Origin of the sequence: Chitinibacter bivalviorum, assembly GCF_013403565.1 — a bacterium.
In the GTDB taxonomy this organism is placed as follows: domain Bacteria; phylum Pseudomonadota; class Gammaproteobacteria; order Burkholderiales; family Chitinibacteraceae; genus Chitinibacter; species Chitinibacter bivalviorum.
Genome location: NZ_CP058627.1, coordinates 2,591,923 through 2,821,861 on the forward strand (window position 1 = coordinate 2,591,923; position 229,939 = coordinate 2,821,861).

Sequence of the window (229,939 nt, forward strand, 5' to 3'; positions counted from 1 at the left end):
ATCAAACACGCGACCAAAGGTCTGGGTATCTGGGATTGGGCATCAAACGACCAAGACGGCGAGCCAGATGTAGTGATGGCGTGTGCGGGTGAAATCCCAACCATGGAAGCTTTGGCTGCAACTGATATGCTGCGTCAACACTTCCCAGATCTGAAAATCCGCTTCGTTAACGTCTGCGATTTGATGACTCTGCAACCAAACGAAGAGCACCCACACGGCCTGACAGACCGCGAATTTGACGCGATCTTCACTGCTGACAAGCCTGTGATGTTTGCCTTCCACGGTTACCCATGGTTGATTCACCGCCTGACTTACCGTCGTAACGGCCACGCTAACATCCATGCTCGTGGTTACATCGAAGAAGGTTCTACTTCGACTCCGTTCGACATGGTTGTGGTTAACCAACTTGACCGCTTTAACTTGGCAATCGACGTGATTGACCGTGTACCAAAACTGCAAAAAATTGGTGCACACGTTCGTCAGAAACTCACTGACAAACTGGTTGAACACGCTCAGTACATCGCTGATGTGGGCGATGACATGCCAGAAGTTAAAGATTGGAAATGGCCTTACTAATCTAGTCGCTGCGGGATTAGCCACTGCGAGCCCTGCTCGCAGGCTAGTACCCACCGCGTAACTAGAACCATCAAACCCGCACTGATTTCATCAGCGCGGGTTTTTTTTGGCATACAATCCAAGCTCAACGTTGTAGAGTGAATTTGCGCAGCATTCATACGCAAATCCTGCATGTGAAAATACACCACAACATCGTGGCATTCACTTATTGGTGCAACGCCGCATAGCAAGTAAACTATTTCCAGTAAACTATTTTGTATCAAACACTTGCCATTGATCGACTCAACAACTGAGCCGATACAAACGAGATTAAATGTGAATACCGCAACACCTAGCCCATCGTTACAAGCCCTGATCAATATTGCGCGTGAAGTCGCCGCAACTGAGGTCATGCCGCGCTATCAAAAAGTGGTCGCCGAGGTGAAGCACGACGGTAGCTTATTCACAGAAGCCGATCTGGCCGCACAAACCGCATTGCAACGCCTCTTACCGCTGCTCGTCGATTGCCCCGTACTGGGCGAAGAGATGAGCCAAAGCGAGCAGGAAAAGCTGTGGGAAGATCACCCTGCTGGCCTGTGGATCGTCGATCCAATTGACGGCACCAGCAATTTTGCCCACGGTCTACCCTATTTTGCCGTCTCCATCGCACTCTACCGCGAGCATCGCCCGGTGCTAGGCGTGGTGTATATCCCCGTGCTGGATGAATGTTTTGCCGCGGAAGCGGGCTGCGGAGCATGGCTCAATAGCGAGCGCCTACCGCTTTTGAACGACGATAAAATCCTCAAACACGCGATGGCCTCGATTGAAACCAAATGGCTATCGGGCCATTTGGCGACACGCGTGGTAACCGTGAACCCTTACCATAGCCACCGCAATTTCGGCGCTTCCACCATTGATTGGTGCTGGCTCGCGGCAGGGCGCACCGACGTGATGCTGCATGGCGCGCAAAAACTGTGGGATTACGCTGCTGGCGTGCTAATTTTGCTCGAATCCGGCGGCCAAGTTGGCGCGCTGTTTCATGATAATTATTGGGATGAAAACCCTTGGCACCGCAGCGCAGTAGCCGCGCGTACACCCAGCTTATTCAAAAGCTGGATGGAGTGGGTACAAAAAAATAAATAGGGGTATATCCCCACAATCAATAAATTAAAAAGATTACAGGGCAATACATGCCAATGTATTTGTCATCAACTCACTCAATGCTCGCTAGAAAAATCTGAATATTTATAATGAGTCGAGCTTAGCCTTGCACCCGACTCATTCTTCCTTAGCTGCTCAACACAAGCGCTTGCGTCCCTACTTTGACGAGCCGCCCACCCTGATCTTGCACATACTGCGCAGCGGCTTCAGGCGTAGCAAACCACAAATTTAGCTTTCCAGCCTCGCTCTCTCGCCATTGGAAGTGTGCTAAATCATCAGCGCCCAGCGTCAACAGATGTGGCCGCAGCAATTCCCAGCTACTCAATCCCGCCTCTAAGGCCAGCATGCGCAAAAAATGTTTCCGTTGCAACGTAGCGCGCTGACGAAATAAGACGGTGAGGGAGGTCTCCGCAACCGCGCCGGCATTGATCAACCGACGAAGGATGGGCAATGCCGCTGAAATAGACCCCGTATTGGCCAAACGTTGGCAGCGCTTAGCCTGACGCAGCACCAGCTCAACGGCGGCATGATCGGTGGATTTGGAAATAAATTCGGGTGAAGTTGGCATACCTGCTCCTAAACACAAGTGGCCAGTCTCGCTGTCGGCCACGGAGGGTATGCAAGCAAGGGCTTGCAAATGACATGCCATCTTTTGGTTACATGCGACGTACATAATCACACACAAAATGTAGTTGTACTACGTAGTAAATAGGCATATCATACAGCCATAAACTACAAAACACACCAAGGAGTACACCATGTTAATGCTGATTTCTTCTCTGATTGAACGCTTTTCAGGCCAATCCTACGATCTTTCAGTCAATACCCGCGTCAATCGCGCAGGCGACTTTTCTGCCGAAAAATACGATGGCCGTATTTTGAAAATTGAAGGCAACCAAGCCCGCGTATGCTGGCCTGCTGGTGAAAAAACGGTTGAATATCTGCGCGATTTGGTACAAATCGACGAAGATCCTGTTTTGCACTAAGCCAATAAAAAAAGACCGCCGAGGCGGTCTTTTTGCTTTGTTTCAATTGCAAAAGTGCACCGCAAAAAAACACGCAGACAGCAAAACGAAGTCTAGCTACCGGGAATGGAAAATATTGAGCTCAATGAGAGCCCTGCAAAAGCATCACCTTCCGCGACAAAACCATGGTTCGCACACGAGGCTCGCCTCCATTTGTCTGTCACTCGAGTCTCAGAGCCTATCTATGCAGGATTTGCAGAATATGAACTAGGCCGTTCTGCTAAAATTGTGGGGTTTTGCTTTTTAGTTTCCGCGCCATGGATTTATCACCACGTACATCGCGCTTGCTCAATACCTGCCTGCAGTTAGAGCAGCAATTGTCCACGCCTTGGCGGCTTGATGACCTCGCACGAAATGCATCTTATTCGGCCACTCACTTTGAGCGGGTCTTCGCTGAGCTGACCGGTCATACTCCGATTGATTATCTCCAGCAGCGTCGCTTACTTCGTGCCGCCTTACGCACTCGGCATGAAAATACCCCATTACTCCAAATCGCCCATGAAACAGGGTTTAGCTCAGATAGTGTTTTTTCCCGCAATTTTCGCAAAGCTTTTGGCTTTGCTCCTCGCGATTGGCGCAAAGGGGCATGGCTAGAGTTTCACCTCGATATACAGGCGCGTTGGCGGCGATTGCATCAGAGTGATCCTCAAGGCACCAGCGATGAATCCTTAATGGCATCACTCGAAGCGTGCAAACCAGATATCGCACTCAGCGCAAGAGTTAGATTTTGCCCCCGCTTACCCATCTGGTGTACCAGACGCTTTGGGCTCTGGGGACGTTACGCCGCAGAATATGGGCAGATACTGAAAAACACCCTGCCTTCGGGTGAGCGTCCACCCTTATGGTGCGCCATCACCCGGGAAGATCCAGGTTTTATTACCGGTGAACAAGGATTTGCTGAATGGGCGGTACTGGCAACAGGTGCGCCACCAGAGGGTTGGCTGGTCGATAAAATGCCAGCAGGATACTATTTATGCCTAGCTTATCGAGGAGCGGGTGCGCAATTTCGCTGGTTATATAGTGACTGGCTCGAATGCCAGCAACGCTGGATTCCCGATGCCAGTCGACCCCACCTTCATCTTTTTCGCAATAACGGCGCAATCGAACACGGCGAATTGCGCCTACCCGTTAGGCTGGCTTAAAAAACGCAATTTTCGTCAAGTACGTCAGCATCAAATGCGTATGATGACCAAGCATTTTATGACAGGTGAGCCTGATCTTATCCGGCTTTGGGTCGAAGGCGCTTGCTCAGTAAACCGTGCGTTCAAGGAAAAACCACCCTCCTTTCATGCTGAAGCGGCAGTTCTTCCACGACAAAAACAACACGCAAAAAATGTGAACAGATGTCCTAATTCGATCTAGCCGACCTGCCAGACCAATTCAGACCCAGCATTAATCTTTGTTCAAAATGAGTCATTTATCATGATAAAAAAAATAATAGCAGTCACTGCTCTCATCCTTAGCGCATGCGGAGGAGGCGGTGGCGGGGGAGGTAGTGCAGATCTATCCGTTTCGACAGATCGACAAGCACTCAATATCTCATTTGTGGAAGGCAGTAGCGCACCAAGCGGTACGATTGAAGTCAGAACTAGTGGCACAGCCCGCGATGCGGTGTATGTCGGCGGCGCATGGACAGGCAAAGCCATTAGCAAGATGACCTACACCCTCGGTACGACAACCGCGACCTTTAACACCACGGTCGACCCGAACCTAGCGGCAGGCACCTATTCAGGCATGATCACCCTCTTGGCCTGCAAAGATATGAATTGCAACGCCCATTACGCAGGTTCACCGATGAAAATCCCCTACACCATCACGGTGTCAGCGGGCTTGACCGTCACATCGGGACCGACCACTCTCGCCAGCGTGCCAGGTACTGGCGTCAACGGGAATATTAAAGTGCAACTACCAGCAGGTGCGACAAGCCTGAGCGCAGTGGTAGCCCCAAATTTGGACGCAACAACACCCTGGCTCAGCGCCAAGGTGACGGGCACAACGGTGGAACTCAGTGCCGCGGCCATGCCAAGTGTGGGCACTTACAAAAACAACCTCACCTTAACTGCTCGCGATGCAAACCAGCAGGTGATCTCTACCAAAAACATCAGCATTGAGTACACGGTGAATACACCCAATACGCAATTGATTACCATTGGTGGCGACACTCAGACTGCAGACTTGTTAAAAACTTGGTCCACACCAGCGCAGAGCAATGGGGCAACAGGCACCTGGACAGCCCGCAGCGATAGCAACTGGCTAAAAATCATCACTCCGACGGGGCAATCTGGCGGCAACTTGAGCTATCAGATCGATCCAGCGCAAATTAGCGCGGTGGGAAATTTTGCCGAGCAGCCATTAAGCGGCACAATCACACTCACACCAGATCAAAGCAATCAGCCTGTGCGCCAATTGCAGGTGCAGCTTGAAAAGAAACTACCCGAGATCACGTCAGCCATGCCGACGGGTCTAGTCAACCAGAGTAATCAATTGATCGTACGTGGCCGAGGGTTTGCCAGCCTGCAAAACCCAGCAGCACGACTTGTCATCACCCCAAGCTTGAGCACAAACGCGGTGACGGTTGTTAACGATACAGAACTGCGCATTCAGTTGCCAGGCGCGGCAGCGGGTACGTATACATTGAGCATGGGCAATGCACTTAATGCGACGATGAATAGTTCTGCAAGCTACAACGTCGTTAGTATTCCAAGTTTGACGTATACCGAGCTTCCGGCTGCAACGGGTCGCTCTACAGCACTGATTTTTGATCCATTACGTCAGGCCATCTTTGCAATATCCAGCGGTATTAACAATACCGACGGCCACATCACGCGCTATGTCAAAAATGACAGCAGTTGGAATACTCTAGGTACGACAACTATTCCGAATTTGCTCAATGCCAATTTGAGCCCCGATCTAAGTCAACTGATCGTCGCAACGACCAATGGCGATATTTCAATGCGTGACCCTGTGACACTTGCAGAATTAAAGCGTGTCAATTATCCAGAAGGGCTGGGCAATAAAGCACCCTATATCAACTCACATGGGCTCTCGATCAGCAATGACAATAAAGTTTGGCTAGCGCTAAGCAACGCCGGACAATGGGGAGGCTTGGGCTATTTTGATTTGCAAACACTGACCTTTAGCAATTTGACATACCGTGATGCATACAATGGCCCCGGCTTTGCTCATTCTGGTAACGGCGAGCGTGTCGTCTTTAGCCCAAGCTATGGGATATCCCCAGCGTCAACATTGCGCTACTTCAATGCCGCAGATCATACATTGCAAACTGCGCCGCATGATTTAACGACCTCTAGCGATATTCATCTGAATACCGACGGCACACGTATGGTTTTCAATGGCCGCATCTATGACGGTGCATTCAATGTGCTTGGCAGCTTGACCTTGCCCGATAGCAATTACTCAATCGAACGGGTCGTACTGTCGCCTGATGGCAGTCGTGCTTACGTCTTGGCGGTAAATTACAATTTGTACTCGCAAAACTCGACCACAGCACCCGAGCCAGCGAGCAAACCGAAGATCTATGTCTTTAATACTAGCGCATCTAATGCAGGCGTGCCTGTCGTTGGTAATTTTGATTTAGCCAGTTATCCGATGTGTTGGTATAACGATCTGTATAAAACAAACCCTTGCGGTAATACCCCGCTGGAAATTACGCCGGATGGCCTGAATCTGATCATCAGTGGCACGAAAAAACTGATCATTCAGCCGATTCCTGCGCCACTTCGCCCAGCGTCTAGTTCTTCGCTCAAATCAGTTCGGCAGCTCGGTAGCAGCAAAGTACAGATGCAGGAATGGAAAATGCATTAATCTCGACGGTATCTGGTACGAAAAAAGCGCACTGAAGTGCGCTTTTTTTTTGCCATTCTGTCTAAGCGAGCCTTCTCCTCAAAATTCCGACTTGAGGGGATAACGTCGGCAAGAAACTCAGTAGGTATATTACTGAAGGCATTCACCTAAAATAATCACAGCAATATACCCATCAGTCTTTTTTCTTTCGCTTTAATAATTCCAGCTCCTGCTTTTCGAGATAGCGTTGCGCAGCGGCCTCTCTGCCTGCGAGCTTTCTATTTTTCAGCGCATCATTCAAACCTTGCCGACGTTGCTCGTTGATCAAATCATCCTCAATATGGCCCGCCTCTTGCATGGCTTTTTTCAGCGCTTTGGCTTCTTGCTTGGCTTGATTGATTCCCATGATGAGCTCCTAACTTGATTGGAATGAGCTTGCCTTGCACGGCGCCAAAATGCAATCGCTCTTAGCGGCTCGCCATCAACCTGATCGGTTTTCGCTGCGCCCCAAAACAGCCTTGATACACACCAAAATGCCCCGCTATCTGTTCTCCACATAGGGGGCATTGGCCACTATTGCTCAGCTGATACGACACGATCTGATACCAGTCCCGCACGATCAGTGGCGCATTACACGCAGGGCAATGCGTCGTCCCGCCCTGCGTATCATGCACATTGCCGGTATACACATAATGCAAGCCACAACGGCGGGCGATTTGCGCCGCACGCGTGAGCGTAGCGGCTGGCGTAGGCGGTAAATCGCGCATTTTGTAGTCGGGATGAAAGGCGGTGAAATGCAACGGTACATCAGGGCCAAGCTCGCGCATAACCCATTCGCATTCGGCTTGGATTTCCGCATCGCTGTCGTTCTCACCCGGGATCAGTAGCGTCGTGATTTCGAGCCACACGGCCGTTTCGTGGTACAGATACTTGAGCGTATCGAGTACCACGGCCAGCTCCGCACCGCAGAGTTTGTGATAAAACCGCTCGGTAAAACCTTTCAGATCGACATTGGCCGCATCCATCAACGAGAAAAATTCGACCCGCGCTGGGCCATCGATATAGCCCGCCGTTACCGCCACCGTCTTGATCCCTGCCGCGCGACACGCCGTGGCGACATCGACGGCGTATTCCAGAAAAATCACCGGGTCGTTGTAGGTAAACGCAATACTTTTGCAGCCATGCTGCTGCGCAGCGGCCGCCAGCATCGCGGGCGTGGCGCTATCCATCAGCGTATCCATTTCCCGCGACTTGGAAATATCCCAATTTTGGCAAAACTTGCACGCCAAATTGCAGCCCGCTGTACCAAAGCTCAACACACTGGAGCCCGGATAAAAATGATTCAGCGGTTTTTTCTCGATCGGGTCGATGCAAAACCCCGAGCTGCGCCCCCATGTGGTCAGCACGATTTGCTGGTTTTCACACATACGAACAAAACACGCGCCGCGCTGACCTTCGTGCAGTTTGCAGGCGCGCGGGCACACATTGCACTCAATGCGACCATCGTTTAAACGCTGCCAATATCGCCCAATGACATTGCTCATGGCTCGACTTCCTCAGCAGCCTGCCAGCGCTCAACTTGATAGCGCTGCAAACGAATCTCAGGCGACCAAAAATGCGCACTCAAGCCAGCTTTGAGTTTCAGTTGCGCCAGAAAATCGCGCGGCTCTGGCAATGACTCCCACACTTGCGGCAAGAAAGTCGCGCGATGATGGTGGTATTCCAAAATCACGCCATCGCGCAGCGGTACCAGCTGATCACAAGCATCCTGTTCACTCGTCACCTCAAACGGCGCAGGTCGGCTCAAGAGCGACACTTCTATCCTTAAACCCGCCCACTCGGCGCGACTTAATGGCGCAAAACGCCAATCCTGCGTCGCCGCCGCGCGCGCATTGTGCGCCACGTCGTCAAGCAAGCGGCGAGCACTAGCTATTGAGCCGACACAACCACGTAGCCGCCCTTCTCGCTCCAGCGTCACAAAGGTTGAGCCTGCTTCATGCAACTCGGGCAAATCGGGCATATCCACATCAAGCTCAATCCCCACCGTCGCCGCCACATTAAGACGCGCCAATTGCAACAGGGCGGCGCCCAATGCCTCATGGTGACTGACCGCCTTCTGCTGCACAGATAAAGTTGATGGTTGTACCGCCCCAAACCAAGCCACCGCGCCATAGCCGACGACGCGTACGCGATCTCCGGCAGTATCGCCTGAATTGCGTAAATCAAGTTGCTGGGCGACCAAGCCACGCGCTTTGGCGACCACGAGCAATGCATTGAGCGCATGACAACCACAAGCGTCCTCGCCATTGAGCAGTGGCTCGGCGGCCAGTATGTGTTGCATCGTCTTCGCATCGTGCCGCTGCGCATCGGCATAGGGCGAATAATGCGAAAAGTCGGAGCTAAGGATGACCAACGTTTGCTCATCCCACAAAGTCGCAATCAGCCGCACCAAATCCTCACGCCGCGCATCGCCGACCACGATGGGCAAGATCGAACACTGTGGCAGTAGCGTCTGAATAAACGGCAGTTGAACTTCCAGCGAATGCTCTTGCGCGTGCGGTGCATCATCGAGCACCGCGCCAGACAAACCCAAGGCGATCTGCCGCATTCCTTCATTGACCAGCACATCGCCCAATGGCGTGTGAAACGCCACAACAGAAGGCAGCGCAAAACCGCGAAACGCCACGCGATGCGCTGGGCCCAGCAACAAAATGCGCTCAAACGCCGCGCCGCCCGCCAGCAGGCGATACGCGCTGGCCGCAATATCGGCCGAATAGACATAACCCGCATGCGGCACCAACAAGGCGCAGGGCGTAGGCAAATGAGCTTTGGGATGGCCAATGCGGTCTTGAATATCACGGCGCAAAACAGCAGCATCGTCGGGATAAAACAACCCCGCGACCGCAGGTGGGCGAATGGATCGCATTGAGAACATAACAGCCTCCGTATGGGTGCTCATTTCATTCTAGTTCGCGCCTTTATTTGCATGTTTTTATTCGATGGGCGTGGGTATGGCCACAAAATCAAGCATTAATAAAACACATAAAAGCATACCCAGCAGGCTTAACAAGAAATCAGATTATTACCTTTTAAATCAAAGCGATAAAAATACGATCAGTGTCGACAAGATGCCAAAAATTACCCAGTTGGCATGTGACTTTGTGCCGAGAAGTAAAATGTAAAAGTGCATACACTGCACAGCATGACAAGTGATTAACACTTGATGAAACGAGATCAACAGGAGTTACACCATGAAACGCACTTTGATTGCTGCCCTTTTGAGTTTGACCACGGTATTGGCCAGCGGTACCGCTTTGGCTGCATCGAAAAACGTGCAAATCAATGCCAATGTGGTGGGCGCCTGTGAGTTTGTTGATGGCCAAGATGCCACCATCGATATGGGTAATCTAAGTGGTAATGGTTCTGGCAGCTATTTGCAAAGTGCTGACATCCATTTTTGGTGTAGCAAAGGCATTTCGTATCAGGTGTCTGCCGATCACGGCCAGCATGCCGTGGGCAACCAGAATAATCTGGAAGTGGCAGGCCATAAATTACCTTATGAGCTGATATTGAGTGAAGTGTCGGGTACTGGCCGCGGCATTGATTTGCCCCAAGAGCTCCGAGCTTCGGCGATGATTCACCAAACCGACGTCGCCAATGCGTATGTCGCCAATGGCTATACCGACACCGTCGTCGTCACCGTTACTTTTTAAGCCGCGCCGCCAATCACCCAAATCCGGGCTAGGCGGCTGTAAGCGTGTAAAATAAGCCCGCGTCGCCCTGTGGCGACTTTGGTTTATTTGTGAGCGCCATGACTGCCTTTCGTGTTTTATCCCTCATCCCGCCGATGACCCAGCTCAATACGCCCTACCCTTCGACGGCGTACATCACGGGCTTTTTACGCTCGACCGCGGGCGGTCAGATCGACGCGGTACAGGAAGATTTGGCGCTGGCGCTGGTATTGCGGCTGTTTTCGCGCCAGGGTTTAGCCGAAATTCGCGATGCGGCGGCCAAAATACCGCCACGCAAGCAAAGCCATCAGGTGCAGCATTTTCTGCTCAATTTCGATCATTACGACGCCACCATCACGCCGACCATTGCCTTTTTGCAGGGTCGCGATAGCACAGTGAGCCACCGCATTGTGAGCCGCGCCTTTCTACCCGAAGGCGCGCGCTTTGCGCCGATTGACGCCTACACCATCGACGATCAGGAAGACACGATGGCGTGGGCCTTTGGTGCGCTCGGCACGCAAGACCGCGCCCGCCATCTGGCGACCATGTATTTAAATGATTTATCCGATGTGATCCGCGAAGCGATTGATCCGCGCTTTGAATTTGTGCGTTATGCCGAATCACTGGCGATGTCGCAGCCGACTTTTCAGCCGCTCGCCGCGGCGCTGGCGGTCGAACACAATCTGGTCGATGCGACCTTGCACGATCTGACTCTGGCCACGATCGACCAGCATCAACCCAATTTAGTGCTGGTATCAGTCCCCTTCCCCGGGGCGGTATATGCCGCATTTCGAATTGCACAAAGCATTCGCGCCCAATACCCCGAGATCAAGCTCGCGCTGGGCGGCGGCTTTGTCAATACCGAATTGCGCGAGCTGACCGAGCCGCGCGTATTTGATTACTTTGATTTTGTCACGCTCGACGATGGCGAGCGCCCGCTGTTGGCGCTGATAGAGCACCTCAAAGGCAAACGCTCACAGCAGCGTTTGGTGCGTACCTTCGTGCGCGAAGAAGGAAAGGTCAAGTACATTAACCTAATGGAAGCCGACGTGCCTTTCTCTGAGGTCGGTACGCCGACTTGGGATGGTTTGCCACTCGATCGCTATCTGTCGCTGCTCGATATGCTCAACCCCATGCACCGCCTATGGAGCGATGGGCGCTGGAATAAGCTGACGATTGCGCACGGCTGCTACTGGAAAAAATGTAGTTTTTGCGATGTGACGCTCGACTATATTTCGCGCTATGAAACCACCACCGCCGAAATGCTGGTAGATCGCATCGAGGCGATTATTGCGGAAACAGGTCAAACGGGTTTCCATTTTGTCGATGAAGCCGCGCCGCCCAAAATGCTGCGCGCGCTGGCCGAGGAGCTATTGCGCCGCAAAGTATCGATTTCATGGTGGGGCAATATTCGCTTTGAAAAATCCTTCACACCCGAGCTGTGCCAATTGCTGGCCGATAGCGGCTGTATTGCGATTTCAGGTGGGCTGGAAGTGGCTTCCGATCGCCTGCTCAAATTAATGAAAAAGGGCGTTTCAGTCGATCAGGTGGCCCGCGTGACTTACGGCTTTGCCGAGGCCGGCATTTTGGTGCACGCCTACTTGATGTACGGATTTCCAACACAAACGATCCAAGACACCGTCGATGCGCTCGAATACGTACGCCAGCTGTTTGGCGCTGGCTGTATTCAATCGGGCTTTTTCCACCGCTTTGCCTGCACCGTGCATTCACCGGTGGGGCAAAACCCCGAGGAATACGGCATTGAGCTCATTGAGCTGCCGCCCGTTTCATTTGCCAAAAATGATGTCGGCTTTATCGACAACACACCGATTGATCACGATTTAATGGGGCGCGGCCTGAATAAAGCGCTGTATAACTTTATGCATGGTATTGGCCTCGATGAAGACCTGCGTAGCTGGTTTGATTGCAAAGTACCGCGCAGCACCGTGCCGCGCCAATTTATCGAGCGGGCGCTGCAAAATCGGGGCTAAGCTGATTGATGGGGTATAAGCCTGAACAGCTTATTCAAAAAGAATTTACAAGTAATACTACTACCAAGTATTGCTTGATTTAAGGCAGGACAAAGACCATGAGCGCACCGCAAAAAAACAACCCGCAACACGGTATTACGCTGGAGCAAATGCTGACTGATCTGGTCGATCATTTTGGCTGGAAAGGCCTGCACAAGCAGATTCCACTGCAGTGCTTTTTTAACGAGCCATCGATTAAATCCAGCCTGAAATTCCTGCGCCGCACGCCGTGGGCGCGGGAAAAAGTCGAGGCGCTAGATGCCAGCTTGCGCGGCAAGGGCTAAATCGCACGGCACTTAGTGTTTAAGCGCTTCCAGAATCGACGTCGGCGTTTCGTGCTCGGCCATCACCAAGCGCAAGCGGTTAAACGCGGCGGCGGCCTCTTCGGGGTATTTCCCAAACGACGTCAGATTGCTGTGCTTCCAGCCTGCGGCGTGCAAGACCTGATTGCGAAATTTAGGGCCATCAAGCTGCCCTTCGGCCATTTGCAACAAAGCCCGCTCAATCAATACATGCGGAAATGGGTCGCGTGAAATGGTACTGAAATGCTGCGGTAGAATTTCGTTAAATTGCATGATGACACCTAGAAACGCGATCGTGAGTATCTGTATCTAAGGCTATTTTCAGGCAATTTGCCAACTCAAAATCAGTTTTTACTGATACTAAAGCGCCAAGCGACGATGCGGCTGATTTTTTGCCCTTGCGCCATGTCTAGCGTTTTCACATCGTGCGCCCCGACGCCGCGCAGCGCCTTATAAATCGGCGGCAAATTATCGATTTTTGACACCAAAGTCGTAAACCAGCCCACCTGCGTGGCAAAGTGTTTGCTTTCCAAAATCATCTGCGTGATGAATTTCACCTCACCGCCTTCGCACCATAATTCATTGTTTTGGCCAGCAAAATTGAGCTTTGGGGTTTTGTCCGCTTTATTGGCCAAACCTAAATTACGCAATTTGCGGTTCGAACCCGCCGCCGCATCGGCGGCTGAGGCATGAAATGGCGGGTTGCACAGCGTGAAATCGAAATATTCGTCAGCGCCAATAATGCCGTTAAAAATATGCCGTGTCGCACTTTGCAGCCGTGCGTCCAAGCCACCCGCCAACACCGCGTTATTGGCAAAAATCTGCGCTGCATTTTTCACCGCCACCGGGTCGATATCCGAGCCGACAAAGTGCCAGCCATAGCTCGCCCGCCCCAGCATCGGGTAAATCGCATTGGCGCCCACGCCAATATCCAGCCCTCGCACCGCATCGCCCCGTGGAATTTCCCCTGTTTCACTCGCCAATAAATCGGCTAGGGTATGGATGTAATCAGCCCGTCCAGGAATGGGTGGACATAAATACCCCTCAGGCGTATCCCAAGTCGTAATGCCATAAAAATGCGCCAGCAAAGCGCGATTGAGCGCCTTCACCGCCTGCGGGTCGGCAAAATCAATGCTGTCATCGCCATAGGCATTCTTGGCGACAAATTGCGCCAACTCACTGCTCGCCGCAATCAAGGCGGCAAAGTCATAGCGGCCTTGATGTTGGTTGCGCGAATGCAGGCTTGCTTTATTCGCGGCTTTGGGAGCTTTGATGGTCGCAGTTTTTTTGGGGGCGAATTTGGACATGGCGGTGTGGAGTACAAAACAAGGCATCAGCCTAACAGAAAAAACGTCCTACTTGCGCCAAAACACACACAGTACGCGCACGGGCTGCTAGACTTGTCCGCTATTTTGTTTTGCGAAATGTGAAGGGTATAAAAATGAGCAGCACGCGTGTTTTAACCGGGATTACGACTTCAGGCACACCGCATTTGGGCAATTACGTCGGCGCGATCCGCCCCGCGATTGTCGCCAGCCAATCGAATACCACCGACTGCTTCTTTTTTATGGCCGATTACCATGCGCTGATCAAATGTGATGATCCAGCGCGCATTGAGCGCTCGCGCCTTGAAATTGCAGCCACTTGGCTGGCCGCCGGGCTCGACCCAGAGCGCGTTACTTTCTATCGTCAATCCGATGTGCCCGAAGTCACCGAGCTGAACTGGCTGTTGACCTGTGTGACGGCCAAAGGCCAGATGAACCGCGCACACGCCTACAAAGCCAGCACCGACATCAACGAAGCCGCCGGTGAAGACCCTGATCATGGCGTAACGATGGGCTTGTTCTGCTATCCGATTTTGATGGCCGCCGACATTTTGCTGTTTAACCCGCACAAAGTGCCCGTTGGCCGCGATCAGATTCAGCATATCGAAATGGCGCGCGATGTTGCCGCCCGTTTTAACCATATGTTTGGTGCAGGCAAAGAGCTATTTGTCTTGCCCGAAGCGCACATCGAAGAACACGTAGCGACCTTGCCTGGCCTCGATGGTCGCAAGATGAGCAAATCATACGACAACACGATCCCACTATTTGAAGGCGGTAGCAAAGCGCTGAAAGAAGCAATTGCGCGCATCGTGACTAACAGCCTGTTGCCGGGCGAGCCCAAAGATCCGGAATGCCATCTGGTGACCATCTATGAGGCGTTTGCGACGCCCGAGCAGGCGGCGAAATTCAAAGCCGATCTGGTTGCGGGCTTGGGCTGGGGCGATGCGAAAAAGCAACTCCTCGAATTGATCGAAAGCCAGATCGGCCCAATGCGCGAGAAATATCAAGCGCTGATGGCACACCCAGAGCAGATCGAAGAATTGCTGCAAATTGGCGCGCAAAAAGCGCGTGCCATCGCTGCGCCATTGCTCAAAGAAGTACGCGAAGCTGTCGGCCTGCGCCGTATGAACGCGATTCCGCAAGCGAAAGAAAAAGCAGTGAAAATCGCGCTGCCAATGTTCAAGCAATTCCGCCTCGCGGATGGCCAGTTCTATTTCAATTTCAGCGATGCGCACGGTCGTTTGCTATTGGAAAGCCAAGGTTTTGCTTCAGGCAAAGATGCGGGTCAGTGGATTGGTAAACTGAAAAAAGAAGGCGTAACCGCACTGAGCAATGATGCGCCAGTGAAGTTGGCTGAAGGCATTGCTCAGGATGATGTCGCAGCGGCGCTGCTAGCTCTAAATGCGGAATAAATACAGGCGCATCCAATCTGTCATCTGAAAATGGCAGAATACCAAAAGGCTGATTATTCATTTAATCAGCCTTTTTGCTTTTTCACCTTCTATATTGCTAGACCAACCCCCACTGGAGATCACCATGGCTCGCGTCAGCACGTATCTGAATTTTGCCGGTAACACCGAAGCGGCATTTGCATTTTATCGCGGCATCTTTGGCGGCGAGTTTATCGGCCCGATCCATCGTTTTGGCGATATTCCACCGTCACCCGATCAGCCGCCGATGAATGAAGCCGACAAAAACCTCGTCATGCATATCGAGCTGGCGCTGCTGGGCGGCCACGTATTGATGGGTACGGATGCGCCCGAATCAATGGGATTTAAAGTGGTACACGGCAATAGCATCCACATTAATTTGCAGCCCGATACCCGAGCTGAAGCCGAGCACTTATTTAACGGCTTAGCAGTCAATGCCGTGATTGAGACGCCGCTACAGGATATGTTCTGGGGCGCGTATTACGGTTGCTTGACTGATCAGTTTGGTATTCGCTGGATGGTTAATTGCGATAGCGGGATTTGACTCAATCCCGATACCGGCAAAAATAATGGCGCTGATAGCGCCATTATTTTATTGAACTTCGACTTCGGCGGTTTGAATTGCCAAACCCGTTGCCGCCGATAAGGTTTGAGCTAAGGCATCGGCCTTGGCGAGATTACGACGGGTGGCAGACCAATTGGCAAAGGCGAAGCGCTCCACTTGCTCGCTATCGTCTTTGACACCGCAGACCATCAGCCAGATCGTGTCTTTGCGAAACAGATTCGGGTCTTGCTCCAAACGAATCTCGCTAAATGCTTGCACGGGGGCGGAGACCTTATACAGTGGGATCAGCCCAAACAGCATGGTACGACGCTCAAATATGCCATCGTAACAACGCTGCTCGCTAGGCAGCGCCCAAAACAGCGCCATGCCCGCCAAGATCGAATAGTAAAACAAGCCATAGAAATGGTTTTCAAATTGGTCGGACTGCACCAGCGGCTTGCCCCACCACGCCAGCGCGATGAGGGCCAAACCCGATAACCACCAAGCTAAGCTGCTGGTCGTACGATGCACGATCATATTGAATTCCTAGGGTATATGCTGCAGGTTGTTTTAATAATTAATTTTGAGGGCAATACCCTATCAACTCGTGCCAGACCATTGATCTGGCACGGCGCACTTAGTCTTGCAATTTCCACGCGACGGTTTCACCGGCGCGCAGCGGCACAACGACATTTTCACCAAACTGATACTCAGCAGGTACGGTCCAGCTTTCTTTGACCAGCGTGACTTTCTCGCCGCTCACTGGCAAGCCGTAGAAAGTCGGGCCGTTGATCGATGCAAACGCTTCGAGCTTATCGAGCGCACCTGCGGCGTCAAAGACTTCGGCGTACAGCGGCAAGGCGGCGTGCGCGGTGTACATGCCGGCGCAACCACAGCTGTTTTCTTTGGTGCCTTTGGCGTGCGGCGCGCTGTCGGTGCCGAGGAAGAATTTGCTGCGCACTGCGGCATCGTGGCCAGTCACGGCACGCACCAAAGCTTGACGGTGTACTTCGCGCTTTAATACCGGCAGGCAATACAGGTGTGGGCGAATCCCACCTACCAGCATCGCGTTGCGATTCATCAGCAGGTGGTGCGCAGTCACGGTGGCGGCCACATTCGGGCCGGCGCTGGCGACAAATTCAGCCGCGTCTTTGGTCGTGATGTGTTCAAACACCACGCGCAGCGTTGGGAAGCGCTCAAGCAGCGGTTTCATAATGCGATCGATAAAGACTGCTTCGCGATCGAAAATATCAATCTCGCTATCGACGACTTCGCCGTGCACCAAGAATGGCAGGCCAACTTCGGCCATTTTCTCAATCGTTGGCAGCACTTTATTGATGTCGGTACAGCCCGCATCCGAATTGGTCGTCGCGCCCGCTGGATACAATTTCACGCCGTGAACAAAGCCGCTATTTTTGGCGGCAACAATATCATCTGGGGTGGTATTGTCGGTCAAATACAGCGTCATCAAGGGCTGGAAAGACATACCCTGCGGTAGCGCAGCCAAAATACGGTCACGGTATTCGCCAGCCAGTTTTACATTGGTTACCGGCGGTTTTAAATTAGGCATCACAATCGCTCGGCCAAATTCACGTGCGGTGTGCGGCAATACGCTGGCCAGACCCGCGCCATCACGCAGGTGTAAATGCCAATCATCAGGGCGAGCGATGGTAATCGTTTGGGTCATATCAGCGTTTCCGAATTAAAAATAGGAATTTGGTTTCGACTTGCCAGTGCTCAACGAGTTCATTGCCCGTTTGTTTGCAAAACGCAGCAAAATCAGTCGGCGTTGCCGGATCAGTGCAGGTGACTTGCAGCAACTGCCCGCTCTCTAAAGCAGCCAGTGCTTTCTTGGTGCGCAAAATTGGCAAAGGGCAATTGAGGCCCGATAAATCGGTGGCAAGGTTGGCTTCTGGGCGGGTCGACATCGGGCAGACTCTGGCGGCGAAAAGCTTATTGTACCAAGACTTGTTCGGGCATACATTTTTTGCACCCATGCCGCTGGCATTGAACCTTTCTGCAGCGCCCTACTCTGATGTTGCGCGGCCCTTTGGCTGTTTTCATATAGAGACTTGTGCGATGTTCAAGAAATTGTTTGCTTCCATCGGTGTTGGCGGTGCAACGGTCGATACCGTGCTCGATAAGGCCAGCGCATTTCCCGGCGGGGTGATCAGTGGCCACGTGCTGATTAAGGGTGGTAGCGTTGATCAGGCCATTGAATATGTTGATCTGGTCTTGATGACAGAGGCTGAGCAAAAAATGGGCGACGGGGAAGTTCGCGTGGCGCAGCCGCTGGCTAAATTCCGCGTGTCCGGCGCGCTGACGGCCACCGCAGGCTTAGAGCGTCGTCTGCCGTTTTCGCTGACACTGCCCATGGAAACGCCGGTCAATAACGCCCAAGCCTTGGCCAGCCCCGCTTATCCATACACGCCGCACGTCAAAGCGGCGGTGTGGATTCATACCGATCTGGCCATTGCCGCCGCGATTGACGCCAAAGATCGCGATTACCTTGATATTCACCCGCTGCCGCAAATGCAGCGCCTGATCGCGGCGATGGGTACGCTGGGCTTTGCGCATACCAGCACCGATGTAGAAATCGGCACGGCGCGCGTAAATGATATTTACAGCAGCATAGGCTGCTATCAGGAATTTGAATTTCGCCCCATGCAGGGCGGATTTGGGCGGATTCAGGAGGTCGAAATCACCTGCATCGCCCGCCCCGAGGGCGTGCATGTCTTAATCGAGGCCGACCGCCGTTTTAGCCGTGATAGCTATAGCGCCTTATTGATGGATGCCAATTGGAAAAACATCGATTGGGAAAGCCGTTTGCAGCAGTTGCTCAATTAAGGAGCGCAGCGATGAGCATGAAAAAGAAGCTGTTTTATTCCTTGCTGGAAATGCTGCTCAAATGGGTGATGGCGAAAAAAGGCGGCAGCCAATACGGTGCCGCGCCTCACAACACCCAATTTGGCTATGGCAAAAAGCCCTATCAGCACAAAAAACCGTATTACAAAAAATCGCGCTGGTTTGATTAAGCCCGATTAAACACAGGCCTGCATCCGCAGGCCTTTTTTCGCTTCATGCAGTATGCTGTATTCATCCCAAGCCCGTGAGGAAGCCATGATGAAAAAAGTACAGCGCCGCACTGTCGATTTATCCGCCTATCCCGATCTGGTGGTGATTTATTTGGGGCTACGCGTCAATTTCTGGACTGGGATAAAAACCATAATCGGCATCGGCCCACAAATTGCCAAAGCAGTCGCCGATCAGCCTGACGGTTTGCTGCGGCATGAAAATATTATTTTTTCGCTCTTTCCACCTCATGTCGGCATGCGGCAATATTGGCGCGATTTTGAATCCTTAGAGCAATGGGCGCGTTCCGAGCCACATCGGCAATGGTGGCTGCAATTTCTAAAAAATAGCGGCGGCACTGGCTTTTGGCATGAAAGCTATTTTATGCAAGGCGGTATGGAGGCGGTGTACGACGATATTCCTGCCGATATTGGCTTTCTGGCATTTGCGCCACAACGCGAAGCACGGGGCAAGATGTATAGCGCCAGAGATCGCATCAATAAAGGCATGGGCAGCGATACATCCAGCCCAATTCAAGAAAAAGACTATTACGCCAACGAGAAATAAACTGATCGAGTCTTCATCGCGTGAAAAGCCTGCACTGGCATAGTGTCGCGCTGCCTTTACTCAAACCACGCGCAGATTGGCAACAATGTGCGAGCGCAGCAAAAATTCATGGCTCAGCGCAACTTCACTGTGCATAATAAATCCACACCCTCGTCACGCCTGCGGAGTCGATCATGCTTGTGCCTCAACCTCATATTGCGCCCTTTTTCCCGCCACACCGTACTTTGATGGGGCCTGGCCCGTCGGATGTTTATCCTTCCGTCCTTGCCGCCGGCGCCAAGCCGACCTTAGGCCATCTCGACCCCTTGTTTGTCGGCATGATGGATGAAGTTAAAACGCTGCTGCAATACGCATTCCAGACCAAAAATGAGATGACATTGGCCGTTTCCGCGCCCGGCTCGGCCGGGATGGAAGCCTGTTTTGTGAATCTGGTCGAGCCGGGCGAGAAAGTCATCGTCTGTCGCAATGGCGTATTTGGCGAACGGATGCGCCAAAATGTCGAGCGCATCGGCGCGGTAGCCGTACTGGTCGATAATGAATGGGGCAAGCCCGTTGACGTATCAGCCGTCGAAGCGGCGCTGCAAGCGCACCCCGACGCCAAATTTCTGGCCTTTGTGCACGCCGAAACCTCTACCGGCGCGCGCTCGGATGCGAAAACATTGTGTGCGCTCGCCAAAAAGTCAGGCCTGTTGACCATTGTTGATGCAGTGACGTCGCTGGGCGGTATTGAGCTGCGCGTCGATGAATGGGGCATTGATGCGATTTACTCGGGCAGCCAGAAATGTCTTTCGTGCGTACCCGGGCTGTCACCATTGTCGTTTTCGCCTGCCGCCGTCGAGAAAATCAAAGCGCGTAAAACGCCGGTACAAAGCTGGTTTCTCGACCAAACCCTAGTCATGGCGTACTGGGGCAATGCATCAGGCGCTAAGCGCAGCTACCACCACACCGCGCCCGTCAATGCACTGTACGCGCTGCACGAAGCATTGCGCCTACTGGCCATTGAGGGCTTGGAAAACGCTTGGGCGCGCCACGCTGCGATGCATGAGTTACTTCGTGATGGCTTGGAAAAACTCGGGATTGAATTTGTCGTTGACGCCGAATATCGCCTGCCACAACTCAATGCCGTGCATATCCCCGCCGGCGTGGACGACGCCGCAGTTCGCTCGCGTTTGCTGGCCGACTACAATATCGAAATCGGCGCAGGTCTGGGTGCGCTGGCTGGCAAAGCATGGCGGATCGGCTTGATGGGCTACGCCGCACGGCGGGAAAATATTGCCTTACTGCTCAACGCGCTGAGTGAAGTGCTTGGTCAATAAAGCTGGGCATCGGCATTGAATGGCGACACAAAGGCCTTGCGCGGTGTATTGAGCGCAAGGCCTTTTTAGTTGATTAACATGACACGCTGGCAAACGCCGCGGCATGCGGATCGAGCAAATCGGCCGCGGCGGTTTTGCTATCAAACGCAATCGGCGATTCATGGCCTTGCTCGTACAAAATGGCGACCAAATCGGCGTCATCGGTAAATGCCATTTTCTGGCCAAACAGCACCAGCCAATTGCCTGAAATATTGACAATGCGCGCATGTAAGCGTGGTTCATGTTGACGCGCCTGATCGAGCGTAAAGAGCTTGATACCGTTAAATTGAACTGTCATTCGCTTGCTCTCGATTAAATTTAATTAGGGTATATCTCTGAGGGCTATTTTAAATATAGACTTCAGAGATATACGTCAAGATTTTCAAAACATCATAGTCGATCACGCCAGTACCATCCCGCAGCCGTACCTGCAGCCAGTAGCATCACCGGCCAGCTCAGGCCAAGCAAAAACCACAGCAGCACCGTCAGCACCAAGCCAACCACCCACGCGGGTAGATTTTGGCCAAGTGGATTGGCTTTTTTCTGGCCAAATTGGGCGGCGTAGTAATCGTCCATTTCACTGCGCGGTAATGGCGTGTTGCGGCCAATATCGCTAATCCGCTCTTGCTCGCTTGGGGCACGCACTGGCTCGACATTACCATTGGCCGCCGCCACCCGTGCACGGCGTTGCTCTTCAGCCTCCAGATGCTGACGGCCGCCCGCCTCCATCCATTCGGCCAAAATAGAAAATTCGCCATTATCCAACCACACGCCGTGTTCGCGACATTCATCGACGATCACCGGAATATATTGGCTGTACGCGCGGCGGTTCATCATGACGCGGCAGCGGCTACATGGCTTGTAGCGCACCACTTCAGGCTTAACGCGCTCGGCCAAGATTTGTTGCAAGCGGCCGTGATTAATCTCGCGCACTTGCCCCGCCACTTTATCGAGCGCAATTTGCAATGCGCCGGGGGCAAACTGCAAACCATTGCAGCTCGTACAATGACCCACCGTCACATCCAGCGCGCCACCCAGTCGCAATAAGCGCAGCTCGCCGCAGCCATTTGGGCAAGTCAGCTCACTGTGTTCGGCCTGCAGTTTGAAATCCCGAATCGCCAGCAAATCAACGGCATTGTGCAAGCCGCAAAAAGTACACACCAGTTGATCTACCGGCAGCGGCGCGCCGCATCCTGTGCAATTCATAAGCATTTCACCTTCAAAGATGTTGCGAGCTTATGCCCTCGACGCCCGCTTGCGTAGCCTAGTCGCAGCCCTGTTGCCGCGCCGCGACAAGCCTTGGTATTACTCACATAAGGCGTATCCCTAGACAACCCAAAAACCTTGCGCGGGCGCAAATTCTTACAAATTGAGTGGGCGTAGGCTGGACGCACTTTTTCTCAAGGAGCAAATCATGGCAACAACCGCTTTTTTTATTCCAAGTGTGAATTTGATGGGTGCTGGCTGTTTGGCTGATGCGGCCAAAACGATGCAAGGCTATGGCTATAAAAAGGCCTTGGTCGTCACCGATGCGCCCTTGGTGAAAATCGGCGTCGTCAAACGCGTCACCGATTTGCTCGCGAGCCAAGGCATCGCTACCGTTGTATTTGATGCGGTACAACCGAATCCAACCACGGCCAACGTCGCGGCGGGCTTGGCGCTACTGCAAGCCAATGGCTGTGATTGCGTGATTTCGCTGGGCGGCGGCTCACCACACGATTGCGCCAAAGGCATTGCACTGGTGGCAGTCAATGGCGGTGAGATTAAAGACTACGAAGGACTGGATAAATCAGCCAAGCCACAATTGCCGCTGATTGCGATTAACACGACCGCCGGCACAGCCAGCGAAATGACGCGTTTCTGCATTATCACCGACGAAGCCCGTCACGTAAAAATGGCCATCGTTGATAAACACACGACGCCGATTTTGTCGGTGAACGACCCTGAGTTGATGCTGCTCAAACCCGCTGGCTTGACTGCGGCAACGGGTATGGATGCACTGACCCACGCCGTTGAAGCCTATGTTTCAACCGCAGCCACGCCGATTACCGATGCCTGCGCACTGAAAGCCGTTGAAATCATCAGCCAATCACTGCGCCAAGCGGTGAAAAACGGCGACGACATCGTGGCGCGTGAACAAATGGCGTACGCGCAATTCTTGGCGGGCATGGCGTTTAATAATGCTTCGCTCGGTTATGTGCACGCGATGGCGCACCAGTTGGGTGGCTTCTACGATTTACCGCACGGCGTCTGCAATGCGATCTTGTTGCCGCATGTGCAAGCGTACAACAAGCAAGTCGCCGCTAAACGCCTCGGCGACATCGCCCGCGCAATGGGTGAAAGCACCACGGGCCTCAGCGACAATGCCGCCGCGGATGTGTGTCTGGATGCAATCCGCACTTTGTCAGCCGATGTCGGCATCCCCAGCGGCGTAGCGCAACTGGGCGCCAAAGAGGAAGACATCCCAACGCTGGCGACCAATGCCCTGAAAGACGCATGCGGCTTGACCAACCCGAAACAGCCAACGTTTGAAGAAGTGTGCGCGATTTATCGCGCGGCTTTGTAAACGTTACGCGCAATTAAAAACCGCGCCCAAAAGGCGCGGTTTTTTTATTCAAACTTCAAGACTTCAGCTTAAACGGCTTTACGGCGACGAGCTGCCAACAAACCAACTAAGCCCAGACCCATCAAGGCATAAGTTTCTGGCTCTGGCACTGGCGCAGTCACATTGATCAGGTAGGAATAACTATTGTTGGCGCCAGCACCGCCTGAAACATGATTAAACTGGTAATCCAGCGAGCCAGCACCACCAATGAAGTACAAACCCGCTTTGGTCGGAGCAAATGTATTCCAGACAAAATGCCCTAGATTTTGATCGCCACCGAGATTGAAGCCAGAAAATACATTGATTTGCCCAGCATTTGCTTGACCTACTGGCATCAATTCACGCCCTTTGCTATCCCATGCCACGTAGTGCTGAATAATGCAGCTTGGGCAATAGTTGCCATTTACAAAGCGCAGCACCGCATCAAACGACAAAGTCATCGCCGAGCCCGCCGCAACCGTTGCAATGTTGTCGACAAACACATTGCCTTTGGCCAAGTTATCGATTTTGGCGTTATTCACATCAAATGTGCCGTGAATATCGCCATATTTAACATCTGAGCTAACGGTGACCGCTGCTGACGCAAAAGAAGCTACGGCCAACATGGCTGCAGCAAGTAGTGTTTTTTTCAAAGAGATCATTTCTCAATCCTAATTTTTAGTATGTTTAACAGATGCGAACGCATCCATTAGCTCACCTATTTACTAGCGATTAAAAAATAGGCAAGCACTTTCCTATAGCACACTGAAAAATGTTTTGCTGATGCATCACTATATTATTAAGTGCTTGTTTTTAATCATCAATTATCGCAAATATTTCAAAAACCCATTGATCATGGCGATCAGAACCGAGCGCGCCCAAGGCTGAGCTGAGGCCGCATCCGATGAAGTTTTTCCCGCGACATCGAGCCGCGCGCGTACCATACTGCCCATAGTCAATCAGCAGGAAAGCAGCACAATGCGAATCAAACTCTCCAAAGACGAAATGGATGCACTCAAGGAAGTCGGCCGTGGTCTGAAAACCACGCGTTTGAGCCATAAGATTTTCAAAAACGTCAAAGCCCTCACTGGCCAAAAACTGGCGGCCTATGAGCGCAAAACGGGCATTTTGCAAATCACGCCTTTGGGTAAAGAATTTATTTTCATGACGCTGTGCATCGACAGCCTGCGCCTGCTCAAAATCGACCCCACAGTGAAAATCAACGGCGAAGCGCTGGCCTTTTTGCTACGCAAAGGTCACGTTGAAATCCGCGAAGCTGAAGTCGGTCATTTCATCACCCAAAAGGGTGAAGAGTCTTTGGCCGATATCGATTCGCAACTGTAACAACAGACGGGATCACGGCCACGCACGGGCTTGGAACAAGGCAGGGGCAAAGCAACAGATCCACAGCCCGTGGATGCGGAAGTTATAAAATGCGTTGCGATGAATATGCCTACTATGGGTATATTCATCAAAATCAACCATAGAAAAGGCCTGAAACATATACCCAATTCAAGTAAATTTAGTCCGCCTCGCTTTTTGCTTCGCCACTTTTCTGGGCAGCACTCAAGTGCTGGCGCAAATTAACCCGCTGACGAGTGCGCAATGCGCGGCGATGCAGGCGGCGGGCGTGATCACGGCGAATAACCCCGTGCCGTGCGAGCGGCTGCGGCGGGTGAGCTTTCAGCATGTCGATTTTGCTGGCCAAGACCAAACAGGTGAGCTGATCGTGCTCGATGCGGTAGCGCCCCACGTTGGGGCGATTTTTGCCGAGCTGTATCAAGCCCGCTTCCCGCTAAAAAAAGCCGTGCCGCTGGAAAACTATCACGGCAGCGACGAGCTATCGATGAATGACAACAATACCTCAGCCTTCAATGGCCGCGCGATGACGGGTGGCGGCGCGTGGTCGAAACATGCCTACGGTGTCGCGATTGACGTCAATCCACTGCAAAACCCCTACATCAGCGTCGATGATGCAGGCAAAGTACAAGTTCTACCGACGGCCAGTGCAATGAATTTCCTCAATCGGGATGAGCTACGCCCCGAAAAGCCCAAGCGGGCAGGCCTGGTCACCGACGCCGTTGTGGCGATATTCGCGCGGCACGGCTTTGTGACGTGGGGCGGCTATTGGGATGCACCGATTGATTATCAGCATTTTGAAATCGGCAGCCGCGCATTCGTTAATGAACTCATCAAGCAAACACCCGAGCAAGCGAGCCAAACTTTCAATGAATACGTGCGCCGCATTGCGCAAAGCTGCAGCGCAGCCAGTGTGAAAGAGCAGCGTAGCTGCAGTGTTTTAATGCGCAAATAGCGCTCCATCACCACCCATCACAGGGTATATCGCTAAAAAGCTTTACAAGATTTACTCTCAAAGCAATACCCCACATAGTCTCGTTTCCGCCTCGTTCCAATCAAAGCGTAGCGTCGTAGCCGCATGGGCAGGTGCACGCTTTCACTAGATTGATTAGCGCACACCAGCAACGCATCGACGGCAAGTAATTAGTTACACCCTGCAGGGTAATTATTGTTGAGAGTGTAAAAGTACACTTTGGATAGAATCCGCTCAGATTAAAAAATCACAGCGGCATTTTTTTGCGGCATGTGATTGGATAAGCATTTATCCGAATGGCGACCCGAATTATGAAAATGCTAAAAATTTCATCGGGTTGGAAAAATATAACGCCCAGCGCCAATTGAGCCGAATCCGGCGCACAAGGGTTAATACTGATCATCACTTTTGCGAGATTACATGAAATTATCAACCTTCAACTGGCAGTCGATTGCGACTTGTTTATCCACCGCAGCCTTGCTCACCGCGTGTGGCGGCGGCGGTGATCTGGTGATTATTCCGACCCCAACACCAACGCCGCCAGTCACTCAGTGGACAGGCCCCAAGCAATTTAACCTGACCCAGCCAGAAAAAGGCAGCAACATCAGCCCAGTGACGCTGAGCAGTACAGGCGGCACGACTGATTTAGATGGCACGCTGCGATACTTCCAATCGACGGTCAGCCAAGTGGCCGGCTCAGAACAATTGGGCTTGAGCGCCGGACAACCATGGCGCGAAGACAGCAACAAGATCTCGCGCAGCACACAAGTATTTAATGGCAAAAAGCAATTTTCAGTCGACTACCCCGACGGTAAATCGGTCAGCCTGATTGGCGGCGGCACCGCCAACCAAGCGGCTGCAGTGCGCGATTTTATTGCACTGTGTACGCCGGGCAAACGCTATTACATGATCAACGACGCAGCGCGCGCGGTGTATTCAGGCAGCTTGGCACCGTTGAATGGCCAAGTGCTGCAAGCCAAAAATTTCACCGCAGCCAGCTGCTCAAACCCTGCAAGCGTGATGCAATTTGATGGCGCGGGCAATGTGACGCTAAATCAAAGCGGCACAACGCCCGAAACATTGAGCGCCAGCGAAATGCGCTTGCTCGCCGACGGCGGCATGCTCATTGCTGCCGATGGCCAAGGCATTCGTAGCATGAAGCTATTTGAAATCAGCGATGCCAGCAGCACCCGCCTGATGATTCAGGAGTTTGTCGTGTACGCGGCCAACCCCAGCAAAAACATCATCCGTATCTGGTACTAACCCGCCATGGCGAAAAAAAGCCGCAGCCTATCAAAGGTCTGCGGCTTTTTTATTTCGCGACTGAATTAGTTACATACACCTAAATCAGCCCACACCGAGGCGCTCGGGCTCGGTTGCTCACCTGTCGTCCACCATTTGTTTTGCCAGTTATGCTTGCCAAAGCTCACTTTATTCCCTGCTGTGGCATAGATTTGGCTCGCCGACCATGCTGCGTAGCAACTGCCCGCCACTGGGGTCGCCGTTGGTTTAATGGTCGGAGTGGCGCTGGGTTTGGCACTTGGAGTAGCTGTCGCCACTGGGCCAACCGTTGGTTTGGGCGTTGCGGTCACAAGCGGTGTTGCGCTCGGTTTTGGTGTCGCAGTTGGCGCAGGGCTGGCACTGCCAGCCCAAATATCACTCACCGGAACCGCATTAACCGCACGTGCAAATGGCGTCAGGCCATACATATCAAGCAAAGTACGCAGCACGCCGTAATGATCAACGCGGCTGTAGTTCACACTCGGCGCAATGCCCGCACCAACCCAGATCATCGGAATACGATTTGCAGTACCACTCGAATCATCTTCGTCAAAAGTCACGATCAACAGGCTGTTATGCGTTTTGGCCCATTGCGCATAGGCATCGAGATTATTGCGCACCCAAGTATCGCCCGTACTGATCGAACAATCGTGCATATCGCTACAGAGATCTGGCACAACAAAAGACAGCGTCGGCAATTTACTAAAATCACCGGGGAAACGGGTAAACATCAGATTGCTGCTGGCAGGTACATTGCTGAAATTCACCCACGGGTTATGCTTGCGCGCATAATTTCCCGATTTACACCCTGTATAACCGTCACTGGGCATACTTTCCGAGTAACCCGCAAAGCTATAACCCGCCGCCAGCAATGAAGCACCCAAATTCGCAGTATTGCCAAAGCTATTGGGGCAAGCGTCGCTCGTCACACCTTGCGTATCCCCTGAAAACAAGGCGATATAGTTTGGCTGACTAGGATGCGTCACCGCATAAGCTTGGGCAAAGTTAGCGCCCTGCGCAGCCAAACTATTGATATAAGGAGCCGAGCTGCTGCCGATGATCTGCGTGTCTTTCTTGTTTTCCAGCAGCACGACCACAACGTGATCGTATTTTGGCATTGCCGCATTGGCTGATAATGACAATATTGAACCGCTGATGAGCGTAGCAAGCCCTGTTGTAAAAGTAAGTTTCATCTTATTTCCCCGTGATTATCGTTATAGCGCCGCTTTACTACGGCAGTAGCGAAGTGTAAGAGAACAAGATGACACGCAGGTGCAATCCAACTAAAACGTAAAATAAAACGCTCGAAAATGTGAAGTGACTCACTTTCAAACCATCGCAGCGCCAGCACGACCATCCATCCGAACTCGCCCCGTCTTGCGCGGCATCTGCCTATAACTTTCACACAAGCCGCGTTTTTCTACGCCCTTGTTCATAAGAAAAAGCAGTTTGACGATAGGAGCTCGCGATGAAATTACTCACTACGATGGTGCTTGGCGCCAGCTTGGCCGCCCTGCAAAGCGCCGCCTTGCACGCACAGGACGGCACTTTGCTTGCCCGTGGCAAATACTTGATGGAAGGCCCCGTGGCCTGTGGTAACTGCCATATGACGCGTGGCGCGCAAGGTCAGCCTTTGCCAGAAAAAGGCCTTTCAGGCGGTATGTTGTTTGATGAACCGCCCTTTAAGGCCTACGCCGCCAATATTACGCCCGATAAAAAAACCGGCATCGGCAATTGGAGCGAGGCGCAGTTGGCCAAAGCGATTCGCGAAGGCATCCGCCCCGATGGCAGCGTAATCGGCCCGCCGATGCCGATTGGGTTTTATCGCTCGATTTCCGATCAAGATCTCAAAGCAATCGTCACCTATCTAAAAGCCCAGCCTGCCGTTGCCAATCCCGTACCCAAATCGCAATACCACATGCCGCTGCCGCCTAATTACGGCCCGCCCGTAGGTAAAATTGCGACGCCGCCGAGCAGCAATAAAGTGAAATACGGCGAATATCTGGCCCAGATTTCGCACTGTATGGAATGCCATACCCCACGCGATGCGAAGGGCATGCTGCAACTCGATCAACTCGGTGCGGGCGGGCAAAATTTCAAAGGGCCTTGGGGCGAATCGGTTTCAGCCAATCTCACCCCCGTGGCGGAAGGACTCAAAAACTGGAGTGATGCCGAAATCGCTGCAGCGATCCGCACCGGTAAAGATAATCAAGGTTATCCACTCAAACCCCCGATGGGCTTTGCCTTTTACGAGCACATTAGCGAAAGCGATATGGGCGCGCTGATCGCTTACCTGCGCTCACTAAAGCCACAAAAATCACCACACTAATCGCCATCGTACCGCCAATTCCCCACAGCCCCTCCAGCCGGGGCTGTTTTAATATTCAACAGGGTATATCTTTCAAATTAATCATCTTCAATGTCTTTAGGAATATACCCATCAGACCGCCAAAGAAACAGCCTTTCCGCTGCAACATTCCCCGCCTCATTTGACCCTGATCACTGCAAGCCTCGTGAAAAGGTTTATCCTACAAGATCATGTCTATGAAGGACGTATCATGCTTAAAAACTCATCGACCCGATACGGTCAGGTGGCGCGGATATTTCATTTGCTTGGCGTACTCGCGGTGGTGGCTGCGCTCGTATTGATCGAGCTCAAAGGCTATTTCCCCAAAGGCGACCCGCTGCGTGATGGGCTGAAATATGCGCATATTCAAGCTGGCCTGATCGTGTTGCTGCTGGTATGGCCGCGCTTGCTGTGGCGCTTTGGCAATCCGCCGCCCGCCATTACACCCACACCGAAAAAAGAAACCATGCTGCTTGCACATCTGGTGCATTGGGCTTTGTATGGCCTGATGATCGCCCTGCCAATTTTGGGGATTGTTTTCGTGCAAAGCGCGGGTAAAAGCGTTGATTTCTTTGGCTGGGTTTTACCCGTGCTGTTCACCGTGCCCACCGAGTCGGCGCGCGATGTGAAAGAAATCCACGAATTACTTGGTAATGTCTTAATGTGGGGCGCGATCTTGCACGCTGCCGCCGCCATTTGGCACCACCGCTTTGTGAAAGACGACACGCTCACGCGGATGTTTGGGCGCTAAGTCCCAATTTTGTGAGCCACCCAAGCCGCCTTGCGCGGCTTTTTTCATGCTCTGCAGCGGCAAATCTGCCTTGCATTTTGCTTGTCACGAAACCGTCACCAGCTTGTCATTCCTACGACTTAGCATGCTGTTTTTAAAAATAAAACTCAAGGATGATGGATATGTTTCGACTACGTACGATAAATCTAGTGTTGGCCACAGCCCTAGCTGGCGCGGCATTGCCTAGCCAAGCGGCATTGTTATTGGGAATCGGTGAAATTGGCGGTTCAGCCGATCTATCTGGCCTGACGGGCACACTGGAAAACGGCCTGAAAGCCAATATTCTGGGCGGCATGGGCTCGGGTTTTGCCTGGGCAGGCGGCAATACTTTTATCGCCACGCCTGATCGCGGCCCGAATGCCACAGCCTGGAATAGCGCAGTCGATGACACCAGCAGCTATATTTCGCGCTTTCATACGCTCAATCTCTCACTGCAAAGCAATACCAAAGCGGGCGAATTGCCATTCCAAGTCAATGCCAAGCTCGCATCAACCACCTTACTTTGGTCGGCGGATAAGCTCAATTACGGCACCGCCGGCACACCTAATACCGCAGGGCTGAGCAACAGCAGCGGTCGCAATTATTTTACTGGCCGCTCAGATGCATTTGACGCCAGCAAAGGCTCCAACAATAGCAACAACGCCCGTTTCGACCCGGAAGGCGTGCGCGTATCTAACGATGGGAAAAGCGTATTTGTGTCGGATGAATATGGCCCATACGTGTATCAATTTGACCGAGCCACCGGCGAGCGTATTAAGGCGTTTGAACTACCAGCTAGCTTGGCTGTGAAAACCTTGGGCTCAACCACGGCGGCCGAAGACAAACCGGTGAACACCAGCGGCCGCGTGGCCAACAAAGGCATGGAAGGCTTGGCGATTACCCCCGATGGCAAAATGCTGGTCGGCATTATGCAAGCGCCTTTGCTGCAAGATAATAAAGGCCAAGTTCGCATCGTGACGATCGACGTCGCCACTGGCGAGACCAAACAATTTGCCTATAAATTGACCGATGGCTCGGGCGTGAGCGAAATCGTTGCGATCAACGATCACGAATTCTTAATTGATGAACGTGATGGCAAAGGTTTGGGTGACGGCAGCGCAGCAGGCGTAAAAAAAGGTTATCGCATCGACATCAGCGGCGCGACACCGATTCCAAACGACAGTATCAAAGGTGATTTGAGCAAATATCTGGTCAGCAAAACGCAGACTAGCACCGTTGATGTCGTTGCCATGCTGACCAAGCCGACGAGCGAAGGCGGTGCAGGGCTGACTGCTGCGCAAGTGCCCGCGAAAATCGAAGGCTACGCTTTTGGCCAAGACGTGACATTTGAAGGTAAAACCCTGCATACGCTGTGGGTGGCCAATGACAATGACTTTGTTTCAGGCGTTGCTGGGCAAAACAAATTTTACGTTTTTGGTCTGACCGACAGCGAGCTAGGCGGGCACTTTGTACCACAAGCCATTACAGCCCCCGTACCCGAGCCAGAAACCTACGCCTTGATGGGCATGGGCTTGCTGGGTTTGTGCGTGGCACGTCGTCGTAAAACACAACGCTAAGCGGTCATCACTCTAAAACGGCGCATAGATTTGCGCCGTTTTTCTTTGGCCCCAAACACTCGCGCAGCCGCGCTTTTGTAGGGGATAAAGACTATTCCTCACTCCCACTGCGGGGTTTATGGTGACTCTTTCGCAGCAAGGAACACCAGCATGAGCCAATACGCCGCCGAATACCTCAGCAAAGTGGGCGCCTTAATCCAACGCGTTCACGACGAGCAAATCTCACAATTGCAAACAGCCGCCATGCGCATCGCTGATACCCTGCAAGCCGGTGGATTGCTGCATGTGTTTGGTAGCGGTCATTCGCAACTGCTTGCCGCCGAGCTGTTTTACCGCGCCGGTGGTCTGGTGCCAGTGAATGCGATCTTGGATTTACCGCTATCGGTGATGCAAGCAGCACGCCGCTCGACGTGGCTGGAGCGCGTTCCGGGCTACGCTGCGCAATTACTGCAAGACGAGCCGCTGGCCGCGGGCGATGTGATCATCGTGATTTCCAATTCAGGCCGCAATGCCGTGCCGATTGAAATTGCCCAAACTGCCAAAGCACAAGGCGTTTACGTGATCGCGCTGACCTCGCTCGCCTTCTCACGCTGCATGAGCTCGCGCCACGCCAGCGGGAAACGATTATTCGAAGTGGCTGATTTGGTGCTCGATAATTATGGCGACAATGGCGATGCACTAATCGCGATTCCCGGCAGCACCAGCAAAGTCGCCGCCTCATCCACCGCCGTCGGCAGTGCTTTGCTGCAAGCTTTGGTGGCGGCCACGGTGGGCGAGCTGGCTTCGCGGGACATCGATCCACCAGTATGGCAAAGCGCCAATGGCGATGCGGGTGAAGCGCGTAATGCGGCGCATTGGGATGCGATGCATACGCGGATTAAGCGACTCTAAGACATACTCATACACTGTATCGGCTTAAAATTCATTTGGGATATTGACTTCATCAACATACCCAAGCAAAGGCAATATCTACTTTGACCCAAGCAGGGGGATTGCTTAGGCTCGCGGATTATTCACACGAGTATATTTATGAATTGGCTCTACCTTGCCATCGCCATTATTGCCGAAGTCATCGCCACCTCGGCACTGAAAGCCTCAGCGGGCTTTAGCCGCCTGATGCCATCGATTTTGGTCGTGGTGGGCTACGGCACGGCGTTTTATTTTCTTTCGCTGACTTTGCGCAGCATACCGCTGGGCATTGCCTACGCGCTGTGGTCCGGCGTTGGAATCGTCTTGGTCAGCATCATTGGCTGGTTTTTGTACCAGCAAACGCTCGATTTGGCGGCGATGATAGGGATCGGATTGATTATCGCCGGGGTGCTGGTAATTAATTTATTTTCCAGCGCTGCCGCGCACTGAGCCCATGCACTACACAGGGGTATATCCATACACATCAATTTTGAAATTGATATCATGGATATACCCCAACAGACATCAACTAGGCTTCAGTATTCAAATCAATCTGCCGGATCGAGCCCAGCCCTGCCGTTTCTCCTAGCCACACGCCGCTGGCTCGCATTTTTGCCAGCACCACATCGGCCGATTTCTCGCTCATTGGCGTCGATACCGATTGCACCGATAAGGCCCCCACTCCCGCCTCGGCTAAAGTGCGAATCTGGTTGAGGCCACCTTGCCAGAGTTTGAGCTCGACAAAGGCCGCATCGCCGCTATCGACCCAGCCATTGTGATCCGTATCGAGCTGCGCCAGCTCGGCAAATCCATCGCCGCTTTGCGCGCCAAATAGCTCACGCCCGTTATCGACTTTGCCATTGCCATTGCGGTCAATAAACAGCATTTCAGCTTGCGGTAGGCGTAGCGATTCGGCCTTGCCATCGGCGTCCAGATCAAAGCTCACCGCCTTGTGCGCCAAGGCCATGCTCGGCGCGCCAAAATCGAGCACCAAGGGATCGCGCAGCACCGATTGACTGGCTGCGGCGAGCGAAAATGTCGCCTCGCGCGAGAGCGAAAAATCGAGCCCAAATTGCCGCTGGCTGCCATCGGCCAGGCAAACATTGCCGCGTCCGCTCATGCTGCACGACTCGACCTCGGCGACCTGCGTGATGGTCGTGAATTCAAACCACGTGGGTGCCGTGGTGGGTGCGGCTAGTAACGAAGGCTCAGCCTGGATCGGGGTCATTGAGGCGGTCGTCGGCGCAGTGGGGTGATCGCCAAACAGCATTTCAAGCAAGGTTTGAAAACGCTTGCGCCGCGCCTCCAGCATCAGTTGCAGATCATGTCCTTCCACTGTGGCAGGGCTGGGCTTGGCTGAGGTGGCCGCCGATGTTGCCGCCGCTTTGGCCTGCGAAAACATCTGCTCGAATACATTGGCGGCATGCACCTTGATCTCGGTACTTTGCCAGCTAACACGTGCTTCATCGTGAGTACTGCTCAGTTGCAAATCGCTATTGATAATGTGCATGACAAGGCTCCAAAACAGAGTTGGGCTTCTGCTCATGCATAAGCCATGCCAGCTGCGATCTTGGCGCTGTCGCCTATTTTGTACGCTGTGGGAGCCCGATTACTGACGCAAACAATTTGTTGGCGTAAGATGCGCAGCAATCTGGATGATGATTAGGGTTTTCACCTATGCGGCCATTTTACCTAGGCATTCTGTGAAATACCCAGCCATGTATATAAACAAGAACCAGATAAATAAAGACTTTGGCGATGATACTGCGCCATTATTCCGACACCCTTTGCGTGTCATTTGCTCAAGAAGGTAGCCCAATGCAGCACGATGGTGAATTTATTTTCTCGCGCGAAGCTGTTTCCCGCATGACGGGGGAGAGCGAATACGATCAGGAATACCTGCATTGGTTTTGCACCCAATGCCTGATTCAGATTAATGCCGCGGTACAGGACATCAATAATGCCTACGATGGCCAGCGCCATATCGACCATAAATTGCCGAGCTTTTTAACCGGCCGCTTTGCCTGCATCAAATTTCATTTTGATCAGCTCAAAAGCTGTACTGAGCAGTTTCGCAATCATCAAACGATTGAAACTATCTTTCGCAATACACTCAATGATTGCGTTAAAAACATCGCGCAAGCGCGCGAAAATGCCAATTACCTTTTGAGCCTGTTCAAGGCTTAAGCCGAAACAGCCGCCGGTTGCGGGGCGTATCGACGGCTTAACACGCCGGTACGCCCACCGTCAGCGCCAAACCGCCCAGCGACGTTTCTTTATACGTGTTGTGCATATCCATACCGGTGCGATACATCGTCTCGATCACTTTATCGAGGCTCACTTTGTGCTCACCGCTTTCGAGCAAGGCCAATTGTGCGACCTTGATCGCTTTTTCGGCGGCAACGCCATTGCGCTCGACACAGGGGATTTGCACCAAGCCGCCGACCGGATCACACGTTAAGCCCAGATGATGCTCCATGCCGATTTCAGCGGCATTTTCGACTTGCTCCAAGCTACCGCCCAACACCGCACAATACGCGCCCGCCGCCATCGAGCAGGCGACGCCCACTTCGCCCTGACAGCCCACTTCCGCACCGGAAATCGACGCATTCATTTTGTACAGCATGCCGATCGCCGCCGCGGTCAGTAGAAAATCAACGACGCCCGCTTCGTTTGCGCTCGGCGTGAAGTTACGGTAGTACTGCAACACCGCTGGGATAATCCCTGCCGCGCCATTGGTCGGCGCAGTCACAACGCGGCCGCCGCTGGCGTTTTCTTCCGACACCGCCATCGCATAAATCATCGGCCAGAGCATAAAATCGCTGCGCCCCTGCATTTGCAGGCCGATCATTTTGCGGAAAATCGTCGGCGCACGACGCTTGACGTGATAATCGCCCGGCAGCTCGCCCTCGCGAGTACAGCCGCTTTGTATGCATTGCTGCATCACATTGGCGATGTCGAGTAGTTGCGCTCGCACTGCGTCTTCCGATTGCAAAGCCAATTCATTGGCCAGCACAATTTGCGCAATCGATTTGCCTTGCGCGCGGCAATGCGCGAGCAAATCCGCTGCACTTTGAAAAGGAAATGGCACTGCTATCGTGGCCTGAGCGGTATGCCCAAATTCGTCTTCGCGCACGACAAAACCACCGCCGACCGAGAAATAAATCTCGCTAGCGAGCTCTACGCCATTTGCCGCAAAAGCGCGAAACTTCAGCCCATTGGAGTGCTGCTTCAAAAACAAATGCTTGTGCAATTGAATGTCAGCAGCAAAGCCAAAAGCCACCGGATGACGTGCGAGTAGCAATAGCTGAGCATCCGCTTGCTTGAGTTGATTGAGCCGCAGTGGAATCAGGTCGGGGTCGATATTACGCGGTGTATAGCCTTCCAGACCAAGCAAGGTAGCGCCTATCGAGCCATGCCCCTCGCCCGTTAGTGCCAGCGAGCCATAAAAATCGACCTGCACCCGCGCCACCTGCTCCAGCGTTCCCGCCGTATGCAATTGATCGACAAAGGCTTTGGCCGCAACCATAGGGCCGACGGTATGCGAGCTCGATGGCCCGATGCCGATTTTGAATAAATCAAAGACACTTAACATTGCAACTCCCGCAGGTAGGATCACCACCCGCACAAAAGCAAACGGGTCTGTTACCCGTTTGCTTGTTGGTCATCATTACAAATAGCTACCGACAAAATCACCCGCAATCCCGATCAGCCCCATCACAAAGATAAAACCGGCCGTGCGTGATTGATAAATCATCAAGCGCGGAATCCGCTTCATCAACATCACTGGCATCAGGTAAGCATAGATGGCAATCACGGGCGCCGACAATGCACCGATGATCTTCAGAATCGGTGGGTTATACACCGCCAAAAACCACAAGCCGACCATCATCGCCACGGTCACAATCAGATTGATTTTCTTGCGATTCAATTGCGCTTCAGCGGCAGGATTGCCCCACGCCATCACGCGGGTAGTAATGCCCACCAGACCTTCGCGCGTCCCGACAAAATGGCCGAAATACGAGCTGGCAATCGCCAAAAATGCGATCAGTGGAATCAAATATTTCAAGACTGGCTGCGATACGACCAATGACATGGTGGTCAGAATATCGATGTTTTTCTCTTGCGCCATCGCCAAGACTTCGGGCGAAGTGGCCAGCACCATCGAGAACACAAAGAACATCACAAACACCAGCAAAATCAAGGAAGTCCATTTGATGATGCCGTCGGTGCGTTGCACCGCTTCATCGGCCCCAAACTGGGCGCGATACGAGGCAGCCAAAGTCGAGCACACGGGCGAAAAGTTCATCGCAAACACCAAGACCGGAAACAGCAGCAAGATATTTTTCAGTACATCGCCCGTTTCAAACGGCACACTGAACACGGCGGTATTCCATTGCGGCACCATATACAGCGATAAACCCGCCAGCAAAATAATCAGCGGAAAAGTCATCAGCGAGGTCACACGCACCATCACTTTTTCACCCGCCAAAATCACGCCCGTTAAACCCGCCAGCAACAAGAACGTCAGTACGGCGCGTGGGAAGCCGACAATACCGAGTTGATGATCCAAAAACGACGCAACGATATTGGTCACGCCCGTCGCATAGCCGACGCAGATCGTCACAATCGACAGAAAGTACAATATCGACACCGCAAAGCCGACATTGCGCCCCAGATCATATTCGACCGCGCCGATAATATCAGTCGGCTTGGGGCACGAAGCCACCACGCGCGTAATCCCGCGATGCGCGATATACGTAATCGGAAAAATAATCGCAGTTAAAATCACCATCGGCCAAATCCCGCCCAAACCAGCGCGAATCGGCAAATACAAAATCCCCGCCCCGACGGCGGTACCAAAACAGGTCAATACCCATTCCCAGTCTTTTCGATCCAAAGTCATACCCAACCTCGCTCATCAAGCAGCACACAGAAAACAGCTTTTTTCTCACATCCCACGAGTACAAATTACACGCCTCTCGCAGAAAAAGATCTGTGACTTAATTACGCTATCCAATTGAAATCAAATGGTTTTTGACCCTCATCAACGGGAACTTTTTACAACATTAGGGGTTTTAATTATTGAATCATTTCATTGCTTCAGCGTGCCGCCTGCGAGCAACTTCGCACTCGTTATGGTTGCGAACTTAATTCATGACAATGCGAGCAATGGATCGCTATAGCTGACTCGTTGAGCAGCAACGATTAAAACGTATTGAGCTGGATTGCGCATTCAGAGCCTAAAAAAAAGCCCCCGCAATATTGCGGGGGCTTATGGGTATATTCATCAAATCAATGCTAGAAAATAAATACAAAGATATACCTAGCGTTTCTCACCATGCAGCAAGGCTTCATTGGCATCTTCAAAACTCATTTCATGGTTTTTCACAAAACGCGTTTTGTATTTCCAGCGATAACCAAACCAGATGGCAAAGAACATCGGAATACCGATATACGTTGCAATCACGCCGATCCAGTCAATATTTCCGGCGACAAAGGCCTGATAGTTTTGCCCCAGCATTACGACCAAACACAGCGCAAAGGCAAATAGCGGCCCGTAGGGGAAGAATGGCGATTGGTACGGCAGCTCATCGAGCGTATGGCCTTGCGCCAAAAAGCCTTGGCGGAAGCGATAATGACTAATCGCAATACCCAGCCACGCGATAAAGCCCGTCATCCCCGACATATTCAATAGCCATAGATACACGGTTTTATCTTCGCCCAGCGCGGTCAGGAAGCACAACATCCCCACCACGGTGGTGGCGTACAACGCATTGCGGGGCACGCCGTTATCGGCCAGTTTGCCAAAGATTTTGGGCGCCAAGCCTTGCGTCGCCAGCGTATAGAGCATACGCGTTGACGCGTACATACCTGAGTTACCCGCCGAGATAATCGCCGTTAAAATCACCGCATTCATCAGCGCAGCCGAGAAGGCCAAACCGGCATTTTGGAACACCAGCGTGAATGGGCTGACGCCAATATCGCTGATGTCATTTTTCAGCAAGTGCGGGTCGGTGTACGGAATCAGCATGCCGATCAGGAAAATTGCGATCACATAAAACAGCAAAATGCGCCAGAACACCTGGCGAATCGCGCGTGGGATTGCGCGGTGCGGGTTTTCTGCTTCACCTGCGGCCACCCCAATCAGCTCAGTACCTTGGAATGAAAACCCTGCGACCATCATCACGCCAATCATCGCCGGCAAGCCGCCGACAAAGGGTGCGTCACCGGTGGTAAAGTTATGCCAGCCCGCTTGCTCGCCGCCATGCATAATGCCGGCGATCATCAAAAAGCCGGTGACGATAAACACGATGACCGTCACCACTTTGATCAGCGAGCACCAAAATTCAGCCTCACCAAAACCCCGTACCGAGATGTAGTTAAGGCCAAACATCACCGCCAAAAAGCCTGCGCTCCAGTAAATACCGGGTACATCCGGGAACCAGAACGCCATAATCAGCTGCGCGGCAACCAGCTCAACGGCAATAGTTACCGCCCAGTTGTACCAGTAATTCCAACCCAGTGCGAAGCCAAAACCGGGGTCAACAAAGCGCGCGCCATAGGTCGCGAACGAGCCCGATACCGGCATATACGCCGCCAACTCACCGAGGCTGGTCATCAGGAAATACACCATCAGGCCAATCAGCAAATACGCCGCCATCGCGCCGCCGGGGCCCGCTTGCGCAATCGTCGCGCCCGAGGCGACAAACAGGCCAGTGCCGATTGAGCCGCCAATCGCGATCATGGAAAGATGGCGCGCTTTTAGATTGCGCCGCAGGGTATTGGGGGGAGGTGTCGTAGTCATCGTAGTATCGACGCAGCTCGTTTGATTAAAAAACAAGCAGCGATGATGCACGAAAAATAGCCACTTGTCGTTTGTGGCTATCCCTAGCTTTGCGTTTTAGCAGACTAAAGCCGGAAAATTCACGCCGAAAATGGCTGCCGCCAATGAATATGCGCTGGCACCCAGCTCGACTGCACGGGCTCACCCGCCAGTAAAGCCTGTACCCGCGCCAGACTTTGCTCGGCTAGCCCAGCACTGTCTTGCACTACGGCATTGATTGGCCGCGGCATACAATCGAGTAGGCGATGATCGTCAAAACTCATCAGGTATTCTGGCGCGGTTTTGAAATGATCAAGTTCATTCATAAACTCCAGCGCCCCTTCCAGCAACGAAATCGACGCGCAGAAAATCGCTTCGGGATAACGACCGAGCTGGCTATAGCATTCGGCCATCATCGTATAACCGCTGTGCTGGTGATAATCGCGGTGGGTAATCAATTGCGGATTGGGCACCAGCCCAGCCGCTTGCCATGCTTTTTGGTAGCCTGCCAAACGGTCAACGCTGGGCGACAAATCCATCAAACCGCCAAAATACGCAATCTCGCGCACGCCTTGCGCCAGCGCTTTGGCGATCAGCTCAAACACTTGCTCTTCGGCATTACTCACAACAAAAGGCAGATTACTGCCGATCACGCGCCGATCAAGCAGCACCAGCGGCATGCGCTTGGCCCATTTGGCGTAGAGCTTGGCATGATTGGTACATGGCACCAGCATCAGTCCGTCCACTTGCCGCGCTAGGAGTTGCTCGACTGCTTTGATTTCCATCTCGGCGTCGTCATTGCTACTCACCACAAACAATTGAAACCCTGCATCACGACACAATGGCTCCAGCGTTTGCGCCAACATCGCGTGGGCAAAGTTGGTTAGCTCAGGGATCACCAAGCCTAGCGTGCCACTGCGGCGTGAGCGCAGCAAACGCGCCGAGGCCGAAGGTTGAAAATGATTGTCGGCCGCCACCTGCTGCACGCGCGCCACCGTGGCCGCTGCAATCCGATATTGCTCGGCGCGGCCGTTCAAAATCATGCTGGCGGTGGTTTTCGACACCCCGGCCAATTTTGCAATGTCGGCGATGGTTAGGCGTTCAAAGGCAGTCATGCCTGCTCCAAAAAGATAAAAAGCCGATGCCAAGGTCTCTTTGCATCGGCCTTTAAGATGAGGGTCGGCATATCGCCCGACCCTTTTTCAATCATTATTACTGTTTCACCAAATCCAAAGGCACTGGGATAAATTTATCCACCGCTTCGCCTTTGCCCAGTTTAATGGCCGTATCAACGCCCATTTTACCGATTAGCTCAGGTTTTTGTTGCACGGTGGCCGACATTTGCCCCGCTTTCACCGAATTCACCGCATCTGGGGTTGCATCAAAGCCAACGACGATGACATTTTTCAGGCCAGCCGCTTCAATCGCTTTCAATGCACCCAAGGCCATTTCATCGTTATGCGCAAATACGCCTTTAACGTCTTTATTGCCTTGCAGGATGTTTTCCATCACGGTAAGGCCTTTGGCACGGTCAAAATCAGCCGCTTGTTTTGCGGCCAGTTTCACATCGGCTTTACCGTCGATCACAGAGTGGAAACCTTGACCACGTTCACGCGCTGCCGATGAGCCAGGAATGCCTTCCAACTCGACGAGATTGCCTTTGCCACCGATTTTTTCGAGCAAGAATTCAGCCGCCATTTTGCCGCCAGCAACGTTATCGGACGCGATGTGTGCGCTCACTTCGGCGCCATTGACGCTGCGATCGAGTGATACAACTTTAATGCCGGCTTTGAGCGCTTCTTTGACGACCCCCGCCACCGCGTCTGAATCCGCAGGGTTAATCAAAATCACTTGGACTTTTTTCTGGATCAAATCTTCGATATTCGAGATTTGTTTGGCCGAGTCATCCTGCGCATCAACCGTAATCAGTTTCACCCCCTGCGCTTTGGCTTCGGCATCGGCACCGTCACGCAATGCGACAAAGAATGGATTGTTTTGCGTTGAGATCGCCAAACCAATGCTCAGCGCGCTACTCGCAGCAGGCTCCGAGGCTGCTTGAGTATCTGGGCCTTGTTTTGAACAAGCGATCAGGCCTGTTGCCAGCAAGCCAATTAACAGCGGTGAAAGAATGCGTTTCATATCTAACTCCAATCAATTATCTGAAGAATGGCCGCCAGCTCAGGATAAGGGCGGCACATCCTCTTGGTTTAACATCGACTTACTTCAGGAACACGGCAAAATACTTTTGCCTTAATACGAACTACTTTTTGTTGGCACGATCGAGCAAGACCGCCAGCAAAATCACAACGCCTTTAATCACTTGCTGGTAGAACGACGACACGCCCAGCAAATTCAAACCATTATTCAAAATACCGATCAGCAAAGCGCCGACCAAAGTACCGAAGATCCAGCCGCGGCCACCGGTCAGGCTCGTACCACCGAGCACCACCGCTGCAATCGCGTCCAACTCATAGCCTGTACCTGCAGTTGGTTGAGCCGAATTCAAACGGGAAGTCAGGATCATCCCGGCTGTCGCAGCCATCGCGCCAGATAAGGTGTAAACCCAGATTTTGATGCGATCCGTTTTAATCCCCGACAGGCTTGCAGCTTCTTCATTACCGCCGACGGCATACACATGGCGGCCAAAGACGGTGCGTTTCAGCACAAACCAGAACACGACAAACATCACCAGCATCATGATGACTGGCACAGGGATAAAGCCCGCCACATAGCCACCACCAAGCATCGCGAAAAAGTCGCTATTCAGGCCCGTAATGGGGCGACCTTCGGAGAACACCAGCGATAAGCCGCGTAAAATCGTCATCGTGCCCAAGGTGGCAATAAAGGGTGCAACTTTGCCTTTACTAATCACCAAGCCATTGATCATCCCCATCCCAGCACCAGCCAAAATACCGACGCTGGTCGCCACCACGGGATCAATCCCGTGGCTGAGCATCAAGGCGGTGAGCACGGATGAGAGCGCCAAAATCGAGCCGACCGACAAATCAATCCCGCCGAGCAAAATCACCAGCGTCATGCCGAAGGCAATCAACGCGTTGATCGAGACCTGACGGAATACATTGAGTAAATTGCCGACGGTTAAAAAGTCTGGGCTGGTAATCGCCAAGCCGGCAGCCAACACCAGCAGCGCCAAAAATGGACCCAATTTCTGTAGCGTGGCCTTTTGTTGTACGTTCATTTCAAACCTCCTGTTGCTGCAGTCATAATCGTTTCGGCGGATGCCTGGGCAAAAATGCCCGCCTGCCGACCTTGGTGCATCACCAAAATGCGGTCGCTCATGGCAAGGACTTCCGGCAATTCGGAAGACACCATCACAATGGCCACACCGGACTGCGCCAACTCATTGATAATTTGGTAAATTTCGGCTTTCCCGCCGACATCGACACCGCGCGTTGGCTCGTCGAGGAACAGCACTTTGGGCGCAATACCCAGCCATTTGGCAAACACGACTTTTTGCTGATTACCGCCAGAGAGCGATTTCACTTCCAGCTCGGCATCACGGGTGCGGATATGCATGCGTTCGATTTCGCGCTGCACCACGGCCATTTGCTCGGCGTGGTTGATCACGCCAAAACGTGCGTATTTCGAGAGATTGGCCAACGTAGCGTTTTCGCGCACCGACAAACCCAGCACCAGCCCTTGGCTTTTGCGATCTTCGGTCACAAAACCAATCCCCGCCGCAATTGCTTCACTCGGCGAAGTGGCATTCAGCGCCTTGCCATCAAGCTCAATCTGGCCTGACACTTTGCGGTTAATCCCGAAAATGGTTTTCAGGATTTCGCTGCGACCTGCGCCCATCAGCCCCGCAATACCGAGCACTTCACCGGCGCGAACATCAAAATTGATACCGCTAATGGTCGCGTCGGCCAGATCGCTGACTTTGAGTCTTACTTCGCCCAAAGTAGCGTTGCGTACCGGGAAACGATCGCCAATTTCTCGGCCAACCATCATCCGAACGATTTCGTCGAAATTGGTCTTCACAATTTCACGCTCGCCAACAAATTGACCGTCGCGCAGCACGGAAATCTTGTCGCAGATTTTGAAAATCTCTTCCATCCGGTGCGAGACATACACAATGCCGACACCGCGCGATTTCAAATCAGTGATGATGCCAAATAGCTTTTCGGTTTCCCGCTCGGACAGCGCCGCAGTCGGCTCATCCATAATCAGCGTTTGGGCATTCAGTGACAACGCTTTGGCGATCTCGACCATTTGCTGCTGGCCGATCGACAACGTGCCAGCCTCAACATCGGGGTCAAGGTTTTCAATGCCGAGTAGCTTGAGGTATTCCAAGCACTGCTCGCGCATTTTGATGGTATTGATAATGCCGAAATGGCGCGGCTCGCGACCCAGAAACATATTTTCCATCACCGACAATTGCGGGATCAGGTTTAGCTCTTGGTGAATAATCGCGATACCGAGTTTTTCAGCATCAGATGTATTTTTAATCGGGGTATGTTTACCATCAACAGCAATGGTGCCTGCATCAGCCTGATACACCCCACAAAGGATTTTCATCAGCGTTGATTTACCCGCGCCGTTTTCACCCATCAGCGCGTGAATCTCGCCACGTTCTAGCGCGAATTCGACGCCTTCGAGCACCTTAACAGGGCCAAAGGCTTTGCTGATGCCACTCATTTGGATCAACATGGCCGCCTCCTAAAAGATCACGCCGGAATACAGCACGATATTGGCGTACGGGCTGGCTTCACCAGTACGGATAATGGCGCGGGCATGCTGCGTCAGTTGTTTGAATTGCTCATGCGGCACGTATTCGATTTGCACGCCTTGCTTAGCCATGCCCTCGGCTTGCTCGGCCACCGTCGGATTTTTGCTCTGGCATTCGCTGGCCAAGACCGCGCGTTCCACCTGAAAGTCGGCCAAGATGCTATCGAGCGTGGCGAAATATGAAGGCGTGCCGATTTGCAGTGATAAATCGATGCACTCCACATGATCGGGAATCGGCAAACCGCAGTCGGCAATCACGATGCAATCGGTGTGACCCATGCTCGCCAAAACGCGGCTGATATCACGATTGAGATGACCTAGCTTTTTCATGCTGCGTCTCCTTGCCCAGTTGAAGCAACATCAGCCAGAAACGCCAGCAACTCGGCGCGCGTTGGCATCCCGCCTTGCGCACCTGCTTTGGTTACCGATAAAGCACCTGCGGCACATGCCATGCGGCTGGCTGCGGGCAAACCCAAATCCCAGAATGCCGTCAATGCGCCATTAAAGGTGTCGCCTGCGCCTGTGGTATCCACCGGCGTAACTTTGAAACTGGTTTGCTGCTGTAGTTGGCCAGCGGCGTCGGTAAACCAGGCGCCGTCGCCCCCTGCGGTCATCAAGACTTTGCCAGGCATCTGCTGCAAAGCTTGCTGCCATTCGCTTTCTGGCCGACCCAAGGCCATGCCGAGCTCAAATTCATTGGGCGTCAGTAAAGCCACTTTATCGAGCAGGCTCGCGGGCAAGCGCATCGCGGGCGCAGGATTCAAAATAAAGGGTTTGCAATAGCGTTGCGCCAACAGCGCCGCCATTTCAATACTGGCCAATGGCGTTTCCAATTGCGCAATCACCACATCAGCCTCGATAAAAGCCGCCTCAGCCGCCTCGATATCTGCCGGGCTTAAATGAGCATTCGCACCGGGCACCACGATGATGGCGTTATCACTGCCCGCCAAGGTAATCATCGCAATACCACTCGCGGTATTCGGGCTGGTTTTAATCCATTCGGTGTTAATGCCCTCGGTGCTCAGCGAGTCTTTCAGCTCGCGCCCAAATGCATCGTCACCCACCCGGCCAATCATCGTGACTTGCGCCCCTAAACGGGCTGCAGCCACCGCTTGATTCGCGCCTTTGCCGCCGTGATGCGTGGCGAAATGTTGCCCCAATAAGGTCTCACCCAGCCGAGGAAACTGCTCGACTTGTACGACCAAATCCATATTGATACTACCGACTACCAGAACCTTGCTCATGGCGCCCCCCAGAAACAACTAAAACGATTTAGCAGCAAAATAAAATCTGATGAACAAATGCTAAACCGTTATCAGCACGAAGAAATTGATTTATATCAAATTGATGTAGTGAGAATATATACACTACATCCCTAATATCCCGGCGCTAAACGCCTGCGAAAAACCGCCCAAAATGGCGGCAAATATGGGCCTTGCATGTAGTCCGACGAGAGCAGTTACCAACATCAGTGCTGACTGATTGGCGCACCATCAGATAGACGGTATGAACGAGTTAACACCTTGCCCGTGCGGGGCAGGAATCAATGACCCGCGTCAAAAATTAGAGGGTAGAAAATGCTAAGCTCGCTGATCTCTGGTATTCGAGCGGGGCGCTCAATATCGAGCCTTGATCGTCGCCCCAACTGCAGCGTGGTGCATCGATGAAAATACAGTCTCAAACGGATCTGGCAGAAATCGCGGAATTGCTAGCGCAATGCGCCCTATCGAGCGTAGATCTGGCCGATGGCTCGGCGTACTGGGGCATACGGTATAAAGATGCACTGATTGCGGTGATCGGCATCGAGTTGCACAGCACAACGGGCTTGCTGCGCTCGCTGGCGGTTCACCCCGATTTTCAGCAACGCGGCATCGCCCGCTGCTTACTCAGTGCGCTAGAAGATCATGCCGTCAGCCAAAAGCTAGGGGCGCTGTATTTATTTACAACGACAGCGGCGGGATTTTTTGCCCGTTATGGCTATCAGCAGACCGAACGCGCCAGCGCGCCGAGCGAAATTCAGGCAACGCGCCAATTTGCGGGCCTTTGCCCTGCTAGCGCTAAACTGATGGTCAAACAGTTTGCCTGATCATAGCGGGCGCAATTTGCGGCGCCACCAACGCGTGGCGGCAAGCTTCACGCTCAATATACCCAACCAGAGTATCAACATGGAAACCAACGTTTAAAAGCACTTCATAGAAATACATCGATATGTCCTGCATAAGTGTGAGCCACACACCTGCTACACACTGCCAAGCGTATATTTACAAAAAATAACCCTAGCCTATTGATGAGGCCAGCATAGATGAAGATCGACAATCTATTTCGTGATACCGCCCCGCCCTTGGAAGGCGAGCGTTTTGAGACATTGCTCAGCCACAAAGGGCTGCTGATCGAGCGCATTATTAGCTCGCCGCGCATTGCAGCGACTGAATATATTCAATCGCAAGATGAGTGGGTCGTGTTACTACAAGGTGAAGCCACGTTGGATGTGGCAGGCGAGCAGATCGAATTGAAAGCGGGCGATTATGTCTTTTTAGCTGCGCAAACCCCACATACGGTGCAAAAAGTGAGCGATGGCGCTGTATGGCTGGCGGTGCATTTGCACCATCCTTAGCGCCACAATACAAACAAACAACAAAAGCTTAATGAAAGTTTATTGTACGTAATCATGGGTTTTATATAGGATTGAGATTTGATTCTATTTGATTGAGTACGCGGTCATGCTTCCCCTGTTTTCTTGCTGGCAATAGCCATGAATTGGCCAGCAGTTTTATTACTGCTTTGCACCGCGCTCACCTTACTGCTAGCGTGGCTGACCGCGCGCTTAAAAAAGTTTCCCGCCAAATATCATTACGTCTGCATGCTGCTGGCCTCTGCTTGGTGGAGCGCGATGGCGGGCATGGAGAATATGGTCGTAGCTCCCGCTGACAAGCTCTTGTTTGCCAAGCTCGCTTGGTTGGGCATTGTGGCGGTCCCTAGCTACTGGACGATGTTTGTCTGGTCTTACGTCAAGGGTGCTTATCAAAGCCCAACGCGTCTTGGCAAAGCAGCATTGCTGTTGATGCCGCTGCTGACGGTCGGTATTGCGCTGAGTAACGACTACCATCACTGGCTCTACACCCAAACTGATCCGATCGGCCCTCACTTGGGCGCGGCGATCGTTTACCAACATGGGCCTTGGTTTTATATCTGCGCGCTATTTATGTACGGTTATATGGCGCTGAGTATGTTGGTGATCATCAATGCCCTCGCCCGCGCGAGCCAGCTGCATCGCCGACATTACCTAGGGTTGGCGATCGCGATGTCGATCCCTTGGCTGGCCAATGTGGCCTATGTCACGGGGTTATTTACCGTATTTAATTTTGATCCGACGCCATTTAGCTTTTTAATCATGGGCACGGTGTTTTACTGGCTAATCGCGCACCGTCGGCTGTTTGATTTATTGCCGATTGCACATGATGTCTTGATCGATGCCATTCCCGATGCCGTCTTGGTGATTAACGAAGCCAAACAAATCGCCCAACTCAATCAAGCCGCGCAAGCTTTGCCTGATATGCCGCCCGATGCGCTGGGTTTGCCCTTGGCACAATTACCTTACCTCTACAGCATTTTGCCCTCCTTGTGGGCTCAGCATTTACCTGTTGAAGTCGAGCTCAATCTGGGTGATGCTTATTATGATTTGCGCTCGGTCACCCTCTATTATCAGCAGCACCCGATCGGCCTCTTGCTGGTGTTGCGCAATATTACGCATCACAAACACGTCCACATCGAGCTACAACAGGCGCTAATTTCCTTTGAAGATCAACTCGAATCCAATGCTGTACTGCATCAGCAATTACATGAAGCGGCCATTCGCGACCCGCTGACCGGGCTGCATAATCGACGTTTTCTCGATGAAATCACGCCCAATTTACTCGCCAGCTTGACGCGTAAACAGCAAACCCTGGCCCTTGTAATGATCGATTTGGATCACTTTAAATTGGTGAACGATCAATATGGGCACGCGACAGGGGATCTGGTGTTGCGGCATATGGCGCAATTACTACAACAACTCATTCGGGAAAGTGATTTTCTATTTCGTCTCGGCGGCGAAGAGTTTCTGATCTTGATGCCAGAAACCAGCGCCGAGCTGGCATGGCAGCAATCCAATCTGTGGCGTACCCAGCTTAGCCTATCCCCTGCCGCCATCAGCAGTACGCACGATCTGGCGGTCACTTTTTCCGCCGGCATCTCCGAGCTGGCTGGCGAGAATATGCAGTTAGATCCTGCACTTCTGCGCGCCGATCAAGCGCTCTATCAGGCCAAAGCCCTCGGCCGCAATCGCAGCGAACGGTTGTAAGCGTTATACTCATTCACTCGGCTCAGGCTCTGACACATTCGCTTGCGACACGCATTCACCCCCTTGGTGCAAATAATCAATGGAATCAGTGAATAAGCCGACAAAATTTGCTAATAAGCGCGAGTTTCTACTTTGGTATGCCTCAGTCATCCACTATTCTGAAACTCGTACGCCGTTTTTTTACCAAGGAAGCTGAATGCCGCCTGATGTCCTACCCGCCCTGCTTCGTGCCCAATCTGCTTTTTTAGGTGAGCAGATTGACGCGGCGGCGTGGCCACAGGTTTTGCAAGACCTGATCTTACTGAGCGACAGTGCAGCGGGCTTGCTCGGCGAAGTCAAACATTTGGGGCACGGCACGATCGAGCTGCTTTCTGTCCACCACGGTCGGCAGCAGCCCGGTAGCACGCCAGCGGAACAAACCACACCCACGGTATTTCAATTTAGTAGCCCGCTGTGGCAAGACTTGGTCAATCATCATGTGGCGATTGAAAACCGCGCCCGCAATGCCCCGCAGCTGACTCAAGCGCTCGAAGGCGTCATCCACCATGCAGGCGGCATAGAGCGTTGCATTGGGCTACCCATACAACACCAAGGCGAATTACTGGGTATTGCCCTACTTATCAATTGCAGCAAGGATTACAGAGCAATACTTGCCGATCAATTGGCCCCATTACTGGCCACGATCGCACAAATGATGCTGTTTCAGCGCCAGTGTTTGGCGCGGCGAGCCATTGATGAAATGCATCTGCGGCAGCAAGCCGTTTTGGGCACGCTCAATCAAATTACCGCGCTGTCGCAACAAAACGAGCATGACCTGCTCGGCGCTGCGCTGCGTTTGGCGTGTGAATATTTTGAAGTGCCCTATGGCACCATCGGTAAAATCCAAGACCAGATTTTTCAAATCGAAGTGCAGTATTCGCCCGAACACAATATGCGTGAAGGCCAGCAATATGCCCTCGAGCAAACCTATTGCAGCATTACGTTTGAGCAAGACGATGTGGTCGCGATTTCGATGATGGGGCTGTCACCTTGGGCCGATCGCCGATGCTACAGCACATTTGGCCTCGAAACCTATATCGGCATTCCGATCTGGGTCGATGGCAAGCGCTATGGCACCTTAAGTTTTGCTGCGCGCGAGGCGCACGGGCGCGAATTTGACACAGTCGATTGCGAATTTGTGCGGCTGATGGCCCGCTGGGTTGGCAGTACCTTGGAGCGGGAGCACGCCAATATCGAGCGCAAAATGCTGCTCGAACGCTTTCAGAAGATCGGCAAAGAAGTCCCCGGTTTGATTTTCCAAACCCGGATGAGATCCGACGGCACCAGTGCTTATGAATACGCCAGCGCGGGAATCGAAGACATCTATGGCCTAACCCCAGCTGACGTGGCAAACGATGCCGCGCTGGTCTTGGCGATGGTGCATCCCGACGATATGCCCGGCGTCGTTGCCAGCTATATGGTGGCACTGGAAAACCTCACACACTGGGACACGATGTATCGGGTAAATCACCCAGAAAAAGGCATGATCTGGGTCGAAGGCCACGCCAAACCAGAGCGCACCGCCGAAGGCGACACCGTCTGGTATGGGATTGCCACCGACGTCACGGCGCGCAAAGAAGCCGAGCAGCAATTGCAACAAGCCAAGCTGGCCGCCGAAGCGGCCAACCGTGCCAAGAGCCTATTCCTGGCCAATATGAGTCATGAGATCCGCACGCCGATGAACGGCGTGCTGGGGATGGTATCGCTGCTGCTCGACTCTGACCTCTCGCAACAACAGCGCGAATACGCAGAAACAGTTCGCTACAGCGGCGATGTGTTGCTGGGCGTCATCAACGATATTTTGGATTTCTCCAAAATCGAAGCCGGCCACCTTGAGCTGGAAGAAATCGATTTTGATCTAGCGCGTTTACTCAATGATTTCTCGGCCATGATGGCCTTGCGCCTGCAAGAAAAAGGGCTGCAATACGACTGCACGATCGCCGAAGATGTGCCAACTTTATTGCGCAGCGACCCGGGCCGTTTGCGGCAGGTCTTGATTAATCTGGTCGGCAACGCGATTAAATTTACGGAAAATGGCCATGTGCGCGTCACCGTCAATGTTCATAGCAAGACGGCAGAGGTGGTGAATTTAAGATTCTGCATCAGCGATACGGGCATCGGTATTCCAGCAGATAAGCTCCATCGTCTGTTCAATAGTTTTTCGCAAGTCGATGAGTCGACCTCGCGCCGCTTTGGCGGTACAGGTCTGGGCTTGGCGATTTGCAAGCAGATCGTCACCTTGATGGGCGGTGAAATCAGCGCCCACAGCATCGCCGGGAAAGGCACGGATTTCAGCTTCATCGTCAAAATGTCGCTCGCCCACGCCGCCGAGCGCAGCCGGCCGCGCCGCGATGCCTGCCCGAAAACTCAAAAAGTCTTGCTCGCCGATGGCATTGAAAGCCACCGCGAAGCCTTGCACGAGCTGCTGAGCACATGGGCAGGGCAAGTGCATTGTGTTGATAATGGCGAACAAGCCCTGCGCCATTTGCAGGCGGCGGCAGCGACTGCCGAGCCCTTTACCATGGCCTTGCTCGATATGCATTTGCCGCAAATCGAAGGCTTGGTCTTGGCGCAAAAGATCAAAGACGATAGCGATTTGGGGCATCCACAAGTGGTCATGCTCACCGCAATGGGCGTACGTGGCGATGGGATTCGTGCGCACAGCGCCGGTTGCGCCGCCTACCTGCCCAAACCCGTACAGGCCGATGAATTTTATGCGGTGCTTGAATTAGTACTGCAAGGTGAAGGCGAACAACAACTGGTCACCCGCCACACGCTCAAAGACGTGCAGCCCAAGCCCTATCACGTCTTGCTCGCGGAAGATAACCCGGTCAATCGAATGGTGGCGGTCAAAATGCTGGAAAAACTCGGCTGCACCGTACAAACCGCTGAAAATGGTCGCTATGCCGTCAATGCATTGATGGAAAACGATTTCGACTTGGTGTTTATGGACCTGCAAATGCCGGAAATGGATGGGCTGGAAGCCACTCGCGCCATCCGTGAAGCATCAACGGGGGTCCGCAACCCCAAAATTGCAATTGTCGCCCTCACCGCCAACGCCGTAGCCGAAGATAGACAGCATTGTTTTGACGTGGGCATGAACGACTTTTTGATTAAACCCATCCAAGCAGATGCCCTCGCACGGGCGCTGAAACAATGGGGCCATTAGCGCCGCGACCCGCTACAATCTTTCAAACACCCCTGCTATGCTGCCTCTATCTCATCTAGGCAGGCCATCATGAAAAATATCGCTTTATTATTGCAGGGCGGCGGCGCGCTGGGCGCGTATGAGCTGGGGGTATTGCGCCGTATGCATGAATTAGCAATGCTTCCCGTCAAGATGGTGGCGGGGGTATCGATAGGTGCGGTGAATACGGCGGTCTTGGTTGGCAGCAAACAAGCCGATCCGCTCGCGGCGCTGGAAACGCTGTGGCAAAAACTCACCGTTCCCAAAATCCCGTTTGCACCGCAAATCGTCGAGCAGAATCTATCGCTGTTTGGCAACCCGCATATGTCACGACTGCGCACCGATGTGTGGAATATGGGCAATTGGACGGCGATGTATTCGGCCGACCCACTGCGCGAGCTAATCACCGAGCTGGTCGATTTTGACAAGTTGAACGACTCGGACACCATTGTGCAGCTCTCGGCGGTGCAAATCGAAAGTGGCGAGATCGAAACTTTCACCAATCGCGACGGCCAACGCATCACGATGGATCACGTCATCGCTTCGCTCTCTATCCCACCGATGTTCCCGCCCGTCGAAATCGCGGGCAAGCATTATTGGGATGGTGGTCTCTTTGATAACGCCCCACTGGGCGCGATGATTAATGGCCTGCCTGCCCAGAGCGATGCGCATTTTGTCATCGTTAATTTATTCCCACTCAAAGGTCAGGTGCCTGGCAATCTGATGCAAACGCAAGACCGGATGCTGGAGATTATTTTCTCGAATAAAGTGCTGGGCGATATGGAGCGCATGGCCGATTACAACGGTCTGGCCGAGCTGTACAGCGAGCTGAACCAAGTATTGCCAGCCAATTCGCCGATCCGAAATATGGATGGCTTCAAAGACATCGCCCGCCTGCGCATGTTGCTTAAACCGACCGTGATTACCAATCAGATGCCCGAAGAACAAAGCACCACGCTCGATTTTTCACCACAATCGATCGCGGCGCGCATTGATGCAGGCTATCGCGATGCCTGCGCTCAATTCACCCAAGCGGCGCAAAATGGTAAGCGGTAAATAGTACATAGCCACAGCACTTTGCTTACAATATAATTTCACACAGATCAACGCTACGCTTAGCCAATGGAGATTTGCCTTGTCCAAACGCCACACTCTTGCCGCACTGGCCAGCGCTGTTGTCTTCCTGCAGGCTCACCCCATCATGGCGCAAGATCAAATCGTCAAGCAGGTTCACTTTGCCAAAGGCAGCAGTGGCAGTATCATCAATGACAAAATCAAGGGCTACCAGTTTATTGATTACAAACTCGTCGCCAAGGCGGGGCAGATCATGACGGTGGATTTGAAAACCAGCAATCGCAGCAATTACTTCAATATTCTGCAGCCCGGCGTGCAAGATGAGGCTTTTTTTATCGGCCAGAACGAAGGCGAACACTTCAGCGGCGCACTACCGGCCAATGGTGAATACACCATTCGGGTATATCTGATGCGCAGTGCCGCGCGCCGTAATGAAGCGGCGAACTTTACACTCAATGTGGCGCTGCCAAACCCGCTACTGCAGCCAGTCACGATGCCAAAGTGAGCGGCACGCCCTACCACGCTACCAGCAATCTACGCTGTAACATCAATGGCACAGCGGCCGAATGCCCATTTGGCGTTGAGCGGATCGGCCAAGGCGAGGCGCTGGTGACCATCACGCGTCCCGACAAAATCAGCCGTGTGATTTATTTTGGTAAAGGCAAAGTGAGCTGGTCGGATCAAAGCCAAGCCGAGAAAAATGTCAAATTTCAGTCAAGCCAACAGGGAGACACTCATCTGATCCAGCTCGGCAATGAACATTACGAAATTCCGGATGCAGTCATCTTTGGCGGTTAAGACATCCGCTTGTAGGTGCAAAGCAGTTTGAGTGCCCTACTTTTGCTAACCGTATCGCGGCTTTGCCCGCCCACAGAAACGGAGTCTATTTTATGAAACAGCATCTCACAGCCTTCCTCGGCATTGCTCTTCTCGCCGCCTGTAGCCAAAACCCAGTTACGTCGACACCAACAGTCGCAAAATGTCAGCCCAGCGAGATGGCTGGCAGCTATCGGGTGCAAGAGGCCATCACGCCTGAAGCGAAAGAAGCACTCGCCACTGTACTTGCGCAAATGAATACCAGCGCCAAGCTCAAAAATATCATCGAAGTACGCACGCAGGTGGTTGCGGGCACCAATTACGCGATTACTTTTGAACTTGATAACGGCGAAGTGTGGCATGCGATTGTGTGGCACGATCTACAGGGCAAGTACACGATGACACAGCCCGCAAGCAAAAAACCGTTTGCAGCGCTGTGCCCATAGGGCGCGACCCGCAAACATATTTTGTGGCACAGAAAGGGTATTGCCATCAACATCAAATTTTAATTAATCTTAATGGCAATACATGCATGGGTATATAGAGGCAATTAGCTCGCCAGCTTTAGCCCCATCACCCCCGCGACGATCAAAGTCAGGCAAGCCAGACGGGTGGCGTTCATCGGGTCGCCAAACCAGATGATGCCACCAATCGTCACGCCAACCGCGCCGAGCCCAGTCCAGATCGCATACGCCGTCCCCGCCGGAATATCACGCATCGCCCACGAAAGCAGTGCCATATTCAGAAACGACAACAGCACCGAGCCGAGCATCAGCCAACGACTCGGATGCAATTGCACCAGTTTGAGCGACAGCGCCCAGATAATTTCAGTGAAAACGGCAACAGCCAGAATTAGCCAGCCTGACATCAGAAGCTCCTTTTGAACCCGTAATCGGGCTCGGTCAAGGAGGCTGCCGGAAACCCGCAAGAGGCAGCGCGGCCATTATCGGCCAGATGCATCTATGCGGCAAGCATGTTGCGCGGTGAAAATTACACCTGCATGGCGTAGCAGGTTTTGCCAGCCGATTGGCTTATTGCAAACTGGCTTTGAATTCTTTTTGTAGCGCTTCATATTGCCCATTGGCATGTATGGCTTGCAAGCCGAGCTCAAACCGCTGCGCCAGCCGTGCGCCATCGGGATGTTTTTTGCTAAAGCCGACATAAAATTGCGCGGTATTGACCAGCCCCACTTCCACAATCCGGGCTTTAAATTGCACATTTTTCTGCTGTAGCAACTTGGCCGGTGTGGTATTGACCAAAGCAAACTGCACGCGCCCGGCCATGAGTTTTTTAAACTGCACTTCGTCACTAGGCGAGACGTCTTTTTTGATCTTCGGGTTATTCATAATCAGCGGCGGATAAGTGTAGCCATTGGTGATCGCCACCGAGTGCCCCGGTAAATCGCTGGCATCCAGATGCCGCTGCACGACGCTATCGAGCGCAAAAATCGACAGCCCTTCGGCAAACAGCGGCGTAGTGTGAAAATGATATTCCGACTGATTTTCGTCGTTTTTCTCGATATCAAAACAGCCCGCCAGCGACCCCATCTGCGTCTCTTTCAAGCAGCGAGCAAACGGCACGGCCTGAAATTTCACCATGATGCCCTGCGTTAGCAACGCCGCCGCCACCACTTTGGGCGCAAAGCCCTGAATCTGCGCTTGCCCCGGCGCTAGGTAGGAATACGGCGCCCAATCATCCTCAGCGCCCAACGTAATCTCCTCGCCAGCGCCAACGCGCGCGCAACAGAATGCGAAAATAATCAAAAAGCGGGACATGGCCAAATCCGTCAGCAAAGACCTTACACCGTTATACATAGGGATGCGCACAGGTCAAAGCCGTAAGAATAGAAATCGACGTTTGTCGGATGGCGATTGCCGCCGCAGTGCATGCGGTGAAATGTGCGCCGCTCGCAAAAACAAAAAGCCCGCATACGCGGGCTTTTTGGATAAAACAAAAGCGAGCTGTTATTTTGCAGCTTTACGACGGCGAGCAGCCAACAGGCCTACTAAACCCATGCCCATCAAAGCATAAGTTTCTGGCTCTGGCACTGGTGCAATATTGGTCGCGTCGATGCTCAGAGCATACAGTGGCCAGTTGGCGTTACCACCGTTCACGGCAAAGCTAGGATTACCATAACCTGTTACACCAACATAAAAGGTGCTTGGGCCAGTTGCATGGTGTGAAAGCTGTGAGTCGTAACCAATCCCTGCATCATCATCAAAAGCCAATTTAACGCCGTGCGAATCAAACAAACCAATATAAGGATCGCGGCCATACTGATCTTGGCCAGGGTCAGAATTGAGCGTCAGCAAATTCAATACAAAATTGCCTGTACCGTTCACCGTGAATTTGTAGAAGTCGATGGTATTGCCGCCTGGGATATCTTCATGGCGACCGCCCAATACATTAGTCACATCGCCCAAAGCCAGATTGCCCAGATTTTGCGCAGTAGCAAAACTGTCGTTTGAGCTACCGCCGCCCATTTCATCTTCAAACAAATCAACCGAAGCATTCGCATTCAGCGCCGCAGCCAACATCAGGCTAGTCAGAGTAAATTTCAGCATTTTTTTCTTCCAATTAAGCTTGTTGACGACGACGGCGAGCAGCCAGCAGACCAACCAGACCCATGCCCATCAAGGCATAAGTTTCTGGCTCTGGTACCGGCGCAGTAACGACGTTTAATGTGTAACCAGAAAATGCAGTTGGTGTACCAGTCAACGCGGCAAAGTATTGACCCGAGCCGCTAAAGCTCAAGGTAGAAATGCCTTTTACGCCGGTCGTGGTATTGAGCACAGTGCCCGCGCTGTTAAATACCGACAGCGTGGTGCCAGTTGCATTTTGGCTATCCAAAGACAGCTTGACTGACAATGGCGAAGACAAGGTAAAGCTAAACCAGTCTTCTGATTTAAAGGCACCGAACGTACCGCGGATACCAATAATTTGCAGTGCAGTAGCGCTGCTAAATGAGCCAATATTCTGAGCTTGAGCACGTGAATTATTGCCGGTTTCTTGTTCAAAAATGGCCGCATTAGCCAGACCGCTGGCCAGACCCAGTGCAGCGATTGCGAATTTAAGCGCTTTCATCTTTAACCCTTGGAATGTAAGTTTAGTGTATTGATCCACTTTGGAAGCGATTCTAAAGAAGGATTCATTATTCAGCAAGCATGAAATGTGAATTTATCATTAAAAATCAACATATTATGAAACACTAATACAGCAAAGGATGAAATACCCAGCTGCCAGCAAAATCAAGTCGCGGGCCTGCGCCTATCGCCACCTCACCTTCATCCCCGCTCCAAGCCCGCCTAGCCGCCAGATCTGCAATCGCTGGCATTGATTCGATATAGTGAAATCATCCAGTCCATCGGGGCTCACCATGCCAACTCACCCTCTGCGCCTGCGCATCGCGATCTGGCTTCGTCGCCTGCTCCCTACGCTGTATGTGCTCGGTGCGCTGCTGATCTGGCGCAATTACGCCGCGTCGCCTCGCGGTATGTGGGCGGATATTTGGCTGTACCTCTACACGCTGCCGATCTCCTACCCGCTCAATGTCTGGCTGCTACCTGGCGAGTTTCCGTTTCTCTTAGGCGAGCCGGTGCACGCGCGCAGTCTGTACTTTGCGCTGGCGGTATTGGCATTGGCGGCGGTGATCTGGCTGGGGTGTGATAGCTGGGTACGCTGGCAGCGCAAATAAACTCGTACGGCCAGCAGATGAATAACGGATAAATATTGGGCGTGTTCAGATAAGGTGTTGATAACAAGAATCGTAGGGTGGGTTAGCCCCTTAGGGCGTAACCCACCGTGACGCGACATAAAAAACAGCGTAACGGTGGGTTACGGCTTAGCCTAACCCACCCTACGAATATCGTTTTTCCTAATCAAACCAAGTTTTTTTCAGATCAACACCTAATCTAAAAATGGCCTAAATATTCAGGGTATATGAATAAGAGTCTTTCAATCATTGCAATACATAGCTATACCCTGTCATTGCAATCGAATACCATCCATTGCACACGGTACAATGTGGTGATACAGGGCAGGCACGATCATTCAACGTACCATGCCCCGCTCACAGACACGGCGGCGGGCTAGGCGGGGGCAAATCACCCGCGCTACCCAACCTCATTGCGGTTAACTCTCGCCAACAAACCCTAGCTGCCCTGTATCACCTCACGCAGTTTCACGCCGTTCATAATGCGCATGTATTTCTCAAAATTATCGTTTTTATCAGCGCCATACACCTTAATTTGCGCCAACTCGGCCTCGGTCAGCACCAATTTGGCTTTGATCTTGGTGCTTTGGCTGCCACCGAAATACGATAGCGGTGTATCGAGCACATCCTGACGCATGTGATAGGCCGCGCCAATCAGCAAAACGGTGATCGCAAGCAGGATCAGGGATATTTTTTTAGCTAACTTCATGGTCTCTCTTCTCAGTGAAATCAGGCGCCGTATAAATTGGAATAGGAATCAGCACCAAGCTTTAATGCCAAATCAATTTATCACAGTGGAATTTTCAAAAAAGAGCACAATTACACAAAACTAAGCCTGAATTATTACCATCCCACCCCAAATCCAGCATCCACTCGCCACGGCCAAGCACTGACAATGTCAGTTGCGCCATGTAAGATAGCCGCAAGCTACCACCTCACCGCATTAGGCATCGCAATGGCATTGTTATTGAGCAAGCAAGAAAAATTCCGCATCAAACTGATCTCTATCCTCCTACTCTTCATCGGGCTGGCGCTGATCTTTTTCACCGAGGCCTACCCCATCATTCTGGCCGTCACGCTCTTTCTGCCCGCCATCATCTCGTTCTTTTACGTCAAGCACCTGCTCACCCATCAGCCAGCGCAGTTTCATTTCAACCGTAGCTGCATTGACTACTACTCATCGCTGATGAAACTGGGGCTGTATTTATTAACCGCGGTGTATTTTGTGCTGGACGTGTATTTCTCCGCCGAAAACAGCAACCCCGATCTGCTGATCTCGGGCGAAGTCTCGCAGCTGATCAACAAATTCCTACTGATCTATCTGGCCTCGACGTATTTGGGGATGGATGCAGCGGCGAAGTATTTTATTCGGCGGCATGAAGCGGGGAAATTGGCGGGCCAATAATGGCGGTGGCGGTTTTGCTGCAAGGGCAATAGCGTTTTATGCGGCTATGCCGCGGGTTTTGGTGCGCATTTGCCAGCGCGGTAGTGGCCTGCTGGCGCAGGCGGTGAACCGGCGTTTTCGCCCGCCGGACGAGTTAGGGGTTGGTCTTGCCCAACCCCTAACAACCCCTGCGCGCCCGATCGACGCGAAACCCCGCTTGAAAAAAGCCCGTCAGGGCGCCGCTACAACTCGCGTTGCGCTACCGTCGCAACGCTCAAACACTACGCGGCTTAAAACCCTGACGAACATTTTTCAATCGGCGCGTCTCCACGGGCAATCCGTGCTAACCACGGCAGGGGTATATCCGCCAAAGCCAAACCAGACATAACTTTCAGAGCAACACCAAGGCAGGTATATGCCGCAATGGTAGGTCTGCGTGGATTCCCCTTGCGCTGCGCCGAGCGAGGAACGGGCGGGGCGGGGTTTCGGCGGGGCCTGTTTTGTTAAGCCCCGCCGCCGCCTCGAACCGTCCGCAGCGAGGGCATCGGCGCAGCCGACGCAGATGCGGGTCGCCTTTCTTTGCTGACTTTCTTTGGCGAAGCAAAGAAAGTCAGTGCCGCGGCGCACAGCCGCCAATCCCACTCAAACGCAAAACCACCGCACGCCATGCCGTAGCCTTGGGCCAGACTCGCTTTTCGTCAACAAAGCTAACATTTTTCCATCAAATAGCTGACGTTGATTTTTCAATTAGATAAGATGTTGAAATCCGACGAACGGTAGAGCGTATTCGACGCAAAGCGGCAATACGCTATTGAGGAATTCAATCAATGCACGTGGTACACATACGATGTGCTGCGGTCAACCCATCCAAAAATGGCAAGGGCATTATGAGTACACATAAATTAAATTTCATTAATTACAAATCATTTGAGAATGGGGAGATTGAGCTTAATCCACTAACCATTCTCCTCGGAATGAACAACTCAGGAAAGTCAAGCATTATAAAGCTGATTTTACTAATTAACCAAACAATTGAAAGCGGAAAATTCAGGCAGGTCGGAGAGAAAGTAGATCTTGGAGGCGCAGCAAATCTATTTAGAGATTTAAACACAAAGAATGACATAAAAATTAATCTTTCAATCAGTCAGAACAACATAATACAATCGGAATGTAGCCGCTTTTCTGGCAACGTTATTGATGACTTATATTCGAAGTTATTCCACTTCGACATATATTCGTTTTTCTTGAAAATAGACAAAGCAGACATTAAGTACAAACTAGAGGCTGGAGATATAAAAGGCGCTTTAAATTTACTAATGAAACTCCGGAAGGAATCAGAAGCATTTGCAGACTCACATTCTTACGAAGACGAAACAAAGTCGGCAATTAGATTGATTTTTGAAAGTTCAATTAAAAAAATCAAGTTTTCTCACCTTGCATTTGAAGGGGTCTCCTCAGTCAATTCTATTGAGTACACAATTGCGTTTAACACTATCTCAGGCTTAAATATCAAAGAAATAAAAATAGAATCAGACAACGACAACTACTGGAGCATTCGAAGAGACAAGACAGGAAAGTGGAAACTTATGTCTAGCAATAATAAACTTAACCGAATAAAGAAAATAATTAATATTTCCGATGCAATATCTGTAAACGGACTCATCCCAAAAGCAAAAGAGAAAATAAAGTCTGCAAATATTGCAGCCAATTTAAAAGCGCACAACATAGAATATGCAGAGTTGATATTTCGTGTAATTTATACTGCGGCATTAAATGCAACATCAATATTTAAGGACGTATATCATATACCGCCACTACGCTCTCATCCAGAACGCTACTTCGCAAATGCAGAACAAAACTCAGAGAAAATTCGCACCGATACAAAAAGTGTTGCGGCATACCTAGCAGAGCGACCAGAGCTGAAGGAAAAAGCAAATAAATGGCTTGAAAAATTCAACATAGCCGTAAACACGAAAAAAGTTGATGATTATTTTAATTCAATACAACTAGAAAGCAACGGATTGAGTCTCAACCTTGCTGACGTGGGATTTGGTTATTCTCAAGTGATCCCTGTATTAACTACCTCGATTCTTGCACCAAGAAAGAGCTTAATAATAATTGAACAACCAGAAGTACACATTCATCCAAAGATGCAAGGTGAATTAGCGGACTTTTTTATCGAGCTCGCGAAAGAAGATGGAAAAATATTTATTATTGAAACACATAGCGAAGCTCTTTTAAAACGATTACGGAGAAGAATTGCAGAGTTCGGCGCAACTAATGAATGCACATCATCAAGTAAAGAAAGTAGTACAAAAAGCAGCGCGATCTCAAAGGACAAAGTTGCAATATACATTACTGAAAAAAACAATCAGCTAAGAACATCAACGATTAAAAAATCAACAATATCTTCAACTGGAAATTTTGATTGGCCAAATGATTTTATCGAGAATGACATCGAGGACATTGTTGAATTTATGAAGCTGCAAGGATAAGCCTGAATGAAACAAATTATATGCCCAACCTGCATTTCATACTCAAAAGTAAGTCATTTTTTCACAGCAAATGTTTTCGCAAAAACAGCGGTACCATCAAGCAAAATATTTACCCTCTTGGACAATCAGAATATTATTCTCGACCATTATCACAATGAGATGAAATCAAACCCTAGCGACATGGTGAGAAGCTGGCTCGACTTGATTTCCAAATGCCAGTTGGTTAGAAAGATACAAATAGGAACAAATAACACTGAGATCCAAGCAGTAATTGATGCCGTCATTGAAAACTCAATTGGCCAAAGACGATTCGTCACCACCAAAGAATATGACAATGACTATAAGCACACTCTACTAATTAACAATGTCACACTCATGACCACGAAAGACATAGAAGAGGAAGAAGAATGCGCAGCGCCAATTGCAACTCCCACGTGCAATGAGATTGTTTTAGACATCTGCGACTCATTAATTGAAATGATCCAGCGGAAACAGACGTATAAACTTGAGGATCTACACAACGATAGCCTAGCTCTACGACTTGCAAACTGTCATAAATATCAAGTGTTAGATCAAAGCAGGCAAGGTGAATCAGCTTCAGGGAAGGGTGCGGGTGAACTTGGCATCTTTATCAAGAGTTACTCCGGTAGTCCTTTATCAATAATTGAAGCCGTAAGATCAAACTCTTGTGGAAGAAAAGATGAAAATTTGGCTGCTCATTTATCAAAACTAATGAATAACTACGACCAAGTTGGATTCAAAGCAAATTTTTTCGTAATTTACTGTGAAGCAGCAAGCTTTAATGATTACGCTCAGAACTATGCGAATGAATTTATGAGCCACCTTCATGAAAACTCTAAATATGATGGAGAAAAATATGCTCATAAAGTAACAAAAGATCAAACGCATCTATACACCAGTGTAGAAAAAATAAAGATTTTTAGGTCGACATTTGTCAACTTGGAAACTAACAAAGAACGATATGTATACCAAATCATTGGGGATTTTCACATATAAATAAAACATCGGGACTTCAATTACAAAATTCAATGGAATACCACTGTACGGTGCCCCCCCTCACGGAAAGCAATACCCATGAAAAAGCCCCGCATCGCGGGGCTTTTTCATGGGTATCACTACCAAATCATTACTCAGCAAGCCCTCACGCTACATACCCCACTACGCCACCAAACCCCGCTCGGCCTGCGCCAAGCTCACCCCACGCCGGTTTGTTAAAACCTCAATGCGAGATAAAAGCAAAGGGGTACATTTCTGTACCCCTTTTAAATTAATACTTCCTGATCAATACCCTTGAAGTTACTTGCTTTAGGCCACCTTGCGCTCTGGCACCGCGCTGAGCATGCCTTCAACACTCAGGTGGTAATCAAGCTGCGCCCATTCGATCCCCGTGGCATCGCAAATCAGCGTGTAATCGTTAATCTGCGCCAGTGTGGCGTTCAGCAATTCGGGATACCACGCCAGCGGCGTCGAGATCATTCGGCCATCGACCAGCTCGACGTGCAGGTAGCGGGTATCAACGCTGAGCGTTTTAGCGTGTGGCAAAGTAGGCATCCCATTTCTCCGTAAATGCGTCATTGTGCAGCGCAATTAGCGCCAGCATGGCGCGCTGATCTGCTGGCTTGAAGGTGGAATTGACCAGTCGCAGACTGCCCAGCTCCACCTTGGCAAAATATTCCCCTTTCATCACATGCACATGACGCGGCATGTGCTCGTTGGCGTAAAAAAAGAATTTAAAGCCATTTTCCAGCAGCAGCGTTGGCATTAGCTTACCTCCGTTTAGGCGACATAGCCAAGGTTCGGAGCAAGGTCGCGCTCCGCTTGCGCCAGACTCACCCCACGCCGCTTCGCATAATCTTCCACCTGATCCAGCGTCACTTTCCCCACGCCAAAATAGCGCGACTCGGGGTGGCTGAAGTAGAAGCCTGACACAGCTGCGGTTGGCAGCATCGCGTAGCCCTCGGTTAGCGTCATACCGATGTTGGGTGCGTTTAGCACCTTAAACAATTCCACTTTTGGCGTGTGATCCGGGCAGGCTGGGTAGCCGGGGGCTGGGCGGATGCCGACGTATTTTTCGTCGATCAGCTCGTCGTTGCTCAGGTTTTCGCCGCCCGCATAGCCCCATAGCTCGGTGCGCACGCGGTGGTGCATGTGCTCGGCGAAGGCCTCCGCAAATCGGTCGGCCAATGATTTGAGCAAGATCGCGCTGTAGTCGTCGTTGGCGTCTTCAAACGCTTTGACTGGCGCGTCGATGCCGATGCCGCCGGTGACGGCAAAGGCGCCGATGTAGTCTTTGATACCGGTTTCTTTCGGCGCGATAAAGTCAGCCAAGCACCAGTTCGGTTTCACATCTCCCGTTTTGGGTTTCGGCAATTGCTGGCGCAGATTGTGCCATGTCATGGCGACTTCACCGGTGGCCGGATCGTACAGCTCGATATCGTCGTGATTGACACTATTGGCCGGGAAGAAGCCGATCACGCCAGCGGCAGCAATCCATTTCTCATCAACGATTTTGCGCAGCATCGCTTGCGCGTCGGCGTACAGATGGCGGGCGGCTTCGCCGACCACTTCATCGTTTAAGATCGCCGGATAGCGGCCGTGCAATTCCCAGCTTTGGAAGAACGGCGTCCAGTCGATAAATGGCTCGATGTCTTCGAGTTTATAGTCGGTATATTCACGTACACCAATAAAGCTAGGCACTGGCGGCGTATACGTCGCCCAATCAGGCGCGAACTTATTCGCGCGGGCTTCTTCCAGGCTCACCAGTTTGGTGCGGTCTTTGCTCTCGAAAATTTCACGCGCTTTGGCGTATTCGGCTTTGACTTCGGCGGCAAAGGCAGGTTTGAGATCATCCGACAGCAAGCTAGAGCACACCCCCACGGCGCGGCTGGCGTCGGGTACGTAGATGACTTGGTCGTTTTGATAATGCGGCTCGATTTTCACCGCGGTGTGCACTTTCGAGGTGGTCGCGCCGCCGATCAGCAGCGGGATATCAAAGCCTTGGCGCTGCATTTCTTTGGCGACGTGGCTCATTTCTTCCAGACTTGGCGTAATCAGGCCCGATAGACCAATGATGTCGGCTTTGACCTCGCGGGCTTTGTCCAGAATGGTCTGGCACGGCACCATCACGCCCAAGTCGTGGACTTGGTAGTTATTACAACGCAGTACGACGCCCACGATGTTTTTACCGATGTCGTGCACGTCGCCTTTCACCGTGGCCATGATAATCACGCCTTTGGCGGGCTCATCTTGCAGGCCGAGCGCGATTTTTTCGGCCTCGATAAATGGCTCCAGATGCGCCACGGCGGCTTTCATTACGCGGGCGGCTTTCACCACCTGTGGCAAGAACATTTTACCGGCGCCAAATAGATCGCCGACCACGTTCATGCCGTTCATCAAATGGCCTTCGATGACGTGAATCGGGCGCTCAACGCTGGTACGCGCTTCTTCGGTGTCTTCAACGATGTAGGTCGTGATGCCCTTCACCAGCGAATGCGTAATGCGCTCTTGCAACGGTAGCTCGCGCCAAGCGAGGTCTTCGCCCTTGGCGACATTGGCGTCGCCTTTGAATGATTCGGCCAGCGTGATCAAGGCTTCCGTCGCGGCGAGCGCGTCATCCGTCTGCATCAGCACCACCGATTCAATCGCATCGCGCAGCACCACAGGCACATCGTCGTAGTTTTCCAGCGCGCCGGCGTTGACGATACCCATCGTCATGCCTTGCTTAATCGCGTGGTACAGGAACACGGCGTGAATCGCCTCGCGCACCTTGTTATTGCCACGGAAACTAAACGACACATTCGATACACCGCCGCTCACTTTGGCGTGCGGCAGGTTTTTGGTAATCCAGCCGGTGGCTTCGATAAAGTCGAGGCCGTAACGCGCGTGCTCGTCGATACCGGTGGCGACGGCAAAAATATTCGGGTCGAAAATAATATCGGCCGGGTTAAAGCCGATTTCATCCACCAAGATGCGGTAGGATTTTTCGCAAATCTCAACTTTACGGGCGTAGGTATCGGCCTGACCCACTTCGTCGAAGGCCATCACAATCACGGCCGCGCCGTACATTTTCAGCAAGCGCGCGTGGTGTTTGAATGCTTCCACGCCCTCTTTCATCGAAATCGAGTTCACGATGCACTTGCCCTGCACGCATTTCAGACCGGCCTCGATCACTTCCCATTTGGATGAGTCGATCATGATCGGCACGCGGCTGATATCGGGCTCAGCGGCGATCAGGTTCAGGAAGGTCGTCATCGCCTTGGTGGCGTCGAGCATGCCTTCGTCCATATTGATGTCGATGACTTGCGCGCCGTTCACCACCTGCTGACGCGCTACTTCGAGCGCGGCGCTGTAGTCACCCGCCAAAATCAGGCGAGCAAAGGCTTTCGAGCCGGTCACATTGGTACGCTCGCCGACATTCACAAATAGATCGTTATCGCCGATGTTGAATGGCTCTAGGCCCGAAAGACGACATTTGGCTTCAATTTGCGGCAATTTACGCGCTGGCAAATCCTTCACTGCGGCGTACATCGCCGCGATGTGCGCTGGCGTGGTACCGCAGCAGCCGCCCATGATATTCACCAAGCCCGATTCGGCCCATTCGCGCACTTGCGGCGCCATATCTTCGGGCAGCAAATCATAGCCCGTCGGTGCGAGCGGATTGGGCAAACCGGCGTTGGCGTGGACCGACACGTAGCAGTCGGAAATGCGGCTCATCTCTTCCACATACGGGCGCAGCAAATCAGGGCCGAGCGCGCAGTTCAGACCAAACGAAATCGGGTCGGCGTGGCGCAGCGAGTTGTAGAAAGCTTCGGTCGTCTGACCAGTGAGCGTACGACCCGATTGATCGGTGATCGTGCCAGAGATCATGATCGGCAATTCTTCCTGATCTGGCCGCTCGGCGAAGTATTTCTTGATTGCAAATACCGCAGCCTTGGCATTCAGCGTGTCGAAAATCGTCTCAACCAGCAGAATATCCGCGCCACCTTTCACCAGACCGTCGATGGCTTCGAGGTAGGCCGTCACCAGCTCGTCAAACGTCACGTTGCGGTAGCCGGGGTCATTCACATCGGGGGAGATCGAGCAGGTGCGGCTCGTTGGGCCGAGGACACCGGCACAGAAACGCGGTTTGCTCGGGTCTTTGGCCGTTTGCGCCACGCACAGGTCTTTGACCAATTTGGCGGCGGCGAAATTGAGCTCCCATACCAGCTCTTGCATCTCATAATCGGCCATCGCCGGCGCGGTGCCGTTAAAGCTGTTGGTCTCAATAATGTCGGCGCCAGCGTCGAGGTATTGCTGGTGGATTTCGGCAATGATCTGCGGCTGGGTCAGCACCAGCAAATCGTTATTGCCTTTGACATCGGTATGCCAGTTGGCAAAACGCTCGCCACGGTATTGTTCTTCGGTCAGCTTGTATTGCTGAATCATCGTGCCCATGCCGCCATCGAGCATCAGGATGCGTTGTTCAAGCAGGCTTTTAAGCAGGTTTTGGCGGGTCATGGTCTTTCCAGTTTTGATTCAGGATTGCAAAGCAGCCCGCGATTTTATCACGCCCAGCGCGCCGTGCCGCACATCTAAACATCATCGCAAAATTGGTCTTATCTTGACGCTCATCATAAAACAAGCAATTGCTAATGAACTTTCCTTTGTGACATATTTACTAAGCATTGAAATCTTAACAAACTCTTCACATCGCACGCTGCACTAGGAAATCCTCATGCTGTCCAACATCGCTACCCGTACCAAATTGTTTATCCTCAGTGGTACTTTGCTCTTACTCATGGCCTTACAAATTGGCTTTGCGCTGTTTGAGCTGAACCAAACTGGCAGCAATATCGACTCCTTGATTACGGATCGACAACCCAAAATCGAGCAACAGAACGGCATTATTCAAAACACCTTGCTCATTGGCATGCTGCTGCGTGAAGGTGTAATGGATCAGAATGGCCCAGAAATTGAGGAAAGCATCCGTAAAATCGGCGAACTTCGCGCAGATAGCACAAAAAGACTGACCTACCTGCAAGAAAACACCACCAGCGCCGAGAGTAAAGCTTTGCTCAGCGAAATGGAAATCGCACGTGCGCCGCTAGCGCCCATGTATGAAAAACTGTTTGCCATGGTGCGCGCCAATCAGGACGTCGAAGCGACCGCACTCATGCGCAATGAATACGACCCCGCGTACAAAAACTTCCTGAGCAAAGTGGACGCGATGATGGCGTCGCAAAAAAACAAAATGCGTAAAACCAGCAGCGAAACGCAGGAAAGCTTTGTCTATACGCGCAGCCTGATGATTGCGAGCGGTATTTTGGCGACGGTATTGGGGCTGATTGCAGCGACTTGGATTGCCCGTTCGATCAGCCATCCACTGAGTAATGCATTGCGCGAAGCCGAACGTATCGCTCAAGGGGATTTGCGCGCCAATAACGACATTAAAGTCACAGGCACGGATGAGCCAAGCCGTCTCTTGCTGGCCTTGCAGCAAATGCGCGCCAGCCTGCATGACATGACCAAATTGATTCAACAAAATGCAGTCGAAGTGAGCCGTGCTGCGCAAGGCTTGGCCGATGCAGCCAAGGAGGTGGCCAATAGCGCGCAAAGCCAATCGGCGGCCACCAGCGGCGCGGCAGCAACATTGGAGCAACTCACCGTCAGCATTCACCATGTGGCAGACAATGCGGAGGATGCGGCACAGCAAGCACGCACTGCCGGCAACACAGCGAAAATGGGCGGTAGCTTTGTACAAACTTCATCCGATCAAATGAGCGCCGTGGGCGAGCATGTGAGTCAATCGGCGACGAAAATGTCCGATTTGGAGCAGGACGTCGGCGAAATCGGCAAAATGGCAACGATGATTCGTGAAGTGGCCGATCAGACGAATTTGCTGGCGCTCAATGCCGCGATTGAAGCGGCACGAGCCGGCGAAACCGGCCGTGGCTTTGCCGTGGTGGCCGACGAGGTGCGCAAGCTGGCCGAACGCACGACCAAATCAGCACATGAAATTAGCACCATGATTAGCCGTATCCAGAATGGCAGCTCGTCGGTAAATCAATTTATGGCCGACAGCGTGGCCAGCGTTCAGGATGCGACGCTGAGCTCCGAATCAGCAGCGCTGGCCATGGATGAAATTGAAGAGAATGCCAACGCGGTGGTCAACGCAATCAGCCAGATTAGCGATTCACTGAAAGAGCAAAAGCTGGCAGGGCAAGATTTGGCGGCGCGCATGGAGCAAGTGTCGCAAATGGCCGAGGAAAATGGCGATACGGTCATGAATCTGGCCAGCACGGCAAATCAGCTATCTAGTCTGGCCGGGCAATTGCAAACCGCTGTGAGCCGATTCAAGATTTAATTGCACGATTTCAATCACTAAGCAGCAGCACCAGCGCAAGCTGGGCTGCTTTTTTTTCGCAAAAAGTCACATGATCTGAGTGGATAATTACCGCAAGCTGCGCGTCTTATTACATTTTTTTCAAAGCTCATCGGCGTTAGGATAAGGCATCCTAATTTAATACCTCGTCAAGGAGCCGAGCATGAGCCTGAATATCAATACCCTCAATAGCAGTCGCTATAGTTTTATCCAAGGCAAAGGCTCATCCGGCAATTTAGCGCACACCAAGTCAAGCCAAAGTAATGGGCTATGGCGTGAAGACTTGCACCAAAGCATGCAAGATGCGCGCCGCGATGTGCGTCAGCAAGCGATGCCCGTACTGCTAGAGGTGCAAAAATCCCAACATCGCAACGACCTGTTTGCCATTTACACGGGGCAAAACCCCAATAACGGGGTGAGTAACCGCACGGCATTAAATATTGAGCAAAAGCTGGAGCGTCATGCCCGTAATCAAGTCTTGCTGCAGGCCTATGATGAGCACGTCGGCTCTGATGTCGCCGAGCCAACGCTGAATATATCGGCTTAACTAAATCGCCACTTCTACCGCTAAGTAATTGTTTTATAGAAAATTACACTATGATTCTGGGCGGCAAGGCGTATGATGAATACATAGCCATTGAGAGCAGGAGTCGATCATGAATATCAATTCAAGCACATCGCTCACCACCCAAGCTTCGAGTGCCACTAGCATCAGTGCTAGCAATGTTTCGACACTGCAAAAATTGCAGCAAGAGCAACGCCAACAAACGCTGGAACAAGCCAAGCCCGTTGTCGAGCAGGTGTATATTTCCAAACAAGGCCAGCAGCAGCTAGAAACCTATGCAAAAAGCGCCGCCAATGCAGCGGAACGAAACGATACGGGCAGCGAATTCAGCAGCTCGGGCTCTAGCAATACTGGAGTTAGTACCGAGCAGATTCTGAAAGCGGTAGACAAACAGCAAAATCGCCAAACGGCGGCGGCTTTGGCCTCATACGCCCAACAGCAAGCACAAGCGAGCAACGATAAACCTGCAACAGCACCAAAACCAACCCCGTACACCCAAACCACATCAATTCAAGAAAGCGCCTAAAACCCGCTGAATTGATTGCCTTGGGTGATACATAAAAAAACCAGCCATCAAGGCTGGTTTTTTTAATCAAGTCACCACCAATATCAGTAGTATATGCTCATATACATTAAAAAAATAAGGCCTTTAAGCATATACCCATACATTAAATCCGATAACGGGATATAGACTGATCGAGCTCTTGCCCCAATTGATTTAGACGCTGGCTTTCATTGGCCGTACTCGCTGCGGCTGCACTACTTTCCTCTGACATCTGCGCCACTCGCTCCACCTGCTGCGCCATCGCTGCACTTGCGCCGCTCTGATCACGCATTGCTGCCGAGATTTCACCCACTTGATGAACCACCAAATCCGCACTCGCGCGAATATCACCGATCGCACTACTGGCTTCTTGGGCTCGCGCCACACCTTCATCGACTTGCCGCACCGTATGCTGCATGGTTTGTACGGTGCTATTGGCTTCATTTTGAATGGCCGCCACAGTACTGATAATTTCCTGCGTGGAATTAGCAGTGCGCTCCGCCAATTTCCGCACCTCATCGGCAACCACGGCGAAGCCGCGCCCCATATCACCCGCCCGCGCGGCTTCAATGGCCGCATTCAAGGCCAGCAAGTTAGTCTGATCGGCAATGTCTTTAATGACCGTCACCACGGCATTAATGTTCGCGGTGCGCTCTTTTAAGGATTCAATTTGTGTCGCCGACTCCCTGACCTGATCGGCAATCAGATTAATGCTGGCAATCGTGTTCTCAATGACATTGCCGCCGGTTGCAGCCAAACGGCCTGCTTCGCGTGCGGTGTGGTCACATTCCTGCGCTCGGTCAGCCACATGGCTAATACTGACGGTCACTTCCTCGACCCCCGAGGCCATCGCAGATGCTGATTCGCTCACGGCGTGTGAAGCTTGGGATAATTCATGACTGGTATTGCTCAAACCAGTGACCGAACCAGAAACATCACGCCCCACCCGAGTGAGTTGACGCAAACTGCCTTGCAAGGTGTCGAGTAAACCGTTGAGCGCAGTTAAGGAGACGCCAATTTCATCCTGACTTTGTACTTCAAGGCGACGGGTGAAATCATAATCTTGCCCCAGCTTTTGCAAGAAATGCTGCATCCGACTCAGCGGCTGCGTGACGCTACGACCAATCAGCCAACCAAGAAGCGAAACGGTCAGCAGGGTAATAAGGCCACAAATCACGCTAAAACTAATCGAAAAAGCAATATCATTGGTAATTTGCTTTTCGTTCTTTTCCGCGATTTTTTGCTTGTAATCAGAGATCTGCTTTAGGGCAACATAAACTTTTTCCGCTTGCGGTGCGCATTGCTCCCGTATCAGTTTCATCGCCTGCTCGGTATGCTCTTGCCTCGATTCATTGAACACCAAGGTCGTTAATGGCTTCCATTTATCAAGTTCGGTTTTGAGCGCGGCAAAATTAGCAGCGTCAGTATCGTCATAATGCAGCGCCGATAATTCTTGTACATTGACCTCTAATTGCGCCAAATAGCTGGCAAAGTCTTCCTCCGTTTTTTTCATCGCCGCAGCGTCGGTCAAAATCACGTGGTAGAGGACGGCGTAGCGGGCGCGCGCAAATTTGCGCTGGATTTGCTCCATCTCCAAGAGGCCAGGAACAATCTTCGCGGTAATTTCAGTAGCGTCGCTCTTTACATGGCCAGAGTTGTAATATCCCACCCCCGTTAAAATCAAAATAGCCAAGCCCGTAAGGCCAATGAGCGCCATTAATTTGTGTGCGATTTTCATTCTGAACCTCATTATTTTTGACAGCCATTTGCAGCAAAATTGCCCAATACTTAGGCCATAAACAATAAACCCCGCCAGCGGATAGACGGGGTTTGCTAATACGCTTCGCGGCGTGCTTAACAGCCCTAAACGCGATAGCGAGAAATCGACTGATCCAACTCTTGCCCCAGATTATTCAAGCGTGAGCTTTCACCAGCAGTACTTGCTGCGGCAGCACTGCTTTCTTCCGACATCTGCGCCACTCGCTCCACCTGCTGCGCCATCGCCGAGCTGGCACTGCTTTGCTCGCGCATTGCAGTGGAGATTTCACTAACCTGATCCACCACCGTATCGGCACTGCGGCGAATATCATTGATCGCGCTACTGGCCTCTTGGGCGCGAGAGACCCCTTCATCCACCTGTCGTACAGTTTGCTGCATGGTTTGTACGGTGCTATTGGCTTCATTCTGGATCGCAGCCACGGTGCTGATAATTTCCTGTGTTGAGCTCGCGGTACGCTCAGCCAATTTGCGTACTTCATCGGCCACCACCGCAAAACCGCGCCCCAAATCACCCGCCCGCGCAGCCTCGATCGCAGCATTGAGCGCCAACAGATTAGTTTGGTCGGCAATATCTTTAATCACATTGACCACGGCATTAATCGTTGCGGTGCGCTCTTTGAGTGACTCGATTTGCGTTGCGGATGCGCGGACTTGATCGGCAATCTGATTAATACTGCTGATGGTGCCCTCAATCACGGTTCCGCCCGTCGCGGCCAAACGACCCGCTTCGCGTGCGGTGTGATCGCATTCCTGAGCGCGGTCGGCAACATGGCCAATACTTACCGTGACCTGCTCAATCCCAGCCGCCATCGCCGAAGCCGATTCGCTCACCGCATGGGATGTCTGCGACATTTCACGGCTGGTGCTCGAGAGGCTATTGACCGAAACAGTGACATCGCGCCCGACACGGTTGAGCAATTTCATGCTGTTTTGCAATGAGTCGAGCAGGCCATTGAGCGAGCCGATGGAGCGGCCAATCTCATCCTGGCTATTTACAGGTAGGCGCTGGGTAAAATCGAAATTCGTCGCTAGATTTTGTACAAACTGCTGCATGCCGCCCAATGGCACCGTAATGCTGCGGGTGATTAACACCCCAGCTGCGGCACCCAACAACACCGCAACCACCGTCAGTACGACCATCGTGGTTTTCGTCGTGCTGACATTTTGATCGGTATGCCCTACTTTCTCGGCATTGAGCTTGTTTTCATATTCAGCCAATTCGCGCAAAGTGGCATTGAGTTTGGACATTTTTGGCGCTGCGCCACTACTTAATAATGCCTTTGCATCGTCTACTTTACCCGCCATCGTTAGTTGAATCAGCTGATCGACTGTAGCGAATGCATCGTCTTTCTGCTCTTGAATATTTTTCAGTGCAGCCGACTCAGTGGGCGTGGGCGGATAGAGCGGGTTAGTAAACAATTTGTTGAGGTTTTCTTCTTCTCGGGCAAATTCTTGTCTGGCCGCGTCGTACTTTTCTTTGGTTTTGGCTTGCGCATCTGGCGTCGTATCGATCAAGAGCTGACGATATTGCACCCGTATTTCTTGGGCACGATCGATCAAAATCGAAGCTGACCGCATTTGCGCTGAATTGGCGACTACAATTTCTTGCAGGTCATCATTGATTTTGTTGACGCCTCGAATTGCAAAGAGATTGCTAATCGTGAGTAGAGCGATCAATAAGCCAAAGCCGATAGCCAAACGCTGCGCTACAGATAAATTCATGATGACACTCACAACAACACTAATGAATTCTTTCAGCATAGTGTGCATCGTGTGGGATACAAGAAATTAACCACATTGATCGGTCAAGTATTTTGCCCAATCATCCATGGATCAAATGGGCAAAAAAATAGCCCGCAGCAAGCAGGCTATTTTGACTCTCTCATATACCCATTATGGGTATATGCATGAAAATATTATTTTTTATCAATCACAAGGCAATACCATTAGACCATTTCAACCGCTTGAATCGCAGTCAATGCAATCGTGAATACAATGTCGTCCACCAGCGCGCCGCGTGATAGATCGTTCACCGGTTTGCGCAAGCCTTGCAACATGGGGCCTACGCTGACAACGTTAGCGCTGCGTTGTACGGCTTTGTAGGTCGTGTTACCCGTATTTAAGTCAGGGAAGACAAACACGGTAGCCTGGCCCGCAACGAGGCTGCCTGGCGCTTTTTGCTGACCGACTTCAAATACCGATGCCGCATCGTACTGCAATGGACCGTCAATGGTGAGCTGCGGATTGCGCGCTTTGGCGATTTCAGTTGCACTACGCACTTTATCAACATCAGCGCCCGTACCCGATTGACCGGTTGAGTAGCTGATCATCGCCACTTTCGGGTCGATACCAAAGGCTTTAGCTGAATACGCGCTTTGCGCGGCGATTTCGGCCAATTGCTCGGCATCTGGATTCGGGTTCACCGCGCAATCGCCGTACACCAGCACTTGCTCAGGCATCAGCATAAAGAACACCGACGAGACAATCGACGAGCCCGGAGCGGTTTTGATCAGCTGTAAGGCGGGACGAATCGTGTTGGCGGTAGTGTGGATTGCGCCAGAAACCAGTCCATCGACCTCGTCAATCGCCAACATCATCGTGCCGAGTACGACATTGTCCTCCAGCTGGCGTAGCGCTTGAATTTCGGTCAGACCTTTCGATTTACGCAACTCAACCATCGGCGCCACGTAACGGCTGCGGATCTCTTCGGGATCAAGAATCTGCAGGCTCTCAGGAATCGTCACGCCTTGCGTGGCGGCAACGGCCTCGATCGTGGCACGATTACCGAGCAAGATACATTGCGCAATGCCTTTTTCTTCACACGCAATCGCGGCGCAAATTGTGCGTGGCTCTTCGCCCTCGGGCAAGACAATGCGTTTGTTCGCGGCACGTGCTTTTTGAATTAATTGATAGCGGAAAGCGGGCGGGCTGAGGTGTTGTACGCCTTTGGTATTGACGCCGACCATCAGCGCATCCAGATCAAGCTGTTCCGCCACCGCGTTCATTACGCGCGTCATGCGATCTTTATCATCAGCAGGCACGGCAGTTGGTACTTTGCTGATTTCCAGAGCGGTACCAAAACTATCGCCATTGGTGCGCAACACGGGGATACCCGTGGTATTGAATGCGAGCTTGGTAAAATCGCTCACCGTTTTATTCAACTCCGTACCGTGAGTCAGTACCAAACCGGCCAATTGCACACCATTGCTCGCCGCCAATGCCGTCGCCAAAATCACATCATCCCGATCACCCGAGCTGACAATCAGGGCTCCAGGTTGCAAACGACGAATCACCTCAGGGACAGCACGCGCTGCGACCACAGTTTCATTCACGCGGCGTTTGGTCAGCTCGCCCTTCACGATGATTTCGGCATCCAGATGCAAGGCTACATCCAGTGTGCGTGGCGCTAAAAGATGCGGGTCAAATTCGATCACGCCCCAGATTGGCAAGTCGCCAATCGCTTCTTTCATCTCATCGACATCAAAATTGATCGCGGCTTTATTGAAAATCACACCGCCCACTTGCACGCCTTCATTGCGAAATTGGCGCTCGGCAACTTTGACTTCTTCGGCGACATTTTTGGCGCTGGCATCAGTTACCAGAATTACCGTCGCTTGCAAACCCAAGGCCATTTCGGTGTTGAGCTGCGTGGTAAACGGGTTGGCCGGATCTGGATGCAAACCTTCGACCACCAACACATCCGCCTCTTTGCCCGCCGCCATACTCATCGTGACGATTTCTTCGAGCAGATCATCGGTTTCACCAATCGAAACCTGTTCAATCGCGTAATTGGCGGCCAATGCATCTGGCACATCGAGCTGACAAATACGACGCGCAAAATGGCTGGAGCGTTCGATTTCGCTGGCGGCCTGATCTTGGGCCACTGGTTTTACAAACCCTACTTTCAAGCTTTGATTTTGCAGGCAGCGAACCACGCCCAATGTCACCGAGGTCAGGCCCACATTGTGTCGGGTTGGCGCAATAAAAAAGGTTTGCATAATTGAGTTCCAAAAATTCAAGACGACGTAGCTGCACACTATAATCAATCTAAGTCATTATCATCATGACATAACTCTAAAAAATCGCCGAATTTGGGATTTTCCCGATGGTATTAGTTGGCATCGGCCAGCGTAAAACGCACTTGGGCCGCAAAAAAGTCTATTCTCAAATCTGCACTTCACACACAGGCTCCGCGATGACCGCATTTCATATCCTGATCGAACAACACGGTGACGAACAACAGATGCAATGGCGCCCAACCACGCTCAATGAGCCCGGCGCTGGCGAAGTGCGGCTCAGGCAATCCGCCATTGGGGTGAATTTCATCGATACTTATCATCGCTCTGGGCTGTATCCACTCACCCTACCGAGTAGCTTGGGCATGGAAGCCTGCGGCATCGTCGAGGCCGTAGGCCCTGAGGTGAGCGAGCTGAAAATCGGTGATCGCGTCGCGTATGCCGGCGGTGCGGTCGGTGCATATACCACCCACCGTATCATGCCAGAGAGCAAGCTGGTTATTGTTCCTGATGGCATACCCGATGATTTAGCCGCCGCCACTTTATTGCGCGGCATGACTGCGCAGTATTTATTGAAGCAGACCTTTGCCGTGCAAGCGGGGCAAACGATTTTGGTGCATGCCGCAGCAGGAGGGGTCGGGCAAATCCTGTGCCAATGGGCACAAAGCTTGGGCGTCAAAGTCATCGGCACCGTCGGATCGAGCAAGAAACAAGCGCTCGCAGCGCAATGGTGCGATTGGGTGCTCGATTACTCCAGCGATGATTGGGTTGCTGCCGTGCGCGACCTGACCCAAGGGCTGGGCGTACCCGTGGTGTACGACGGTGTCGGAGCTGACACCTTTCTACCTTCGCTCGATTGCCTTGCGCCACGCGGGCTGATGGCGAGCTTTGGCAATGCATCAGGGCCAGTATCGAGCTTTAATTTAGGGATTTTGGCGCAAAAAGGCTCGCTCTACGTCACCCGCCCCACTTTGGGACACTACACCAGCACCCGCGCCGCATTACTTGCGACAGCGGAAGATTATTTTGCGGCGCTGGCCGCAGGTTTGGTCAAGCCCGACATCGGCCAGCGTTATGCGCTGCAAGATGCAGCGCAAGCCCACCGCGATCTGGCCGCCCGCCAGACCACTGGGGCAACGGTACTGATGCCATGACCACGCTGGTTTATCTTCACGGCTTTCTCTCCAGTCCTTTATCGCAAAAGGCGCAGGAAACAATCGCCTGGATGACTGAACAGGGCCTGGCCTCGCAGTTAATCTGCCCACAAATCCCGATGCACCCGATTGCAGCGATCGAGCTACTTCGCGAATTAATTGCCCCGCTCAAGGGCGATTTTTGCGTCGTGGGTAGCTCTTTGGGGGGATTTTTTGCGACCTGGGCTGTCGAGGAATTTGGGGGTCGCGCCGTGTTGATTAACCCAGCAGTTCAACCCTATGCACTGATTAATCAGTATCTTGGCCCACAGCAAAATTACCAAACCGGCGAAATTCATCACATCGACGCATCTTTTGCCGATAATCTTCGTCAGTTTGAGCGTAAGCCTAGCAGACTGCAGCGGTATTGGCTTTTATCACAGACTGGTGATGAAGTATTGGATTATCAAGCCGCCGTAGGCTATTACCAAGGATGCCTGCAAACCATAGAGTCTGGTGGCGACCATAGTTTTATTGGCTTTGCCCAATGGTTGCCGCAAATCTGGGCTTTTGCGAATACTCCTTTTGAAAACGAAATTGATGTCGAGAACCTAAAATGACCACACCGCAAAGTGGCATCCTGCCTGAAGCATCTAGCAACGGCCTATTTATGCTGTTTCGCCGCCGCCTCGGTCGCCGCGCCGATCAGGCTTGCAAAAATTTATTAGCGCAGTGGCCTGCGCGCGTTAGCAAGATCGCTGCCGCCAATGCCGATGCGCATTTTTATGCATCGCTCGGCATCGGCCCTGATGTGTGGCCAGAAATATTCGGCCCCGAAAAACCCGCCAAATTGCGCGCCTTTCCGCGCATTAGCGGAGCGATTCATCCCGCGCCATCCACCCAATGTGATCTGATTTTGCATTTACGCGCGGATCGCTTTGATGTGCTGTTTGAATTGGCCGATCAATTTACTCAGGAAATGGGGGAGTGGTTTGACGCGATCGAAACCGTGCATGGTTTCCGTTACCGCGATAAACGCGATCTAACGGGCTTTGTAGATGGTACCGAAAACCCAGTCGATGATGAACGCGCGGCCGCAGCATTGGTCGGCGATGAAGACCCCAAATGGGCTGGCGGCAGCTATTTGCATATTCAGCGTTATGTGCACCGCATGGAGAGCTGGAATAAACTGCCCGTCAAACAGCAGGAAGCGGTGATTGGGCGCACCAAAGAGAGCGATGAAGAATTATCCGATGAAGACAAACCACTCACGGCCCACATTAGCCGCGTGGTGATCGAGGATGAAGGCCAAGAGCTGCAAATTTTGCGCCAGTCTTTGCCTTATGGCTCACCCAGCGGCGATAAGGGGCTGTATTTCACGTCGTACTGCAAAACGCCTGATATCTTCGAGCGCATGCTCGCCCGCATGATCGCCCCGACCGCCGATGGCCGAGTCGATCATTTGCTAAATTTTAGTCGCGCAGTCACTGGTGCCGCGTTTTTTGTGCCGAGCGTCGAAGCCCTGCAAGGTCTGGCTAAGAGCTAAATAAACGCTCAGCGTAGAGCGCCTCGGGGAAGATATTGCGCCACCACAAGCCGGTGGTATAGAAATCCTCGTTGCGCTCACAGCGTGCAGCTACCGCGTTAAAAAACGGGCTCGTCGCTTTCGTTTGACGCGACAGCGCTGCCGGCAAACAAAACAGCGGTTTTTGTGCCACATTGCTAGCGACTTGCTCAGCCGCCACTGCATGGCTGGCGCGCACAAATAGCGGTACGTCACCACGCATTCTTTGCTGCTCGCCCGTCAGATGATTTTTGAATTCCAACGCGCCTTTATGGTCTTTTTGAAATAGATTGGCGGGCAACACGCCGGTACTGACAAACTCTTCATTGAGCGCCGGTTTATGATCACCAAACACCACCACAATCACCTCGCGGCCTCGTGACTTGGCCGCAGCGTCGAGTTGCTGATTAAAGGCCAGCAAATCATTCATCGCCTTATCCATACGCTGACGATACTGCGCCAAGCCAGTGGCGTTTTGCTCATCGGCCACAAATGGGCCATGCGTTGAAACCGTCACCAAGAACATAAATTGCTTTTGCTGTTTTGGCGCTGCGCGATATTGCGCCAATGCGACATCATACATAGCACTATCTTTGGGCCAACCCGTCGATTTATCCCAAACCATCTGCTCAACAAAGCGCGTGTGATCAAAACCAAATTTGGGATACACCTCGGCACGGCGATAAAACTTGCCAAAATAATTATGCATCCCCGTCGTGACATAGCCTGCTTGTTTGAGTTCGCTCACCAGCGTGGCGCTATGCTCATCATAACGTGATGAGAAATTCTGAAAATCAATGCCAGGCAAAGCCAGCGAGGAGAGCCCAGTTAAAGCCTCAAATTCGGCATCGGCCGTACCGCCACCGTAGACTGGGCTCACCGTACGCGTGGCGACGAAGCCCGCTTGTTTCAGCTGATTCATCCCCGTTTCCAGTTTGTCGTCCGCACTGGTGTAGCACGACTCGCACATCACAACGACAATATCAGGGTCTTTGGCCACGACGGGCGCAGGGAGCTGTTCGGCATAAAAATCATGCTCGCCGCTTTTGGGCACATGCATGGTTTCACCGCTGAGAATCAGGTGCCCTAAAATGCCATTCTGGCGAACGTTTTCACGGAAATTGTAGAACACATAGCTGGTACTAAATGACTTGCTAATCAAGGCTTGAGATTGCGCGGTAAATTGACCACTGCTATCAAATTGTACGCCGACTACACCACACAACAGCAGCCCGGGCGCAATGCGTTTGGGATTAAACTTGGGGCGAAACCAGAGGCCGCAGACAATGGCTGCCACAGTACCCAACGCAAATCCAATAATATCCCAGTCGATATAGCCAGTCAGCGCCATACCCTGCCCGACTTCGAGCAAATCACGCCCCAGCAGCGGCTCGCCCGTGGCTTTGAATTTCACATAGCTAATATTGTAGAGCAGCGCTTCCAGGCTCAAGGCCGCCCAGACGGCCGCCCAGCGATTGAGAAACATCGCAAAGAAAAAGAACAGCAATGCCGAAAAACCAAGACGTGGTAAATCCCAGCGCCCATCGACCCATTCGCGCCCGGCAATCAGTAACAGCACGACGCCAAAAACGGGAAACCAACGTACGAACAAAGACTTAGCAAACTTCACAAGCGGTAAAACTCAAAGCAAAACGCAATTATGAAGTATTTGTGAATCTCGTGCAGCGACATAAAACCAAAACCGATGGCTGGTTACCACCAGATTCTGGGTTTCCACATACCCAGACGGGTATATTCTTCAAATCCTTATTTGAAACGAAGTTGCTGCGGATACGGGTAAAAATCCTCCACGATGCCTTGCTTAATCCGCGCCTTGCAATCTTGCCAGAATTTAGGTGTCAGCAAGTCGGCGTGGTATTTGGTAAAGGCGGCCCTCACATCTGCGCGCGCCAATAGAAAATCGCCAAATTCCTCGGGATAGACTTCGTTTTTATTGCCGCTAAACCAGGTCTCACCGCTCATTTCAAATTCGGGCGATGGCGGCGGCGGAATCCGGCGGAAATCACAGTCGGTCATGTATTCAATTTCGTCATAATCGTAAAACACCACGCGCCCAGCGTGGGTTACACCGAAATTTTTGAACAGCATATCGCCGGGAAAAATATTGGCAATGGCGAGCTCACGCAGCGCATTGCCGTAATCACGGATCACATCTTCAATTTCATCATCGTGCCGATTTTGGATATACAAATTCAGCGGCTTCATCCGGCATTCGATAAACAGGTGACGAATCACAATCGTATCGCCATCTTCCTCGATCGCCGACGGCGCCAAGGTGCGCAGCTCTTGCAGTACATCCTCAGCAAAGCGCGCCTTGGGTAGCGCCACATCAGAAAATTCCAACGAATCGGCCATCCGACCGACCCGATCATGCTGTTTCACCAGCAAATATTTGGCGCGTACCGTCGCGTGATCGACTTCTTTCGGCGGCGCAAATACGTCTTTGATGATTTTGAAAACATAGGGAAAAGACGGCAGCGTAAACACGCTCATCACCATCCCCTTGGTACCCGGCGCAAACACAAATTGGTCACTGGAATGGCGCAAATGATGAAACAGCTCGCGATAAAACATCGTTTTGCCCTGCTTACCCAAACCCAGCATCGTATACAGCTCGGCTCGCGATTTATTGGGCAGCATATCGTGCAAGAACTGCACATACGCCGATGGCACGGCCATATCGACCAGAAAGTAGGCGCGCGACAGAGAAAAAAGGTGGCGAATATGCACGGCTTTGAACAGCGCGGCATCGACGTACAGCATGCCATCCTCTGAGCGACAGATCGGCAAGGTAAATGGAATTTTCTTGCGCCCATAGGTCGCCTGCCCGATCAGGTAGGCGGCTTTATTGCGATAAAACGGCGACGTGAGCACCTGAATATAGCTATTGAACTTCGTTTTGGCAGGCTTGCCCATATGCCGGCGCAAAGCCAGCAATATCCGGCGCACGTCGCGCGGCAGATTGGCAAATGGCAAAGTAAAACCAAAGTCGGCAATGATCTGCTCCACCGTCGCCGCCAAGCCTTTTTCATTGGGGTAATAGGTACGAAACGCCGGGCCATCGGCCTCGATGTATTCGGTCGAAACCGCAGGGCGATAGAAGATAAAATCATTATGGAAATAGGTGCGATGCAAAATCCGGCAACACACCGAATTAAAAAACGTCTCGGCCAGCTCCATTTGCTGGTGATTAATCAGCAGTGCGATATATTGCTGCTTTACGCGTTGCCATACCGAATCGGGGAGTGATTCGGCGTTAAATTCCTGCTTTAGCCGCTGCACGCATTCGAGTACACGCAAATCATAAAAAGCGATCCGATCCCGCACCAAATTTTGCTGCGCATGAATATCGCCGGCTTCAAAATTAGCCTGTGCAGCGCGACCTGCTTCACGAAATAACTGATAGTGATGATTAAATCCATCGAGCAAAGCCTGCGCAATGGCATTACCCAGATCGACTTCATTTGGTAGCAGTGGTGCATTCATGATTGGCTCGCCGAAAAATCCCAGCTTTCAGTTTAGGCGGCGCGCCAATTTTTGCTGCAATGCACTGCGGTTTTTTGCCATTGTGTCGCGAATAACTGCAATCGAAGGGGCAAAAAAAAGGCGCTCTAGCGAGCGCCTATCATTTCATTACTGATGCATCGATTTATTTCTTGCTTGGGCGGCCCGTTTTGATTTTTTCCAAGCTATTGACCAAGGCCAGTAATTTGACGTCATCCATGGCCGACAAAGCCAATAGTCCCGCACGGATCAATTCACTTTTTTTCACTTCCACGCCAGCCGCAATCACGCGTTGCTTGGTGGCCGCGATCAGCGCGTAATCGCTTTCGGGGAAAGTGAAGCTATCGCGAACCAATTTGGCTTTTTTCGGTGTCTTTTTAGTGCGAACTGGTTTTTCCACTTTAAGCGCTGCAACTTTTTTCTCTACCGCCGGAGATGCCGCTGGGGCATCGACTTTTGCTAGTGTTTTGGCGACTGGCTTGGCGACCGCAGGCGCGGCAGGCGCTTTGGCAGCAACCGGCTTGGGCAGTGCTTTGCTCGCTGGGGCTTTTGCGACTGGACGGCTTGCGGCTTTAGCGGCGGCGGGTTTGGGCTGTGTGGCTGCGGCAGGTTTGGTGGCGGCTTTTACTGCAGACTGTGGAGTGGCTGGTTTCACCGCTTTAGCTGCTGCAGGCTTGGCAGCGTTGCTGGCAGCAGTTTTAGCAGCGGCGGTATCGTTGGCTTGAGCGACAGACTCAACTACATTTTGCAGCGCGGATTTGGTCGGCGTAGGCATAAACAACTCCAAACAAGTTAAACGGTATAAATAGTTTATACACGCATTCTGCGCCTATTTAGCCATTTGATGTGTTTAAGTTTTATGTCATTTGCAACAAAGCTGAAATTAAATCCAAAATAAGGCTAATACAGCCTCAAACCGTCCCGTATCTCCCCATCGCCATCAACATCAGCCAATCATTAGGCAGGGCAAATGCCACCATTACATACGGCGACGTTCGGCCTGAATAATCGACAGATAAACCAAAGTTGAGCTCAACTCAAACTGCAAACCCGCATCCACAACGGCTTGCGCGAGCGTCTTACCCGCTTCGATTTTTTGGTTTACAAACAATAAGATCTCTTCATTCATCGCACACCTCAAGCCAACACATTATGTCGTTTGATTGTGCTTGCGAAAGATGAAATTGATTAGGGAAATAGTACGCGCTACGGCTTGGAAATATTACCAAGCCCTTGCCATACCTTTGTCACACCCCGTCCCGGAGAGCAAAACGCGGCCCGCTTCGCCTGCCCTGCGACGACTAGGGTGACACTTTCCGTTGAAATACCCAAACCCCGGCTTTTAACTCTGGCGGTAAGATGAGTTGGCTCAATTCAGCATGCTCTTGCCAAGCAAAAAAAGTTTGAGCTTCGTAATCCGCCCAATTACCGGTAATAAAACGAGAATGGCTGCCGATGACAATATAGGTTTCTACTTCGCGCTGGCGGAAAATTTGCCGCTCAAAATGATTGGCCGACGGCGGCCAACTACAAATCACCACCTTGGGCTGAAAACGGCTCAGCGCACTTATCGCATCAAGTCGCTGCACAGACTCAGGATACTTCACGACTTTTTCCCAGCTATAGTCGTCGGTCGCGGTGATGTCCACACCTTGCTCCGCGAGAAAACGGCTCAGCGTGCCATCTCCGGCGGCAATTTCTACAGTACGGCGATGACCGATCAATTGCGCCAATCCAGCAATCAACTCCCGACTATAAAAGCACCAAATGCCACGTTTCTCGACCAAGGGCATCAGCAAGCGCTTTTGCCACAACAGCGGCCAGATCAATCTGAAGGCGCGCATCGAGACGGGTTTACGGATCAGGTCTTTTTCAAACAGTAGTTTTTGCGCCAGCAGCCCGTTCAACAAATTAAATCGCACTTTGCCCGACTTCACGCCTGTTGCCGCTGAAAACGCATATTGCCGCAGCGCCTGCTCGGTTAATCGCTGCCGTATCTGATGATGAACAAATAGCTCGAATGCGCGACCATCGCGCTCTCCACTGAGAAATTTGGCATCGGGCTCCATCCTTTGCGCAGCTTTGCTGACCAACGCCTTGAGCTCCGCCGCATCGCGGCGAGCAAAGACCGCGGCCAGCTCATCACGCACCGTCAGCCATTCTTGTGGATGAGCTTGCGCCAACTCGGTAAAAGTTGGATTACTTTGCAACCATTGCCAGGTTTTTGCCGCAGAAGAGCTCGCCACCATACACATCCACCAGTTCAATAAGCTATTTTTACCTGAAATTGGCCTGCTGGCCATGTCGTGAGCGACAAGTCGCATAATTCGCCACAATAACCAAGGGTATAGCAATAGAATCCATACGGATTAAAACATTCATGGCAATACCCTATGAAATCATTTCGACCCCAGACATCAGCCCACTCGCAAGCAGCAAGAAAAAGCAACATTTTAACGGATACAACGGAGAAATCGCTTGACGGGGCGACTCGAGTCGGCTTTAATAGCAACCCTTGTGACCAAGCAACAATGTCACTGGCCAATTAGCTCAGTTGGTAGAGCAGCGGATTGAAAATCCGCGTGTCCGTGGTTCGATTCCGCGATTGGCCACCAACGAATACAAGCACTTAGCCGCATCCTCGGATGCGGCTTTTTGCTTTTTCTGACGTTTTTCTGTCAGTCGCCCTTGGTGACCACTGCGGTTCAATGCGCTTGAAAGCGGTCAATTCATGAAATATTTTCATGACCCATGCTTTTAACGCATTGTCGAGTCAGCTCTACCCTATACGCAACTCCACCTAAATTTGGAGTTGTGCATGCTTTCCTTCTCTGTTGCAGCCCTCTGCTCTGATGCGGAGGTGCCCCATGGCTAAAGCCTATCGTGAGGGTAAAACCTGGTCGTTTCGTTTACGCGTCAAAGGCCAAGATATTTACCGTACCGGCTTTTCAACCGAAGCCGCAGCTAATCAGGCTCAAGCTGAAATCCGGCAGGCCTCAGCGCAGTCGGCACAGCCTTCTGGCTCTGGGCCATTTTGCACTAGCTTAGGTCGCGCCTTCATGCAGTACGCGAAGGAAAGACTGCCGAGTTTGAAAGGCGCAGACAAAGACGCCAACCGCATTAATCGTTATCTGCGTCCGCTCGGGCTGCCCACGATTCAACTTGAAAAGCTGGACGCCGCTGCTGGCTCAACCATTTATTGGAAAGTCAGCTTTGTCGGCAAGACTGAGCGCGTTATTCCCAATAGCCTTAAAACACATCGTGCCAAGCTGGAGGAGCAATCCTCAGCGAGTCAACGACAGCGGGCAGCGCTCGCTAGCATGAATATGTCGGATGTAACCTCGCATCATATCCAGCAGTGTTGAGGCGCACTGAATATTGACCAGCTGTGCGCGTTGAATTTTGACCAGGCATTTTTGCCGTACACCCTCGTGTACGACCCTCTTTAGCCTATCGGCTTTTGCTGCTTTTTACTACTTCTTCAGAACATCTCCCCACGTTCGGGCAACTGTTCTTTTTGTCTTTCTCGCTCTTGAATCTTCAATTTTGCATTCGCACTGCTTTGCTTAAATCGCCACGATTCATTCCCCGTTTCAATAATGTGGCAATGATGGGTCAGTCGATCGAGTAAAGCCGTGGTGAGTTTGGCGTCGCCAAAGACCGTGGGCCATTCTGCAAAGGTCAGATTCGTCGTGATAATCACACTGGTGCGCTCGTACAGCTTACTCAGCAAATGAAACAGCAATGCGCCACCCGCTTGTGAGAATGGCAAATAGCCCAGCTCATCCAGAATGACCACATCCATATGCATTAAGCTATAGGCCAACTTGCCTTTGCTTTTCTCTTGCTCTAATCGGCTGACCAATTCCAACGTGGAATAGAAACGAACCCGCAAACTATGTTGCTGGATGCCATGAACACCCAGCGCAGTGGCGAGGTGGGTTTTACCGGTTCCTGTACCACCAATCATGACGATATTGTGTGCCGCCTGAACGTATTCACCCTGTGCCAACACACGAATCAAACGTTCATCGACTTTCGACTGGCTAAAATCAAAGCCCGCGAGATCCCGATGATGCGGGAAACGAGCCGAATGCATCTGATAGCTGATGGAGCGTACGTGTCGGTCGGCATGTTCCGCATCGATCAGTTGCGTGAGGTTGGCATCGAGGATGTCCATCGTGCCACTGCTGCTGGCTTGCTGCAGCTCAGCGTAAGTGGCGGCCATACCATGCAGCTTGAGCCGCTTCAGTTCGGCTTGAATATCCAACTTCATCATGACACCCCCAACCCTTGATGCAATTGATCGTAGCGCTGGCTATCTGCCAGTGGTGGCTCATTCAGCGCCAATGCCACTTCAAGGGCATCTGGCCGAGGTGCTTCATGCAGTCTGGCCAGCACATTCAGGACATGCTCAGCACTGACTTTGCCCGTTTCAAGCATCAACGCGACGGCGACCTGAACGGTTTCTAAGCCGTATTTGGGTACACAACCCAAGACCTTGGCCATGATGCGATCTCCGCCTTTATGGCGCAATAAGCGCTGTTGTAGTTGCCGCAAATCTGCGGGCATTTCATTGAACGGAGCTCCGTTGCGCAACGCGCCAGGCTTTTGCTCGAGCAAAGGAAGATAGTGTTGCCAGTGATAAAACGTCTGACTGCGCTCAAAGCTGCGTACATGCTCTGCGATCACTTGCTGGTCGGCATAGATAACCAGACGGCTGGGATATAGCCGCACACTCACCATTTGATTGGCCCAATGACACGGTACTGAATAGCGATTGCGCTGGAAGGTAATCAGACACGTACTTGATACCCGCGCCAAGACTTCGGTGTAACCATCAAATGCACCTGGAAATGGCATCATGTGAAGCTGCTCATCTTGGCGTAATTCGGCTAATGTGAGCTCAGGATACTCTGGGTGACGCAATTGCTGCCAAGCCAACTGACATTGTTGCTCAAGCCAAGCATTGAGCTCGTCAAAGCTCGCGAATTTGAGCGCCAATGCGGCTTGCCAGATGTGTCGGCGCCGGTCTTGTACATTCTTCTCGACAATACCTTTCTCCCAGCCGGAGGCGACATTGCAAAACTCAGTATCAAACAGATAATGGGCAGTCATCGCATGAAAGCGGGCGTTGATGATGCGTTCCTTGCCGGGCAGCACCTTGTCGACTGCCGTCTTCATGTTGTCGTAAATCCCTCGCAGCGGCACGCCCCCTAACATCTGAAAGGCGCGAGTATGCGCATCAAACAGCATTTCATGGCTTTGGCTAGGATACGCCATCAATGCAAAAGCGCGACTCGCGCACAGCTTCATGTGGGCCAGCAAGACTTTGCGATGAATACCACCAATGAATGCATGCTCTTCGCTCCAATCGAACTGAAATGCCTCGCCCAAGGCAAAGCGCAGTGGCACAAATGCAGACTTCAAGTGATGCCCCATCGTTTGCGTGCGCCAGTGACGAATAAACGCAGTGACTCGGGAGTAATCGCCGCCAAAGCCCGCAGTCACTAGCTCCTGGAACAATACCTTGGCAGTACGCCGGTCTCGTTTGGGGCGATGTAGATCGGTTTGTAATGCTTTAACGAGTTGAGGAATAAAGGGAGACAGCTTGGTTTGGCTAGACTTGCGTCGATAGCGCGGCTCGGTAGCTGAGTCGGTACGTAGCCATTTCTTGATGGTATTGCGCGTTAAGCTGGTGCGCCGTGCAATCTCGCTGATCGAGAGTTGGTCGCGAAAATACATGCGGCGAACTTTAGCAAATGTGGCCATGGTAATCACCTCAAAATCCTTGCTCGATGAATGAGCTTGGAGATTAGTTACCCTGGTCAAAATTCACTGCGCAAAACCGCAGTTTGCTGGTCAATATTCAGTGCGCCTCAACAGCCGTGATGCAAAAAGCCTCGAAAGCGGGGGCCAATATGATTGATGTGGTTGCCTTCCCGTTTATGACCGATATGGATAAAATCCTGAAGGAAAATCCACCAGAAACTTTTGGCAAATACCATAATCGCCTGAAATTGGGCGGCATTAAAGTGACCATTGATGGTTCACCACAAGGTCGTACCGCGTTTTTCACCACGCCTTACTTAACGGGCGGCCCTGGTGGTGAAGAAGACTGGCGCGGTGAACCCACTATTCCAGCAGAACTCGTAAATAAAGTCGTTCAGCGTGTTTACGATCTGAAGCTTCCGCTTATCCTGCATGCGAATGGAGATGCCGCAATTGATCTTTTTCTCACTGCGCATGAAAAAGCGGCAGCAGATAGCCTAGATAAAGATCGCCGCACAACGGTCATACACTCCCAGTTTGCACGCAAAGATCAACTGGATAAATATGCCAAGTACAACATCATTCCGTCGATGTACACCTTGCACACCTTTTATTTTGCCGAGGCCCACAAAGCCAATCGAGGCTTGGAGCAGGCGCAATATATTAGTCCGATGCGGGATGCGATTGATCGCGGCATCACCGTAACTAACCACACTGACTTTGTTGTAGCCCCGCTCGATCAGATGTTCATGCTATGGTCTGCCGTCAATCGTGTTTCGCGTGGTGGCGAAGTTTTTGGTGCAGATCAGCGGATTACGCCAATGGAAGGCCTTAAAGCGATGACGATCAATGTGGCGTATCAATATCGCGAAGAAGATCGCAAAGGAACGCTGGAAGCTGGCAAGCTGGCTGATTTGGTGATTTTAGATAAAAACCCATTGAAAGTTGAGCCGATGGCGATCAAAGACATTAAAGTCGTTGAAACCATTAAGGAAGGCAAGTCGATTTATCGTCGCAGCCACAAGCAAAGTAAATAAAACTCATACTCCCTCAGCCCGGCCTTGTGCCGGGTTTTTGGCGCATATTATCCATGCAAATTTCAGCCATTCTTTGTCGATTTGCGATCGTTAGCTGTTTATCAGCCAGCCCTGTTATGGCCTGCATATACGACGGCCTTGGGGTAAGTGGTGATCGTGACCCCGCCGTTCCCTTGGTCGAAATGGGGACGCGCATCGCGCTAGCTGATGGCAGCTTGCCTGCCATTGAGCCACTGTCAGGCCAAGCCGCGCTGGAGCGGAGTAAATATTGGCTGTCTCAATTACGTAGCCAATTTGAACAACAAGGGTTTACAGGAACAGTCGCGGTGTATGTGATTGATGGCGATTTATGGTCTACGATTAGCGATGCTCCAGTTAATAATGGGCAAGATTTACTTAGTCAAACCCAGCGTTTACAACTCATGACCCACACACGCCCCCCAGAGCAAGGCGAACGCATGCTACTGATCAATGAGGCGACTTTATCCGCAGTGATCCACGGCGCAATGAGTCTGGAGCAAGCACAAAAAGCTGGCTTAGCAAGACTGAAAATTAAAAACCCAAAGATTCCATACTGAGCAATACCCAGAATGTATAGGTTGGAATGGCTTTAAAAGAAAAGGTTTCGGGCCAATACCCATAAAATAAGGAGTAACAAAGAATGATTAGTAAACCAGCTCTGACTCTTTTGTGCTCCATCCTATTGGGGACCAGCTGGGCACAAAGCACCTCTTTGCAAGATTTAGGAGGACAAATTGCTAGTTCAGGTAACGTCACAACAATTTACCTTGCTCGTGAATTTATCACGATGAATCCACAGCAGAGCAAGGCGCAAGCGATTGCCGTAAAAGATGGCAAATTTATTGCTGTCGGCAGTGAGGCCGACGTGCGAAAACTAGCTGGCAGTGACGCTAAAATTGATCGCTCTTTAGTGAATAAAGTGGTTGTTGCTGGTTTTATCGAGCAGCATGTACATCCTGTACTGGCTGCTCTAACAATGAATTCCAAAGTTATTTCGATTGAAGATTGGGATGCAATCGATGGCTTTTCGCCTGCCGTACGCAATCCTGTGGAGTATGAGGCGCGCTTGAAAAGCGCGCTGGCTGAGTTTAAGGCTAAAAAGAATGGTCCGGAAACCCCATTCATTAGCTGGGGTTATCACCACTATATGCATGGTGACAAAATGTCACGGGCTTATCTGGATAAGCTCGCTCCCGACTTTCCCGTTATTATTTGGCACCGATCTTGTCATGAGTTTTTCCTGAACACTGCAGCACTGAAACTCACGGGCATCACCGAGGCACAAGTAGCAAGGATGCCTGAGAGTGCACAAAAACAATTGGATTATGCCAAAGGACATTTTTTTGAGCAGGGCGCGATGGCAGTATTGGGTAATCTAACGCCATTTCTAGCAACGCCGGAAAAATTCAAGCAAGGGCTGGAATTTACAGAAAAGTACTATCACCGTAACGGGATTACTCTGGCAGCAGAACCGGGCGGCTTTTTCTCAAAACCCCTGCAAGACTTGATCAACTCGGTGTATGGCGATGAGGCAACGCCATTTAATCATTTGTTCATGGCCGATGGCAAAACCTTCTCTGCGCGTAATCCGAACGATGCGGCAGCCTTAATCAAAGATACCGAGCAAGTTCTAGACTGGGGAAAAGGTCGTACCGCCTATATGCCAAAACAAGTTAAATTGCTCACCGACGGTGCAATTTATAGCCAATTGATGATGATGAAAGATGGTTATATCGATGGCCACCTTGGTGCTTGGATTATGGATCCGCCAGTATTGGATTATGCCTTCCAAGCTTATTGGGATGCAGGCTACCAGATTCATGTTCACAACAATGGTGACGCAGGATTGGATGTCTTGCTCGATTCGCTCGAAAAAGCAGTTGCTCGAAATCCACGCCTAGATCATCGAACAGTGTTGGTGCATTTTGGCTTTGCCCGTCCCGAGCAGATCAAGCGTTGGATTGAGCTGGGTGGTATTGTTAGCTCGAATCCTTATTACGTCACCGCCTTGGCTGGCCCTTATTCAAAAATGGGCATTGGTGCAGCGCGAGCGCAATTCATGGTGCCGAATGCGGAAGTCTTAAAGAATGGTGGTTCACTATCCTTCCATTCTGACATGCCAATGGCTCCAGCCAAACCCCTGCAATTGATGTGGGCTGGGGTAAATCGCCTGACCTATGAAGGCAATGTTGCGGCTCCTGCACAAAAAATATCGGTAGAAGCGGCACTGAAGGCGATCACGATTGACGCAGCATATTCGATTCAGCAGGAAAAGAAAGTCGGCTCGATTGAAGTGGGCAAAGACGCCAATTTAACGATACTGGAGCAAAGCCCCTTCGAAGTGTCGCCAACTCAGCTCAAAGAAATTAAGGTGTGGGGAACGATGCTCGAAGGTCGGATGCAGCCTGTTAGCCAACCAGCACAAGTGCCGTCTACAGCCAAAGGTAGGATCGGAATCAAACCTGTGGCGGAAGCCAGTGAATTGAATCAGGCTTTAGGCAGTAGTTTGTATTCGCTATTAAGTCACAAACATCTGCATTAATTTTATATAAATCTGGCGGCATAAGGCCCGAGCAAAGCCATCAAAGTTTTTATATTAACTTGCGGCATATATTGCCAAACATGAAAGGCATCTCATTGTTATGATTAAGTTTAAATATGGTTACGCTATTATCATATTGAGCAGCACTATCAGTGCACTGACTTTTGCCGCCGACTGCCCAGATCGTTTTGAGTCAACTAAACTTGATTATCTGGGCCGTAATGCCGATGGCAGCAAAGCGTACTTCATCACGATGAGTAATCGTGCTGACTCTTTCCGTCTTGAGGCTCCCGGCGTCGCTGACATAGATCGCTGGCAAAGCTCAGGCCCATCGGTTCATATCAGTGAATCGAATGTAGTTCTCGACGACTTAAATGGAACACACAAGCTAGATCGGCTCAATACGGATGGTTCATTTAATTGCTTTCTACACTCTCGAAATCAGAAAGCTCCCATACTACCTCCTACATGGCGCCCACCAACCCTGCCTGAGCGGCCGGTCGGTGTAAAGCCAGAGAATCCTGATCTGCCGATCGTGATTCGCCCGGAAATACCGGAGTTACCCGTGGTTACCCGACCTGAGTTACCAGATCGTCCCATCGTGGAGCCCCCAAATCCTTTGCCTCCCCATGTGGTCAGTCTGAATGGCCTACTCTACCAACTGACAACAGCTCAAGTTGTACAGTATTGTCCATCGATTCAATTTGATGCCACAGGCCAAATTAGTGATGAATCAATTCGGGATTGCAAAGCACTTATTGATACGCTAAACCAAGTTGCATTAACACCTGGCCGTGATTTATTGGCGACTAGTCTCTGGAATTCATGGGCCGATGTGCAATATATTCGTTCAAATAATCGTCGTGGACTTAGCCCAATTGAAGGGAGTGGGGTAACGATGAGTATCGGGGCCGATCGCGCAATTGAGCCTGACTTGGCTTTAGGCTTTATGCTGTCATTGAGTAATCAAGACTCCGACAGTTTTTCAGGGCGAATTCAAAGTGACAGCGATAGCTTGATGGTTGGCCCCTACATGGCATATGGGCTCTCGCCGCACTGGTCAGTATTTGGTAGCGCTATGCTCGGCCAAGTTCAGCGCGATTATCGACTGCTGTCGCTATCAGGCAAAAGCAGCCCGATGCAATACAGTTTGAACTTGAATTTAGAGGGTGAGTATGCCCTTGATCCACACAGCGTCGTTCGACCCAAGCTCGGGATTAGTTATATCTATGAGCGTGGCGAGAATTATCAACTTCAAGGCCGTCTTCTTGGAAAAACACTCGCGATCCATATTGATGGCCATAGCCATGACTCAGGCCAAATCCAAGCTAGTGCAGAGTGGAATAGGAAAATCATGACTAAAGATGGGCAACTCTTTGTTCCATACTTGGAAGGGGGCGTGTTGTATAACTACCTTAATCAGGATAATAACCAAGACCCTCGCTGGAAAGGGATGGCTCGCGCAGGGGTACGTACTGTAGCAGGTCAGTCTTGGCAAATTGATACGAGCGTTAGCTATCAGAGCATCGGCATCAGCGACATAAAAATATGGGACTTCTCATTATTTGTATCACACCCATTTTAATGCAGGACAAGGGGAATGCGAGTTCAAATCGCAAACGACAATAATTGTTAAGCTAGATTAATAACCATAAGAGTTCACGCCGCCCGTAAAAATAAAAACCCCAAGCTCGCAGTGGCGAAACTTGGGGTTGTGCGCAACGTCTAATTAATTAATTAGTTGCGTGAGAATTTTTGCGCGAGCTGGTTGAGCTTTTCTGCACGCTGGCGCTCTGCCTCAGCTGCTGCTTCCGCTGCCTGCTGCGCTTTGCGCTCGTCGGCGGCTTTTTTGAAGTGTTCGTGCAAGCTAGTGGCCGCGTAAGTGCGTTGCTCTTCGGTCACCGCATCGCCTTTGCTGCCATCCAGATTCACGCGCTCGGTGGCGTGCTGCATCACTTTCAAGTAACGCACTGAACGCGTGTGCATCGCCAAGGCGCTACGCAGTACGCGGCGGTTGATTTCCGGCAAAGCTGCAATGACTTGCTTATCAATCCCGATAGCGAGGGGCTGACAGTCGCGAAATACCGCAAATTGCTTTTGCAATTCCTTCAACATGCCAAAGGTCGTCGGTGTAGAAGTCGGTTTATTTTCTGGGGTGTTCATCGATCAAGCTCGTCAAAGAGGGTTTTGCTAGCGCGCATTTTATCAGATTCACACCACGAACCAACTGAATGTGATTGACGGTGTACAAATGAATGCGCCTTTGCTGCAGTTTTTTGCATTTTTTGCCGCGATCTTGCGGCTAAAGTCGCAAGCCTACCCTATTTACAGATCGAAATCGGTTTTTCTTTAGAATAGGCGTTTACGGCGACGCGCCACCAAACCCACCATGCCGACACCGATGAGCCCGAATACCTCTGGGTCGGCCAAGTTGAATTTAGGCTGACTAGAGTTCGCTTTATGACTCACTGGCGGGTTGAGCATGGCCAAATGATTACCATCCGTGGCGCTCAGTTTTTGGAAATTGTGGTGCGCAAATAAATTGTCCTGCACCTTAATCACCTCGGCTTGTGCAGCGCCCGTCACGAGTAATAATGAAACCACGAAAGCTGAGTAATTCATGATTGCCACCTGACTTTAATTGCAATATTGCGATGCAATATATCAGGACTTCACGACGCCAACATTACAAGTTGTACAAGCAAAGTGAATGGTGTGAATGTATTCACACGGTTTTTCACTACATTGCACGCTCCCGCGCAAAAAAGCCTCAGATCACCTGGATCTGAGGCTTTTGCTTTCTATGAACGCTCAGCTCAATAGTGGCGTTTGCGGCGAGCAATTAATGCAAGCAAGCCCAAACCCATCAGTGCATAAGTTTCGGGCTCGGGTACTGGCGCAACTTGCGTGCTAAGCCCCAACTCAGGCTGCATGGGGGTATGTGCTACAGCATCAATCTGGAAAATACTTCCCGATGCATTACCCAGTAGGGATGTATAGTTTTGATCCAGTAACTGTGCCACAAAACTGCTGCCATCCGCACTTGGCGTGCCTTGCCAATCGCCGCCAAAATTGAGCACAAAGCTCAACTTTTGACCAAAAGTCAGTCCTTGCGCCACAAAGCTGCTGGGGCTATTGCTGCTCAAAGTCAGCTTGCTAGGTAAGCCTCCGCTGACTTGCCCATCCTGCAGCTCGATTGCGCCCAAGCTTTGCCACCCCGTGAGCTGGCTAATCTGCGCGTCAATGGCGGGTGAGCCGAGCAAACTACCGAGACTAAAATAGATAAATCCATTTTGCTGCGACACGCTCTGCGTATCGACCTCAACGCGATACGCCGCAGCGTGTGTCACCGCACTCGCCAGTAAGATAGCGATGGCTAAGCATGATTGAGTCCATTTTTTCATCATATTGATCCTGATTTAATCCAACGCGAAATTAGTAATCCAACTGAGCTTGCAGCAAAGTAGCGCTGTAGCTAATTGGCAGTTTGGCGGGATTATTAAATTGCAGATTGAGTACCGATTTACTGGCTGCGGCCGGATTGCTGAGCGTTAGATAGGGCATGCCATTGATGTAGCCTTGTGCATTGGCGAGCACGACCCCACTGGGCAAACCCTTAAAGACAACCATCACCTTGCCAGTCAACGCAGCAGTAGCGCTCAGCGTCAGCGAGCCGTTATAGGTTTTGCTTTGCAGGTTGTAGGTCAGGCCAGTTTTTTGCTGCGCAAAGTTGCTGCTGACGTCGCTATACAATGCAGGCAAATTAAAGCGCGCTACTTCTGGCTCGTGATCGCTGGCCTGATCGGCAAATTCCGAGTTCACATGCACCACGTCGTAATCCGCAACACGGCTCAGTGTTTCGGTGGCCAGAATATGATCGAGCACTTGGCTATTCCCTTCGTAGACATAGGTATAACGCTCGTTTTCCGGCAGCGTTTCGACCAGATCGACCAAGCCTGCTGCTTTCAGTTTGTTCAGCGGGTTCGAGAACTGGTAGTCATTCAAATCACCCAGCACAGCGACTTTGGCATTCGGGTTTAAGCTGCGAATCTGAGCAACAAAATCGGCCACAATCGTCGCTTGTTGATTACGCTGAATTTCTGAACTCAACAGCGGCGGTTGAATATGCCCCATTATTGGCTGATCGCCCCCTTTGGAGTTGAAATGATTGGCGATCACAAACAGCTTATGGCCATTAAACATAAACTCCGCAGCCAATGGTTTACGGCTACTCGCAAAGGCCGAATTGGTCGGGTCGATGCGACCTGGGCTAGCGCTCAAACACGCAATTTCAGCACAAGGCTGCACTGCCGTTGCAGTCAAAGCCGCGCCACCAGCACGATCAACAAATTGCACGCGCGCGGGGTTGAATAAAAACACCTGACGAATATTGCCGCCAGGTTCGCCGCCATCTTGATTCGCTACGGGGTCAATCTGGCGATAATCGTAGGCTGGGCCGCCCACCGCACGAATGGCATTGATCAGCTGGCTCATCGTCACCGCAGGATTGACCACCGCATCATTGGTCGCACCATTGCTGTCTTGAATCTCCATCAAGCCAACAATATCGGGCGCTTGCAAATTGCCGACAATTTGCTTGGCAAGACGGTCGAACTTCGCCGCGCCATCACTCGGGTCAAGGTTTTCGACATTGAATGAGCCGAGTGATAATTCGTCACTACGCGCGGCACGCGTCGTTTCAGGCTGCAATCCGGCCTGTGCCAGCGGCGTTAATGAAGTCGCCAGCAATTGGAAATTGGCGTAGTTGTAATCAATCACACCGACGGCGGTCTGGAATGAATCACCCACGTTGGCGACGGGCACATTCACCGCGCCATTGGCCAATATCAGGCGTTGTGGATTGGCATTGTTGGCACTGATTACCACGCCACCACGCGGGCTTTGCAGGTTTGCGCCAGCGCGATAGTTGGCCACAATCGGTGTTTCATTGCTGGTATAGCGAGTCGGGCCAACGACCTGTGCGCCATTCACTTGTACCCGCATGCCTTCCAAGCTTTCAAAGTAGTCGAGGCCATTGCTCAAATTAAGGCTAGCCGCTTGCTCAACATCACTCACCGCGCCTTGCCAAATGATTTGCGTCGGCACATTAGCATCCAATACGACGGCGGCAGGTAAGGTATTGCCGCTGCTGATTTTGCTAATCTGGCTGATGTTACTCACGCTCAACTCGGTAGTGGTCAAATTACCTGCTCCGCCAGCGCCGCCGGGGCGATATTCTTTGACCACACCACTGACTTCTACCGCATCGCCAGCGACAACCGCAGGCTTGCCGCCGAGATAAACAAAAATACCTTCAGAAGTCAGCGGATTATTATCTGGCTGTGCGTCCTGCATGAAAAAGCCCGTAGTCGTCACCAAGGTCACAATGCCTGGCACATGGCTCACAGTTTGGCCGTCCATATTTGAGCGATGCTTGCTGCCTTGAATATCGTGAATACGAACCACTGCACCACCGGCATTACCGCCGTTATTGCCATCCGGCGGCACAGGAGTGACGCCCGAGCAATCGGCAAGCGGCGTTGCGCTATTGCGTGGCGTTGGCGCGGCGGCATTAAAATCAGCCGCATTATTATTGCTATCCGTACAGCCCGCGTTATTGCGAATCACCGCCGTACTATTGGATGGTGCAGCCGTTGCACCTGCGCCTTCATATTGATTAGCGGTAGCGCCAAAGCCTACAAAATCTTCAACCCCTGCGGCCGTGGCGCAGGCAGTACCGCAATTGAGTGCCGCACTATTATTCACCAGCGCAACTTTACCCGCAGTACCACTGAGCGCCAGCGTGCCCAGCGCATCAGGCGTTGGCAAACTCACCGTGCCGCCAGTACCCGCCGCTTGCTGGACGAGGAAATATTGTTTCGGCTGGATAACCCCGCTTAGGCTCGTTTTTTGCCAACTGCTGCCTGTGGCAGATGCGTATTGCACGCTCCAGTTATTCAAGCTCACTGCGACATCACCAGCATTGAATAACTCGATGAAGTCATTTTTATACGTCGCGCCATTATTGCCGCCACCGCCATACACTTGGCTAATCACCACTTTGCCAGCAGCCTCGGACATGGGGTGCCATGCCACTAAACAAGCAAGCGCGATGCCGCTCAATTTGGGTATAGATTTCACTTTGTCATCCCTGTGTGTTGTTATCGAACTCAGTCAACGCTGAGCCGAGCACCTTACAAGGTCAGTATTAAAACGGTGGGTCAGGTCAATGACATTTGCATTGTGAATTAATGACTAATAAAAAACCCGCCGAGGCGGGTTTTTATGCGGGAAATCGAGATTCAATTATTGCGGCAAGGTCTGGCCAAAAGCGGTCTGATACTGCGCGGCCAAATCGCTCATATTGAATTTGTGATTCTGCCCGCCGCGATGGGCAATCTTGATACTACCGAGCAATGAAGCCAGACGACCCGTCGTTGGCCAATCCCAACCTTGCATCAGGCCATGCAACAGACCCGCACGGAAAGCATCGCCGCAACCCGTTGGATCTAGCACCGCAGCGGCAGGTACTGCAGGAATTTCATAGCAAGTACCATCGGCATAAATCGTTGCCCCTTCCGCGCCCAGCGTTACGACCAAGGCCTTTACTTTGCTGGCCAATTGTTCAAGGCTGAGGCCGGTTGCTTTGGACATCATTTCGGCTTCGTAATCATTCAGCGTTAAATACGTCGCCAGCTCAACCAGCTCCAACAGCTCTTCGCCGCTAAACATGGGCATACCCTGACCCGGGTCGAAAATGAATGGCACACTAGCGGCCGCCAATTGGCGCGCATGGTCTTGCATCCCTTGCTTGCCATCAGGTGACACAATGCCGATTTTGATGGTTTCTGTCACATCGGACACTTGGTTCAAGTGCGAAACACCCATTGCACCGGGGTGGAAAGCGGTGATCTGGTTATCGTCCAGATCGGTGGTGATAAAGCATTGGCCGGTAAAACCTTCTTGCTCGGTGATGTATTTGCGGCTGATTTGCAATTGATCCAGCCATTTTTCGTAAATACCGAAATCCTGACCGACTGTCGCCATGATCAATGGCTCCGAGCCCAACATTTTTAAGGTGTAGGCGATATTGCCGGCGCAGCCACCCAATTCACGGCGCATCTCTGGCACCAAAAAAGACACCGACAGAATATGAATTTGCTCTGGCAGGATGTGTTTTTTGAAATGGTCTGGAAACACCATAATGGTGTCATAGGCCATCGAACCGCAAATGAGTGCAGACATGCTTATATCTCCTTAGGTAATCCCAGAATTATACGTTTCCCAATCGGCAATAGCGGCATGAATTTCATTAATGGATCAATTCTCTTTTTCGGCAATCTTGAGACACAGATCACCCACGCATGCCCTTTCATCGGGTCTGACTTTACGCTGACGAATTTCAGCCCCATAGTGCGCACCTAGGGAAATCACTTACGCCTATTTTTTATGTTGGAAGACCAATTTTCAATCTGCCTTGCTGCAATGATCTGCGCCGTACTCGGTGCAGGCATGTACTTTAATTTGGCGCGCGGCCACGAGAGCGAAAGAGGCATCTCGACCTTAGCCGTGGGCGGAGCTCTGCATCAGGCTGGTTGGTTTATTTGGGCGTTAAGTCAATTTCAAAGCGCAGGAATTGGTACTTGGCTGGCGATTGTATTGCTTTTGCTCGGTCAACTCGGCTTGCTGGCCGGTACTCGCCGCGCCTTTGCGCGACCAGCATTATTAGGCTGGTGGGGCGCCTTAGTTCCCCTTTTACTGATCGCTATTGTGGCAAGTCTGTTGCAATGGATTTCGGAAACTCAAAGCGCACTGATGCAAGCCCTGATGCTCGCCCCTTTGGCATTTCAGATTGGGCGCGAAGCGTTCTCACCAAGTAATGATGAATCTTGGAGCCTACCACGTTGGACCTTAGTCGGCGTCACTCTTGGGTTGGCCTTAACCCTGATGATGACCGCGCTCGGTCTGGTCACCGGCTTAATTACCCTCAATAAAGCCGCCATGATTTGGGCGATGCTCGCTTGCATCTCAGCCCTATTATTGCCCTATAGCTATCAATTACTGATTTCACACCGCCTGTATGCCCGCTTGAGCAAATTGGTGCGCTACGATGCGCTCACCGGGCTACTTAATCGCCGAGGCTTGGAAGAGCACGCTCGCCGCGAATTACATCGCGCACGTAAACACCAAACGTCTTTGGGTCTGATGCTGATCGACATTAATCAATTTCGCGTCATTAACCAGCGCTATGGTTATGGCGCAGGGGATGTCGCTCTCAAAAAATGCGCACGTAAATTGCGTGAAATTGCAGGTGAGTCGGCCTTAATTGGGCGGATTGCCGGTGAGGAATACTGCCTTATCCTGAGCGATAAAAACTCACAATCTTTGCGCTCGCTGGCGGTCGAAATCGAAATGGCCTTGCAATCCCTCACAATTGAACATAGCGATCACAGCTTTCATCTATCGGTGACTTTATCGCTGGTGAAATACGGTCGGCATGGCAATCAATTTGAAGAACTATTGCAAAGTGCAGAAGAAAAACTGCAGCAGCGCAAAGGCAATCTGCGCAGCGAAACCCCACCCGAAGGCGCGTCAACGATCACCCCATAAGTCACTGGCCAAGGCCATGACTTGGCGCAAAATTGCATGCAATTGTCTTAGATCAATCAGTGCCGACTTTAGGCCAAGTAGTGATTTATCCTTGAAATTAGACAGTGCTACAGTACCTAGGCTCCCCACAAGCCTAGGATACGCACGATGAAATTTGACACCCTCGCCATTCACGGCGGCTACAACCCTGATCCCACCACCAAAGCCGTTGCCGTTCCCATTTATCAAACTACCAGCTACGCCTTCGACGATACCCAGCATGGCGCTGATTTGTTTGATTTGAAGGTCAAAGGCAATATTTATACGCGCATTATGAACCCGACCACCGATGTGCTCGAACAGCGCGTTGCGGCTTTAGAGGGCGGGATTGGTGCTTTGGCGCTAGCTTCCGGTCAGGCTGCGATCACCTATGCGATTTTGACCATCGCCGAAGCGGGCGACAATATCATCGCCACCAGCGCACTGTATGGCGGCACGTACAATCTATTTGCCCACACGCTGCCGCAGTACGGCATTTCGGTCAAATTCGTTGACGCAAATGATCCGCAAGCCGCCGCCGCCCTCATTGATGACAAAACCAAAGCCATTTATTGCGAATCGATCGGCAACCCATTAGGCAACGTCGTTGACTTTGCCGCATTCGCCGCTGTGGCGCATGCAGGTGGCGTGCCGCTGATTGTTGATAACACCGTACCTACACCGTATCTCACTCGCCCGTTCGAGCACGGCGCGGATATTGTCGTGCACAGCCTGACCAAATACATGGGCGGCCATGGCACCAGCATCGGCGGAATTATTGTTGATAGCGGTAAATTCCCTTGGGCGGAGCACAAAGCGCGCTTCCGCCGCCTGAATGAACCCGAAGTCAGCTACCACGGCGTGGTCTACACCGAAGCGCTCGGTGAAGCCGCTTTTATCGGTCGCGCCCGCACCGTGCCTCTGCGCAATATGGGCGCGTGCATTTCGCCGTTTAATTCATTCTTGATCTTGCAAGGCTTGGAAACGCTAGCACTACGGATGGATAGACACGTGGAAAACGCGCTCAAAGTCGCTGATTTCCTCAAAGGCCACGCCAAAGTGGCTTGGGTCAATTACGCCGGTCAAGCAGGCCACCCGAGCAAAGCATTGGTCGATCGCTACTTCGGAGGGAAAGCGTCAGGTCTATTGACCTTTGGCGTCAAAGGCGGCCGTGATGCCGGTGCGCGCTTCCAAGATGCGCTGCAATTGATTACGCGCTTGGTGAACATTGGCGACGCCAAGTCGCTTGCTTGCCACCCAGCCAGCACCACGCATCGTCAACTGTCACCAGCTGAACTTGAAAAAGCAGGGGTATCGGAAGATATGGTTCGCTTGTCGATCGGTATTGAGCATATCGACGACATTTTGGCCGATCTCGATCAAGCCTTGGCTCAGGTTTAAATACTGCACATTAAACTTTCACAGCAATACTACTCTAGGGTATTGCTGTGAAGGTATTACTACGAAATTGCTTTAGAGATATACCGGCAGTTAAATAAGAGATTTAAATAGTTTACACGCTTGAATCTAGTGTTCATTTATTCAAAATTTGCAGCTCAGCTTCGGTCAAAAAGCGCCATTCACCCTCTTCCAGATCTAAGTCGCTCAGTTGCAAATCTCCAATCGCGACGCGAGACAGTGCGGCGCAGTGATTGCCTGCGGCGGCGAGCATGCGTTTCACTTGATGGTATTTGCCTTGCTCAAGCACGATCTCAATCTGATTATCGCCACGTTTTTGCGCTGAAACGGCGGCAATGGGCTCGTCTTCGTCGATCAGTTTTACCCCTGCGAGCAAATCGGCGACCAATTTATCGGTAACGGGCTCAGCGGTGGTGGCCAGATAGGTTTTGGGCTGGTGGCGCTTGGGCGAGCTTTGCGCGTAGATAAAGGCGCCGTCATCCGACAGCAGCAACATACCGGTGGTGTCGTGATCGAGTCGCCCCACGGGTTGCACATCGCGCCATTCCATATTTTCTGGGAATAGCGTCAGGACTGCGGGGTGATGCGTCGGCTTGCGCGAGCATTCATAGCCACTGGGCTTATTGAGCACCAGATAGACTTTCTCGCGGTATTCCCACTCCTCGTCAAATACCGTGAATTGCAAACCTTCAGGATCGAATTCGGTTTTCCATTTGGTGATGACTTCGCCGCCGACTTTGACTTCGCCTTCCTCGATCAGGTCACGACAACCTTTGCGCGAGCCAAAGCCCTGACTTTGCAAGATACGATCCAGAGAAGTTTTTTTCATTGTGCGGCCTATACAGTCTATCCAAGGTGCGTATTGTAAAGCGTGCCGCGCTCAGATGGCGCATCAATTTTTTTCGGCCCACTCTAAGCGCAATGGCAATTCTGCCGCGACATGCTGCCTTATTGTATGTATTTGCCCAAAAGTGAGCCTTCACCACCAAGAGAAGAAAATTCAAGCGCGCAAATCGATCACATGATAGCCACGATCATTCAGGCGACAAACGGTAGCCACACTACATGTCATTGAGATAGCTAACTTTTTTCAATGAAACCCCACAAAACTTACTAGACCCCTACTAAATCCTCGTGCTAAGGCAAAGGTAAAGTATTTCAATTTCATACTCAAACGCTACAATCGCAATGACTCGCTAATACAGCGGATTAATTGCTAAATAATTACCTGTTGCCGCCATTGAGGACATCGCTTTGCGCCGTTTTGTCGCTCCACTACTGTTGATATTTGGGCTCAGCTCACCGCCATTGCTGGCCAAGGAAGTGCTGCGCGTCTTATCTTGGCCAGGCTATAACGAGCCCGAACAAGTACGCCAATTTGAGCAACGCTACGATGTCAAAGTCGAAGTGAGTTATGTCGGTGCCGATGATGAGCTCTGGCTTCGCGGCAGCCGTAATCAGGGGCGCAATTTTGATGTTGTCGCCGTGAATACGGCGGTGCTGCAGCGTTTTATCGATCATGGCTTGGCGGTGCCTATCGACATCAAACAAATCCCCAATGCCAAAAATCAGCTCGCCCGCTTTCAGCAGATTCCGGCCTTAACCCGAGATCATAATCTGTATGCCATGCCGTATGCCTATTCGGAAATGGGCCTGATCTACAATCGGCAATTGGTCAAAACGCCCCCCAAATCCATCGCCGAATTATGGAACCCGGCGTATAAAAATCAGGTGCTTGCCTATGACGGCAGTGCACATAATTTTAGTGTTGCCGCGCTGCAATTGGGCTATAAAAACCCTTTTGCATTAAGCCAGCAAGAAACGGTCAATGCAGTCAGCAAATTAGTCGAACTGCGACGAAATGTGTATAAATTCTACAAAACGCCAGAAGAAGTCATAGAAATCTACCAAAGCCAGCCCATTGCATTGATTTACGCTAATTACGGCAGCCAGCAGGTGAATTTACTCAAAAAATCGGGGGCAGATATTGGCTATATCATCCCCAAAGAAGGCGCACTCGCTTGGCTCGATTGCTGGGCCATTTTGCCTGGCGCACAAAACCTAAAATTGGCCCATGCATGGATCAACTTCACCTTGAGCAAGGAAATGAGTCGTCAATTGGTCGAGCAGCAAGGCTTATCCAATACGACTCAAGCCTCGAAAACCAGCAACCCCACTGACAAACTCATCTGGCTAGAACCTGTTGAAAATGCAGAAGAGCGCGCCAGCTTGTGGACTCGCATCGTGGCGGGGCATAAAAAAGACGGTTATTAAGCCGCTACCAGAGCGGCTCGCCTTGCTGATTTTGCGCATAGAACCACGCAGCAGTGCGCAGTACAATCAGCCATCAACCCCCCTTCCCGCCGCGCACCATGAACCTAGTCCACTGCACTTATGAGCGTCACGCCAGCGCAATCTTGGCGATTCTGAATGACGCGATTATTCATTCCACTGCGCTCTACGATTACCAGCCTCGCAGCATCGCCAATATGCAAACGTGGTTTGCCACTAAGCAAGCGGGCGATTTTCCGGTGATTGGTTTGGAAGATGAACGCGGCGAGTTGATGGGCTTTGCCAGCTACGGTGCTTTTCGCGCTTTTCCAGCGTACAAATACACCGTCGAACACGCGATTTATGTCGCCCAAAGCTACCGTGGGCGCGGTCTGGGTGAGCAATTATTGCGATTGCTGATCGAACAAGCGCAGGCACAAGGCAAGCATGTGCTCGTTGGCGCGATCGATGCTGACAATGCCGGCAGCATCGCGCTGCATCAGAAATTGGGATTTACCCACTCGGGTACGCTGCCCCAAGTGGGTTTTAAATTCGGACGCTGGCTCGATCTGGTGTTCTACCAGCTCATTCTGGCCACACCCGAAATGCCGGTGGATGGTTAAGGGAAAACGGTCATAAATAGATAGGTCGCAAAGATCACCAAATGCACCGCGCCTTGCAGTACGGTGGTGCGGCCATTACCCAGCGACAGCGTTGACACCATCAGCGACAGCACCAGCAAGACCATCGACTTGGTATCGATCCCCAGCGCCAGCGGCCAGCCATTGACGATAGACACAATCGCCACCGCAGGAATCGACAAACCAATACTCGCCAGCGCCGAGCCCAAAGCCAAATTCAAACTAGTTTGTAGGCGATTGGCCTTGGCGGCACGCAATGAAGCCAAACCTTCTGGCAGCAATACAATCGCCGCAATAATTACCCCAACCAGCGCCGCTGGCGCGCCAATACTCGCCACCCCGGCTTCAATCAACGGTGAAATCGCTTTCGCCAGCAACACCACCGCACCCAAACCCACGATCAGCAGCACGGTACTGGTCAGCGCTTGCTTCCCAGTCGGTGGCAGCGCGTGAACTTCTTCGTTTTCAACGCTTTCGTCGGGCAAGAAATAATCGCGATGTCGCACCGTCTGCACAAAGACGAAAGTGCCATACAAAATCAGCGACACCACGGCGACAAAACCCAACTGGCTGGCGCTGTACATCGGGCCAGTCACTGAGGTGGTGAAATTAGGCAAGATCAGCGTCAGCACCACAATCGCAGCCAGCGTCGAGAGCGCAGCATTCACGCCCAACATGCCAAAGCGTTGCTCGCCGTAGCGATTGCCACCCACCAGCAAACACAGGCCGACGATCCCGTTCAGAATAATCATCACCGTGGCAAAAATCGTATCGCGCGCCAAGGCCGACGTCGCCTCGCCACCGGCGAGCATCAAGGTCACAATCAGCGCAACTTCAATCGCGGTAATGGCCCCCGCCAGCACCAACGTGCCATACGGCTCGCCCACTTTATGCGCGACCACTTCGGCGTGATGCACGGAGGCCAACACCGCCGCGAGCAAACCGGCAATTTGTAAAATCGAATAAAAACCGCCCAAGCCAAAACTTTGGCCTGCCAGTAACAAGCACGCCACAATCGGCGCCGCGATAGTCCACACGGGAAGCACTGGGGTTGATTGACTCATAAACATCCTCCTTTGTTTTGCAGCGAGATTGGGCTGATACGAACGAAGGCAGGTCGCCACTCGCCAGAGTGATTACAAGCGCTAAGCTTTCGCGATTCTAACACGCACTATCATCGCAACGCGTCGCACTTATTCGCTTGACATGGATTTGTTCAGACTATTTCGCAGCGCATCATCGGCCACAGATTTCACAGCAAGGGGATTTGAGAGAAGAGATAAAACTTAGCCATACCTAGTAGGTATATCGATGAAGGCATTATATTTAATAGATTACAAGAAAATACCCCGCGCACCATATGGCTCGCGGGGTTACATCAATTAGCCACGGCTATTAACGATCAGCAAGTGATAGCCAAATTGAGTTTTTACCGGGCCTTGCACTTCGCCCACTGGCGCGCTGAAAACCACTTTATCAAATTCTGGCACCATCATGCCTGGGCCAAACGAGCCCAGATCGCCGCCTTGGGCGCTAGATGGGCAGCTAGAGTGCTCTTTCGCTACGGCAGCAAAATCAGCACCCGCCAAAATTTGTTCTTTCAATGCAGCGCATTGCGCTTCGGTGCTAACGAGCAAGTGGCTGGCAGTAGCTTGAACCATGTGAAACTCCTTAATACGACTAAAAAATAGGCGACATTTGTCGCCCGATATATCCTAAATGCAGTCCCAAGTTTGATTTTTCAAGCCTGTAGGGACTTGGCACTATTCCAGAAACTCATCGACCTCGGTTGCTGGGTCGAAATGATGCAACAAGAGGCAGTCTTCCCAACCCTCATCGCCCTGCGCAATCGCCATCGTGGCGCGCTGCATTTGAAAGGCCAGCAAAGAATTTTGATAAATGGTCTCCTTGCATTCATGCCACAAGGCTGGTAAATCATTGGTTTTGTATTCAAAGTTGGCAAACGCGCCGTTTTCATTGCCTTCGGTCACGCGATGGCCAATCACCAGCGGCTGCTTGGCAAAAGCGGCCAGTGCCGCACGCGCTTTGGCTTCGTCCATCGTGGGTACTAAATGCGCTTGCAACTGAATCAATAAAATCCGCGTTTCCATCCCGACCATCCGTTTCATGAGTTTGCGCCCATTTTACGCAGAACTCGCCATAACGTCGCCTGAAGTATCTGCGCCTAACGTATCAGCACAAGGCGTGCTCAGGCTAGAATGGTTGCATTCCTTTTCGGCGGGCACGGCGATGGCGCAATTTCAGGTAATGATTATTGGCGATGAAATACTCAGCGGTCGGCGGCAAGATCAGCACTTCGCCGTGGCACTGAAAACCCTGCAAGCGCACGGCCATCAGCTCGCTGGCGTGCGCTATTTACCCGATACGCCTGCCATCATCGTGCGCGCATTTGCGGAAACGCTCCGCGACGGCGCGAATGTCATCTCCTTTGGTGGCATTGGCGCGACACCGGATGATCACACCCGCTTGGCACTGGCCACTGCGGCTGGGGTTGAGCTGGTGCGTCACTTGGAGGCTGCTGCGCTGATCGAGGCAAAATTCGCCGAGCAAGCCTATCCGCACCGCATCCACATGGCGGACTTTCCCGATGGCAGCAGCCTGATTCCCAATCCCGTGAATCAGGTCGCGGGCGCATTTTTCCGCCAGCATGCCTTACTGCCGGGTTTTCCAAGCATGGCTTGGCCGATGCTGGAATGGGTGTTAACGACGCACTATCAGGATGGCGCACTGCCGCATGTGTGCAGCGTGATCGTGCCCGATGGGCGCGAAGGCGAGCTGGTCGGCGTGATGCAGACCTTGGTCAGCGATCACCCCACGATCAGCTTTAGCAGCTTGCCGAGCTTCGGCAATGCGCGCCATGCCACACCGCATATCGAATTTAGCACCACCGGGGAAAAAGCCGCCGCGGAAGCGGCGATGCATGATTTGAAAGCGCAGCTCGACGCTTGCGGCTTGCTGTGGTTTGTCGGAAAATAAATCGAACTCAAAAGCGGCGATTTCCAGCTCAAGTAGGCAGAAATCCACCACCGCCGTTTGCAATACATCAGCATCTGCACAATTAGGTGATGCATCGCACTTTTTTAACGCGTCTCTTTGGTTTTCAGCGCCTTACGGCGCGGTATAATCGCCTCATCGACGTTGGAACTATCATTATGACTGCCACTGTTTTGCCTGCCGCGCACCGCCTTGTGATTAAAGTCGGCTCTAGCCTTGTTACCAATGATGGCAAAGGCTTGGATCACGCCGCTTTATCTCGTTGGGCGAAAGAAATCGCCGAGCTGGCGCGCCAAGGCAAACAGGTGGTGCTGGTGTCCAGTGGCGCAATTGCCGAAGGCGTGGCACGCCTAGGCTGGAGCAGCAAACCCACCGCCGTGCATGAAAAACAAGCCGCTGCCGCCGTCGGGCAAATGGGCTTGTGCCGCGCTTATGAGGCGGCGTTTCAGGAATACGGCTTAACGTGCGCACAAGTACTGCTCACGCACGAAGATTTGTCCGATCGCACCCGCTATCTGAATGCCAGGTCAACGCTATTGACCTTATTGCAACTGGGCGTAATTCCCATCATCAACGAAAACGATACCGTCGTAACCGCCGAAATCAAGTTTGGCGATAACGACACGCTGGGCGCACTGGTAACCAATTTGATCGAAGGCGATGCGCTGGTCATTCTCACCGACCAAACGGGCCTCTATACCGCCGACCCACGCAGCAACCCGGATGCAACCTTGGTACGCTTTGCCACCGCCGGTGATGAAGCACTGGAAGCGATGGCAGGTGGCGCGGGCTCTAGCGTGGGTACGGGTGGCATGTACACCAAAATCATCGCGGCCAAACGCGCAGCGCGCAGCGGCGCAGCGACCATTATTGCTTGTGGGCGCGAACACGATGTGCTGACGCGATTGGCCGCCGGCGAAGCGATTGGTACCCAGCTCACCGCTGACACCAGCCCATTGGCCGCGAAAAAACAGTGGATCGCCGATCATCTGCAACTCAAAGGCCGCGTCACGCTCGACGCTGGCGCAGTACGCGCGCTGAAAAAAGATGGGTCAAGCTTATTGCCTATTGGCGTAGTCGCGGTCGAAGGCGAATTTTTGCGTGGTGAAGTAGTGAGTTGTGTCGATGGCGAAGGACAGGAAATTGCGCGTGGCCTGATTAATTACAGCTCACAAGAAACCAGCCGTATCTTGCGTCACCCTACGGGTCAGATCGAGTCGATTCTGGGCTATATCGATGAAGCTGAATTGATTCACCGCGACAACCTAGTTGTTTCCTAAAGGGTATGTCAATCAAAATCAATTGCAAAAATGATTTTGGCAATATACAAGGGTGGTGTATTTGAAAGATCCTACTCAACTGGCCCAATTGGCCCGTGCCGCAGCCCAACGCGGCGATTGGATTCAAGCCGAGCAACTGATGTCGGGGGCGCTGCAATTAGCCCCTGAAGCTGCGGCGCTCCACCTCAATTACGGCAATATCCTCAAGCAACTCGGTCGTTACGATGAAGCCCGCACGGCCTACGAGCAAGCCTTGTACTGGCAAGCTGGCTGGGCTGATGCACACTACAATTTGGGGAATCTGGCCGTCGTGCGGCATGATCCCGTCGCCGCAGCCGAACACTATCGCGCCACGCTCGACGCGAATCCGCAACATGTCGAAGCTCACTACAATCTGGCAAGTATATTGACCAATCAGGGTCAATTTGCCCCTGCCCATCAGCACTTTGCCAAAGCATTGGCGATCAATCCGCAGCATGCCGATGCCCAGCATAATCTAGCCCGCCTTTACCGGCGCGAAGGCGATTTAGCGCAAGCCAGAGCGCACTATACAATGGCGCTCCAGATCAACCCTGAGCATGCTCTGGCCAAATACAGCCTGGGCACCCTCGATTTATTTGAAGGCCGATGGGAAACAGGCTGGCAAGGGTATGAGTCGCGCTGGCCTGCGCTGCATAAACCCTACCCCAATACCCCTCTGGCACGCTGGTCAGGCGAAGCGGTCAGCCCCCAATCACGACTCTTGGTGATCGGTGAGCAAGGCTTGGGCGATATGCTGCAATTTGCGCGTTTTTTGCCGCAATTGCGTGCGCAATTTGCGCAAGTCACCGTCTTGGTCCCCGAAGTATTGCGACAACTTTTGCAGCACAGTTTTCCGACCGTCGACATTGTCGATCAATTAAGCAGTCATGCGCCCTACACCCACCATATCCCGTATATGAGTTTGGGCGCAGCGCTGCAAATCAATGAGCAAGGTTTGGCAGGAGTAGCTTATTTGCAGGCTGAAGAAGCTGCTTGCCAAGCTTGGCGCAAGTCCTTACCTGCGGGCTATAAAGTCGGTCTCGCTTGGCAAGGTAATCCGCAGCAAGTCGATAATCGCTGGCGCAGTATTCCGTTTAATCAACTCGCGCCACTATTGGCCTTGCCGAATATCACTTGGTGCAATCTGCAATATGGCGTCAGCGCCGCTGCGCCCCTACGCGACGATAGCTCGCAATGGCGCGATTTGGCCGATACGGCGGCATATGTGAAGAATTTGGATTTAGTTGTGACCGCCTGCACATCGATTGTGCATCTGGCCGGGGCGCTGGGCGTGCCGACGATCTTGCTCAGCCGTTGCGATGCGGATTGGCGCTGGCAGGCGGAGCGCAGCGATAGCCCGTGGTATCAATCAGTGCATATTGTGCGGCAAACACTGATTCATGACTGGGCTACGCCGATCGCTCAGGTAATGGAGTTGATACGCTCGGATGCGATTATTTCGAAGTCCGCAATGTAGTCGCCGTCTCGTACAAAGTACGATTCCCTTTGATATTGGCTTTGATGGTTTCGAGCGAGTGCGGGCCATACAAAGAACACATCGCATCCGATAAGTACCCTTGCCAAGCATTAGGGCCATCTTTGCGATTATCCAGCCATTTTCGACTCTTCACTAACACCCAATCTTTATCCGACGTAGTCGATGCATAGCGACGATATTGATTGCTATTGCAATCAATGCCTTCATAAACGACGGTCGTAACATCACTGATATTGGGCTTAACGGCCATCACATAACGAATAATTTCATCCGAGCCGACGGTGATGCCGTCGAGAGAAATTTGATAAGTATTGGTTTTGTTGCGCTTGGGTTGAGTAAATTCATAATCAACCCAATTGCCAAGCGATGACACAGGCGGCAATTGATAGCTGCCTTCTTCAGGTGGCGCTTTACCACTGCGAAACCAGTTGACCAAGCCTGCAAAGCCACCCTCTTTGGCTGCTTCAACCGCATTTTGCGCGTCGGTTTCCCCGTCGGTTGTTGTCGTTCCCATCTGGGTTGCTGCGGCAAAACATGACCACAGCAACGCAGTTATCACCATTACCGCTCTCATGGCGTTTCCCTTGCTGCAAAAAAGCAAATGCTACCACGGCGCTTATTTCAATGGGTGATCCGTATCATTGGCACATTTTCACCTTCATGCTCGCTAACCCACGCCGGCTGCAAGGTCACGTGGTCGATATGGTATTTCTGCTCCAGCATCTCACTGAGCAGCAAAATCAGCCGTGGCCATTCGGTGGGATCTTTAATAATCAGATGCGCCGACAAGGCATTGCGTTTGCCGCCGATGCTCCATACGTGCAAATCGTGTAGCTCCACCACACCGGGCGTAGCCGAAATATCGTTGCCAACCTGATCCAGATTCACACCATCGGGCACGCCTTCCATCAATAGATGCGTCGATTGCTTAAGCAGCGCCCAAGTCGAGCGCAAGATCAGCAGCGAAACCGCAATCGACAAGATCGGGTCAATTGGCTTCCAGCCGGTGTAGTAAATCACCGCGCCCGCCGCAATCGCAGCGACCGAGCCAAGCAAATCACCCAGCACATGAATCAGCGCCGCACGGCTATTGAGGTTGTCGTGATCGTGTGAGAGCTGCCACGCCGAGATCACATTGACCAACAGGCCGATCACCGCAATCACCATCACACCCAAACCATTGACCGGCTCAGGGTGCAGCAAACGCTGTACCGCTTCGACAATAATCCACACCACCAGCGCAATCATTGTCAGGCTATTGATCAGCGCGCCAATCAACTCGGCGCGCGCATAGCCGTACGATTTAGCCGCGTTAGCGGGGCGCTGGCCAATCAGATTGGCAATCAGCGCCAACAACAGCGCCGCGCTGTCGGTCATCATATGCCCCGCATCGGAAATCAGCGCCAGCGAGCCCGACCAGAAACCGCCTGCCAATTCGACAAAAGCAAAACCAAATGTCACCACCAGCGCAATAATCAGGCGATTTTGTGTCGTCGGTACGCCGTGATCGTGGTGATGGTGGCTATGATCATGATGATGATCGTGCTCAGCATTATGGCCACCCGGTCTATCGTGTGGATGTGCGTGCTGTTCGCCATCGGGATAATGCTTATGGGTATGCGGGGTATGACTCACAAAACCTTTCCTTCTATTGCTTTAAATTGAATACCCACCAAAAAGCCACCTTCTGGCCGATTGGCAAAATGGAGTTCTGCCCCATGCAGCTGGGCAATTCGCCGCACAATGGATAAACCTAAACCCGCGCCGGGCTGACTTTGCCCAGCGGGCCGGAAAAAACGCTCGCCCATGCGCGCCAACGTTTCTTCGCTCACGCCAGGGCCATGATCAAACACGGTCAGCTGTGTGCCCTTGATTTCGATACCAACCACGGCCTCGCTACCCGCATAGCGGCGGGCATTATCCAGCAAGTTGCGCAGGAGTAAATTCAAAAGCAGCGCATGACCTACGATAGGTATTGGATCAGACACATTTAAACGCGGGGCTTCACAAGCAATACCTGCCTCACGCAAGGCTTGCCCAGCCAGATCTGGCAGATGAATGGCGCTGAATGTAGGCGCTTCACCGTGTTCCAGTCGCGACATTTCCAGCAATTGCGCCACCAGATGCGTCGTTCTATCCACGCCTTCAATCGCGCGCCCCAAGGCTTTTTGCCGCGTTTCCGTCCGCGGGCTACTTTGCGCCAATTCCAGCTGCACACGCAAGCCCGCCAAGGGGGTGCGCAGCTCATGCGCGGCATCGGCGGTAAAACGTCGCTCGCGCGCTAACGTGGCTTCGACTTGTTCAAACAAAGTATTGAGTCGGTCGCGCAGCGGCGCGATCTCGCTCGGGACATTCAAATCGAGCGGCTCCAGATTATTGGGCGCCCGTTTTGCCAACTCCCGATCAACGATTTGCAAGGGCTTGAGGCCGCGATGAATCGCCCACAACAGCAAGGGCAGCAACACCAGCAAAGCCAGCATGGCCGTTTCCAGCAAATGCTCGGCCATTTCATTGGCGATTTTGCGATGGTTGCCCAAAGGCTCGCCCACGATTAATTGCCGATCTTTATTTTGTCGAATGCAAATACGCCAATCTTGCCCGTGCAGATTGATCACGCGTAAATCCGGCGCATTACTCGCTTGGCGTGGGAACGAGGGCAGGAGATTACTCGCTTGCAGCGAGCCATCGCTGTGATACAGCGTAAACGCGAGGCGCACATGGTGATGATCTTTTTCCACTGGCGCGGCGCTGAGGTCATCTTCGTCGCCCAAGTTTTGCCACAGCATCTGCGTGTACGCCGAGAGCTGTTTATCGAGCAGCTCAGTGGTTTCTTTGCGCGCCTCGTACAGCAGCACCACGCTGAAGACCAGCCACGAGACGATGGTCGCCAGCAAAATCAGCACCGTTAGCCGCGACAGCAGCGACTCGCCCAACCAATGTCGCCAACGATTGATTCTCCAGCTTTTCATGGCGTAGCATCGCCCATGCGCCAACCGAGGCCACGCATATTCTGTATCGCGTCGCTGCCGAGTTTTTTGCGCAAATGCGATAAATGCACGTCCAGCGTATTACTTTCCACCTCTCCACCCCAACCGTACATTTTGTCGTCGAGCTGAGTGCGCGATAGATAATTGGGTGAATTCGCCAACAACACATGCAGCAGACGAAACTCCATCGCCGTCAGCACCAGCGGCTCGCCTTTTAGCGTGGCAATTTGTTTGGCGGGATCGAGCCGTAAATCGCGCCAGACCAGATCATTGCCACTGCGGCCTTGCGCTCGGCGCAGCAAAGCATGAATGCGCGCGACTAATTCGCCAAGCGCAAAGGGTTTGACCAGATAATCATCGGCCCCGGCGTTCAGACCGACAATTCGGTCGTCAATACCATCGCGCGCGGTGAGCAGTAACACAGGAATATCGCGCTGCAAACCACGCAGCCACGCGAGCAATTGCAGGCCATTAAGACGCGGCAACGCAATATCGAGCACGATCAAATCAAAATCATTGCTGGCTGAAAGCGCAGTACGCGCGGCTTCGCCGTCTTGCAGCCAATCGACCGCAAAACCAGCATCGACGAGGCCGTCTTGCACGCCCTCGCCGAGGAGTAAATCATCTTCAACCAGCAATAAGCGCATTAATGTTGTTCCACAGGCTTTTCGTTCACATCGATCACATCAATCACCGCAGAATCGACCCGTTTATAGCCATGAATCATCGCGGCAGGCAGGTTTTCTTTGTGCCGACGGCTTTCCACAATCGCCGCCAACACGTGCAAGCCTACGCCACCCAACATGGTATACGCCATGATTTCATGCAACTCTTCCAGCCATTCTTCACCAAAAAAGGCATCCGTGCCCATCAAGTAGCCCGTTGTCCCCATGCCCAGCACCATCACCAACAGGAACAACATCATCACCGCGCCAGCGGGGTTATGCCCTAAATATCGCGGATGATCACCGCGCAGCATTCCTTTCACATACGGGATCAAACGACGTGGCGTAGGAAACCATTCGCTAAACCGTGCGTAATGGCTGCCGACAAAACCCCACAGCAAGCGAGTGACCACCAAACCTACCGCGGCATAGCCTTCCCAGCGATGCCAAGTCTCGCCGCCTTCATTCAGAAAATTAATCAACACGGCCGCAGCCAGACACCAGTGCACTATGCGAACGACAGGGTCCCATACTTTGATCTTATTCATGATGACTCCAGATTGAATCAAACGGGTATATCAATGCAGGCATTACGAAATAATGCCTGCAACCATATACCAGCTTAATTACCGATTTCAGATTTTACGATATCGAGAGTTTTGCTATCGAAGTAAACCTCGGCTTTTTTGCCGTCTTTGTTCCAGCCGTAGATTTCATAGCATTCGCCAGAAACTTTGAATTTTTTGATCTTGTAGCCCATGCCTTCAATTTTGGTTTTGGCATCGGCTTCTTTCATCCACTCCGCTTTCGGGTGAACAGGGCAATTTGCACTCGCGAAAGTCAGCGAAGACAAAGCTAAAGTAGCAACAGCGGCGATCGTCATTTTGTTCATGGTCAAGCTCCTAAGTGGTTGTTTGATACTGCCAGCGTATTTAAGCAAGCTTGTATGAAGCGAAACTTAAGTAAATTATTTTTTTGCTCATTTAGATTCATTCGGCTTTGATCAAAGCCAGATCACCTTGAGTCGATCAAATACGAATTTTGAATTGACTGACTATACTTTGACAAAGCACTAGCCTGGGATAGCCATGACCGCCACGTCAAAATCGCTTGCTCTCACGCAATTTCACCATCTCGTCTGCGAGCTCTATCCCGCCTTGAGCGCACTCGAGCTAGTCGGAAATTTGCATGAATATTGGAACAAGCTCGCCAACGAAGCCCAAGTTTCACAATATGTGTTGCAAGAGCAATTGGCCAACCATCTGGGCATTGAACCGCTCAAGTACTTTGACCCCGACCCCGCAGTGGCCACGCTACTCTTGCCGAGTAAAGCTCGAAAACACATGGCGCTCCCCATGTATCGCAAAGATGGCATCCTGCACGTTGCCATCGCCAACCCTGCAGACACAGAACTCCAACTTACTCTCAATTTTCTAGCCGATGGCGCGCTGAAATTACTCCTCGCTATTCCCGAAGACCTAGATGCTGCGATCCAATTTGCTTATTCAGGCCATCAATCCAGCGGCGGCGATGCCAATGAATCTTTGCTAAATCATGCCATTGATTCAAATCTGCAAAGTGAGGAAGTCCTGGTCGAGCTTGCTCGGGAGCTGTCACGACAAGCCATCCGCAATAACGCTTCCGATTTACACCTTATGCCATTTTTAGGTGGCGGCTCTGTGCGTATCCGAGTCGATGGCCAATTACGCCGAGTGGCACTGATTCCACTCAAAGTCTATGAGGCGCTTTGCCGTTATTTAAAAGTGCAGGCGGGCATGGACCCCACCAATGAGCGGACACCACAAGATGGGCGCATCAGTATGCGCTATGAAAATCGCACCTTTGATTTACGCCTATCCTCCCTACCATTACGAGAAGGCGAGCGCATCGTAATGCGCTTTCTGGATCAAAGCCGCAGTGTCAATTTGGCTCAATCGGGTTTTGCCATTTCAGAAATGCGGGCCATTCAACGTCTTACCGAACATGTGTCAGGTCTGGTACTGATTACGGGGCCAACGGGCTCGGGCAAAACGAGTACTTTGGCGGGGATTCTGCGCGAACTCAATACATTCCAGCGCTGTATTATCACCGTCGAAAATCCAGTTGAATATGTGATCCCAGGCATTTCACAAGTGGATATCAACGATAAGGCTGGAATGACTTTTGCCGCCGCTTTGCGCAGTACCTTGCGGCAAGATCCAGATATAGTATTGATCGGAGAAATTCGAGATGCGGAAACGGCAATGATTGCATTGCAAGCCGCGCTCACCGGCCATTTGGTGCTCTCGACGCTCCACACCAACGATGCTTGGGGAGCCATTCCCCGCTTACTCGATTTAGGCTGCAAACCCTCCGTGCTGGCGGATGCACTTAATGGCGTCATTGCACAGCGGCTCTATCGTCGATTATGTCGTGAATGCCGAGAAGCGGTCAGTGAACCACTGAGCGCCGAAGAAGCCGCTTTTCACAATCTCACGCGCGCCAAACCAGCTTATCGTGCGGTCGGTTGCCCCAGCTGCCATTACTCTGGCTACAGTGGTCGGCTGCCATTTAGCGAAATACTCGAGCTCACCCCGCAACTTCGGCAGCAAATCAGCGAGGGCAATTTACATCCGCCTGAGATTAGTCGCACTCCCAATTCAACTCAATCACTCAGTTCTTCAATTGCGCGGCATATTATTTCTGGCCGCACCACAGTCAGCGAAGCACTGCACATTATGGGAGCGAAACTTTGGCATGACCTCGCCAAGGAATATGGCACACCAGCGCCTACAAGCAGCTTTTTCGATTGCAACAGCACACACGCACAAACCATGTCAGTGCTTTTTATCAGCAGCAAACCCGATGTCACCGATGAATTTGACGCCGAACTAGATCAAGTGGGTTTTATGACTCTGAGCTGCCAAACGGCCAAAGAAGCCTGCAGCTTAGTCGAACAGAACGAAAATATAGCCTTGATTGTTGCCGATCTTGATTCGGCCTTCACGAGTAGCGAAGCACTGCTCTGGATGCAAGAAGCACGGCGCGAGCTGTCGTGGAGTCGATTACCCGCGCTGATTTTATTACCCGTAGGCAAAGAAGAGTGGGGGCCGCTACTCAAAGCAGACGGTGCAATTTCACCTTGTCTGGCTCGACCACTTCAGCCAAAACAACTCTCAGAGCAAATCTTGCGGCCATTTGAAAGCCAGCTATAAAACATCATAGGGAAAAGGAAAAATTATGCCGAGACATTGGAAAACAAAGTGTTGGAACAAGGGATTCACCCTGATCGAAATGATGATTGTGATTGCAATCATCGGTATTTTGGCCGCAATTGCTACGCCGGCTTACCAACATTACATTGATAAATCTCGCGCAACTGCTTTATTACTCAAGCTCGATGATATTAAAAATATCGTGGCGGAAGCTCAGCTGGACTCGGGTTATCGACTGGGGAATGGGCACGCAGCAATTGGCCGTCTGACTCCAAGAGCAAACTACAGTCTCTTTTATGTGTATGAATTCGGGAAAAATCCCCCCGCTCCACCATTCCCTATCCCAAACTTAACAGAAGAATTACTTTCTGATCCTGCAAATGGCATTCGCAGTATTAGCTTAAGCTCAGGCCACATTCACGCTGATGCACCTGGCCAGATAAAAATTATATTTTACTGGAGCAATGAAACAGGTAAGCGAGCCGCACTTGCTCTGTATGAAATGGTAAAAAGTAGTTGCTACTACAAGCAGTATGGTTCGAACTCAATTGCCCTTTACATGACCATGTGAGCCAGAAATGACGAATCAAACCAAATCCATAGACGCGCTGGTTGAAGATGCCAGCAAAGCCATATATTCCGCGCCCACTACGGGCAAATTATCAACTCCAAATCAAACCCTTACTAACAGTTTGCTCCTGTTAGCTGCGCTGCTGTTGTTTGTGGCGTTGGTCGGATTTTTTTCCCATGTATTTCCCGCATACACTTATCCAGATAAAAATCTGTCTCCAGAAATTGGCCGTGCAGACTTGCGAGCCATCAATGATCAACTGGAAGACTACAAATTGAGTAATGGTCGTTGGCCAAGTTCTTTGGACGAAGCAAAAATACCCGCCTATATCCAGCAACCAGACCCCACGATTACGATTAGCTACACGCCCAGCAAAGACGGCTATGAATTAAAGTGGGAATCCAAAGTGTGGCTTATTACATTAGGCCCCGATAAGTTAACCGCCAACATCACCAAGAAATAAGCTTCCGTATCAGCATCGAGGAAACCAAATCATGTCAAAAACATTGCTGATTACCATGCTACTGACTAGCACTTCACTTTTTGCCAGCGGCTTAGATTATAAACCCGGAGCGATTTGCGATAAAAAGGCGGGGTTTTGTGCCGATATGCAAGGCGTCTCGGTCGCTTTAACCAAAGAATATTTAGGCGCCAAAGCCGAGCAAAAATTAATGGATAGGATTAATAAAGTAGGCGCCGCTGATTTTGATCCAACTTGGTTCACGATGAGCGGCGGATTAACCTGCAAAACCAAAGAAAAAACCTGTTGGAGCAGCCGCTACGGTGACAAAGTAGATGCGAAGGCAACAAAAACACTGTTTGGCTCCTAAACCCTCAGTAAAAAAGCCATTCACCCCAAAGTAAATGGCTTTTTTGATGCCAACTTTAAGCACAAGACTCAGGCGTACAAAACACCGCCCGCACTTGCTCTTCACTCGCCTCTGCGACCGCCGCCAGCTCTAGCCAAGCGACAAATTCGGCGGGCTTACCCAAAAATGGCCCAATATCAATGTGCTGGCGCTGGCCTTCGATCTCGAGCAATAGCGATGGAAAGCCGCGCAAACCTTCTTGCTGCATCACGGCGCGTGTCTTTGCAAAATGCGCGTCAACTTGGCTGGCTTGCTCATTCATCGCCGCGGCAAAAGCAGCGCTTTCGATTCCCAATTCAGTCGCCAAAGCCAGCAAAACTGTCCCATCGGCAATCCGTTGCCCTTCGGCATAATGCGCGGTTTGAATCCGACCCAGCATCGCTAGCGGATCGTGCCCCAGCGCGGCTGCGGCCAGAATTGCCAGCGTGGGCGGCGTCGAATCAAAAATTGCATTTGTATCGAGCAGCAAGCCGTTGAAGTAGTCTTCGCCAAATGGCTGCCCCGTGAGCTGGGCGATGCGCTGATCGTGCGGCATAACATAGTTGCGTAAAGCGGGGCTCACCGTTTGGCGATTCGCACCACTCATCATGCCGCCGGCGTGCAATTGCACACTCAGATTGGGCAACTTGGCGGCGGCATGGATTAGTGGTGCGGCGGCGTAGCACCAGCCACATAGCGGATCAAAAATATAAGAAAGCAAAACTTTTCTTGCTTCGTTGTCGTGCCTTGCCGTACTCGATGTACTGTCTGCGGCATCGACGCCTTGCAATACAACTTTTGCCCCTAGATTTGTATTTACCATTTCATTTCACCTTTATTCACTTTCGCACCAATGTCGAGCGCAATGCCCAAACCCGCATCTGGGTAAGCGCGTTTCATGCTGTCGATCAGCTCGGCGCTATTGCCCGCTGCGGCGGCGTTTTTCTCAAAGCTTTGCAAATACGCTTTGGTGTAATTGATCGCGCTGATGTCCATTTTGCTGCCGGCCAGCATATGCCCTGGCACGACGATGGCGGGTTTCAATGCGGCCATTTCATCGAGTTGCGCAATCCACTCGCCACGCTCGGCTGCGTTTTGCGTATCAGCAGTCCACACGTGCAAGCCCGCAAATACGCCAATATCACCGACAATCGCTTTCATCGACGGCACCCACACATAAGGGCGATGCGCCAGTTTGCCAGTTAAACCGCGCACTTCGAGCTTTTCACCATCCACCGTCAACGTATCGCCTTGCAAAGCTTGCGGCAGCACTGGCTTTTTCGGCGCATTGGCGCCCATTTTTGGCCCCCAGAATGCCACTTTGCCATCGAGTTTGGCGCTGATTTTCGCCAACACGGCGGGGGCCGCCAATACTTGTGCATTCGGGAAAATTTCTTTTAATACTTCAACGCCAAAGTAGTAATCAGGGTCGGCTTGGCTCACAAAAATCGTTTTCAATTGCTTACCGCTATCGAGCACATTCGCAGCAATACGCAGCGCATCGGCACGGGTAAAGCCCGCATCGATGACGATCGCTTCTTTTTCACCGTAGATCAGCGTTGAATTCACATGAAAACTATTGCCATCGGCATTGTAGACTTTCATTTGCAGTGGTTTATCAGCAGCTTGGGCGGCGCCAAAAGTCACGGCGAGGGTAGCGGCGATCAGTGTAGTACGGAACATGGTGTAACTCCTTGTCTGGTTAGACGTCGTTAAATTGAACTGACGCCAGTTTAGTTGCATGAACCGTGCGGATAAATGCGCTAAACTGCGCATGATTGTTGCAATATTCGATCAAATCAGCGGAGCGAGACCATGGATAGGCTAGCGGCGATGAAGGTATTTTGCGAAGTGGCGGCCAGCGGCAGCTTTAGCGCCACGGCCGACAAGCTCGATATGTCGCGCGCAATGGTGACGCGCTATATTGGCGAGCTGGAGCAATGGTTGGGTGCGCGGCTACTGCAAAGAACCACGCGCCGCGTGACGCTGACCGACGCGGGCGAAAATTGCCTGCGGCGCAGCCAGCAAATGCTGGCGCTGATGGACAATATCGAAGAAGAAACCATTAGCCACGATGGGCAATTGCGCGGCCAGCTACGACTGACGTGCAGCATGTCGTTTGGCCATGCGCATTTGGCGGCGGCGATTAGTGATTTTCTGGCATTGCATAGCGAGCTGAAAATCGATCTGAATGTCAGTGATCGGGCGGTCAATTTGGTCGAAGATCGAATTGATCTCGCGATCCGCATTAGTAGCGAGCCCGACCCCATGCTGATCGCTCGCCCGCTCGCGCTTTGTGATTCGGTGCTGGTGGCATCCAAGGGGTATTTGCTTGAACACGGCATACCAACAGCGCCAGCGGAGCTTACCCAGCATAGGTGTCTGAGTTACGCCAATTTCGGTAAAAGCATTTGGCGTTTTCATCGCGCCGAAGAGACGCAGCAGGTCAGCGTGGGTAGCCGCTTTAGTGCCAATGAGGCGACCGTGCTGCTGCACGCGGCGATCCATGGCGGCGGGATTGCTTTACAGCCGACCTATCTGGTGAATCCACTCATTGCAAGCGGTGTGTTGCAGCAAGTGCTGCCCGACTGGCAAGCGCCAGCGATGACGATTTATGCGCTGTATCCATCGCGTCGTCACCTCTCACCCGCCGTGCGCGCGCTGCTCGATTTTCTGGTCGCGCGTTTTGCGACGCCGCCGTGGCAATGAGAAACCAAGTTAATAACAGACTTAAATTGATAAATGCACGATCAATGTACTTTGAGCTGGCGCAGTTATTGCCAGTCAGGATTGAGTCGATTTTCACGCCGGATCCCGCAAACGCAACTGGCGAACTTACTGCTCCGCACCGGGATAAAATAACGTGGAGACGCACGCCGAGACATCGCCATTGGTGACATTGATTTTGGCCGCGACAATGCTCACGCAAGAACGAGCGTCAAATTCTTTATCCCGACCATTGATATTCAAAATGTATTTGAACCCATCATTGCCACACAGCCTGACTTGCTGTGCCACATCACCAAACACGATGCTATTGCCGGTTTGGGATTTAAAGCAGCTCTGCGCTGCCGATTGCGGCGGTAAGCTCGGCACCACAGCCAGCGCAGGCGTAGTCAGCACACTCAATAGCAATTTAAGGAATAGTTTTTTCATCAGCGCCTTGCGAGTCGTCACGTAGAACAGCGTTTTGCCGTGCCGATGAGTCTGATGGGAAGCGACTGAATCACAGCTGAACAAGAGCGAATTGCAGATCAATCCAAGTAGATTTTCCGATAATGCAAGCGACATGCTGCCAAACTTTGACTAAGCGAATCGCACCAAGCGGATCCGAAATCTGGCGCTCAATTCTATTTCAGTAAACGATTTAATGCCGCTCGTGCCAGCAAGATAGTTTCCGATGCCGTTAAACCTATCCCAGCGTGGTAGCGAGTTCGCCAGTCGTCGGCGGCTTGGCCGTGCAAAAACACCCCACAGCGCGCAGCGAGCGCCAGATCCAAGCCTTGCGCGCACAGCGCCATAATGATGCCCGCCAAAGTATCGCCCTGCCCCGCGCTCGACAGTGCGGCATTGCCGCTGTGATTGATCGACAATTCACCTTCAAACGCCTGCACCAAGGTGCCATGCCCTTTGAGCACCACATGACATTGAAAGCGTTCGCTCAGCGTTCGCACCGCACTGACGCGGTCTTGCTGTACGTGTTCGGTCGTGGTTGAAAGCAAGCGTGCGGCTTCGCTCGGATGCGGGGTGAGCAGGCTCGGCGCGCTGCGCTCGGCCAGTTGTAATTGCAGATGGGGGTGCAACGCAATCAGATTTAAGGCATCGGCATCAAGCAATAATGGCACCGAGGTATCCATTGCCAACGCCAATACATGATTAGCTTCAGGCGACATACCCAAGCCCATGCCGACTAAAAAATGCGTCGGCAGGTGCGTCTGAAATAAAGCCTCGGCGCGGCAAATCATCAGCTCGGGTTGGTGAAAATCCACCGCGACATTTTCATCGAGCATGCCAACCCAAATCTTGCCCGCGCCCAAATTAAGCGCTGCCCGCCCCGCCAGCAGCGCAGCACCCGTCATGCCATGCGCACCACCGATCACAGCCACGCCGCCATAGAGCCCTTTATGCGTATCGTCTCCACGCAGCAACAGCTTAGCTCTTGGCGGTAAAGCATTGATTTCTAGCATGATCTTTTACTCCAGAGTGGATAACTGCAGTATGCACGCAGGGGCGCGAACCGCAAGCCCCGCCGTACCGCCGCGCGATAGCAACCTTTCATCTGCTTTGGCACAATTTCACAAATATATGATTTGACAGGGCTTTTTTAATCAAGTACATTCTCGGCACTAATTTGATTGAGCACATATTAAAAACACGAAGATTTTCGTGATGTGTTTCTAGCAGTTCCCTCCAGCAAGCCTCCTCAGCTTTTCTGAAATGAATCTGCCGCAATGATCAGTATCACAAGCTGATCCAAGATTCGAAGTTCCCTAGGGTCTGTTGACGTTTGGTTTACGAATTCCGTTTGCGCTGATTTTGGCGTGAAACAAGGCGCAAAAACCGTAGCATAGCTATTCTATGCAAGGTTTTTGCAACGCAGTGTCAGGCCAAAAGCAGCCAAACCCTGCGGGCTGGTCGGTTTTCACGGCAACTCTGCGTTATTCCGTGCTCGTATAGCTGGCTATACGTCGCGCAAAATGCCTTGATTTGCCGCGAAAACCGTACCAGCGGAAACGCAAACCAAATGTCAACAAACCCTGACGAACCCAGTGCTCTTCTATTGGTGCTTTTCCATCCAGCATGTGATGGCGTGTAGGCGCGTATTGTTAGTAAACTGACCTTGTCGGTCACCCAAAGAAAAACAAAAACAGCGCCCAAATTATGGGAGCAGCCAAATGGCCCAATCTACTTTTGACTTTAATATCGAAGCTCGTCCTTCAACTCGCACTAGCGAAATGGAAGGCTGGTTTCAAATCGTAATCTGCCGCGGCGATCAGCGTAAACCAGTGACCGACTGGCAACCAGCGCCTCAAGCGCGCGACAATGCTTTGCACCGTGTCCTGCAAACAACAGCAAAAATCGCGAGTCAGCAGATCGCACAGCAATACCACTGAAAACATCAGTCCTCATAAAAAAGGCGCAGCAATGCGCCTTTTTTCATTTTAATTTCATACCACTTAAGCCATTCAATCACTTAGCGCAGCCCTGTACCGCATCGAAGTGGTATTAAATCAAACCCACAAAAATACAGGCTTAAAAAGCAATCATTTTTCGCCGCTCGCATCAATATAAGAAATTACTTATATACTGTATATTCCAGCTTACATCTTATGAATGTTGGAGCGAAAATTGATTTTTCTTTTTGGTTTAAGGATACGCACTCGATTATTGCTATTAAGTTTGCTCGCGCTATTTGGGATGACCTTATTGAGCGTGATGCAACTGAGCGCTCAGCGCCAAAGTATGCTCGATGGTCGAATGGCGCTGGTCAAAACCCAAACGGAAAGCGCCGCCAGTGTCATCGAACACTATCGTTCATTGAGTAAAAACGGCCAACTCAGTGATACCGAAGCGCAAACGGCCGCCATCGCTGCATTACGCAATGTCCGCTACAACAAAAGCGACTATTTCTTTATTTTTGATACGCAATACGTCTACAAGCTGCAGCCGAGCAAGCCCGAAGTCGAGGGGCAAAATAAAGGCGATCAGCAAGACAGCAATGGCAAATACCTGATCAAAGACATGGTTCGCGCCGCCCAGAATGGCGGGGGATTTGTTGATTACCACTTTGCCAAAATTGGCGCTAAAACTCCAGAACCGAAAGTCTCCTACGCCATGCTGATACCCGATTGGAATTGGGTGGTCGGCACTGGCGTTTACATCGATGACATCGACCATGAATTTAAAAGCAATCTGCTGTGGGGCTTACTCCAGCTCATCATCATGGCGATTGTGTTGAGTATTGTGGCTTGGTTGATTACCTTCAGTATCCTGCGTCAGCTTGGCGGAGAGCCTCAAGAAGCCATCGCAATTATGCGTCGCGTTGCCGATGGCGATTTACAGGCCGATACCGCCCAAGCCGCGCCGGGTAGTTTGCTCGCAACGCTAGGAGAAATGAGCTGTGGGCTGCGTAAGATTATTCAGCAGATTCGCCACGATGCGGCGCAATTAGGCCAACAAGCGACGCAAATTGCCGACTCAAGTCGGGAAATTTCAATCGCAGCCAATCGCCAAGCCGATGCCACCACGTCGATGGCGGCAGCGATGGAAGAGCTCACCGTCAGCATCAACCACATCTCCGAGAGCTCGGAAATCACACGCACAACTTCAGCGCAAGCCACGACCCTCGCACAAGAAGGTGTCGGACAAGTGGCCATGGCGAGCAGCAGCATGGAAGACATCGCGCACACGGTAGCAGGCGCGACCGAGCAAATTCGCAGCCTGGATGCCAAGGCGCATGAAATTTCAGGCATTGCAGCCGTCATTAAAGACATCGCGGGGCAAACCAATCTACTGGCGCTGAATGCCGCGATTGAGGCCGCCCGCGCTGGCGAGCAAGGTCGCGGCTTTGCCGTGGTGGCCGATGAAGTACGCAAACTCGCCGAGCGCACCTCCAATGCCACGATCGACATTACGCAAATGCTGGCGGCCGTTCAGGAAGAAACGATGAGTATTGTTGGCATGATGGATAAAGCCATTCCACAAGTCAATCAAGGCGTCGAACTCAGTCGCAATGTGGCCCAATCATTGGGCCATATTCAAGCTGGCGCGCAAAGTACGCTCAGTCACCTGAACGAAGTGGCGGAGGCGACCCGCGAGCAAGGGGTGGCGAGTAATAACATCGCTTCGCGCGTGGAAGACATTTCACAAATGGTCGAGGAAACCAGTATTTCCATTGCTCATTCTGCCGACAATGCCATGCAAGTGAATAGTATTGCGCAGCAACTTAATCAGCTGTTGAGCCGTTTCAAGATTTAATGTGGATGCTGGCAGGCGAGCTTAGCTCAAGGTGCATTTTGATGTGTGGCACACCGGTGGTGGGCGATACATACACGGCACCTTGGGCGTCAAACCCTTCTTTGGCATAAAAATCTTGCGCAAAAACTCTGGCATTCAGGATCAATTCGTTCAAGCCAGCTTGCCGCGCAATCGCAATTAATCCTTGCAAGACCAAATTCCCAGCGCCCTGCCCCTGCCGATCTGGCGCAACGACCATTTGGGAAATTTGCCCGCGGCACACAGGCAAGAGTGCCAATCGGCCATAGGCGACCAACTGCGCGCGATCAAAGGCGGCAAAATGAATGGCATCGCGCTCAAACGCATCGTCGAGCACCGTTATTGGCAATCCAAGCTCGGCAAAAAACAGCGCATAGCGCAATTCACGCGCACTTTGCCAATCACAACTGCCATACTCAATGGTGCGGCAGCTCAACGCATTACGAGACAAATTCATACGATGTATATCAATACAGACATTGATTTGGTTGATCTATAGCCACATACCCTAAGAAACAGCCTTAACTTGCCGCGCCAGCCAAATCGCCACCAGACCCGCGCCACAACTTATCAGCCCAATCCAGCCATAGTGGGCTAAATGGCCATTGGGTTCTTGCGTCAAAATCAAACCGGCCAGCAACGATGCCGCACCCGAAGCGAAATTTTGCACGGCCGAATTAAATGCCATCAAACGTCCGCGTAAATGCGGCCGCGTGGCACCAGTGACCATCGCCGTAGCAGGAATAAATCGCCCGCTGACAAACACAAAAAACAGCAGCGAGATCAGCAGTTGCCACCCCAAACCCAACGCCAGACTTTGCGTCACCAAAATAATCGGGATAAAACTCAACACGATCAGCGCGCCGACGACATGTTTCTTGGGGTAGCGATCGCTAAGATTGCCGATAATTGGCCGACTAAAAATCGTCCCTGCCCCGCCGACCAGATACACATACATCAAATCATGCTGTGAAATACCGATATTGGCGACCATCGTCGGCGCAATAAACGGGATCACCAAAAAGCCGGACACCATCAACATCGCCGTCAAAGACACCGCCCACCAATGATTACGATCACTTAGCAATTCGCGGTAGTTATCCAGCCAGCTCGCGTTCTGATCCAAGCTCGCCAGATGAGCGCGTACTGGTGGAACAAAGCGCATAATGCCAACCGCGACAACGGCACAAATCAAGGTCAGCCCCAGAAAAGGCACTCGCCAGCCCGCGTTAGCGGCCAGCCATAATCCCAACGGCACGCCGGCCACCGCCGAAATGGAAAAGCCCAGCATCACCCAGCCCATCGCATGGCCACGGCGTTCGGCAGGAATCACATCGCCCACAATCGCCATACAAATCGAACCGATGACCCCACCAAAAATCCCCGCCAAAATTCGCGCCAGCAGCAAGCTGACAAAGCCACTCGCCATCCCGCAGGCCAGCGTCGCAACCATCAAGCCCGCGTAACAAAATAACAGCGCGTGCCGACGATCAAATCGATCGGCTTGCGATGAGGCAAGTAAGGCCGAGCAACCTGCGGCGAGCGAATACGACGACACCAGCAAACCAAATTGCGCCGTATTCACGTGCATTTCCGCCATCAGATACGAGGCCAGCGGCATCATGATCATGAAATCGACAATGGTGGTGAACATCACCAACATCAGCGTGATGAGCAGGGCAGATTCTTTACGTGGATTTAATGTCATCAAAGGCCCGATTGCCACGACTTAGGCAAAATAACTATGGTGGTATATGATCGCAAACTAATCAGGTATTAGTCTGCGCATTTATACATCCACGATGTATCCAAATGTCATTGCTGCCTACGCTGCGCCTTATTGCGGTGCAGCCTCGCCCAAACGCGTCACCAATAATTGATCGATTTTGTAATTATCAATATCGACCACTTCAAATTTGAATCCGGCGTGGGTGACAAAATCAGTGCGTTTTGGCACTTTGCGCAGCATATACATCATAAAGCCGGCGATGGTTTCGTATTGGTCATCATCGGGAAAGGCCTCGATGCCAAAGACGCGCTCCAGATCGCCTATCGCCGTGACGCCATCGACCAGCCAAGTATTGGCGTCACGCTGTACGATTTGCTCCTCGTCGAGCGCGACACTATGGTCGCCCATCAGCGCGCCAGTAATGTCATTGAGCGTAATCAGGCCAACGACCAAGGCGTACTCATTGATAATCAGCGCAAAGTCTTCGCGCGCGGCTTTAAACTGGCTCAGGATTTCGGCCAGCGACAGCGTCTCGGGCAAAATCAGCGCGTTGCGCAGCAGGCCATCACCACGCAAAGAAATGCTCTCGCCGCGCAGTACATTACTCAGAATATCCTGCGAGTCGACATAGCCGATGACCTGATCGATATGGCCAATACAAACGGGAAACTTTGCGTGCGGGCTGGCCAGTAATTTGGCTTTGATGCTGTCTTCCGACTCCAGCCGGTCAATCCAGACGATGCTCTCACGCACCGTCATGCTCGACGGCGCGGTGCGCTCTTCGAGCTCAAACACATTTTCGATCAACTGCTGTTCTTGCTTAGCAACCACGCCAGTCAATGCGCCGGCGCTCGCCATCGCCAGAATATCGTCGGTCGTCACATCGTTGATCCGCGCCGCAGGCAAGCCAAGCAGATTCATGGCTTGATTGGCAAGGCCATTAAAGAACCACACGAATGGCCGCAAGCACAGCACACAAAAACGAATCGGCCGCACAATCCGCACTGCGGCGGCTTCGGACACGACCATACCAATGCGTTTCGGGATCAAGTCGGCGAGTAAAATAAAGGCCGCAGTAACGGCCAGAAATGCGCCCGTAGAGCCCAATGTGAGGGCGGTTTCAGCGGCAAAAAAACGCGCGAAGAATTGAGTAAACGCCGCCGAGTAAACACTTTCACCCAAGACACCCGCCAAAATGGCGACGGCGTTGACGCCGATCTGCACCGCAGTAAAAAAATGCCCCGGCTGCGCCAGTAATTCCAGCACCAGCTCAGCGCGCTCGTCGCCTTCATCGCGCATTTGCGCCAATTTCATTTTGCGGCTGGCCGCCAGAGAAATTTCGGAAATCGAGAAAAAAGCGCTAATGACAATGAGCAGCGCAATCAGGAGCGAGCTAGACAAGACATTCATGATTCACAAACCTAGGCTGATAACTCATTACGACAGCATAACGGCTTATGAATGGATACAACAATCTTTCTCAGCGTGAACAATGCATGGACAGCACGTCAGGGCCTGCGATAGCAAAGATGATGATTAATTCGGGTTGCGCAGCATCTCGCCACTACGATTTTCTTGATGTACCCAAAGCGATGCGCGATCAAGCAGTGATTCATAGCTACTGCGTAGCGGCTGATCTTTGGCTTGCCGCGCAATTAATCGGCATAACTCCAACACATAATCATCCAGTTTAAGCTCAGTGACTTCGATGGCTTGGTCATTTTCAAATGACTGCGGAACGAGGTGAGATTGTGGCTTAGGCAATTCACGCTCCTCTTCCAAGCTCAACAGACGGTCAAGGATCAGTTGCATGATGCTTTTCTCAAGAAATTCGACCGCTTTAGCATACCCAAGCAGCCCAAGAGCGGCTGTAAACCATTACCGATACACGATATGTATTTGTGTACTTTACCTTGCCGAGCGAAATAAGCTGGTGCGTTGTGATTTGAGCTGCTACACCGAAAGGGCAGCAAGTTTTTTCGCAGGTCATTATGAGGAGGCCAAAATGAAAAACAGCAAAGGTCGCATCACCGTTTCATCTCGCATTGATTTTGTTCGACTGGCCTCAGAAAAGCTGGACGATGCAATTTTGGTTCTGATTTACGACACCACCGATGAGCGCACCACCAAGTCGCGCACCACCTTGATTACTTATCTGCTCGATATTGGTATGACGACGGTCGCACAGGCCATCGAAGCGCATAAATCGGTAGTGATGTTTGAAAACCCGGATGAAGCAATTCGGGTATGGCAGCAAATTAGCGACCATAGCCACGCGCTGGGCGCCCATATTTTCTGGCATGGGCTACAGGACGACGCAGTTCATCACGCACAACTTGCCGCTCGACCCAAAGAAGTCAGCCCACTCGCCCATCACTAGGCGGTATAGCCCTCTGAGCCATATCAAAAATGATCTACATAGACATACCCTGAGGCAGTAAACTTGGGCACACTATAAAAGTGATTAGGGCACCTAAGGTGCCCTCATTTTTTGCTGCAAGAAAAGGGCGACACACCGCAAAAACGATCCAAATATCACGATAACGCGCCAGAGTGCGGCACTAGCCGTTACAATTTGCCAAATCAAAATCGATTCATACATTACAAGCACCGAGCACGACTCGGGATTCAGGGGTTTTCATGCAAACAGCACATCCACGTGGCCTGTATCTATTATTTGCCACTGAAATGTGGGAGCGTTTTTCCTACTATGGCAACCGCGCCCTACTTGCACTCTTCATGCTCTCCGCGCTGTCGTTCGACAAACAATTTACTGCCGCACTCTATGGTCAATACACCGGCTTGGTTTTTCTGACCCCCTTGATTGGCGGCTATATCGCCGATCGCTTCTGGGGTAATCGTCGCTCCATCTTGGTCGGTGGTGCACTGATGGCGGCAGGGCAATATTCGCTGTTTGCATCGGGCAGCTTTTATACCCAGCTTGAGATTGCGATTCCGCTGTTTTATCTGGGCTTGGGGCTGATTATTTTGGGCAATGGCCTATTTAAACCGAATATCTCGACCATGGTTGGCCAGCTGTATAGCGCGCAAGATAAGCGCAAAGATGCGGCCTATACGATCTTTTATATGGGTATTAATCTCGGCTCATTCTTTGCGCCGCTGATTTGCGGCACTTTGGGTGATACGGGTAATCCCGCCGATTTTCGCTGGGGCTTTTTTGCCGCTGGCACGGGCATGCTGATGAGTTTGATCGTGTTTGTGCTATTCCAGCGCAAATATCTGATTGACCCGCAAGGCAATCAAATCGGGATGGCGCCAGAAAAACGCACCAAGGCGCAAACACAACGCCGCAATGCCGAGCTAACCCGCGTCGATTACGACCGGATGCTGGTGATTGGCGTGATTTCATTCTTCGTGATTTTCTTCTGGGCCGCCTTCGAACAAGCCGGTGTGTCATTGACGTTCTTTGCCAATGAAAGTCTGGATCGCACGATATTTGGCTGGACAGTACCAACTTCTTGGTTCCAATCGCTGAACCCAGTTTTCGTGCTGATTTTTGCCCCAATCATGGCGCAATTTTGGGTCGGCTTAGCCAAGAAAGATCGCGAACCGGCTTCACCGACCAAAATGGCCTATGGTCTTTTATTGCTCTCTGCGGGCTTTCTAGTGATTGCCTTGGGCGTGAAGCAAGTCGCGCCAGGGGTGAAATTATCGATGATGTGGCTGGTGGCAATGTACTGGCTGCACTCGATGGGCGAGCTGTGCTTGTCGCCGATTGGCTTGTCGATGGTAAACAAACTCGCGCCGGCTAAATTTGCCTCTTTGCTGATGGGAGTGTGGTTCTTGGCCACAGCGGCAGCCAACTGGTTTGCTGGCATCTTGGCGGGCTTTTACCCTGAAGCGGGCAAACCCATGCCGAACTTTTTAGGCTGGGAAATCGCATCGCTCAATGATTTCTTTATGCTCTTTGTCGTGATGTCATTTGCCGCTGGCGCGATTTTGCTGCTGACGACGGGCTTTTTGCAAAAACGCATGCATGGCGTAAATTAAGCATCTGCGCGGAGCTCAAGTGCCGCGATCAATACCCACTGTCAATCTAGCGCGCTGTTTCATCGGGTGAAATAGCGCGTTTTTTTCGCATCAAATAATGCCCAGCAGCAACGACCACCATCAATACCGCGCAGAACTCAACTCAATATTGAGCACGAGCAATTAGGGGGCATCGCGACGACCCGCAATGCTTCATTGAGCCGAACCAAAGCCTAATACATTCAGAACCCCATGATTTCAAGGCATAATTTGGCATGATCGATACTCACTAATTCATATCACCCATGACATCGAGTCAGGATAATCGCAGCATCACAATTTGTCTGGCCGTTTCTCTGCGCTAAATAACGTTCTACTTCGTATTGATTCGACAGACGCATTTAAAAGGTTATGTCGAAATTTATCCCTCTTCTCGCAATCGCTTGCTCCTGCTTATTGGCGTCATTTGCATCATCATCGACTAAGCACGCCACTGATACACTCCTTAGCGCCTCCGAAGTGCTCAAAGTCATTCAGGCTCAAGCTGAGCCACCTCCACAAGCTACCGCCACACAAGAAGTCGTCCCACCCTTTAGCGCCAAAGACCGCGAAACACTCATCCTCAATGCTTTTAATGAAGCGCGTGGGGAAGGCAAAAAGGGGATTAAAGCCGTGTTGGGTGTCACGATGAGTCGAGTCGAATCGGCCTGTTACCCCGATACCGTCACAGAGGTCGTCTATCAGCGCAAACAATTTTCATGGACCTCACAACGAGGCACCGCGCGCACCTTGGCCAGCGCAGCCCGTATTGATTCCAGTACCTTACGCAAAATCCAGACCATCGTTGACGATTACATCGCCGAGGGCGCCAAGCCGAATAGATCCTTGCTCTATCACGCCAACTATGTCAAACCGAGCTGGGCCAAGTCACGCCAAGTAAAGAAAGTAAAAACCATAGGCAAACATCATTTTTATGACCTTAAAAACTGTTAAGCCTTTGGTATTGGCCACGCTGGGGCTGCTATTGGCTTTGCCCGTTGCAGCCGACTGCAAATCACTCAAAATCGCTCCGATACGCCTCTCTAATGGCGCAATACTGGCTCATACCCGCGGGGACATTTTTCATGCCAAGGGCTTAGATGCCGATACCTACAACGTACATCTGAACAATCGGAAATATGTCTTGATGCGGATAAATTTTGAACATTTCCAATGCTTTGGCTAAATGGTTTAGATGGCCGACTTAGGCTAATTTGATCTATTTCTAAAACAAATTGATCTAATATGGAATATACAAGCCCACTATACTGGCCTCCTTAATTCACGTTTGCGATAGCCAGTATGAAAATCCGCCACCCCGACCTTAACGAAAGTCCGGAAAACTTAGAGCACCAAGCCATTGGCCTGCCCCCACTGGATACCGCGATAGGCAGCGAGCGCAAATTCTGGCAGCGCAAACGCTATCTAGGCTTGGCCTTGCTGATTTTAGTCACCTCAATCGGCTTTGCTTTGCAGCACCTCGAAATGCCTGCACATCAAAGCATTTTGGCCGGCGCAGAGCGCGTTCTGTACTCACCCGCCTTCTGGGCCGCCGTCGCGGTCGGCTTTGCCGCCCAAGCCATCGATGGCGCACTCGGCATGGCCTACGGCATTAGCTCGAATACCTTTTTGATTGGCGTGGGCGCTAGCCCCGCTGCAGCCTCCGCTGCGGTGCATGTCGCCGAAGTATTCACCACGGGTTTTTCCGGCCTGTCGCATCTGAAATTTGGCAATGTCGATAAAGCCTTATTCAAACGCTTGGTGATCCCCGGCGTCATTGGCGGCGTCACCGGTGCATTTTTGCTGACCAATATTGATGGCAAGGTGATCAAGCCGTATATCGCAGCGTATTTGCTGATAATGGGGCTGTATATTTTGCGTAAAGCTTGGCTGGCCACGCACCCAAAACCCCACTCGAATCAAATCAAACACGTGGGCAAACTAGCGCTGTTGGGTGGCTTTGTTGATGCGGTCGGTGGCGGCGGCTGGGGCCCCGTGGTGACGTCGACCTTGGTAGGTCGCGGCAATGATCCACGCAAAACCATAGGCTCGGTGAATGCCGCTGAATTTTTTATCGCGTTTTCAACTGCAGGCGCATTTTTGCTGTGGGCTGAAATGGAGCACTGGGTTTTGGTGGCCGGCTTAATTGTCGGCGGCCTATTTGCTGCGCCATTTGCCGCGTGGCTGTGCCATAAGCTGAATGCGCGCACCCTACTGTGGTTCGTTGGCGGCCTGATTTCGCTGCTCAGTATCTACAACCTTTATAAATCGCTGGTTTGATGCTTCATCAAGCCAAAGAAGAAGGCGCAGGCTGTTGAGCTTGCGCCTTTTTTTCATCTAAGCACACCGGACATAGGCAATCACTGCCATCGCTCGGCAGCGGTAAAAACGCGGGCGTATTCATACACCAGCATTGGCCATCGCGACCACCGCTGCCACAAACAAAAGCCGCACCGCATTGCTGGCAGGTTTTAGGCTGGCTCTGCATTTGGCTGCTATTGCTCCTCTTTGCTCAATAAATAATCAATGACCTGATGCAAACCGGCGGTGAGCTGGCGAATCGAGCCTTCAAAATCCCACTCATCATCGCCAATCTTGACCTGATTAGAGATCGAGCGCACTTCCAGAAAACGCTGTTGCTCCGCCAAGCAAACCTGAAAGAAAGCTGCGCCTTCCATGTTTTCAATATCAACACCCTGAGTCGATGCAAAAGGCGCCATCGCGGCATTGAGCGAATTGCTATGTGCAATCGGCAGCGGCATATCGCTGTTGATATATGGGCAATGCAATTGCGAATGCACAGTAAAATCCATCGCCAGATCAAGATCGGCCAAATGGGTAAAGCCCTTGGGCGTAAAAAAGCCCAGATCCGCCTCCCGCTCGGAAGCCACCAACACCGTATCGCCTACCACATAGCTTGATCCAGGGTATACCCCTGCAATACCAGCCATAATAAGCCAATCAGCCCGATACCCATCAATTAGCTTGCTTGTCTGATACGCTGTGGCAGTCAAACCGACGCCACAAAACTCCACCGCAACCTGCGGATGCGAAAAAAACTGCGCTTCAGTGCGCGTCGGAAAAACGACAACGATCTTCATATTCACTCTCGATGATTTTGCCACTATTGTAATTGGCAGTAGCGCGATCTGACGCAAGATTGATCTAGCTCGACAACCTAGGCGTATACTTTGGGTAAGCTTATTTTCATATCCATTAAAACCGCAATAATGATATGGGCATTGGAGCAAAAGCAACATCTGGGTCTTTAAGTTGCCAAAATCCTAGTGATGCGCGGTGTATCACCTAAAATACCAACATAAATATATAAAAATTAACTGAGTGCAAGGTAGTCAATGGTTAGGCAAGAAGCTCTCAACGAATTTTTCGAACAATTTGGTTTGGCCTATTCGGCATTGGATGTCGACAATGTCACATCCATGTTTGTCATGCCGTTTACCACCAATGTTCAAGGCGACATTACAAATTGGACCGAGTTTGATCCGCTCTACCAAACGACGCAAATCCTCTTTGACTGGTACTACCGGCAAGGTTTTCGCAGTGCGCGCTATACCGTGGTCGAGCAACTACTGCTGGGCAGCGAGCATGCCGTCGTGCAATTGCGCTGGAAAGTCGCTCGCGAGGATTCTCACTACTGGATTCATGACACATCGTATCAATTACGTTGGGTCAATGATGAGTGGAAAATTTGCGGCCTGATGCAAATTACCGACCCAAGTAAAGCGGAAATGATCATGCCCGATGAGCGCAGCGAGGCTTGGTCGCCGCTGGCCATGGCCGAAGCGGCATTGGCCGATGAAATACCCCGCCCCGTAGAAAAATAATCCGCGCCTTACACCCAAACGCCGCCTTGCAGCACTGCGATGCCCTACGCCTAGCAGCTGACGCTCCCCAAGGTGGCGCCAAAGTCTTACAATACGCAGCTTGTTGAATAAACACCAACCATGGATTAGGCTCTGTTGACGCTTGGTTTGCGATCGCACTGGAGCGATTTTTGCGACGAATCAAGGCGTTGACTGCAATGCATAGCCATCCTATGTGAGCAGGCAACAACGCGGAGTCGTCGTAAAACGCGCCCAGCCCGAAGGGTTTGGCTGCTTTTGACCTGACCCTGCGTTGCAAAAACCTTGCATAGAATGCTATGCGTCGGTTTTCACGCCTAGTTTCAGGTCAAAATCAGCACAAACGCGATTCACAAACCAAACGTCAACAGAGCCTAACCATGCTGCGTATCACCGAACTCAAACTGCCGCTCGATCACACCGAGGCAGAGCTCAAAACCGCCATTGCTAAATACCTCGGCATTGCCGAAGCCGATATCGCATCACATCTCGTCTACAAGCGCAGTTTTGACGCACGCAAAAGTCAGATGCAATTGGCCTATATCATCGATTTGGACGTCGGTAGCCTAGAGAAAAAACTGCTCGCCAAATTCAAAGACGACAGCCATGTGCTCCCCACGCCGGATACCAGCTACCATTTTGTCGGCCAAGCACCAGCGCAACTGAGCCACCGTCCAATTGTGGTCGGTTTTGGCCCCTGCGGGATTTTCGCCGCGCTGATTTTGGCGCAAATGGGCTTCAAACCGATTGTGTTAGAGCGCGGTAAAAAAGTGCGCGAACGCACGCAAGACACGTGGGGTCTGTGGCGCAAAAATACGCTCAATCCAGAGTCGAATGTGCAATTTGGCGAAGGCGGCGCAGGCACTTTTTCGGATGGCAAACTGTATAGCCAGATTAAAGACCCGCGCCATTTGGGCCGCAAAGTGCTCACCGAGTTTGTGAAGGCCGGTGCACCCGAAGAAATTCTCTATATCGCCAAGCCACACATTGGCACGTTCAAGCTCGTCGGCATGGTCGAGAAAATGCGTGCCGAGATCGAATCACTCGGCGGCGAAATCCGCTTTCAGCAGCGCGTGGATGATTTGATTCTGGAAGATACACCTGACGGTAACAAACAAATTCGTGGAGTGCGTGTGACCGAGCTCGGCGTTGAAGGCCATCCGAGCAGCGAAATCCTTAGCGAACACGTGGTGATTGCACTGGGCCACAGCGCGCGCGATAGCTTTGCGATGATGCATGAGCGCGGCGTTTTTATGGAAGCCAAACCCTTTTCGGTCGGTTTCCGTATTGAGCACCCACAATCACTGATCGACAAAGCCCGCTGGGGCAAATACGCCGGCCACCCGATTTTGGGCGCGGCGGATTACAAACTCGTCCATCACGCCGCCAATGGCCGCGCGGTGTATAGCTTCTGTATGTGCCCAGGCGGTACGGTCGTTGCCGCAACGAGCGAGGAAGGCCGCGTCGTGACCAACGGAATGAGCCAATATTCGCGCAACGAGCGCAACGCCAACTCGGGCATGGTGGTCAGCATCAACCCCAGCGACTACCCTGGCGGCGCAATGGCAGGGATCGAATTTCAGCGCGCACTGGAAAGCCACGCCTATGTCTTGGGCGGCGGCAATTACAATGCGCCGGCGCAGCTCGTTGGGGATTTCTTGGCCGGTCGTGCATCCAAAGACGTCGGCACCGTTGAGCCTTCGTACAAACCGGGCGTCAATTGGACCGATCTAGCCAGTGCTTTGCCGGAGTATGCAATTAGCGCGATGCGCGAAGCCTTGCCTGAATTTGGCAAGAAAATCCGTGGTTACGATATGCACGATGCGGTTTTGACGGGCGTTGAAACGCGCACTTCATCCCCACTGCGCATTACGCGGGGCGACGATTGCCAATCGCTGAATGTTCGCGGCTTGTATCCCGCCGGTGAAGGAGCAGGTTATGCGGGCGGAATTTTGTCGGCCGGCGTCGATGGGATCAAGGTCGCGGAAGCGCTCGCACAGGACTTACTCAGCTAGGGGTATATTGCGCAAAGCAATTACGACCAAGGCGTTTAGCGCGATACATCGCCTCATCTGCATGTCGCATTAGCGTTACGCTATCTAGACCATCATCCGGATAAAATGCCAGCCCCATACTGACTGAAATGGTGATCACCACGCCATTCAAGGTACAGGGCTGCGCTACCGCGGTGAGAATCTTGGCGGCGATTTGCGCCGCCTCCTCGCAAGGCGCCAAACCGCCCAATAGCATCACAAACTCATCCCCACCGAGGCGACTTACCGTGTCACTGCTGCGGATTGTCGCCGAAAGTCGATGTGACACTTCGACCAAGAGTTGATCTCCCAGCTCATGGCCATAATCATCGTTGATCGTTTTGAAATGATCCAGGTCGAGAAATATCACGCAGAAATTTTCATGATTCCGATTGCCTTGCTGGCACGCCTGCTCCAATCGATCGGAAAATAACATGCGATTGGGCAATTGCGTCAGCGCATCGTGATAAGCCTGATGCTGTGCTTTAACCTTATCGCTGATATCAAGCTGGACCACCAGCAAACGCGTGGGGCTACCGCTCTCGTTTCTTTCCAAGGCCGCCGTCATCAGCACTTCGACGACCCCGCCCGATTTACTGTTAATTTGCTGAGGGATATTGTGACAAACCCCTTCGCGCAGCAAAATAGGCCACACTTCTTGCTGCAATTGGCGCGCCGATTCGCTGCTCAAAAAATGGCTAGCTTCCTGGCCAATGACTTCGGCGTAATGAAAACCCGTGGTCCGCAACCACACTTCATTCACGCTCACGATATGCCCCGATGGATCACACGACGACAACATAGCAGGGGTATGCTGATAGAGCGAGCGATAGCGGCGCTCACTGTGCTCTAGCGCCGCAACGGCAGAGCTACTCATATCCATTGCAGTCGCGAGCATCAAGGGTGGAAGCAAGGTCGCCAAGATAGGCAGATAAAATAGCGTATAGCCCCAGGTATAAATCGTCGGCGGCGGCAATAACAATCCCAAGCTGATTTGCACACAAATCGCCATGGAAACCAACATATTGACCAACACTACGCCGGGAACACCGCCAGAATAGGCAATCCAAAACAAGGGCAAACTCATATAAATAAACGGAAAAGGCAGCGCCATCGGCGCTAAGATAGCCACAGCGACCGCCAGCAATAGCAAGGCAAAAAGTCGTTTCTGCAGCAAAATCCCCAGCAAACTGCGCCAGCCATACAAGCATATCCAATAGGCCAGGGGCAAAATCGTCGCCCCGCCAATGGCGCTCCCTTCGATCCAATGCAACAGCACCAGCCACAGTGACGCCACCGTCACTTGAGTACTCAACAAAACAACCGCCAGTAGCGAGCCTGCCAACACCGGCAGCAGCACACCCAGCCAAAATAGGCGCAATATGCCAGAAAGGCTAAAGAAGTAGCCCGCCTCACCCTGGCTGCGGCGCAGCAAAAATCCGCCAAGCAACATTTCCAGCAAATTGCTCAATAAATAGATCAGCGACAACGACAACGGCGTGCCAGTGAATAAATTGGCCCCCAAATTGGCGACGGCCAGTGCCAGTACGGGCAGCAACCAGCGCTGATAAGCTAGCCGCGATAAAGCCACGATACCGATTGCATTGGCAAACCAAATCACCGCAATGCCATTGCCAAGTCGAAATAAGCAAATCGAGAGTAGAGCCAGCAACAAATAGCCCAGCATCAGTTGCGCGCTAACACGCAGCAAAGGCCAGTCATGGAAATAGGCGCGCAGCAGCCCAGATTTAGCGGCGATCATGTTGCCCCCGCTGCCGATGACGCCCGACGATGACAATCAATGCACTTAAAAGCAGTAATCCCACCGCAATACCGATCAAAATTAAATAATGCGGCCGACTCGCTTCGATTTTCTGTGCATCCAGCCAATGCGACAAAATGGCTTCACGCCGCACCAGCGGTAGACTGCGCAATGCGCGATCCAAGCGCTCTCCAATTTCAGGCTTATCTTTGGCAAAGGCAAAGCTCAGCTGATATTGAAAACCCACATTCTGATCGACCCGCCAATCCAGATTCCGCTGCGCACGAGTAATAAAGATGACGCTGGCCAAATCGGCCACAATCGCCTTGACCTGTCCTTGCTCGAGTAATTTTAATGCGACCGCATCATCGCTCACCGCCAGCCACTGCACTCGTGGATGGCGATCGCGGACAAATTGCTCTACGGCATAACCTTTGCCCACGGCAACCGGCAACTCGGCCAATTGCTCTAGCGTTCGTTGCGGGTCACTTTGGCGGCTAACCAATACGGCAGGAATCGCTACATAAGGCTGGGTAAAGCCTAGATAGATAGCTCGCTCGGGAGTTGGGCGGAGTGACGAAATCAAATCCACTTGTCCCGCCTGAGCGCGAGTCAAGATCGTGGCCAAAGGCGCGGCAGCTTGCGTCTCAAGCTCGATGTGCGCCATTGGTGCTAATTCATGCAAAATATCGATCGATAAGCCCTGCAACTGCCCTTGTGGGTCTTGATAAATAAAAGGCCCATAGTCTTTTTCAGGGGCAAAACGAACCCGCAGCATGGGCTCTTCAGCCCACACCGAGCAAATAATAAAAAGGCCAGCCCAGCAAGCCAGTAAGGCCTGCGCGCAGCCAGAAAAATTCAATGGTCTCATTTGCCCACTATAGGCAGACACTTTGCTTTTTTCACTGTCAAATCACTGGCTTACACGCTGTCACCTACATCATTACAGCTCAACTTTTCCGCTACTGCTCCGCAATTACAGCCATCATTTGCATCATCTAAACGCAGCAATATCAAGCTGTGCATTGAGGCTATGGGGTATGCCGCTCAAAAACTCACCACCCAATGCATAGTGAACAATACATGAGCAGGTATCTCGTTGCGCTTAGCTGGATCAGAACATGAAACGAGTTCTTTTCTCTGCCTAATCACTGGTCAACGCAGGTAGCGGGTAAATCGCAGCGCGGACAGCCCCTAACGCTGGGGTATATCTATAAAAGCCATTCCAAACAATATCTAGCATCAAATACAACGGCGGGTATATCCCGCCGTTTTGTATGCAACGCCCAAAGAGGCATTGCCGAAGGGGAATTTTAGACAACAAAAAAGCCGCTCAACGTTTTATCGTTTGGCGGCTTGATTGAGTGGCAGGGGAAGAAGGATTCGAACCTTCGCATGTCGGAATCAAAATCCGATGCCTTAACCAACTTGGCGACTCCCCTACTTAGGCTGCGCATTGTATACGACAATTTTGAGTTTGCAAAGCCTTTTTTCAATTATTTTCAGATTAGTGTCGCCGACGCCTTCTCATCAGGCAGGCGCGGCGGGCTAAGGCACTCAGCGAAATCAACGTTTAACGAGTTGTTGGTTTTCTAGCCGCACCTTATCGCCGACTTTATAACCATGGGCGGCGTTATCATAGGTAATAGTCTGCTTCGCGCCATCATCAAGTTTGACCGTCACTTCGTAGAATTTCTTCTCATTCATTTTGCCCTCAACTTTATTGCCCGCATAAGCGCCGCCCAGCGCGCCCGCAACGATCGCAACCGTGCGGCCAGTGCCCTTGCCCACGAGACTACCTAAGCCCGCGCCCACCGCCGCGCCGCCGACTTTGCCGATCCAAGAGCCTTCCCCAGGTTTATCGACTTCGACAATCTGCGTCACGACACCACAATGATTGCAGGCCTCAGGTTTACTCGATTTGCCCGGTACATCCATCGCCACTTTGAGCGACGCTTTTTTACGATTAGTCGCCTCGGTTTTACATGCACTCTGCGTCGCCTTATCCAGTTGAGTACACACCGACAGCATCAATTGATAATCTGCTTCGATTTGTTTCTTCTGGCTGGCTAAATCGCCTTGATAGACGGGCAAGGGCTCGTTTGAATTGTGTTGGCTCCAAAGCTTTTGATAAGCACTTTGCCGCTGCACTTGCGCTTCTTTTTTACAGCCGGCCTGCTCATTTTTGGCAAACTCCATACACACTGCTAAATCGCTTTTATAGCTGGACTCAATTTGGGTCTTCTGCGCCTGCAGATCCGAGCCCAACACAGTGCAAGACCACAGCACCGCCGAGATAGCCAAAGCAAATTTGAGTATTTTCATCTTGCACCTCTGCACTGAAATATGGAAAAGATCATTTAGCATAGACAAGCAAAATGACAGGCCGCAGTTTTTGCCACTCAAATGGATCGCTCAACGGACAACGCCCGCAGTACAGTCGCATTCACCCCAAAAAAAAACCACCCGGCCTGCTGGCGGGGTGGTTTTACTGGCTGAGTGTTGCGAATTAGGCGGCGGCTTGATAGCGCGTTGGGTCATCGACCCCAGCGGCAGCAAAACCGGCCGCGCGCAGACGACAAGCATCGCAAACGCCGCAGGCTTCACCGGCTTCATTCGCTTGATAGCAAGTCGTGGTGAGGCTGTAATCCACACCCAGCTTGATACCTTCGGCGATGATTTGTGCCTTGGTCAGGCGAATCAGCGGCGTATGGATATGCAAGGACGAGCCTTCAACGCCGACCTTGGTTGCCAGTCGCGCCATCGCTTGGAACGCCGAAATATATTCTGGGCGGCAATCGGGATAGCCGGAATAATCAACGGCATTCACACCGATATAAATATCATCGGCTTTCAGCACTTCCGACCATGCCAGCGCGTACGACAGCAGCACCGTGTTGCGAGCGGGCACGTAGGTCACAGGGATTTCATCATCCATCGCGCCATTCACGGGGACAGCGATATTGGCATCGGTCAGCGCCGAGCCACCAAAGCCGGCCAAATCGATTTTGATCACGCGATGCTCGACCGCACCCAAGCTGGCGGCCACGCGCTTGGCTGCTTCCAGCTCGGCATTGTGCCGCTGGCCGTAATCAAACGACAGTGCATAGCAATCAAAACTCGCCGCCTTGGCCATCGCCAAGCACGTGGCCGAATCCAAACCGCCCGATAATAAAATCACTGCTTTTTTATTCATTCCAAACTCCAAGGGGTATATCTACAAAATCAATATTTAAATTGGTCTAGCTTGCTATACCCCGGGTTTTTCGCCCCAAAGGATTTTATGCAATTGCACCTGAACGCGCACGTCGAGCTTATCGGCGATCACCCATTCGGCCAGATCGACTGGCTTGAGGCTTTCCCACACGGGCGAGAAGATCACTGGCGCTTTTTGGTGCAATTGCTTTTCGCGCACCAAATCGCGCGCCCATTCGTAATCGCTACGATCAACCAGCACAAATTTGATTTCGTCGCGCTCGTTCACCGCGTCGACATTAGCCCACAGCATGTTTTTCAGCTCGCCCGATTTGGGCGTTTTGATATCCAAAATGCGGGAAACGCGCGGGTCAACCGCGTCAATCGGCTGGCCGCCACCCGTTTCGGTGCTGACACTATAGCCCTCGTCGCACAGACGCTTGAATAGAATATGCACCGGTTTCTGCGCCAACGGTTCGCCGCCGGTAACACAGACGGTCTTACAGCCGTAACTGGCGATCTGCGCCATGATGTCGTCGATAGCGACGGTTTTGCCGCCAGTAAAGGCATAGGCGCTGTCGCAATAGGTGCAGCGCATCGGGCAACCGGTGAGGCGGACAAACACCGTTGGTAAGCCCATTCGGCTGGTTTCGCCTTGCAGCGAGTGGAATATTTCGGTGATACGCAACGATTCGCGCATTGATGCATCCTTTCCGGAAAACAGTCCGGTGGAAAATAAAAAAAGGCATCGCCAACAAACAGTTGCGACGCCGTGCCGCATTTTATACCTGTAAAGCAAAGAGATACAGTCAGAATTACCCACCACACGCTCAGTGGCCACCCAGCTTGCCGCTCGCCGTTGGCCTCGCACCATGCCATGCGACCCAGCCGAAACGTCACTTTTACACTTGTATGCCAGCGTAATTGAGCATCTAATTGATCCTCGATTTCATTTTGTGCACACCCGCACAGCAATCAAGGGTATTCACCCCAAATACCCGCGTTGATTTGTCCACAAAGACATACCCATGAATACATCAAAATCAATCAGCGCGACAACGCCTCACAATCGCTTTGCCGGCTGGATATTACTGCTCGCCGCGCTCACAGCATTGGGGCCTTTATCGATTGATATGTATTTGCCCGGCGTTCCCGCGATCGCCAGTAGCCTGCACGCGGATGACGGGACGGTACAGCTCACTTTAGCCAGCTACTTTATTGGCTTGGCAGTAGGGCAGATTTTATACGGCCCGCTATCGGATCACTTTGGCCGCAAACCTCCCTTATTGATCGGCTTGGGCGTGTATTTACTTGCGTCGATTGGCTGCGCCTTGGCGAGCAGCATCGAGGCGCTGATCGCGCTGCGCTTTGTGCAAGCACTGGGCGGCTGCGCGGGGATGGTGATTGCGCGCGCCGTGGTGCGCGATCGTTGCGAGCCGCGTATGGCGGCGCAAGTTTTCTCATCGCTGGTCTTGGTGATGGGCATAGCGCCGATTTTGGCACCGCTCTTGGGCAGTTGGGTCGTCAGCGTCTTGAGCTGGCGTGCCATCTTTGCGCTGCTGGCTCTGGTGGCGTTGATCAGTCTGATTGCGATGCATTATTTGCTGCCCGAATCGCGCCCGGCCAAAGTTGGCGAGCGTTTTCATATTGGCGACACGCTGCGCGCCTATCGCGAATTAATGCGTGATCGACGCTTTATGGGCTACGCCATCAGCGGCGGGCTAGCTGTGGCCGGTTTGTTTGCCTATATCACGGGCTCGCCGATTGTGATGATGAAAGTCTATGGCCTCACGCCGACACAATACAGCCTGACCTTTGGCAGCATCGCCGCGTGTTATATCGTCGCAAGCCAATTTAATGCCCGATTTTTGAAAACCAATTCGATCGATCAATTACTCAATCGCGCCGTAACCGTGCTGGCCATCGCCAGCAGTATCTTGCTACTGGCCAGCCTGTGGACACACCCGCCATTCTGGCTCTTGGTCGGCTGCATTTATCTGTATCTGATCGCATTGGGATTTACCGCATCCAACGCCACCGCTGGCGCACTGGCGCATCACGGTGAACAGGCTGGGCTAGCATCAGCGCTGATGGGCACCATGCAATTTAGCATCGCCACCATCGCAGGTGTAATGATGGGCTTTTGGCACGACGGTAGCAGCCTGCCCTTGGCAACAACATTAGCATTTTGCGGCGTGGGTGCTTTTCTGGCTTATCGTTTTATTGCGATCAAGTTGGATGGGGGTATCTAATCAAGAAGCATTATTCAATTTACATTCAGACCGATACGTACCATATGTATATGGTGTAGTAGCTCGAATTGGCATAGCGGAATCGGAAAAAGGTTCATAAACAATCCACGCCGTGATTCATAAACTAACCGAAAATAAAAAAGATCGCCGTAGCGATCTTTTTTGTGGGTCACCCTGTATCGATTAATTTGGCGCAGCGAGCGCCTTTTTGGCTTTCGCCGAAGCTTCCGATTGCGGGTATTTCTCGATAATCGTAATCAGATAATTGCGCGAGGCTTTTTTATCGCCCGTTGCTGCGGCTACGGAGGCCAAGCCCAGCAATGAATCAGGCGCTTTCGGATCTTCTGGCGCATTGGCAACGACATTATTGAATGCCACATTGGCCGATTTGTAGTCTTTGCTAAAGGCGTAGTTCATGCCCATCCAATATTGGGCGGCGGCCATTTTGTCGCTTTTTGGATAGTCCGCGGCAAAGCGCGTCCAAGCTGCATTGGCTTCTTTGAATTTCTTGCTTTGCACCAGCGCCACAGCGGCATCAAAGCTCTCTTGTTCGCTGAGTTTGGCTTCGGCCTTTGCTTCCATCTTGGCTTGCTCGATGGTGCGCAGACGCGCATCCAGATCAACATACAGATCTTTCTGGCGTTTAACGGCTTCATCCAGATTAAATTGCATTACTTCATTGGCGCCGCGCAATTTGGCGATTTCTTCTTTTTGCGCATCAAGCTGGCGCACCAAATCCAGAACTCGCTTATTGCTAGCCTCTAGTTGCTCTAGGCGCTGTTGATTTTGCTGCTGCAAGTTTTGCACGCTGGCGGCAAGATCGGCGACTTGCTTGCGGGCGACATCGTCGTCAAATAGGCCAGCACTTGCTTGGGTGGCCATCCCTGCCAATACCATGGCCATTAACGTTAGTTTCAATCGTTTCATCTTTATATCTCACGGTATATATGCATAACCCCCGCCATGGCGGGGGTTGAGGGCAATACGCCCTAGCGGTTTAAGCAAGCGCGTAGGCAGAGTGACGCAGCGAGGCAAGCAACTTATTTGCTTTGTTCGCCGTAGTACACGATATCTGCGCGGCGATTACGTTCCCAAGCTTCGTCCGTATCGCCATTTTCCAATGGACGCTCTTCACCAAAGCTCACTGACTCGATTTGTGCTTCATTCACGCCCAAGGCGAGCAACAGTTTAGCGGTTGCATCGGCACGTTTCTGACCCAAGGCCAGATTATATTCTGCTGTACCGCGGTTGTCGGTATTGCCTTGCAAAATGATCTTGTAATCACGGTGCTGCACCAAGAATTTGGCGTGTGCTTGCAACATTGCGTCGTAATCAGATTTCACGACAAAAGAATCAAAATCGAAATATACGCGGCGTTGCGACAAGATATTGTTCGGGTCGGTCAGGCTAGGGTCGAGTTTTGAACCGCTGGTATTGGTCGTATCCACGGTTTTAATGTCGCTGGTATTGGCTGCAGGCGTCGCAGTCGGTTTGGCTGCATTGGGGTCAACGACTGGCGCAGGCGTGCTGGCACATGCGGCCAAAAGGGCGGTTAGCAATACACTTAAAGCGATCTTTTTCATGACAAAACTCCATTAATAAATAAATTCAAAACTCAAATTGCCGACCAAATTAGCGCAACATCGGGCCCCAAGCTGGCTGGCGCACTTCGCCGCCTTGCGCTTTCAGGCGCTGCTTAACGCGACCATCGGTCGAAACAATCGCCAAAGTACCGCGACGACCTACGTCGGTTTCGTACAGAATCATCTGGCTATTGGGCGAGAACGATGGCGAATCATCGGCATTGGTATCGGTCAGCACCATGCTTTGACGGCTGGCCAAATCCATCACCGCCACGCGATAACCATTGCTGCGCGTGATGTAGGTCATCGAACGGCCGTCGGGCGAAATTTTACCGCTGGCATTAAAGCCCCCCGAATTGGTCAAACGCACCGCATCGCCCCCCGCCAATGACTGGCGATAAATCTGCGGGCTGCCACCGCGATCGGAGGTAAAGATAATGCTGCGACCATCGGCAGTGAAAGAAGGTTCCGTGTTAATTTCACCACTTTGCGTAATTCGACGCGCATTCGTGCCATCGACATTCACCACATAAACCTGGCTACCGAGGTCTTTACTCAATACCACGGCCAGTTGTTTGCCATCGGGTGACCATGCAGGCGCAGAGTTACTGCCTTTGAAATTAGCCGCTTCGATACGTTTACCCGTCGCCAACTCATGCACATACACAATTGGCTTTTCTTTCTCAAACGACACATACGCGAGCTTGCCACCATCGGGCGACCATTTCGGCGACATGATCGGCATCCTAGATGCCAGCACCGTTTGTGCGCCATAACCATCGGCATCGGCCACCTGCAATTGGTAACGACCCGGCGTTTTCAACACATAGGCAATGCGTGACGCAAAGACGCCCGATTTACCGGTGAGCTTGGCATAAATCATATCGGCGATCTGATGCGCCAAACGCCGTGTTTGATTGGCATTACCGCGCTTTTCAAAGGCAATCAGTTCTTGCTTGGTCGCCAAATCAACCAACCAGAAGCGCACAATGACTTGATCTCCTTCGGGAATCACTTGCCCGACCAGCGCGGTTTGCGCGCCAGCGGCTTGCAATGCGCTTTGATTAATCTCATTGGGCGTAAAGGCCTGCAACGACGCATCGCCTGACACGCTGATAATCTTGAATAAGCCGCTATTGCCCAAATCGGAGGCCACCACCGGCGTAATCGCTTGGCTCAGGCCGATCTCGTTTTTAAATGGCGCAATTGCAATGGGGTATTGCTGGCTACCCACGCCCACCACTTCGATCGACATATCCGCTTGCACCGAACCGGCGAGAAGCAGCATTGCGGCAATAAAGCCTCGTAAACATTGTTTCAAGCTGTTCATTTTCATGGTTCCGCATATCCTTCTTTGAGACGGAATTTAATATTCCATGTTCGATATTCACCGCTAAATGTTTGCCCATTTGGCAGCGAAGGGAATCGACCCAGATTTAAAATTGCGCGTTTCATCGCCGCAGCGTACGCAGGATCACCGGTATAGCCCAATTGCTCCAGTTGATCTTCGAGGATACTGCCATCGGGCAAGACCACCACCTTGAATTCAGCGGTAGGATTAGCTGATTTACCCTCTTGGTACACTGCCCGCGATTTGATTAGTTGAATTAATTTTCCCTTGTAGCTTTCCAACCCTGCGGCGTTATTACCTGAACCTTTACCTGGCCCACCATTACCAACCGCTTTTGGATTATTGCCATTACCACCCGGCTTGCCGCCCGCAGCGGCTTTGGCGTCGGATTTATTATTGCTGGCCACGACGTTATCCAATGACAAGGCAGCTTCCAGCTCCGATTGCTTTGGCGGTACTTTGGCTTTCGGTGCCGCAGTCGCTTTACTGACTGGCGCGGCAGTCGGCTTGGATACTGGCGTCGCTTTTGGCGCCGCAGTAGCCTTCGGTGTCGCCGTGGGTAGCGGCGTTGGCTTGGGCGTCACTTTAGGTGTCGCAGTCGGTTTGGCTGTGGGCGCTGGCGTCGTTTTGACTTTTTCAGTCGCGATATCAACCTTCTCGGGCACCACTTCAGGTTTAGGCGGCTCGACCTTCACCGGTTTGTTTTTGACCACGGGCTGAGGTGGCACTTCAGCTGGCGCAGCGGGCGGCGGCCCGCCCCAAAGCTCAACCACCACAGGGGTGGGCTTTTGCGTTTTCCATTGCACCGACAGTAATAAGGCCCCAAACAACACCACGTGCATCAACGCCGCCAGTACAAAAGACAGGCCGCGTTTTTCTTCGTGAGCGGGGTTATGGATGTGATTCATAGGGATTCATTATTTAGGCTGCACCATCAAACCAACGCGGGCGATATTCGCTTGCTGGAGTTGATCCATGGTTTGTACGACCACTTCATATTTCACGTTTTTATCCGCCGAAATAATCACGGGTCGGTCGGTTTGCGTACCCATTTTGGCTTTGATGGCCGCAACCAGTGCTGCCACATTGGCCTGTGGCTCTGCCTTGCTGCCCGGCGCATCAACGAGGCCAAGCGCGCCTTCGGCCGAGATTTCTACCGTCATTGGCTTGGCGGCCACTTCGATATTGGATTTGCCAACGCTGGGCAAATTAATCACCGACGGCGGCATCATGGGCGCGGCCACCATAAAGATCACCAGCAGCACCAACATCACATCGATGTACGGTACGACATTGATCTCGCTTTTGGCGCGACGAGGGCGACGATTACGCATACCGCCGCCTTAACGCACTTGGCGTTGCAAAACGTTAGAAAATTCTTCGATAAAAGTATCAAAGCGGTTTGCCAAACGATCAACGTCGTAGGCAAAACGGTTGTACGCCACCACGGCCGGAATCGCAGCAAACAGACCAATCGCCGTGGCAACCAGCGCCTCGGCAATGTGCGGCGCAACGGTGGCCAGTGTTGCTTGACCAACATTACCCAAGCCTTTGAACGCGTACATAATGCCCCACACCGTACCAAACAGACCGATATACGGGCTCACCGAGCCGACCGAAGCCAGAAAAGCATTGTGTTTATCGAGGTAATCAAGCTCACGCTGGCAAGAAGCGCGCATCGCACGGCGCGTACCTTCCATCACATCCGACAGCTCCATGCCGCCCTTTTGACGCAATTTCAAAAATTCGCCAAAACCCGATTCAAAGATTTTTTCCATGCCGATGCTGTGGCTGCGTTTGACGTGCTCGTACAAACCGGCCAAATCCGAGCCGCTCCAGAAACGGTCTTCAAATTCTTCGGTGCTTTTTTTCGCTTTGGCGATCGTGAAATGCTTGCTGAAAATATGCCACCACGACATAAAAGACAGCGCCATCAAAATCACCATCACCATCTGAACGACGAAACTCGCCTGCAATACGAGGCTTATGATCGACATATCTTGCACGCCAGCGCTGACATCCACGGGTAGTACTCCAAAAATAAAGGCTTGAGGTAGGAAAACCTTAAGCGATAAAAGTTCAGCTAATGTGAAAAGCTGCCAGAACTGGCACTAAAAAAGGCCGCACCAGCAAATAAATAGCTATTGTGCATAAAAAATGCCCCTCTCGGGGCATTTAGCTTTGATTTTGTACGAAATTACCAATCAATCTTCGCTCTTCGGGGCATTGAGTCCAAAGTGCGCATACGCCCCCAAAGTCGCCATCCGCCCACGGGGCGTGCGCTGCATTAAGCCTTGCTGAATCAAGTAGGGCTCGACGACCTCTTCAATTGTATCGGTCGATTCGCCAATCGCTGCCCCGACGTTATCCAAGCCAACAGGGCCGCCGCCGAATTTCTCCAAAATCGCCAGCAGCAGCTTTCTATCCATCACATCGAGCCCCGCATGATCAACATCGAGCATTTGTAACGCGGCATCAGCGACTTCACGCGTTACAACACCATCGTGCTTCACCTCGGCAAAATCGCGCACACGGCGCAGCAGGCGGTTGGCAATCCGCGGCGTTCCGCGCGAGCGGCGGGCGATTTCAAACGCGCCGTCGTCGGCCATTTCGACATTCAGCAAATTCGCCGAGCGGCTCACAATGCGCGTCAATTCTTCCGGCGTATAAAACTCCAGCCGCGCCACAATCCCAAACCGATCGCGCAGCGGATTGGTCAACATCCCTGCCCGAGTGGTCGCGCCGACCAAGGTGAATGGTGGTAGATCCAATTTGACTGAACGCGCCGCAGGGCCTTCACCGATCATGATGTCGAGCTGAAAGTCTTCCAGCGCCGGGTACAAAATTTCTTCAACCACCGGCGAAAGGCGATGAATTTCGTCGATAAATAGCACATCGTGCGGCTCAAGATTGGTTAGCAATGCCGCCAGATCACCGGCACGCTCCAAAACCGGCCCCGAGGTTTGGCGTAAATTCACCCCCAATTCGCGCGCGATAATGTGCGCCAGCGTCGTTTTCCCCAGCCCCGGCGGGCCAAATAGCAGCACATGATCGAGTGCCTCGCCGCGTTTTTTCGCCGCCTCGATAAAAATCTCCAACTGGCCCCGAGCCTTCATTTGGCCGACGTATTCGTCGAGCAATTTGGGGCGCAGCGCGCGCTCGAGCTGCTCTTCATTATTCGAGAGCTTTTGCGCTGTAATCAGACGATCAGGCGGCGGAGCAGAAAATAGCGAGTCGGTTTCGATCATAACTAAACTTTAAAAATTGAGTGCCTCAATCCAGCATTAAAAATAGCCCGACTTAAAATAGGGCTTCCCTGCTAGGCAATCTTTTACGGCAAGCAAATAAGAATCGGACCAAGCAGTCCAACGATCAATCAATTTCTTTCCTTTTTGATTGTCCTTGGCCTGCCAGTCCCCCGTCATGCCATATTGAGCAGGCAAAATTGCCACCTGCACCTGAACAAAACCATCGTGCCCATATTTTTTATATGCCGCATTCAATAATTCTGATTTGTCGCTGGTTTCACTGGTAAACACAGACGTACATTCAGGGAAATCATAAGAATCGTTATCTTGATTTGAAATCGCATTTTTAGGCACACAATCAACGCGCCATCGACTGCCAGTCATGTATCTCTCAGACGCATTCACGACAAATACCAGCGTCTTTTTGTTGGGTTGCTGACTTACAAACAAGATCTGCCGAGAATTGGCATCTTTCTTCTCATCAGCACCTTTACCCCGATTCACATTACCATCCTGCACATTGAGAACACGCCATGTTCCGCTTGGGAATGGAATGATGCGCCCATAAAGATCAAGCTCGCCCTCAACCACCTGCCCTTTTTCCAAACTTTGTCCATTCACAGGCTCAGCCCAAACCGAGCAAGAACCCAGCAGAAAAATCCAAAACAGTACTAGCTTCATGGCGTTGCGAACCCAAAAAATTGAGATAAGGCAGAAGTATCGCTGGTAACTGACATGGGCTACCAATGGTAAGAAGCAGCTCGTTGCAAATTAGCGCCATCAACCTTTGGCCAATGATTTCAGCGCCATCCGAATCCCATCGCTCACCGATGCATCCGCTGGCAGCGCTTTCATCGCCATATTCGCTTCGCGCTCGTTATAACCCAAGGCCAGCAAGGCATTCAGAATATCACTGCGATCGTCCGGCGTGGTGGCCAGCGGCAATTCGCCCGGCATCGATACCAAGCCGCCGGTGGCCAGCTTGCCGCGTAATTCGAGCACGAGGCGCTCGGCGGTTTTCTTGCCAATACCCGGCACGGCCGACAAGCGCTTGATGTCTTCAGATGCCACGGCCAGCGCCAACTCGTCGGCGGTCATCCCCGACAAGACGGCCAGTGCGATTTTCGCACCGATGCCGGAGACTTTGATTAGGGTGCGAAAGCTATTGCGCTCTTCACGCGTGGCAAAGCCGTATAAAAGCTGCGCATCTTCGCGCACAACAAGATGGGTAAAGAGGGTTGTCGCTTCGCCAAGGTGGGGCAACACATAGAAAGTGCTCATCGGCACATCAACTTCATAACCGACGCCACCGACGTCGAGCAGAATTTGCGGCGGTTGTTTTTCGAGAAGCTTGCCAGTAAGACGACCGATCATGATTTTGCTTTGCACAAGGCATCAAGGTGAACGAACGTACAGTATAGCGGCTTTAGGCAGTGAAAATCAAAATGGGGTGACATCACGACACAATTCTGCCGAACATAGACCTGATGCAAAATATACCCAGCAAGGTATAAACACCAAATCAGGAAAAATTAACATTCACAGAGCAATACCCTAGGCCATTCGTCCGCGTTTCATCGACATGCGATATGCTGCAAGCTGTTTGGCCGCACCGCCCTGATGCTGGGCGTGGGTGAGCGCGACACCAAGGGCATCGGCCGCATCGGCTTGCGGCACGCCCGACAGGCGCAAATGGCGTTGCACCATCAGCCCGACCTGCTCTTTATCGGCGTGGCCATTACCCACGACGGCTTGCTTGACTTGCAATGCGGTGTAGTCGGCCACCGGCAAACCCGCCAACACCAAGGCCGCCACCGCAGCGCCACGCGCTTGACCGAGCATCAGCGTTGCGGCGGGGTTGACGTTGACGAACACCTGCTCCACCGCCGCTTCATTGGGTTGATAAGTGGCGATGATTTTGGCGATACCATCGAGAATAATTTTGATTCGCTCAGGCAGCGGCCCGCCCTGGGTTTTGATACAGCCTGAAGCGACATAAACGCGATTCTGGCCAACAACGTCGATCACGCCAAAGCCAGTGGTGCGCGAGCCGGGGTCGATACCAAGGATGCGCATTAATCCGACGTCAGCGTTTGACGCTCGAACGTCCACGTCCGAGTAATCACCAACACAGTCGCTGGTTTGCCCGTGGAATCCAGCAAATCATTGGGCAATTTAGAAAACGGCGCGGACATTTTTAGAATGCGCAATGCCGCCGCATCCAACTGCGGGTTGCCCGATGTTTTATCGATGGTTGAGCTCAGCATCGTGCCATCGGCACCGATTTCGACGGTCACGCGCAATTGGCCGTAAATTTTATTGCCCGTGGCATCGACTGGATACGCCATGGTGCCGACTTTCTCGATGCGTTGGCGCCAGCCATCCATATACATCGCCACGCTAGTTTGCTTGGCGCGGGCACCGACAAAGGCTTTGCGCGGCTTGGATTGGTATTCGTGATTTTGCTTGGCAATTTGCGCAGCGAGGCCTGCGATTTCCTGCTCGCGCCGCGCCTGCTCTTTGAGCTCTTCCAGATCCAGCGTTTTAGCTTCGGGCTTGTCGGGCACATTTTTTGCGTCAGACGGCAGCTTGGTTGATGATTTAAGTTGCGTCATCATCTGCGCGCTTTGGTCTTCGAGTTTTTTGAGCTTGGCTTCGACTTGCTCCAGCTCTGGCTCGGTTTTTTTCGATTTGGAAGGCAGTGGCGATTTCACGCGATGATCAGGTGCGTCGGTATTACCGCCGCCATCGAGATCGGCTTGTGCTTCGACTTCGGCGTTTTTAGGTTTGGTCGTGGTCTTCTGATTCACCAGCACTACATCAATCGGCTGCTGCGATAAGAGCTGGCGCGGATTGGGCAAGACTAATTTAATACCAAAAATAGGAAAGGCGTGTGCAATCAGCGAAAGCACCATCGCTGTCATCATAAAACGTTGCCGCCGATCCATCTTCGCTATCCCAAACTATTTTTCTCAATCGCGCGAGTGTAGCACAGCCGACAACGCGACTTATCTCACTGACGCATCAAGTGTGAAGCAGAGTAGAATAGAATCACACTTTGCTAAGGAATGATGATAATGCGCAACACTTTGATGGTTTTGGCTTTGCTATGCTCTAGCTCTGTTTTTGCCGCCGATGACGGCGCAAAAGTGGCGGCCAAATACAACTGTTTAGCCTGTCATTCGGTTGATCAGAAAATCGTCGGGCCAGCTTACAAAGACGTTGCAAAGCGCTACAAAGGCCAGAAAGACGCGGAAACCATGCTGATGGCGGAAGTGCGAAAAGGCCTACCAGGCGGCAAATGGGGCAATATCCCGATGCCGGCACAGCAAATCGATGATAAAGATTTGCGCGTGATTATTCGCTGGGTTTTGGCGCAATAAGACGCTAGATTTAATATGAATGTCACGTAGCCCGTATTGCATTGCTCGGCGTTGTTGATTAAGCTGCGTGCCCTATTAGAGTTGCTTATTTTGTAAGCACTTAAGAATTGTCAAAAGCGAGAATAATCATGGCAAAACTCACGGAACAAGACATCCGGGACTGGAAAGGTTCTGAAGATGACTATATGAACGCGGATCACCTCGAGTTCTTCCGCGAGCGTCTGGTGCAAATGAAGGCGGAATTGGTGGCCAACGCCACGCAAACCACCAGCCATTTGCAAGAACAGGAAGCGACCCCAGATCCAGCTGACCGTGCAACGCTGGAAGAAGAGTACGCCTTGGAATTGCGCACGCGTGACCGCGAACGCAAGCTATTGCTGAAGATCGACTCGACTTTGCGCAAAATCGCAGAAGAAAACTACGGCTACTGCGAAGACACGGGCGAGCCAATCGGCTTGCTGCGCTTGTTGGCTCGTCCAACAGCGTCACTGTCACTCGAAGCGCAAGAGCGTCGCGAACGTCAGAAAAAGCAATACGCGGATTAATCAGCCGCTCATGAATGAAGCAACACGCGCCACCGCGCGTGACTTAATCAAAAAAACCCGCGCACGCATCACCCCGGCGCGGGTTGATATTTTGGCGACCTTGCTCGGCGCGCAACGTCCACTCTCTCACCTCGATATTCAGGAATTACTCGAGCCTAGCCTTGATCGCGTTACCGTTTATCGGGTCCTCGATTGGCTGACCGAAGAAAATCTGGCGCATAAATTATCGGGTGACGATCGCGTTTGGCGCTTTTCGGCAGCCAAAGCGCCGCATCACCACGCTCATTTCCACTGCCAGCAATGCGGCCGCTTTTATTGCCTCGAAGACGTCGGCACCGATTTGCCGATGACGCTGCCCAAGCAATTTCAGGCTGATAGCGTCGAAATCACCGTCAAAGGCGTCTGCGCCGACTGTAAACCCACCTAAATGGGCACTAAATCGTGAAATAAAGCCCAAGCTGGGGCTATTTGCCGCTGTCTGCTTGCCGCCAAGCGCGTTAGACGATAATCTCTTTCCTTTGAAGAAAATACGTGCAAATACTGATTGCACCAAGCCGGCAGGGAAGACTATGCATTACCAAACCGACGACGTCCGCATCCGCGAAATCAAAGAATTGCTGCCTCCTGTGGCAGTCATTGAAAAATATCCAGTCAATGAAATCGCTTCGACTTCAGTCTTTGAAACGCGCAAAGCGATTCATCAGATTCTGACTGATAAAGACGATCGTTTGCTGGTGATCATTGGCCCCTGTTCGATCCACGACACCAAGTCGGCGCTGGAATACGGCGAGCGTCTGTTGCCTTTGCGTGAAAAATACAAAGGCCAGCTCGAAATAGTGATGCGCGTGTACTTCGAAAAACCACGCACCACCGTGGGCTGGAAGGGTCTGATTAACGATCCATTCCTCAACGGTAGCTTCAATATCAACGAAGGCCTGCGGATTGCGCGCAAATTGCTGGTTGATTTGAATAACACCGGCATGCCGACGGCTGGCGAATTCCTCGATATGATCACGCCACAATACGTAGCCGATCTGATGAGCTGGGGTGCCATTGGCGCGCGCACGACCGAATCACAAGTTCACCGTGAACTGGCTTCGGGTTTGTCTTGCCCAGTCGGCTTCAAAAACGGCACCGATGGCAATTTGAAAATCGCCTTTGATGCGATCAAATCGGCCGGTCAGCCGCACCATTTCTTGTCAGTGACCAAATACGGCCACTCAGCGATTGTCGCCACTGGCGGCAATCCAGACTGCCACGTAATTTTGCGCGGCGGCAAAGAGCCAAACTACGACGAAACGCATGTGCGTGCTGCAAGCGCGGACTTGGCGGCAGCGGGTCTGGCGAAGAAAATCATGATCGACTTTAGCCATGCCAATAGCCGTAAAGACTACCGTCGTCAAATGGAAGTGTGCGCCGATACTTGCGCACAAGTGTCCAGCGGCAACGATGCAATCTTTGGCGTGATGGTAGAAAGCCACTTGGTTGAAGGTCGCCAAGACGACGGCGCAGGGAAAGAATTGGTGTACGGCCAATCGATTACCGACGCATGTATCGGTTGGGATGCAACCGAACAACTATTGGCTGACCTGGCCAATGCCGTTGCAACACGTCGCGCTTTAGCTAAAGTCGAAGCCTAAGCCTCGATATACCCAATAAGGGTATTGCCCTGAGTGCCTTTTCATATTGGCGCTGAGAGCAATACCCTTTTTCTTTGCTCGCATTTTGACCAAATGCTACGCGCAGGCAAGCTGCGCCATTTAATCAAAAAAATCAATCCGCGCTGGTTTTTGTCTGGCCACCAATTGCTCGGCAAATTGAGCTTCGGCTCTGGCCAACTCGCGCATTTGCGGCAATTTGGCTTCAATGCGGCGACAAAACACATCGCCATTATTCGGCTCAAAGATAACCTTGCGCGCCCAGTAGCCGCCCAAATCACTGGCCATCAGCGGAATACGTTCCGACTCCAACCACTGCTGGGCAAAATCAATATTGCGTTGCCCGATATTCCCGAGCGTAGACATCCTCAGCATATCGCCGCCGCCAAAGGCCTTGGCCAGCAGGTGGCGCTTGTTTGCGCCCGCTTTCATCATCGCGTTAATCAACACCTCCATCGAGGTCATGCCTGAAAAATACCCTTCCTGTTCGTCCAAGCTATGGTGCAGCGGCACCAGAAAATGATTCATCCCGATCATTTTATGCTGCGGGTCATACAAACAGACGGCGATGCACGAGCCGAGCACAGTTTTGATTGGATGATGATGGTGGACGGCGACCTCGCCCGCGAGGATATGATGCGCCTGCGCTTCAAGCTGCCGCGGTTGAATCGCGCACGCTTCAATATGATTATTTTGCGTATGAGCCCTTTGCTCAAGATGCAGCCAAGGCTGAGAGGGGGGGTGCGTCGTCATGACAGAGCAGCGAGGATGGTCTATCTGAAAGATAGCCATTGCCGGACAGTTTGGCAGATTCTTTTCCTCGCTGCGCCACAATTTCAGGTCAGCGAATCCAAAACGCGAACACCGCCGCGAGCGTGCTCATTGCAAAAATAAAAGGGTATTACCCTGAAACACTTTATTCAAAAGATCTACAGAGCAATACCCAAGAAAAATAGGGCATGTTTAGATTGTGTGTTGATATGAACAGAACTTGGTTTGAATACGAAAAACGATATTCGTAGGGTGGGTTAGGCTAAGCCGTAACCCACCGTTACGCTGCTTTTCTTTATGTCGCGTCACGGTGGGTTACGCCCTAAGGGGCTAACCCACCCTACGATTCTTGTTATCAACACTTTATCTGAACATGCCCGAAAAATAACTACCAAGTGATCATTCAGCCATTAAGCGACCGCACGGATCTCTGCACGTGCCGCCAGCAAAGCGGGCTCGCGCACGGTCGGCCCCATCGCCAGACCTTCTGCCGCAATCACGCGAATATCGCTAATCCCCAAAAAGCCCAGCAAGACGCGCAGGTATTCAATATGCGCAATACCGGTTGGTGTACCCGCGTGCTGACCACCCGCCGTCGCGACAATCACGGCGCGCTTATCACCTGCCAAACCTTCTGGGCCATTGGCGCCATATTTGAAGGTCACACCCGCCACCGAAATCATATCGATCCACGCTTTAAGCTGGCTGGGAATCGAGAAGTTATACATCGGTGCGCCGATGACGAGCACATCGGCCGCCAGAAATTCGGCCATCACCGCTTCGGCCATCGCCACCTGATGGGCTTGAATCGCGTTGCGCAGCTCGGCGGGCGTGCCTTTGGCCGCCAACAAAGCGCCATCGAGCTGCACCAGTGCATCGGTCGACACATCGCGATAAGCGACGTTCACCAAAGGCTCAGCTAAGCGGATACTTTCAACGACTTCTTGGGTCAGTTGGCGTGATACAGAGTGATCACCGAGGATGCTCGAATCGATATGGAGGAGGTTCATGATCTTGCCCTTTTGCTGAATGTTTTGATGAATGAATCATATATTTGGCGCAAAATAGGCACTAGATAGCAAAATCAGGAAGGATTGTTCCACCTATGACACCAATCAGCGCAGACTTTAACGATTACATGTACTTCGCCCAAGTGATCGAATTTGGCGGTTTTTCCGCCGCTGCGCGCAAATTGGGCATTCCCAAATCCCGACTCTCACGCCGGATTGCGGGGCTGGAATCGCGTTTGGGCGTTCGCCTTTTACAGCGCAGTACGCGCAGGCTCACGCTCACTGATGTGGGTCAGCGCTTTTTGGCGCACTGCCAAGCACTGCTGCGCGAAGCGGAAGCCGCTGAATGCGTGGCGGCCAGCCTGAAAGCCGAGCCATCTGGCCGCGTGCGGCTCAGCGCACCGGCAGCCATCCTCGATGGCCTGCAAGATGTGTTGTACCGCTATATTGTGGCGCACCCCAAAGTGGTGCTCGAAACCGTCGCGACACCGCGCCGTGTCGATTTGCTCGAAGAAGGCATCGATATTGCGCTGCGCGTACGCGCGACCGACGATGAAGACCCGCAATGGGCCACACGACGCTTGCGCCCGACTCAAGCCTGCTTAGTCGCCAGCCCGCAATTAGTGAACGCACTGGGCGGACTGAACACGCCGGGCGCGCTGACTTTAGCCCCAGCGCTGGGCGTGATCGCCGCTGATCAGCGTATTCATTGGCGCTTGGTCAATGCAGCAGGAGAAATACGTGAATTAGCCCTGCCCCCACGGCTGATTACCGAAAGCTTTATGTTGCGCCGGCAAGCGGCGATCGACGGTATCGGCGTGACCATGCTGCCTGCTGACTTTGTCGCGGCCGATCTGGCGGCGGGGACTTTGGTGCAAGTCTTGCCAGACTGGCAATTCCCCAGCAGCCATTATCAAGCGGTCTATGCCAGCCAGCGCGGCCTCTCGCCCGCGGTGCGGGCCTTGCTCGACTTGCTGGTGGAATCGCTGGCCGAAGCAAAGTAAGGCCAGCGCCTAAGCTGTGGCGGCAGCCCACTGTGCCAGTGTGGCGCGCAAGGCGAGATTGAGCGGCGTATGCGGTACGACGCCTATTTGTTGCGGCAAAGAGCTACCGTCGATCTGGTGCGGCCGTTGCCATAAATAGCGCATCTGGACGATGGCGCGTGGCATCGCCGCAAACACACCGATCAGTTTTAGAATCCCCCACGGCAAAGTCCCAAGTTGCAGCGGGCGACCTTCAATGGCTTCGATTTCCTGCCGTAATTGCTGGCCCGTGAACGTGTGGCCGGCAAAATGAAAAGTATGTGCACCGCGTAATTGCGCGCGTTGCTCGGCCAGCAAAACAAAGCTCGCCGCCAGATCGGGTAGATACGCCCAGGCATGCGGAATATCGCTAGGACCGGGGTAGACCACTTTATTTTTATGCAGATCTTTGATGATGACCTCATCAAACCACGAGCCGGTGCCCGCGCCAAAATAATCACCCGCCCGCACGACGACGCTATCGACACCATGCGCCTGCTGCATGGCTTGCTCGATCTCGATGCGGATTTTCGCCTTTTCATGATCGCCAATCTGCGGGGTATTAAGCTGTAGATCAGACGGCATATGGCGTCCAAAGTTATACACATTGCCTGGAAACATCAACAAGGCCCCGCTGGCTTGCGCAGCAGCGAGTGCATGCGCCGCCAAAGGACGGGCAAATTTTGGCCACTCGGTATACAAGGGGTTCAGTGCATTAACGATCACATCGCAGTCCATCGCCGTCTCGATCAAGGCCTCGCGATCCATCGCATCAATCTGCACCGCCACAACCCCAGCGGGCCAATGGCCAGCCCGACGCGCTTGCGCTTTCACCTGCCAGCCCGCCTGCGCAAAGGCCGCCACGGCAGCAGCGCCAAAACGACCTGCCGCCCCCAGAATCAATACTGTTTTTTGCTGCGCCATGTTGCGTTCCCCCGCTATGAATGATGAATTCATGATGCGGCGCGCGCTGCAATGGCACAATACGCATATTCAAATGCAAGGTATTCACTGATGAATACATTACATAACGCCCCACAGCTCGATTGGCATTTATTGCACGTCTTTTTGGCCGTCGTCGATAGTGGCTCGCTCTCCGCTGCGGCGCGAAGCCTGCGTAGCAGCCAACCCACCTTGAGTCGCCAGATCGGCGAGCTCGAAGCCTTGCTCGGCGTAGCGTTATTTGAACGCGTCGCGCGCGGCTTGAAACTCACCGTCGCTGGCGAAGCGCTCTTGCCCGCTTTAAGGCAGATGCAGTTGGGCGCCAACGCCTTGGCGATCGCCGCACAAGGGCAAACGCAAGCACTGGCTGGAACAGTACGCATTACCGCCAGCGAAATGACCGCCTGCTATATTTTGCCGCCCATCCTCGCCCGCATTCGGGCGCAATACCCTGAAATTGCGCTGGAATTGGTCGTGAGCAATACCGTCGAAAATTTACTCGAGCGCCAAGCCGATATTGCGATTCGCCACACTCGCCCAAGCCAAGGCGGCTTAATCGCCAAGCAGGTCGGTGAATTTGCGCTGGGGCTGTTTGCGCATCGCGACTATCTGCAGCAAGTCGGCGGGCAGATCGACATAACGCGCATTGCCGACTACGTCTGGATCGGCGAAGACAGCGCCGATATTCTGCTGCGCCGGTTTCAGCAGGCCGGGTTTGCCATTGAGCGCGATTTTTTTGCCATCCGCTGTGACAACCATATCGTGGCCTGGCAAATGGCGCTCGCAGGCATGGGGATAGGCAATGCCACGCTGGTCACCGCAAGCCAATTTCCCCAAATGCAAAGAATCTGGGGGGAAACGCCCATCCCCGGAATGCCGGTGTGGCTAACCGCCCATCGCGAATTGCGACAAAGCGCACGCATCCGCGCCGTGTTTGATGCCTTGGCCACCGAGCTAGGCCAAATCAGCTAATTGGGCGCAGCACAAAGAATCTGCTGGTATTTCACCCAAAAGCAGGTATGAATAAAACAGGCACAAATCAGGTGTTAGGCGGTGATGCGTCTCACACGCAAAACAACCGCTGATCGCCAATCCGGGTTCAGCAGCTCAGCGCAATGAACTAATTTCAGAAAGACCCTACAAAGCATGGGTAATATTCACGGATATGCAAATGGCTTGCACGATTCGGAGTATTGAGCACCAAGCAAACCAATAGGAATCGATAATGAAACACAGCAAAATTTTCCAAGCTCTCGCTCTTTCTACTTTTATCGCCATCGGTAGCGTTCACGCCGCAGACGATCACGGCGGCGAGGTGAAACCTCAGCCTTATGTAGCAGGCAAAACAGTGACTAAAGCCGTTCAGGCCAGCATCACCCCAGAGAAAGCCATTGAAATTTTGAAAGCGGGCAACCAACGTTTTGCCAGCGGTAAATCCATCAAACAAGACTACAAAAAACAAGTTCAGCAAACCGCTTTGGGTCAATACCCACTGGCCAGCGTGGTCGCTTGTATTGACTCACGCTCTGCGCCTGAGCAAGTTTTCAACACCGGCGTGGGCGAGATTTTTGACGCGCGCGTCGCGGGCAATACCGTTAACGAAGATATTCTGGGCAGCCTCGAATACGCGGCCAAAGTAGCAGGCTCACGCGCGATTGTGGTCTTGGGCCACACCAGCTGTGGCGCGATCAAAGGCGCTTGTGACAATGTCAAAATGGGCAACCTAACTGGCTTGCTCGACAAATTGATGCCGGCAGTCAATGCGACCAAAACCGACGGTGATCGCAACTCGAAAAACCACGCCTTTGTGCATGACGTCACCGAAGAAAACATCAAACTGACCGTACAAAAAATCCGCGATATGAGCCCGATCCTGAAAGAAATGGAAGAGCAAGGCAAGATCAAAATCGTTGGTGCAATGTACGACGTAGCGACCGCGAAGGTGACTTGGTACTAAGCGAGCCCAGAGCAAAAAATACAAAAGCCCCGACTCGACGGGGCTTTTTTATGGCTGATAGAGGCCTTTACACCAACCACACCCCATCGTGATATAGATTTTCCTCACCCAACCATACACCGCCCGCCACATCGACAAACACATCAATATGAAAGCGCGTGTCTTTGCGTTTGAATTGCGGCTTGTTATAGCTGCCGTGTTTTGCGCCTAAGGACAGGTGAATACCGCACAGTCGCTCGTAAGTGCCAATATCGCTCACCGTGCGCTCGCGAGTGAAGGCGCGGTTCAGCCCCAAGCCCAATTCACGGATCCAGATTTCGCCTTCAACTGCACGAATCTTATCGAGTACAGCGTCAAATTCCGGCGTACTGTTTTCAACTGCAGTGATACGACCGGCTTCAACGACGATCGTGATTGCCTGCGGCGGGAAGTTGCAATGGAAAGTCGTATCGCCAAACACATAAATATCAGCACGGCCACTGACCGCTTCCAGATCGACCGCCTCGGTAAACACCTCGCCAATCGGAAACTGCCCACCGATATTCTTCATCGCGCGATAGTCACCGACATTGAGCTTGGCTGGCTCTAGCGGCGTGGCAAAGCTCAGCGTATGGCCGCTGCTGCTGACCAAGCGCGCCGAAGGTGCCGCGCCAATTTTGGCCTGCAACGCCGCGCCCGTACCACGGTAATAATCGGCATCTTCGTGACTGTATCCGAGCGCATCGATATACCGCGGCGCCTCATCGCCGATCATGCGCGACAAATGCACATGCTCGATCACCTTCAGACCCTGCGCAAAAAGCTGCACGCGCAAACGATATGCATCAAGTCGGAAATGCGTCGATTGAATCAGCACAATCAGCGCTCCGGCAGGCTGCGCCGCAAATGCCGCCATCACCGCCTCATTATCAACCGTACTGATTTCGATCACCTGCGCGGCAGGCAACGCCGCCGCATACGCCTGCGCCAACAGCGGCGCGAGCGGGCATTCGCTATCGTAAATAATCAGCGCCGGCTCATCCGCACCATGGCCTATCGCCACGCGAACAATATCGCCCACGTGTTGATGCGCTAATGCGCGGTGCTGTTCGGTGAGTTCGCAGTAATGTGGAGCTTCATTCATGGGGTATATGACTCAAGACCAACACGATAAATGCCTACATAGATATACATAAAGACGTATTCATCGATCGAGCAAGATTAAAAACACGAAGCCCCAATTATCGCACGCCGCCACAACCTACAGCACACTAGCCGCGTAGCGGCAGCCTGCCGAATGACGGGCATTTGATATGGCGCAACCCCACAGGACTACGCCATACAAATGGATTATTTATTGCGCAAACTCGGCAGCAAGCCCGCCACTATCCCCAGTAGTGGCAAGAAAGCCAAGACCTGATAGATGCTGATAATGCCAAAACTATCGGCCAAGCGCCCCACCAATGCGGCGCCGATACCGGCAATCCCAAAGGCCAGCCCAAAAAACAGCCCTGACACCATACCGACCTTACCCGGCATCAGCTCCTGCGCATACACCAGCATCGCCGAGAACGCCGACGACATAATTAGCCCAACGATAAAGCTCAAGGCCACCGTGCCACTGAGTCCGACATAGGGCAGCGCAATTGAAAACGGCGCGGCGCCTAAGATCGAAAGCCAGATCACCGTTTTGCGACCAATGCGATCGCCAATCGGGCCGCCAAGCACCGTACCCAGCGCGACGGCAAACAGAAACACGAACAATAGCAATTGCGCCTGCTGCGGAACGAGCGCAAAACGCTCGATCAAATAAAAGGTGTAATAGCTTTGAAAACTCGCCATATACACAAACTTGGTCATCAACAGCGTCAAAAGTACCCCCATCACCCACAAGGTTTTGCGTGGTGTAAATGGTGCGACTTTCGCGTTGCCTTTGTGACCCTGCGCTTTTTGCTGGTGTGAATACCACCGACTAATGCGCCACAACACGCCCATCGCCAGCAAGGCAGCAAGTGAAAACCACGCCAAACTCGGCTGACCAAGCGGAATGACGATCAGCGCAGCAAGCAGCGGCCCCGTCGCACTGCCCGCATTCCCGCCGACCTGAAACAGCGATTGCGCCAAGCCATGCTGGCCTCCCGACGCAAAGCGTGCGATGCGTGATGATTCGGGGTGGAAAATCGACGAGCCTGTGCCGACCAAGCCTGCGGCCAGCAAGATCAAGGGGAAGGTATCGGCTTGCGACAACTGCAATAGCCCAACCAAAGTAAAGCCCATGCCGACCACCAGCGAGTGCTGCTGCGGGCGTTTATCCGTCACCGCACCGATCAGCGGCTGCAAAATCGACGCGGTAATCTGGTAGGTCAGCGTAATCAAACCGAGCTGAGCAAAGCTGAGGTGATAGTTGCCCTTCAGCATTGGATACAAAGCCAAGATCAGCGATTGCATCATGTCATTCAGAAAATGGGCGCTACTGATGGCCGCCAAAACGCGGTATCGGGTCGATGCGCGCTCGGGCTGGCTGGTGATCGTCGCAGTATTCATCTGACGCTCCAAGTGAGTCATGGGATAAGTTGAGAACACATCTTATTGACATCACCCCTGCCTGTCCTGCGAGAATAAGGCAAACACTATCGAGAATACGACATGCTTATCGAAAGAGTTGGCCCACTGCGCGATATGGCCGGTGCATTGCTGCACGGCAAGGCCGTCGATCATCAACCCGGCTCGGCCACGATCCGCCATTGGCACGAAGTCGCCCAGCTACTGTATGCGATCAGCGGCGTGATGCGCGTAATCACGCCGCTCGGGCAATGGATCGTACCACCCAATCGCGGCATCTGGATACCTGCTGGTGTGTGGCACGAGGTGTTTATGATCGGCCTGGTCGAAGTACGCTCGATTTATATTCGCCCCGATGCGGTGCAGGATTTGCCGCGCGAATGTTGCGTCCTTGAAATCACCCCGCTGATGCGCGAGCTGATTTTGGCGGCGATCAGCATTGATTATCAGGAGCAGCCCATCCGGCCGCGCAGCCAGATGATTGCGCAATTGCTTCTCAATGAAGTGAAAACACTCACCACGCTACCGATGCAACTGCCGATGCCCGACGACGAACTGCTGCGTGAGGTTTGCGCTGACATTCTGGCCAACCCTGATGAAAACCGCACGACTGAGGATTGGGCCAGCCAAGCCGGTGTCGATGCGCGCACGCTGCAGCGCCGATTTAATAAAGTCACCGGTATGACGCTGGGCGAATGGCGGCGGCAGGCCCGATTACTCAATGCGCTGGAACGACTCGCGCAAGGCGAGCGCGTGATTGATGTGGCTTTTGATTGTGGCTACAACAGTCCCAGCGCATTTACCGCGATGTTCAAACGCCAATTTGGCATTACGCCGAGCTGCTTTTTTTCTTAGGGTATATAAACCAACGCATTTCAAATAAAAGCCTTTATGGAAATACTCCCGCAAACCAGTAGCAATTCAATGGGTAAATGCCAATCACCCGATGACGGCTTTGCCATCACCATGAATGCAGCGTACACCCGCTTGCAGCCCTCTCTGCCCCTCGCTCAAACACCCCACCATAAGACACCCAACAGTTGAATGCCTGGGCGTTGCTCTGCGATTTGACATTAAAAACGACACTCAATTTGCTTACAGAAAAACTTTTTCAAAAATAAGGCGCTTCGCTCGAATAAAGACCAAAAAGGTGATGGGCTTGCCTAAACACGCATATCGCGTACGGGATTTCCTGTACGCAAGTCGAAAATGGAGGGAACTTCAATACCACTTTCATACATGCATCATCATCAAAATGAAAGAATACCAGTAGAAAAAATCTGTAATTAAATTACTTAAATTTCGTCAATCATGAGCGAAAAATTGATCCGATAGACGGAAAATTACAACAGCATATTAGTATGTAATAATGCCGTCACAATATAATTACAAGTGCGCACACCTCCGCCGACCCCCTTTACAAGTGATCTAAACCACTGACTAATAGGGCTAATTCGCAGTAGACTACATTTTTATGACAGGGTCTTGCACGAGCAGATCGGCATTTTCTCCGAAAATGACACGACTCGCCGGCAAGAAAAAATGTTGTCTACTACATGCATGTTGATTGTCAGCAAGCATACCGATTTAGATGCCGGCAGGGTGTCAAAATACATCATGACACAACGTCGATCATTCGCAATTACCTTACTTGGACTCAGTGAGTCCGAAGTCCGCCTCGTTAAAAGCATCTGCGCCCTGACTGCTAGCCGCGCCCGCAGCTATCACATACAGGAAGATTTGCAAAAGAAAGCAGACATTTATATCGCCAACGCGGAATCCAATGCGGTCCTCGATATCCTGCGCCGACTTAATCGACACAATCAAATGCCGGTGATTTACGTCTCGCGGACCGAGATTGAGCAGGGCGAATATCGCCTTAAACGACCGATGTTGCCCACGACGCTACTCAAGCTACTCGAAACCGTCACCATCACCGCGCATAACTTCACGCCCGAGCTGGCGCAACTGGGTGCCGCCGATTTACAAGGCAATAATCCAGAAAGCAATCGCCTGATCAATCAGGTGCTCTCGAGCAATGCGCCCAAGCAATGTTTTCGCGCCTTAATCGTCGATGACAGCCCGACAGTTCGTAAGCAACTGGAGCTGTTTCTCAAATTGCTGGGCGGCGATATTGATTGCGCCGAGACGGGTGAAGCGGGTATTGCGCTGGCACAGCAGAATGAATACGACATGATTTTTCTCGATGTCGTGCTGCCCAATGCCGACGGCTATCAAGTCTGCCGCACCATCCGCAAAAACCGCGATACGAAACACACCCCCATCATTATGCTGACGAGCAAAAGCTCGCCATTTGATCGGGTTCGCGGCACGCTGGCCGGCTGCAGCACCTACCTTACCAAGCCAGTAGAAAGTGCTGTTTTCAAAGAAGTTGTCCAGAAATATCTGCCACAAGCCGTGGTTAGCGACGATTTTGCCGCCGCTTAATTCAATACATTCAATCTGTCTTAATCCCAAGGTAAAACCATGAAAAAAGTACTCGTAGTTGATGACTCTCCTGCTGATTTGGCCAATTTGCGCACCATCCTGACCGACGTGGGTTGCTTTGTTTCGACGGCATCCAATGGCAGCGAAGCGGTAAAAAAAGCCAAGGCCGATAAGCCAAATATAATTTTCCTCGATATCGTCATGCCCGATATGGATGGCTACGAAGCTTGCCGCCTGTTGAGCGAAGAGCCTTCGACCAAAGATATCCCGATTGTGTTTGTGACCAGCAAAGGTCAGAAAGCAGATCGCGTTTGGGGCCAGATGCAAGGCGCTAAAGGCTATGTTGTGAAGCCGTATTCAGCCGATCAATTGATCGATCAGCTCAAAGCACTGGCGTAATTGAAGATGGACATGCCCGTTAATATTGCAAACGCAGAGGCCTCGCCGCTGGCTGGCGAATATATCCAGCGCCGATATGGTGTGATCGCTGGTGGTCTGCATTTACTACTGCCGCAGGGTGTGTCCGCTGAGTTGCTGCACGATCAGGAATTGACCCGCATTTTGCTGGCCCCGCCCGCATTGCGCGGGGTTGCCAATGTACGCGGCACATTATTGCCCGTGTTTGATCTGGCCAAGCTCATTGCAGCCCCGGCCAGCACAGACGAACAAGTATTGATGCTCGGCAACCATCCCGATGCATTAGGCTTGCTGGTGCAAGGTTTCCCCCTGCCACTGAGCGGCCTGCAAACCCTCACGAATGCTCAAGTTCCCACTCTGCTGCAGCCCTATTTGCGTAGCGCATGGCAGCAGCAAGAACAGCACTGGTTCGACATCGATTTATTACAGCTATTTCGTGATCTGGCTGCACTAAAGACCCACCAAGAGTAAGGACTCAATCAATGAATTTCTACCAAGGATTGGTGCTTCGACTCGAAGAAGCACTAGGCCAGCGCTCGGTCGCTTGGCGTACCAAAACACTGACGCGCGGGATTATGGGCGGCTTTGCCCTATTGGGTTTGATTTACGTTTTAACGTTCGCGATGGACGAATTTGCGCACAGCCAAATGGAACGCATCGACGAATTCGAGCTGGCACTGAAAACAGCCGAAGTCAATTACGTTCAAGTGCGTCGAGACGAGAAAAACTTCTATCTGCCGTTCAAACTGGATAAACCGCGCTACCTCAAACAACACGATGAGCAAACCAAAAAGCTGCTCAAATCGATTGACGAAGTGATTGCGCTCTCACCGGACGAGGCCAGCACTGCCAAAGCCAAAGAAATGCAGCAGGCGGTCAAGCTCTACAAAGAAAAATTTGATATTTCTGCCAAAAAAATTCTGGAAGCTGGTTTTAACGAGGAGCACGGGCTGCATAAAGTTATGCGGACGGCGATTCGTGAATTGGAAAGTAAGCTGCCGAACAACGCCAATGAGCTGGAAATTTCCATTCTAAAGTTACGAAAAATCGAGAAAGACTTTATCCAGCGTGAAGACATTAAATACAAGCAAGAGCACACCGCAGAGCGGGCGGGATTTGGCACGGCATTAAGCCGCCTGAACCCTGCCAACAAAGATGAAATTAACACCTTATTTAGCCAATATACGCAGGCATTTGACGCCTACGTTGACGCTCAATTAGCCGCTCGACAAGCAGAAAAAGAAGCCAATAAGGCATCAGATAAACCCGAAGAAGTGCTCGAAACGCTGACCAAAGTCGCTCTCAGCGCCATTGATTCACAAGAATCATTCGACAAAATGCTGTCGAATACCTCAGTCGCCATTTTTACACTGGTACTGATCGGCATTGCCCTGATCCTGACCCTGATGGTGACCTTGATTGCCAAAGGTATTCGTCAGCCAGTAGAGCATTTGCATAATACAGTCGAGGCGCTGGCCAATGGTGAAGACGTACGCACCGACATGGAACAGCCTGATGAGCTAGGCGAATTGGGTCGCTCGTTTGACCGCATGATTGAAGAGCGTAACGCGGTTCAGCAAGGCATTATCGACGAGAACGAAAAACTCAACGATGCCGTACTTAATCTGCTGCAAGCCGTTGCGATTCTGGCGCGTAAAGATTTGACGCACAAAGTACCCGTAACCGAAGACGTAACAGGCCCCGTCGCCGACGCCTTGAACTTGCTTTCATCCGAAACGGCCAAGGTATTGCAGCGCGTATCCGATCTATCGGCCGACGTGACGCAAGCGTCTTTGCTGGTAAAAGAGCAAAGCGATGAAGTAATGGGCATTGCGGAAAAAGAAAGCGAAGAAGTGGAAAAAGCATCGAAAGCGCTGACCACCGCCGCCGATTCGATGACCAAAATTGCGGCCGTCGCACGTAGCGCCAACCAATCGGCCGAGCACGCGATGAAAACCACGCGTCAGGCGATGGAGTCAGTAAATACCACTGTCAGCGGCATTAACAATACCCGCGAAACGATCCGCGAAACGGAAAAACGCATTAAACGTCTGGGCGAGCGCTCGCAAGAGATTTCGCTGGCGGTGAATTTGATTAACTCGATTTCGGAACGAACGCACATTCTGGCCTTGAACGCGTCGATGCACGCAGCGTCAGCCGGTGAAGCCGGTCGCGGCTTTGCGGTGGTGGCCGACGAGGTACAGCGTCTGGCGGAAAATGCCCGTCAGGCGACGCAGCAGATTTCATCGCTGGTCCACAATATTCAGGCCGATACCGCTGAAACCATGAGCGCGATGAATCAGGCGATTGAGCAAGTCGTCGCTGGCTCGCGTCTGGCCGAGCAAGCGGGTCAGCAGATGGAAGTAACCGAGCAAAATACCGCTCAGCTGGTAAAAGCCGTACAGCAGATCGCTGTGGCGTCTGAAGCGCAGGTTCGCGTTAATCGCGATCTGGTGGTTCGCGCCGAAGCGATTAATGCCTCTACCCAGTATACGAATGCGAAGCTGAAGGAGCAGTCTCTGCAGACACATAGTCTGGTGGAGTATGCCCGCGGCCTCTTGTCTGCCGTACGGGTATTTAAGCTGCCAGATTAATGACGCTGCGGGTGCTGCAGCACCCGCCTTCCCTGTCATTTGCATCCATCAATCATCCACCAAACGTTGTCATGCCGCGTATAAACCCGCGGCGTATAGACGTTTGTTGACTATTTACAAGGGGGCTCTGTGCTCGCTGAATCATCTGCTGCGCTGTTGGCAGCACTTGCCACGGCCATCGCCAACTGCCTTGACGCCGACCATACGGATCACCAGGCGGCCTTGCTCGACGCCACCACTGCGGCTCATCAATTGGGCGAACTGGCCGAACAAGCAGGCCAAACTGGGTTTTGGAGCTATTGCAGCATGCTGGCCGAGCAACTCGCCAGCTGCGTGAGCGCCGCCAAATACACCCCACCTGCCCACACGGCCCAAGTGTTGATCGACTATCTGGCGCAGCCTGCAGCCCCGCAACGCCTCGCTTTGCTTGAGCTACTCGCCAATACGGGCTGGCCCACGCCAATGCCGGATGAAGAATTGCAGGTGTTTGCCGAGTTATTGCAGCAAGATGCGGCCGCACAAGCCACAGATGCCGCGCAATGCATCGACATCTTGCCGCCGGCCTGCGCATCCAATGACCTTGCGCACGCCAATGACGCCATGCTGGATGACTCATCCGAATTACTCGCCAGTTTGGCCGCAATGCAGCTAAAAGCAGCCGAATTTGAAGACGAACACATTGACGTCTTTAGCCTGCTCGATGAAGTCGGCCAACTCGTGCAGCAAGATTGGCAAACGATGCAATTGGCCGATTTGCTGCTGGCGCTGTCGCTGGCCGCACAAGCCGAGCAGAAAACCACGCTCGATGCGCTATGTCAGCAGCTCGACTATCTGCTCGCCGAGCGCAGCAATCCCTCGCGTGAGGCCTTGGCCGAGCAACTGCCTTTGCTGCTGTTGGATGCTCTAATGAGTGAACCCGATCAGCTCACCGCGCTGATCGCGCGCGCCGAAGTATTGTTTGCCCCAGCAGCGCATCAGCACCTTGAGCCTAGCCTGACGACGCCATCGCGGGCTGAAGAGACGCACCAAGCTGCGACCGTTTCCGATACGGGCATGACGACGGAGCCCGCCGTGGTAGGCGCCGATATGCTGCAAATTCTGAGCGAAGAGCTTGAAACCATGGCGCAGCCATTGGCCGATGTGATTGCTCAGCTCAGCAAGGGCGACGCAGCAAGCGCCGAGGGCGTGACTGAAATTTGCGAGCTGATCGAACGATTGACGCAAGCGTGTTACGGCATCGGTATGCCGCCGCTGGGCGACTATCTGGCGACGCTGAGTCTGCGATTATTGACGAGCATCGAAACAGGTTGGAACGACGCGTTTTCAAATATCTTGCTCGAGCTAACGCAGTGGCTTGGCCAATACTGCGCCGAGCCGCAGAATGAAAATCACGTCGAGGCGCTCTTGGGCATGTTGATGCTGATGGGCGAAGACGATGAAGCGCTACTCGCCAGCTTGCGCGCCCGCCTACTCGCCCAAGAAATTAGCGCCCACACACTAAGCCCAGCGCCGGAACGGCAAAAAATCGCCCTGCTTAGCGACGTCTCACTTGCCGTACCCGACGATATTAGCGCTGAATTAATGGAAGGCTTGCTGCAAGAATTACCCGTGCAGGCAGGCGCATTTGCGCAGGCGATGCAAAAAGTCGTTTCGGGACGCGGCAGCATGGCCGATCTCGACATCGCCAAACGCGCTGCGCATACACTCAAAGGCGCGGCCAATACCGTCGGGATCGCTGGCGTTGCCAACTTGACGCACCATCTGGAAGACATCCTGATTGCGCTGTCTGAAGCGGGTCATTTACCCGGCGCGGCAATGGCCAATTTGTTGACCGAAGCTGGCGATTGCTTGGAGGGCATGGCCGAAGCTCTGATGGGCAGCGGGCCAGTGCCAAGCGATAGTGTGTCGGTATTCCAGCGCGTACTGGATCTGGCCAATTTGATTGATATTGAGGGGATCAACACAGAGGGTATCTCTTCAGAATCCAGTATCAGCAATAATCAGCCAGCTATACCTGCCGGCACGCCCATCGAGGCGCAGCAAGAGCAGATCGAAGCCATGGTACGTATTCCGGCCAAATTGGTCGATGAAATGCTCAATCTGCTCGGTGAATCGATTGTCTCGGTCGCGCAAATGCGCGAATTGCTCTCGCAGTCGAGCGAAGTTAATCGCCGTATGCGGGCGCAAAATCAGAACGTGCAACAACTGGTCGGCGAGCTGGAGCAGCGTATTGAAGTACGCAGCCTCGGCATCGCGACGCCAGCGGCCAATCAGGATTTTGACGCTCTGGAATTTGAGAGCTACAACGAGCTGCATTCGATTTCGCGACGCCTCACCGAGGCGACGACCGACTCGCGCGAGCTGGGTCTGGAAACCGAAAGCCTGTATCAACGTCTGGGCGAAGCAATCGAAGCGCAGCATCGTTTGCAGGTGAATAATCAAGAAGTCGTGATGCGCACGCGCATGGTCCCGGTGAGCACGATCGAGGCGGGGCTGCAACGCGCAGCGCGCCAGACTGCGCGCCTGCTCGACAAAGATGTGGCGCTCGATTTGCACGGCGAGCACACGCTGGTCGATAGCCATTTGCTCAATACGATTGTGGACCCGCTGATGCATGTGTTGCGCAATGCGATCGACCACGGCATTGAAACGCCCGAATTGCGCCTCGCCAAAGGCAAACCTGAACAAGGCCAGATTCGCCTCGCCTTTGCCCGCGAAGGCAATTCGATTGTCGTGCGTTGTAAAGACGACGGCGCAGGGCTAGATTTAGCCGCAATTCGCAGCAAAGCCGAGCGTTTAGGCCTGATTGATGGCCAGACGCTACTGAGCCAGAACGAAACAGCGCGCCTGATTTTGCGTCACGGCTTTTCGATTCGCGACGAAGCCAGTCAGGTGTCGGGGCGCGGCATCGGCATGGACATCGTGCTCTCAACCGTCAATGCGCTAAAAGGGAATTTGGTGCTGCATACCGAGCAAGAAAGCGGTTTACAGATCGAAATGCGTTTCCCTGTTTCGCTCGTCGCCAGCCACGCGCTGCTCATTGAATCGCAGCAACAGCGCATGGCGATTTCCACCAGCGGGATTCTCGATCTGGCCTACTTCGATCTGGCCGATGTGCACGTTGAAGACGAGCAACGCTTTATCCAGCTGAACGAGCATAAAGTCCCGCTGATCGAGCTGGAAACCCTGTTCGGCCTGCCTGTTCCGGCCTTGAGCCAGCAAAAAACCGGCTTACCCGCCATTGTGTTGCAGCTTGATTCGGGCGCACTCAAGGCGGTGCAAATCCAGCGCGTAATCGACTCGCGCGATATTGTGGTGAAAGATCTGGGCCAGTTTGTACCGCGTATTCCGGGCATGCTCGGCGCAACGGTGCTCGGTGACGGCGGCGTGGCTTCGGTCGTTGATTTGCGTGAATTGCTCGATAGCGAATTGATCGCCTTGAACGCGCTGCACGCGAGCACGCAGCAAGATCAAGCGATGAGTTTGCCGCGCGCCTTGGTGATCGACGACTCGATCTCGGCTCGCCGCGCGACGACTCAATTTATGCGAGATTCGGGCTTTGAAGTTCGCCCAGCACTCGATGGCTTGGATGCCATTGAACAACTGGAAAACTGGACACCCGATATTGTACTGGTCGATATGGAAATGCCGCGTATGAATGGCTTGGAGCTGGCCGCCTACTTCCGCGCCCAGCCGCATTTGCAGCATATTCCGATCATTATGATTACCTCACGCTCGACGGAAAAACACCGCCGTCAGGCCGAGCTATCTGGGGTATCGCGCTATCTGGTTAAGCCGTTTAACGATGAACAGCTGATGCAACAAGTGATGGATTTAATGGAGGAAAAACTGGCTGCATAAGCCAGAGGGTATATTTCTGTAGATCTTTATATCAAAGAATTACAGAGATATACCCAACCATTAGCGATTGAAAATCTCATCATGGCCATGCGATCCGCGCAGCCATGGCCAATCGATTAGCCATACATCGGTAACAGCGACTTGAGCTGATGCGGCTTACCCAGCAAAGCCTTTGCCAACTCTTCAAACAATGCTGGCGAGCATTGATCTGGCGTCAAAATCTGCCAATCATCGATAAAATCTTCTAAATTACGCAAATTGAGCTTAACCGTACCCGCGGCAATATCGCTCTCGAAGCGCAAGCGCGTTGGAAACTCGGGCGAAATCGTCAGCACAATCCGCAGCATTTTACCGTCAGCATTTTTGACGATTTTTTCATCGACTTTACAGCCAAAACGCCACAGCCGCTCTTTCAGATATTGGGCCTCATTGACCGAAGTATAGGCCACTTGCAAAGGCGCACCAGCGCGCCAATTCACCGCAAATTCGATGTATTCATAGCAATACACGCCATCGATTTGCTGCGTACGCGAGCGGGTCGCCGCATCAAGCATCTGGGCATTATTGAGTTCACCCACGCCAAAAATCCGATAGGTGTGCGGGCTATTGGGGCAAACGACTTTGAGCTGCTCGGCCAAGACGCGGTAATACTCATAGACTCGGCTCATCGCCGGCTGTATCTGCGCCACATTCGCCGCTTTGCGCTCGCGCTCCAGCGCGTCATTTTGCTGCACCGCAGTTGCCTGCTGCTTTAATTCATCCAATAAACCCATTGCCATTTCCCAGCAAAAACGTTCGACAATCTTACATTATCAACAAGGCAGTGCAAATAACTGCATTCAACGCCACGCCAGACGGCGTCACTCACCGCGCGTGTCGGCCCGCCGATCGCAACGCCGATCATCTTAAAAAATGCAATTTCAGATAAGGAGATCTGGGCTCAGGGGTAAAAATCACATTCAGGAAGTGGGCTTATTTACTACAAACCCCACGCGCAGCCCGATATGCTATCCGCATCAAACTTCAGCAGTGGGACACCCGTATGTCAAATATCTTGATTATTAATGCCGCCAAGAAAATGGCGCATTCCGCAGGCGCACTCAATGATTCGCTTGCTCAATTAGCGCAGCAAACGCTGCAAGAGCAAGGGCATGAAGTCGCAATGACCCATCTTGAGTCTGCGTATGATTTGGATGCGGAAGTGGCCAAAATCTTGGCCGCAGATTTGATTATTTATCAAATGCCCGCGTGGTGGATGGGGCCGCCGTGGACACTCAAAAAATACTTTGACGATGTGTTCACGCATGGTCATGGCAAATTGTATGGCAGCGATGGCCGTACACGCAGCGACCCGAGCAAGAAATACGGCTCTGGCGGCTTGCTACAGAATAAGCACTATATGCTCTCTGTCACGTGGAATGCTCCGCTGGCGGCATTTGAAGAACCTGGCCAATTTTTTGAAGGCAAAGGCGTGGATGCGGTGTATTTTCCCGTCCATAAAGCCAATCAGTTTTTGGGCTTGAAACCCTTGCCAACGTTTATGTGCAACGATGTGATTAAAGACCCGCATATTGAAACCGACTTTATCCGCTATCGCGCCCATTTACTTGAGCACGTTCCGCAATTGGAAACGGCCTAAGAGCAGCACAGTAGGCGATCAGGCTGCGCCCAATTCACTTCGTTGAATCGCAACTGCTCAATTCCCTGCGCTACCATCAAAAAAATCCCCGCTGCAGGCGGGGATTTTTATTTAGCGTGGTTTCTTGCTCAAACCAGCGGGTTTACCCGCCGTGGGTCTTGCACCCGCCGGCTTGCCAGTGACGGGCTTGCTGCCAAAGGGCTTGCCTGCGGCAGGACGTGCGGCCGGCTTAGTTACACCACGGGGTATTGCCCCGGCTACGTTTCTGTTATTGCCTTGCGGTGACTTACCCCGATTAGGTATTTTACCAACAGAGCCCGGCCCACCGCCGCCACGCGCATTGCCCTTGGGCGCTTGCAGCGATTTTTCGCTGGCAGTTTCGGCAGGGATCAATTGCTTAGGCCCAGTGCCAATTAAATCAGCGCGACCCATGCTGATCAGCGCTTCGCGCAAGATCGGCCAGTTTTTCGGATCGTGGTAACGCAAGAACGCTTTGTGAATGCGGCGGCGTTTTTCGTCGCGGATGATGTCGACTTTTTCCGAGCTACGCGCAATGCGTTTCAGTGGATTGCGCTTGGTGTGCCACATCGTCGTCGCCATCGCCATCGGCGTTGGCGTAAACGCTTGCACCTGATCGGGGCGGAAGTTGTTTTTCTTCAGCCACAGGGCCAGATTCAGCATGTCTTCATCGCTAGTGCCCGGATGCGCGGCGATAAAGTACGGGATCAAATATTGCTTCTTGCCCGCCAGCTTGCTGTAGTGATCGAACATGTCTTTGAAGCGCTCAAACGTACCGATGCCCGGCTTCATCATCTTCGACAATGGGCCTTCTTCGGTGTGCTCGGGGGCGATTTTCAAGTAGCCGCTGACGTGATGCGTGACGAGTTCTTTAACGTATTCAGGCGACTCGACCGCCAAGTCGTAGCGCAGACCCGAGCCAATGGTGATTTTTTTCACGCCATTGATTTTGCGCGCCTTGCGATACAGTTGAATCAGACTGCTGTGGTCAGTATTTAGATTCTCACAGATGCCCGGATAGACGCAGCTCAAACGACGACAGGACTGCTCGATTTTCGGGTCTTTACACGCGAGGCGATACATATTCGCCGTTGGCCCGCCCAGATCAGAAATGTGGCCGGTAAAGCCTTCGGTCTTGTCGCGGATTTCTTCGATCTCGCGCAGGATCGAGCCTTCCGAGCGGCTTTGGATAATCCGCCCCTCGTGTTCGGTGATCGAACAGAAGGTACAGCCACCAAAACAGCCGCGCATGATATTGATCGAGAAACGGATCATATCCCACGCCGGAATCACTTGCTCGCCGTAGCTTGGGTGCGGGTTGCGCGCGAAATACTGGTCGAATACATAATCCATTTCCGCTGTTTCGAGCGGAATCGGCGGCGGGTTCATCCACACATCGCGCTCGCCGTGCTGCTGCACCATTGCGCGCGCGTTGCCGGGGTTGGATTCCAAATGCAGCGTGCGGCTGGCGTGCGCGTAGCTGACTGGATCGTAGGTCACCGTTTCAAACGAGGGAATGCGAATCACGGTGCGGCCACGTACTTCACGGCGCGCGGCAAGGCGTGCTTCACGTGAAACAATTTTAATCGTCTGCACGCCATCAGCAGGGGTATCGGCCTGTGCACCTTTCTGCATTTCCTCTTCAGTCGCATACGGGTTGATGTGTGGGTCGATTTTGCCCGGAATATCAACGACTGATGAATCTAGCTCAACCCAGCCTTCAGGTTTCCAGCCGTGCGGAGCAAGGAAGGCTGTACCGCGTACATCGCGGATTTCGCTCATTTTTTCGCCCGCCGCCACGCGCTGTGTCACTTCAACCAAGGCACGTTCGGCGTTGCCGAATAACAGCAGATCGGCTTTAGAGTAAATCAGCGCCGATTGGCGAATTTTGTCGCTCCAGTAATCGTATTGCGCGATACGGCGCAAGCTGGCCTCAATGCCACCCGCCATAATCTGCACGCCGGGATAGGCTTCGCGGCAGCGCTGGCAATACACGTTCAGCGCGCGATCAGGGCGTTTGCCCGCGACCCCGCCCGGCGTGTACGCGTCGTCCGAGCGCGGCTTTTTATCGGCGGTGTAGCGGTTAATCATCGAATCCATATTGCCGGCGGTGACGCCGAAATACAGCCGTGGCTTGCCGAGCTGTTTGAAGTCTTCGCTAGAGGTCCAATCGGGCTGGCTGATAATGCCGACGCGAAAGCCTTGCGCTTCGAGCAGGCGGCCAAGCAGTGCCATACCAAAACTCGGATGATCGATGTAGGCGTCGCCCGTCACGATGATGATGTCGCACTCATCCCAGCCGAGCTGATCCATTTCCTTGCGGCTCATCGGCAGGAAAGGCGCAGGTTTGCGCGGCGCAAAGCCCGCAGGTAGCTCGTAAATGGGCTTGAGGGTGGAATGAGTTTGATTCATGGCGACAGCAAATTAGACTAATCGCGCATTGTCGCAGATTTTGCCGCTCTTGCGCAGCTAAATGCTTGTTTTTTATCGAATAAACTGGCGAAAACCAGTAAAAATACCCAGATAAAAACTAAGGGTTTTGGGCGGGCTTGGCGCCGAGATAGACCAGCGCAATGAAAACTCAAGCCAGCGTCATCGGCGCCTCAAACGGCAAAGTCAGTGTAATTTCAAGACCTTGCCCCACCTCGCTACGCAAACTAATTTCCCCGCCCAATTTGCCATGCACTATCGAATAGACCTGATACAGCCCTAAACCACTGCGCCCCTGACCAAATTGAGTCGTATAGAAAGGCTCAAAGATTTTCTTTTGCAATTCGTGCGAAACACCAGCGCCATTATCCTGATAGCGTATTTGCAGTCGTCCATCGTGCAAAGCCTGCGCATGGATTTGAATCACTCCGCCCGCAGCGCCAGTAAATCCATGCAGCAGCGAATTTTGCAGCAATTGCTGAAAGATCAGCTCTAACTCGGGTCGAAAGCTCATCAAAAATACGTCGCGGGCAATCGCTAGCTCTACGGTGATGTGGCGAGCCCGAAGAATACCGTCAAGTCGCGCAACTTGCTCACCAAGTAGCGTGGCAAGAACGATGGATTCAGGCGCTTGCGTTGAGCGTTCATTCGACAATTGGCGCAAATCGCGGATCAAATCGCTAGAACGTTGTGCATTGCGCTCGATCAGATCGGCAATTTGTAAACCTTCGACGATGTATTGCTCTACCTGTGATTTCTTGAGTGCGCCTAATTGCAATTGCTGATTCATTTCGCGGCTATTATCGCTAAAGGTCGTTGCCGCAGTCAGGATACTGCCCAAAGGGGTATTCAGTTCGTGCGCAAAACCCGCCACTAAATGCCCTAATGCGGCGAGCTTTTCGGCTTGAATCAATTTTTGGCTTGCCTGACTTAAGGCGCGGGTGCGCTCTTGCACCCGTGTTTCAAGCTGATCATTTTGCTCGATCAACTGCGTATTGAGCCGCGCGATCTGCTGCTGGTCGAGATTTTGTCGATGTTGCGCCATCGCTCGCACAGCTAGCAAGCCCAATTGATGGGCATGTTGAATCTCATCGCGTAACCAGTTGCGTTGCTGCCCCAAATGTTCAAAAGCCAGCACCGCGATAAACTCCTCATTCAAACGCACAGGCACCAGTAAAATCGCCTGAATATCTTGTGCCTGCAAAGCATATTCGCTCCAGCGCCACGTGTATAAATGCTGCCCTGCCGAATGCGCGATAATCATTTCACCCGACTTCAGATTGTCGAATAAGCTGGCAAAAGCTTCCCCTGCCACACGTGGCCCCGGCTTGAGTAATTCGCCCAGAGCATTGGTGCGCACCTGACAATCGAGTGATTCATCATTCCAAAGCCAAAAACTCGCCTGCGCCAGATTGAGCACTTTGCAGGCAGTTAGGCACAATTGATAGCTTAATGTCGCAATATCTCCCTGCTCCAGCGCGGGATCACTGGAAAGATCGAGTAGGATTTGATCTGAGTTTTGCAGCAAGCCCGCCACTTTGGCGACCTGCTCTAAGGGGGCTAATTGGGTGGATTGATTGATCTTGCGATCCAGTGCTTGGCCTTGGCGTTGCATTTGCAAAGCAGTGCCTAAATCGCCGATTTGTTCACAAATCTCAGATAATAAATACAAGAGCCGCATCCGCACATGCGCAGCACCAGCTTGCTCGGCAACGATTAAACCTTGATTCGCCAATTGCAATGCCTCGTTGGTCCGCGCCATTTTGAGCAGACATTCAGCTCGCAACAATAATGTCTGCGCCCAAGCCCAACGATAGCCCGTGCGCTCAGCGATGACGCCAGCCGCATCCAAAGCCGTCATCGCACGTGCAAAAGCCTGACGCGAAAGGTGAACTTCGCCCAGCCGCATCAGCGCTTCGGCTTCATCATCGGCATGCTTGAGTTCGCGTGCCGTATCGAGCGCAAAATTAAACGAGTCTAAGGCTTCATCGCTGCGTCGCAACTTGTGTAGATTGACGCCCAAATTGATATGCGCCTGCAGCAATAACCAGCGATCGTTCAAATGCTCACAGCGCGCAATCGCTTCGCGGTGTAGCTTGACCGCCGAATGATGATCGCCAAGCGCGTCATAAATTTGCCCTAGCCCGACTTTGGCCTTCACCCAAGTGACATATTGCTGAGATAACTCGGCCACTTCCAGACAGCGCGCCCAAGATTGGATGGCCTCGCGATACTGGGCACTGGCGTAGTAGGCTTTACCGATTAATTGCAATAGCCGCGCTTCAGCGTCAAATAAATGGTGACTTTGCGCCATTTGCAAGGCTTCGTATTGCAAATCAATTCGCGCGTTGCCATAGCTAATCTGCGACAGCATTTCGATCGCGGCGATCACCCCCACCGCGTCATGCTCGGCGCGTGAAGTACGCAAAAGTGCTTCCAATTGCTGCTGGGCTTGTTCCCGCTCGTTATGCAGTCGCAACTCGATTTGCGCGATTAATTTCGCAAATTGAGGCGTACTGCTAAAAGGCTGCAACAAGGGCAACATAGAGGCTCACACCAAGTATTGATGGAGCTTATTCTAGACTTTTGATAACGGAAAGCTAGCAAAATACGCGCGCAAGGCAGGTAAGAAAATAAGGCCTAACATTAAAAAAAACAGAAGGTATAGCTACAGAACCATTTCGAGCAAACAACCCCAATCAAATACCCCTAACGCTTCAATAATAAAGTCATGCCGTCGCCAGTCGGTAAAATACAATGCTCGACGCGCTGATCATCGCGCAGTTGGCGATTGAATTCATGCAAAATCGCCACGCTACGCGGGTGTTTTTCATGCGGCGCCGCAACTCGACCATTCAAGAACATATTATCGAGAATAATCAGCCCGCCTTGGCGCACCAATTGCAGCGCGTATTCATAGTAATTAGGGTAATTGGGCTTGTCGGCGTCGATCAGCATGCAGTCAAATGTGCCTGCAGCGCCCTCCTCGATCAGGCGGGGCAATGTTTCTATCCCGCGGCCTAAATGCATCGTTGCTTGATGATCTACGCCCGCCCGTTTCCACCAGCTTTCCGCTTGCACGGTAAATTCATCGCAAATATCGCAGGCAACGACTTCACCGTCTGGCCCCATCCCGATGGCGGCGGCAATTGAGCTATAGCCTAAAAATGAACCGACTTCGATATAGCGTTTGGCGCCCATCATGCGCAGCAGGAAAATCAGTAAAGCGCCCTGCTCTGGCGCCAGCGACATTTTTGCGACGCGGTGCCCCATGGTTTCCTCACGCAATTGCCGCAAAATATCGGGCTCACGTAAAGCCGATTGCATAAAGTAATCACGCAGGGGTTCGGATAAAGCAAGGGTCTGGACGGTCATAATGGGAAAAGGTGTACGGCACAAAACGCGATTATACCGTATTGATCTACGCAATTTGCCATTGCGACGGCCAAGCCGCTAAGGGGTCATCAGACGCAGCAAGCGATGGCGGGATTTACTCATTTCAAGCTCACGCTCAATTTTGCGTAAGCGCGCACTGCTATGGCGCGATAATTTCAGCGGGAAGCCTTGGCCCAAAGATTGGCCAGTGAGTAAGTCGTGCAGCTTCTTGCGATGTTCGAGGGCGAGTTTGTATTGCCCACTATCCAGATACAACTCAGCCAGCAAGGATTGCGACTCCAGTAGCAAGGTCGCTAATTGCTGCCGCTCACTAAGGCGCACGGCTTCTTGCAAACATTCTTCGGCCAGATCGATTTGATTGAGCCCGATAAAACAACGCGCCAAGGCACTCATAACCTGCACCTGCCCTGCGACGAGCTTGTTGTGACGGAATAATTGATACGCTTGGCTCAGTATTTCTTGTGCTTCGCGATAGCGCTCGAAATGCAAATGAATCAATCCATCGTAGGTCAGAACCTCGGCGCGCCATTCGGGATGATTGATGCCATCGAGCAAGTGCTGAGAGACTTGGCCGAGTGCCGCTAACGCGCGATCTAGCTCGCCCAATCGATAAGCCGCCGTTGCTATATTGAGCGCGACTTCGCAATCAAGCTCTTTGTCTTGCAGTGGCAAGCTCAAGCTATTGGCGATCAAATGAAAATGCATAGCTTTGCGAAAATCGCCAAATGCAAAATGCACCTTGCCAACGCCAATATAGGCGCGAATACAGCCGCGGGAATCTTGCAATAAGGCCGCGATTTCCAACGATTTAAGCCAACTATCGAGCGCCAGATAATAATCGAGTTGCTCGTAATACAGCTGACCCAACTCATCCTCGCATTGCATTACTGGCGGCATGTGCTTGAGCCGTTTCAAATACCGAATCGCCGTTTGCAGTGTTTTGATGGCGTCTTTTTTCTGCCCGGCCAGACTCTGCGCTTTGGCCTGCAACCGATATGCTTGGCCTATCCACTCGCCATCTTGCTGTTGACGGGCGATAGCGACTAATTGGGTCGCCTGAGCTTGTGCCTGTTCAGTATTTTGTGTGAGCAGCGCCAACGCCGCTGCATACTGCTCGGAAAATAGGCATTCAGTCGACATGGGGCTCTCCTGAATACAGGCAAACCTGATTTCGCCCCTGATGTTTAGCCTGATAAAGTGCGGCATCGGCCGCTTCAAATAGCATCTGTGCCGACATGGCGTGCTGCCACTGGGCACAGCCCAGACTAATGGTCACAGCCAGCTCTGGAGCAAGCGAGCCCCAATTAAAATTGGCAATTTTCTGGCGCATCCGCTCGGCGATCTTGCATGCGACATGAGGCTCGACCCGAGGCAGAATCAAGACAAATTCTTCACCACCATACCGCGCCAATAGATCCGTATCGCGCGTTAAGGCATGCAGTAAGTGCAGGCCATTTTTCAAAACTTCATCACCAATGTGGTGTGAATAGCGATCATTAACTTGTTTGAAATGGTCAAAATCAATCATGATCAAACACAGTGACCCGCCTTCCTGCGCAATCTGCTGCATCAAGACCGGCAATTGCGCATCAAGCGCATGCCGATTGAGTGCGCCCGTCAACGCATCATGGAAAGCGGCACTTTCCAATTGCTGCATCCGTTCGTGCTCTTGGTGTCGTTGCTGCATCAACTGCTTTAATTCCAGCTCACTTCGGAGCAATTGCAGTTTGATTTCGGCCTGATTTAAACGACGGGATGACAGCGCATCCAGTTGATCATGCCGATTTTGCTGTAACAGCCGCAAATAATAATTATGAAAACCGATGTGATGCATCGTGGCACGAATATAGTCACCTTTGGCCTCGAAAAGGGCTGAGAGCTCAAAGTGAATATTCTGACGCAAATGATCGTCTTCCATGTGCTCGGCCAACTCCAGCGCTTGCAGCAATTGTCGCTCCGCTTGCGGAAAATCATTCAAGCGCGCATTCAATTGCCCCAAACCCAAGAGACTTTGCACCTGCCCCCAGCGCGAGACGGTATTCAGATTCAAATCGTAAGCGGCTTGATAAAAAGCCCGTGCACGTATCCAGTCTTGCCGCGCCATATTCATCTGGCCGAGATATTGATTAATTTCAGCCAGCCAGCCCAAACGCTCAGGCAATATCAAGTCATCTTCAGTTTTCATCAGCAATTGCTCAGCGAATGAATATTCTTTGAGCTTGATGAGTGTCGCAGCTAAATGCAGCTGTGTTTTTGACTGTAAATCTTGATCACCATGCAGCTGCGCCCACTCTAGCGCTTGTGTTTGGTAATAAAATGCCTGATCAAAATTATCGTGTTGGAAATAAAGATTGGCGATCCCTAGGTAGGCATGGATATAGCGTTCAACGTCATCATCAAGCTGGGCGATTTGCAGCGCGTTGAGCCATGCTTGTAGCGCTTGCTGTGTCATCCGCTGGGCTTGATAACAAAACGCTAAACCATCGAAGCAGGCACTTTGCAGTTTTCGCTGACCCAGCTTTTTCCCCAGCTCCAGCGCCGCATTAAAATTAGTGATCGCTTGGTCGGTTTGTTGCAAGATCGATTGCGAATTAGCGATCAATAGCAAAGCCTGAGCCTTTAGCTCATTGGATTGAATCTGCTCAGCACTCGCCAACGCCGCTTGCGCCAACACCAAGCTAGACTCGCAATTCACGACAAAAAGCCGCCGTGCTTCTTGCAGGCAGCGAATAATGTCATCGGCAACGCAAGGCGTTGGCGGTAAAAATGCATCAAGCTCAGTCAAGGGTGCTGATCGTCATTCCCAATCAATGGATTAATTATTGAGTTGCTGCAATAAAACTCGCAATTGATCCTCGTCGTCGGCTTTGAGCATTTTGCTCACAATGGGTTTAATCCGCCCCATTTCTGCCGTCAATAACTGCTGTTTCACTTTCAATAACTGAATAGGCAACATCGAAAAGCGTCGCAAGCCCAAGCCCAGCAGCAACCTGGATAAGCTCGGATCACCCGCCATTTCTCCGCACATTGACGCGGGTTTGCCCATTTTGTCGGCGGTGCTAATAATGTGCTTGAGCAAATGCAAAACACCCGGATTGAGTGGATCGTATAAATGGCTCACGGCATCATCATTGCGATCGACGGCCAATGAATACTGGATCAAGTCATTGGTACCAATCGATATAAAATCAAGATGATTGAGAAAAGCGCCCACCGCCATCGCGGCCGCGGGTACTTCGATCATTCCGCCGAGCTGAATATGTTCATCAAAGGCAATGCCTTCTTCACGCAATTGCGCCTTGATGTCTTCCAGATGCAAGCGCGTCTGCTTCACTTCACTCAGCGCCGAGAGCATCGGAATCAGCAATTTGATTTTGCCAAATGCTGATGCACGCAGCAGTGCGCGCAATTGGGTACGGAACATTTGCGGCTCGGCCATGCATAGTCGAATACCCGTCAAGCCCAACGCAGGATTGGGTGCCTCGCGTTCCGATTGCCACGACGGAATTTTATCTTTGCCCAAGTCGATAGTACGGATAATGACGGGCTTATCCTGCATCGCCAGCGCAACTTGGCGATAAGCTTCGAACTGCTCTTCTTCGGTCGGCAGATCGTCTTCTTTCAGGAATAAAAACTCGGAGCGGAACAAACCAATCCCGCTGGCGCTGTTTTCCAGCGCCAATTCGCAGTCTTCCGGCAGCTCGATATTGGCGGTCAGCTCAACCTTAGTGCCATCGAGCGTGACTGCTGCTTGGGTTCGGATATCTTGCAGTTTGGCCTGCTTGATCAGCCATTCAGACTGACGGAACTGATATTCGGCCAAAATGGCGGCATCAGGATCAATAATGACGCAACCCTTGATGCCATCCACAATAATCAGCTCTTGCTCGCGGATAATCTCGCGGGCATTGCGCAGCGCCAAAACTGAGGGCAAATCAAGGCTACGCGCCAAAATGGCCGTATGCGATGTTAAGCCGCCCACATCGGTAATAAAGGCTTTGTAATTGGTGTCTTTGAACAAGACCATATCGGCAGGGGATAAATCATGCGCCACCAAAATGCAGTCGTCACCGCCACAACTCGGGGCGTGGTTACCGTGTTCATGCCCAGCCAGCGCTTTGAATACGCGCTCGGTGACCTGAATGACGTCGGTACGACGTTCACGCAGATATTCTTCTTCGATCTCGTCAAATTGCGCGAGTAATACATCAAGCTGTTGCTTCACCGCCCATTCAGCATTGCAGCGTTGCTGCTCGATAATATGGCGAGGCTCTTTGGATAGGGTATGGTCGTTGAGCAGCATGATGTGCAAGCTCAAAAATGCACCTAACTCGGCGGGGGCATTATCGGGAATACTCCCCCACAGCATTTCTAATTCTTTGCGGGTATTGCGAATCGCGTCATCAAAGCGCTGCAACTCCGCGGCCAAACCTTCGGCGGGAATGAGGTAATGCACAATCTCGATATCGGCTTGCGACACCAAATGGGCATGACCGATGGCAATACCGCCACCGACCCCTAAACCATGTAGGCTAATACTCATCTATTCCCTCCTGTAGGCGCGCACATCGCCTGAATCTGCCGCAGGAACACCTACAGCAGAAAGGGGTCGAGAACTCTAACGGCCTCGATCACCCTATGATTGATTATTCGCCTTCACCAAACTTGTCTGCCACCAAAGCAGTCAATGCATCCAGTGCAGCCTGTTCATCAGGCGCATTGCTGGTGTCGATAATGATTTTGCTACCTTTGCCCGCCGCCAGCATCATCACGCCCATAATCGATTTGGCGTTAACGCGTTTTTGATTGCGACTGACCCAGACTTCACACTGAAACTGGCTCGCCAGCTGCGTAAATTTACTTGATGCGCGAGCGTGCAAACCTAATTTATTGACGATTTCGACTTCTTGTTGCGGCATTGTTCTTTATCCTAATTACGACTGGGCACCTGGCAACATATACAGCACACCTTCGAGGCCGCCTGTAATCGCCTTGCTAACTGCAATTTCCAAAGACTGATGACTGTATGACAAGGCGCGTACCAACATGGGCAGATTCACCCCGGCAACCGCTTCAACGCGCCCCGCCTGAATCAATCGATTGGCCACATTGGAAGGTGTTCCGCCATAAATATCAGTCAGCAGCAGCACACCTGAGCCATCATCGAGCTCGTTGATCAAGGCCTGCGCACGACGCACGACTTCATCAGGCTCGTCCGCCTTGCTCACGGCCAATTGGCCCAAATTCGGCAAAGGGCGACCCATAATGTGCTGCGCACAGGTCATTAGCGCTTCACCCATCGAGTAGTGAGTCACGATGATTATGCCTACCATGCGGATTTGCTTCCTTTTCTAGCCCTAATGCCTTGTGAGCCTTGGGTTTTTTTATTCCGATTCTGCATCATATAACTGTTTTTACAGTTGCGGCAGTATGAAAAATGCCTATGTACTCTGCTGCAACACTACGCGGCTTAACGCAGGCGATATAAATGCGCTGGTTTCTTGAGCCATTTAATGCGTGACTGCAAGCTCGGCGAGATAAATACCGCCCCCGCATCGTTAATGACCATCGCATCGTTCACACCAAATCGCTGCGCGTAGACCCAACTCGTATTCACACCGCCAATAAACATCGGCTTGGTCGCCACATCAGAGATCGCACCCGCATTTTGGCTGGGGGGCGCGACGATCGTGACGGCCTGAACGCCTTGCGCTGGCTGCCCGGTACGTGGATCGATCAAATGGCTATAACGCTTGCCATTGAGCATAAAAAATCTTTGATAATCGCCCGATGTGCCGATTGATTCACCATCTTTGAGTGCCAGTGTCGCCATGGCCTCGGGTTCACGCGGATGCTGAATCCCCACAGTCCATGGTTCTTGCCCTTTTTTACCCAGCGCCAGCACATTACCGCCAATATTGATCAAGGCGTTAAACACCCGCTGCTTGCGCAAATAATCCGCCGAATGATCCAGCGCCCAGCCCTTGGCAAAGCCACCCAGATCAAGCTCAACCGCCGGATTTGTACTACTCACATTAGCCCCATCAATCAGCACATTATCCATACTGGGTTGGGCGGCCAGCAGTGCCGAGATCACATTGGCATCAGGTGTGACGGCGGCAAAGGTGTCTTTGTGAAATCCCCACACATTCACCAAAGCACCCACAGCAGGGTTAAATAGCTGATCGCTTTGCCGGGCGTATTTTTGCGCGGCATTGAGCATGGCAATCAGCTCAATATCCGCCTCTACCGTTTCACCTTGTTTAAATGCGGCATTGAGACGCGTAATTTCCGATGGCTGCCAGGCATGAAGTTTGCGATGCAGGCGATCCAACTCAGCCAGCACGACGCCTGCGTGTTTGGCCGCGACGGCATCATCCAAGCCATAAATACTGATCTGCACCCGCGTGCCAAAGACATAGCTTTCCTGCTGGTAAACCTGCTCGCCGCTACAGGCAGTGAGCAAAAGCAAGAAAGCCGCGGCAAACAGGCCACGGCTTTGTCGAAGGGCTGTTGAGACGCTTAACAACATTTCCTCTCAAGCGCATCGATGAATAAACCGGCCACATTAATCCCCGATTGCGCGGCGATTTCCTGAAAACACGTTGGGCTGGTGACATTCACCTCGGTGAGATTTTCACCAATCACATCGAGTCCCACCAGCAGCAAGCCTTGTGCCGCTAATTGCGGGCCGAGTTTCTCGGCAATTTCTCGATCTTTGGCGGTTAGCGGGCGCGCAACCCCTGCACCGCCCGCGGCCAAATTGCCACGCGTTTCACCATTTTGCGGAATTCGCGCCAAACACCAATCCACGGGTACGCCATCAATCAGCAAGATACGCTTATCGCCATCCTTAATCGCTGGCAGGTATTTCTGCGCCATCACCAGACGTTCGCCATTGTGGCTGAGCATCTCCAGTATGCTCCCCAAATTAGCGTCTGCATTGGTAATGCGGAAGATACCTGCCCCACCCATGCCATCGAGCGGTTTCACGATGACATCGCCGTGTTCGCTCACAAAGGCGCGGATGTCGGCCATATTCTGGCTAACCATCGTCGGCGCAATGTATTCGGCAAATTGGAAAATCGCCAGTTTTTCATTAAAGTCGCGCAGCGCCTGACCGCGATTAAATACTTTCGCACCTTGCGTTTCGGCGAGACTGAATAACTGCGTCGCGTACAAATATTGCTGATCAAAAGGTGGGTCTTTGCGCATCACCACCGCATCCACGTCGCGCAAGGCGATGTAGCTTTCTTGCTCGATGTGATACCAGTCGTGGCCAACTTGCGTCTCGGTAAAACCGATCCACTGCGCTTTGGCCTCCACCACGCCCTCTTTGAGGCGAAGATCATCAGCTATACACGCCAAAACCTGATGCCCGCGCGCATGGGCTTCACGCATCATGGCGTAAGTGGAATCTTTGTAAATTTTAAATCCGCTCAGCGGGTCAGCGACAAAAAGGATGCGCATTAGAGGCTTCCTTCTTCCAGCTCTAGCGAACCGGCGAGCAGTGCCAAGCGCGCCACGACGCCGTAGGCGTAAAAGCGGTTGGCTTCGCAATCGGGTGAGCCGTCGCAATCGGGGGTTGAGAGCGGGGTTGCAAACGCCAAAGGCTTAAAGTGCATGCCCGGCGCGTTGAGATTTTCGTCGATGCCGCGCCCAGTATGCACGCGGTAAAAGCCGCCAATCACAAAGCGATCGAGCATATAGACCACAGGCTCAGCCACACCATCATCGATGGTTTCAAACGTCGGCACGCCTTCTTGCACAATCACGTCGTGCACTTCCATGCCTTCCTTGATCACCGACATTTTGTTGCGCTGTTTGCGATTGAGGCCAACCAGCTCTGCACCCGATTTCACGCTCATAATACCCATGCCATACGTGCCAGCATTGGCTTTCACAATGACAAATGGCGTTTGATCAATGCCGTATTGAGCATATTTAGCGGCGATTTTTGCAATCATCGCATCAATCGTGGCGGCGAGTTTTTCTTCGCCTTCTCGCGCGTGAAAATCCAGGCCATCCACGTGCTCGAAGTAAGGATTAATCAGCCACGGATCAATATCGATGATGCTAGCAAAATCGGCGACGACACGATCATACGCGGCAAAATGCCCGGTTTTACGGCGCACAGCCCAACCGGCGTGCAGCGGCGGCAATAAGGTCTGCTCGATGTTTTTCAGTAAATCAGGAATGCCAGCGGATAAATCATTATTGAGCAGCACCACGCACGGGTCGAACTCACTCAAATCAGCGCCCAAGCCAACGCGATTTCCTTTACGCGTCACTGGCTCTTGCAGCATTTTGCTGCCATCGGGCAAATCCAGCTCGGTCGGCGCCGAGATTTCGGGATTCATGCTGCCGATACGTACCACCATGCCGGCTTGGCGCAGGATTTTGGCCAGCGCCGCGACGTTTTGCAGGTAAAAACCATTACGGGTGTGGTTTTCCGGGATCAGCAAAATGCGGCGCGCGTCAGGACAGTAGCCCTCTAGCGCCATCATCGCGGCCTGTACCGCCAGCGGGTGAAATTCCGGATTGAGATTATTAAACCCACCCGGATAGAGATTCATATCGACGGGAGCGAGCTTGTAGCCCGCATTACGCAAATCAACCGAGCCATAAAACGGCGGGGTGTGCTCCTGCCATTGATTACGAAACCAGTGTTCGATTTCCGGTTGGGCGGCGAGGATTTTGTGTTCCAGCTCCAACAGGGGGCCAGTCAATGCGGTAGTCAGATGCGGCACGCTCATGGCGGCTCCAGCGTCAATTAAGTGATTCAATAAGATATGGCGACAGCTTGTACGAATTCAAGATCGGCGCTGCGCTAAATATACATACCCCATGTATTTACATCAAAACTAGTACATAAAAGCTTTTTCAGGCTATACACCTAGCGTCTTGGTAAATATTGCCGAATATGACTCAGATTGATCGGCGGGATATGCCATGCCTCGGTGTTGATTTCATACAAGCGATCAAGTTGATGCCCGTAATATTCGATGCCATGTTCATCATTCAGTGCCGCACAATATCCAGCGGCCTGCGCATTCAATCGCGCCTCGATATGCCGCATACCATCAAGCTGCGCCAGATGAATAGCCCGCTCGATCATATCGCGCGCCATTTGTGGCGAGCCTTGCAAAAAGCGCACTTCGGCCAGCATCCCGAGTACATTGCATTCTGCCCAGTGCGATGGGGTTTCGAGTAACGCTTCGAGTGCTTCTTCGAGATAAAACTCAGCCTGAACGAGATCATGCGCTTTGAGGTAAACGGTACCTAAATGCAGCAAAGACTCCGACACATAATGACCAAAACCATGCTCCCGGCTAAAAGCGACCGAATCTTTCAGTATCCGCGTCGCCTCCTCAACCTCGCCACCATTATAAAGATCCCATCCTAGGCTCAATTGCGCTTTGGCAAAAATCAACGGATCAGGGCTCAGTCGCAGCAATAACATGGCCGCCCGATAAAATTCCGCCCCTTGCAGGTATTCGTTGTAGGCGCTGCAAATATGACCAAGACCGATCAGGGCAAAAATATGGCTATAGCCACAATGGTGCAAACTACGGCATTGCCCAATACAACGCGTCCAGTAATCGAGTGATTCGGCGTAAAGCCCGGCGGTATAGCGGTCACGCCCGAGACGCTCAAGCACTTGTGCTTCAAGCAGGCCCAACTGATCTTGCTCGCAGATCGCCAATGCATCGATCAAGAGTTGGGCGCCATCAAATCGTTGCCCGAGCTGATCTTGGGTAATGGAAATAAAAATACTGGCCTGCACCTGGGTGGCGCGGTCGTGATACGCCAAACTGTCCGCCAGCAATTGCTCGCTCAACTGCAGAGCCTCACCGGGGGCACTATAGAGAGAGCGGCTAATCGCCTTAATCTTTTCAGCTGCGGAAGGGACTGTTGTGGTCATGGCCATTTAGCTTCTGTTTTTTGCCATCGTAAATGGCAATCCACGACCCCGCAAATACAGATCATCATTCAAAGCGATCTAAGGCGAACCCGACGATCACAACCATCCTTTGCGCTTAAAGAACCAATACGGCGCAATACCCGACAACACCATCAACATTAATGCGGCGGGGTAACCCCAGTTTTCAGATAACTCGGGCATATGGGCAAAATTCATCCCGTAAATCGAGGCGACCAAAGTAGGCGGCAGGAAAACCACGCTGGCGATCGAGAAGATTTTGATGATTTTATTCTGCGCCAGATTAATCAAACCCATTACCGCGTCCATCAAGAAGTTAATCTTGTCGAACAAAAATGCGCTGTGGTTATTCAGTGATTCCAAGTCGCGCAAAATCTCGCGCAAATCATTTTCCTGCGCTGCGGCCAACTGGCGGCTACGCAATAGGAAAGACAGCGCGCGGCGCGTGTCCATCAGATCAAGGCGTACTTTACCGTTAATGTCTTCGTGCCCTGCCAGCTCGGCCAGCGCTTGCCCCATCAGCTCGTCGGTCATATCGGCGCTGTGATCGAGTACGCGGCGACTCACTTCATCGAGCTTGGCATAAATGTCTTCGAGCACGTCAGCGTCATACTCGACGGCGGCATCATAAATCGCCAGCAAAATTTCCTGCGCACTACTCACAAAGCCCGGTTGCACCCGAGCGCGCAAGCGAAACAGCCGAAATACGGCCAATTCCTCTTGGCGTATCGTTAGCAAACGGCCTTCGTTCAGCAAAAATGACACGGTAACGTTATTGTGCGCGTCTTCCGAATGTGACAGAAAAAACGAGCTGATGTGCACGCCGTTATCATCAACATAACAGCGCGCTGATTCTTCCAAGTCTTTCAGCTCTTCGTCTTCCGGCAACTCAAGGTGAAACACACGCTGCACCAATTCACGCTCTTCGTCGCTCGGGTCCACCATATCGACCCAAAGCACCTCCGGTCGCGACAAGTCTTCCGGCACCAGAGCAGGGACTTGAATCAAACGACCAGCAGAGAGGACGAAGGCATTGAGCATGGATACAGCCTTAAAAAATCGATGAGAGATTGCGCGCAGATTATACGGCAGCGCAAGCAACTAAGGGGATTCTTGCTCGTTCGACATCGCGTGTGCGTACTGACATCGGCCGCCTTTCAACTCGACGCTTTCAATCCATGCCTCGCGATCACAATGCGTCGCCAAGAATGAGCTAAGTGTTTATTTTCACATTCTTATTTGCCAAATTATTACATAGAGACCAAGCCAGTATTCTTTTAGCATAAGGACATCAACATATTTTAGGAGTCGGCAGCATGTCTACACCTCGAATTCCACCGCTGCGCATTATTGAGAGTGAACCCGTCGTCACACCTACGTCACCGTCGCCAATACAGGTCTATCCGGAAACAAATCAAGCCCTTGGCTATACCTTATTGCTTGGTGCATTTTTATTACTCACCACGGGCATGATTTGCTCACCATTCATCTTGCCGATGATTCATATTCCATTGTTAGCAATCAGTGCAGCATTACTGTCAATTCCGGTAATCATTTTCAGCGTCATTAAACTGGCTTAATGGCTAAGTAGCTCAGCCCCCAGAGCACGGGGCCAAGCATCGTAATGGTGTTATTGCAGCAATGGTGAGCGCTTACTTTAGACAACTATGCCTTGACTCATGGCAGAACCTGCACCAGCACAACACCCCACGGCAAAAGATGCTCGCGTCGCCCGACACAGAACCTTCGCAAGCGCAATGGATACATAATTGCGGAGCTGGCACTTTGCACATCGCCCGCGTCACGATTTTGCCGTACCCGCGTGCTAAACTGCGCCGCACCATTTGACACTCACTATTTTCAGCCCCATGAAATAGTCTGCCGTAGGACCTGCTATGACCGTGATCAGCCGCAAACCCCAGGAAAGCCTGCAAGAGAGCTTGCAACAAGTCGTTCGCCTGCTCGAACGCCATAAGCTGGTTGAGGGCATGGTGCATAAGCAGGAAATGGCCAAGCATGATCTGGTTGAGCAGCTCGTCCACCGCCAAAATCTGACCGAATTGCAGATGAAGCTGGCGGCGCTGCACCCGGCCGACATTGCGCACATTCTGGAAGCGCTGCCGCCCGCAGATCGTCTGACGATCTGGGGTTTGGTCGATGCGGAAGACGACGGCGAGATTTTGCTGGAAGTCTCAGATGCGGTGCGTGAATCGCTGCTGGCCGATATGGCACCGCACGAAATGGTCGCGGCAGCGGGGCAACTCGATACCGACGAGCTGGCCGATCTGGTGCCCGACCTGCCGCAAGCGGTGCAAAGCGAAGTCTTGGGCACGCTGGACGCCGAAGATCGAGCCGAAGTGCAGTCGGCGATGTCGTACACCGACGATCAAGTTGGTGCGCTGATGGATTTCGAAATGGTCACCATCCGCGCCGACGTGCGCTTGGAAGTGGTCTTGCGCTATTTGCGCCGCTTTGAAGAATTACCAACGCATACCGACAAGCTGTTTGTCGTCGATGATGAAGACATTATCAAGGGGGTATTGCCCCTCAATAAGCTACTGGTCAGCGATCCAGAGGAATACGTCGGCAATGTAATGGCAGATGATGTGGTGATTTTCCAGCCCTTTGACGATGCGGGCGAAGCCGCGCAAGCGTTTGAGCGCTATGACCTCGTTTCCGCGCCCGTGGTGGATTCCAATCATAAAGTCGTAGGCCGCATTACCGTCGATCAAATGGTCGATGTGATCCGGGAAGAATCCGAAGCCGAAGTGCTCTCGCTGGCGGGTTTGAAAGATGAAGACCTGTTTTCCAGCGTCGGCAAAGCCGTCAAAAACCGCTGGCCGTGGCTGGCAATCAACATCTGCACCGCCTTTGTCGCCAGCCGCGTGATCGGTGCGTTTGAAGGCACGATTCAACATTTAGTCGCGCTCGCTGCGCTGATGCCGATCGTCTCGGGTATTGGCGGCAATACCGGCACGCAAACCACTACGCTGATTATTCGTGGCTTGGCACTCGGGCAAATCACGCCATCGAACACTCGCCTCTTGCTGAGCAAAGAGCTGGGTATCGCCTTGATCAATGGCGCAGTCTGGGGCTCGGTACTCGGCGTCATTGCTTGGGGCTTGTATGGTAAATGGGATTTGGGTCTGGTGATGATGGGTGCGATGATGCTCAATATGCTCGTCGCCGCGCTAGTTGGGCTATTCGTGCCACTCACCATGCAAAAACTCGGCCGCGACCCCGCTTATGGCTCGTCGGTGATGATTACCGCGATGACCGATAGCTTGGGATTCTTTATTTTCCTCGGCTTGGCGACGGTGTTTTTAATGTAAGTAGTTCCCGTTACACAGGAGCTGCTTCATCTAGCAAATAGCGGTCAAATTAGATGGAAGAATACACAGGTTATTTTTTGCTCATGAGCCCCGTGTTGCTTGGGTTGATTTTTGCATTACTCCATAAGCCTTTAACAAAACTCTGTTCTTGCTTTCAGCTAATTGTGCTGCGCTTAAGCTATACAACTTTAACGTTCCTGTTGTTGAGTTTTGCGTTATCGTTTGTCTTCCCTGGTGGACCTCGTTACCTCGGTTCGAATAGTCATTATCCAAGCAATAGTGCAGCATATTTCATCAATCATATGCTTGGAAACTTCACAATACTGCTAATGAGTTTGCCAATCTGGGTATGCTGTATATGGCTAATCAAACGACCTGACACAGGACGAATTAAGTTAGGATTGCTGGCTGCTGCGACTTTAATTGTGGCAATGCCTTTAACCCTGATTGCCGGCTGTATTACAGCTGGCGTTTGCGTTTAAATCACTATGCTCACCACCCTTGCCATTGCCAATTACCGCTCACTGCGCGAGCTGATTATTCCACTGGGGCAGATCAATGTGATTACCGGTGCCAATGGCAGTGGTAAATCGAGTCTCTACCGTGCTTTACGCCTGTTGGCGGAAGCCGCGCAGGGGCGGATGGTGGCGAGTTTGGCGCAAGAAGGCGGTTTTCCATCGACACTGTGGGCAGGCCCTGAAAGCATCAGCCGCGCCATGAAGCGCGGCGACACACCCGTGCAAGGCACGATCCGCAAAGAAGTGGTGTCGCTCAAACTGGGCTTTGCGGCCGATGATTTTGGCTACGCGATTGATTTGGGTTTGCCAACCCCCGACTCCACCACGCGATTTGGCAACGACCCGCACATCAAACGCGAATGCATATGGGCGGGCCCGATCCTGCGAGAATCAGCCCAATTGGCCGACCGTGATCGCAGCTTGTGTAAAGTGCGCGATGGCGACAATGGCCGCAGTTGGCAGATTCTGAGCCGCCACGTCCCAGACTACGATAGCTTATTTAGTCATTGCGCCGATCCACTGCGCGCGCCTGAAGTGCTGGCGCTGCGCGAGCGGATGCGGGCGTGGCGCTTTTATGATTGTTTGCGCAGCGACGCGCAAGCACCGGCGCGACAAGCGCAAATTGGCACGTACACGCCCGTCTTGGCGCACGATGGCGCGGATCTGGCTGCGGCGATGCAAACCATCCGCGAGTTGGGGCGCGGCGAGGAAATGGACGCGGCGATCGCCGATGCCTTTCCTGGCGCTCGCGTCGAGATCATCGTTGAAAACTCACGCTTTAGCGTGCAAATGTGGCAATCAGGCTTGCTACGTCCGCTATCGGCGGCAGAATTATCGGATGGCACTTTACGCTATTTACTCCTCGTTGCCGCGCTACTGAGCCCAAGGCCCCCCGAATTGCTGGTGCTCAATGAGCCTGAGACTAGCCTTCATCCTGATTTACTACCCGCTTTGGCGCGGCTCATCAGCGCGGCGGCGCAACACAGCCAAGTGATCGTGGTGAGCCACGCCGCACGACTAGTGACCGCACTGGGCCGAATGCGTGAAGCGCACATATTGCAACTGGAAAAAGAACTCGGGGCCACGCAGCTTGTGGATCAGACTGCGCTGGATCGCCCAGCTTGGCACTGGCCCAGTCGATAGATACTATGCCAGTGTATATCTTTCAAAACTCTTTCTAATAAGCCACTCAGCCACATACCCTCACCAAAAAATGGTGCTAAATTACAAACAAGCCGATATTTTTGCTGATCTTCGCTGCAAAATAGCTAGGGCTACGCCAGCACAATTGTTACAATAACGAGAATTATTCTCAGCTGTGGTTTTATGTGTAATTTATCGGCCAGCCTCTTGCTGGATGTATTGGGACAGCAGCGCTTTGGGGTGGAATATCAACCGCTGATCCACACTGGCACGGGCGATATTGTGGCGTATGAAGCTTTGGCGCGATTTTATGATCAAGCGGGCGCCACCTTGCGCACCGATCATGTGTTTCACGCGCTGCACGATAGCCCGCTGACCTTGTTTCAAGCTGAATATCAGATGAAGCGCCTGCAAATCGATTTCGCCCCAGCGGGGACGCTGTTCTTAAATCTTGACCCCGACGCTTACACCGTCGCGATGCAAAATGATGACACGCACCCGCTACTCGATTTGATCTGCCCGCGCCGCGATGTGGTGCTAGAGATTATCGAAAACAGCGATTTATCCGATGCACGCCAAAGCGCACGCATGGCGGATGCTTTTGCGCAGCGGCAAGTACGCTTGGCGCTCGACGATATTGGCGCACCGCATTCGATGCTGTCTCTACCGCTGTTGATTCAAGTGGATTGCCTGAAATTTGACCGCAGCTGGTTAAGCCAGCTCGATTGCCCTCTGTATCGGGCGGCGCTCTTGAGCCTAATCACGTATGCACGTGAAACAGGCAAACAGACCGTCATGGAAGGCATAGAAACCGACGCCCAACTCGCGCTGGCACGATCGTTGGGCGTGGATTTGGTACAGGGCTTTTTGTATCGGCCACTGTTTATAGTGCAGCAAGCCTAGGGTATTACCTTCAAAGCCAACTGACTTAATTATTTGGCGGCAATACCCTTGGATAATTTCTCGATCAATTGCGTCACTTCCGCCGGACGATACAAGGCTTCGCCTTTGCTGCTAAAGACCTTCACTTCGCCATTCTGAATCAAGCCTGCTTCGAGCTTGCGGTTTTCCGCGTCGATCAACAACCAAGCACTATCCTGTTTGCCCGCTTGCGGTTTGTTGCCGAGCACATACAAAACACGATCGAATTGCAAGGTGCTGGGCGCGCTCATGTGCTTCATAAAGGCGTTGAAATCATCACCCAAGATTTGCTTGAGCTCTGGCATGATTGGGCTAACTTCGGTTAATAAGCCAATATCTTGCGGGAATTTGCCTTTATATTGCGTCAACTGCGCCCAATCACCATTCACTTTGAGCACCTGCTGCGCCAATTGGGCTGTTTGTGCCTTCACCGCGCTGGCGATATGACTGGCATTCAATCCCAGCGGTTGCAAGACCTGATTCGCTTCGCTGGCGACTTGGTCAATCACGCCATCGGTCTGCTTTTTCACCTCTTCGCCCACAATACCCACCACCGACGAGGCCACCTGCTGCGTCAATTGGCTCGCTTGATCACACGCCGACAATAAGCCAACCAGCAATAAGGCAGGCAATACAGTCCAGCGTTTCACGGTTTGCGCTTTTACAGCATTCATCATCCAGCACCACTCCATTGATTCACAGCTCGTATGATTGGCAATCGGCGACCAAGTTCCTGTTCTAGTTAATTTTATCTACTGACGCAATAAAAATGCCTGCGGAATGATTCAGCATTGATTCAGACGTACTCAGGCATTCTGGCGCTGAACAACCTTGTTTTTGCTCTAAGGACAGACTCAGATGCGCACATTTTCAATCCTAATGATCACCGCCAGCCTCATCGCTAGCACGGCTTTCGCCGGCAATGATAGGGATCACTACGACAGCAAGCGTCAAGGCCCGCAGTGGAAACAGCGTGATTTCGCCATTATTCGCAATGTAACGCCGCAATACGAACAAGTGAGCCAGCCGCGCCAAGAATGCAGCTCCGAATGGGTCACCGAAACGCTGCCAGCGCCGCGTGCGTCTAATAGCATTGCGGGTACCATTTTGGGTGGCGCGGCTGGCGGGGCGATCGGCCATCAAATCGGCAAAGGGCGCGGCAAAGATGTTGCGACCGTCGCGGGCACCATCATCGGAGCGTTGGTCGGCGAGCATATGGCGGATCCATACAACGTATCGCAGCCGGCCAACACCGTTAACCGCGAAGTGCAACGCTGCCGGCAGGTGAATGATTACGCCCAACGGGTACGCGATTACCGCGTTGATTACGAATATCGTTCGCAAATTTATACTACAACGATGAATCGCTACCCCGGCGAGCCTGGCTCGCGCTTGCCGGTGCGGGTCATGGTCGAACTCGATGAATAACAACTATTTGTGAGACGAGTCTTAGTCTCCAGCGCTGGCTTGCGGGTACAATAAGCAGATTGAAAAAGGATCATGAACATGAAACATCTCATCAAGATCTTCATTTTGGCACTGTGCCTCTGCAGCTCGGTATTTGCCGCGGTAAGCCGCGACGATGCGGCCGAATTGGCACAAAAGAAAACCAGCGGCGGTAAAGTGCTGTCGGTAGAAAAATTTATGGACGGCAGCAAATCCGTGTGGCGCGTCAAAGTACTGACCAGCGCTGGCGATGTGCGCGCGGTCTTTGTAGATGAAGCCACCGGCACCGTTCACTAAGCGAGCGAAGCAAAGGACATCGCGATGCGCCTGCTGCTGATTGAAGACGAAGCGGCCTTGCGTGAGCCGCTGGCCAAAAAGCTGACGAGCGAGGGCTATCGGGTCGATACGGCTTGCGACGGCGAAGATGGCTTGTATCAAGCCTGTGAATATCCATTTGATCTACTGATTGTCGATCTGGGCTTGCCTAAGCTTAGCGGTGTCAAAGTCATCGAACGCGTCCGAGCAGCGGGTCACACGATGCCGATCCTGATCCTCACCGCTCGCGGCGCGTGGCAGGATAAAGTCATCGGCCTTGAGGCCGGCGCTGACGACTACCTCACCAAACCCTTTGAATACCCCGAATTGGCCGCGCGCGTAATGGCGCTATTGCGTCGCTCGCTCAAAGCGCAACCCGACGGCTTGCAACTGGGGCCGCTGAAAATCGATTTTGCCCGCCAAAGCATCCACAATGCGCAAGGCAAAGTTGAGCTGACCGCATATGAATACCGCTTGCTCGAATATCTGATTCAGCAACGCCCAAATGTGGTGACCAAACAGGCGCTTTCCGATTACCTCTATCCACACGATGACGATCGAGACAGCAATGTGATCGAGGTATTGATCGGCCGCCTGCGCCGTAAGCTCGACCCGAGTAGCGAGCTCACGATTATTGAAACCCTACGCGGCCGTGGTTATCGCTTTGCGCTGGAAAGCGCATGAAACCGAGCCATCCGCGCGGGAAAGCGCAAAAGAGCGAACCAGTCTGCGTTGGCATACACATGAAATTGATCCAATCCGCACGGAAAAACAGCCCATGATTTCGATTCGCGCCCGGCTACATTTAGGTGCCAGCATGGTCATGCTGGCTTTCTTTTGTCTGGCCGCTTGGGCCGTGCAGGGCATTTACACCAGCCACTTGCAACGCAGCCATTACGAAAGACTGCAAAGCGCGGTGTATATGCTGATCGCAATTACCGAGGTCAATGCGCAAGGACATTTGCAGCTACCACCTAGCCTAGCCGAGCCCTTATTATCTGTCCCGCATTCGGGGCTGTATGCGCAAATTAGCAATCCCAGTAAAAATGAATTTTGGCGTTCGCCCTCCGCGGTCAATCTTGGGCGCTTTCCCACGCCCAACCTGACTACAGGTCAGTGGCTACATCAAGAAGTGCGGCTGAATGAGCGCAATTACCTGTATAGCGCGTATCAGGTACGCTGGGTGATCGGCGATCAGGCGCAAACAATCAACTTTAGCGTGCTCGAAGATATGCAACGCTATCAGGCGCAATTGCAGCAGTTTCAGCATGCCTTATGGGGTTGGCTCGCGGCCGCAGCGGTATTTTTATTGCTCGCCCAAGCCTTATTGCTACGCTGGGGGCTAACGCCACTGACGCAATTAGAGCGCGAATTGGCCGCCATCGAAAACGGTGAGCAAGCACAGGTCAACGGGCTTTACCCACAAGAAATCGCCCCGCTGGCCAGCCGCCTGAATCGCTTGGTCGAGCAAGAACATGCGCGGCAAAAACGCTATCGCGAGGCGCTCGCCGATCTGGCGCACAGCCTAAAAACCCCGCTGGCGATCTTGCGTAATGACACACACGATGCCGAGTATGCACAGCGAGTTCAAGAGCAAGTCACGCGCATGGATCATATCGTGCAGCACCAGCTCGGCCGCGCCGCGCTACGTGGGCAGGTTGAGCTGGCGCAAGCCATCGCCCTCAAACCCATTGCCGAACGCCTGATTGCATCAATGCAAAAAGTCTACGCCAGCCGCAATCTGACATTTAGCCTGTATTGCAGCGATGACTTGGCATGGCCCATCGACGAGGGCGACGCATTTGAAATCATCGGCAATCTGCTCGATAACGCGGGTAAATGGGCGCAAGCTCAAGTTGAGTTACATCTCATCCATTCACATCATCAATTGCAAATCATCGTCGCCGACGACGGCAGCGGCTTTAGCGACACCTGCGCCCCACTGCAACGCGGCATCCGCCTCGACGAGCGCGTGGCAGGGCACGGCATCGGGCTTTCGGTCGTCGCCGACATCGTGCAGGCCTATCAAGGCCACATCGAACTCGGCCGCAGCGCGATGGATGGCGCGAGCGTGACGCTAACACTACCGGAGTTACGCTAAACACAGCGCAAACCAGCACATACACAATGGGGTATGTCTGCAAAATCATTATCATGAAATGGCTTTGCCGATATACCCCAAAAACCAATCCGCCATTCAGCAAGCTGCTAAAATAAGCGCACCCTCAAGGAGCTCATCTTGCCCACTTACCGCGAACTCATCCAACACAGCCAGATCGAGCGTTTTGATGCGCAGGTGCTTTTGCTGCATCTCATGCAAAAAAACCGCGCTTGGCTGATTGCGCATGATGATGAAGAGGCGAGTGAAGCGGTAGTTGCTGCATTTAGCGCGCTGGCGGCGCGGCGGCTTGAGGGTGAACCGGTGGCATATTTGGTCGGCTCGCGTGAGTTTTTTGGCCGCGAATTTCGCGTAACGCCATCAGTACTGATCCCACGCCCCGATACCGAATTACTGGTCGAGCTGGCGCTGGAACGCGCCCCCAAAAACGGCAATATCATTGACCTAGGTACGGGATCGGGCTGTATCCCGATTACGATTAAATTAGAACGCCCCGATTTACAGGTCAGCGCACTTGACCTATCTGGCGATGCACTCCTTGTGGCGCAAGCCAACGCCCACACCTTGCAGGCGGAAGTGCGCTTTTTGCAATCGGATTGGTTGAAGGCTGTTGCTGGCGAGTCATTTGATCTGATCGTTTCCAATCCGCCGTATATTCATTGCGAAGATGATCACCTCAATCAAGGCGATTTGCGCTTTGAGCCCACGGGCGCACTCACCGATGGCCATGATGGCCTACATCACCTCAATACCATCATCGAGCAAGCGCCTGCGCATCTAAAGCAGGGCGCATGGCTGTTGCTGGAGCACGGTTGGGATCAGGGCGAGGCGTGTCGCGATTTATTGCAGCGGGCCGGTTTTGCCGAAGTAAAAACGTGGCAAGACCTAGGACAAAACGATAGGGTTAGCGGTGGTCGTTGGGCGGCACCATAGGAAAGCCTTGCTCGGCCAACCAGCGCGCGGCATCCGACATTGAGTTACTACGCCGATAATTCACCAATTGGCTGGCCCGCTCGGCCAAGGATTTCACAACCAAAGCATGAAAATGCGAGGGCAAGATGTCAGTCACCGCCAGCAAACCGTAGCTGACACATTCTTCAAAAAAGCCCCACCACGCCTCCAATACCTCAGGTGTGCCGCCTTCCCAATGCGCGGCATTGGTCAACATCGCCCAAGGCTCACCACCACGGGCAAGCCAAGCCGGCATCACCGCGCTACGCAGAGCAATGACGGCTTGTTCGTTCCAAAGCCCGCTATAAGTCACAATCAGCACATCGCCTTGCCAGCGCAGTTGAAACTCACCGTGTTGAACCCAGTTTGGCATCGTGTTTCGATTTTCCGAGATTGGTACTGTGTTTTAACCGAATTAAGTCAATTTGACACCCAGTACGCACACCGCAATAGTCTTGCCGCAACACAAGTATCGGCTTTACAATACCCGAGTAAATTATTCAAGCTTTGTGAGCCTACTATGAGCATTCAAGACACCATCCGCCAACAAGTCACCGACAATGCCGTGATTTTGTATATGAAAGGCACACCGACCTTCCCACAGTGCGGCTTTTCAGCTGGCGCAGTACAAATCCTGAAAAATCTGGGCGTGAATTTCGCTGCGGTGAATGTATTGGCTGACCCAGAAATCCGCCAAGGCATCAAAGAATTTGCCAATTGGCCAACGATTCCTCAGTTGTACGTGAAAGGCGAATTCATCGGCGGTAGCGACATCATGAAAGAGCTGTACGCTAGCGGTGAATTGGCAGAAATGGTTGCTGACCTGAAAGCTGAATAAGCCCCGGCAGCCACAAGGAGCGCCTTGACCAGCGGTCAACGGCGCTCTTTTTTTGACTGCGGTGGCACGCTATTCGTCATCATCCTCTTCGGGATGACGCACCATCAAGACGGGAATCTTGGCGTGGTGCAATAGACTCTCGGCGGTGCTGCCAAAAATCAGATGCATAAAGCCCGAATAGCCGTGCGTGCCCATCACAATCAAATCAGCCCGCAAATGGCTCGCCACTTCGAGCACCGCCTTGGCGGCATTACCGCCAAATTTCTCCAAAACCCGACTTTCGCACTCTACACCAGCCACCACTGCTTGTTCACTCAGCTCATGCAAATATTGCTTGCTGTGCGCCACATTGGCTTCGTGTGATTCGCCATAGTCGATGTATTCCATCCCCGGCAGGCCCACCGGCGCTAAAGCGGAGCGAGAAATATCCTCCACATGCAGCAAAAAGAGGCGAGCTCCGGTGATTTTCGCCAATTTGATCGCTTCTTGAAAAGCGGCCAAGGCGGTCGCGCTCTCATCCATAGGTACGACGATACGTTGATACATAATGTCCTCCGATGTCGGCAGACTGAAATAAATAATTGATATCCCCAGTCTAGACCGCAACAGCTAAAACACCTGCGAATTGCCATTTTTCACACTACAAACGGAAAAAATGCTGCTTTGGCCCTAAGCGCCGCCCATGCCAAATCCATACCCATGGGTATACGACCAAGACCATTTACCAATAAAGCCCACAGCCACATACCCACAGTAATTTATCTTGCAACATAATCCGCACTGCCCTTTGAGCAATCGCCAGCCACGGTTTGGCTGTTAAGCCGTAAAATAGCGTCTTATCTCTATCACCCTGCAGCCGGTTTTTTATGTCGATTATTTTGTCTACGCTCAACGCCCGTTACACGCACGCCTCGCTGGGGCTGCGCTATTTGCTGGCCAATATGGGTGAGTTGCAAGGCGAGACCGAGATTATGGAATTCGTCATCGGCGGGAAAACCACCGAGTTTGCCGAACGACTGCTGGCGAAAAAGCCCAAAATCATTGGCTTTGGCGTGTATATCTGGAATGTGGAAGAAACCGCACGCCTCGTGGCGCTGCTGAAACGCGTCGCGCCGGAAGTCAAAATCATCTTGGGTGGGCCCGAAGTCTCATATGAAACGGCAGAGCAAGCGATTGTCAAAGATGCTGATTTTGTCATTACCGGCTGGGGCGAGGTGACGCTGCCTGAGCTGTGCCGCCAGATTTTGAATGGCCCGCAGCCGCTGATGAAAATCCACGTTGGCGTGCAGGCCAAGCTCGACGATTTGGCTCTGCCGTATCAGCTCTATACCGACGATGACATTAAAAACCGCACGCTGTATGTCGAAGCATCGAGGGGCTGCCCATTCAAGTGCGAATTTTGCCTATCCGCCTTGGACAAAACTGCGTGGCCGTTTGAGCTGGAGCGTTTTCTAGCCGAGATGGAAACGCTGTATCAGCGCGGAGCGCGGCTGTTCAAATTTGTAGATCGCACCTTTAACCTCAACATTAAAAGCAGTTTGCGGATTATGCAGTTTTTTCTCGACAAGATCGCCGCACATCCTGATGACCCGGTTTTTGCGCATTTTGAAGTCGTCCCCGATCATCTACCCGAAGCGCTACGCGAGAGCATTTTGAAATTCCCTCCCGGCGCGCTGCAGTTTGAAATCGGGATTCAGAGCTTTAATCCGGCAGTGCAAACGCTGGTTAGCCGCAAACAGAATAATGACAAAGCCGCGGACAATATCCGCTGGCTCGTTGAACATAGCCATGCGCACATGCACGTGGATTTAATCGCCGGCTTGCCAGGTGAAACGGTCGAGAGCTTTGGCGCGGGCTTTGATCAGCTGTACGCGCTGCGCCCACATGAGATTCAATTCGGTATTTTAAAGCGCCTGCGCGGTACGCCCATCATTCGGCATACCGATGAATTTGCGCTGAAGTTCGATCCCTTCCCGCCGTATACGATTTTGGCCAATCGCGACATCGACTTCACCACGATGCAGCGTCTGGTACGCTTTGCGCGCTATTGGGATCTGGTTGCCAACTCGGGGCGTTTTGCCAATACCTTACCCGTGATGTTGGGCGATGCACCGTTTGCGCGCTTTATGGCATTCTCGGATTGGATTTACGCCCACACCGACGCCACGCACCGTATTGCTCTGGATCGCTTAGCTAAGCTGGTTTGCATGTGGTTACAGGGCCAGGGTATGAGCAATGAAGACGCTGAAGCGCTGATCAATAGCGACTACGCTGGCAAGCAGCCCAAAGTGTCCGACAAAAAAACCAGCGCACCAGCGCGCCAGCAAATGCATTTGGTGCAATAAGCCATCGTCGCATACGGCGCGCCCTTGATGCCAGAGGGCGAAGGCGCGTCGCTGGTAATATTGCCCTCAACGATGAGGTATTCAGGCCGATAGATCATAGAACGACAATGAAATCGGCCATCCATGCACCCCATCCAACTTCAGCTCAGTACCATCCTGCCGCAATTGACCCGTAACTCGGCCAATGCGGAGAAAAAAGCCGGCAATGGGGCAGGCGAACCCAATATCGGTCAGGATATTTTCTCACGCCTCAATGAGCTTAATGCGCAGTCCATACAAAACCGCAAAAGTGCGGCTCAGGCGCGGATTGCGGAGCTCAAACTGCGGATTGAAAACATGATGCGCTTTGCCAGCATCGGCAAAGGCAACCCGCACATGGTGGTGCAATTAGCCAAAGAGTTGAAGTCACTCGTCGCACAGTATGGTGGTACTGGCGGCAGTATGATGGCGATGCCGACCGCCAGCGGCACAGCGTCAAGCAGCGAGTCGAGTAATGCCAGCGAAGACGCCGCCAGCGCCCAAGCGCAGGCGGATGCCGCTCAGGTGGCCGCGCAAGCCAGCGCACAGGCTGCCACCAGCGAAAAAGGCACGACCGATGCAGAGAGCACGCCCAATGACAAACCCGATGCCCCAGCCCATCAATTCAACATTGGGCAACAGGGCGGTGACGCGGGCGACAAGGCTTTCTTTGCGGAGGTCAAAAAACTGAGCAATATGCTGAAACAAATGCTGGCGATGGAAAACCGTAAACTCAAAACCGAAGCCGAGCAGCACGACTTCAAAGTCGCCAAAAATAGCATCCGCGAGGTGGAAGAAGCCGCCGTCAAAGCCGAGGCCAACGTCGCTGCTGAACACGCCCACGCAGCGCAAGAGGGCGGCGCAATCTACAACGCCAGCGGTGAAGCCAGTGTGAGTAGCGGCGCTTCCATTTCGATCTTTGCCTGATCCGGCACGCGTATTTTGCCGTCAGCCTAGCCTTGGGCTATGCTGGGAAATGACAGCTAATCTGGGATTGAGCAGAAATTTGACTGTCTTTTAGGCTAATCGCCTTCACGATCGGGAAATCCAATTTATGTTCAAAGCCCTTTTTGTCACCACGAGCTTACTGTGTGGACTTGCAGTTCAAACTGCCAGTGCAGCAGCCCCTACAGCAGCGCAAGTCGAACAACAGCGCCAAGAAATTCGCAAGAACACGCAAACTATTCTTGCCGATCTCTATCGGGTCAGCCCCAATGCCAAAAAAGCCATCTCTTCGGCGGCTGGATATGCGGTATTTAGCAATTTCGGCATGAAGATACTTTTTGCCGGCGGCGGCTCAGGCACTGGTCTGGCGGTCAACAATAGTGACCGCAAAGAAACCTTTATGAAAATGCTTGAAGTGCAAGCGGGTCTGGGCTTTGGCGTGAAATCATTTCGTGTGATTTTTGTATTTGAAAATAGCAAAGTGCTCAATGAATTTATCAACTCGGGCTGGAGCTTTAGCGGGCAGGGGACTGCCGCCGCCAAAAATGGCACAACGGGTGTGAGCTATCAGGGCGCGGTTTCGGTGAGCCCGGGCGTGTGGATGTACCAACTCACCGACAAGGGTCTGGCTTTGGAGCTGACGGGTAAAGGCACTAAATACTACAAAAATGATGAGCTTAATTAAGCCTCTTGCCGCTTGCGACAACTAGATGGCACAAGCCCACTGGCCAACGGTGCGCAAAAACACGGCACGGTTGGTCGAGCGGGGAGTATCATTCCACTAGGGTCTGTTGACGTTTGGTTTACAGATCGCGTTTGTGCTGATTTTGACCTGAAACTAGGCGCAAAAACCGTAACATAGTCATTCTATGCAAGGTTTTTGCAACGCAGGGTCAGGTCAAAAGCAGCCAAACCCGGAGGGCTGGGCGATTTTTGCGATGACTCTGTGTTATAGCTCGCTTGCATAGAATGCTATGCTGCGCAATCTACGCCTTGATTCATCGCAAAACCCGCTTCAGCGCGACTGGAAACCAAACGCCAACAGACCCTAAGCCAGACTCACCCTCTGGCTTTTTTAATTTTACCAAGTTATCCGCATGCCCTTTAGCCTAAAAGCCCCTGCCGAGTACGAGCTGATCATCAAAAAAAGTCGTTTTATCGCCTGTGTGCAGCCGATGTGCGACCGCGCGACGGCGCAGCAGATTGTGGCGGGGCTCAAAGCCGCGCACCCGACGGCAGCGCATGTGTGCTGGGCGCTGCTGGCGGGCGGGCAATCGGCGGCGGTCGATGATGGCGAGCCATCGGGCACCGCTGGGCGGCCGATGCTCGATGTATTGCGCCATCAAGAGCTGGAAGGCGTACTGGCAACGGTAGTGCGCTATTTTGGTGGCGTGAAATTAGGGGCGGGTGGTTTGGTGCGCGCCTATACCGACTCGGTCGCGCAGGCGCTGTTACTGGCCGAGAAAATACCACTCCTGAAGATGAGCGCATTGCGCTGTTGCGTACCGTATTCGCTTGAAGGTCATATCCGGCGAGCTTTAGCGAGCTATACCGCGACACAATTAGAAGTCGAACACGGCAGTCAGGTGATTTTTCGCTTCGCCGTCACTGCCGATGTGGCCGACGCGCTAATCGCGCAATTGAATGAATCTTGCCACGGGCAAATCGGCTGGCTCAGTACCGACTAAGCGGCTATTCGGCCTGCCGAAAACGCGCCACAAAATACAGCGTATAGCGCACCGCCACGTAGCAAATCACCGCAGTTGCAATCCCCAGCTCGATGCGCCCCAGCACATCCACCTGATGAATAAGGTCGGCGGGCAGCTTCCATTGCACAAAGATCGCCTCGACTTTGTACAGCGCCGTAGCACCGATCGCCATTGGGAACGTAAACGCTGCATAGCCAGGTGAAAAGGGCAGGCGCAACAAGTGGATAAATGCACCATACACAATCAGCGTCATCGTCATTGCCAAGCCCAGCATTACTATCACAATCAGCGGGCTAGGGTTGATGGCCACATTCAAATAAGCCGCTAAGGTCAAGCTAGCGGGCGCCGCCAAAATCGCGATCGTCGGTTGCGCCCCCTCGGGGATAGTCTGACGGAACATCAGGCGATAAAACATCAGCGGCATCATCACCACATAGCAGGCCAGCGCAAACGCCATACACAGCCAAGCGGGCAGGAAAGTCCAATCGCTAGGCTGGCCCGCCCACGCCACCGCGGCCACCGCAATGCCCACGGGCGGCACAAACCAGCTGGGCACCATATGATGCAGCGAGAAATCACGGCGGCGATAGCGGATAAATTTCACCAAGAAAAACACATGCAGCAAAATCGCCGTCATCCAGATCGCCGTACCAAACGCCGGTAAAAAATAATGCACGCCGTGGCTAAATACCATCAACGCCATGGCAAAGGTGGGTGCCACGCTGCCAATCACCGGATGCTTCAAATCCGCCTTCAGCGTCTCGTAATGCATCGCAAAGCGAATACAGAGCGACAGCAATAACACCCCGACGATCGTCATAGTCAACAGCTCAAAACGCCCACCGAATTTAAATGCGGCATCGATACACATGCCCAAGCCACCAATGCCCAGCGCCAAACCCGCCATCGGCGTAGGTAGATCGCGAAATCGCTGTGAAACATTATTGATGCTGAGTGGGCTCATGGCTCATATCCAAAAAATCAATACATATCCATATTAAATCTATTCATCAGATATGCGGAGGGAATAAATACACATTTCTAGCTGCACGATACTGTGCGCGCTCGCACACACCATGCGCCAAACTCAGCAGCACCGTCAAATATAGCGTCGCGGCCAGGCTGCAATTATTCAATATAATGAAATAATCAATTCAAATAAATGGCTATTCTTTGATTTTTTGATCTTAGGCACAATGCATTCACTCGCCAAGCACGGACGAGCCACTCACTGTAAACCCCAAAGATGAAAGGAATAATCATGACTCGCTTGCATATCCCTAGCACTGAACAAACGCCAGCCGCTTCACTGCCATTGCTCGAAGCCGTCAACAAACAGCTCGGCGTGGTGCCCAATTTGATGAAAGTCGTTGGCAATAGCCCAGCAGCATTGGAAGGTTATCTCAGCCTGAATGGCGCATTGGGCAAAAGCAAAATTGGCGCCCGCACCGGCGAGCGCATTGCATTGGCGATCGCCGAATTTAATCGTTGCGACTATTGCCTGTCGGCGCACACCTATCTGGCCGCGAATGTCGCTCAATTGAGCGCAGCGGAAATTGAAGCCAATCGCCATGGTCAATCTGGCGATGAAAAAGCCAACGCGGCAGTGCGCTTTGCCGTTAATGTGGCGCAGCACCGCGGCCATGTCAGCGACGAAGCCGTCGCCGCAGTCAAAGCCGCAGGATTTGGCGATGCTGAAATAATCGAGATCGTGAGCTATGTCGCGCTGAACACGCTAACCAACTATGTGAATTCAGTCGTGCAAACGACGATTGATTTCCCGCTGGTCACTGCCTACACGGCCTAATCGACCGACCCAAGGGCATAGCAGCCCTTGGGTATAAGCAGCAAATCTTTAGCTATAAATGTCTTTGACGATATACCCATTAGCCAGCGGGCATGTTCAGATAACGGGTTGATAACAAGAATCGTAGGGTGGGTTAGCCCCTTAGGGCGTAACCCACCGTGACGCGACATAAAGAAAAGCAGCGTACCGGTGGGTTACGGCTTAGCCTAACCCACCCTACGAATATCGTTTTTCCTAGTCAAACCAAGTACTGTTCATATCAACACATAATCTGAACATGCCCTAGCCAGCACGAAAGAGATGCAGGATATTTCCCCCGGAGCGATAGGCATCCCATGCTTTCTCATGGAAAAAGTACGCCACGGTATTGACCATCGGCTCGATCAAAGCCAAGGCGCTGGCCATGCCAAAACTGCCGGTGATGAAATACGCCACGCTAAACGCCACACTAAAATGGACGCAGGCAAATGTGATGGTCTTGATCATTTTGGGCACTCCTTGGCACAGCGCCAATTCAAACTATTGATGCACCAATGATAATCATTATCATTTGAAAGGTCGAATTGATTCTCTGTGTTGCCCCGATAGCATTGCGCTATGCTTGCGCTAGCCGCTCGATTGCCGCCAACTACAGGACATAACCATCAAGCGCCACGGCCAACGCGATGTTCAGCCCAATTCTCACCACACACGCGATTACGGCCCGTATGTTTGGCTTCATACAATAATTGATCTGCGCGCTCACACAATTGCGATGCCGACTCTTGCAATCGCTGCTGCGCGACGCCAAAACTGGCGGTGATTTGAAAGTGCTGCGCCCTAAATTGGAAGCTCAGCGCGCGTATCTCCTCCAGCAAGCGCTCGGCAATATGCTGCGCCTGCTCCAGATCGGTGCGCGGCAAAATGATCAAAAATTCCTCACCGCCATAGCGAGCAACCCAATCACTGTCGTCGCGCAGCCCTTGGCGCAAAACCTGCCCCACGGCGCTTAACACCTCATCGCCCGCTTTATGGCCAAATTCATCATTCACGCGTTTGAAAAAAACGATATCGCAAAAAATCAGCGACACTGGCGCTGCGGCTTCATCGGCAAACAGATGCTCAAGCTGATTATTCAAATAATGCCGGTTGTAACAGCCCGTGAGCGGGTCAGTGATCGACAGCTGGCTAATCGAGGCCAAAGCCTCTTCGAGCGCTTCGGTTCTGGCTTTCACCAAAGCATCCAGATGATGAATATGCCGGCTCAACTCGGCCTGTAGCACATCAAACCCCGCCACCACCATATCAATTTCATTCGGAATCACATTATCCCGATGCGATAATTGCAAAGGAACAAGCAGTTTTTCTGCATCCAAATCACGCGCAAAGCTCGCGATCTCTTTTAGCGGCTCGCGCAAATGCCGCCGCAAAATAATCCGCACCAATTGGCAAATCAAGGTCACCAAAATCACATAGCCCAAGCTACTCAGGCCGACATTGATCAGCAGCATGCGATATAAGACGGCGGAATCGGGGTAAACCGCCAAATGCCCGATGATATGATTGCTCGTCCCCGGCTCCAATATGCGAAATGAATGTGCGGGCAAATTGCCAGCGCGTTGGCGCGAGCCATATTCAAAATGCCGACCCGCCAGCAAATCGAGCTGCACAAACCCAATCTCGTCATTCAGATCAACCATGCCACGCAAAGCGGACTGAATGCTGGTCGGCTCAATATCCCAAATGGCGAGCGCCAATTGCGGCACATACACCGTGGCAATCGCATCCAGCGTATCGTGGTATTGGTGCTCGCTCTGGCGATAAATCATATATGCGTGTATCGCACCGACCAAGGTCGCGCACAGCACCGACACCAGCACAATCTGCTGAATAATCAGTCGTGTAATCGATTGAAAACGGGGTAAACGCATAACTATTTGAGCCACGTGTCCAGTGAAAATTGATAGCGCTTGAGCGCAGGATTAAGCGCTTTGCTATACGACTTAAAATCAATATCGGCAAAATGCTGAGAACCATAACGGTCCTGATAATGCTGCGCCATTTGCGGCGTAATCAGGCCAAACATCGGGCGCTCCATTTCCAGCCCTTCGGTAAAATCTTTGCCATGCAAATAATCGTAAATCAGCACCAAACTCCACGCACCTGCCAGCGCATGCCCGCCAGCCAGCGCGCTTAATCGCCCGTTTTGCATCGCCGCCATCGCCGCAGGCGACGAATTAAACGCGCTAAACAGCGCCGTTTTTCCTACTACGCCACCGCGCGCCTCCCAGCTTTGCATCGCGCCAAAAGCCATCAGATCGCTACCGCTCCACACCAGCTTGGCCTGAGGGTAACGCTCGTACAGCCAGCTCGCCTGCTCCATCGCCTTGCTTTGCTGCCAGTTGGCATACACCATCTGATCGAGCACCGCATCAGCGCTTTCGGCGATCGCCTTTTTCATCCCCAAATTGCGCTGCGCCGAGCTGGGGGTAGAGCGATCACCCGCAATCGCCAACACATGCAATTTGCCATCCGCAGCGTAGAGCTTGGCTTTGCGCCCCTGCGCCAACAGCATTTTGCCCGTCAGATAACCCGCATCATGCGCATCGGGCACCAAAGAACCCAACCAATGAGGATATTTGTCGCGCGGAACGCCAGCCAAATAGCGATCATCTGCGCTCAAAATACCGCTAAATGCCATAAAACACTTGATCTTCGTCGTAGAAAAAACCTTGAGCATTTCAGGGCCCAAGCCATGATCATTACTAAAAATCACCACATCAGGCTGCTGTTGAGGGGCACGCGCCGCGACGAGCTTGGCGATTTCAACCATGCGCAAAGGGTCACGCTCGGCGTAGCTGACCTCCAGTTGAAAGCCCAACTGCCGCGCCGCCGCCTGCATCGCCGAGCTGGCCGTTTGCCAATACAGCTCATCGTGCTTGCCCGGATTAATAAACAAAATATTGCTCGCCCACAGCGGCGGCGACATCAGCAAAGCACAGATCAAGCTCAATAAATACGACCATCGCTTCATCGCAAAAACCTTCACGCCATGAATGGCAGCTAAAGCATTGATTAATCGGCTCATATTATCATGGCATATCAACGCTTGATGCACAGTCTAGGCTAGGGAAACTATTTAGCCCGACGATGGGGCGGGGTAATTTCAAGCCCAAATTCGAGGCCAAATAGTCAAAGTTTATTGCACGCTCGATCATCGTGGTATTTGCCTGCTGGCGCATTTGCCAGTGTGGTATTGGCCTGCTGCGCAGGCGATAAACCGGCGGTTTCGCCCGCCTAACGAGCAAGGCGTGACGAAGCTTGGCAACTTGTTGCCTTAGCGCAGGCCGTGGCCTTAGGCCAGTCAGTCTTGCCTTGCTCCTGATGACCCCAACGCGCCCGATCGACGCGAAACCCCGTCCGTCCGGCAATTGGCAAGGCGCCGCAAAACTCGCTATGCGAGCTTGGTTTTATGCGGCTAAGCCGCGACGTTTTGATGCGCGTTCCGCCGCGCAGACAGGTCGGGGGCTTTGCTTCTCCAAAGCCCCCAACACCCCAAAGGAGCCCCCCGCCTGCGGCCCTCCGGGCTACTAGCCTTAGGCCACGGTCTACGCTAAGGCAACAAGTTGCCAAGCTTCGCCACGCCTCAGTCGGTCGCGAGCCAAACGATAAAACAGTTTGTCTCCCTCCACTCCCTCGGCGAGGGGCGACAGGGGATTAAAGCCCCAGACCGCAGAGTGCGGACTTAATATGCACGGGGTATATCAAGCAAGATCAATCAAATATTTAACTTCAGAGCAACACCACGGCAGGTATATGCCTCGATGGTCGGTTTGGGGCTTGAATTCCCGTGTAGCGAAAACCGAGGTGAGGAGCGAGACAAACTGTTTTATCGTTTGGCTCGCGACGAGGTGAGGGCTGCGCGGAGCGCTTTTCGCCCGGGTCGCCTTCTCTTGCTTACTTCTCTTGGCGAGCCATATATATAATAAGTACATAAAATTTACTACTTGGTGGCAACAATGGCAATTGCTTATTCATATATTCGTTTTTCTGACTCACGACAAATTCAAGGAGCTTCACTTGAACGCCAGACTGAGCAAGCACGCCGATGGTGCGCTGAAAATGGAGTTGAGCTATGCCCTGATAGTTTCCGTGACTTGGGGGTTTCAGGGTTTGATGCCTCCAATCTTCGTGCGAGTTTAGGGGCATTCTTGGATGCGGTTTTTGATGGAAAAATCAAATCTGGAAGTTATCTATTAATTGAAAACTTTGATCGTTTAAGTAGAGCTGAACCTTTAGAAGCGTTGGAATTACTGAAAAAAATTATTGATGCAGGCATTCTTGTTGTAACTTTAATTGATAGACGCATATTCACGCGGGAGTCATTAAGCGAAATTACTCCATTGCTTGTTAGTCTTATAAGTATGGCTCGGGCACATGAAGAAAGTGTGGTTAAGTCTAAGCGCATCCGTGATGCGTGGAATCGGCGTCGAGATGCAGCTTTAATTTCAGATAGACCAGAACCTATTTTTGGCAAAACACCTGCATGGGTAACTAAAGTTGATACAAAATTTGAGCTTGTTCCAGAATTTGCTGAAACGATATGCAAAATTTTTGAGCATTCCGCGGCGGGATTGGGATCACTTGCAATATCACACAAGGCCAATGAAGAGAATTGGGCATACCCTAAAAGACCTTTTACTGATGCTCAGATTTACAGAATTTTGACTAGTCGATCTGTTCTTGGGGAGTTTGCCCCAAGACTATCTGATAAAACTTCAAAATCCAAAAAGGTTAGCTCTGGACTAGTTATCCATAATTACTACCCATCCGTAATTTCAGAGGCACTATTCAATCAATCACGGCATGCTGTGGAAATTCGTAGTACTGGCCGCCGTCGAGATGCTGGGTTTTACAATGTGCTTGCACACCTACTGCAGTGCTCATGTGGTGCTTCAATTACACGAAGGAAAGGATCTCATCGTCAGACGTTGAAAAACTATGCATCATATGAATGTAGAAGTCGGCGTCAGAAGATCACGACCTGTAAGTCTTTGAACCATGCGTATATTGAGCAAAAGCTGGTCTGGCTACTGCTTTCGATTAACATTCAGCAGATGAATCTACCTGAAATCAAAAGAATTGAAGCTGAGATTCGAGAACATGAAGGTGCGTTACTTACAGGAAATGATTCTCTAAAAATACTTGAAGCGGTATTTTTAGAGACCACGAATGCTGGAATAAAACCTCCAAATGCACTAGTTGCTCAATTGGCTGCGCTAGAAAAAAAGGTTCTTGATGCGGAAGAAAAGCTACTCACATTAAAAATGGAAGTCCAAAAACTCCAGAGCGTTAAAGGTAGTATTTTAACAAGCGGTGAAAGCTATTCAGACGTAAGAAATAGAACCCATGAGTATTTAGCGAAATTGTACGATCCTACGGAAGGTGATTATAGGGCAAAACTTAATTTAGAATTTCGTACGCTGATTGACAAAATTATCATTAATGGGAATGAAAAAACGGCTCAAGTAATCTTAAAACGTAACCCAAACATGAAGAAACAAATAATCCTAAATCTAGAAAAAGGCAGGCATCGCCAGCCTATACTTAATTATCAGCTAGATGGCACAATTAAATTACAATATTCAGTAATGACGTTTGATGATCCCGTCTATGGAGTTCGCTCTTTAATGGATATTGTTTGACGCAACGAACATCCCCCCTGTTTGAGGGGGGATGCCGATAGATAAAATCTATAAAAATCAAAATCAAACGATCACATAGATATGCTAAGAGAATCTACTGTCCTAATATTGTATAGCCAAGATTTTTATTAATTCATAATGCTTGAGCAAATTTATTTTTAGATAACCATATATTATGAATTCTCACCCGAGCCTAATCAATTCTATAGTATATTATACCCCCGCAGTGCTCATGCCTAATGCCACCAACGTTGGCAACCTGTAAGTACAGTCTAAGTGTTTGAAGTGGCACACGGCAAACACGGGGTTTTACGAGAAAAAGTTTTCGAGTAAAACCAATACAAAACCGCATCCAAGAAAAAAATAAGGGGTGAGGTCTATTGAATTAAGGTGAGAAATAAATAAGGCTTTAACTTAATATATATTTTTTCTATAAAAAAAGCCGTGTAATCAGTGTAAGTGATATTTAACGAGGGTTGCACCCGTGTAAGTGCTGTATCTAACAGTGTGAAAACTGTGTGATGGGCTGATAGCTTAAACAACCATCTCTTCATTAAAAAAGACATGCTTTCGTTGGTTAAATGCCCGTACATAAAATATCAGTTACATTATTAACCTTGGTTGCCAATCGCTAGTCAGTCCGTTGATTTGTAGAATAGTATATTACATCATGTTGCATGATTAAATACATTAAATGAAACCATTGAGAACATTAGATTTAATTTATGTGCCAATAACTACGCCTGTTAGTGCTGCAAAAATTGGAATCCACCAGCGCCTATCGGCACGATGCGACATAGCTTGGGTTTACAACTTAATTGCAATTTCAATAAGTGCAGTTACTTGTTCAGATGCTCGGGGATAGATCTTACAACTTAGTTGCTATGAGCCGTTATCATCAATTGCATCTAAAATAACCTTAGCAATGCCGTTATCCTTTATGGCATCTACATAATGTTTAACCTTTGCCATTTCAGCTGCATTAGTTATTTTTATACTTTCGTGTAATCCAAGTGATTGAATCCGATCGCTAGCCCGACCTTCACTTAATTTCATAAGTAGTGCACACAAAGCGTAAGATAGGTATATATTTTCTTTAAACCGCTCGTTTCCGACAGTAAATAGGAATGCAGCATGCTCAAATGCATCACAATTATCATGCTCCATTGCACGTATTAAATAGGTTATTGATTTTTCGGTATCCGCTTTATCTTTATATGCATTGTAATGAATATGTGAAATGTCATGCCCACAACCACAACCATATAATACACTTAAATAATATTCTGCTTCTCCATCTTGGGCTGATGTAGCTCGCAGTAACCACTCCTCTGCTAAATCAAAATCAATGCAGGAAAATATTTCAAGTAAAAATATTATACCGAGCGTAAGTTGGGCATGAGGATTGCCTTCTTTAGCAGAGTCTCCCACCCAATGAGCAAGAATATCATTAGCTGGCCTTTCGTTATAATATTTAGTAAAATGTTCACGGCTAATATCTAATTCCACAGCAGCTGGAATATGTCCCCATAATGCGGCATTCAAAAAATACCTAGAAGCTAAACCACGATCATAATGTTCATATGCTTTGTTATTGAAAATTAGTCCCAAGTAGTGATTTGACAAACAAATTAAATTTGTATCATTGGACAACCTAGAGCGTTTGAAGTGATACACAGCGTCGTTTAGATAATTATCTATATAGTATACTTCGCCTAGGATCCCATCCGCTTTTAAATTTCCGCGAGTAGTCAGCTTGTTTAGTTTTTTAATTGCAGTTATTTTATCTCCATTTTCAAGAAGACAAATGCAATTCTCTATATCATCAGAGCTATATCTACGACTAAAAAATTTTGAATAAATGTAACTCAACATTTAAATCTAATCCAAGTAATTTATTTTCTTAAAAAATTTAAAATATAAAAATAATTATTATTTCAGGTCGCCTCTTGACTTCTATTGTCTTAAAGTGGGCTAAATGGCGCTACTTTGAATAGTGCTAATTCTAATATATCTAATGCATGAGTGATAGGCTATAAGTTACAACTACAGCAGCACTATTCTGGCAATCGAGTAGTTTCAAGTCTTAGTTAAGTAATTCAATATTGGCAAGTTTGAAACCTCTAGGAGCTTTACCAGATATACGTTTTTGATAAGGAGATATAAAGAGTGTTGCCAATTTTTCACCGTTAGGGTGTGATATTTCATAAGCATCTACAGGATGGGGGGATGCATCAGAGCCAAATGAACCAACGCGTTCATAAACAATCTTGGTTCCGTCAGGTGTACGAAGGCAACCTAGATATGCAGTACTACCAAAAATTGTCTTGCAAGGAATCGGATTAGAAGGTGTTACGCCAAATTCGCCTTGACCGTTTGGCAGCTCATCAGCATCAACCCCATCCTCGCACATAAGGCTCATTGCTTCGAATAGCTCTTTTTGCTGCTGAAATACGGGGTCTTCATTTAGTGCATCCCATGCTGTTTTTGGTTTCTTACGGAAGATATCGAACAAACCCATACAACATCCTTTAGTCAGTTAATTTCAAATATACTTACACAGGTTTATCTTTTTATTTGTCATGCCTGACCTACTCTCTAGGGTCAAGCTAGATAAAAACAGCAAGCATGGATGATTAGTTTACACCGATGTGTTAAATGCTAACACCAACCTTCGCTTACCAGTGGCGAAATTGGTAAGAGAGCTAAGTACATTTCATTTACTTAGCTCAAACTTGAACAAGAATTCAAAATAAGTTTCGCGATATCAAATCGCGTTGAGTCTGATCCAATAATTTTTGCTTAAAAATAGCTAGCATGGATGTGCGAATTTCTAGAATTAAAATGGAATTGCGCATGGATCCAGCTGCATCAAATTGACACGCCTTCGCCTCCTGTCGCAATAATTACTTCCATTGCTCCATGCATCACCTTTGATGATTCGGTTGGTGCTTTCGGTAAATTCAGCGCCACTTTCTTTAAAATATGCCGCAATTCTTGACCAAAACTCTTTCTGCGAGACTGGGCTATTTCCGTTTGCTTTGCACCAACCGATGTAAGATCTATCAAATTTCTGATTAGCTTCATAGTGCCCTTCATCGTTCAAGAATTTTTCATCGCACTTGTAGAAGCCTTGCTTCCATTCATACCTCATAGGTGATCGCATACTAACAATTAACCCTGTGTCTTTAATCCATGATCTGACACTGTCTGTGCTAGTTTTTGCTTCCTCAATAGCATCATGAACTGCTTTAGGTACGATGAATTGCCCTCTCTTGATTAACTGAATCAGGCCTTCAATTGCCCAATTCAATACTACATTCAGCTCGTTTGTAATAATATTTTTTGCTAACAATGGATCTGGTTTTTCAATTTTGGCATTGAAAGGGATGATCTGTTGCCTTCTCCAAAATCCATTCGACTGATCCTTCACCTTTGGGAAATGGTTCGCGCAAACAATGAATTTTCGATGCGATGCATACGAAACTGGATCTTTATACAAAATCTTTACCTCTACAACACCACCTGATATGAGCATTTTCAATTTTTGTTCATTAATGCCACTTTTTGGAACTTCGTCCGAGAAGCACAAACTTGCACCGATGACATTTGGTAAATGCTGCGGATCCAATCTATCCAATTCGAGTGCACATGTTTTTTGGTGTAACTGGCAAACAATATCGAGTAGTGTTGACTTGCCATTTTTTCCTGATCCTAACCAAAGCTGCATAACTTGATAATTGAGCTTGCTTTGTAAGGAATAGCCGATGTACTCCTGCACCAACTGCCTGATCTCAGTATCAGGTAAAATCTGCTCGATGAACTTCTGAAATTTACTACCTTCAAAGTTACGCTTCTCATCGAAGTCGCAATTAATCGCATAAGTCATTGCACGGTTTTTGTCTGGTGGCATTAGGGATTTAACGCCCATTGCATCGCCTTCGCAGCCAACAGCAATATATTGAGTCTCAGTTGGGATGCATGCGTCCGTTATTTGAGATATCGGTAGCTTTGGTAGGAATGCCCTTAATAGGGCTGTACATGCTCGTGCTTTATTTGCCGTAGCTTTATCTCGAAAATTTTCAATTAAGAAGTTCAATGCTGCATTTTCAAGATTGAGTTGAGTTTGAGCCTGATAATGGCTTCCTGTCCATTTATATACGACTCCACCTGTAGTGTAATACTCGCTCTCCTTTAGCGTTTTAGCAAACTGCAAGTCAATTGATTCTCTGGTAACTTTATTTTTCATAATATATATCTCCTTGTGGTTTAATTATTGTTCGATATTCATTTAAATTCTTAATGGTTGCATCTTATCTAATTACTGCATCCATTCTTACTTATTGCTCGTGTTTCATAAATCTTGTAAAAAACAATTTTGGCGGCAAGATCAATTGCTCTCTAAACGATTTGTCCGCCGTTGCTGTGCGAGTTTTAACTAATTCGGATTTTTGTTCTTTGAGCAAATGGAAGCCGGGCAATTTACCGATTCTATCAAGTATGAATTGCATTTTGCTCTTGCTGTGCTGGTGAGACTTAATCGTATTGACTAATAGTCCATAGGTTTTTTCATTCAATTGCCAGCTATAGCTGTATTTATTATCAGATGACCTATAATATTTTCTAAGTTCATACCTGCCGAACGCATTTAGTCTTTTAATTGGATATAGAAACTCCTCCTTCCATATACCAATTTCTTTGTTGCCACCACTAACCAATATTATCCATTTTGCTTTTGGCATATTGGCGGTCTTAACGAATGCCAGCCATGTGCCAGCAATTCCTAATTTCTTATTTCTGCATTTTTGTACATGACTGGCACAGCAGCTAAATTTTTCATGCATCTTGATCATGAACGCATTAATTTTTTCTTCGTCTATTTCGCCCTCTATAAAATGTGAATAACCTCTTGATGCCTGTAGTTGAATTGCTTGCAAGAATACGGCTACTGATCTGAATATTTTTGGCTGATATGTGGTTTTTTGCTCCATGTGACTCCTCCTTATTTGATGAAAATTAGTATATGTGTGATTTCACCAAATAATCGAACTCACGCATAAAAATAATGCGAAATTTCACAACTGATAAGAACACCATAATAATGTTACATAGAATCAGGAGATTGAATTTCATTGTCTATACTATTTGCCACTAAATGAAAGCTAACATCGAAGTAAATCCTGATTTGCCAAATCGGGATTAAGTAATTGACTTAGCCAGTCAATGAAAATTCTCTTGCCGAAGCGTAGTGCATCTAATAGTGCTCGCTACGCTACGACCGGCGCTGGACGGCTGAAATGCTGTCTTTCGACCGAATACACATGAATGTTGGGCGACGAGGAAACGGCTGCTCTGGTGACAGATGCAGACCTGATAAGGTATGAAACTCCGTGAAGTCGGAGCTGTGGGGCCTTGGGAAACTGGGCAACGCATGCGGCACGTGTGGGCTGATGAGCTGCGAGTAATCGTAGAGGGTTCGGAGGTGAAAACTGGAAGAATCGGCACTTCGAGAAATTGAAGGTCTCTGGATAGCTTAAGCATGAAGTTGCACCCTTCGAGGGTGCATTGCCGAGACTATGATTGCGTTTAAGGAAATGGTGTTGAAGTCAACAGATGAGTAAGGGAGCCGTTCGTAACATTGGGCCTCTGAAATACGCAGAGTGTGTGAGTCACACTAATTTGTTGATGGAGCCAGACGCTAAATAGTCGCATGTAGTCTTTATCTAACTCGGGAGCCTCCTAGCTTGCGCTGGACACTGGTTGGCACCAGTGAATGCAAGAAGGAGGGGGAGAATTTTTGAGTACCGTTCATTGTGATATGAATATTGTTTGTGCAACTTTCACAAGTGCAAACAAGATACCTGCGACGCAGGATTACAACTTGGCCGTTGTAGTGGGAAAGAAAATGGCAAGAGAGAATCGATGTTCTGTTGTACGGAAAAATTGCTTGGCGGTAGTTTTTCTTAATTTGATAGCGTGGTAGCTATCAAATAGTTTGCAAGTAATGGCATGGCAACTTTAAAGCCCGAGGAATTCCTCGGGCTTTATTCAATTGTTGCGGAACATTTTGATGTACTTATTGACTCAATGGAGAAGCAAGAGAAGTAAGTGCCGCAGCGCACAGCCGTCAATCCAGCTCAAACGCAAAACTACTGCACACCAGAACTAGACCCTCTAGATTAGCTTTTTATCAACAAAGCCAACAAAAACCATCCAAATAGCTGACGCTAAGTTTGCAAATGGTTATGATTCTGCAATCAGACAATCGGTAGCAGTATTCGACGCAAATCAGCCAAAAGACAACCCGCAAACTTAATAACTATCGTGCTATGTATATAGGATAATACTACGGTATTACTTTCTACATCATGCAGCAACGTACTGCTAGGAGTAGCGTAAATCATGGAGTTAGTAAAAGGAGTAATTGAGGAGGAGCAAATTAGAATGAAACTTAAAAAATTTAGCCCTCAAGGTCCAGATGACACCCTAACAGAAGAATTAGTAATCGCGTTATGTGCGCCCGTTGGATCACCACTGGATAATGTCTCAGATACACTCAGCAAATTTTTAGCAGGCTATGGTTATCACAAACCAACTAAAATAAAAATTAGCGATTATATCAAGCAAGAATGCGGGATTGAAGTTAAAAACCCACCAACCATTGAATGCAAACTAAAATTAATTGAAGCAGGCAATAAATTAAGGCAGGAAAATGGACACGACTATCTGGCAAAGAAAGTTGTGTCACAAATATTACGAGAGCGATTAATTAACGCAAAGAAGAATCTAAGAAAAGAAAACCCTTCACTCACAGAAGAGTCCTTAGAAAACGCTGAAGACATTGAAATAAAAGACGCACTTCAAGCAGAAATAAATAGAAGCAGAAGACATTGCTACATCATTAACTCAATAAAAAATGAAGGTGAATTAAAGCTATTACGAAAGGTTTATGGTGATTCTTTTTTTCAGATTGGAATTGTCTGTCCAATAGAGCAAAGAAAGCTAACACTTACAAAAAACAAAGACGACAAAGATTTAAATAAGATAATTGACATTGATTCAGGCGAAGAGATCAATAACGGCCAACAAATGCATAAGGTATTTCAAGCATCCGATTATTTCATTCGCATGGAAACCGAGGCAACACTTGATGCTAAAATCTCTAGATTTCTAACCTTATTATTCGAGGAGAGAATTAGCACTCCAACTGTTGCTGAAAATGCAATGTTTGCAGCTACATCAGCGGCTAAAAATTCTGCATGTATGTCACGTCAGGTTGGTGCAGCTATTGCTGATAAAAATGGTGAAATTATATCTACAGGCTGGAATGACGTACCAAGACGGACAAAATCTGCTGATATTCTAAACACATGGGACAATCGTTGCCACAGTCACCCTACTGGAGCAGGTTTTTGTAGAAATGATTTACACAAGAATATGCTGAAGGATGAAATTGAAAAATCAATTAAAGGTTGGTTGGTTAGCGCTGCTGCTTATATTGATGCACAAGATAATTCAGGGTCCGCATCTGTTGATTTGATTAACAAAATTCTTGCAAATAAAAGCATAACTTTAGATAAGATTCTATCAAAAACGAAGGTTAAAGATTTAATAGAGTTTTCACGTGCCGTTCACGCAGAAATGCATGCGATCATCCGTGCATCTGGAACAGGTAGAGATCTACAAGATAGCGTGTTATACTGCACGACGTACCCTTGTCACAACTGTGCTAAACACATAATTGCATCAGGGGTATCTGAAGTTTATTATATGGAACCATATAAAAAATCATTAGCTATTGACCTTCATGATGACTCCCTCGTAGAGAGCGCTACAGAAGATCGTAAACTTGTGGCATTAATGCCATATGAAGGAGTTGCACCATCTAGGTTTTATTTCTTTTTTGGAATGAAAAGAAAAAGGAAAGATAGTGAAGGTAAATATCTAAAAATTGATGAAATCACTTCAGCAAAACCAAAGACAGAAACAAATATGGAATCGATACCTGCACTTGAAACAATAATTTTAAAATCAGAAAGCAGGCTAGATTTTGAAAAATCGAAAACTTGGAGTAACGATCATGGAAAAGGAGTATCAGCAGCTAATTCTTGATTTTGGCAAAGATTTCTCCGAAAACCAAGAGCAAGAATTAATCAAAAACTTTAAGACTGTAGACAAAAATGAATTAAAAAAACCAACAAATGTTATTTTTTTATTTGAAAAGATATCAGAGCAAAAAAGAATAAATAATCGTAAAGAGATTGAAGAAATCTCAAGATTAGCAATTGAAATTATTGATAAATATAATTAACACCCAATAAGAAGCCCCGCTATGCGGGGCTTCTTACATTAACGTATCGCCCGATAACCAACTCCCATCAACCACTCACGCCACATACCCCACACACCACACAATCCCACTCAGCCTAAGCCAGCAATACTCCACCCCATCGCAATTGAGCGTCGCGAACAACAATCAAGCAAAAAAACCATTCTGGGCATTATCAAACTCAATATAGGTACTGATACAGATGCACTTGTTAGTAAAACTCAACAGCGGGCGGCAGCTCGGGCACCGCGCAGCACGTTAAGGCGTATTCAACGTAAAGCGGTGATTAGGCCTTACGCCGCACTGAGGTGATTATTCTTAAGCCGGGTCAATCATTTCCCTTCAATAAAATCCGCATCAATTACTTAGCTTGGCGCAAAACACGCTCAACACCTGCGCACTACAATCAATACATTCCATCCTGCTGGCGACGGCCACCATGTCCAATCTCATCACCGATCTCGAATCTGCCATCACCTCCGCCACCGGCGCGGTGTTTCACGTGAAGCAACAACGCAGCGTGGGTGGGGGCTGTATTAATGAGGCGTTTGTGATCAGCGATCGCGCCGACTCAACGCGGCAGTATTTTGTGAAAACCAATCGCGCGGCTTTGCATCACATGTTTGTTGCTGAGGCGGCGGGGCTGGTGGCGCTGGGGGAGGGAATGCGTGTGCCGCAGCCGATTGCGGATGGGGTGAGTGGCGCGCAGGCTTGGCTGGTACTCGAATATTTGCCGATGGCCGGCTCGCCCGATCCAGAGTCTATGGGGGCGGCTTTGGCGCGGGTACATCGCATTACGCCGACGGGTTTGACGAAGGGCTCGCCGCGCTTTGGTTGGGATATTGATAACACCATCGGCAGCACGCCGCAAAGTAATCGCTGGAATCAGAGTTGGATAGATTTCTGGCGTGATGAACGACTGCTGCCGCAATTCAAATTGGCGCGACACAATGGCTGTGATTTTGGCGCTGCGGGCGCTAAGTTGCTCGATAAATTGCCCGAGTTTTTCCGCGATTACACGCCGCAACCGAGCTTGCTGCATGGTGATTTGTGGGGCGGGAATGCGGCGGGGCTGGCCGATGGTACGCCGGTGATTTTTGACCCCGCCTGCTACTTTGGCGATCGCGAGTGCGATTTGGCAATGACCGAGTTATTCGGCGGTTTCGGGCCGCGCTTTATGGCGGCCTATCACGCGGCGTGGCCGATTGATGCGGGCTACGCGCAGCGCAAGACGCTGTATAACCTGTATCACATTATCAATCATGTGAATTTATTCGGCAGCGGCTACGAAGGCCAAGCGCGGCAGATGATTGCCACTTTGCTGCGCGCTTGACCTGTCGCTAGGGATTAGACGCTGGCGGCGGTGAAGCGCTGTTGAATGTGTTTTGGCGTTTCGATTTCATCGACAATCGCCACCGCCAAGTCGGCCACCGAAATACCCGCTGGCTGCTCACCAGCAAATAGCACGTCATCACCGCCTACGCGATATTGGCCTGTGCGCTCGCCGGGGGCGAGGAACACCGGTGGCGAAACAAAACGCCATTTCAGGCTGCTCTCGGCGCGCAGCAGATTCAGCGCTTCGCGTGCGCCCAGTGCGCCTTCTTTCCATTCAGCAGGGAAATCAGGCGTGTCGATCAGTTGCAATCCCGGCGCGATATACAGGCTACCCGCACCGCCGACTTCCAGAAAATCAGCCACGCCAGCGGCTTTCACACCCGCCACGATGGCGTTGTGGCCTTGCAAAAATAGCGCTTGAATATCGGGCTTGCCCCAGCCGGGGTTAAAGGCCGAAATCACAGCATCGTGGCCCGCCACAGCGGCGGCGATGTCGGCGGCGTCATAGGCATTGCTGGCGCGGGCGGTGACATTGGCCAGCGCTGGCACTTTGGCAATATTGCTGACCACGGCAGTGACTTGGTGGCCGCGATTGGCGAGCTCTTGCAAGATGGCTGAGCCGACAAAACCAGTTGCACCGATCAGAGCGATTTTCATGATGTATTCCTTTGCAGTAATAAATGATTTGAAAGTGGGTTCATCATAATTGCTTGCAATCAGGCTGATAATCCGCCAAAAATGGCATTCATTGTTTAGTAAAACTTAACAGTAGGTACAAGATGGATGCGTTGCGGCGAATGGCGATTTTTGCGCGGGTGGTGGAATTAGGCTCGATGAATGCCGCAGCCAAGGCGCTGGGCATGACGCCGTCGGCAGTCAGCCAGCATTTGAGCAAGCTCGAAGCGCAGCATAATGTGACCTTGCTGCACCGTACGACGCGCAAGCTGACGCTCACCGAGGCGGGCGCGGTGTTTTATCAGGGCTGCGCCGATATGCTGGCGGCGGCGCAATTGGCCGAGCAGCGCATTACCGAGCTGCGCGATGCGCCAGTGGGCGAGCTGCGGCTCTCGGCACCGACAGGTTTTGCGGGCCCCTTGATTAGTCAGGCGCTAGCGCCGCTACTCAAAGCGCACCCGCAACTGTCGCTGCGGCTGTTTTTTCACGATGAAATGATCGATCTGGTGGGTAATCGGATTGATCTGGCGCTGCGCGCGGGCGAGCTAAAAGACTCTAGCCTCGTCGCACGGCATCTGGCCGATTGGCCCAATGTACTGGTCGCAGCGCCGCAATTTCTGGCGCGCATCGCGCCGATTGCGCACCCATCGCAATTGGCCGAGCAGCAATGGATAGGCATTGAGGCGGGGCGGAGTGATTTTGTATTTATCCACCCCAATGGCGAGCGTTGCCAGCCAACGATCACGCCGCGCATTGTGAGTAATAATATTGTCTCGGCCCGCGAATTTGTCTTGGCGGGAATGGGGCTAGCGATCCAGCCTGAGCCCGAAGTACGCACAGCGATCAATGACGGCCGACTGATGGTGGTGTTACCCGAATGGCGCTTACCCAGTATCGCGATCTACGCCGTCACCCCCCGCCGCGAAGCGCAACCGGCCAAGGTACGCTACGCGATCGAGGCGCTGAAAGCACAGCTGGCGCTGTAAAGCGGCGCGCGCTGTCGCAATCAGCTGCATCATAAAACGTCAGCACTATTGACCAATGGCACGCGAGTCGATGCGGCGTTCAGCGCGATTAGATGGATCATCTCGCTGACCGTCGTGCAGCAATCAGCCAGAATCGACACGGTATATTTTTCGGCGGCTTTCGAGATGGCCGTATGGGTGACGCAGTTTTGCGTCATCATGCCGCAGACCAATAGCTCGGTAATGCCCAGCTCTTGCAGCGTCGCCTCCAGATTGGTGTGGTGAAACCCATCAGCGTAGGCTTTAATCACGACGGGCGCATCGGGCGCGGCGGCCAATACCCGCTGATGTATCTCTGCACCAACGCTGTCTTTATTAAAGAAGGGAGCAATACCCCTAGTTGGATCGGCAATGTGCTGAATATGAATAATCGGCGTACCCGCCGCTTTGGCCTTGGCCATCGCCTGCTCGATATTCAGCAAAGTGGCGTCGGTATTCCACTGCGGAAATGCGCCGCCAGGGAAATAATCATTCTGCAAATCAATCACTAACAAGGCACGTTGGCTTGGCTGAGTCATGGTCATGCTCCGAACTGGGTGGGTGAGCAATGATTATCTGGCGGCAGGTAAAACCCCCACAGTGGCCTGATTGCCAAAATACGCTAAGATTGGGCCAATCCATTGTCATGGTTTGCCGATATGCTCAACTCTCCGCTGCCCATCGTTGCCGTCGTTGCATTTGATCAGATTAGCCCCTTCCATTTATCGGTGCCGTGCGTGGTATTTGGCGAAAATCACCCCGGCGCCCCGCGTTTTGATTTGCGCGTGTGCGCCATCGATCCACCACCATTGCGCACCTCGGCAGGCTTTACGGTTGGCAATGTGTATGATCTGACCACGCTAGAGCAGGCCGATCTGATCATTATCCCCAGCTGGCGCAATCCCGCCGAACAAGCACCCCAAGCCTTACTCGACGCACTTGTGGTTGCCGCGCAGCGCGGTGCGCATTTGGTGGGCTTGTGCTTGGGTGCGTATGTGCTGGCCGAGGCGGGGCTGCTCGACGGTCGAAAGGCGACGACGCATTGGGCGTTTGCCGATGATTTTGCGCGACGTTTTCCGCAGGTCAGGCTCGATGCCGACGTGTTGTATCTCGATGATGGCCGCATCCATACTTCGGCGGGCACGGCAGCGGGGCTCGATTGCTGCTTGCACTTGCTCCGCAGCCAATATGGCGTGAGCGCTGCCAACGCTGTCGCGCGTCGACTCGTGGTGCCGCCGCACCGGCAAGGCGGGCAAAGTCAGTTTATTCAGCAACCGCTGCCCAGCACGGCGCGCGATTCACGGCTGGCCGAGCTGATTGAATGGGTGCGATTAAATCTGGCGCAGCCACACACGCTCGATAGCCTCGCAGCCAAAGCAATCATGAGTCGGCGCACCTTTACACGGCATTTTCAACAGCTTTATGGCCTCAGCGTAGGGCAATGGCTAATCAACGAGCGATTGGCGCTGACGCAAAGCCTGCTCGAAGGCAGCGATTTGAATATTGAGCAAATCAGCGAGCAAGCCGGCTTTGGCTCGCCAGTCTCGCTGCGACACCATTTCAGGCAGCAATTCGGGGTATCGCCGCAAGTTTGGCGGCAGACATTTCGCGGTACTACCTAGCAGTAAAACTAGGGCCAAAATGGCTAATCTGGGCCTATTTTTTATCCACAAATTTATCCACAATCTAAGTAGCCTTAACCTCCCGAACCAGCCCAATGGCGCATGCCTAATTTCCATTGCCAGTGCAGCGCATACAGCGAGCCAGCGGCGATCAGGCCCATGAGCGCAATCGTGCTCCAGACATTCGCGTCGCGCAGTAAGGCCAGCGTTGGCCACCAGACGATGCCGCCCAGTGGCAAAGCCATAAAGGCGTAGCGCGTGAGCTTGGGGAAAATTTCTAGCGGGTAGCGCGACATATCGGTCAGCTTGCCCATCATGACTTGCATCGCAAAAGATTCGCCCAACCAGAAACAGCAGGATACCGCCATCATATTGACCGATAGCAACACAATTGCCGCAAATGGCACCATGATGATGAATTTTAGCCAAAACATACCGTCACTCAGATACGGCGTATTCCACAGCCCAAAGATGCAATAGGCGAGGCCAGTAAACAGGCAAATAAAGCCCTGGGGGTGAAATTTTTCCAGCATCAGCAGCAATAGCGGATGGCCGGGGCGGGTATAAAAACGCGTGAAATTGCCGTTCTTGAGCCAGATCTCCACCCAGTACATCGAATTAAAACAGCTACTTTGCGGGGCAAAAATCGTGAACATAAAGCCCTGCATAAAGATCAATTCGCCCCGACTCCAGCCCATTACCGTGCCAGAAGCTCCGAGCATAAAGTACACCGTCAGCATGCTGGCAAGTGAAGTTGAGATCACGCCAAGCATAATCAGCCCGAAATCCGCGCGATTTTCCAATTTTGCCGCTGCGTCGGCGCGCGCCATACGCAGGTAGGCGGTGGCAAAAGTCATACTACCCTTCCTGTGGATAAGTTTGTGGGCAAGTTATTAACAAGCTGTGAGCCTAGTGTGAGTGTGGCCTGTATAAGTCGTGGGTATGTCGGTATAAATCATTTCAAATGGGCGTCTGGGTAAAATCAATTCCACTCGGATTTTCGCGCACCATCATGCGCTCTGGTGCTGGGAATACCTGAAATCCAAATTGCTCATACAAGCCGTGTGCATTGCCAGTCAGTAAAAAGCAGCGGGATACACCTGCTAGTATTGGGCTAGACAGCAGTTCAGAAATGATTTTCTTTGATATACCCCCGCCTCGATAGGCTTCATCAACATACACATCGGCCAGATAGGCAAAGCGCACCGTGTCGCTGATTACCCGTGCATAGCCCACTTGCTGCCCGTCGACGAATGCACCAATCACCACCGTAGAAGCACGTGCGGCTTGCTCAACGTAATGCTGGCTAATGCCCGGCGACCAATACGAGCCGGCCAACCACGCCGTAATGCGCGGCCAGTCCATCGTGGATAAGTCAGTGCTCAATGTCAGTGCAGGTGCGTTCATTTCATTGTTCATTGCCAATTCCGTTCTTCGGGCCTAGCGCCCAGACGCTTATTCCACGGGCTATGCACTAACCCGCCGCCAGATTTCATATTCGACGCGCTCACCGGCCGCATTAAAGCGCTCGTTATGCCATTCATCACCGGCAATCCGATAAGTAAAGGTAAACTCCGCGCCGTTCATTTCCCCCCACGAAGCCAAGGCGGGCGTTTCGGTATAACTCGTTTGATCAAAACGATAGCCACCGCTGGCCGCCGAATAAAAAGCGCCGCGCAGCAGCGTGACAAAGCTAAAGCTCTGCGCCGAAATCACTTTGCGCGATTGCAGCTCATTCATGTTGTACGGCTTGATCGCCTCGCCCGGCTCGGCAATTTCGCCAGACACTAACTGCCATGCACCAATAAATGGATTGCTATTCATGTGTAAATTCTTCCAATCAAAAATGACTTAAGCCCCGAAAATCACCAGCTTGCGTTGAATCATTCGACTCGCCCATTGTGCACAGATGACAAACACCAGCGCCCATACGGCTTGAATGAATAGCGGTGTGATCTCGCTACTTTGCCCGGTGAGATAGGCGACCGGCGTATTGAAAAAATGCGCGAAGGGTAGCCAATGCAAGATG

Annotated in this window: 223 protein-coding genes, 2 tRNA genes and 3 pseudogenes (2 of these 228 running past the window's edge); 109 read left to right on the forward strand and 119 right to left on the reverse strand. The window is 51.7% G+C overall.

The annotated features are described in order from the left end of the window. Both HQ393_RS12285 and HQ393_RS12290 read left to right on the forward strand, forming a co-directional pair. Positions 1-576, forward strand: the end of a protein-coding gene (locus HQ393_RS12285) for a phosphoketolase family protein (protein WP_179358497.1). The gene continues 1,839 nt to the left of window position 1, outside the view; 576 of the gene's 2,415 nt are visible here — the last part of the coding sequence; its start codon lies off the left edge, out of view; the stop codon is at positions 574-576. 315 nt (positions 577-891) lie between these two features. Beyond that, positions 892-1,698, forward strand: a complete 807-nt coding sequence (locus HQ393_RS12290; RefSeq protein WP_281361463.1) for an inositol monophosphatase family protein — start codon at positions 892-894, stop codon at positions 1,696-1,698. Between the two features lie 145 nt (positions 1,699-1,843). On the opposite strand, the gene HQ393_RS12295 is transcribed toward HQ393_RS12290, so the two are convergent. Further along, the gene (locus HQ393_RS12295; protein ID WP_179355454.1) at positions 1,844-2,284 is read right to left on the reverse strand and encodes a hypothetical protein; all 441 of its coding nucleotides are present in this window, start codon (positions 2,282-2,284) and stop codon (positions 1,844-1,846) included. A 190-nt stretch (positions 2,285-2,474) separates the two neighbouring features. On the opposite strand from HQ393_RS12295, the gene HQ393_RS12300 reads away from it, so the two are divergent. The 3 genes from HQ393_RS12300 (at position 2,475) to HQ393_RS12310 (ending at position 6,566) form a co-directional block, all read left to right on the forward strand. Next, positions 2,475-2,702: a hypothetical protein gene (locus tag HQ393_RS12300; RefSeq protein WP_179355455.1), complete on the forward strand. Its 228-nt coding sequence runs from the start codon at positions 2,475-2,477 to the stop codon at positions 2,700-2,702. 296 nt (positions 2,703-2,998) lie between these two features. Next, complete coding sequence (locus tag HQ393_RS12305; RefSeq protein ID WP_179355456.1) at positions 2,999-3,883, forward strand: AraC family transcriptional regulator; 885 nt, start codon at positions 2,999-3,001, stop codon at positions 3,881-3,883. Positions 3,884-4,163: 280 nt separating this feature from the next. Beyond that, positions 4,164-6,566, forward strand: coding sequence for an IPT/TIG domain-containing protein (locus HQ393_RS12310; protein WP_179355457.1), 2,403 nt, complete (start codon positions 4,164-4,166; stop codon positions 6,564-6,566). A 172-nt stretch (positions 6,567-6,738) separates the two neighbouring features. On the opposite strand, the gene HQ393_RS12315 is transcribed toward HQ393_RS12310, so the two are convergent. From HQ393_RS12315 to amrB, 3 genes are all read right to left on the reverse strand, one after another. Beyond that, on the reverse strand, positions 6,739-6,951 hold the full coding sequence (locus HQ393_RS12315; protein ID WP_179355458.1) for a hypothetical protein: 213 nt from the start codon (positions 6,949-6,951) through the stop codon (positions 6,739-6,741). Between the two features lie 61 nt (positions 6,952-7,012). Then, positions 7,013-8,089, reverse strand: a complete 1,077-nt coding sequence (gene amrS / locus HQ393_RS12320) for an AmmeMemoRadiSam system radical SAM enzyme (RefSeq protein ID WP_179355459.1) — start codon at positions 8,087-8,089, stop codon at positions 7,013-7,015. Then, entirely contained in the window at positions 8,086-9,480 is a 1,395-nt protein-coding gene (gene amrB / locus HQ393_RS12325; RefSeq protein WP_179355460.1) for an AmmeMemoRadiSam system protein B, read from the reverse strand. Before amrB ends, amrS begins: the two co-directional genes overlap by 4 nt. Positions 9,481-9,796: 316 nt before the next feature. On the opposite strand from amrB, the gene HQ393_RS12330 reads away from it, so the two are divergent. From HQ393_RS12330 to HQ393_RS12340, 3 genes are all read left to right on the forward strand, one after another. Further along, positions 9,797-10,258: a spore coat protein U domain-containing protein gene (locus HQ393_RS12330; protein ID WP_179355461.1), complete on the forward strand. Its 462-nt coding sequence runs from the start codon at positions 9,797-9,799 to the stop codon at positions 10,256-10,258. A 98-nt stretch (positions 10,259-10,356) separates the two neighbouring features. Continuing rightward, the gene (locus HQ393_RS12335) at positions 10,357-12,267 is read left to right on the forward strand and encodes a B12-binding domain-containing radical SAM protein (RefSeq protein ID WP_179355462.1); all 1,911 of its coding nucleotides are present in this window, start codon (positions 10,357-10,359) and stop codon (positions 12,265-12,267) included. A 98-nt stretch (positions 12,268-12,365) separates the two neighbouring features. After that, on the forward strand, positions 12,366-12,590 hold the full coding sequence (locus HQ393_RS12340) for a VF530 family protein (RefSeq protein WP_179355463.1): 225 nt from the start codon (positions 12,366-12,368) through the stop codon (positions 12,588-12,590). 12 nt (positions 12,591-12,602) lie between these two features. Here HQ393_RS12340 and HQ393_RS12345 read toward each other — a convergent pair whose 3' ends face one another. Together HQ393_RS12345 and rlmF are read right to left on the reverse strand one after the other, a co-directional pair. Beyond that, positions 12,603-12,881 carry a hypothetical protein gene (locus HQ393_RS12345; RefSeq protein ID WP_179355464.1) on the reverse strand — a complete coding sequence of 93 codons (279 nt, stop codon included), beginning with the start codon at positions 12,879-12,881 and terminating at the stop codon, positions 12,603-12,605. Positions 12,882-12,952: 71 nt separating this feature from the next. Next, positions 12,953-13,915 (reverse strand): 23S rRNA (adenine(1618)-N(6))-methyltransferase RlmF, encoded by a 963-nt coding sequence (gene rlmF, locus HQ393_RS12350; RefSeq protein ID WP_179355465.1) that lies wholly within the window; start codon positions 13,913-13,915, stop codon positions 12,953-12,955. A gap of 134 nt (positions 13,916-14,049) precedes the next feature. Between rlmF and HQ393_RS12355 the strand changes: the two genes are divergently transcribed. Together HQ393_RS12355 and HQ393_RS12360 are read left to right on the forward strand one after the other, a co-directional pair. Next, entirely contained in the window at positions 14,050-15,345 is a 1,296-nt protein-coding gene (locus HQ393_RS12355) for a tryptophan--tRNA ligase (protein WP_179355466.1), read from the forward strand. Positions 15,346-15,469: 124 nt separating this feature from the next. Continuing rightward, positions 15,470-15,907: a VOC family protein gene (locus tag HQ393_RS12360; RefSeq protein WP_179355467.1), complete on the forward strand. Its 438-nt coding sequence runs from the start codon at positions 15,470-15,472 to the stop codon at positions 15,905-15,907. A gap of 48 nt (positions 15,908-15,955) precedes the next feature. Here HQ393_RS12360 and HQ393_RS12365 read toward each other — a convergent pair whose 3' ends face one another. From HQ393_RS12365 to HQ393_RS12375, 3 genes are all read right to left on the reverse strand, one after another. Continuing rightward, positions 15,956-16,444 (reverse strand): hypothetical protein, encoded by a 489-nt coding sequence (locus HQ393_RS12365; protein ID WP_179355468.1) that lies wholly within the window; start codon positions 16,442-16,444, stop codon positions 15,956-15,958. Between the two features lie 100 nt (positions 16,445-16,544). Next, on the reverse strand, positions 16,545-17,594 hold the full coding sequence (gene pyrC / locus HQ393_RS12370) for a dihydroorotase (protein ID WP_179355469.1): 1,050 nt from the start codon (positions 17,592-17,594) through the stop codon (positions 16,545-16,547). Position 17,595: 1 nt separating this feature from the next. Further along, a complete protein-coding gene (locus HQ393_RS12375) occupies positions 17,596-17,835 on the reverse strand; it encodes a sulfurtransferase TusA family protein (protein ID WP_179355470.1) in 240 nt (79 codons plus the stop codon). Between the two features lie 151 nt (positions 17,836-17,986). Between HQ393_RS12375 and HQ393_RS12380 the strand changes: the two genes are divergently transcribed. From HQ393_RS12380 to HQ393_RS12395, 4 genes are all read left to right on the forward strand, one after another. Further along, on the forward strand, positions 17,987-18,754 hold the full coding sequence (locus tag HQ393_RS12380; RefSeq protein ID WP_179355471.1) for a sporulation protein: 768 nt from the start codon (positions 17,987-17,989) through the stop codon (positions 18,752-18,754). Positions 18,755-18,765: 11 nt separating this feature from the next. Next, a complete protein-coding gene (locus HQ393_RS12385) occupies positions 18,766-18,942 on the forward strand; it encodes a hypothetical protein (protein WP_179355472.1) in 177 nt (58 codons plus the stop codon). An 85-nt stretch (positions 18,943-19,027) separates the two neighbouring features. Then, positions 19,028-19,546 carry a monooxygenase family protein gene (locus HQ393_RS12390; RefSeq protein WP_179355473.1) on the forward strand — a complete coding sequence of 173 codons (519 nt, stop codon included), beginning with the start codon at positions 19,028-19,030 and terminating at the stop codon, positions 19,544-19,546. Positions 19,547-19,719: 173 nt separating this feature from the next. After that, on the forward strand, positions 19,720-20,862 hold the full coding sequence (locus HQ393_RS12395) for a pyridoxal-phosphate-dependent aminotransferase family protein (RefSeq protein ID WP_179355474.1): 1,143 nt from the start codon (positions 19,720-19,722) through the stop codon (positions 20,860-20,862). A 73-nt stretch (positions 20,863-20,935) separates the two neighbouring features. Here HQ393_RS12395 and HQ393_RS12400 read toward each other — a convergent pair whose 3' ends face one another. Together HQ393_RS12400 and HQ393_RS12405 are read right to left on the reverse strand one after the other, a co-directional pair. Further along, positions 20,936-21,199, reverse strand: coding sequence for a hypothetical protein (locus tag HQ393_RS12400; protein ID WP_179355475.1), 264 nt, complete (start codon positions 21,197-21,199; stop codon positions 20,936-20,938). A gap of 92 nt (positions 21,200-21,291) precedes the next feature. Then, positions 21,292-22,107 (reverse strand): TFIIB-type zinc ribbon-containing protein, encoded by an 816-nt coding sequence (locus HQ393_RS12405; protein WP_179355476.1) that lies wholly within the window; start codon positions 22,105-22,107, stop codon positions 21,292-21,294. Positions 22,108-22,315: 208 nt separating this feature from the next. On the opposite strand from HQ393_RS12405, the gene yiaY reads away from it, so the two are divergent. Beyond that, the gene (gene yiaY, locus HQ393_RS12410) at positions 22,316-23,467 is read left to right on the forward strand and encodes an L-threonine dehydrogenase (RefSeq protein ID WP_179355477.1); all 1,152 of its coding nucleotides are present in this window, start codon (positions 22,316-22,318) and stop codon (positions 23,465-23,467) included. Positions 23,468-23,535: 68 nt separating this feature from the next. Here yiaY and HQ393_RS17690 read toward each other — a convergent pair whose 3' ends face one another. Further along, positions 23,536-24,147, reverse strand: a complete 612-nt coding sequence (locus tag HQ393_RS17690) for a PEP-CTERM sorting domain-containing protein (protein ID WP_246307889.1) — start codon at positions 24,145-24,147, stop codon at positions 23,536-23,538. A gap of 316 nt (positions 24,148-24,463) precedes the next feature. Between HQ393_RS17690 and HQ393_RS12420 the strand changes: the two genes are divergently transcribed. The 3 genes from HQ393_RS12420 (at position 24,464) to HQ393_RS12430 (ending at position 27,080) form a co-directional block, all read left to right on the forward strand. After that, positions 24,464-24,829, forward strand: coding sequence for a hypothetical protein (locus HQ393_RS12420; protein ID WP_179355478.1), 366 nt, complete (start codon positions 24,464-24,466; stop codon positions 24,827-24,829). Positions 24,830-25,055: 226 nt separating this feature from the next. After that, entirely contained in the window at positions 25,056-25,799 is a 744-nt protein-coding gene (locus HQ393_RS12425) for a M15 family metallopeptidase (protein WP_179355479.1), read from the forward strand. A 438-nt stretch (positions 25,800-26,237) separates the two neighbouring features. Further along, positions 26,238-27,080, forward strand: a complete 843-nt coding sequence (locus tag HQ393_RS12430; RefSeq protein ID WP_179355480.1) for a hypothetical protein — start codon at positions 26,238-26,240, stop codon at positions 27,078-27,080. 65 nt (positions 27,081-27,145) lie between these two features. Here HQ393_RS12430 and HQ393_RS12435 read toward each other — a convergent pair whose 3' ends face one another. Further along, positions 27,146-28,291: an alkaline phosphatase family protein gene (locus HQ393_RS12435; protein WP_179355481.1), complete on the reverse strand. Its 1,146-nt coding sequence runs from the start codon at positions 28,289-28,291 to the stop codon at positions 27,146-27,148. A gap of 275 nt (positions 28,292-28,566) precedes the next feature. Here HQ393_RS12435 and HQ393_RS12440 point away from each other — a divergent pair, with 275 nt between their 5' ends. The 6 genes and pseudogenes from HQ393_RS12440 (at position 28,567) to HQ393_RS12460 (ending at position 33,150) form a co-directional block, all read left to right on the forward strand. Next, positions 28,567-29,427 (forward strand): c-type cytochrome, encoded by an 861-nt coding sequence (locus HQ393_RS12440; RefSeq protein ID WP_179355482.1) that lies wholly within the window; start codon positions 28,567-28,569, stop codon positions 29,425-29,427. Positions 29,428-29,656: 229 nt separating this feature from the next. Continuing rightward, the gene (locus HQ393_RS12445; protein WP_179355483.1) at positions 29,657-30,196 is read left to right on the forward strand and encodes a cytochrome b; all 540 of its coding nucleotides are present in this window, start codon (positions 29,657-29,659) and stop codon (positions 30,194-30,196) included. A gap of 332 nt (positions 30,197-30,528) precedes the next feature. Then, positions 30,529-31,599, forward strand: a pseudogene (locus tag HQ393_RS12450) (esterase-like activity of phytase family protein); the annotation flags it as partial. 102 nt (positions 31,600-31,701) lie between these two features. Continuing rightward, a pseudogene (locus HQ393_RS18125) lies at positions 31,702-31,791 on the forward strand (PEP-CTERM sorting domain-containing protein); the annotation flags it as partial. A gap of 150 nt (positions 31,792-31,941) precedes the next feature. Further along, complete coding sequence (locus HQ393_RS12455) at positions 31,942-32,682, forward strand: sugar isomerase domain-containing protein (RefSeq protein ID WP_179355484.1); 741 nt, start codon at positions 31,942-31,944, stop codon at positions 32,680-32,682. Between the two features lie 138 nt (positions 32,683-32,820). Continuing rightward, entirely contained in the window at positions 32,821-33,150 is a 330-nt protein-coding gene (locus HQ393_RS12460) for a DMT family transporter (RefSeq protein WP_179355485.1), read from the forward strand. Between the two features lie 79 nt (positions 33,151-33,229). Here HQ393_RS12460 and HQ393_RS12465 read toward each other — a convergent pair whose 3' ends face one another. Beyond that, complete coding sequence (locus HQ393_RS12465) at positions 33,230-34,210, reverse strand: SPM autocatalytic domain-containing protein (protein WP_179355486.1); 981 nt, start codon at positions 34,208-34,210, stop codon at positions 33,230-33,232. Between the two features lie 248 nt (positions 34,211-34,458). On the opposite strand from HQ393_RS12465, the gene HQ393_RS12470 reads away from it, so the two are divergent. Further along, positions 34,459-34,887, forward strand: coding sequence for a hypothetical protein (locus tag HQ393_RS12470; RefSeq protein ID WP_179355487.1), 429 nt, complete (start codon positions 34,459-34,461; stop codon positions 34,885-34,887). Between the two features lie 37 nt (positions 34,888-34,924). Here the strand turns inward: HQ393_RS12470 and HQ393_RS12475 are convergent, their stop codons facing one another. The 9 genes from HQ393_RS12475 to rbsK form a co-directional block, all read right to left on the reverse strand. Further along, positions 34,925-36,295, reverse strand: coding sequence for an L-serine ammonia-lyase (locus HQ393_RS12475; protein WP_179355488.1), 1,371 nt, complete (start codon positions 36,293-36,295; stop codon positions 34,925-34,927). 75 nt (positions 36,296-36,370) lie between these two features. Further along, a complete protein-coding gene (locus HQ393_RS12480) occupies positions 36,371-37,606 on the reverse strand; it encodes an amino acid permease (protein WP_179355489.1) in 1,236 nt (411 codons plus the stop codon). Positions 37,607-38,026: 420 nt separating this feature from the next. After that, positions 38,027-39,508 (reverse strand): amino acid permease, encoded by a 1,482-nt coding sequence (locus HQ393_RS12485; protein WP_179355490.1) that lies wholly within the window; start codon positions 39,506-39,508, stop codon positions 38,027-38,029. Positions 39,509-39,627: 119 nt separating this feature from the next. Then, entirely contained in the window at positions 39,628-40,641 is a 1,014-nt protein-coding gene (locus HQ393_RS12490) for a substrate-binding domain-containing protein (RefSeq protein WP_179355491.1), read from the reverse strand. Positions 40,642-40,738: 97 nt separating this feature from the next. Further along, positions 40,739-41,665 (reverse strand): D-ribose ABC transporter substrate-binding protein, encoded by a 927-nt coding sequence (locus HQ393_RS12495; protein ID WP_179355492.1) that lies wholly within the window; start codon positions 41,663-41,665, stop codon positions 40,739-40,741. Positions 41,666-41,786: 121 nt separating this feature from the next. Beyond that, positions 41,787-42,725: an ABC transporter permease gene (locus HQ393_RS12500; protein WP_179355493.1), complete on the reverse strand. Its 939-nt coding sequence runs from the start codon at positions 42,723-42,725 to the stop codon at positions 41,787-41,789. Continuing rightward, positions 42,722-44,197 carry a sugar ABC transporter ATP-binding protein gene (locus HQ393_RS12505; RefSeq protein ID WP_179355494.1) on the reverse strand — a complete coding sequence of 492 codons (1,476 nt, stop codon included), beginning with the start codon at positions 44,195-44,197 and terminating at the stop codon, positions 42,722-42,724. The genes HQ393_RS12500 and HQ393_RS12505 overlap by 4 nt, the downstream gene beginning before the upstream one ends. Before the next feature lie 9 nt (positions 44,198-44,206). Continuing rightward, positions 44,207-44,605, reverse strand: coding sequence for a D-ribose pyranase (rbsD, locus tag HQ393_RS12510; protein ID WP_179355495.1), 399 nt, complete (start codon positions 44,603-44,605; stop codon positions 44,207-44,209). After that, positions 44,602-45,519 (reverse strand): ribokinase, encoded by a 918-nt coding sequence (rbsK, locus tag HQ393_RS12515; protein ID WP_179355496.1) that lies wholly within the window; start codon positions 45,517-45,519, stop codon positions 44,602-44,604. Before rbsK ends, rbsD begins: the two co-directional genes overlap by 4 nt. Before the next feature lie 419 nt (positions 45,520-45,938). Between rbsK and arsN2 the strand changes: the two genes are divergently transcribed. From arsN2 to HQ393_RS12555, 8 genes are all read left to right on the forward strand, one after another. Further along, positions 45,939-46,361 (forward strand): arsenic resistance N-acetyltransferase ArsN2, encoded by a 423-nt coding sequence (gene arsN2, locus HQ393_RS12520; RefSeq protein ID WP_179355497.1) that lies wholly within the window; start codon positions 45,939-45,941, stop codon positions 46,359-46,361. 216 nt (positions 46,362-46,577) lie between these two features. Continuing rightward, positions 46,578-46,889 (forward strand): cupin domain-containing protein, encoded by a 312-nt coding sequence (locus tag HQ393_RS12525; RefSeq protein ID WP_179355498.1) that lies wholly within the window; start codon positions 46,578-46,580, stop codon positions 46,887-46,889. A 138-nt stretch (positions 46,890-47,027) separates the two neighbouring features. Then, a complete protein-coding gene (locus tag HQ393_RS12530) occupies positions 47,028-48,614 on the forward strand; it encodes a histidine kinase N-terminal 7TM domain-containing protein (protein WP_179355499.1) in 1,587 nt (528 codons plus the stop codon). Between the two features lie 196 nt (positions 48,615-48,810). Continuing rightward, the gene (locus HQ393_RS12535; protein WP_179355500.1) at positions 48,811-51,822 is read left to right on the forward strand and encodes a response regulator; all 3,012 of its coding nucleotides are present in this window, start codon (positions 48,811-48,813) and stop codon (positions 51,820-51,822) included. Between the two features lie 69 nt (positions 51,823-51,891). Further along, positions 51,892-52,896 (forward strand): patatin-like phospholipase family protein, encoded by a 1,005-nt coding sequence (locus HQ393_RS12540; RefSeq protein WP_179355501.1) that lies wholly within the window; start codon positions 51,892-51,894, stop codon positions 52,894-52,896. Between the two features lie 79 nt (positions 52,897-52,975). Then, a complete protein-coding gene (locus tag HQ393_RS12545) occupies positions 52,976-53,419 on the forward strand; it encodes a hypothetical protein (RefSeq protein ID WP_218871156.1) in 444 nt (147 codons plus the stop codon). Then, positions 53,416-53,712 carry a hypothetical protein gene (locus HQ393_RS12550; protein WP_179355502.1) on the forward strand — a complete coding sequence of 99 codons (297 nt, stop codon included), beginning with the start codon at positions 53,416-53,418 and terminating at the stop codon, positions 53,710-53,712. Before HQ393_RS12545 ends, HQ393_RS12550 begins: the two co-directional genes overlap by 4 nt. A 92-nt stretch (positions 53,713-53,804) precedes the next feature. Further along, positions 53,805-54,176, forward strand: a complete 372-nt coding sequence (locus HQ393_RS12555; protein WP_179355503.1) for a cystatin domain-containing protein — start codon at positions 53,805-53,807, stop codon at positions 54,174-54,176. 104 nt (positions 54,177-54,280) lie between these two features. On the opposite strand, the gene HQ393_RS12560 is transcribed toward HQ393_RS12555, so the two are convergent. The 4 genes and pseudogenes from HQ393_RS12560 to HQ393_RS18130 form a co-directional block, all read right to left on the reverse strand. After that, positions 54,281-54,598 carry a DMT family transporter gene (locus tag HQ393_RS12560; protein ID WP_179355504.1) on the reverse strand — a complete coding sequence of 106 codons (318 nt, stop codon included), beginning with the start codon at positions 54,596-54,598 and terminating at the stop codon, positions 54,281-54,283. Positions 54,599-54,761: 163 nt separating this feature from the next. Next, entirely contained in the window at positions 54,762-55,505 is a 744-nt protein-coding gene (locus HQ393_RS12565) for a substrate-binding periplasmic protein (RefSeq protein WP_179355505.1), read from the reverse strand. A 189-nt stretch (positions 55,506-55,694) separates the two neighbouring features. Continuing rightward, positions 55,695-56,294 (reverse strand): PEP-CTERM sorting domain-containing protein, encoded by a 600-nt coding sequence (locus tag HQ393_RS12570; protein ID WP_179355506.1) that lies wholly within the window; start codon positions 56,292-56,294, stop codon positions 55,695-55,697. 13 nt (positions 56,295-56,307) lie between these two features. Next, positions 56,308-56,406, reverse strand: a pseudogene (locus tag HQ393_RS18130) (PEP-CTERM sorting domain-containing protein); the annotation flags it as partial. 700 nt (positions 56,407-57,106) lie between these two features. Here HQ393_RS18130 and HQ393_RS12580 point away from each other — a divergent pair. Next, entirely contained in the window at positions 57,107-57,424 is a 318-nt protein-coding gene (locus tag HQ393_RS12580; RefSeq protein ID WP_179355508.1) for a hypothetical protein, read from the forward strand. 457 nt (positions 57,425-57,881) lie between these two features. On the opposite strand, the gene HQ393_RS12585 is transcribed toward HQ393_RS12580, so the two are convergent. Next, a complete protein-coding gene (locus HQ393_RS12585) occupies positions 57,882-58,151 on the reverse strand; it encodes a hypothetical protein (protein WP_179355509.1) in 270 nt (89 codons plus the stop codon). A gap of 246 nt (positions 58,152-58,397) precedes the next feature. Here HQ393_RS12585 and HQ393_RS12590 point away from each other — a divergent pair, with 246 nt between their 5' ends. The 4 genes from HQ393_RS12590 to HQ393_RS12605 all read left to right on the forward strand — a co-directional run bounded on the left by HQ393_RS12590 (position 58,398) and on the right by HQ393_RS12605 (position 62,557). Continuing rightward, on the forward strand, positions 58,398-58,847 hold the full coding sequence (locus HQ393_RS12590; protein WP_179355510.1) for a hypothetical protein: 450 nt from the start codon (positions 58,398-58,400) through the stop codon (positions 58,845-58,847). 866 nt (positions 58,848-59,713) lie between these two features. Then, positions 59,714-61,321 (forward strand): AAA family ATPase, encoded by a 1,608-nt coding sequence (locus tag HQ393_RS12595; protein ID WP_179355511.1) that lies wholly within the window; start codon positions 59,714-59,716, stop codon positions 61,319-61,321. 6 nt (positions 61,322-61,327) lie between these two features. Then, positions 61,328-62,338, forward strand: coding sequence for a hypothetical protein (locus HQ393_RS12600; protein WP_179355512.1), 1,011 nt, complete (start codon positions 61,328-61,330; stop codon positions 62,336-62,338). Between the two features lie 78 nt (positions 62,339-62,416). After that, a complete protein-coding gene (locus tag HQ393_RS12605) occupies positions 62,417-62,557 on the forward strand; it encodes a hypothetical protein (RefSeq protein ID WP_179355513.1) in 141 nt (46 codons plus the stop codon). A 90-nt stretch (positions 62,558-62,647) separates the two neighbouring features. Here HQ393_RS12605 and HQ393_RS12610 read toward each other — a convergent pair whose 3' ends face one another. Genes HQ393_RS12610 through metH form a run of 3 tightly spaced genes read right to left on the reverse strand, consistent with a single transcriptional unit; the run spans position 62,648 to position 66,838 of the window. Further along, positions 62,648-62,893: a DUF2442 domain-containing protein gene (locus tag HQ393_RS12610; protein WP_179355514.1), complete on the reverse strand. Its 246-nt coding sequence runs from the start codon at positions 62,891-62,893 to the stop codon at positions 62,648-62,650. Beyond that, positions 62,871-63,104, reverse strand: a complete 234-nt coding sequence (locus tag HQ393_RS12615) for a DUF4160 domain-containing protein (RefSeq protein WP_179355515.1) — start codon at positions 63,102-63,104, stop codon at positions 62,871-62,873. Before HQ393_RS12615 ends, HQ393_RS12610 begins: the two co-directional genes overlap by 23 nt. A 14-nt stretch (positions 63,105-63,118) precedes the next feature. After that, positions 63,119-66,838 carry a methionine synthase gene (gene metH / locus HQ393_RS12620; protein WP_179355516.1) on the reverse strand — a complete coding sequence of 1,240 codons (3,720 nt, stop codon included), beginning with the start codon at positions 66,836-66,838 and terminating at the stop codon, positions 63,119-63,121. Positions 66,839-67,055: 217 nt separating this feature from the next. On the opposite strand from metH, the gene HQ393_RS12625 reads away from it, so the two are divergent. The 3 genes from HQ393_RS12625 to HQ393_RS12635 all read left to right on the forward strand — a co-directional run bounded on the left by HQ393_RS12625 (position 67,056) and on the right by HQ393_RS12635 (position 69,793). After that, positions 67,056-68,684 carry a methyl-accepting chemotaxis protein gene (locus HQ393_RS12625; RefSeq protein ID WP_179355517.1) on the forward strand — a complete coding sequence of 543 codons (1,629 nt, stop codon included), beginning with the start codon at positions 67,056-67,058 and terminating at the stop codon, positions 68,682-68,684. Positions 68,685-68,865: 181 nt separating this feature from the next. Next, positions 68,866-69,249, forward strand: a complete 384-nt coding sequence (locus HQ393_RS12630; RefSeq protein WP_179355518.1) for a hypothetical protein — start codon at positions 68,866-68,868, stop codon at positions 69,247-69,249. Between the two features lie 109 nt (positions 69,250-69,358). Next, entirely contained in the window at positions 69,359-69,793 is a 435-nt protein-coding gene (locus HQ393_RS12635; protein ID WP_179355519.1) for a hypothetical protein, read from the forward strand. Between the two features lie 142 nt (positions 69,794-69,935). Here the strand turns inward: HQ393_RS12635 and HQ393_RS12640 are convergent, their stop codons facing one another. From HQ393_RS12640 to pta, 3 genes are all read right to left on the reverse strand, one after another. Then, positions 69,936-71,549: a methyl-accepting chemotaxis protein gene (locus HQ393_RS12640; protein WP_179355520.1), complete on the reverse strand. Its 1,614-nt coding sequence runs from the start codon at positions 71,547-71,549 to the stop codon at positions 69,936-69,938. 125 nt (positions 71,550-71,674) lie between these two features. Further along, positions 71,675-73,351 (reverse strand): methyl-accepting chemotaxis protein, encoded by a 1,677-nt coding sequence (locus HQ393_RS12645; protein ID WP_179355521.1) that lies wholly within the window; start codon positions 73,349-73,351, stop codon positions 71,675-71,677. Positions 73,352-73,536: 185 nt separating this feature from the next. Then, complete coding sequence (gene pta, locus HQ393_RS12650) at positions 73,537-75,588, reverse strand: phosphate acetyltransferase (protein WP_179355522.1); 2,052 nt, start codon at positions 75,586-75,588, stop codon at positions 73,537-73,539. Between the two features lie 197 nt (positions 75,589-75,785). Here pta and HQ393_RS12655 point away from each other — a divergent pair, with 197 nt between their 5' ends. The 3 genes from HQ393_RS12655 to HQ393_RS12665 are packed head-to-tail and all read left to right on the forward strand — an operon-like array spanning position 75,786 to position 78,285. Then, the gene (locus tag HQ393_RS12655; RefSeq protein ID WP_179355523.1) at positions 75,786-76,760 is read left to right on the forward strand and encodes a quinone oxidoreductase family protein; all 975 of its coding nucleotides are present in this window, start codon (positions 75,786-75,788) and stop codon (positions 76,758-76,760) included. Continuing rightward, positions 76,757-77,359: a YqiA/YcfP family alpha/beta fold hydrolase gene (locus HQ393_RS12660; protein WP_179355524.1), complete on the forward strand. Its 603-nt coding sequence runs from the start codon at positions 76,757-76,759 to the stop codon at positions 77,357-77,359. The genes HQ393_RS12655 and HQ393_RS12660 overlap by 4 nt, the downstream gene beginning before the upstream one ends. Then, positions 77,356-78,285: a Dyp-type peroxidase gene (locus HQ393_RS12665; RefSeq protein ID WP_179355525.1), complete on the forward strand. Its 930-nt coding sequence runs from the start codon at positions 77,356-77,358 to the stop codon at positions 78,283-78,285. The genes HQ393_RS12660 and HQ393_RS12665 overlap by 4 nt, the downstream gene beginning before the upstream one ends. Here the strand turns inward: HQ393_RS12665 and HQ393_RS12670 are convergent. The 5 genes from HQ393_RS12670 to HQ393_RS12690 all read right to left on the reverse strand — a co-directional run bounded on the left by HQ393_RS12670 (position 78,275) and on the right by HQ393_RS12690 (position 84,152). Then, a complete protein-coding gene (locus HQ393_RS12670) occupies positions 78,275-79,933 on the reverse strand; it encodes an LTA synthase family protein (RefSeq protein WP_179355526.1) in 1,659 nt (552 codons plus the stop codon). The genes HQ393_RS12665 and HQ393_RS12670 overlap by 11 nt on opposite strands. Positions 79,934-80,070: 137 nt before the next feature. Continuing rightward, entirely contained in the window at positions 80,071-81,810 is a 1,740-nt protein-coding gene (gene aceK / locus HQ393_RS12675; RefSeq protein ID WP_179355527.1) for a bifunctional isocitrate dehydrogenase kinase/phosphatase, read from the reverse strand. A gap of 163 nt (positions 81,811-81,973) precedes the next feature. Beyond that, positions 81,974-82,603: a hypothetical protein gene (locus HQ393_RS17935; protein ID WP_218871158.1), complete on the reverse strand. Its 630-nt coding sequence runs from the start codon at positions 82,601-82,603 to the stop codon at positions 81,974-81,976. Between the two features lie 204 nt (positions 82,604-82,807). Further along, complete coding sequence (locus tag HQ393_RS12685) at positions 82,808-82,957, reverse strand: hypothetical protein (protein WP_179355528.1); 150 nt, start codon at positions 82,955-82,957, stop codon at positions 82,808-82,810. Between the two features lie 172 nt (positions 82,958-83,129). After that, positions 83,130-84,152 (reverse strand): class I SAM-dependent methyltransferase, encoded by a 1,023-nt coding sequence (locus tag HQ393_RS12690; RefSeq protein WP_179355529.1) that lies wholly within the window; start codon positions 84,150-84,152, stop codon positions 83,130-83,132. 215 nt (positions 84,153-84,367) lie between these two features. On the opposite strand from HQ393_RS12690, the gene HQ393_RS12695 reads away from it, so the two are divergent. Next, a tRNA-Phe gene (locus tag HQ393_RS12695) sits at positions 84,368-84,443 on the forward strand. Positions 84,444-84,695: 252 nt separating this feature from the next. After that, a complete protein-coding gene (locus HQ393_RS12700) occupies positions 84,696-85,193 on the forward strand; it encodes a hypothetical protein (RefSeq protein ID WP_179355530.1) in 498 nt (165 codons plus the stop codon). Positions 85,194-85,309: 116 nt separating this feature from the next. Here the strand turns inward: HQ393_RS12700 and istB are convergent, their stop codons facing one another. Together istB and istA are read right to left on the reverse strand one after the other, a co-directional pair. After that, entirely contained in the window at positions 85,310-86,107 is a 798-nt protein-coding gene (istB, locus tag HQ393_RS12705; RefSeq protein WP_281361464.1) for an IS21-like element helper ATPase IstB, read from the reverse strand. Beyond that, positions 86,104-87,600 (reverse strand): IS21 family transposase, encoded by a 1,497-nt coding sequence (istA, locus tag HQ393_RS12710; protein ID WP_179354847.1) that lies wholly within the window; start codon positions 87,598-87,600, stop codon positions 86,104-86,106. Before istA ends, istB begins: the two co-directional genes overlap by 4 nt. A 119-nt stretch (positions 87,601-87,719) precedes the next feature. Between istA and HQ393_RS12715 the strand changes: the two genes are divergently transcribed. The 4 genes from HQ393_RS12715 to HQ393_RS12730 all read left to right on the forward strand — a co-directional run bounded on the left by HQ393_RS12715 (position 87,720) and on the right by HQ393_RS12730 (position 92,785). Further along, positions 87,720-88,637, forward strand: a complete 918-nt coding sequence (locus HQ393_RS12715; protein WP_179355531.1) for an amidohydrolase — start codon at positions 87,720-87,722, stop codon at positions 88,635-88,637. A gap of 116 nt (positions 88,638-88,753) precedes the next feature. Next, a complete protein-coding gene (locus HQ393_RS12720; protein WP_179355532.1) occupies positions 88,754-89,215 on the forward strand; it encodes a hypothetical protein in 462 nt (153 codons plus the stop codon). An 83-nt stretch (positions 89,216-89,298) separates the two neighbouring features. After that, positions 89,299-91,200 (forward strand): amidohydrolase, encoded by a 1,902-nt coding sequence (locus HQ393_RS12725; RefSeq protein ID WP_179355533.1) that lies wholly within the window; start codon positions 89,299-89,301, stop codon positions 91,198-91,200. Between the two features lie 100 nt (positions 91,201-91,300). Further along, a complete protein-coding gene (locus HQ393_RS12730; RefSeq protein WP_179355534.1) occupies positions 91,301-92,785 on the forward strand; it encodes an autotransporter outer membrane beta-barrel domain-containing protein in 1,485 nt (494 codons plus the stop codon). Between the two features lie 152 nt (positions 92,786-92,937). Here the strand turns inward: HQ393_RS12730 and HQ393_RS12735 are convergent, their stop codons facing one another. The 5 genes from HQ393_RS12735 to HQ393_RS12755 form a co-directional block, all read right to left on the reverse strand. Then, on the reverse strand, positions 92,938-93,363 hold the full coding sequence (locus tag HQ393_RS12735; RefSeq protein ID WP_179355535.1) for a ProQ/FINO family protein: 426 nt from the start codon (positions 93,361-93,363) through the stop codon (positions 92,938-92,940). A 186-nt stretch (positions 93,364-93,549) separates the two neighbouring features. Beyond that, positions 93,550-93,822, reverse strand: a complete 273-nt coding sequence (locus HQ393_RS12740; RefSeq protein ID WP_179355536.1) for a hypothetical protein — start codon at positions 93,820-93,822, stop codon at positions 93,550-93,552. A gap of 194 nt (positions 93,823-94,016) precedes the next feature. Continuing rightward, positions 94,017-94,607: an NF038129 family PEP-CTERM protein gene (locus HQ393_RS12745; RefSeq protein ID WP_179355537.1), complete on the reverse strand. Its 591-nt coding sequence runs from the start codon at positions 94,605-94,607 to the stop codon at positions 94,017-94,019. 28 nt (positions 94,608-94,635) lie between these two features. Continuing rightward, the gene (locus HQ393_RS12750; protein WP_179355538.1) at positions 94,636-97,341 is read right to left on the reverse strand and encodes a DUF8508 domain-containing protein; all 2,706 of its coding nucleotides are present in this window, start codon (positions 97,339-97,341) and stop codon (positions 94,636-94,638) included. Between the two features lie 165 nt (positions 97,342-97,506). Then, the gene (locus HQ393_RS12755) at positions 97,507-98,445 is read right to left on the reverse strand and encodes a carbohydrate kinase family protein (protein ID WP_179355539.1); all 939 of its coding nucleotides are present in this window, start codon (positions 98,443-98,445) and stop codon (positions 97,507-97,509) included. Positions 98,446-98,649: 204 nt separating this feature from the next. Between HQ393_RS12755 and HQ393_RS12760 the strand changes: the two genes are divergently transcribed. After that, the gene (locus HQ393_RS12760) at positions 98,650-99,810 is read left to right on the forward strand and encodes a GGDEF domain-containing protein (RefSeq protein WP_179355540.1); all 1,161 of its coding nucleotides are present in this window, start codon (positions 98,650-98,652) and stop codon (positions 99,808-99,810) included. Between the two features lie 147 nt (positions 99,811-99,957). Continuing rightward, positions 99,958-101,229 (forward strand): O-acetylhomoserine aminocarboxypropyltransferase/cysteine synthase family protein, encoded by a 1,272-nt coding sequence (locus HQ393_RS12765; RefSeq protein ID WP_179355541.1) that lies wholly within the window; start codon positions 99,958-99,960, stop codon positions 101,227-101,229. 133 nt (positions 101,230-101,362) lie between these two features. Here HQ393_RS12765 and HQ393_RS12770 read toward each other — a convergent pair whose 3' ends face one another. After that, positions 101,363-102,076: a pseudouridine synthase gene (locus HQ393_RS12770; protein ID WP_179355542.1), complete on the reverse strand. Its 714-nt coding sequence runs from the start codon at positions 102,074-102,076 to the stop codon at positions 101,363-101,365. 425 nt (positions 102,077-102,501) lie between these two features. On the opposite strand from HQ393_RS12770, the gene HQ393_RS12775 reads away from it, so the two are divergent. Together HQ393_RS12775 and HQ393_RS12780 are read left to right on the forward strand one after the other, a co-directional pair. Next, positions 102,502-103,521, forward strand: a complete 1,020-nt coding sequence (locus HQ393_RS12775) for an extracellular solute-binding protein (protein ID WP_179355543.1) — start codon at positions 102,502-102,504, stop codon at positions 103,519-103,521. Positions 103,522-103,619: 98 nt separating this feature from the next. Continuing rightward, positions 103,620-104,141 carry a GNAT family N-acetyltransferase gene (locus tag HQ393_RS12780; RefSeq protein ID WP_179355544.1) on the forward strand — a complete coding sequence of 174 codons (522 nt, stop codon included), beginning with the start codon at positions 103,620-103,622 and terminating at the stop codon, positions 104,139-104,141. On the opposite strand, the gene HQ393_RS12785 is transcribed toward HQ393_RS12780, so the two are convergent. The 3 genes from HQ393_RS12785 to HQ393_RS12795 form a co-directional block, all read right to left on the reverse strand. Then, on the reverse strand, positions 104,138-105,223 hold the full coding sequence (locus tag HQ393_RS12785; protein WP_179355545.1) for a calcium:cation antiporter: 1,086 nt from the start codon (positions 105,221-105,223) through the stop codon (positions 104,138-104,140). The genes HQ393_RS12780 and HQ393_RS12785 overlap by 4 nt on opposite strands. A gap of 318 nt (positions 105,224-105,541) precedes the next feature. Next, positions 105,542-105,820, reverse strand: coding sequence for a peptidylprolyl isomerase (locus HQ393_RS12790; RefSeq protein ID WP_179355546.1), 279 nt, complete (start codon positions 105,818-105,820; stop codon positions 105,542-105,544). A 102-nt stretch (positions 105,821-105,922) separates the two neighbouring features. Continuing rightward, positions 105,923-106,288 (reverse strand): hypothetical protein, encoded by a 366-nt coding sequence (locus HQ393_RS12795; RefSeq protein WP_179355547.1) that lies wholly within the window; start codon positions 106,286-106,288, stop codon positions 105,923-105,925. Between HQ393_RS12795 and HQ393_RS12800 the strand changes: the two genes are divergently transcribed. The 3 genes from HQ393_RS12800 (at position 106,287) to HQ393_RS12810 (ending at position 109,952) form a co-directional block, all read left to right on the forward strand. Beyond that, positions 106,287-107,156, forward strand: a complete 870-nt coding sequence (locus tag HQ393_RS12800; protein ID WP_246307890.1) for a competence/damage-inducible protein A — start codon at positions 106,287-106,289, stop codon at positions 107,154-107,156. The two genes, HQ393_RS12795 and HQ393_RS12800, sit on opposite strands and share 2 nt — an antisense overlap. 176 nt (positions 107,157-107,332) lie before the next feature. After that, a complete protein-coding gene (proB, locus tag HQ393_RS12805) occupies positions 107,333-108,454 on the forward strand; it encodes a glutamate 5-kinase (RefSeq protein ID WP_179355548.1) in 1,122 nt (373 codons plus the stop codon). A gap of 61 nt (positions 108,455-108,515) precedes the next feature. Next, positions 108,516-109,952 (forward strand): tetratricopeptide repeat protein, encoded by a 1,437-nt coding sequence (locus tag HQ393_RS12810; RefSeq protein WP_179355549.1) that lies wholly within the window; start codon positions 108,516-108,518, stop codon positions 109,950-109,952. On the opposite strand, the gene HQ393_RS12815 is transcribed toward HQ393_RS12810, so the two are convergent. The 6 genes from HQ393_RS12815 to HQ393_RS12840 form a co-directional block, all read right to left on the reverse strand. Next, positions 109,930-110,547 carry a CNP1-like family protein gene (locus HQ393_RS12815; RefSeq protein ID WP_179355550.1) on the reverse strand — a complete coding sequence of 206 codons (618 nt, stop codon included), beginning with the start codon at positions 110,545-110,547 and terminating at the stop codon, positions 109,930-109,932. The genes HQ393_RS12810 and HQ393_RS12815 overlap by 23 nt on opposite strands. 47 nt (positions 110,548-110,594) lie before the next feature. Next, positions 110,595-111,608: a cation diffusion facilitator family transporter gene (locus tag HQ393_RS12820; RefSeq protein ID WP_179355551.1), complete on the reverse strand. Its 1,014-nt coding sequence runs from the start codon at positions 111,606-111,608 to the stop codon at positions 110,595-110,597. After that, positions 111,605-112,942, reverse strand: coding sequence for an ATP-binding protein (locus HQ393_RS12825; protein WP_179355552.1), 1,338 nt, complete (start codon positions 112,940-112,942; stop codon positions 111,605-111,607). The genes HQ393_RS12820 and HQ393_RS12825 overlap by 4 nt, the downstream gene beginning before the upstream one ends. Continuing rightward, complete coding sequence (locus HQ393_RS12830) at positions 112,939-113,607, reverse strand: response regulator transcription factor (RefSeq protein WP_179355553.1); 669 nt, start codon at positions 113,605-113,607, stop codon at positions 112,939-112,941. Before HQ393_RS12830 ends, HQ393_RS12825 begins: the two co-directional genes overlap by 4 nt. Beyond that, on the reverse strand, positions 113,607-114,173 hold the full coding sequence (locus tag HQ393_RS12835) for a cytochrome b/b6 domain-containing protein (protein WP_179355554.1): 567 nt from the start codon (positions 114,171-114,173) through the stop codon (positions 113,607-113,609). Before HQ393_RS12835 ends, HQ393_RS12830 begins: the two co-directional genes overlap by 1 nt. Positions 114,174-114,247: 74 nt before the next feature. Continuing rightward, entirely contained in the window at positions 114,248-114,517 is a 270-nt protein-coding gene (locus tag HQ393_RS12840) for a PepSY domain-containing protein (protein WP_179355555.1), read from the reverse strand. Positions 114,518-114,713: 196 nt separating this feature from the next. Here HQ393_RS12840 and HQ393_RS12845 point away from each other — a divergent pair, with 196 nt between their 5' ends. From HQ393_RS12845 to HQ393_RS12860, 4 genes are read left to right on the forward strand one after another with little or no spacing between them, the layout of a single operon-like run. Then, positions 114,714-116,819: a GspE/PulE family protein gene (locus HQ393_RS12845; RefSeq protein ID WP_179355556.1), complete on the forward strand. Its 2,106-nt coding sequence runs from the start codon at positions 114,714-114,716 to the stop codon at positions 116,817-116,819. A 25-nt stretch (positions 116,820-116,844) separates the two neighbouring features. Beyond that, positions 116,845-117,390: a prepilin-type N-terminal cleavage/methylation domain-containing protein gene (locus HQ393_RS17940; protein ID WP_281361465.1), complete on the forward strand. Its 546-nt coding sequence runs from the start codon at positions 116,845-116,847 to the stop codon at positions 117,388-117,390. 7 nt (positions 117,391-117,397) lie between these two features. After that, a complete protein-coding gene (locus tag HQ393_RS12855; RefSeq protein ID WP_179355557.1) occupies positions 117,398-117,853 on the forward strand; it encodes a hypothetical protein in 456 nt (151 codons plus the stop codon). Positions 117,854-117,884: 31 nt separating this feature from the next. Next, positions 117,885-118,220, forward strand: a complete 336-nt coding sequence (locus tag HQ393_RS12860) for a YcgJ family protein (protein ID WP_179355558.1) — start codon at positions 117,885-117,887, stop codon at positions 118,218-118,220. Between the two features lie 55 nt (positions 118,221-118,275). Here the strand turns inward: HQ393_RS12860 and HQ393_RS12865 are convergent, their stop codons facing one another. Together HQ393_RS12865 and HQ393_RS12870 are read right to left on the reverse strand one after the other, a co-directional pair. Next, positions 118,276-119,061 carry a DsbA family protein gene (locus tag HQ393_RS12865; RefSeq protein WP_179355559.1) on the reverse strand — a complete coding sequence of 262 codons (786 nt, stop codon included), beginning with the start codon at positions 119,059-119,061 and terminating at the stop codon, positions 118,276-118,278. Beyond that, positions 119,055-119,921, reverse strand: coding sequence for an MBL fold metallo-hydrolase (locus tag HQ393_RS12870; RefSeq protein ID WP_179355560.1), 867 nt, complete (start codon positions 119,919-119,921; stop codon positions 119,055-119,057). Before HQ393_RS12870 ends, HQ393_RS12865 begins: the two co-directional genes overlap by 7 nt. Positions 119,922-120,053: 132 nt before the next feature. Between HQ393_RS12870 and HQ393_RS12875 the strand changes: the two genes are divergently transcribed. Then, the gene (locus HQ393_RS12875; RefSeq protein ID WP_179355561.1) at positions 120,054-120,947 is read left to right on the forward strand and encodes a LysR family transcriptional regulator; all 894 of its coding nucleotides are present in this window, start codon (positions 120,054-120,056) and stop codon (positions 120,945-120,947) included. A gap of 126 nt (positions 120,948-121,073) precedes the next feature. Here the strand turns inward: HQ393_RS12875 and HQ393_RS12880 are convergent, their stop codons facing one another. Then, on the reverse strand, positions 121,074-121,529 hold the full coding sequence (locus HQ393_RS12880; RefSeq protein ID WP_179355562.1) for a hypothetical protein: 456 nt from the start codon (positions 121,527-121,529) through the stop codon (positions 121,074-121,076). A 59-nt stretch (positions 121,530-121,588) separates the two neighbouring features. Then, on the reverse strand, positions 121,589-122,425 hold the full coding sequence (locus HQ393_RS12885) for an NAD(P)H-hydrate dehydratase (RefSeq protein ID WP_179355563.1): 837 nt from the start codon (positions 122,423-122,425) through the stop codon (positions 121,589-121,591). Between the two features lie 708 nt (positions 122,426-123,133). On the opposite strand from HQ393_RS12885, the gene HQ393_RS12890 reads away from it, so the two are divergent. After that, positions 123,134-123,352, forward strand: coding sequence for a hypothetical protein (locus HQ393_RS12890; protein ID WP_179355564.1), 219 nt, complete (start codon positions 123,134-123,136; stop codon positions 123,350-123,352). Between the two features lie 235 nt (positions 123,353-123,587). After that, positions 123,588-125,216 carry a methyl-accepting chemotaxis protein gene (locus HQ393_RS12895; protein WP_218871162.1) on the forward strand — a complete coding sequence of 543 codons (1,629 nt, stop codon included), beginning with the start codon at positions 123,588-123,590 and terminating at the stop codon, positions 125,214-125,216. Here HQ393_RS12895 and HQ393_RS12900 read toward each other — a convergent pair. From HQ393_RS12900 to HQ393_RS12915, 4 genes are all read right to left on the reverse strand, one after another. Continuing rightward, positions 125,206-125,691, reverse strand: a complete 486-nt coding sequence (locus HQ393_RS12900) for a GNAT family N-acetyltransferase (RefSeq protein WP_179355566.1) — start codon at positions 125,689-125,691, stop codon at positions 125,206-125,208. The genes HQ393_RS12895 and HQ393_RS12900 overlap by 11 nt on opposite strands. Before the next feature lie 51 nt (positions 125,692-125,742). Beyond that, entirely contained in the window at positions 125,743-126,942 is a 1,200-nt protein-coding gene (locus HQ393_RS12905; protein ID WP_179355567.1) for an MFS transporter, read from the reverse strand. Positions 126,943-127,071: 129 nt separating this feature from the next. Further along, on the reverse strand, positions 127,072-128,373 hold the full coding sequence (paeA, locus tag HQ393_RS12910; RefSeq protein ID WP_179355568.1) for a polyamine export protein PaeA: 1,302 nt from the start codon (positions 128,371-128,373) through the stop codon (positions 127,072-127,074). Between the two features lie 126 nt (positions 128,374-128,499). Beyond that, positions 128,500-128,775: a hypothetical protein gene (locus tag HQ393_RS12915; protein WP_179355569.1), complete on the reverse strand. Its 276-nt coding sequence runs from the start codon at positions 128,773-128,775 to the stop codon at positions 128,500-128,502. 193 nt (positions 128,776-128,968) lie between these two features. Here HQ393_RS12915 and HQ393_RS12920 point away from each other — a divergent pair, with 193 nt between their 5' ends. The 5 genes from HQ393_RS12920 (at position 128,969) to HQ393_RS12940 (ending at position 133,272) form a co-directional block, all read left to right on the forward strand. After that, complete coding sequence (locus HQ393_RS12920) at positions 128,969-129,343, forward strand: hypothetical protein (protein WP_179355570.1); 375 nt, start codon at positions 128,969-128,971, stop codon at positions 129,341-129,343. Between the two features lie 260 nt (positions 129,344-129,603). Continuing rightward, positions 129,604-130,974, forward strand: coding sequence for a peptide MFS transporter (locus HQ393_RS12925; protein WP_179355571.1), 1,371 nt, complete (start codon positions 129,604-129,606; stop codon positions 130,972-130,974). 390 nt (positions 130,975-131,364) lie between these two features. Further along, positions 131,365-131,946, forward strand: a complete 582-nt coding sequence (locus HQ393_RS12930; protein ID WP_179355572.1) for a cell wall hydrolase — start codon at positions 131,365-131,367, stop codon at positions 131,944-131,946. Further along, a complete protein-coding gene (locus tag HQ393_RS12935) occupies positions 131,927-132,178 on the forward strand; it encodes a hypothetical protein (protein ID WP_179355573.1) in 252 nt (83 codons plus the stop codon). The genes HQ393_RS12930 and HQ393_RS12935 overlap by 20 nt, the downstream gene beginning before the upstream one ends. A 116-nt stretch (positions 132,179-132,294) precedes the next feature. Next, positions 132,295-133,272, forward strand: coding sequence for a sulfite exporter TauE/SafE family protein (locus HQ393_RS12940; protein WP_179355574.1), 978 nt, complete (start codon positions 132,295-132,297; stop codon positions 133,270-133,272). Positions 133,273-133,279: 7 nt separating this feature from the next. On the opposite strand, the gene HQ393_RS12945 is transcribed toward HQ393_RS12940, so the two are convergent. Together HQ393_RS12945 and HQ393_RS12950 are read right to left on the reverse strand one after the other, a co-directional pair. After that, a complete protein-coding gene (locus HQ393_RS12945) occupies positions 133,280-133,480 on the reverse strand; it encodes a cysteine-rich CWC family protein (RefSeq protein ID WP_179355575.1) in 201 nt (66 codons plus the stop codon). A 7-nt stretch (positions 133,481-133,487) separates the two neighbouring features. Then, positions 133,488-134,093, reverse strand: a complete 606-nt coding sequence (locus tag HQ393_RS12950) for a phosphorylase family protein (protein ID WP_179355576.1) — start codon at positions 134,091-134,093, stop codon at positions 133,488-133,490. A gap of 255 nt (positions 134,094-134,348) precedes the next feature. Between HQ393_RS12950 and HQ393_RS12955 the strand changes: the two genes are divergently transcribed. Beyond that, on the forward strand, positions 134,349-134,837 hold the full coding sequence (locus tag HQ393_RS12955; protein WP_179355577.1) for a DUF6841 family protein: 489 nt from the start codon (positions 134,349-134,351) through the stop codon (positions 134,835-134,837). A 398-nt stretch (positions 134,838-135,235) separates the two neighbouring features. After that, the gene (locus tag HQ393_RS12960; protein WP_179355578.1) at positions 135,236-136,870 is read left to right on the forward strand and encodes an NAD(P)/FAD-dependent oxidoreductase; all 1,635 of its coding nucleotides are present in this window, start codon (positions 135,236-135,238) and stop codon (positions 136,868-136,870) included. On the opposite strand, the gene HQ393_RS12965 is transcribed toward HQ393_RS12960, so the two are convergent. From HQ393_RS12965 to queE, 6 genes are all read right to left on the reverse strand, one after another. Next, positions 136,863-138,650, reverse strand: coding sequence for a sensor domain-containing diguanylate cyclase (locus tag HQ393_RS12965; RefSeq protein ID WP_179355579.1), 1,788 nt, complete (start codon positions 138,648-138,650; stop codon positions 136,863-136,865). The genes HQ393_RS12960 and HQ393_RS12965 overlap by 8 nt on opposite strands. Continuing rightward, on the reverse strand, positions 138,637-139,521 hold the full coding sequence (locus HQ393_RS12970) for a transporter substrate-binding domain-containing protein (protein ID WP_179355580.1): 885 nt from the start codon (positions 139,519-139,521) through the stop codon (positions 138,637-138,639). The genes HQ393_RS12965 and HQ393_RS12970 overlap by 14 nt, the downstream gene beginning before the upstream one ends. A 494-nt stretch (positions 139,522-140,015) precedes the next feature. After that, positions 140,016-140,092 (reverse strand) — tRNA-Gln (locus HQ393_RS12975). A 124-nt stretch (positions 140,093-140,216) separates the two neighbouring features. Continuing rightward, positions 140,217-140,975 carry a glycine zipper 2TM domain-containing protein gene (locus HQ393_RS12980; protein ID WP_179355581.1) on the reverse strand — a complete coding sequence of 253 codons (759 nt, stop codon included), beginning with the start codon at positions 140,973-140,975 and terminating at the stop codon, positions 140,217-140,219. A gap of 184 nt (positions 140,976-141,159) precedes the next feature. Next, positions 141,160-141,846: a 7-cyano-7-deazaguanine synthase QueC gene (gene queC / locus HQ393_RS12985; protein WP_179355582.1), complete on the reverse strand. Its 687-nt coding sequence runs from the start codon at positions 141,844-141,846 to the stop codon at positions 141,160-141,162. 54 nt (positions 141,847-141,900) lie between these two features. Continuing rightward, on the reverse strand, positions 141,901-142,545 hold the full coding sequence (gene queE, locus HQ393_RS12990; protein ID WP_179355583.1) for a 7-carboxy-7-deazaguanine synthase QueE: 645 nt from the start codon (positions 142,543-142,545) through the stop codon (positions 141,901-141,903). A gap of 328 nt (positions 142,546-142,873) precedes the next feature. Between queE and HQ393_RS12995 the strand changes: the two genes are divergently transcribed. Next, entirely contained in the window at positions 142,874-144,097 is a 1,224-nt protein-coding gene (locus HQ393_RS12995) for a Bcr/CflA family multidrug efflux MFS transporter (RefSeq protein ID WP_179355584.1), read from the forward strand. Positions 144,098-144,280: 183 nt separating this feature from the next. On the opposite strand, the gene ybgF is transcribed toward HQ393_RS12995, so the two are convergent. The 11 genes from ybgF to HQ393_RS13050 form a co-directional block, all read right to left on the reverse strand. Then, positions 144,281-145,024 carry a tol-pal system protein YbgF gene (gene ybgF / locus HQ393_RS13000; RefSeq protein WP_179355585.1) on the reverse strand — a complete coding sequence of 248 codons (744 nt, stop codon included), beginning with the start codon at positions 145,022-145,024 and terminating at the stop codon, positions 144,281-144,283. Positions 145,025-145,137: 113 nt separating this feature from the next. Continuing rightward, complete coding sequence (gene pal, locus HQ393_RS13005; protein WP_179355586.1) at positions 145,138-145,680, reverse strand: peptidoglycan-associated lipoprotein Pal; 543 nt, start codon at positions 145,678-145,680, stop codon at positions 145,138-145,140. A gap of 49 nt (positions 145,681-145,729) precedes the next feature. Further along, a complete protein-coding gene (gene tolB / locus HQ393_RS13010) occupies positions 145,730-147,016 on the reverse strand; it encodes a Tol-Pal system beta propeller repeat protein TolB (protein WP_246307891.1) in 1,287 nt (428 codons plus the stop codon). Further along, positions 147,013-147,939, reverse strand: coding sequence for a TonB C-terminal domain-containing protein (locus HQ393_RS13015; protein ID WP_179355587.1), 927 nt, complete (start codon positions 147,937-147,939; stop codon positions 147,013-147,015). The genes tolB and HQ393_RS13015 overlap by 4 nt, the downstream gene beginning before the upstream one ends. A gap of 9 nt (positions 147,940-147,948) precedes the next feature. Then, positions 147,949-148,365 carry a protein TolR gene (tolR, locus tag HQ393_RS13020; RefSeq protein ID WP_179355588.1) on the reverse strand — a complete coding sequence of 139 codons (417 nt, stop codon included), beginning with the start codon at positions 148,363-148,365 and terminating at the stop codon, positions 147,949-147,951. 9 nt (positions 148,366-148,374) lie between these two features. Then, positions 148,375-149,055 (reverse strand): protein TolQ, encoded by a 681-nt coding sequence (gene tolQ / locus HQ393_RS13025; protein WP_438833112.1) that lies wholly within the window; start codon positions 149,053-149,055, stop codon positions 148,375-148,377. A gap of 180 nt (positions 149,056-149,235) precedes the next feature. After that, the gene (gene ruvB, locus HQ393_RS13030; protein WP_179355589.1) at positions 149,236-150,279 is read right to left on the reverse strand and encodes a Holliday junction branch migration DNA helicase RuvB; all 1,044 of its coding nucleotides are present in this window, start codon (positions 150,277-150,279) and stop codon (positions 149,236-149,238) included. Between the two features lie 36 nt (positions 150,280-150,315). Continuing rightward, positions 150,316-150,960 carry a hypothetical protein gene (locus HQ393_RS13035; RefSeq protein WP_179355590.1) on the reverse strand — a complete coding sequence of 215 codons (645 nt, stop codon included), beginning with the start codon at positions 150,958-150,960 and terminating at the stop codon, positions 150,316-150,318. 99 nt (positions 150,961-151,059) lie between these two features. Continuing rightward, the gene (gene ruvA / locus HQ393_RS13040; RefSeq protein ID WP_179355591.1) at positions 151,060-151,653 is read right to left on the reverse strand and encodes a Holliday junction branch migration protein RuvA; all 594 of its coding nucleotides are present in this window, start codon (positions 151,651-151,653) and stop codon (positions 151,060-151,062) included. A 180-nt stretch (positions 151,654-151,833) separates the two neighbouring features. Then, a complete protein-coding gene (ruvC, locus tag HQ393_RS13045) occupies positions 151,834-152,355 on the reverse strand; it encodes a crossover junction endodeoxyribonuclease RuvC (protein ID WP_179355592.1) in 522 nt (173 codons plus the stop codon). Then, a complete protein-coding gene (locus HQ393_RS13050) occupies positions 152,355-153,227 on the reverse strand; it encodes a cell envelope integrity TolA family protein (protein WP_179355593.1) in 873 nt (290 codons plus the stop codon). The genes ruvC and HQ393_RS13050 overlap by 1 nt, the downstream gene beginning before the upstream one ends. Positions 153,228-153,356: 129 nt before the next feature. Between HQ393_RS13050 and HQ393_RS13055 the strand changes: the two genes are divergently transcribed. From HQ393_RS13055 to aroG, 4 genes are all read left to right on the forward strand, one after another. Next, positions 153,357-153,662 carry a c-type cytochrome gene (locus HQ393_RS13055; protein WP_179355594.1) on the forward strand — a complete coding sequence of 102 codons (306 nt, stop codon included), beginning with the start codon at positions 153,357-153,359 and terminating at the stop codon, positions 153,660-153,662. Between the two features lie 128 nt (positions 153,663-153,790). After that, positions 153,791-154,207 (forward strand): RNA polymerase-binding protein DksA, encoded by a 417-nt coding sequence (dksA, locus tag HQ393_RS13060; RefSeq protein ID WP_179355595.1) that lies wholly within the window; start codon positions 153,791-153,793, stop codon positions 154,205-154,207. A gap of 10 nt (positions 154,208-154,217) precedes the next feature. After that, entirely contained in the window at positions 154,218-154,634 is a 417-nt protein-coding gene (locus tag HQ393_RS13065; protein WP_179355596.1) for a Fur family transcriptional regulator, read from the forward strand. Positions 154,635-154,776: 142 nt separating this feature from the next. Continuing rightward, complete coding sequence (gene aroG, locus HQ393_RS13070; RefSeq protein WP_179355597.1) at positions 154,777-155,847, forward strand: 3-deoxy-7-phosphoheptulonate synthase AroG; 1,071 nt, start codon at positions 154,777-154,779, stop codon at positions 155,845-155,847. A gap of 120 nt (positions 155,848-155,967) precedes the next feature. Here the strand turns inward: aroG and HQ393_RS13075 are convergent, their stop codons facing one another. Further along, positions 155,968-156,393 carry a chemotaxis protein CheD gene (locus tag HQ393_RS13075; protein WP_179355598.1) on the reverse strand — a complete coding sequence of 142 codons (426 nt, stop codon included), beginning with the start codon at positions 156,391-156,393 and terminating at the stop codon, positions 155,968-155,970. Between HQ393_RS13075 and HQ393_RS13080 the strand changes: the two genes are divergently transcribed. Beyond that, positions 156,385-156,759, forward strand: coding sequence for a hypothetical protein (locus HQ393_RS13080; RefSeq protein ID WP_179355599.1), 375 nt, complete (start codon positions 156,385-156,387; stop codon positions 156,757-156,759). The genes HQ393_RS13075 and HQ393_RS13080 overlap by 9 nt on opposite strands. A 287-nt stretch (positions 156,760-157,046) precedes the next feature. Here the strand turns inward: HQ393_RS13080 and HQ393_RS13085 are convergent, their stop codons facing one another. Continuing rightward, entirely contained in the window at positions 157,047-157,646 is a 600-nt protein-coding gene (locus tag HQ393_RS13085; protein WP_179355600.1) for an FMN-dependent NADH-azoreductase, read from the reverse strand. A gap of 95 nt (positions 157,647-157,741) precedes the next feature. Between HQ393_RS13085 and HQ393_RS13090 the strand changes: the two genes are divergently transcribed. Beyond that, the gene (locus HQ393_RS13090) at positions 157,742-158,650 is read left to right on the forward strand and encodes a LysR substrate-binding domain-containing protein (protein WP_179355601.1); all 909 of its coding nucleotides are present in this window, start codon (positions 157,742-157,744) and stop codon (positions 158,648-158,650) included. A gap of 9 nt (positions 158,651-158,659) precedes the next feature. Here the strand turns inward: HQ393_RS13090 and HQ393_RS13095 are convergent, their stop codons facing one another. Beyond that, positions 158,660-159,592, reverse strand: a complete 933-nt coding sequence (locus HQ393_RS13095) for an NAD-dependent epimerase/dehydratase family protein (protein WP_179355602.1) — start codon at positions 159,590-159,592, stop codon at positions 158,660-158,662. A 90-nt stretch (positions 159,593-159,682) separates the two neighbouring features. Between HQ393_RS13095 and HQ393_RS13100 the strand changes: the two genes are divergently transcribed. Beyond that, on the forward strand, positions 159,683-160,582 hold the full coding sequence (locus HQ393_RS13100) for a LysR family transcriptional regulator (RefSeq protein WP_179355603.1): 900 nt from the start codon (positions 159,683-159,685) through the stop codon (positions 160,580-160,582). A gap of 253 nt (positions 160,583-160,835) precedes the next feature. Then, positions 160,836-161,567, forward strand: coding sequence for a carbonic anhydrase family protein (locus HQ393_RS13105; RefSeq protein WP_179355604.1), 732 nt, complete (start codon positions 160,836-160,838; stop codon positions 161,565-161,567). Positions 161,568-161,634: 67 nt separating this feature from the next. Here the strand turns inward: HQ393_RS13105 and HQ393_RS13110 are convergent, their stop codons facing one another. Together HQ393_RS13110 and HQ393_RS13115 are read right to left on the reverse strand one after the other, a co-directional pair. Next, positions 161,635-162,690, reverse strand: a complete 1,056-nt coding sequence (locus HQ393_RS13110; protein WP_179355605.1) for a hypothetical protein — start codon at positions 162,688-162,690, stop codon at positions 161,635-161,637. A gap of 206 nt (positions 162,691-162,896) precedes the next feature. After that, positions 162,897-164,090, reverse strand: a complete 1,194-nt coding sequence (locus tag HQ393_RS13115) for an MFS transporter (RefSeq protein ID WP_179355606.1) — start codon at positions 164,088-164,090, stop codon at positions 162,897-162,899. 102 nt (positions 164,091-164,192) lie between these two features. Between HQ393_RS13115 and HQ393_RS13120 the strand changes: the two genes are divergently transcribed. The 6 genes from HQ393_RS13120 to HQ393_RS13145 all read left to right on the forward strand — a co-directional run bounded on the left by HQ393_RS13120 (position 164,193) and on the right by HQ393_RS13145 (position 173,428). Next, positions 164,193-164,963 (forward strand): AraC family transcriptional regulator, encoded by a 771-nt coding sequence (locus HQ393_RS13120; protein WP_218871166.1) that lies wholly within the window; start codon positions 164,193-164,195, stop codon positions 164,961-164,963. A 762-nt stretch (positions 164,964-165,725) separates the two neighbouring features. After that, positions 165,726-166,556 carry a response regulator gene (locus HQ393_RS13125; RefSeq protein WP_179355607.1) on the forward strand — a complete coding sequence of 277 codons (831 nt, stop codon included), beginning with the start codon at positions 165,726-165,728 and terminating at the stop codon, positions 166,554-166,556. Positions 166,557-166,595: 39 nt separating this feature from the next. Continuing rightward, the gene (locus HQ393_RS13130) at positions 166,596-166,955 is read left to right on the forward strand and encodes a response regulator transcription factor (protein ID WP_179355608.1); all 360 of its coding nucleotides are present in this window, start codon (positions 166,596-166,598) and stop codon (positions 166,953-166,955) included. Between the two features lie 12 nt (positions 166,956-166,967). Next, positions 166,968-167,444: a chemotaxis protein CheW gene (locus HQ393_RS13135; protein ID WP_179355609.1), complete on the forward strand. Its 477-nt coding sequence runs from the start codon at positions 166,968-166,970 to the stop codon at positions 167,442-167,444. A gap of 11 nt (positions 167,445-167,455) precedes the next feature. Then, a complete protein-coding gene (locus HQ393_RS13140; protein ID WP_179355610.1) occupies positions 167,456-169,567 on the forward strand; it encodes a methyl-accepting chemotaxis protein in 2,112 nt (703 codons plus the stop codon). Between the two features lie 129 nt (positions 169,568-169,696). Next, entirely contained in the window at positions 169,697-173,428 is a 3,732-nt protein-coding gene (locus tag HQ393_RS13145; RefSeq protein WP_179355611.1) for a hybrid sensor histidine kinase/response regulator, read from the forward strand. Between the two features lie 116 nt (positions 173,429-173,544). Here the strand turns inward: HQ393_RS13145 and HQ393_RS13150 are convergent, their stop codons facing one another. Then, on the reverse strand, positions 173,545-174,201 hold the full coding sequence (locus tag HQ393_RS13150; RefSeq protein WP_179355612.1) for a hypothetical protein: 657 nt from the start codon (positions 174,199-174,201) through the stop codon (positions 173,545-173,547). Positions 174,202-174,470: 269 nt separating this feature from the next. On the opposite strand from HQ393_RS13150, the gene HQ393_RS13155 reads away from it, so the two are divergent. Continuing rightward, a complete protein-coding gene (locus HQ393_RS13155; protein ID WP_179355613.1) occupies positions 174,471-175,067 on the forward strand; it encodes an NAD(P)H-dependent oxidoreductase in 597 nt (198 codons plus the stop codon). 111 nt (positions 175,068-175,178) lie between these two features. On the opposite strand, the gene HQ393_RS13160 is transcribed toward HQ393_RS13155, so the two are convergent. From HQ393_RS13160 to corA, 13 genes are all read right to left on the reverse strand, one after another. Next, positions 175,179-177,497, reverse strand: coding sequence for a YgiQ family radical SAM protein (locus HQ393_RS13160; RefSeq protein ID WP_179355614.1), 2,319 nt, complete (start codon positions 177,495-177,497; stop codon positions 175,179-175,181). A 169-nt stretch (positions 177,498-177,666) separates the two neighbouring features. Continuing rightward, positions 177,667-180,060: an ATP-binding protein gene (locus HQ393_RS13165; RefSeq protein ID WP_179355615.1), complete on the reverse strand. Its 2,394-nt coding sequence runs from the start codon at positions 180,058-180,060 to the stop codon at positions 177,667-177,669. A gap of 164 nt (positions 180,061-180,224) precedes the next feature. Beyond that, positions 180,225-180,842 carry an O-methyltransferase gene (locus tag HQ393_RS13170; RefSeq protein ID WP_246307892.1) on the reverse strand — a complete coding sequence of 206 codons (618 nt, stop codon included), beginning with the start codon at positions 180,840-180,842 and terminating at the stop codon, positions 180,225-180,227. A gap of 126 nt (positions 180,843-180,968) precedes the next feature. After that, on the reverse strand, positions 180,969-182,051 hold the full coding sequence (locus tag HQ393_RS13175) for a tetratricopeptide repeat protein (RefSeq protein WP_179355617.1): 1,083 nt from the start codon (positions 182,049-182,051) through the stop codon (positions 180,969-180,971). Next, entirely contained in the window at positions 182,041-183,696 is a 1,656-nt protein-coding gene (locus HQ393_RS13180; RefSeq protein ID WP_179355618.1) for a tetratricopeptide repeat-containing diguanylate cyclase, read from the reverse strand. Before HQ393_RS13180 ends, HQ393_RS13175 begins: the two co-directional genes overlap by 11 nt. Positions 183,697-183,726: 30 nt before the next feature. Next, on the reverse strand, positions 183,727-185,454 hold the full coding sequence (gene ptsP / locus HQ393_RS13185; RefSeq protein ID WP_179355619.1) for a phosphoenolpyruvate--protein phosphotransferase: 1,728 nt from the start codon (positions 185,452-185,454) through the stop codon (positions 183,727-183,729). 103 nt (positions 185,455-185,557) lie between these two features. After that, on the reverse strand, positions 185,558-185,830 hold the full coding sequence (locus HQ393_RS13190; protein WP_179355620.1) for an HPr family phosphocarrier protein: 273 nt from the start codon (positions 185,828-185,830) through the stop codon (positions 185,558-185,560). A gap of 15 nt (positions 185,831-185,845) precedes the next feature. Beyond that, positions 185,846-186,244, reverse strand: a complete 399-nt coding sequence (locus tag HQ393_RS13195; RefSeq protein WP_179355621.1) for a PTS sugar transporter subunit IIA — start codon at positions 186,242-186,244, stop codon at positions 185,846-185,848. 137 nt (positions 186,245-186,381) lie between these two features. After that, positions 186,382-187,443 (reverse strand): FAD:protein FMN transferase, encoded by a 1,062-nt coding sequence (locus tag HQ393_RS13200; protein WP_179355622.1) that lies wholly within the window; start codon positions 187,441-187,443, stop codon positions 186,382-186,384. Then, a complete protein-coding gene (gshB, locus tag HQ393_RS13205) occupies positions 187,434-188,381 on the reverse strand; it encodes a glutathione synthase (protein WP_179355623.1) in 948 nt (315 codons plus the stop codon). Before gshB ends, HQ393_RS13200 begins: the two co-directional genes overlap by 10 nt. Beyond that, on the reverse strand, positions 188,381-189,667 hold the full coding sequence (gshA, locus tag HQ393_RS13210) for a glutamate--cysteine ligase (RefSeq protein ID WP_179355624.1): 1,287 nt from the start codon (positions 189,665-189,667) through the stop codon (positions 188,381-188,383). Before gshA ends, gshB begins: the two co-directional genes overlap by 1 nt. 140 nt (positions 189,668-189,807) lie before the next feature. Beyond that, on the reverse strand, positions 189,808-190,836 hold the full coding sequence (locus tag HQ393_RS13215) for a tetratricopeptide repeat protein (protein ID WP_179355625.1): 1,029 nt from the start codon (positions 190,834-190,836) through the stop codon (positions 189,808-189,810). A gap of 96 nt (positions 190,837-190,932) precedes the next feature. Next, positions 190,933-191,895, reverse strand: coding sequence for a magnesium/cobalt transporter CorA (gene corA, locus HQ393_RS13220; protein ID WP_179355626.1), 963 nt, complete (start codon positions 191,893-191,895; stop codon positions 190,933-190,935). Between the two features lie 275 nt (positions 191,896-192,170). Between corA and HQ393_RS13225 the strand changes: the two genes are divergently transcribed. The 5 genes from HQ393_RS13225 (at position 192,171) to HQ393_RS13245 (ending at position 196,750) form a co-directional block, all read left to right on the forward strand. Continuing rightward, the gene (locus HQ393_RS13225; protein WP_179355627.1) at positions 192,171-192,434 is read left to right on the forward strand and encodes a hypothetical protein; all 264 of its coding nucleotides are present in this window, start codon (positions 192,171-192,173) and stop codon (positions 192,432-192,434) included. A gap of 315 nt (positions 192,435-192,749) precedes the next feature. Then, positions 192,750-194,186 carry a magnesium transporter gene (mgtE, locus tag HQ393_RS13230; RefSeq protein ID WP_179355628.1) on the forward strand — a complete coding sequence of 479 codons (1,437 nt, stop codon included), beginning with the start codon at positions 192,750-192,752 and terminating at the stop codon, positions 194,184-194,186. A 53-nt stretch (positions 194,187-194,239) separates the two neighbouring features. Next, entirely contained in the window at positions 194,240-194,668 is a 429-nt protein-coding gene (locus tag HQ393_RS13235) for a hypothetical protein (RefSeq protein ID WP_179355629.1), read from the forward strand. Positions 194,669-194,674: 6 nt separating this feature from the next. Continuing rightward, entirely contained in the window at positions 194,675-195,847 is a 1,173-nt protein-coding gene (locus tag HQ393_RS13240) for an AAA family ATPase (RefSeq protein WP_218871169.1), read from the forward strand. Between the two features lie 183 nt (positions 195,848-196,030). Further along, complete coding sequence (locus tag HQ393_RS13245) at positions 196,031-196,750, forward strand: EAL domain-containing protein (protein ID WP_179355630.1); 720 nt, start codon at positions 196,031-196,033, stop codon at positions 196,748-196,750. 29 nt (positions 196,751-196,779) lie between these two features. Here the strand turns inward: HQ393_RS13245 and HQ393_RS13250 are convergent, their stop codons facing one another. Further along, positions 196,780-197,445, reverse strand: coding sequence for an Ivy family c-type lysozyme inhibitor (locus HQ393_RS13250; protein WP_179355631.1), 666 nt, complete (start codon positions 197,443-197,445; stop codon positions 196,780-196,782). Positions 197,446-197,626: 181 nt separating this feature from the next. Here HQ393_RS13250 and HQ393_RS13255 point away from each other — a divergent pair, with 181 nt between their 5' ends. The 5 genes from HQ393_RS13255 to prmC all read left to right on the forward strand — a co-directional run bounded on the left by HQ393_RS13255 (position 197,627) and on the right by prmC (position 201,581). Next, positions 197,627-198,196 (forward strand): glycine zipper 2TM domain-containing protein, encoded by a 570-nt coding sequence (locus HQ393_RS13255; RefSeq protein WP_179355632.1) that lies wholly within the window; start codon positions 197,627-197,629, stop codon positions 198,194-198,196. A 78-nt stretch (positions 198,197-198,274) separates the two neighbouring features. Next, positions 198,275-198,511 carry a PepSY domain-containing protein gene (locus HQ393_RS13260; RefSeq protein WP_179355633.1) on the forward strand — a complete coding sequence of 79 codons (237 nt, stop codon included), beginning with the start codon at positions 198,275-198,277 and terminating at the stop codon, positions 198,509-198,511. Between the two features lie 24 nt (positions 198,512-198,535). Then, positions 198,536-199,213, forward strand: coding sequence for a response regulator transcription factor (locus HQ393_RS13265; RefSeq protein ID WP_179355634.1), 678 nt, complete (start codon positions 198,536-198,538; stop codon positions 199,211-199,213). Further along, a complete protein-coding gene (locus tag HQ393_RS13270; protein WP_179355635.1) occupies positions 199,164-200,630 on the forward strand; it encodes an ATP-binding protein in 1,467 nt (488 codons plus the stop codon). Before HQ393_RS13265 ends, HQ393_RS13270 begins: the two co-directional genes overlap by 50 nt. 138 nt (positions 200,631-200,768) lie before the next feature. Further along, on the forward strand, positions 200,769-201,581 hold the full coding sequence (gene prmC / locus HQ393_RS13275) for a peptide chain release factor N(5)-glutamine methyltransferase (protein ID WP_179355636.1): 813 nt from the start codon (positions 200,769-200,771) through the stop codon (positions 201,579-201,581). On the opposite strand, the gene HQ393_RS13280 is transcribed toward prmC, so the two are convergent. After that, entirely contained in the window at positions 201,553-201,972 is a 420-nt protein-coding gene (locus tag HQ393_RS13280) for a hypothetical protein (RefSeq protein WP_179355637.1), read from the reverse strand. The two genes, prmC and HQ393_RS13280, sit on opposite strands and share 29 nt — an antisense overlap. Positions 201,973-202,119: 147 nt before the next feature. Between HQ393_RS13280 and grxD the strand changes: the two genes are divergently transcribed. Then, a complete protein-coding gene (gene grxD / locus HQ393_RS13285; RefSeq protein WP_179355638.1) occupies positions 202,120-202,437 on the forward strand; it encodes a Grx4 family monothiol glutaredoxin in 318 nt (105 codons plus the stop codon). Positions 202,438-202,506: 69 nt separating this feature from the next. Here grxD and HQ393_RS13290 read toward each other — a convergent pair whose 3' ends face one another. Next, positions 202,507-202,983, reverse strand: a complete 477-nt coding sequence (locus HQ393_RS13290; RefSeq protein ID WP_179355639.1) for a universal stress protein — start codon at positions 202,981-202,983, stop codon at positions 202,507-202,509. Positions 202,984-203,303: 320 nt separating this feature from the next. On the opposite strand from HQ393_RS13290, the gene HQ393_RS13295 reads away from it, so the two are divergent. The 4 genes from HQ393_RS13295 to HQ393_RS13310 all read left to right on the forward strand — a co-directional run bounded on the left by HQ393_RS13295 (position 203,304) and on the right by HQ393_RS13310 (position 207,433). After that, on the forward strand, positions 203,304-204,782 hold the full coding sequence (locus tag HQ393_RS13295) for a B12-binding domain-containing radical SAM protein (RefSeq protein ID WP_179355640.1): 1,479 nt from the start codon (positions 203,304-203,306) through the stop codon (positions 204,780-204,782). Between the two features lie 123 nt (positions 204,783-204,905). Continuing rightward, on the forward strand, positions 204,906-205,727 hold the full coding sequence (locus HQ393_RS13300; RefSeq protein WP_179355641.1) for a hypothetical protein: 822 nt from the start codon (positions 204,906-204,908) through the stop codon (positions 205,725-205,727). Positions 205,728-205,854: 127 nt separating this feature from the next. After that, a complete protein-coding gene (locus tag HQ393_RS13305) occupies positions 205,855-206,430 on the forward strand; it encodes a lipid-binding SYLF domain-containing protein (RefSeq protein ID WP_218871171.1) in 576 nt (191 codons plus the stop codon). 412 nt (positions 206,431-206,842) lie between these two features. Continuing rightward, on the forward strand, positions 206,843-207,433 hold the full coding sequence (locus tag HQ393_RS13310) for an IMPACT family protein (RefSeq protein ID WP_179355642.1): 591 nt from the start codon (positions 206,843-206,845) through the stop codon (positions 207,431-207,433). Positions 207,434-207,437: 4 nt separating this feature from the next. On the opposite strand, the gene HQ393_RS13315 is transcribed toward HQ393_RS13310, so the two are convergent. Continuing rightward, entirely contained in the window at positions 207,438-208,418 is a 981-nt protein-coding gene (locus HQ393_RS13315; protein ID WP_179355643.1) for a TDT family transporter, read from the reverse strand. 297 nt (positions 208,419-208,715) lie between these two features. Here HQ393_RS13315 and HQ393_RS13320 point away from each other — a divergent pair, with 297 nt between their 5' ends. Beyond that, the gene (locus tag HQ393_RS13320) at positions 208,716-209,261 is read left to right on the forward strand and encodes a carboxymuconolactone decarboxylase family protein (RefSeq protein WP_179355644.1); all 546 of its coding nucleotides are present in this window, start codon (positions 208,716-208,718) and stop codon (positions 209,259-209,261) included. Positions 209,262-209,543: 282 nt separating this feature from the next. Here the strand turns inward: HQ393_RS13320 and HQ393_RS13325 are convergent, their stop codons facing one another. The 3 genes from HQ393_RS13325 to HQ393_RS13335 all read right to left on the reverse strand — a co-directional run bounded on the left by HQ393_RS13325 (position 209,544) and on the right by HQ393_RS13335 (position 212,328). Beyond that, positions 209,544-209,747: a DUF2061 domain-containing protein gene (locus HQ393_RS13325; protein WP_179355645.1), complete on the reverse strand. Its 204-nt coding sequence runs from the start codon at positions 209,745-209,747 to the stop codon at positions 209,544-209,546. A 158-nt stretch (positions 209,748-209,905) separates the two neighbouring features. Continuing rightward, the gene (locus HQ393_RS13330; RefSeq protein ID WP_179355646.1) at positions 209,906-211,171 is read right to left on the reverse strand and encodes a GGDEF domain-containing protein; all 1,266 of its coding nucleotides are present in this window, start codon (positions 211,169-211,171) and stop codon (positions 209,906-209,908) included. A 2-nt stretch (positions 211,172-211,173) separates the two neighbouring features. Continuing rightward, positions 211,174-212,328 (reverse strand): ABC transporter substrate-binding protein, encoded by a 1,155-nt coding sequence (locus HQ393_RS13335; protein ID WP_218871174.1) that lies wholly within the window; start codon positions 212,326-212,328, stop codon positions 211,174-211,176. 931 nt (positions 212,329-213,259) lie between these two features. On the opposite strand from HQ393_RS13335, the gene HQ393_RS13340 reads away from it, so the two are divergent. After that, positions 213,260-214,945 (forward strand): recombinase family protein, encoded by a 1,686-nt coding sequence (locus HQ393_RS13340; RefSeq protein WP_179354930.1) that lies wholly within the window; start codon positions 213,260-213,262, stop codon positions 214,943-214,945. A gap of 882 nt (positions 214,946-215,827) precedes the next feature. Here HQ393_RS13340 and HQ393_RS13345 read toward each other — a convergent pair. The 4 genes from HQ393_RS13345 to HQ393_RS13360 form a co-directional block, all read right to left on the reverse strand. Then, positions 215,828-216,820, reverse strand: a complete 993-nt coding sequence (locus tag HQ393_RS13345; protein WP_179354931.1) for an SEL1-like repeat protein — start codon at positions 216,818-216,820, stop codon at positions 215,828-215,830. A gap of 211 nt (positions 216,821-217,031) precedes the next feature. Next, positions 217,032-217,466, reverse strand: a complete 435-nt coding sequence (locus HQ393_RS13350) for a hypothetical protein (protein ID WP_179354932.1) — start codon at positions 217,464-217,466, stop codon at positions 217,032-217,034. 318 nt (positions 217,467-217,784) lie between these two features. Beyond that, positions 217,785-219,194, reverse strand: coding sequence for a DNA primase family protein (locus HQ393_RS13355; RefSeq protein WP_179354933.1), 1,410 nt, complete (start codon positions 219,192-219,194; stop codon positions 217,785-217,787). 91 nt (positions 219,195-219,285) lie between these two features. After that, on the reverse strand, positions 219,286-219,936 hold the full coding sequence (locus HQ393_RS13360) for a hypothetical protein (protein ID WP_179354934.1): 651 nt from the start codon (positions 219,934-219,936) through the stop codon (positions 219,286-219,288). 1,411 nt (positions 219,937-221,347) lie between these two features. On the opposite strand from HQ393_RS13360, the gene HQ393_RS13365 reads away from it, so the two are divergent. The 3 genes from HQ393_RS13365 (at position 221,348) to HQ393_RS13375 (ending at position 224,607) form a co-directional block, all read left to right on the forward strand. After that, positions 221,348-223,057, forward strand: coding sequence for an anti-phage dCTP deaminase (locus HQ393_RS13365; RefSeq protein WP_179355647.1), 1,710 nt, complete (start codon positions 221,348-221,350; stop codon positions 223,055-223,057). Next, on the forward strand, positions 223,026-223,256 hold the full coding sequence (locus HQ393_RS13370) for a hypothetical protein (protein WP_179355648.1): 231 nt from the start codon (positions 223,026-223,028) through the stop codon (positions 223,254-223,256). The genes HQ393_RS13365 and HQ393_RS13370 overlap by 32 nt, the downstream gene beginning before the upstream one ends. Positions 223,257-223,713: 457 nt before the next feature. Further along, the gene (locus HQ393_RS13375) at positions 223,714-224,607 is read left to right on the forward strand and encodes a fructosamine kinase family protein (protein ID WP_179355649.1); all 894 of its coding nucleotides are present in this window, start codon (positions 223,714-223,716) and stop codon (positions 224,605-224,607) included. Between the two features lie 14 nt (positions 224,608-224,621). On the opposite strand, the gene HQ393_RS13380 is transcribed toward HQ393_RS13375, so the two are convergent. Then, positions 224,622-225,266, reverse strand: coding sequence for an NAD(P)-dependent oxidoreductase (locus HQ393_RS13380; RefSeq protein WP_179355650.1), 645 nt, complete (start codon positions 225,264-225,266; stop codon positions 224,622-224,624). A 122-nt stretch (positions 225,267-225,388) separates the two neighbouring features. On the opposite strand from HQ393_RS13380, the gene HQ393_RS13385 reads away from it, so the two are divergent. Beyond that, positions 225,389-226,270 carry a LysR family transcriptional regulator gene (locus HQ393_RS13385; RefSeq protein ID WP_179355651.1) on the forward strand — a complete coding sequence of 294 codons (882 nt, stop codon included), beginning with the start codon at positions 225,389-225,391 and terminating at the stop codon, positions 226,268-226,270. Between the two features lie 29 nt (positions 226,271-226,299). Here HQ393_RS13385 and HQ393_RS13390 read toward each other — a convergent pair whose 3' ends face one another. Then, positions 226,300-226,827, reverse strand: a complete 528-nt coding sequence (locus HQ393_RS13390) for a cysteine hydrolase family protein (protein WP_179355652.1) — start codon at positions 226,825-226,827, stop codon at positions 226,300-226,302. A 120-nt stretch (positions 226,828-226,947) separates the two neighbouring features. On the opposite strand from HQ393_RS13390, the gene HQ393_RS13395 reads away from it, so the two are divergent. Then, entirely contained in the window at positions 226,948-227,910 is a 963-nt protein-coding gene (locus tag HQ393_RS13395) for a helix-turn-helix domain-containing protein (RefSeq protein WP_179355653.1), read from the forward strand. A 74-nt stretch (positions 227,911-227,984) separates the two neighbouring features. Here the strand turns inward: HQ393_RS13395 and HQ393_RS13400 are convergent, their stop codons facing one another. The 4 genes from HQ393_RS13400 to HQ393_RS13415 form a co-directional block, all read right to left on the reverse strand. Continuing rightward, complete coding sequence (locus tag HQ393_RS13400; RefSeq protein ID WP_179355654.1) at positions 227,985-228,767, reverse strand: ABC-2 family transporter protein; 783 nt, start codon at positions 228,765-228,767, stop codon at positions 227,985-227,987. 103 nt (positions 228,768-228,870) lie between these two features. Then, complete coding sequence (locus HQ393_RS13405) at positions 228,871-229,329, reverse strand: GNAT family N-acetyltransferase (protein WP_179355655.1); 459 nt, start codon at positions 229,327-229,329, stop codon at positions 228,871-228,873. A 48-nt stretch (positions 229,330-229,377) separates the two neighbouring features. Next, on the reverse strand, positions 229,378-229,734 hold the full coding sequence (locus HQ393_RS13410) for a hypothetical protein (RefSeq protein ID WP_179355656.1): 357 nt from the start codon (positions 229,732-229,734) through the stop codon (positions 229,378-229,380). 27 nt (positions 229,735-229,761) lie between these two features. Then, a protein-coding gene (locus HQ393_RS13415) for an ABC transporter permease (protein WP_179355657.1) crosses the window boundary here: on the reverse strand, positions 229,762-229,939 show its final stretch. 608 nt of this gene lie beyond the right edge of the window; the window shows 178 of its 786 coding nt (coding positions 609-786); the start codon falls outside the window, past its right edge; its stop codon occupies positions 229,762-229,764.

Excerpts from the sequence above, each read along its gene's own strand:
- HQ393_RS12295 (WP_179355454.1), bottom strand. The coding sequence starts at position 2,284 with ATGCCAACTTCACCCGAATTTATTTCCAAATCCACCGATCATGCCGCC.
- HQ393_RS12300 (WP_179355455.1), top strand. The coding sequence starts at position 2,475 with ATGTTAATGCTGATTTCTTCTCTGATTGAACGCTTTTCAGGCCAATCC.
- HQ393_RS12305 (WP_179355456.1), top strand. The coding sequence starts at position 2,999 with ATGGATTTATCACCACGTACATCGCGCTTGCTCAATACCTGCCTGCAG.
- HQ393_RS12310 (WP_179355457.1), top strand. The coding sequence starts at position 4,164 with ATGATAAAAAAAATAATAGCAGTCACTGCTCTCATCCTTAGCGCATGC.
- HQ393_RS12315 (WP_179355458.1), bottom strand. The coding sequence starts at position 6,951 with ATGGGAATCAATCAAGCCAAGCAAGAAGCCAAAGCGCTGAAAAAAGCC.
- amrS (WP_179355459.1), bottom strand. The coding sequence starts at position 8,089 with ATGAGCAATGTCATTGGGCGATATTGGCAGCGTTTAAACGATGGTCGC.
- amrB (WP_179355460.1), bottom strand. The coding sequence starts at position 9,480 with ATGTTCTCAATGCGATCCATTCGCCCACCTGCGGTCGCGGGGTTGTTT.
- HQ393_RS12330 (WP_179355461.1), top strand. The coding sequence starts at position 9,797 with ATGAAACGCACTTTGATTGCTGCCCTTTTGAGTTTGACCACGGTATTG.
- HQ393_RS12335 (WP_179355462.1), top strand. The coding sequence starts at position 10,357 with ATGACTGCCTTTCGTGTTTTATCCCTCATCCCGCCGATGACCCAGCTC.
- HQ393_RS12340 (WP_179355463.1), top strand. The coding sequence starts at position 12,366 with ATGAGCGCACCGCAAAAAAACAACCCGCAACACGGTATTACGCTGGAG.
- HQ393_RS12345 (WP_179355464.1), bottom strand. The coding sequence starts at position 12,881 with ATGCAATTTAACGAAATTCTACCGCAGCATTTCAGTACCATTTCACGC.
- rlmF (WP_179355465.1), bottom strand. The coding sequence starts at position 13,915 with ATGTCCAAATTCGCCCCCAAAAAAACTGCGACCATCAAAGCTCCCAAA.
- HQ393_RS12355 (WP_179355466.1), top strand. The coding sequence starts at position 14,050 with ATGAGCAGCACGCGTGTTTTAACCGGGATTACGACTTCAGGCACACCG.
- HQ393_RS12360 (WP_179355467.1), top strand. The coding sequence starts at position 15,470 with ATGGCTCGCGTCAGCACGTATCTGAATTTTGCCGGTAACACCGAAGCG.
- HQ393_RS12365 (WP_179355468.1), bottom strand. The coding sequence starts at position 16,444 with ATGATCGTGCATCGTACGACCAGCAGCTTAGCTTGGTGGTTATCGGGT.
- pyrC (WP_179355469.1), bottom strand. The coding sequence starts at position 17,594 with ATGACCCAAACGATTACCATCGCTCGCCCTGATGATTGGCATTTACAC.
- HQ393_RS12375 (WP_179355470.1), bottom strand. The coding sequence starts at position 17,835 with ATGTCGACCCGCCCAGAAGCCAACCTTGCCACCGATTTATCGGGCCTC.
- HQ393_RS12380 (WP_179355471.1), top strand. The coding sequence starts at position 17,987 with ATGTTCAAGAAATTGTTTGCTTCCATCGGTGTTGGCGGTGCAACGGTC.
- HQ393_RS12385 (WP_179355472.1), top strand. The coding sequence starts at position 18,766 with ATGAGCATGAAAAAGAAGCTGTTTTATTCCTTGCTGGAAATGCTGCTC.
- HQ393_RS12390 (WP_179355473.1), top strand. The coding sequence starts at position 19,028 with ATGATGAAAAAAGTACAGCGCCGCACTGTCGATTTATCCGCCTATCCC.
- HQ393_RS12395 (WP_179355474.1), top strand. The coding sequence starts at position 19,720 with ATGCTTGTGCCTCAACCTCATATTGCGCCCTTTTTCCCGCCACACCGT.
- HQ393_RS12400 (WP_179355475.1), bottom strand. The coding sequence starts at position 21,199 with ATGACAGTTCAATTTAACGGTATCAAGCTCTTTACGCTCGATCAGGCG.
- HQ393_RS12405 (WP_179355476.1), bottom strand. The coding sequence starts at position 22,107 with ATGAATTGCACAGGATGCGGCGCGCCGCTGCCGGTAGATCAACTGGTG.
- yiaY (WP_179355477.1), top strand. The coding sequence starts at position 22,316 with ATGGCAACAACCGCTTTTTTTATTCCAAGTGTGAATTTGATGGGTGCT.
- HQ393_RS17690 (WP_246307889.1), bottom strand. The coding sequence starts at position 24,147 with ATGATCTCTTTGAAAAAAACACTACTTGCTGCAGCCATGTTGGCCGTA.
- HQ393_RS12420 (WP_179355478.1), top strand. The coding sequence starts at position 24,464 with ATGCGAATCAAACTCTCCAAAGACGAAATGGATGCACTCAAGGAAGTC.
- HQ393_RS12430 (WP_179355480.1), top strand. The coding sequence starts at position 26,238 with ATGAAATTATCAACCTTCAACTGGCAGTCGATTGCGACTTGTTTATCC.
- HQ393_RS12435 (WP_179355481.1), bottom strand. The coding sequence starts at position 28,291 with ATGAAACTTACTTTTACAACAGGGCTTGCTACGCTCATCAGCGGTTCA.
- HQ393_RS12440 (WP_179355482.1), top strand. The coding sequence starts at position 28,567 with ATGAAATTACTCACTACGATGGTGCTTGGCGCCAGCTTGGCCGCCCTG.
- HQ393_RS12445 (WP_179355483.1), top strand. The coding sequence starts at position 29,657 with ATGCTTAAAAACTCATCGACCCGATACGGTCAGGTGGCGCGGATATTT.
- HQ393_RS12455 (WP_179355484.1), top strand. The coding sequence starts at position 31,942 with ATGAGCCAATACGCCGCCGAATACCTCAGCAAAGTGGGCGCCTTAATC.
- HQ393_RS12460 (WP_179355485.1), top strand. The coding sequence starts at position 32,821 with ATGAATTGGCTCTACCTTGCCATCGCCATTATTGCCGAAGTCATCGCC.
- HQ393_RS12465 (WP_179355486.1), bottom strand. The coding sequence starts at position 34,210 with ATGCACATTATCAATAGCGATTTGCAACTGAGCAGTACTCACGATGAA.
- HQ393_RS12470 (WP_179355487.1), top strand. The coding sequence starts at position 34,459 with ATGATACTGCGCCATTATTCCGACACCCTTTGCGTGTCATTTGCTCAA.
- HQ393_RS12475 (WP_179355488.1), bottom strand. The coding sequence starts at position 36,295 with ATGTTAAGTGTCTTTGATTTATTCAAAATCGGCATCGGGCCATCGAGC.
- HQ393_RS12480 (WP_179355489.1), bottom strand. The coding sequence starts at position 37,606 with ATGACTTTGGATCGAAAAGACTGGGAATGGGTATTGACCTGTTTTGGT.
- HQ393_RS12485 (WP_179355490.1), bottom strand. The coding sequence starts at position 39,508 with ATGACTACGACACCTCCCCCCAATACCCTGCGGCGCAATCTAAAAGCG.
- HQ393_RS12490 (WP_179355491.1), bottom strand. The coding sequence starts at position 40,641 with ATGACTGCCTTTGAACGCCTAACCATCGCCGACATTGCAAAATTGGCC.
- HQ393_RS12495 (WP_179355492.1), bottom strand. The coding sequence starts at position 41,665 with ATGAAACGCATTCTTTCACCGCTGTTAATTGGCTTGCTGGCAACAGGC.
- HQ393_RS12500 (WP_179355493.1), bottom strand. The coding sequence starts at position 42,725 with ATGAACGTACAACAAAAGGCCACGCTACAGAAATTGGGTCCATTTTTG.
- HQ393_RS12505 (WP_179355494.1), bottom strand. The coding sequence starts at position 44,197 with ATGTTGATCCAAATGAGTGGCATCAGCAAAGCCTTTGGCCCTGTTAAG.
- rbsD (WP_179355495.1), bottom strand. The coding sequence starts at position 44,605 with ATGAAAAAGCTAGGTCATCTCAATCGTGATATCAGCCGCGTTTTGGCG.
- rbsK (WP_179355496.1), bottom strand. The coding sequence starts at position 45,519 with ATGAGCAAGGTTCTGGTAGTCGGTAGTATCAATATGGATTTGGTCGTA.
- arsN2 (WP_179355497.1), top strand. The coding sequence starts at position 45,939 with ATGAAAATACAGTCTCAAACGGATCTGGCAGAAATCGCGGAATTGCTA.
- HQ393_RS12525 (WP_179355498.1), top strand. The coding sequence starts at position 46,578 with ATGAAGATCGACAATCTATTTCGTGATACCGCCCCGCCCTTGGAAGGC.
- HQ393_RS12530 (WP_179355499.1), top strand. The coding sequence starts at position 47,028 with ATGAATTGGCCAGCAGTTTTATTACTGCTTTGCACCGCGCTCACCTTA.
- HQ393_RS12535 (WP_179355500.1), top strand. The coding sequence starts at position 48,811 with ATGCCGCCTGATGTCCTACCCGCCCTGCTTCGTGCCCAATCTGCTTTT.
- HQ393_RS12540 (WP_179355501.1), top strand. The coding sequence starts at position 51,892 with ATGAAAAATATCGCTTTATTATTGCAGGGCGGCGGCGCGCTGGGCGCG.
- HQ393_RS12555 (WP_179355503.1), top strand. The coding sequence starts at position 53,805 with ATGAAACAGCATCTCACAGCCTTCCTCGGCATTGCTCTTCTCGCCGCC.
- HQ393_RS12560 (WP_179355504.1), bottom strand. The coding sequence starts at position 54,598 with ATGTCAGGCTGGCTAATTCTGGCTGTTGCCGTTTTCACTGAAATTATC.
- HQ393_RS12565 (WP_179355505.1), bottom strand. The coding sequence starts at position 55,505 with ATGTCCCGCTTTTTGATTATTTTCGCATTCTGTTGCGCGCGCGTTGGC.
- HQ393_RS12570 (WP_179355506.1), bottom strand. The coding sequence starts at position 56,294 with ATGCTGAAATTTACTCTGACTAGCCTGATGTTGGCTGCGGCGCTGAAT.
- HQ393_RS12580 (WP_179355508.1), top strand. The coding sequence starts at position 57,107 with ATGCCAACTCACCCTCTGCGCCTGCGCATCGCGATCTGGCTTCGTCGC.
- HQ393_RS12585 (WP_179355509.1), bottom strand. The coding sequence starts at position 58,151 with ATGAAGTTAGCTAAAAAAATATCCCTGATCCTGCTTGCGATCACCGTT.
- HQ393_RS12590 (WP_179355510.1), top strand. The coding sequence starts at position 58,398 with ATGGCATTGTTATTGAGCAAGCAAGAAAAATTCCGCATCAAACTGATC.
- HQ393_RS12595 (WP_179355511.1), top strand. The coding sequence starts at position 59,714 with ATGAGTACACATAAATTAAATTTCATTAATTACAAATCATTTGAGAAT.
- HQ393_RS12600 (WP_179355512.1), top strand. The coding sequence starts at position 61,328 with ATGAAACAAATTATATGCCCAACCTGCATTTCATACTCAAAAGTAAGT.
- HQ393_RS12605 (WP_179355513.1), top strand. The coding sequence starts at position 62,417 with ATGAAAAAGCCCCGCATCGCGGGGCTTTTTCATGGGTATCACTACCAA.
- HQ393_RS12610 (WP_179355514.1), bottom strand. The coding sequence starts at position 62,893 with ATGCCTACTTTGCCACACGCTAAAACGCTCAGCGTTGATACCCGCTAC.
- HQ393_RS12615 (WP_179355515.1), bottom strand. The coding sequence starts at position 63,104 with ATGCCAACGCTGCTGCTGGAAAATGGCTTTAAATTCTTTTTTTACGCC.
- metH (WP_179355516.1), bottom strand. The coding sequence starts at position 66,838 with ATGACCCGCCAAAACCTGCTTAAAAGCCTGCTTGAACAACGCATCCTG.
- HQ393_RS12625 (WP_179355517.1), top strand. The coding sequence starts at position 67,056 with ATGCTGTCCAACATCGCTACCCGTACCAAATTGTTTATCCTCAGTGGT.
- HQ393_RS12630 (WP_179355518.1), top strand. The coding sequence starts at position 68,866 with ATGAGCCTGAATATCAATACCCTCAATAGCAGTCGCTATAGTTTTATC.
- HQ393_RS12635 (WP_179355519.1), top strand. The coding sequence starts at position 69,359 with ATGAATATCAATTCAAGCACATCGCTCACCACCCAAGCTTCGAGTGCC.
- HQ393_RS12640 (WP_179355520.1), bottom strand. The coding sequence starts at position 71,549 with ATGAAAATCGCACACAAATTAATGGCGCTCATTGGCCTTACGGGCTTG.
- HQ393_RS12645 (WP_179355521.1), bottom strand. The coding sequence starts at position 73,351 with ATGCTGAAAGAATTCATTAGTGTTGTTGTGAGTGTCATCATGAATTTA.
- pta (WP_179355522.1), bottom strand. The coding sequence starts at position 75,588 with ATGCAAACCTTTTTTATTGCGCCAACCCGACACAATGTGGGCCTGACC.
- HQ393_RS12655 (WP_179355523.1), top strand. The coding sequence starts at position 75,786 with ATGACCGCATTTCATATCCTGATCGAACAACACGGTGACGAACAACAG.
- HQ393_RS12660 (WP_179355524.1), top strand. The coding sequence starts at position 76,757 with ATGACCACGCTGGTTTATCTTCACGGCTTTCTCTCCAGTCCTTTATCG.
- HQ393_RS12665 (WP_179355525.1), top strand. The coding sequence starts at position 77,356 with ATGACCACACCGCAAAGTGGCATCCTGCCTGAAGCATCTAGCAACGGC.
- aceK (WP_179355527.1), bottom strand. The coding sequence starts at position 81,810 with ATGAATGCACCACTGCTACCAAATGAAGTCGATCTGGGTAATGCCATT.
- HQ393_RS17935 (WP_218871158.1), bottom strand. The coding sequence starts at position 82,603 with ATGCCTACGCCGACCAAATCCGCGCTGCAAAATGTAGTTGAGTCTGTC.
- HQ393_RS12685 (WP_179355528.1), bottom strand. The coding sequence starts at position 82,957 with ATGAATGAAGAGATCTTATTGTTTGTAAACCAAAAAATCGAAGCGGGT.
- HQ393_RS12690 (WP_179355529.1), bottom strand. The coding sequence starts at position 84,152 with ATGCGACTTGTCGCTCACGACATGGCCAGCAGGCCAATTTCAGGTAAA.
- HQ393_RS12700 (WP_179355530.1), top strand. The coding sequence starts at position 84,696 with ATGGCTAAAGCCTATCGTGAGGGTAAAACCTGGTCGTTTCGTTTACGC.
- istB (WP_281361464.1), bottom strand. The coding sequence starts at position 86,107 with ATGATGAAGTTGGATATTCAAGCCGAACTGAAGCGGCTCAAGCTGCAT.
- istA (WP_179354847.1), bottom strand. The coding sequence starts at position 87,600 with ATGGCCACATTTGCTAAAGTTCGCCGCATGTATTTTCGCGACCAACTC.
- HQ393_RS12715 (WP_179355531.1), top strand. The coding sequence starts at position 87,720 with ATGCAAAAAGCCTCGAAAGCGGGGGCCAATATGATTGATGTGGTTGCC.
- HQ393_RS12720 (WP_179355532.1), top strand. The coding sequence starts at position 88,754 with ATGGCCTGCATATACGACGGCCTTGGGGTAAGTGGTGATCGTGACCCC.
- HQ393_RS12725 (WP_179355533.1), top strand. The coding sequence starts at position 89,299 with ATGATTAGTAAACCAGCTCTGACTCTTTTGTGCTCCATCCTATTGGGG.
- HQ393_RS12730 (WP_179355534.1), top strand. The coding sequence starts at position 91,301 with ATGATTAAGTTTAAATATGGTTACGCTATTATCATATTGAGCAGCACT.
- HQ393_RS12735 (WP_179355535.1), bottom strand. The coding sequence starts at position 93,363 with ATGAACACCCCAGAAAATAAACCGACTTCTACACCGACGACCTTTGGC.
- HQ393_RS12740 (WP_179355536.1), bottom strand. The coding sequence starts at position 93,822 with ATGAATTACTCAGCTTTCGTGGTTTCATTATTACTCGTGACGGGCGCT.
- HQ393_RS12745 (WP_179355537.1), bottom strand. The coding sequence starts at position 94,607 with ATGATGAAAAAATGGACTCAATCATGCTTAGCCATCGCTATCTTACTG.
- HQ393_RS12755 (WP_179355539.1), bottom strand. The coding sequence starts at position 98,445 with ATGTCTGCACTCATTTGCGGTTCGATGGCCTATGACACCATTATGGTG.
- HQ393_RS12760 (WP_179355540.1), top strand. The coding sequence starts at position 98,650 with ATGTTGGAAGACCAATTTTCAATCTGCCTTGCTGCAATGATCTGCGCC.
- HQ393_RS12765 (WP_179355541.1), top strand. The coding sequence starts at position 99,958 with ATGAAATTTGACACCCTCGCCATTCACGGCGGCTACAACCCTGATCCC.
- HQ393_RS12770 (WP_179355542.1), bottom strand. The coding sequence starts at position 102,076 with ATGAAAAAAACTTCTCTGGATCGTATCTTGCAAAGTCAGGGCTTTGGC.
- HQ393_RS12780 (WP_179355544.1), top strand. The coding sequence starts at position 103,620 with ATGAACCTAGTCCACTGCACTTATGAGCGTCACGCCAGCGCAATCTTG.
- HQ393_RS12785 (WP_179355545.1), bottom strand. The coding sequence starts at position 105,223 with ATGAGTCAATCAACCCCAGTGCTTCCCGTGTGGACTATCGCGGCGCCG.
- HQ393_RS12790 (WP_179355546.1), bottom strand. The coding sequence starts at position 105,820 with ATGGTTCAAGCTACTGCCAGCCACTTGCTCGTTAGCACCGAAGCGCAA.
- HQ393_RS12800 (WP_246307890.1), top strand. The coding sequence starts at position 106,287 with ATGAGTTTGCGCCCATTTTACGCAGAACTCGCCATAACGTCGCCTGAA.
- HQ393_RS12795 (WP_179355547.1), bottom strand. The coding sequence starts at position 106,288 with ATGAAACGGATGGTCGGGATGGAAACGCGGATTTTATTGATTCAGTTG.
- proB (WP_179355548.1), top strand. The coding sequence starts at position 107,333 with ATGACTGCCACTGTTTTGCCTGCCGCGCACCGCCTTGTGATTAAAGTC.
- HQ393_RS12815 (WP_179355550.1), bottom strand. The coding sequence starts at position 110,547 with ATGAGAGCGGTAATGGTGATAACTGCGTTGCTGTGGTCATGTTTTGCC.
- HQ393_RS12825 (WP_179355552.1), bottom strand. The coding sequence starts at position 112,942 with ATGAAAAGCTGGAGAATCAATCGTTGGCGACATTGGTTGGGCGAGTCG.
- HQ393_RS12830 (WP_179355553.1), bottom strand. The coding sequence starts at position 113,607 with ATGCGCTTATTGCTGGTTGAAGATGATTTACTCCTCGGCGAGGGCGTG.
- HQ393_RS12835 (WP_179355554.1), bottom strand. The coding sequence starts at position 114,173 with ATGAATAAGATCAAAGTATGGGACCCTGTCGTTCGCATAGTGCACTGG.
- HQ393_RS12840 (WP_179355555.1), bottom strand. The coding sequence starts at position 114,517 with ATGAACAAAATGACGATCGCCGCTGTTGCTACTTTAGCTTTGTCTTCG.
- HQ393_RS12845 (WP_179355556.1), top strand. The coding sequence starts at position 114,714 with ATGACCGCCACGTCAAAATCGCTTGCTCTCACGCAATTTCACCATCTC.
- HQ393_RS17940 (WP_281361465.1), top strand. The coding sequence starts at position 116,845 with ATGCCGAGACATTGGAAAACAAAGTGTTGGAACAAGGGATTCACCCTG.
- HQ393_RS12855 (WP_179355557.1), top strand. The coding sequence starts at position 117,398 with ATGACGAATCAAACCAAATCCATAGACGCGCTGGTTGAAGATGCCAGC.
- HQ393_RS12860 (WP_179355558.1), top strand. The coding sequence starts at position 117,885 with ATGTCAAAAACATTGCTGATTACCATGCTACTGACTAGCACTTCACTT.
- HQ393_RS12865 (WP_179355559.1), bottom strand. The coding sequence starts at position 119,061 with ATGGTAAATACAAATCTAGGGGCAAAAGTTGTATTGCAAGGCGTCGAT.
- HQ393_RS12870 (WP_179355560.1), bottom strand. The coding sequence starts at position 119,921 with ATGTTCCGTACTACACTGATCGCCGCTACCCTCGCCGTGACTTTTGGC.
- HQ393_RS12875 (WP_179355561.1), top strand. The coding sequence starts at position 120,054 with ATGGATAGGCTAGCGGCGATGAAGGTATTTTGCGAAGTGGCGGCCAGC.
- HQ393_RS12880 (WP_179355562.1), bottom strand. The coding sequence starts at position 121,529 with ATGTCGCTTGCATTATCGGAAAATCTACTTGGATTGATCTGCAATTCG.
- HQ393_RS12885 (WP_179355563.1), bottom strand. The coding sequence starts at position 122,425 with ATGCTAGAAATCAATGCTTTACCGCCAAGAGCTAAGCTGTTGCTGCGT.
- HQ393_RS12890 (WP_179355564.1), top strand. The coding sequence starts at position 123,134 with ATGGCCCAATCTACTTTTGACTTTAATATCGAAGCTCGTCCTTCAACT.
- HQ393_RS12900 (WP_179355566.1), bottom strand. The coding sequence starts at position 125,691 with ATGAATTTGTCTCGTAATGCGTTGAGCTGCCGCACCATTGAGTATGGC.
- HQ393_RS12905 (WP_179355567.1), bottom strand. The coding sequence starts at position 126,942 with ATGACATTAAATCCACGTAAAGAATCTGCCCTGCTCATCACGCTGATG.
- paeA (WP_179355568.1), bottom strand. The coding sequence starts at position 128,373 with ATGAATGTCTTGTCTAGCTCGCTCCTGATTGCGCTGCTCATTGTCATT.
- HQ393_RS12915 (WP_179355569.1), bottom strand. The coding sequence starts at position 128,775 with ATGCAACTGATCCTTGACCGTCTGTTGAGCTTGGAAGAGGAGCGTGAA.
- HQ393_RS12920 (WP_179355570.1), top strand. The coding sequence starts at position 128,969 with ATGAAAAACAGCAAAGGTCGCATCACCGTTTCATCTCGCATTGATTTT.
- HQ393_RS12925 (WP_179355571.1), top strand. The coding sequence starts at position 129,604 with ATGCAAACAGCACATCCACGTGGCCTGTATCTATTATTTGCCACTGAA.
- HQ393_RS12930 (WP_179355572.1), top strand. The coding sequence starts at position 131,365 with ATGTCGAAATTTATCCCTCTTCTCGCAATCGCTTGCTCCTGCTTATTG.
- HQ393_RS12935 (WP_179355573.1), top strand. The coding sequence starts at position 131,927 with ATGACCTTAAAAACTGTTAAGCCTTTGGTATTGGCCACGCTGGGGCTG.
- HQ393_RS12940 (WP_179355574.1), top strand. The coding sequence starts at position 132,295 with ATGAAAATCCGCCACCCCGACCTTAACGAAAGTCCGGAAAACTTAGAG.
- HQ393_RS12945 (WP_179355575.1), bottom strand. The coding sequence starts at position 133,480 with ATGCAGAGCCAGCCTAAAACCTGCCAGCAATGCGGTGCGGCTTTTGTT.
- HQ393_RS12950 (WP_179355576.1), bottom strand. The coding sequence starts at position 134,093 with ATGAAGATCGTTGTCGTTTTTCCGACGCGCACTGAAGCGCAGTTTTTT.
- HQ393_RS12955 (WP_179355577.1), top strand. The coding sequence starts at position 134,349 with ATGGTTAGGCAAGAAGCTCTCAACGAATTTTTCGAACAATTTGGTTTG.
- HQ393_RS12960 (WP_179355578.1), top strand. The coding sequence starts at position 135,236 with ATGCTGCGTATCACCGAACTCAAACTGCCGCTCGATCACACCGAGGCA.
- HQ393_RS12965 (WP_179355579.1), bottom strand. The coding sequence starts at position 138,650 with ATGATCGCCGCTAAATCTGGGCTGCTGCGCGCCTATTTCCATGACTGG.
- HQ393_RS12970 (WP_179355580.1), bottom strand. The coding sequence starts at position 139,521 with ATGAGACCATTGAATTTTTCTGGCTGCGCGCAGGCCTTACTGGCTTGC.
- HQ393_RS12980 (WP_179355581.1), bottom strand. The coding sequence starts at position 140,975 with ATGAAAATACTCAAATTTGCTTTGGCTATCTCGGCGGTGCTGTGGTCT.
- queC (WP_179355582.1), bottom strand. The coding sequence starts at position 141,846 with ATGAATAAAAAAGCAGTGATTTTATTATCGGGCGGTTTGGATTCGGCC.
- queE (WP_179355583.1), bottom strand. The coding sequence starts at position 142,545 with ATGCGCGAATCGTTGCGTATCACCGAAATATTCCACTCGCTGCAAGGC.
- HQ393_RS12995 (WP_179355584.1), top strand. The coding sequence starts at position 142,874 with ATGAATACATCAAAATCAATCAGCGCGACAACGCCTCACAATCGCTTT.
- ybgF (WP_179355585.1), bottom strand. The coding sequence starts at position 145,024 with ATGAAACGATTGAAACTAACGTTAATGGCCATGGTATTGGCAGGGATG.
- pal (WP_179355586.1), bottom strand. The coding sequence starts at position 145,680 with ATGAAAAAGATCGCTTTAAGTGTATTGCTAACCGCCCTTTTGGCCGCA.
- tolB (WP_246307891.1), bottom strand. The coding sequence starts at position 147,016 with ATGAAAATGAACAGCTTGAAACAATGTTTACGAGGCTTTATTGCCGCA.
- HQ393_RS13015 (WP_179355587.1), bottom strand. The coding sequence starts at position 147,939 with ATGAATCACATCCATAACCCCGCTCACGAAGAAAAACGCGGCCTGTCT.
- tolR (WP_179355588.1), bottom strand. The coding sequence starts at position 148,365 with ATGCGTAATCGTCGCCCTCGTCGCGCCAAAAGCGAGATCAATGTCGTA.
- ruvB (WP_179355589.1), bottom strand. The coding sequence starts at position 150,279 with ATGATCGAAACCGACTCGCTATTTTCTGCTCCGCCGCCTGATCGTCTG.
- HQ393_RS13035 (WP_179355590.1), bottom strand. The coding sequence starts at position 150,960 with ATGAAGCTAGTACTGTTTTGGATTTTTCTGCTGGGTTCTTGCTCGGTT.
- ruvA (WP_179355591.1), bottom strand. The coding sequence starts at position 151,653 with ATGATCGGTCGTCTTACTGGCAAGCTTCTCGAAAAACAACCGCCGCAA.
- ruvC (WP_179355592.1), bottom strand. The coding sequence starts at position 152,355 with ATGCGCATCCTTGGTATCGACCCCGGCTCGCGCACCACTGGCTTTGGC.
- HQ393_RS13050 (WP_179355593.1), bottom strand. The coding sequence starts at position 153,227 with ATGGATCGGCGGCAACGTTTTATGATGACAGCGATGGTGCTTTCGCTG.
- HQ393_RS13055 (WP_179355594.1), top strand. The coding sequence starts at position 153,357 with ATGCGCAACACTTTGATGGTTTTGGCTTTGCTATGCTCTAGCTCTGTT.
- dksA (WP_179355595.1), top strand. The coding sequence starts at position 153,791 with ATGGCAAAACTCACGGAACAAGACATCCGGGACTGGAAAGGTTCTGAA.
- HQ393_RS13065 (WP_179355596.1), top strand. The coding sequence starts at position 154,218 with ATGAATGAAGCAACACGCGCCACCGCGCGTGACTTAATCAAAAAAACC.
- aroG (WP_179355597.1), top strand. The coding sequence starts at position 154,777 with ATGCATTACCAAACCGACGACGTCCGCATCCGCGAAATCAAAGAATTG.
- HQ393_RS13080 (WP_179355599.1), top strand. The coding sequence starts at position 156,385 with ATGATTCATCCCGATCATTTTATGCTGCGGGTCATACAAACAGACGGC.
- HQ393_RS13075 (WP_179355598.1), bottom strand. The coding sequence starts at position 156,393 with ATGAATCATTTTCTGGTGCCGCTGCACCATAGCTTGGACGAACAGGAA.
- HQ393_RS13085 (WP_179355600.1), bottom strand. The coding sequence starts at position 157,646 with ATGAACCTCCTCCATATCGATTCGAGCATCCTCGGTGATCACTCTGTA.
- HQ393_RS13090 (WP_179355601.1), top strand. The coding sequence starts at position 157,742 with ATGACACCAATCAGCGCAGACTTTAACGATTACATGTACTTCGCCCAA.
- HQ393_RS13095 (WP_179355602.1), bottom strand. The coding sequence starts at position 159,592 with ATGGCGCAGCAAAAAACAGTATTGATTCTGGGGGCGGCAGGTCGTTTT.
- HQ393_RS13100 (WP_179355603.1), top strand. The coding sequence starts at position 159,683 with ATGAATACATTACATAACGCCCCACAGCTCGATTGGCATTTATTGCAC.
- HQ393_RS13105 (WP_179355604.1), top strand. The coding sequence starts at position 160,836 with ATGAAACACAGCAAAATTTTCCAAGCTCTCGCTCTTTCTACTTTTATC.
- HQ393_RS13110 (WP_179355605.1), bottom strand. The coding sequence starts at position 162,690 with ATGAATGAAGCTCCACATTACTGCGAACTCACCGAACAGCACCGCGCA.
- HQ393_RS13115 (WP_179355606.1), bottom strand. The coding sequence starts at position 164,090 with ATGAATACTGCGACGATCACCAGCCAGCCCGAGCGCGCATCGACCCGA.
- HQ393_RS13120 (WP_218871166.1), top strand. The coding sequence starts at position 164,193 with ATGCTTATCGAAAGAGTTGGCCCACTGCGCGATATGGCCGGTGCATTG.
- HQ393_RS13125 (WP_179355607.1), top strand. The coding sequence starts at position 165,726 with ATGACACAACGTCGATCATTCGCAATTACCTTACTTGGACTCAGTGAG.
- HQ393_RS13130 (WP_179355608.1), top strand. The coding sequence starts at position 166,596 with ATGAAAAAAGTACTCGTAGTTGATGACTCTCCTGCTGATTTGGCCAAT.
- HQ393_RS13135 (WP_179355609.1), top strand. The coding sequence starts at position 166,968 with ATGCCCGTTAATATTGCAAACGCAGAGGCCTCGCCGCTGGCTGGCGAA.
- HQ393_RS13140 (WP_179355610.1), top strand. The coding sequence starts at position 167,456 with ATGAATTTCTACCAAGGATTGGTGCTTCGACTCGAAGAAGCACTAGGC.
- HQ393_RS13150 (WP_179355612.1), bottom strand. The coding sequence starts at position 174,201 with ATGGGTTTATTGGATGAATTAAAGCAGCAGGCAACTGCGGTGCAGCAA.
- HQ393_RS13155 (WP_179355613.1), top strand. The coding sequence starts at position 174,471 with ATGTCAAATATCTTGATTATTAATGCCGCCAAGAAAATGGCGCATTCC.
- HQ393_RS13160 (WP_179355614.1), bottom strand. The coding sequence starts at position 177,497 with ATGAATCAAACTCATTCCACCCTCAAGCCCATTTACGAGCTACCTGCG.
- HQ393_RS13165 (WP_179355615.1), bottom strand. The coding sequence starts at position 180,060 with ATGTTGCCCTTGTTGCAGCCTTTTAGCAGTACGCCTCAATTTGCGAAA.
- HQ393_RS13170 (WP_246307892.1), bottom strand. The coding sequence starts at position 180,842 with ATGCAATCGGCTTTACGTGAGCCCGATATTTTGCGGCAATTGCGTGAG.
- HQ393_RS13175 (WP_179355617.1), bottom strand. The coding sequence starts at position 182,051 with ATGTCGACTGAATGCCTATTTTCCGAGCAGTATGCAGCGGCGTTGGCG.
- ptsP (WP_179355619.1), bottom strand. The coding sequence starts at position 185,454 with ATGAGTATTAGCCTACATGGTTTAGGGGTCGGTGGCGGTATTGCCATC.
- HQ393_RS13190 (WP_179355620.1), bottom strand. The coding sequence starts at position 185,830 with ATGCCGCAACAAGAAGTCGAAATCGTCAATAAATTAGGTTTGCACGCT.
- HQ393_RS13195 (WP_179355621.1), bottom strand. The coding sequence starts at position 186,244 with ATGGTAGGCATAATCATCGTGACTCACTACTCGATGGGTGAAGCGCTA.
- HQ393_RS13200 (WP_179355622.1), bottom strand. The coding sequence starts at position 187,443 with ATGTTGTTAAGCGTCTCAACAGCCCTTCGACAAAGCCGTGGCCTGTTT.
- gshB (WP_179355623.1), bottom strand. The coding sequence starts at position 188,381 with ATGCGCATCCTTTTTGTCGCTGACCCGCTGAGCGGATTTAAAATTTAC.
- gshA (WP_179355624.1), bottom strand. The coding sequence starts at position 189,667 with ATGAGCGTGCCGCATCTGACTACCGCATTGACTGGCCCCCTGTTGGAG.
- HQ393_RS13215 (WP_179355625.1), bottom strand. The coding sequence starts at position 190,836 with ATGACCACAACAGTCCCTTCCGCAGCTGAAAAGATTAAGGCGATTAGC.
- corA (WP_179355626.1), bottom strand. The coding sequence starts at position 191,895 with ATGCTCAATGCCTTCGTCCTCTCTGCTGGTCGTTTGATTCAAGTCCCT.
- HQ393_RS13225 (WP_179355627.1), top strand. The coding sequence starts at position 192,171 with ATGTCTACACCTCGAATTCCACCGCTGCGCATTATTGAGAGTGAACCC.
- mgtE (WP_179355628.1), top strand. The coding sequence starts at position 192,750 with ATGACCGTGATCAGCCGCAAACCCCAGGAAAGCCTGCAAGAGAGCTTG.
- HQ393_RS13235 (WP_179355629.1), top strand. The coding sequence starts at position 194,240 with ATGGAAGAATACACAGGTTATTTTTTGCTCATGAGCCCCGTGTTGCTT.
- HQ393_RS13240 (WP_218871169.1), top strand. The coding sequence starts at position 194,675 with ATGCTCACCACCCTTGCCATTGCCAATTACCGCTCACTGCGCGAGCTG.
- HQ393_RS13245 (WP_179355630.1), top strand. The coding sequence starts at position 196,031 with ATGTGTAATTTATCGGCCAGCCTCTTGCTGGATGTATTGGGACAGCAG.
- HQ393_RS13250 (WP_179355631.1), bottom strand. The coding sequence starts at position 197,445 with ATGATGAATGCTGTAAAAGCGCAAACCGTGAAACGCTGGACTGTATTG.
- HQ393_RS13255 (WP_179355632.1), top strand. The coding sequence starts at position 197,627 with ATGCGCACATTTTCAATCCTAATGATCACCGCCAGCCTCATCGCTAGC.
- HQ393_RS13260 (WP_179355633.1), top strand. The coding sequence starts at position 198,275 with ATGAAACATCTCATCAAGATCTTCATTTTGGCACTGTGCCTCTGCAGC.
- HQ393_RS13265 (WP_179355634.1), top strand. The coding sequence starts at position 198,536 with ATGCGCCTGCTGCTGATTGAAGACGAAGCGGCCTTGCGTGAGCCGCTG.
- HQ393_RS13280 (WP_179355637.1), bottom strand. The coding sequence starts at position 201,972 with ATGCCAAACTGGGTTCAACACGGTGAGTTTCAACTGCGCTGGCAAGGC.
- grxD (WP_179355638.1), top strand. The coding sequence starts at position 202,120 with ATGAGCATTCAAGACACCATCCGCCAACAAGTCACCGACAATGCCGTG.
- HQ393_RS13290 (WP_179355639.1), bottom strand. The coding sequence starts at position 202,983 with ATGTATCAACGTATCGTCGTACCTATGGATGAGAGCGCGACCGCCTTG.
- HQ393_RS13295 (WP_179355640.1), top strand. The coding sequence starts at position 203,304 with ATGTCGATTATTTTGTCTACGCTCAACGCCCGTTACACGCACGCCTCG.
- HQ393_RS13300 (WP_179355641.1), top strand. The coding sequence starts at position 204,906 with ATGCACCCCATCCAACTTCAGCTCAGTACCATCCTGCCGCAATTGACC.
- HQ393_RS13305 (WP_218871171.1), top strand. The coding sequence starts at position 205,855 with ATGTTCAAAGCCCTTTTTGTCACCACGAGCTTACTGTGTGGACTTGCA.
- HQ393_RS13310 (WP_179355642.1), top strand. The coding sequence starts at position 206,843 with ATGCCCTTTAGCCTAAAAGCCCCTGCCGAGTACGAGCTGATCATCAAA.
- HQ393_RS13315 (WP_179355643.1), bottom strand. The coding sequence starts at position 208,418 with ATGAGCCCACTCAGCATCAATAATGTTTCACAGCGATTTCGCGATCTA.
- HQ393_RS13320 (WP_179355644.1), top strand. The coding sequence starts at position 208,716 with ATGACTCGCTTGCATATCCCTAGCACTGAACAAACGCCAGCCGCTTCA.
- HQ393_RS13325 (WP_179355645.1), bottom strand. The coding sequence starts at position 209,747 with ATGATCAAGACCATCACATTTGCCTGCGTCCATTTTAGTGTGGCGTTT.
- HQ393_RS13330 (WP_179355646.1), bottom strand. The coding sequence starts at position 211,171 with ATGCGTTTACCCCGTTTTCAATCGATTACACGACTGATTATTCAGCAG.
- HQ393_RS13335 (WP_218871174.1), bottom strand. The coding sequence starts at position 212,328 with ATGAGCCGATTAATCAATGCTTTAGCTGCCATTCATGGCGTGAAGGTT.
- HQ393_RS13340 (WP_179354930.1), top strand. The coding sequence starts at position 213,260 with ATGGCAATTGCTTATTCATATATTCGTTTTTCTGACTCACGACAAATT.
- HQ393_RS13345 (WP_179354931.1), bottom strand. The coding sequence starts at position 216,820 with ATGTTGAGTTACATTTATTCAAAATTTTTTAGTCGTAGATATAGCTCT.
- HQ393_RS13350 (WP_179354932.1), bottom strand. The coding sequence starts at position 217,466 with ATGGGTTTGTTCGATATCTTCCGTAAGAAACCAAAAACAGCATGGGAT.
- HQ393_RS13355 (WP_179354933.1), bottom strand. The coding sequence starts at position 219,194 with ATGAAAAATAAAGTTACCAGAGAATCAATTGACTTGCAGTTTGCTAAA.
- HQ393_RS13360 (WP_179354934.1), bottom strand. The coding sequence starts at position 219,936 with ATGGAGCAAAAAACCACATATCAGCCAAAAATATTCAGATCAGTAGCC.
- HQ393_RS13365 (WP_179355647.1), top strand. The coding sequence starts at position 221,348 with ATGGAGTTAGTAAAAGGAGTAATTGAGGAGGAGCAAATTAGAATGAAA.
- HQ393_RS13370 (WP_179355648.1), top strand. The coding sequence starts at position 223,026 with ATGGAAAAGGAGTATCAGCAGCTAATTCTTGATTTTGGCAAAGATTTC.
- HQ393_RS13375 (WP_179355649.1), top strand. The coding sequence starts at position 223,714 with ATGTCCAATCTCATCACCGATCTCGAATCTGCCATCACCTCCGCCACC.
- HQ393_RS13380 (WP_179355650.1), bottom strand. The coding sequence starts at position 225,266 with ATGAAAATCGCTCTGATCGGTGCAACTGGTTTTGTCGGCTCAGCCATC.
- HQ393_RS13385 (WP_179355651.1), top strand. The coding sequence starts at position 225,389 with ATGGATGCGTTGCGGCGAATGGCGATTTTTGCGCGGGTGGTGGAATTA.
- HQ393_RS13390 (WP_179355652.1), bottom strand. The coding sequence starts at position 226,827 with ATGACTCAGCCAAGCCAACGTGCCTTGTTAGTGATTGATTTGCAGAAT.
- HQ393_RS13395 (WP_179355653.1), top strand. The coding sequence starts at position 226,948 with ATGCTCAACTCTCCGCTGCCCATCGTTGCCGTCGTTGCATTTGATCAG.
- HQ393_RS13400 (WP_179355654.1), bottom strand. The coding sequence starts at position 228,767 with ATGACTTTTGCCACCGCCTACCTGCGTATGGCGCGCGCCGACGCAGCG.
- HQ393_RS13405 (WP_179355655.1), bottom strand. The coding sequence starts at position 229,329 with ATGAACAATGAAATGAACGCACCTGCACTGACATTGAGCACTGACTTA.
- HQ393_RS13410 (WP_179355656.1), bottom strand. The coding sequence starts at position 229,734 with ATGAATAGCAATCCATTTATTGGTGCATGGCAGTTAGTGTCTGGCGAA.